The sequence below is a fragment of the Nocardioides sp. zg-1308 genome (assembly GCF_013155375.1).
GTDB lineage: Bacteria > Actinomycetota > Actinomycetes > Propionibacteriales > Nocardioidaceae > Nocardioides > Nocardioides renjunii.
Genome location: NZ_JABJQY010000005.1, coordinates 224,978 through 447,068, shown reverse-complemented (window position 1 = coordinate 447,068; position 222,091 = coordinate 224,978). Strand labels below are relative to the sequence as shown.

Sequence of the window (222,091 nt, the reverse complement as noted above, 5' to 3'; positions counted from 1 at the left end):
GGCCGGCATCGGGACGCAGATGACGCCGCTCGAGTGGCGGATGGTGAAGGCCATGAGCTCCGGGGTCGCCTTGGCGGCGGCGAAGATGATGTCGCCCTCGTTCTCGCGGTCCTCGTCGTCGACCACCACGACGGCCCGGCCGGCGGCGATGTCGGCGACGGCCCGCTCCACGGAGTCCAGCCGGACGGTGCTCGCCCCGCTCATGCGGGGATCACCGCGTCCTCGTCGACCGAGGAGGTGTCGACGACCGTCCGGGCGTCGCGCAGCCACACGACGAAGCCGATGACCACGAAGACGGCGTAGAACAGGTACATCCCGGCGGTGGGGTAGAACCCGGCCTGCACCAGCGTGGTCACGCCGACGACGTCGACGAGGATCCAGACCAGCCAGAACTCCACCCAGCCGCGGGCCATGCCGTAGGTCGCGAGCATCGAGCCCGCGAGGATCCAGGCCTCGGTCGTCGGTCCGTAGGAGCCGACCTGCAGCAGCAGGACGTACGCCGCGGCGTAGCCGACGACGCCGAGCACGAGGAGCTGCAGCCGCTCGCGGTCGGTGGCCCAGCGCGGTGCGACGGCGCCGCCGTCGGAGGCGCCACCGGCGCTGCTGACCTGCGACCAGCGCCACCAGCCGTAGACCGACACCACCGCGAAGAACACCTGCCGGCCGGCCTGGCCCCACAGCGGGTCCTCGATCTGCCCGGAGAGCTCACCGGTCGCGAAGACGGTGAAGAGCAGCACGTTGCCGACCAGGCCGACGGGCCAGGCCCACACGAAGCGCTTCATGCCGAGGATCGCGCTGGCGAGGCCGAACAGGTTGCCGATCACCTCACGGGCGCCGAGCTCGCCGCCGGGCACGGGGATGGTGCCGTCGATGAGCCATTCGAGCAGGGACATCATTCTTCCTCGTCGTTCGCAGTGGGCGTGGAGGTGGGGAGGTAGCCGCCGAGCAGCTTCTCGACGTGCTTGGCGATGACGTCGGCCTCGAGGTTGACCAGGTCGCCGACGCGGCGGCTGCCGAGCGTCGTACGGGCGAGCGTCTCGGGGATCAGGCTGACGGTGAAGCTCGCGTCGTGGACCTCGACGAGCGTCAGGCTGACGCCGTCGACGGTGATCGAGCCCTTGTCGACGAGGTAGCGCGAGAGGTGGATGGGAAGGGAGATCTCGACGACGTCCCAGTGCTCGCTGGGCGAGCGGGAGACGATCTCGCCGACGCCGTCGACGTGGCCCTGGACGATGTGGCCGCCCAGCCGCTTGTCGACGGTGACCGCGCGCTCCAGGTTGACCCGGTCCCCCGGTGCGGCGCCCCTCAGCGACGTCTTGTCGAGCGTCTCCTGCATGAGGTCGGCGGTCCACCGCCCCTCGTCGAGGGCGGAGACGGTGAGGCAGCAGCCGTTGACCGAGATCGAGTCGCCGAGGACGGTGCCCTCGAGCACCGTGCTCGCCTCGACGGTGAGCCGGATGGCGTCACCCTGGTCGGTGACCTCGGCGATGGTGCCGAGCTCCTCGACGATGCCGGTGAACATCAGGTCCTCCTGGGGGTGGGGCTGGGAGTGGGGCTGGAAGTCCGACCGGGAGTCGGGCCGGGGGTCATGGTGAGGCGGACGTTGGTGTCCTCACCGTCGTCCCCGGGCAGCACGGTCACGTCGCTCACGTCCAGGTGCACGGCGGCAGCGATGGTGCCGATGCCCAGGTCGGCGACGGCGCTGGCCCCCGCGCCGAGCAGCATCGGGGCGACGTAGGTGACGACCTCGTCGACGAGGCCGGCGGTGAGGAAGGCGCGCGCGAGGGTCGGCCCGCCCTCGAGGAAGACGTGCTGGCGGTCGCGGGCGAACAACGCTCCGAGCGCCTCGTGGGGGTCGCGGGTGCGGAGGTGCACGGTCTCGGCGCGGTCGTCGAGGACGCGCCGATCGGGCGCGAGGTCGCGCAGGCCCATCACTGCTCGCAGCGGCTGGACGTCGAGCGGCTCGTCGGCCTCGTCGCGGACGGTGAGCGCCGGGTCGTCGACCTCGACGGTGTTGGTCCCGACCAGCATCGTGTCGCACAGCGCCCGCAGCCGGTGGGTGTCGAGCCGCGCGGCGCGGCTGGAGACCCATCGGCTGGTGCCGTCGGCAGCGGCGCTGCGACCGTCGAGCGTGGTGGCGAACTTCCAGGTGACGAAGGGCCGCCCGGAGGTCACGGCGAAGGTCCACACCTCGTTGACGGCCCGCGCCTCGTCGGCCAGCACGCCGCCCACGACCTCGACCCCGGCCTGGCGCAGGCGGTGGCCGCCACCTCGCGCGACGGGGTTGGCGTCGGCCTGCGCGAAGACGACGCGGGACACGCCCGCTGTCAGCAGCGCCTCGCTGCACGGACCGGTCCGGCCGGTGTGGTTGCACGGCTCGAGGGTGACGACCGCGGTCGCGCCCCGCGCCGCCGCCCCGGCCCGTGCCAGCGCGTCCACCTCGGCGTGCGGCGAGCCGGCTCCGCGGTGGAACCCCTCGGCGACCATCGTGCCGTCGGGAGCGAGGAGCACGCAGCCGACGCGCGGGTTGGGTCCGAGGGGCACGCCGGGGGTGGCGGCGAGCGCCAGGGCGCGCCGCATGGCGCTGCGCTCTGCCTCGCTGGTCGTCATCTCCGCCTCCGGTCCGGTGGTGCGGACTCACGGGGGGCGGGCGACGGGGCGCGCCCCCGACTGGTCGGGACGGCGCGCGAGCCGTCAGCGTGCACTTCTCATCCGGACTGTGACCGTCGGTCCAGGATTTCCACCTGGTCAACCGGCCACTGGATGTGGCCGGGTCGCGGACTGTGACCGCCGGTGCGGAGTTCCACCGCCCCCAGAGCACGCAAGCTCTTGCGGTGGCAACTGTGCCACAGCGTGGCGCATTCCCTCACCCGTGTCCGGCTGTGGCGTGCGCGACACCACCGAGGGGGTGGGCGGTGGGGGCTGTCGTGATCCGCGCGGGTTGCCGGGGCCGGCTCGGTTTCCCCGCACAGGCGGGGAAACCGGAACTTCTGGGGGCGTGCACACCCCCAGATGTTCGAAAGTCCCTCGAGAGGTCAGGCCTGCTCGAGGAACCGGTCGAAGACCCGCGCCCCGAACTCGAGCGCGTCCACCGGGACCCGCTCGTCGACGCCGTGGAACAACGCGGTGAAGTCGAGCTCGGCGGGGAGCCGGAGGGGTGCGAAGCCGTAGGACCGCATCCCGAGCTTGCGGAAGTGCTTGGCGTCGGTGCCCCCGCTCATCAGGTAGGGCGCGACGAGGGCGTCGGGGTCCTCGGCGAGCAGGCTGCGGGTCATGGCGGTCACCAGGTCGCCGTCGTACGGCGTCTCCCAGGGGTCCTGCTTGGACTCGAAGTCGAACTCGATCCCGTCGCCGGCCAGCTCGTGCAGCGTCGCGAAGAACTCGTCCTCGTAGCCCGGCAGGAACCGGCCGTCGACCGTGGCCTGGGCCTCCGTGGGGATGACGTTGGTCTTGTAGCCGGCGCGGAGCATGGTGGGGTTGGCGGTGTTGCGGATGACCGCACCGAGCATCCGGGCGGCGTCGCCGAACTCCTCGACGAGGGCCTCGGCGTTCTCGGGCGTGGCCTCGGTGCCGGCGAGCTCGCCGACGGTGGCCAGCAGGACCTCCATCGTCGGGGTCAGCCGGACGGGCCACTGGTGGGCGCCGATGCGGGCCACGGCACCGGCCAGGCGGGTCACGGCGTTGTCGTCGTTGATCATCGAGCCGTGGCCGGCCCGTCCGCGGGCGGTGAGCCGCATCCAGGCCATGCCCTTCTCGGCGGCCTCGATGAGGTAGACCCGCCGGCCGCGGATCGTCGCGGAGAACCCGCCGACCTCCCCGACCGCCTCGGTGCAGTCGGCGAGCAGGTCGGCGTGCTGCTCGACGAGCAGCTTGGCGCCGTGGCCCCCGCCCGCCTCCTCGTCGGCGGTGAAGCACAGCACGACCTCACGTTGGGGCGCCGCGCCGGCGGCGGCGCGCGCCCGGACGACGCTCAGCAGCATCGCGTCGAAGTCCTTCATGTCGACGGCGCCGCGGCCCCACACCTGGCCGTCCTTGATCTCCCCGCTGAAGGGGTCCACCTGCCAGTCGGACGCCTCGGCGGGTACGACGTCGAGGTGGCCGTGGAGCAGCAGCGGGGCGCGGCCGTCGCCGCCGCCCCAGCGCGCCACGACGTTGGTGCGGCCGGGCTGTCCCTCGAGGAGCTGGGCCTCGATCCCGACCTCGTCGAGCAGCGCCGCGACGTGCTCCGCGGCCTTGCGCTCCCCCGGTCCGTCGTCGGTGCCGTAGTTGGAGGTGTCGATGCCGATGAGCTGCTGGCACAGCTCGACGACCTCCGCTGCGGGGTCGTACGACAGGTCCTGCGAACGGTCGGTGGGCGCCTGGTCCATGCCGTCCATCCTGCCCCACGAGTGCGCACCAACCCCGATGCGATGTCGAGCCATCCGCTTTGCTACTGTTCTCCAGCACTCGTCCGGGTGGCGGAATTGGCAGACGCGCTAGCTTGAGGTGCTAGTGCCCGTATTAGGGCGTGGGGGTTCAAGTCCCCCCTCGGACACACAGGAAGAACCCCAGGTCGTCGACCTGGGGTTCTTCGCATCCCGGATGCGTCACCCGTGGCAGGTCAGGCGCCGGGTCGCCCGACCGGGCACGGTGGGACGGACTGCGCCGCCACACCGGGGCGAGCGGGACGAGAGAGGGGCACCGTGAGCCTGATCCTGCCGGTCCTCCTCCTGGGCCTCATGGCGAGCCTGTCCCCGGCGACGATCGTCGTGTTCGTCCTGGTGCTCGGCACGGCGAGGGCTCGCGTCAACGCGGCGGCGTTCCTCACCGGGTGGGTCCTCTCGCTGACCGTCGTCTTCACCGCGAGCTACGCGGTGGCGGCCTCGGGCACCACGGAGCGCGGCGACGGACGCACGTCGGTGGCGGTGCTGGAGACGCTGCTGGGCGCGGGCCTGCTGTGGTTCGGAGCGCGGAGGTGGAGCCGGCGCGCGACCGACCCGCCGGGCTCCCCGGACCCGGCGGGGTCCTCGAGGGGGACTCAGCGGCTCGTCAGCCGGATGGCCAACCTCACGCCCCTCGGCGCTGCCACCGTCGGCGTGCTGAAGCAGCCGTGGGCGCTCACCAGCGCCGCCGCGCTGGTCGTGGTGCGTGACCAGGTGTCCCTGGTGGTGGTCGCCGTCGCCTTCGCGGTGTTCACCGTCGCCTCCACCGCCACGGTGGCGGGCATGTTCGGCTACTACGCCCGCCGTCCCGGGGACGCGCAGGTCCGGCTGGCGATGCTGCGCGACCGGGTCGTGCGCGCCGGTCCCGCGGTGTGGGCGGCGGTCGCCGTGCTGGTGGGGACGGTGCTCCTGGTCGACGGTCTGCTCGCCCTCACCTGAGCGAGGGCGAGCAGCTCGTACGGCTCAGTCGTCGAAGGCGTTGACGACGGCGTCGTCGATCGTGTTCTTGGGGCCGGTGAACCAGCGCTTGGCCGAGACGTTCCACCAGATCGCCAGCACGATGAGCGTGCCGATGGTGAGGACCGGCGCGTAGTTGACGCTGCTCCAGGCGAACTCGTCGCTGAACGGCACGCCGGCCGGGGTGAACGGCAGCACGAAGTAGACCGAGATGATCGCGATCTCGACCACCGCCACGAGGTTCATCCACTTGTACTTCGCGCCGTTGGTCCAGGTGCCCGCCTCGAAGGCGTCGCCGATGCGCCAGCGCAGGTAGATCGGGATCAGGAACGACAGGTAGAGCCCGATGACCGCGACGGAGACGACGGCGTAGAACGCGACCGGCACGCCACCGATGCTCTTCAGCGCGGGGAGGGTGATGATCGCGCCGATGACCGCTACGAACATGACCGCGTTGGCCGGGATCCTGGTCGTCTTGTTGACCGTGGAGAGCCACCTCGATCCCGGGATGGCGCCGTCGCGGCTGAACGCGAACGTCATCCGCGAGGCGCTGGTCAGGCACGCCGTGGTGCAGAACAGCTGGCCGGCCGTCGAGATGAGCAAGATGAGGAAGTGCCAGCCGTCGGGCAGCGCCTGGCCGAAGATGACGTCCACGGCACCGAAGCCGTCGCTCACCCCCTGCGGGTCCTGGACGGCGAAGAGGAACGCCAGCAGGAGGACGTAGCCGCCGATGGCGGAGTAGAAGATCGAGCGCCAGATGCCCTTGGCGGCGCCCTCGGCGGCGCCCTGGGTCTCCTCGGAGAGGTGGGCGGAGGCGTCGAAGCCGGTGATCGTGTACTGCGTGAGCAGGAAGCCGAGCGGCAGCACCAGGAACCAGTAGGCGCCGCTGCTGAAGCCGGAGTTGTTGATCCGCTCGGTGAAGACGAAGTCGAGGCTCTGGTGCGTGGGCGGCACGATGATCAGCACCAGGATGACGATCGCCGCGCCGGCGACGTGCCACCACACCGAGATGTTGTTGATGACGGCGAGCAGGTGGCCGCTGAAGATGTTGAGCACCGACGCCAGGGCGAGGATGGCGACGAAGATCAGGAAGACCCGGGTGAGTGAGTAGCCGTCGGCCCAGCTCGTGCTGATCGTGCTGATCGTCAGGTCGAGGAAGGTGGCCGCGCCGTAGGCGACGCTGGCCGTCACCGCGAGCAGCCCGATGAGGTTGAGCCACCCGGTGAAGAAGCCGGCGGCCGGACCACCGAGCTTGGCGGCCCACCAGTAGATGCCGCCGGACGTCGGATAGGCCGACACGAGCTCGCTGAGGGTGAAGCCGATGATGAGGATGAACGCCGAGATGATCGGCCAGCCCCACGAGATGGCGATGGGCCCGCCGTTGTTCCAGGCCTGCCCGAAGGTGGTGAAGCAGCCGGCCAGGATCGAGATGATCGAGAACGAGATGGCGAAGTTGGAGAAGCTCGACCAGCTGCGGCTCAGCTCCTGCGAGTACCCCAGCTTCGCGAGGTGCTTCTCGTCATCGGTCAGCTCGCGTTCGCGCGAGGACTCTCCAGCGGATCCAGCGGTCTCTGCAGCGGACATGGGCACACCTCTCGGGGCGTCAGTGGGTGTTCGGCACCGTAGACCCGCCCGCAGGGGCCGTAAAGGGTCCGAGCAGAAATTGGTCTGAACTCTGACCATTGACGTGTGGCCCTGCCGTGCACAGACTGGCCCGCATGACGGCCCAGCCCCACGAGCACCTCACGGACGCGGTGCTCCGGCCGGTGCGCGGCCACCACGCCTTCGAGGGATGCGTGGAGCAGCTGGCGACCGCGATCCGCCTCGGGGTCTACCCCGTCGGCAGTCTCCTCCCGCCCGAGCGCGAGCTCGCCGAGCGGCTCGCCGTGAGCCGGGCCACCCTGCGCGAGGCGATCGCCGCCCTGCGACAGGCGGGGCTGGTCGAGACCAGGCGCGGCCGCGGTGGCGGGTCCACCGTCACGTCGCAGGCCCGCGCCCGGTTCCGCGGCGGGTTGTCGCGGCTGTCCGCCGCCACCAAGTCGGAGTGGCTCGACGCGCTCGAGTTCCGGCGGGTCGTCGAGCCCGGAGCCGCCCACCTCGCCGCGAGCCACGCGCTCGCCGACACCGACCGCGACCGCCTCGCCGCCACGGAGGCCGCCGTCCACGACGCGTCCGGCAAGCGCGCGCACCGGCAGGCGGACTCGCGGCTGCACCTGACCATCGCCGCGCTCAGCGGCTCGGCGCGGCTGCAGGAGGCGGTCACCTCGGTGCAGTCCACCCTCGACTCCATGCTGGGGGCGATCCCCTCGCTCGAGCCCAACATCGGCCACTCGCACCGCCAGCACCGCCTGATCTGCACGGCCATCCTCGGTGGGCGCCCCGACCGGGCCCGCACGGTGATGGAGGACCACTGCGACGACACGGCGGCGCTGCTGCGCGGCCTGCTCGTCTGACGACGACCGAGCCCGACACGCCGGACGCACCCGGAGACCCAGGAGCCACCGTGAGCACCCGCAACGACCGCCACCTCACCATGGAGGGACTGTGCCAGCGCATCGACGCCGGCGAGGTCGACACCGTGGTCCTCGCCTTCACCGACATGCAGGGACGGCTGCAGGGCAAGCGCCTGCACGGGCAGTACTTCGTCGACCACGTCGTCGGCCACGGCACCGAGGGCTGCAACTACCTGCTGGCGGTCGACGTCGACATGAACACCGTCGACGGCTACGCCATGACGTCGTGGGAGCAGGGCTACGGCGACATGGAGTTCGTCATGGACGAGCGGACGATCCGCCTGCTGCCGTGGCTGCCGGCCACGGCGATGGTGCAGTGCGACCTCGAGTGGGCCGACCACCGCCCGGTCGCCGCCAGCCCCCGGGCGATCCTCCAGGCCCAGCTCGACCGCCTCGCCGAGCGCGGCCTCGTCGCGATGGCCGGCACGGAGCTGGAGCTCGTCGTCTACGAGGACACCTACGAGGAGGCCTGGCGCAAGGGCTACCGCGACCTCGTGCCCGCCAACCAGTACAACGTCGACTACTCCATCCTCGGCACCTCACGGGTGGAGCCGCTGCTGCGCGACATCCGCAACCACATGTACGCCGCGGGCATGGACGTCGAGGGCGCCAAGGGCGAGTGCAACCTCGGGCAGCACGAGATCGGGTTCCTCTTCAACGACGCCCTCACCACGGCCGACAACCACGTGGTCTACAAGAACGGCGCCAAGGAGATCGCCGCGCTGCACGGCAAGTCGGTGACCTTCATGGCCAAGCCCAACCAGCGCGAGGGCAGCTCGTGCCACATCCACCTGTCGCTGCGGGGCGAGGACGGCGACCTCGTCTTCTGGGACGAGGACACCGGCGCGCGCACGCCGCTCTACGACCGCTTCATCGCCGGGGTGCTGGCGACGGCGGCCGACTTCACGTTGTTCTTCGCGCCCAACATCAACTCCTACAAGCGGTTCGCCGACGGGTCCTTCGCCCCCACCACGATCGGCTGGGGCACGGACAACCGCACCTGCGCCGTACGGCTGGTCGGCCGCGGCGCCGGGGCCCGGATGGAGAACCGCATCCCCGGCGCCGACGCCAACCCCTACCTCGCGCTCGCCGCGATGATCGCCGGCGGGCTGCACGGCATCGACGAGGAGCTCGAGCTGGAGCCGGAGCTGACCGGCAACGCGTACGCCTCGGACAAGCCGCGCGTGCCCCACACGATGGCCGGGGCCCGCGAGCTGTTCCACTCCTCCGCGGTCGTGCGCGAGGCCCTGGGCGACGAGGTCGTGGACCACTACGCCAACATGGCCGACGTCGAGATGGCGGCCTACGACGCGGCGGTCACCGACTGGGAGCTCGCCCGTGGGTTCGAGCGGCTCTGACCGACGCTGTGAGTGACGTGGAGAGAGGCTGAGATGAGCACCCTGATCAACCCGACGACCGGCGCGGAGCTCGACTCCTCGCCGGCCTCGGCCTCCCTCGAGGAGGCCGACGCCGTCATCGAGCGGGCGCACGATGCCTTCCCCGGCTGGCGCGACGTCGCGCCGGGCGAGCGCGCACGGCTCCTGCGCGCCTTCGCCGCCGTGGTGGACGAGCACCTCGAGGAGCTCGCGCAGCTGGAGGTCCTCAACGCCGGGCACACCGTGGGCAACGCGCGGTGGGAGGCCGGCAACGTCCGGGACTGCCTGAACTACTACTCCGCGGCGCCCGAGCGGCTCTTCGGTCGGCAGATCCCCGTCGCCGGAGGCACGGACGTCACCTTCCACGAGCCCCTCGGCGTCGTCGGCATCATCGTGCCGTGGAACTTCCCGATGCCGATCGCGGCCTGGGGCTTCGCCCCCGCGCTGGCGGCCGGCAACACGGTGGTCCTCAAGCCCGCCGAGCTCACGCCTCTCACCGCGATCCGCATCGGTGAGCTGGCACTGGAGGCGGGCCTGCCCCCGGGCGTCCTCAACGTCGTCCCGGGCAGGGGCTCGGTCGTCGGCGAGCGCTTCGTCACCCACCCGCTGGTGCGCAAGGTCTGCTTCACCGGGTCCACCGCCGTGGGCAAGAAGATCATGGCCGGCTGCGCCGACCAGGTGAAGCGGGTGACCCTCGAGCTCGGCGGCAAGAGCGCCAACATCGTCTTCGCCGACACCGACGTCGCCGCCGCGGCGGCCAGCGCGCCCTACGCCGTGTTCGACAACGCGGGACAGGACTGCTGCGCGCGCTCGCGGATCCTCGTGCAGCGCTCGGCCTACGACGAGTTCGTCGGTCGCCTCGAGACCGCGGTCCGAGCACTGAGGGTGCTCGACCCCGCCGACGAGCAGAGCGAGATGGGTCCCCTGGTCTCCGCCGCCCAGCGCGACACCGTCCAGGCCTACGTCGACGGCGCCACCGTCGCGTTCACGGGGACCGCCCCGGACGGTCCGGGCTGGTGGCTGCCGCCGACGGTGGTCGAGTCGCGCGACACGAGCGAACCGGTGTGGCGCGAGGAGGTCTTCGGCCCCGTGGTCGCGGTGAGGGCGTTCGACGACGAGGACGAGGCCGTGGCGCTGGCCAACGACACCGACTACGGCCTCTCCGGCTCGATCTTCACCTCCGACGTCGGCCGCGCCCTGCGCGTGGCGCGCCGCGTCGAGGCCGGCAACCTCTCGGTCAACAGCCACTCCTCGGTGCGCTACTGGACGCCGTTCGGCGGCTACAAGCAGTCCGGCCTCGGCCGCGAGCTCGGACCGGACGCGCCGAACGCGTTCACCGAGGAGAAGAACGTCTTCATCGCCCACTGAGCAGCCGCACCGGCGGCTCCACGACCGGCTCCCCCGCCGGCCCACACTGAAAGGCACAGGACATGGCAGGACGCATCGAGGGCCGTACGGCGGTCGTCACCGGCGGTTGCAGCGGCATCGGGCTCGCGACCGTGCGCCGCTTCGTCGAGGAGGGCGCGCGGGTCGTCATCGGCGACATCGACGACGCCACCGGCGAGTCGCTGGTGGCGGAGCTCGGCGGCCCCGACGTGGCGACGTACGTCCATGTCGACGTGACGTCCAAGGACGAGGTGGACGCGCTCTTCCGCACTGCGCAGGACACCTACGGATCGGTCGACATCGCGTTCAACAACGCCGGCATCTCGCCGCCCGAGGACGACTCGATCCTCGACACCGACCTCGAGGCCTGGCGCCGCGTGCAGGAGGTCAACCTCACCAGCGTCTACCTGTGCTGCAAGGCAGCGCTGCCCTACATGCTCGAGCAGGGCCGCGGCTCGATCATCAACACGGCCTCGTTCGTGGCCGTGATGGGCGCGGCGACCTCGCAGATCTCCTACTCCGCGTCGAAGGGCGGCGTGCTGTCGATGTCGCGCGAGCTCGGGGTGCAGTTCGCCCGCCAGGGCGTGCGGGTCAACGCCCTGTGCCCCGGACCGGTGAACACCCCGCTGCTCAAGGAGCTGTTCGCCAGCGACGCCGAGCGCGCGGCCCGGCGGCTGGTCCACGTGCCGATGGGCCGGTTCGGCGAGCCCGAGGAGATGGCCAACGCCGTGCTCTTCCTCGCCTCCGACGAGTCGAGCTTCATGACCGCCAACACCTTCCTCGTCGACGGCGGCATCTCCGGCGCCTACGTCACGCCGCTGTGAGGACGGGTTCGTGGACGCACCGCTCATCGGCCTGACGACCTACCGCCAGCGGGCGGCCTGGGGCGTCTGGGACGCGCGCGCCGACCTCCTGCCCACGGAGTACGCCGCCTCGGTCGAGGCGGCGGGCGGCGTGCCGCTGCTCCTGCCGCCCGTCGCCGCGCCGGGCGCCGCGGCGCGGGTGGTGGCCCGCATCGACGCCCTCGTCGTGTCCGGCGGAGCCGACGTCGACCCCGCGGCATACGGGGCTGAGCCCCACCCGGAGACGGCGGCGTGGCAGCCGGACCGGGACGAGTGGGAGCTCTCCCTGCTGACGGCGGCCGCCGAGGTGGGCCTCCCGGTCCTCGGCATCTGCCGGGGCATGCAGCTGATGGCCGTGCACGCCGGCGGCACGCTCGACCAGCACACGCCCGACCTCGTCGGGCACGCGCAGCACTCCCCCGGCGGCGACGCCTACGGATCGATCGAGGTGCGCACGGCGGAGGGGTCGCGGCTCGCCGGCCTGGTCGGGGCGACGGCCGAGGTCAGCTGCCACCACCACCAGTCCGTGGCCACCCACCCGGGCTTCACGGCCGTCGCGCGCGCCGAGGACGGCACGCTCGAGGCGATGGAGGCCACCGGCGACCGCTACTGCCTCGCCGTGCAGTGGCACCCGGAGACGCGGCTCGAGATCGGCCTGATGGCCGGGCTGGTGGCCGCCGCGCGGGAGCACGCGGCGTCCTGAGCGACGCGCGGACGACGCGCGGACGCCCGCCGCGCCCGGCGGTACGGTCGGCAGGTGGAGCGGTCCGGACCGTCGCTCGGCATGACACCTCGGCTGGCCGCGCGGCCGGGGCTGCGCGTGCTGTCCTACCTCGCCCTGCTGCCGGCCGGCGCCGTCGAGCTCGACGCCGCCGTGGACCGGGCGGTGGCGGAGAACCCGCTCCTCGAACGCCGCTCCTGGCGGCCGTGCCCGACCTGCGGACTGGCGACCACCGGCGAGCGCTGCACGGTCTGCTCGACGGCTCGCTGGAGCGCCGAGCCGGAGGCGACGTCGGACTGGCGCGCGGACCTGCTGCGCGACGCGGTCACCGAGCTGCCGGACACGTGGCGTCCGGTGCTCGAGGAGGTGGTGGCCTCGCTCGACGACCACGGGCTCCTGCCCGACCCGCCGCCGGTGCCCGCGGAGACGCTCGCGGCCGTCGTCGCCGGCCTGCGCCGGGCGGGTCCGCCGGGCATCGCCGCCACGTCGCCGATCGACTGCGTCCGCGTCCAGGCGGCCGCGCTGGTCGAGTCGGGATCCGTGGATCCCCTGGTCGGCGAGATCGCCGAGCGGTGGCTGCCGGACGTCGCCGAGGAGCGCTTCGCGGACGTCGCCGAGGCGGCGGGAGCCACTGAACAGGCGGTGGCCGCGGCGGTCGCCGTGCTCCGTGGGCGCACCCGCCCGTTCGTGTCGCTCCCGGGCGGTGCGGCCCGCAGCGCGCCCACGGACGTGGTCTTCACGCAGCCGGACCGCCCCGGTCCGGTGGTCGCCCACGTCGCGGGTCCCGACTCGGCGGGGATCGAGGTGGTGACCGACGTCCTAGCCGACACCGACGAGGCCCGCGCCTGGCTCGCGCCCCACCGCGAGGCGGCGGCCAGGCTGGTCGCCCAGGTCGCCGCCCGGGGCCGGATGCTCCAACGCGTCGCCGACGAGGTGGCGCTGCGCCAGCAGGGGTTCATCGTGGCCGGACCGGAGGAGCACCGGCCCCTGCTGCGGCGGGACGTGGCAGCCGCTCTCTCGGTCCATCCCTCGACCGTCGGTCGCGTCGTCGGCGGCAAGCTGGCCCGGTGTCCGGACGGGCGCGTCGTCCCGCTCGCGGACTTCTTCGGCGCCAGCCCCTCCACGGCGGTGCGGGTCGCCGCGGCACGGGCCGAGCACCCCGGAGCCACCGACCAGCAGGTGGCCGACCTGCTGTCCCGCGACGGGGCGGCGATCTCCCGGCGCACCGTCGCGAAGTACCGCGCCCGGGCCGCGAACCCCGCTTCGCCCCGACCCTGACGCCGCTCGCCACGGAGCGAAGCGCGCTTCGCCCGCCACGGCGACGTACCGCCCGGTGGGCGTGGCACGGAACTTGCATGGAGGGGTCGAGAGCCATCGACCGAGAGGGGACACCCCATGCACGACATCGACCGCGCCATGTTCGAGCTGAGCGGCGAGACCGGCGAGACCGGTTACGAGACCTACGAGCTCCAGGAGGCGGCGCAGGAGTACGAGTCCTACGAGGCCGGCCACGAGGCCGAGGCCATGGAGATGGAGCTGGCCGGCCGGCTGCTCGAGGTGAGCAACGAGGCCGAGCTCGAGGACTTCCTCGGCAGCCTCGTCCGCTCGGCCACCTCGGCGGCCCGCGGCTTCGCGGGATCGGCCGCCGGCCAGGCGCTCGGCGGCGTCCTCAAGAACGCCGCCCGCCAGGTGCTGCCGCAGGTCGGCGGCATCGTCGGGTCCGCCCTCGGCGGCAGCTCCGGGGGCCAGCTCGGGACCGCTGCCGGTCGCTGGCTGGGCAGCCGCTTCGAGCTCGAGGCGATGTCCCAGGAGGACCGCGAGTTCGAGGTCGCCCGGGCCTTCGTCCGCACCGCGGGCGACGCGGCCCGCATCGCGGCCCGCACGCCCCAGCTCCCACCGAGCCAGGCAGCCACCCAGGCGGTCGCCGCCGCGGCACGCCGCCACCTCCCGGGACTGGTGCCCGTCGTGACCGGGACCGCCGGGCGCAGCCGGGCGGCCTCGGGGCGCTGGGTGCGCCAGGGCCGCCGCATCGTCATCTACGGCGCCTGAGCGCCGCCACCACGCACCGTCCCCGTCACCGAAGGAGTCAACCGATGAGTGTCCACGAATCATTCGAGTGGGAGCAGCCCGAGCTGCACGAGTCGTACGAGTGGGAGCAGCCCGAGCTCCACGAGTCGTACGAGTGGGAGCAGCCCGAGCTGCACGAGGCCTACGAGCTGTCCGGCGAGCTGCACGAGAGCCTCGAGCTCGAGCTCGCCCAGGAGCTGCTCGAGATCACCAACGAGGCCGAGCTCGAGGAGTTCCTCGGCAAGCTGGTCCGCGGCGTGGCCCGCGGGGCCAGCTCGTTCATGAAGTCGGGCGTCGGCAAGGCCGTCGGCGGCGTGCTCCGCAACGTCGCGAAGACCGCCCTGCCGATGGTCGGCTCGGCGCTCGGCTCCTTCGTCGCGCCGGGGTTGGGCACCGCCATCGGCGGCAAGCTCGGCAGCATGGCCGCCAAGCTCCTCGAGGCCGAGGAGCGCGAGACGATGGGCGAGGCCGAGGCCGAGCTCGAGGCCGCTCGGCGCTACGTGCGCTGGGCCAACGGGACGGTCCGCAGCGCCATGCGCGCGCCGTACGGCGTCGCCCCGCGCCTGGTCGCCCGCAGTGCCGCCGTGTCCTCGGCCCGTCGCTATGCCCCGACGCTGCTGCGCCAGGGCCAGGGCCAGGGCCAAGGCCGTGGCCGGCAGGCCTACGGCCGCCAGGGCCAGTGGCGCGCGCGTCGCGCACCGCGCTGGGACGCTCCCGCCTGGGACCCGTCGCCGTTTGCGCCGTCGCAGGGCTGTCGCTGCGGTCGAGGCACCGGGGGCGACGGAGGGTTCGAGCCGTTCGACGACGACGACGCGTCGGCCATGGAGAGCCTCGAGGCGTTCGAGACCTTCGAGACGCACGAGTCGCAGGAGTCGCAGGAGGTCGGTGGACCGGCCGGCCGCTGGTACCGGCGCGGCAACCGGATCGTGCTGGTCGGGGCCTGAGGTCGGCCATGGACACCCGCCTGCGCAGCGACGCGCTCCTCGAGATGGAGGCCCGCGGGCTGCTGGCACGCCTCAACCAGATCCGGCCGCTGGCCCTGCACGAGACCATGGTGCCCGCGGCCATGCTGCCGCTGCGGGCGGCGCTGGACATCGAGCGGTTCCTCCACACCGGGCGCACCGTCCTGCGACGACGCGTCGAGGACTACCTGACGTGGCTCAGGGGACCGGGTCGGCAGGCTCCGCCCGCCGAGCAGCAGCACCGCTTCGTGCTGCTCCGGATGAGGTTCAACTCGATCCTCAGCCAGCTCGACATGTTCACCGAGGTCGTCACCCAGCGCAGCGAGAGCCGCACCGGGACCTGGCTGTCGGGGCTCGACGTGCTGGCGGACGACGCCCTCCGGATCACCCCGCTGATCACCGACCCACCGCCGGCGGTGTGCTACCTGGCTCGCGGGCCGGGCGCGGCGATCCGACGGGCGCGGACCAAGATGCCGGGCGGCGACCTGAGCCCGGCCGCCATCATCCGGATCCCGCGCGAGCGGATGGTCGGGCACGGCATCGCGTCCTCCCTCGTGCACGAGGTCGGGCACCAGGGAGCGGCGCTCCTCGGCCTCGTGGAGAGCCTGCGCAAGGACCTGGCCGCCCGTCGACCGTCGGGCACCCGGGAGCAGGCCGTGTGGCGCAGCTGGGAGCGCTGGATCTCCGAGATCGTGGCCGACCTGTGGTCCGTCGCGACGCTCGGGATCTCCTCGACGCTCGGGCTGCTCGCCGTCGTCAGCCTGCCGCGCTTCTTCGTCTTCCGGCCGTCCGGGGACGACCCGCACCCGATCCCCTACATCCGGGTCCTGCTCAGCTGCGGGATGGGCGAGGCGCTCCACCCGCACCCCCAGTGGGCCGCCATGCGTGCCTCCTGGAAGGCGCTGAACCCGGTGGCCGGGCTGCCGCCGGTGCGCCAGCAGGAGCTGGCCGCCCTGGAGGCGGGCATCCCGGCCTTCGTCCGGGCCCTGCTCGCCCACCGCTCCCCCGCGCTGGGCGGACGAGCGCTGGGGCAGGTCTTCCCGACAGCCGAACGCACGCCGGCCCGGCTGCTCCAGCTCCACGCCACCTGGCGCGGCGACCTCGGCGCCATGGCGCGCCAGCGGCCGAGCCTCGTCTTCGCCGTCGCCGGGCAGGCCCGCGCCGCCGGGCGCATCACCCCCGAGGCGGAGAGCCAGCTCATCGGCGCCCTGCTGAGGGCCTGGGCGCTGCGCAGCACGCTCGCCTCCGCGGAACAGATCACCACCACCCGACGCGTGCTCGCACGCGCCTCATGAGAAGGAGTCAGCATGTCCAAGGACAGGCACAACGCGATCCGGCCCACGAGCCAGGTCTTCACCCCGGAGGAGGACGTCCTCTTCGAGGTCGCCCTCGAGTCCAGCGTCAGCGCCTTCACCTGGGCGGTCCTGCACGAGGGCGCCGACGAGGCCACGGCGGTCGCCGTCGGCTGGAAGCCGCGGTCCGGCGGCCGCAAGCCCGCGGCCGAGCACACCATCTCGCTGGGATCGGCGGTCGAGTGGGACGAGAGGTACGTGCACGAGCACGAGGACGACGACGTCCACCTCGACGAGGGTGAGTACCGCCTGGTGCTCTACGCCGGCAGGCCCGGCTCCGGCGAGACCGGTTCGGCCTTCATCGAGCACGCCGAGGAGCTCGACCAGGACGCCTTCGCGGTGTCCACGCACCCGGCCGCCGGCTCGGACACCGGCCACGACGGCGACATCGGCCAGCCGCTGCGCGTCGCCCTCGTCCGGGAGGGTCCGACCGGACAGGTCGAGCGGTCCTCCCCCGTCACGTACGCCGAGTTCCGCCGCTTCCTCGAGGCCGACTGGGGCCCCGGGGAGGCCTACGACGACGCGAACGCCTGGCCGGCCTTCGGCGGGCGTCCCTACCAGGCCCTGCGGCGCGCCGCCCGTGACTTCGTCTCCCGGTCGAAGGTCACGTCCTTCGGCGACCTCGTGCCGCCCGGGTACGAGGAGCACAAGCTCGAGGAGACCGCCGCGCAGTTCCCCGGCATCCTGCTGCCGCGCGACGCCGGGACGGCGTACCTCCCGGGCGTCGAGCTGATCTGGAACTACTGGCTCGAGGAGGGGATGCTCGTGCAGACCCTCAACGTGATCCTCGCGCGGTTCCAGAACCGGCGGATCCCCGGCCGCGACCCGCTGGCGCGGTTCGACGTCACGCCGCTGCTGCCGCTGCGCAACCGGCTGTGGGGCTATGCCGAGGACGAGCTGCACCGGCTCACCGTGCGCAGGCGCGCGGTGGAGTACGAGTACGAGTACGGCTTCTCGCTCATCGGGCGAGCGGTCCCCCGCCCGCACGTGGTGGTGGAGCGCCGCAACGGCTTCCTGGCCACGTTCCACCAGGTGCTTTTCCTCGCCCACCGCTACTTCAAGGAGCTCGACGACCTGACCGTGCAGGCCGACGCCTTCCCGCTCTACAGGGCCCTGCGCGACTGCCACATCGTGCTGTCGCAGGGCACGCAGAACCAGTACGGCGAGATGGCGGTGGCGGCGCGTGCCGAGTTCCTCGTGATGCAGAGCATCCTGGCCGAGCCGCAGATGCGCGAGTTCCTCGGCGGCCGTCCGATGACGCCCTACCCCGAGGCGTGGATGGACCGGGTGGACAGCATGAAGTCGATCCAGGGCTGGACCGACACCAGCATCATGCACTTCAACGACCTCGCGACGATCGGCGAGCAGCTGGTGCTCACCATCCGGCTCGGCAACTGGGCCGATCCCGGCGTCGGCGGGATCGAGGCGGCCACCTGGGCGCAGGCGTTCCGCTACGGCATCCAGAAGTACGCCGCCGCCTACCGGTCGGCGACCGGCGTCGACCTCGCCCAGGAGCCCAGCACGGAGATGCCGTCGACCCTGCTCGCCCGCCGGCTCTCCGGCGCCCGGATCCGTGCGTGACGACTTCACCTCCGCCCACTTCCTCGGTCTCCGGCCGTCCGGCACACCGGCCGGCCTGACGACCGGGCGGCCGGCGGCGGTCGAGGAGACGGAGGCGGGCCGGCCGCTCACGAGGCGGCTGGCCCGCTGGCACGGCGACGGCGACGGCGTGCTCGCCCGGACCAGCCTGCACGCGCTCATCGACGTGCTGTCGACCCGTGTGCCCGACGCGGTGATCCTGCTCGACGAGGCGGTCTACCCGATCGGCCGGTGGGCCGTGGGTGCCGTGGGTGCCGTGGGCGGGAGCGGTCCGGAGGTCGTGCGCTTCCGGCACCACGACGCGGACGACGCGCGGCGCCGAGCTCCTCGCCGACGACGGGCGGTCGTGGTCACCGACGGGCTCTGCGGCTCCTGCCTGCGTCCCGCGCCGCTGGGCGAGCTGGCGGACGTCGCGCGGCGCCACGACGGCGAGCTGGTCGTCGACGACACCCTCGCGGCCGGCGTGCTCGGACGTCGTACGCCCACGGCGCCGGTCCTCGGCAGCGGCGGAGGCGGCACCGCGGCCTGGCTCGGGGTCGAGCCGGGCCACGTGACCGTCGCGTCGCTGGCCAAGGGGCTCTCGGCGCCGCTCGCGGTCGTCACCGGGCCCGGCCCCCGGGTCGCCCGCGTCCGCGCCGACGGACCGACCCGGGTGCACGCCGGCCCGCCGACCACGGCCGACGTCGCCGCGCTGCGCCACGCGCTCGACGACCCGAGCCTCGACGACCGCCGGGCGCGGCTGGCGGGTCACGTCGTCCGCGTCCGCAGCGTCCTGGCCGACCTCCGGATGCGTCCGCTGGGCGTCGGGTTCCCCCTCGTCGCGACCGAGGGCGGCCGTCGCGACCCGCTCGAGGTGCACCGCGCGCTGGCGGCGTCGGGGATCCGGTCCCTCGCCACGACGGGACGGTGCACCGGCCGCCCGACGCTCTCGCTGTGCCTGCGCGCCGACCACGGCGAGGCCGAGATGCAGCGGCTGGAGCAGGCCCTCGCCGGCGCGGTCACCGGGAGGGCGGCATGAGGGGTCCGCTGGTCATCGACGCGCACGTGCACATCGGCACGGGCGACGGGCTGCGCGGGCCCTGGGACACCGAGGGCTCGCTGCCGGTCTACCTGCGCCGGGCCCGTCCCGCCGGCATCCGCGGCGCCGTGGTCATGGCACCCCTCACCTCGGACTACCCGCGCGCCAACGCCGACATCGCCCGCCTGATCACCCGCCCCGGGTTCCTCGGCTACCTCTTCGTCAACACCCGCACCGAGGCCGGCCACGTCGGCGAGCGGGTCACCGTCGCCGTGCGCCGGGGCTTCTGCGGCATCAAGGTGCACGCCCACGACGCACGCATCACCCGGGAGGTCGCCGAGGCGGCCCGGCGGTGGGCCCTGCCGGTCCTCTACGACCCGGCCGGCGACACCGCCACCGTCGAGATGGTCGCGCGGGCCTACCCGGACGTCGCCTGGGTGATACCGCACCTGTCCTCCTTCGCGGACGACTGGAAGGCGCAGTGCGCGTTCGTCGACCAGCTCGTCCGGATCCCCAACGTCTTCACCGACACGTCCGGCGTGCGCTACCACGACCTGCTCGAGGACGCCGTGCGTCGTGCCGGGCCACGGAAGGTGCTGTTCGGCAGCGACGGTCCGTTCCTGCACCCGGCCGTCGAGCTCGCGAAGGCACGGGCGCTGCCGGTCGACCGCGACGGGCTCGCCGACGTCCTCGCCGGCAACGTCCTGCGGCTGACCGCCCCTGCCCGACAGCGCTTCCGCGCCCGTCGTGGCCGGCGCGTCGCGCACCGGCGGGCGGTGACGACGTGAGCACGGCGGCAGCGGCGCGGGCAGACGTACGGTCCGCGGTCCACCGGCTCGCACCGGCACTCCTCGCGCTGTCCCACGACCTGCACGCCCGTCCCGAGACGGCCTGGGCGGAGCACCGCTCGAGCCGCCGGGTGGCCACGTTCCTCGCCTCCGCGGGACTCCGCGTCGAGCTGCCGGCGCACGGCCTGGCCACGGCCTTCCGCGCCCGTGCCGGTCGTGCGGGTCCGCTGGTGGTCCTGTGCTGCGAGTACGACGCCCTGCCGCGGCTCGGCCACGGCTGCGGCCACAACGTCGTCGCGACAGCGGCCGCCGGGGCGGCGGCCGTGCTGGCCCCCCTGGCCGCGGCCCACGGCGGCCGCGTCGTCGCCCTCGGCACCCCTGCCGAGGAGGGCGGCGGCGGGAAGATCGAGCTGCTCCGCCGCGGTGCGTTCCACGGCGCTGCCGCCACGCTCCTCGTCCACCCCGGCTCCCGGGACCAGGCGCGGGCGACGTTCCGGGCCGCAGCGACGTACGACGTGGTGTTCGGCGGTCGTGCCGCGCACGCCGCGATGGCACCGGCCCACGGCCGCAACGCGGTGGACGCCGCCGTGCTGGCCTACGGGGCCCTGGGCGTTGCGCGGTCGCGGCTCGCGCCCGGCGACCAGGTCACCGCGGTGGTGACGCGAGGTGGTGACGCGCCCAACGTCGTGCCCGAGGCCGCCGCGCTGCGGGTCATGACGCGGGCGGCGACGACGCCCGGCCTGCGTCGGCTCCTCGCGGTGGTCGAGCGGTCGGCCGCCGCCGGTGCCACGGCGACGGGGTGCTCGGTGCACGTCGAGCGACGCGGTCCGGTCTACCACGAGCTGCGCACCGACCCGTGGCTCGCGGCCTCGCTGGAGCGGCACCTCCGCTCGCTGGGCCGGGCTGCCGCGCCGGGCGACCCGCTCGACGTGCTCACCGCGGGGAGCACCGACCTCGGCAACGTCAGCCACGTCGTGCCCGTCGCCCACCCCAAGCTGGCGATCGGCCGCCTCGCTCCGCACTCGCGCGCGTTCGCCGCAGCCGCCGCGTCGCCCGCCGGGGACCGCGCCGTCCTCGACGGCGCCACCCTGCTCGCACTCACCGCCCTCGACGTGTGGGCGGCAGGACCACCAGGAGGAGAACCGTCATGACAACGACACGGCAGAGCCGCCACCGCTGGGACTCGACCACGAAGCCGACCGCATGGCCGCAGGACCTCGTGAGGTTCCCCCGCAAAGGCGTCGTCGGCGAGATCAAGCCGCACAACGCCGAGGGCATCGCCGACGGGATCCGGCAGCTCGTCACGCGCACGGCGGGACGCCGCTCGGTCACCCCACAGCTCCTCACCTACCGCCAGGTACCGGGCCAACCGTCACGCTACGAGGTCCTCGCTGCCGACTCGGGCGAGCTCAAGCGGATCATCGCCGGCTGGCGCCCTCGCCAGCGCGTCCCGAAGCCGACGACCTGGTACCAGCTCCGCCACCCGATCTCCGTGCCGGCTGCCGTGGAGCTGATTCCGCGCTGGCAGTGCCCCACCCAGCTGGGGAACCTGGTCGAGGCGCAGGTGCGAGCCAAGTACGCCATGCAGCTCGGCATCACCCTGCCGGCCAGGAGCGCGTCCCGCACCGGGGCCGACATCGAGCACGAGCTGCTCGAGATGGCGGAGTTCCTCCGCGAGCTGGCCGCCGAGCTGGAGGCCGAGGTCCACGGCTGAGCCTCCGGGCGAGCCGGGGGCGGGGCCCAAAGGGCTCACTGAGCCTTCTTGCCCGCTCGCGGCCGCGGCACCTGCCTGCGCAGCTGGACGGCCCGGTCGGTCACCCCGAGCAGCGCCGCCGCGCGGTGCACGTTGCCGTCGCACCGTGCGAGCGCGGCCTCGACCGCGACGTCCCCGACGAGCGTCTTGAGGTCGGGCAGGCTGAGCCCCTCGGACAGACCGGCCCGGACGGCCCGGTCGAGCAGCCGTCGCGACGGCACGGGCGGGTCGGCCGCGGGGCCGGCCGGTCGGTACTGCAGGGGCACGTCGCCCGGGCTGACCGCGCCGGGACCCGCGTGCCGCGCGGCGACGGCGTACGCCAGCTGGCGCAGCTCTCGGAGGTTGCCCGGGTAGTCGCGGTCGTGGAGCAGCGCCACCACGCTCGGCGCCACCTCGAGCGGTCGGCCCGCCGCCTCGGCGAGGAAGTGCCGGAACAGGTCCTCGAGGTCGTCGGTGCGCTCGCGCAGGGGCGGGAGCCGCACGATCCCGGAGGCGATGCGGTGGTAGAGGTCGCTGCGGAACCGGCCCTGGCGCTGCTCCTCCTCGAGGTCGCGGTTGGTGGCGCTGACGAGGCGGAAGCGGGTGCGCGACCAGGTGTCCCCGCCGACGCGCTTGTAGGTGCCCTCCTGGAGCACCCGGAGGAGCTCGACCTGGAGCGCGAGGGGCAGCTCGCCGATCTCGTCGAGGAACAGCGTGCCGCCGTCGGCCGCCGCGAAGGCACCCGCCCGGGCCCGGTCCGCGCCGGTGAAGGCGCCCTTCTCGTGGCCGAACAGCTCGCTGCCCGACAGCGACGCGACGATGGTGGTGCAGTCGACGACGACGAGCGAGGCCGACTCCTCGGCGACGGCGTGGACGAGACGTGCCGCCAGCTCCTTGCCCGTGCCGGTCTCCCCGACCAGCAGGATCGGCCCGGAGCCGTAGACCGCCAGCTCGACGAGGTCGACCAGCAGCCTGCGCGTGGCCGCCGACCCACCGTGCACCAGTGAGGCCACCACCCGCGAGGAGAGCACGCGGTCGACCTCGCGCCAGCGCTCCAGCCGCGCCACCACCACGGCGACCGTCTCCTCGCCCGTCCAGCTGATGACGTCCTCGACACCCTGGGCGAGCAGTCCCCACACCCCGGACGGGTGCCGCTCGCCGCAGGCCACGACCAGCACACGGCCGTCCCCGTCCTCGACCCAGTCGGGGGCCGGCGGCAGGGGCGCGTCGAGGAGGCGTACGCCGTAGGGGTCCGCGCCCTCCTCGAAGCCGCCGTCGTCCAGGGCGCGACGCAGCAACGCCATCTCGGCGCTGTCGGACCTTCCGATCACCGTCGCCATACCGGTCCCGAACTCGGTGGTGCTCCCTCGGTGGTGCTCCCGCAGCGACCCGGCCAGCCGCCGACCCTCGATCATGGCACCCACGGCGGTCCACGGGCGACCACCGGTCCAGTCCGGCGTCCGGTCCGCCGCTCCCGAGGGAGGCCTCAGACGTGCAGGCCCTGCTCCCGCTGATCGCGCTCCCGCTGCCGCCGGCGGCGCAGCGTGGCAGGCAGGGTCAGCACCAGCGCGAGGAGGATCCCCAGGAACATCCCGATCGAGTTGGCCGCCACGTCGCGGGGGTCCGAGACACGGCCCGGGATCTGGCGCTGCACGTTCTCGATCATGGAGGTCAGCACGATGCCCGCGGCGAGGGCCACCCACCACAGCCGCAAGCCGACCAGCAGCAGCAGGAACACGCCCAGCGGCACGAAGAGGCCGATGTTGGCGAGGAACTCGACCCGGTCGACGCTCAGCCGGCTCGTCAGCGGGTCGAGGTCGGGGTAGCGCTCGAGCCGGGCCAGGAGGCGCGCCGCCAGGCTCGAGTAGTCCGGCTGGTCCTCGGCGGGCGTCAGGGTGACGAGCCCGACGAATCCCAGGTAAAGGAGGGTCAGCAGGCTCAGGAACGGATGTCGGTGCAGCACGTGCCCATCATCCGGGTCGGGCCCAGACGCTCGACCGGCGTTCAGCCGAGACGCATCCCGGTCAGCTGCTCGGAGACGTCCCACAGACGCGCGGCGTCAGCCTCGCTGCGCAGTGGTGGCCACGGCTTCTGGAGCCCGGGCGGACCGCCGGCGTTGCCCGGCCACTGAGGTCCGTAGAAGCCGCCGTCGTCGCCCGTCGTCACCGCGAGCAGTGCGGGCAGCGTCGCGGTCTCGACCGTCCCGACCACCAGCCCGTGGGACGAGAGCCAGCGGATCACCCGGACGCTGGTGGTGTCCTCGGACCGCCCCAGCTCCGGCCGCGCGGCGAGCAGGCTCGTCGGCGCCACGCCCGGATGGGCGATGTTGCTGGTGAGGCCCCACCCGCCGGCCGCGCTGCGCCTGCTGAGCTCGAGGCCGAACAGCCCGCAGGCGATCTTGGACTGCTGGTAGGCCGCCATGCCGTCGTACGAGCGCTCCCAGGACAGATCGTCCCAGTTGATCCGGCCGCGGCGCGCCGCGACGCTCGCTTGCGACGTGACGCGCGCCCGACCGGCGCGGAGCAACGGCAGCAGGTGCGCGGTGAGCGCGAAGTGGCCGAGGTGGTTCGTGCCGAGCTGGAGCTCGAAGCCGTCGGTCGTGGTGCGGCGCTCGGGGGGCGTCATCACGCCGGCGTTGTTGACGAGGAGGTGGAGGGGCTCTCCCTCGCCGACGAGCCGCTCACCGAGGGCGCGGACCGACGCCAGCGATGCGAGGTCGAGGTCGTGCAGCACCAGCCGGGCACCCGGCACCCGTGAGCGGATCGCCGCGACCGCCGCCTCTCCCTTCTCCCTGTTGCGGACGGGGACGAGCACCTCGGCTCCGGCACCGGCGAGCGTGGCCGCGATGCCGAGCTCCATCCCGTCGCTGGCGCCGGTGACCATGGCGCGCTTGCCGGTCAGGTCGGGGAGGGTGATGTCGTAGTGCCTGGGTGCCACGGTGGCTCCTCGTGTGGGTCGGATGTGTGTGCCCTCGAGCCTGCAGGCCGCCGCCCGTCCCAACCACGGCCTGACGATCCGTGGCTGGGACGCCCCGCACCGGTCAGGATGGGCACATGATCGATCGCGCGGGACTCGCCGACTTCCTCCGTCGTCGCCGGGAGGCGCTCCAGCCCGAGGACGTCGGCCTGCCGAGGGGGGCGCGACGCCGGACGCCGGGACTGCGCCGCGAGGAGGTGGCGGCCCTGAGCCACATGTCGACGGACTTCTACTCGCGCATCGAGCGCGAGCGCGGACCGCAGCCGTCGGAGCAGATGGTCGCCTCGATCGCCCAGGGCCTGCACCTGTCGCTGGACGAGCGGGATCATCTCTTCCGCCTCGCCGGGCACCACCCGCCGACGCGCGAGGCCGCCGGCGACCATGTCGCGCCCGGGATGCTGCGGATCTTCGACCGGCTGGCCGACACCCCGGCCGAGGTCGTCACCGAGCTGGGCGAGACCCTGCGCCAGACGCCCCTCGGCGTCGCGCTCGTCGGCGACAACAGGCGCTTCGTGGGTCCGGCGCGGAGCATCGGCTACCGGTGGTTCACCGACCCCGCCGCCCGCAGGCTGCACCCGCCCGAGGACCACGAGCACTACTCCCGGATGTACGCCTCCGGGCTGCGCGGCGTGCTGGCCGTGCGGGGCCCGGACTCGCGGGCGGCGCACCTCGCCGAGCTCCTCCTCGAGCAGAGCGAGGAGTTCCGCACGCGGTGGGCCGCGCACGAGGTGGGGATCCGACCGCGGGAGGTCAAGCGCTACCTCCACCCCTCGGTCGGGCTGCTCGAGCTGAGCTGCCAGGTCGTGCAGGACCCCTTCCAGTCGCACTCCCTGCTCGTCTACACCGCCACGCCCGGCAGCGCGAGCCACGAGGGGCTGCAGCTGCTCGCGGCGACGGACGTCGCGGTGACCGCCTGACGCGGGGTGGGAGAGGGTGTCCCCATGACCCGGGTGCACCTCTCACGCCTTCCGGGCGACCGTGTCCGGGTCACCGGCGACGATCCGGTGACGCTCGACCGCGCCCACCTGGCGGCGTACGTCCGTGAGCGCGAGCCGGACCAGCCGCGGTGGGTCTGGGACGACACCGCGCGGTGGTATCCCGAGCTGCTCGCCGCCGCCGTCCGGGTGGCCCGGTGCCACGACCTGCGGCTGTGCCACCGGCTCCTCGTCCGCGCGCCAGCCGTCGACGCCGACCTGCTGCGCGGGGAGGAGTCTGAGCACTGGGACCGGCTGGGTCCGGCCGCACCGAGCGACCCGGTGCTGTTCAGCACCGACGACGCCGCCGAGCACCTCAGCGCCGACCTCGAGGACGCGCGGCAGCTGGCCGCCATCGACGCGTCCGCCGAGGCCGCCCGCCTGCGGCTGCTCGTCGCGGCCGAGTCCGCGGGCGCGCTGGCGGCCGCCGAGATGACGTACGCCGGCGTGCCGTGGCGCGTCGACGTGCACGAGGAGCTGCTGGCCGGGCTGCTCGGTCCCCGCCCGCCGCGCGGTGCGCGGCCACGGCTGCTCGAGGAGCTCGCGGACGAGGTGCGCCGGCTGCTGGGCTCGCCGGGCCTCAACCCCGACTCCCGGCCCGAGCTGCTGGCGGCGCTGCGCCGCTCGGGCGTCGAGGTGGCCGACACCCGGGCGTGGACCCTGCGGCGCATCGACCACCCGGTCACCGAGCCGCTGCTGCGCTACAAGAAGCTCGCCCACCTCTTCCAGACCAACGGGTGGGCGTGGATCGACGAGTGGGTCCGCGACGGGCGCTTTCGCCCGGTCTACCAGCCCGCCGGCTCGGCCACCGGCCGGTGGTCGTCCAACGGCGGTGGCGCGCTGTCCTTCCCCGTGCAGGTCCGCTCGGCGGCCGTCGCCGACGAGGGGTGGGCCCTCGTGGTCGCCGACGTGGCGCAGCTCGAGCCGCGGGTCCTCGCCGACATGAGCGGCGACGAGGCACTGGCGAGGGCGGCCCGCGGCACCGACCTCTACCAGGGAATGGTCGACGACGGCGCCGTCGCGACGCGGCAGGACGCCAAGCTCGGCCTGCTCGGCGCGATGTACGGCGCCACCAGCGGCGAGAGCGGCCGGATGGTCGCCGGGCTGACCCGCCGCTACCCCGCCGCCTTCGGCCTCGTCGAGGACGCGGCCCGCGCCGGTGAGCGCGGCCAGGTGGTCCGCACGCTGCTCGGTCGGGGCTGTCCGGCACTCGGCGGGTCGTGGGACGAGTCACCCGACGCACCGCCGGCCGACCTCGACGACCAGGACCGGCGACGCCGCGCCTACGGCCGGTTCACCCGCAACTTCGTGGTGCAGGGGACGGGCGCCGAGTGGGCGTCGTGCTGGGTCGCCGACCTGCGCAACCGGCTCTGGCGCCTCGGAGCCGACGGCCCGGTGGACGCGAGGCCGCACCTGGTGTTCTTCCTCCACGACGAGGTCGTCGTCCACGCACCCGCGCACCTCGCGGAGGCGGTGACAGCGGCGGTCACCGAGGCGGCAGCGACCGCCACCGCCCTGCTGTTCCGCGACCAGCGCGTCGACTTCCCGCTCAGCATCGCGGTGGTGCGGTCCTACGCCGAGGCGAGCAAGGCCACGGAGCCGGCGGCCGCGGTGTCGACGGGTGGCCCGGCGCCCGCGCCGGACCTATCGTGAACGGATGAGCGAGGACACCCAGCAGGACACCCAGCAGGACCGGTCGGCGGCCCTCGACATGTTCGACGACGAGGCGGCCCGTGAGACCGGACCGGCGCTGGTGTGCCGGGTCTGCGGAGCGCTGGTGTCGCCCGCGGGCGACTACGCGCAGGCGCACTGGGACTGGCACGAGGCGTCCAACGGCGCCTGACCCGTCGCCGGCCGTCGCGTCAGGCGCCCTGGCCGAGCGGCTCGATCTCGCCGCGCTCGACGAGGTCCTCCAGCGCGAGGCGGCAGCCGGAGCGCCACCCCCCGTGGCCGTCCTCGAACGAGACGACGGCCTCCCCGGCGCACTCGCCGGAGCCTCCGTCCTCCCCGTGGTGCGAGCACCGGCCCTCCGCGGCGGGGGTGCCGGGCTCGTGGATCTCCGGGTCGAACGTCTGCGAACGGTGCATCTCGCTCACCTCCGTCCCCAGCGTGCCACCGCACGACCGCCGGCCGCCCCACCCCTGAGGTCCTTCCCTGAACGCCTAGGGTCGGTCCCATGACCGACCCGCTGCGCATCGGCTTCGTCACCGGAGCGACCCCCGACAAGTGGGCGCGCCACTGGCGCGACCGGCGTCGGGAGCCGTTGGAGCTGGTGCCGGTGACGGAGGCCGACCAGATCGACGGCGTGCTCGACGGGAGCCTCGACATGGCGCTGGTCCGGCTGCCCGTCGACCGCGACGGGCTCCACTGCGTCCGGCTCTACGACGAGCTGCCGGTCGCCGTCGCGTCACGCGAGCACCTCCTCGCCGCGGCCGACGACGAGGTCACGACCGACGACCTCGCCGACGAGCAGCTCGTGCGCCCCCACGGCAGCGGCTGGCGACCGCGCGCCGACCAGCTCGAGTGGCCCCCGATGAGCGAGCAGGAGGCGATCGAGACGGTGGCCGCCGGCACGGGCGTCGTCATCCTCCCGATGTCGGTCGCGCGGCTGCACCAGCGCAAGGACGTCGTGCACCGCGTGGTCTCCGACCTCGAGCCCACCACGATCGCCCTGGTGTGGCGCACCGAGCGCGACGACGACACCACGCAGGCCTTCGTCGGCGTCACCAAGGGGCGCACCGCCAACACCTCCCGCTAGCCGAGGGGCGGACCGTCGCGTCCCGGTGGCGTGGGACCGTGAGCGATGGGTACGGGCCACCGGGAGCGGGACGGTGGTCGTCCTGCCCGACGAGGAGGCAGCATGCGGATCGTGATCACGGGTGCGACCGGCAACATCGGTTCGGCCCTGCTCCGGCGGCTCACCGCCGACGGCGAGCACGACCTCGTGGGCGTCGTACGTCGGCCTCCCGGGCCGGCCGAGCCCTACGACGCGGTGGCCTGGCACCCGGCCGACCTCACCGAGGTGCAGCCGGCGGAGCTGGCCGAGGCCTTCCGGGGCGCGGACGCGGTCGTGCACCTGGCGTGGGGTTTCCAGCCGTCGCACCGCGAGGACTACCTCGAGGAGCTCGGCGTCGGCGGCACCCGGCGGGTCATCGCGGCCGTGCAGGCCGCGGGCGTGCCGCACCTGGTGCACATGTCGTCGGTCGGCGCCTACTCGCCCAAGCGCGACGACGAGCCGGTCGACGAGTCGTGGCCTACGGGCGGCGTGCAGACCTCGATGTACAGCCGGCACAAGTCCACCGCGGAGCGGCTGCTCGACGGGCTCGAGCGTGACGCGCCCGAGCTGGTGGTCAGCAGGATGCGCCCGGGCATCGTCGGCCAGCGCGACGCCGGCAGCGCGCTGCTGCGCTACGGCCTGCCCGCGCTCGTCCCCGGGGGCCTGCTGCGGCACGTCCCGGTGGTGCCGCTCGACCGGGGCCTCGCCATCCCGATGGTGCACTCCGACGACGTCGCCGATGCCGTCACCCGGGTGCTGGGCGCCCGGGCCCCCGGTGCGTTCAACCTCGCCGCCCCGCCGGCCGCCGTCACCGCCCAGGACATCGCCGACGCGCTGGGCGCCCGGCTGGTCCACGTCCCGTCCGCGGTCCTGCGCGCCGCGGTGTCGGCGAGCTGGCACGCCCGCGTGCAGCCGCTCGACCCGGGCTGGATCGACATGGGGTTCGCGGTGCCGCTCCTCGACACGACCCGGGCGCAGTCCGAGCTGGGGTGGTCCGCCACGACGGACTCGCGCGCAGTGCTCCTCGAGACGATCGAGGGCATGCAGGACGCGGCCGCCGGCTCGTCGCCCGTGCTCCGGCCGCGCTCGGTCGTCGGCACGGTCGCCCGGGCGGTGCGCCGCGGTCCGGTCAGCAGCCGGCGTACGCCCTGACCTCTAACGCTGCCACCCCCTTGGGCGTGGGCGGCGCACCCGCCGCCGGGCAGGCTGGGGGCATGGCCGACACCCCCAGCGTCCCCGCCGACCAGCTGACCCCGGGCCAGGTGCGCCGCGCCGGCCCCTGGGCCGTCGGCAACCGCGACGGGGAGCTGTTCGCCGTCTCCCGCCGCTGCCGCCACCAGCTCGGCGACCTGTCCGAGGGCACCATCGACGCCGACGGCTGCCTGGTCTGCCCCTGGCACCAGGCCCGCTACGACGTCCGGACCGGCAAGATGGTCGAGGGGCCCAAGGGCTTCCTCGGCTACCACGGCCCGACCCCGGGCTACACCGGGCTCGTCCGCGGCTACAGCCAGGTGCTGCGGCTGCGGGTGGCCCGCGCCGTACGCCGTGGCGCCGAGATCGTGGTCGAGCGCACCAGCAGGTAGTCGCAGGCGCACGACGAGCCCGCGTCACCCCCTGACGGGCATTCGACGGCCGCTGACTAGGAGTCGTCGCGGTGCTTGCCGCGCCGCGAGTGCGGCGTCGCCATGACCTCGTGCACCCGGTCGGCGTCGAAGTCCTCGCCGAGCCACTCGAACAGCCCCCGCAGGGCCTCGGGGTCGGCGACGTAGTCGTCGTAGTGCACCCGGTGGACCACGTCGCCCAGTCCGACCGCGGCGCTCAGCATCCGGTCCTCGATCCGCTGCACGCGGCCCAGCGGGTCGTCCTTGTGCGTCCAGAAGTTGCTGGCCGCGACGTCCTCCAGACGGCGCGTGTTGAGCACGAAGCGCGCGCCCGGGAACACCTGGCGCAGGAAGTCGAGGTAGTCGGGGAGGTCCTCGTCGTACCAGCGGATCTCCTTGTAGCCGCTCACCCGGGTGTCCGGCTCCGGGCGCAGCAGGGTCGCCTCCGCGAGCGCCCGGATGTGGTGGAGCGAGTCCGCCTCGGGGAAGGACTCGATCCCGAACCACGGGTGCGTCGGCTGGCTCGCGCGCCGCGCGTCGACGCGCTCGCGCTCGGCCAGGCCGCTGCGGTGGAAGTCGTAGAGGTGGCGCATCGCGTGGCGGTTCTCCCCGCGCAGCAGCCAGCCCGGGATCGAGTTGAGGATGCCCATCAGCAGCGTCGAGCCCGACCTGCCGTAGGTCATCACGAAGACGTAGTCGCGCTCCGCCATCTGCGAGCCGCTCCCCTCACCAGGACTTCTCGAGGGGGCGACCCTCGTGGAAGCCGGCCGCCGACTGCACGCCCACCAGGGCACGCTCGTGCAGCTCGGCGAGGTTGCCGGCGCCGGCGTAGGTGCACGACGACCGCACGCCCGAGCAGATCTGGTCGATGAGGTCCTCGACGCCCGGGCGGTCGGGGTCGAGGTACATCCGCGAGGACGAGATGCCCTCCTCGTAGAGGCCCTTGCGGGCCCGGTCGTACGACGACTCGCCGGCCGTGCGGTTGGCCACCGCGCGGGCCGACGCCATGCCGAAGGACACCTTGAACGGGCGGCCGTCGGCGTCGTGCACCATGTCGCCGGGCGACTCGTGCGTGCCGGCGAACCACGAGCCGATCATCACCGACGAGGCGCCGGCGGCCAGCGCGAGGGCGACGTCGCGCGGGTGGCGCACTCCTCCGTCGGCCCACACGTGCCTACCCATCTCGCGAGCGGCGGTGGCGCACTCGAGCACCGCGGAGAACTGCGGCCGCCCGACGCCGGTCATCATCCGGGTGGTGCACATGGCGCCCGGGCCGACGCCGACCTTGACGATGTCGGCGCCCGCCTCGATGAGGGCGCGGGTGCCCTCGGCGGAGACCACGTTGCCCGCGGCGACCGGGACGGTGGGCGTGAGGGCGCGGACGGCGCGCAGCGCCTGGACCATGCGGTCCTGGTGGCCGTGCGCGGTGTCGACGACCAGGCAGTCGACGCCGGCGGCGAGCAGGTCGGCGGCGCGGTCGGCCACCTCACCGTTGACGCCGACGGCGGCGGCGATGCGCAGCCCGCCGTTGCCGTCGAGCGCCGGGCGGTAGAGCGTCGCGCGCAGCGCGCCGAGGCGGGTGAGGACGCCGACGAGGTGGCCGGTGTCCGACACGGCCACGGCCAGGGGCGCCTTGGCCTGCTCGATGGCGTCGTAGACCTCGCGCGGGGCCGTCGTGGCCGAGACGGTGACCAGGTCCGGGTTCATCACCGTCGACACCTGGGCGAAGCGGTCGACCTCGACGCAGTCGGCCTCCGACACCACGCCGACAGGCCGGCCGTCGTGGACGACGACGGCGGCCCTGTGGGCGCGCTTGGGGATCAGCGAGAGCGCCTCGGCAACGGTCTGGTCCGGCCGCAGCTCGATGGGGGTGTCGAAGACGTGGTGCCGCTGCTTGACCCAGGCCACCACGTCGGCGACGACGGGGATCGGGATGTCCTGCGGGATGACGGTGATCCCGCCGCGGCGGGCCACCGTCTCGGCCATCCGCTTGCCGGCGATGGCGGTCATGTTGGCGACGACCAGCGGGAGCGTCGCCCCGGTGCCGTCGGAGGTGGCCAGGTCGACGTCGTAGCGACTGGCGACCGCGGAGTGGCGCGGGACCATGAACACGTCGTCGTAGGTCAGGTCGTGGCCGGCGGTGTCGTGGAGGAACTGCACTGGCAGCAGTCTACGCAGCGGTGCCGGGCAGCCTCTTCGGCCGCAGCCCGACGTCGGCGAGCTCGAGGGCGGCGAGGCGTCGTACGACCTCCGGGTCCCGGGCGCGCCACGCGCCGGCCGGGTCGTCGCTGACCCGCGCCAGCACCCGCATCGGCTGGTGGGCCAGGGCTCGCAGGGCGAAGAGGTCGAGGTCCTCCTGCGCGTCGATGAACCGCGCGCCCGCGGTCGCCTCGCGGACGAAGCGCCACCGGATCGGCAGGTGGATCGCCGCCGCGATGAGGATCGGGATGAGGGCGACCGAGAGCCCCAGCAGGAGCGCGAGCCGCTCGACGGCGTCGACCGTGTCGCGGCCCGCCGCCGCCAGTCCGTCGGAGGCGTCGGCGGCCCTGTCGAAGGGGACCTCGAGCTCGTCGCCGACCAGCGGTGCGTCGCCGAGGCGGCCACCCGCGTCGCGGAGCTGCTCGGCCATCGACGTCGCGGCCGAGTCGGTCTGGCGGGCCGGCGCGGCGAGCTCCATCGTGCCGTCGTGCACGGCCGCGCCGATCCAGACCCAGAGCACCAGCCACACCACGAAGAGCAGGTCGGCGACGACCTGCAGCGTGCGACGTACGGGCGTGTCCGCGAAGAGCTTCATGTCCCCAGTCTCAGGCCTGCGCGGCTGCCGCCTCCTGGAGGGCGCGCCAGGTGCGCTCGACGTCGGCGCGCGTGGTGCGCCAGCTGCCGACCGCGAGCCGGATCGCCGCGCGGCCCTCGACGGTGGTGTGGCTGAGGTAGGCCTCCCCCGAGGCGTTGACGGCCTCCATCGCGGCCATCGTCGCCTCGTCGCCGGCGCGCAGCCGGAACACGACGAGCGACAGCGCGGGCTCGGTGACCAGCTCGAAGCGCTCGTCGGCCGCGACCAGCCCGGCGACGTGGTCGGCGAGGTCGACCCCGCTGCGGATGTGGGCCCGGAGACCGTTGAGGCCGTACGTCCGCAGCACCGCCCACAGCTTGATCGCGCGGAACCGCCGGCCGAGCTGCGGGTGCCAGTCGCGGTAGTCGACGACCTCGCCGCTCTCGGTCGCGGCGTTGCGGAGGTACTCCGGGAGGATCGACAGCGCGCCGGTGAGCGCGGCCCGGTCGCGCACCCAGAACGTGCTGCAGTCGAAGGTCGTCAGGAGCCACTTGTGCGGGTTGGTGACGAACGAGTCGGCCGCCTCGACGCCCGCGAGGTGCTCGCGGTGCTCGGGGCACACGGCGGCGACGCCTGCCCACGCCGCGTCGACGTGGACCCAGACGCCCCACGGGCGCACCGCCTCGGCCACGGCGGCGATGTCGTCCATCGCGCCGGTCGACGTGCTGCCGGCGGCGACGTGCACCAGGAGCGGGCGGAGACCCGCCCCGACGTCCTCGACGACCGCGTCGTGCAGGGTGTCGACGTCCATCGCCTGCGTCGCGGGGTCGACGGCGACCGTGCGCACGGCGTCCTCGCCCAGGCCCGCCATGATGGCGGCCTTGACCAGCGACGAGTGGGCCTGCGTCGAGCCGTAGACCCGCCAGCCCGCGCCGCCGACGCCGTGACGCCGGGCCTCCCCCCCGCTGGCCCGGTGGAGCGCGGACAGCAGCGCGGTGAACGTCGCGGTCGAGGCGGTGTCCTGGATGACCCCGCCACCGGGTCCGTCGCTGCGGAACGCCTCGGGCAGGCCGAGCGCCTCGGCGAGCCAGTCGAGGACGACCTGCTCGACCTCGGTGACGGCCGGGCTGGTCGCCCAGATCATCCCCTGCGCGCCGATGCCGCTGGAGAGCAGGTCGCCGAGGATCGCGGCCGGCGAGGAGTTCGCCGGGAAGTAGGCGAAGAACCGCGGGTGCTGCCAGTGGGTGAGCCCGGGCACGACGACGCGGTCGAGGTCGGCGAGCACGGCGTCGAACGGCTCGCCGTCCTCGGGCGCCGACGCCGGCAGCAGGTGGCGTACGTCCCCGGGCGCGACCTGCGCGCGGACCGGCAGGTCGTCGAGCGAGGCCCAGTAGTCGGCGATCCAGTCGATCGCCGCGTGCCCCTGGCGGCGGAACTCCTCGGGCGACATGTGCCCGGTGATCGCGTCGGACGGCTGGTCGGTCGACTCCTCTGGCATGGCCCGAAGGTACTCGGACGGGTTGGGTCGTCGTACTCAGTGGTGGTCGGGTAGTCCGACAGGTCCGCGAGCCCCGACGGACGGCGACGGTTGACCCATGACCACCACGACTCCCACCAAGAACACCAACGCCTTCTTCCTGCAGGCCGGCGTCTCCTTCGCCGTCGCCCTGCTCACGATGATCTTCGCGATCTTCTACCTGCCGGTCGACCCGTGGATCCGCGCCTTCCTGGGCCTCGGCACGATGTTCCTCACGACCTCGAGCTTCACCCTCGCCAAGTGCGTGCGCGACGCGCAGGACGACAACTACGTCGTCACCCGCCTCGACCAGGCCCGCGTCGACAAGATCCTCGCCGAGCACGACCCCTTCAAGTCCGTCGGCTGACCGACGGGACGGGCGAGTCCCGCACCCGTCGGCCTCCGCACCACCCCGTCACTTGAGCTGCGAGCTCGTCAGCCCCAGCACCCGGCGGGCCACGATGAGCTGCTGGATCTGCTGGGTGCCCTCGAAGATGTCGAGGATCTTGGAGTCGCGGGCCCACTTCTCCAGCAGCTCGGCCTCGCTGTAGCCGAGGGTGCCGCACAGCTGCACGCACGACAGCGTCACGTCGGACCCGACGCGGCCCGCCTTCGCCTTGGCCATCGACGCCTCGAGCGAGTTCGGCCGGCCGTTGTCGGCCATCCAGGCGGCCTGCATCATCAGCAGCCGGGCGCCCTCCCAGTCGGCCTCGAGCCGGAGGAGGGTCGCGGCCGCGGCGCTCTGGCTCTGCGCCGGCCGGTCGTGGTCGACCACCACGCCGGCCTGCTCGAGCAGGTCGCGGGTGAGGTCGAGGGACGCGCGGGCGCACCCCACCGCCATCGCGGCGACCAGCGGGCGGGTGTTGTCAAAGGTCGCCATCGCGCCGGCGAAGCCGGACCTCGTGTCGATCTCGGGCGAGCCGAGCAGGTCCTCGGCCGGCACCCGGCAGTCGGTGAAGGTGATGGCCGCCGTGTCGGAGGCGCGGATCCCGAGCTTGTGCTCGAGCCGCTCGACCCTGAGACCGGGGTTGTCCTTGCGGACGAGGAAGGACTTGATCGCCGCCCGGCCGAGGTCCTTGTCGAGGGTGGCCCACACCACGACGCTGTCGGCGCGGTCGCCGGAGGTGACGTAGATCTTCTCGCCGTTGATGACGTACTCGTCGCCGTCCTTGACCGCGGTGGTGGTGATGGCGGCCGAGTCCGACCCGACGCCGGGCTCGGTGATCGCCATCGCCGCCCAGGTGCCGCGGTAGCGCTCGAGCTGCTCCTCGTTGGCGACCGCCGCGATCGCGGAGTTGCCCAGTCCCTGGCGCGGCATGGACAGCAGGAGCGCCGTGTCGCCCCAGCACATCTCGGCGACGGACAGCACGGACGCCAGGTTCGCGCCGTTGCGCACCCGGCCGTCGTCGCCGGAGCCGGAGCCGGAGCCCGAGCCGGAGCCAGGGCCGGAGCCGCGTCGTACGCCGCTCGCGCCGGCGCCGCCGGTGGCACCCGTCTCCGAGACGCCGTCGATGAGCGCGGCGAGCATGTCGAGCTCCCGGGGGTAGGAGTGCTCGGCACGGTCGTACCTGCGGGAGATGGGACGCAGCATGTTCATCGCCAGCTGGTGGGCCTGGTCGATGAGCGTCGCGTGCTTGCGGGGGACCTCGAGGTCGATCATCAGACCAGCACCGCACCTTCCATCACGCCGACGGCCCGCAGGTCCCGGTACCACCGCTCCACCGGGTGCTCCTTGACGAACCCGTGGCCGCCGAGCAGCTGGACGCCGTCGAGGCCGATCCGCATGCCCTTCTCGGTGCAGAGCTGGCGGGCCAGGCCGACCGCGCTCGCGACGTCGTCGCCGCGGGTGGCACGCGAGGCGGCCTTCCAGGTCAGCAGGCGCATGGCCTGCACCTCGATGGCCATGTCGGCGACCATGAAGGCCACCGACTGCCGGTGGCTGATCGGCTCGCCGAAGGCGTGCCGCTCGTTGACGTAGTCCTTGACGTGGTCGAGCACCGCCTGGGCGGTGCCGACCGCCAACGCGCACCAGGCCAGTCGCGAGAGCCGGACGCACTCGGCGTACGCCGTGCCGTCGGTGTCGCCGAGCAGGGCGTCGGCGCCGACCCGCACGCCGGTGAGGTGCAGGCGCGACAGAGCGGCGGCCCGGACGCCCATCGACGGGTCGGCCTCGACGGCGAGGCCCTCGGCGCCCGACTCGACGAGGAAGAGGGCGGGCGTGCCGTCGAGGTCGGCCGCGACGACGAACAGCTCGGCCTCCGCGCCGCGGACCACCGCGGACTTCAGGCCGTCGAGGACGTAGCCGTCGCCGTCGCGCCGGGCGGTGGTCGCCAGCGTGAACGCGTCGAAGAGGACGGCCGGCTCGGCGATCGTGAGCGCGGCGGCCGGGACGTCGTCGCCGGTGAACGCGGGCAGGTAGGTCTGCTGCTGCGCCTCGGTCCCCCACAGCCCGATGGCCGTGGCGACGGCGCCCGGGGCGAGGGCGGCGACGGCCAGCCCCATGTCGCCGTGGGCGAGCGCCTCGGCGACCAGCGTGCCGGCCATCGCCGAGCGCTCCTCCATGATGCCGCCGAGCTCCTCGGGGACGCCGAGGCCGGGCAGGCCGACCTCATGGGCCGCGGCGAGCACCGCGGCCGGCGGCGCGCAGGCCTCGTCGGCCCCGGCAGCGGCGGGGCGGAGCAGGTCGGCGGCCAGCTCGGTGGCGACGTCGACGAGCGTGGCCTCGTCGTCGGTCGGGGTGAGGTCGAAGACGCCGCGGGGCGCCGCACTGGCCGGCCGGGCGCCCGCGGTGCGCCGGCCGGTCCTGGCGAACGTGCGACCGGCGGCGGTGGCGGCCCGGAAGCCGTTGCGGGTCGTGGAGTAGACGGCCTGCTCCGCCTGCCGGCGCAGCCCCACCCGGTCCAGGAGGTCGCTCTGCGCGAGGCGGTTGACGGCCGCGACCGCGAACCCGATGGGGTCGCGGGTCTCACGGGACGACAACCCGTGTCGGCCGCCGGGGCGCAGGCTGGGGAGGAGGGACATGGATTCAAGGTAACTGTGAGTTACACCGTTGGCCAGCGCCCCCCTCGCGGTGCGGACGCCGTCCGCCCGCTGGCTAGGATCCCCCGCATGCCCGACGAGCAGCCCGACGACGTCCACGCACCCCACGGCCCCCTGCCGGAGGGCGGGACGGTCCGGGCGATCACCCGCTGGGGGACGCCCGTCATGCACCGCCCGCAGGCCTCCGTGACGACGTACGACGACGAGCTGGCCGGGCTGGCCGCCGACATGGTCGCCACGATGTACGCCGCCGAGGGTGTCGGGCTGGCCGCCTGCCAGGTCGGCGTCGACCTCGCGATGTTCGTCTTCGACTGCCCCGACGACGAGGGCGTGCGCACGGTCGGCGTGGTCTGCAACCCGGTCCTCACGCTGCCCGAGGGCAAGGACCGGAACCTCGACGAGGACGACGAGGGCTGCCTGTCGTTCCCGGGGTCCTTCGAGCCCTGCGCCCGGCCGGGCTGGGCCCGCGTGGACGGCCAGGGGCTCGACGGCGAGCCGGTCACCTTCGAGGGCGACGGGCTCCTCGCCCGCTGCCTCCAGCACGAGACCGACCACACCCTCGGGACGGTCTTCGGCGACCGGCTGTCGGCCAAGTCGCGCAAGCGGCTGGGCAAGAAGCACGACGCGGCCGCGGAGGACTACCCGCCGTCCTGGCCGGCGGAGCCCGACCATGCATGAGCTGCGCATCACCCGGGAGAACGCACGCTTCCAGCAGTGGGAGGCGCTCCTGGGCAACCGGTCCAAGCGCCACCGCAACCGGGAGTTCCTCGTGCAGGGCGTCCGGCCGATCAGCCGGGCGGTCGAGGAGGGGTGGACCGTGCGGGCGCTGCTGCGCTCCGACGGCTCGTCCTCCGCGTGGGCCGACGAGCTCTGGTCGCGGGTCGACGCCGAGCACGTCACCCTCTCCCCCGACCTCCACGCCCGCTTGAGCGGCAAGGAGGAGGGCGCCGAGCTCGTCGCGGTGGTGGAGATGCCCGAGGACGGGGTGTCCCGGCTCGCGGGGACCGCCCGCCCGCACGGACCAGTGGTGGTCCTCGACCGGCCGACGAGCCCCGGCAACATCGGCACGCTCGCCCGCTCGGCCGACGCGTTCGGCGCCTCGGCCCTGGTCGTCACCGGCCACGCCGCCGACCCCTACGACCCGCGCGCGGTGCGCGCGAGCACGGGCTCGCTCTTCGCACTGACGGTGCTGCGCGTCCCGGGCCCCGGCCCGGTGGTCGAGCACGCCCATGCCCACGGCTACCGGATCGTCGGCACCGACGAGGAGGGCAGCCCGCTCGCGGACGTCACGCTCGACGGACGGCTGATGGTCGTCGTCGGCAACGAGACCACCGGGCTGGCGTCGGGCTGGCGGGCGGCCTGCGACGAGATCGCGAGCATCGCGATGGTCGGCACCGCCTCGTCGCTCAACGCGGCCGTCGCGGGGTCCATCGTGCTCCACGAGGCCCTGCGTCGGCGCGGCTGACCCGGTGGAGGCGATCCTCGACTGGGTGGTCCTGGTCATGCGCACCGTCGGCTCGCCCGGGGTCGGCCTGGCCACGGCGCTGGAGACGGTGTTCCCGCCCGTGCCGAGCGAGCTGGTGCTGCCGCTGGCCGGCTACACCGCCAGCCAGGGCCACTACGGCCTGGTCCCGGCCGTCGCCTGGGCCACCGGCGGGTCGCTGGCGGGGGCCCTCCTCCTCTACTGGCTGGGCGCCGCGTGGGGCCTCGAGCGCACCTGCGCGGTGGCCGACCGCATCCCGCTGATGCACGCCGACGACGTCCGCCGGGCCGTCGCCTGGTTCGGCCGCCACGGGCGTACGGCCGTGTTCGTCGGACGCCTGGTCCCCGGCGTGCGCAGCCTGATCTCGATCCCCGCCGGCATCGACCGGATGCCGCTGCTGCGCTTCTGCGTGTTCACCACCGCCGGCAGCCTGGTGTGGAACGCCGCCCTCATCCTCGCCGGCTACGAGCTCGGCGCCCAGTGGCACGTGGTGGAGCGGTACGTCGGCGGGGTGGGCAACGTCGTCTACGTCCTGCTCGCGGTGGTGCTGGTCGTCGTGGTGGCCCGCCGGCTGCGGCACGGCGTCAGCGGCGAGCCGCGGCGTAGCACGCCACCGCAGCAGCAGCCGCGACGTTGAGCGAGTCGATGCCGGCGCGCATCGGGATGATCGCGCGGCGGTCGGCCGAGGTCTCCCACCGCGTGGAGAGCCCGTGGCCCTCCGAGCCCAGCACGAGCGCGAGCCGGTCGACGCCCGCCACGGCGTCCTCGATGGGCACCGAGTCGGCCGACAGCGTCAGGGCGACGGTCGTGAAGCCGCGACCCGACAGGTCCGGCAGGGCGTCGTACCAGTCGGGCAGCCGGGTCCATGGCGTGGCGAACACCGCACCCATCCCCACCTTGACGGCCCGGCGGTAGAGCGGGTCCGCGCACCGCGGGGCCAGCAGCACGGCGTCGAAGCCGAGGGCCGCCCCGGAGCGGAACGCCGCACCCACGTTGGTGTGGTCGACCAGGTCCTCGAGCACCAGCACCGACCGCGCGCCGGCGAGCACCTCCTCGACCGTCGGCAGCGGACGGCGGTGCAGCGAGGCGAGCGCGCCGCGGTGCACGTGGAAGCCGGTCACCTGCTCGATGAGGGGCTCGGGCATCACGAAGCAGGTGCCCTCGCTCCCGGCGAGGACGTCGACCAGCCCGTCCAGCCAGCGCGGGGCCATCAGGAACGACCGCGCCTCGTGCCCCGCCTCGAGGGCGCGACGCACCACCTTCTCGCCCTCCGCCAGGAAGAGGCCGTGCTCGGCCTCGAGGCTCTTGCGGAGCTCGACGTCGCGCAGGTCGCGGTAGTCAGCCAGGCGAGGGTCGTCGGGGTCGGTGATGTCGACGAGGTCAGCCACGGCCGTAGTGTGCCGGACGCGCCACCGCGACCACCTCGCCGATCACGATGATGGCGGGCGGGACGACCCGGTGCGCCACCAGGTCCTCGGCCAGGGCGCCGAGGGTGCTGAGCACGGTCCGCTCGGTCGGCATGGTCCCGTCGACGATCACGGCCACCGGTGTCGCCGCGGACCGGCCGCCCTCCAGCAGCGCCGTCGCGATGGCCGGCGCGTTGTCGACCGCCATCAGCAGCACGAGGGTGCCCCGCAGCCCCGCCACGGACTCCCAGGCGACCAGCGAGTCGGGGTGCCCCGGCGGGATGTGGCCGGAGATGACGGTGAACTCGTGGGCCACGCCACGGTGCGTGACGGGGATGCCGACCCGGGCCGGGACGGCGATGGCCGACGTGAGACCTGGCACCACGGTGACCGGCACGTCCGCCGCGGCGCAGGCCAGCAGCTCCTCGTAGCCACGGCCGAAGACGAAGTTGTCGCCCCCCTTGAACCGCACCACGCGCTTGCCCGCGCGGGCCCGGTCGACGATCACCGCATTGATGTGGTCCTGCGACGCGGACCGTCCCCGGGGGAGCTTGGCGACGTCGATGAGCTCCACGTCGGGGCCGAGCTCGTCGAGCAGCTCGCGCGGAGCGAGCCGGTCGGCAACGACCACGTCGGCGGAGGCCAGCGCGTGGCGGGCGGCGACCGTGGCCAGCTCGGGCTCGCCCGGTCCGCCGCCGACCAGCACGACGCCCGGGCTGCGGTCCAGCGCCTCCGAGGCGGTGAGCTGACCGTCCCGCAGCGCGGTGACGATGTCGTCGCGCAGCGACGCCGACCTGCGCGGCTCGCGGTTGCCCAGCACGCCGATGGTGACGGAGCCGTGGTGACCGACGGCGGGGGTCCACGCGGTGCCGCCGAGGGCGTCGTCGCTGCGCACGCAGAAGGTGTGGCGGCTCTCGGCGGCCGCCGCCACGCGGGCGTTGACGGCCGCGTCGTCCGTCGCGGCGACGACGTACCAGGCGCCGTCGAGGTCGGTCTCGGTGAACTCGCGCAGCACGAGCGTCAGCTCGCCGCCCAGGCCCTCGATCGCCGGGGTCACCTCCGGGCTCACCACGGTGACGTCGGCGCCGGTCGCGAGGAGGGCCGGGACGCGCCGCTGGGCGACGTGGCCGCCCCCGACGACGACGACCTTGCGGGCCTCGAGCACCAGCCCGGCGAGGTAGGGAAGGGGCTCGGCATGAGCCTCGCCAGAGGCCTCGTCGGTCCGGGTGCGACTCATGGGTGCATTGTCTCTGGCCGGGATGCGGGGGCGGTGGCTAGGTTCGCCAGATGAGCATCGAGCGACCTGTCAGCCCTGATCCGTACGACTACCTGCCGCCGACCGCGTCCTTCACCGTCACCAGCGACGACGTCACCGACGGTGCGCCGCTCAAGGACGACCAGGTGGCGCACCTGGGCAACACCTCACCCCAGCTGAGCTGGTCGGGCGCCCCCGAGGGCACCCGGTCCTACGTCATCACCTGCTTCGACCCGGACGCCCCCACGCCGAGCGGCTACTGGCACTGGTGCCTGGTCGACGTCCCGGCCGACGTCACCTCCCTCGACGCCGGCGCCGCCGCGGGCCACCTGCCGGGCGACGCCTTCCACGTCCGCAACGACGGTGGCGAGGCGGGCTTCATGGGAGCCGCCCCACCCGAGGGCGACCAGCCCCACCGCTACTTCTTCGTGGTCCACGCCGTCGGGGACGACTCGCTCGGCGTCGACGCCGACGTGACGCCCGCCGTCGTCTCCTTCAACCTCGCGTTCAAGACGCTCGGGCGCGCCGTCCTGCACGGGACCTACCAGCACTGAGCCAGCACTGAGCCACCCCTGAACCACCCCTGAACCACCGCTGACCGAGCCGAGAGGCCCGGTGGCCCGGACCGTCGCGGTCCAGACCACCGGGCCTCTTTTGCGCGTTCGGACCATGCACGAACCGTCAAGCCGTTTTGATCTGTCCTGACGGTTCTTGCGGTCGTCATATCCGAATCTTGATGAAGTTCACCGGCGTGTCCGCGCATACATCGGCGGCGTCTCGACTCTTCCCACCCCAAAGGGCTAGGGTCCCTCTCGATTGTCCGAAGATTTTCTCAAGATCCACAGCACTCCTCCGGAGGTGGATCTGCTGCTGGAGGACCGAACCGTGCGACACCCCCGCCCCCGATCGCTGATGACGAGCCTCGCGCTCGCGGCCGCCGTCCTGTGCGGCCTCCCCGCCACGGCGCAGGCCAGGACGTGGTCCGTGCCGACGAGCGTGCCGGCCTCCGCCGGCGACGCCTCCGCCCGGTCCAACGAGGGCCTCGAGGACGCGCTCATGGTGCGGATCAACGAGGCTCGCGCCCAGCACGGCCTGCGCAAGATCTGGAACTTCGACGTCTGCACCGACCAGCTCGCCGAGCGGTGGGGCGCCCGCATCGCCCGGACCGGTCTGCTCGAGCACCGGGACCAGAGCGACGTCATCCGTCGTTGCGACAACTCCTGGGCCGGCGAGACGCTCGTCCGCGGCGCCAGCCTGACCCCCGACGTGATGGTCGAGCTCTGGCTCGACTCCCCCGGTCACCGCGAGATCCTCCTGAGCCCGCGCGCCCGGCGTGCCGGCGTCGCCATCACCGAGGACGCCCAGGGCCGGATGATCGGCGTCGTCAACCTGGTCCGTCACAACTGACCCACCCGTGACGCGGCACCACGCTGCCGCGCACCGCGCACGACGTACCACTCGCGAACGCGACCTGTGCCGCAGCTGCGCCCGGGTGGATGGGGCCCCGGAGGTCAGCCGCCGAGGCTGCGCAGCCGCTCGGAGTCACGCTCGGGCGACGTGAGCGGCTGCCGCTCGAGGACGAGCATGGCCCGGTCGTCGTCGCCGCGGGGCACCTGCTTGAGGACGCGCTGCGGCATGCCGGTGAAGCCGCGGGCGTCCACCGCCTGCAGGGCCACCTGGCGCAGCCAGTCGATCCCGTCGTCGAGGTCGCGGTCGGTCCTCTCGATGACCCCGTCGGTGTAGAACATCAGCGCCTCCCCGGGACGCAGCCGCCCCCTGCTCGGGGTGAACTCGGCCTCGTCGATGACGCCCAGCGCCATCCCGCGCGCGTTGTCGACCGCCCAGCCGCGCTGGCCCAGGTGCCAGTGCAGCGCGGGCGGGTGGCCCGCGCTGGTGATGGTGTAGTCACCGGTCACCAGGTCGATCTTGATGTGCACCGCCGTGGCCAGCGACTCGTCCGACTCCTGGCGGAGGAGGAAGTGGTTGGCCGCCGCCATGAGCTCGGCCGGCGGCAGGGCACCGATGAGGCCGCCGAGGGCCCCGGCGAACTGCAGCGCCTGGGGACCCACCGACGTGCCCTTCCCGCACACGTCGACCAGCGCCATCTCCAGCCAGCGGCCCTCCCGGAGGTCGGCCACGAGGAAGTCGCCGGCATAGCTGGGGCCGTTGGCGGTGATCGTCGCCGACTCCGAGCGCCACCCGTTGGGCAACGAGGGCACGACGCCCTGGCGCTGCAGCCGGTCGCGCAGCTGGGTGAGGACGGCCTCGCTGAGGGCCATCGGCAACCCGGAGCGCTGCCGGCTCGACTGGTGGATCGCCACGATGACGGCCAGCGCGAAGATCAGCAGCGCCGACGTCCGGCTCGCGGTCGCGAAGTCGCTCTCCACCGAGGTGTAGCCCGCGGCGGCGCTCAGCACCGCCACCAGCAGCAGCAGCGGCACGAACCGCAGCAGCATGGTGCCGACCATGAGGAAGAGGAACCACAGCGACACGGGCACGACGACCTCGGCCACCGCTCCGACGCCCACGGACGCCACGACGAGCGCCACGAGGAGCGTCAGCAGGAACGCCTGGCTCCCCCGTGAGCCGGTGCGCCAGCCCTCGACGCGCTGCCGGACGTACGTCGAGGTACCACGGACCACGGTTCCCCAGGCGTTCGACACCAGCGAAGGGTAGGTCGACCCCCTCGGACGGCGGGGACTAATGGGAGAACTGTTACCTGCTGGTGCTCGAGCAGCGTGTCGGGGCGGATCGGTAGGGTGCGGCCATGCCCCTGCCGCAGCAGGCCGACGTCCTCGGGCCTGACTTCCGGGTGGAGACCTTCTCCCTCCCACCGGACGACGAGGGCCCGGTCGTCGCCACCCTCGTGACGCTCGAGCCCGCGCGTCCCCACGGGCGCGCCGTCCTCCACGTCCACGGGTTCGCGGACTACTTCTTCCACGCCGAGTACGCCCGGTGGTGGGCCGACCGCGGCTACACCTTCTACGCCCTCGACCTCCGCAAGTACGGCCGGTCCCTGCGCGACCACCAGACGCCGCACTTCATCACCGACCTCGGCGAGTACTTCGGCGAGATCGACCTGGCCTGGTGGCGCATCACCCAGCGCGACGGCCACCGCGAGGTCGTCGCGTCGGCGCACTCCACCGGTGGCCTCACCATGTCGCTGTGGGCCCAGGAGCGTCGCCCGGCTGAGCTGGTGGCGATGGTGCTCAACTCCCCGTGGTTCGACATGCAGGGCCCGAAGTGGCTGCGCGGCCGCGCCGCGCGGGTCGCGCTCGAGCGCGTGGGCAGCCGCCGTCCGCTGCAGGAGATCCCGCGCCGCACCAGCGACGTCTACGGCCGGTCGCTGCACCGCGAGCACGGCGGCGAGTGGGACTACGACCTCGGGTGGAAGCCGCTGGAGTCGCGCCCGGTCCACGTCGGGTGGCTCCGGGCCGTGCGCCGCGGCCACGCCCGGCTGCATGCGGGGCTGGACCTGGACTGCCCCACCCTGGTGCTGTCCTCGGCCCGGTCGTTCTTCGGCGAGCAGACGCTGGAGACCGCGACGACCCACGACATCGTCCTCGACGTCGAGCAGATCAGGCGATGGGCGTCGTCGGTGGGCCGGCACGTCACCTCGGTCGCGCTCGAGGGCGCCATGCACGACATCGTCCTGTCGCGTCCGGAGGTGCGCGCGACGGCGTACGACGTCATCGACCGGTGGCTGGCCGCGTGGGTCGGGACGGGCTCGACGAGCCTCGCCTCAGACGAGCAGGACGAGCAGCGCGGCGAGGCCCACGACGGCGATCACGGCGCGTAGCAGGGCCGGCGGGAGGCGTCGGCCGACCGTCGCGCCGATCTGGCCGCCGACGACCGAGCCGAGGGCGATCAGCCCGGCGACGACCCAGTCGACGTCCGCGACGGCGATGAACACCAGCGCGGCCACGGCGTTGACGACCAAGGCGAGGACGTTCTTGGTCGCGGTGTGGCGCTGGATCGAGTCGGCCACGCCGATGCCGAGCACCGCCATGAGCAGGACGCCCTGGGCGGCGCCGAAGTAGCCGCCGTAGACACCGGTGACCGCGACGGCGGGCCACACCCACCACACGCCGTGGTCCGGGATGCCGCCGCGCGTCGCCGCCCGGGCGGCGACGCTGCGCTGGATCCACGGTCCGAGGACCACCAGCAGGACGCCGAGCGAGATGAGCGCCGGCACGATGGTGTCGAACGCCGCCGACGGCAGCCACAGCAGGAGCAGGGCGCCGACGATGCCGCCGAGCAGCGACGCCGAGCCCAGCCGGACGACGCGCGAGCGCTGGCCGGCGAGCTCGCGCCGGTAGCCGACGACCCCCGACAGGCTGCCCGGCACCAGGCCGACCGTGTTGCTCACGTTGGCCGTGACCGGGGGCACGCCGAACGCCAGCAGGGTCGGGAACGTGATCAACGTCCCCGACCCCACCACCGTGTTGATGGTGCCGGCCGCCACTCCCGCGAGGGCGACCAGCACGGCTTCGATCGGACTCACTGGCCGGCGGGTGCCCCCGGACCGGTCACGTCGGTGCTGCCGGCCGGCGGGTCGGCCGGGCCCGACAGCGGGTCCGGCTCGGTGGCCGTCGCCGCCGGGTCGATCGAGCGCGCCGTCCGGCCGGGGCGGGCTGCCCTCTCCGCTGCGGCGATCGCCTCCTGCACCGCCTCGTTGGTCGCCCGGGTCTCGGCGTCGTCCGACCCGCGGGGCAGCTGGGGCTCGGACGCGCCCATGTCCACGCGGGTGCGCGGGGTCGCGTCCCGCGGGATGCCGGCGATCTCGTGGATGGACGAGCCGAGGCCCTCCATCGCCTTGGTGATCTCGGAGGGGATGACCCACACCTTGTTGGCGCTGCCCTCGGCGATCTTCGGCATCATCTGGAGGTACTGGTAGGCGAGCAGCGACTGGTCGGGCTGGCCGTCGTGAATGGCCTGGAAGACCGTCTGGATGGCCTGTCCCTCACCCTGGGCGCGGAGGATGGCGGCCTCGCGGTCCGCCTGGGCGCGCAGGATCAGCGACTCCCGGTCACCCTCGGCGTTGAGGATGGCGGACTGCTTGTTGCCCTCTGCGGTCAGGATCGCCGACTGGCGCTGACCCTCGGCGGTGAGGATGAGCGCGCGCTTGTCGCGGTCGGCGCGCATCTGCTTCTCCATCGCGTCCTTGATCGACGGCGGCGGGTCGATCCCCTTGATCTCGACACGGTTGACGCGGATGCCCCACTTGCCGGTGGCCTCGTCGAGCACGCCCCGCAGGCCGGTGTTGATCTCGTCGCGGCTGGTGAGCGTCTGCTCCAGGTCCATGCCGCCCACGATGTTGCGCAGGGTCGTCATGGTGAGCTGCTCGACCGCCTGGATGTAGTTGGCGATCTCGTAGGTCGCGGTCACCGGATCGGTCACCTGGAAGTAGATGACGGTGTCGATGGACACCACCAGGTTGTCCTCGGTGATCACCGGCTGCGGTGGGAAGCTCACGACCTGCTCACGCAGGTCGATGAGGTAGCGCACCTTGTCGATGAACGGCACGACGATGTTGAGCCCGGCCGGCAGCGTCCCCTTGTACTTGCCGAAGCGCTCGACGATGCCGGCACGCGCCTGGGGCACGATGCGGACCGTCTTGGCGAGCATGACGACGACGAACAGGACGACGAGCAGGAACAGGACGAGCAAGGCTGTCGTCACTGGTCTCCCCCGATCTTGTTGTGGCGTGGTGGTGGTGTGGTGCGGCGTGGTGGTGTGCTCGCTCAGGGCTCGAGCGTGCCCACCGGGTGGACGTAGGCCGTCGCACCCTTGATCTCGAAGACCTCGACGGTCTCCCCCGGGGCGATCCGCAGGTGCTCGTCGTAGGGCAGCGCGCTCCAGATCTCGCCGCCGATCTTGATCCGGCCCGGCGTCAGGCCGGTGATCTCGGCGGTCACCATGCCGCGGGTGCCGACGAGCTTGCCGTGGCCCAGGGAGAGCTCGGGTCCGCTGTGCAGGCGCTTGACGAACGCCGGGCGGACGAACGCCACCATCGCGACGGACGCACCGAGGGCGACGAGGACCTGCACGACGACGGGCAGCCCGATGAGGGCGGCGACCATGCCGACGACGGCACCGGCAGCCAGCATCGCGAGGATCAGGTCCAGGCTGAACATCTCGGCGACGCCGAGCGCGATCGACAGCGCCAGCCAGGTCTCCCAGAGATGGTCGCGGATCCAGTCCATGGCTCGACCCTATCCAGTCAGGTGGAGGACGGGCGGTGGGCCGGCCGACGCCGCGCGGCGAACCTGTCGTCCGCGCGGCTGAGCAGCAGCGGCATGCCGAACGTCTCGGACAGCGTCTCGGCGGTGACGACGTCCTCCACCGGTCCCGAGTCGACCACCCGGCCGTCCCGCAGCAGGAGTGCGTGGGTGAATCCCGGCGGGATCTCCTCGACGTGGTGGGAGACGAGGACGGTGGCCGGCGAGTCGGGGTCGAGGGCGAGCTCGGACAGCGTCGCGACGAGGTCCTCCCGGCCGCCGAGGTCCAACCCGGCGGCGGGCTCGTCGAGGAGCAGCAGCTCGGGGTCGGTCATCAGCGCCCGGGCGATCTGCACCCGCTTGCGCTCGCCCTCGCTGAGGGTGCCGAACGTGCGGTCCGCGAGGTGGCTCGCGCCCATCTCGCCCAGCAGCTCGCGGGCCCGGTCGTGGTCGAGGTCGGCGTAGTCCTCGCGCCACCGGCCCACCACGCCGTAGGACGCCGAGACCACCACGTCGAGGACGTGCTCGCTGCGCGGGATGCGGTCGGCGAGCGCGGCGCTGGTGAGACCGATCCGCGGTCGGAGGTCGAAGACGTCCGTGGTGCCGAGCACCTCGTCGAGGATGCCCGCGACGCCGGAGGTCGGGTGCAGCTGGGCGGCGGCCACCTGCAGCAGGGTCGTCTTGCCGGCGCCGTTGGGGCCGAGGACCACCCAGCGCTCGTCCTCCTCGACCTCCCAGGACACGTCGTCGAGCAGCAGCGACTGCCCACGCCGCACCGTGACCCCTGCGAACTCGATGACGGCGACCACGGCCTCACCCTATCCAGCACCGGTCACGTCGCCGGCCCTGACACGGCGGGGCCGGCACGGCGAGTAGCCTCGCCCCCGATGTCGTCCTCATCGCCCGGTCCGGGCACCGGCCTGCCGCACGCGGCGACCCTGGCGTGGTGGCTCACGGCCTGGCTGCGCGGCCACGAGCAGACCGACCACGTCCTCGACGCGCTCGCCGACGACGTGCACCTCATGGCGGGCGGGTCGGCGCTGGACCTGCTCACCCACTCGCGCGGCACCGGGGCGTCGTACGCCGGCCTGGCCCTGCCGGTCGAGGGCGACCTGCTGGGATTGGGCGGCCCGCGCGACTTCAACGCCGCGGCGCTCGAGGCGGGGCAGGCCGTCGTGGTCGGCGACCTCGGCCTGGTGCCCCTCGAGCAGGGCGAGACCGTCCAGTGGCAGGCGCTCCCCGCCGCGCGCCGACAGCTCCCCGACGTCGGCGAGGCCGACCGGTCGCTGCGCGAGACGCTCCTCCGCGCCGCCGGGGACCTCGCGGACCTCGACGTGGCGCGCTGGCGACCGGAGGCGGCCGACGCGCTGATGAACCTGCACCGCCGTCCGGCCCTCGACGCACCGCTCGGCACGCCGCCGCGCTGCGTCGACCTCGCGGCCCGGGGGCTCCAGGCGTGGGCCATCGTGGACCTCGCCCTCGCGGACGACGGCGGTGCGCTGTCGTCGTACGAGGTCGAGCAGCGCCGCGGGCTCCTGCAGCCGCTGGGGCCGGCGGCCCGGCGCGCGGTCGTCGCCGCCTGCTCGCCCGAGGTGTGGCCCGACCGGTGACGGCTCACCGGTGACCGGCCGGGCCGGCAGGTCGGCCGTCAGGCCGAGGCCCACACCCCGAGCACGTTGCCGCTCGGGTCGGTGAACTCGAAGCGCCGACCGCCGGGGAACTCGGAGGGCCCCGCGGCCACGGTGCCGCCCGCCGCCTCGACGGCCGTCACCGCGGCGTCGAGGTCGTCGGAGAAGAGCAGCACGAGCGGTCCGCCCGGACCGGGCGTGCCGGTGGCGTTGAGGCCGCCGACCTCCCCGTCGCCCGAGGCCGCGCGGATGCCGGAATAGGTGGGCCCGTAGTCGTTGAAGGCCCAGCCGAAGGCCTGCTCGTAGAACGAGCGGGCGACGGACAGGTCGCTGACGTTGATCTCGACGTAGTCGATGGTGTGGTGGACGCTGGTCATGGCCCGACGCTAGGGCGGGGCACCGACAGTCACCACCGAGGTGCGGACGCCGGGGCCGCGGTCAGCCGCCGTACTGCCCGGAGCCGTAGGGGGCGGCCGGCGGGGGCGGCGGGTAGCCGCCGGTGGCTCCCGCGTGCTTGGGGTTCGGTCCCCACTGGTTGTCCGGCTTGGAGTCGGTGCAGAACCAGACGATGAGGATGATCCAGCCGATGAGCGGGATGAGGCCGAGCAGGATCCACCAGCCGCTCCGGCCGGTGTCGTGCAGGCGCCGCACGCCGACCGCCAGCGAGGGCAGGAGCAGGGCCAGCGCACCGAGGGTGTTGAACAAGCCGCCGGTGCTGTCGTCGTAGCCGGTGCCGAGGATCGCGTCGAGGATGCTCGTGACGATCCCGACGAGGAAGTTGAACAGCGCGAAGTACCAGTACTCCGAGCGGCGTGCCCGCCCCGAGAAGTCGACGTACTTGGACAAGCACGTGCGGACCGCTGTCATGAAGTCCATCTGTTCCCCCTGGTGGTGGGCGGCGCCTGGGACGCACCGCGACGTGAGCAACGTAGGGCAGCGACGGCTCCCCCGGCCAGCACCCGAGCCGGAGCGGCGTCGCCGAGCCCGGTGAGCGGACGGCGAGGACGCGAGCGGCGCGAGCGGGGATAGCCTTCGTCGCACCATGGAAGACGAGCCGAAGACCCTGCTGGTCACCCTCACGGGCAAGGACCGGCCCGGCGTCACCTCGGCGATCTTCGCCGCGCTCGCCGCAGCGCACGTCGAGGTCATCGACATCGAGCAGATCGTGCTCCGACGCCGGCTGGTGCTCGGCATCCTCGTCACCGCGCCGCGGGACTGGAAGAAGCTGCGCGACGTCATCGAGCGGACCGCGGCCGAGCTCGACATGACCGTCGACGTCGACCGGGGGGCCGGCGACAACCGGAGCCGGCGCGGCGAGCGGTCCCACATCACGATCATCGGCCACCCGCTGAAGGCGTCCGCGATGTCGGCGATCGCCGGCCGCATCGCCGACTCCGGCGCCAACATCGACAAGATCGAGCGGATGGCGCGCTACCCGGTCACCGCGATCGAGCTGCACGTCTCCGGTGCCCCGGCCGACACGCTGCGACCGCTGCTGGCGGTCGAGGCGGTCAGGCAGGGCATCGACCTCGCCGTGCAGCGCGACTCGCTGCACCGGCGCGGGATCCGGCTGATCGTCATGGACGTCGACTCCACGCTCGTGCAGGGCGAGGTCATCGAGATGCTCGCCGCGCACGCCGGCCAGGAGGCCGAGGTCGCCCGCGTCACCGAGGCGGCGATGCGGGGCGAGCTCGACTTCGAGCAGTCGCTGCGCGAGCGGGTCGCGCTGCTCGAGGGCGTGCCCGCGTCGGCGCTCGACGAGGTGTACGACTCCATCGTCCTGGCGCCCGGGGCGCGCACGATGGTGCGGACCCTGCGGCGGCTGGGCTACCGGTTCGCGATCGTCTCGGGCGGCTTCACGCAGGTCACCGACCGCCTCGCCGCCGACCTCGGCATCCACTTCGCGCGCGCCAACGAGCTCGAGATCGTGGACGGCCACCTCACCGGTCGCATCCTCGGCGAGGTGGTGGACCGGGCCGGCAAGGCGACGGCGCTGCGCGAGTTCGCCGCCGAGGTGGGCGTGCCGCTCGACGCGGTCATCGCCATCGGCGACGGCGCCAACGACCTCGACATGCTCAACGCGGCCGGCCTCGGCATCGCCTACAACGCCAAGCCGATGGTCCGCGACGCCGCGGACACCGCGGTCAACGTCCCCTACCTCGACGCGATCCTCTACCTGCTCGGCATCTCCCGCGAGCAGATCGAGGACGCCGACGCGGCCGCCGGCATCGTCACCCCGGCTCCCCCGCTGCCGGGCTGACCCCGACGGCGACGCGTCCGCTGACGTCCTCGTCGACGACCACGTCGACCAGCAGGCCGGCGCCCTGCATCGCCGCGGCGGTCAGCGGCGCCTGGTGCGCGCTGGTCTCCACGAGCAGCACCCCTCCCGGCGCCAGCCAGTCGCGGGCGCCGGCGGCGAGCCGTCGGTGGACCTCCACCCCGTCCCCTCCGCCGTCCAGCGCGGTGTGCGGCTCGTGGTCGCGGGCCTCGGGCGGCATGTCACCGATCCGGTCCGTGGGGACGTAGGGGGCGTTGGCGGCCAGCACGTCGACGCGCCCGCGCAGACCCGGGGGCAACGCCTCGAAGAGGTCGCCGAGGTGGACCCGGGCGCCCGGTGCGTTGAGACGCGCGCAGGCCAGCGCCTCCCGGCTGACGTCGGCGGCGTGCACCTCGACCGCACCCTCGACCGCACCCTCGACCGCACCCTCGAGGCAGGCGGCGACCGGGGCCACGCCGCAGCACATCTCCACCACGACGACCGGCGCTCCCCCGGAGTTCTCGCGGGCCGCGACGTGCGCGAGGGTCGTCCGCGCCAGCAGCTCGGTGCGACGCCGCGGGACGAAGACCCCGGGCGCCACGGCGAGGCGGCGCCCCAGGAAGGCGGCCCACCCCAGCACGAGCTCGAGCGGCTCGCCGCCGACGCGTCGCCCGACGAGGGCGTCGAGCTCCGCAGCCGACACCGCGGCCTCCCCGAGCAGGGCGGCCTCCTCCTCGGCCCACACGCATCCGGCCGCCCGCAACCGGGCGACGACAGCGGGACCGGTCACGCGTCCCCGGCGTGGAAGGCCTCGAGGCGACCCGTCCCCGGGCCCAGGTCGCTCCACGGTCCGCTGACGACGAACACCGCGGCGGCGCCCGGCGGGAAGCCGCGCGTGAGCATGCCGGTCGTCGCCTCGTCGTCGCCGTCACCGTCGTCGAGCAGCTCCGCGAGCGACGCCATCGTCGGGTTGTGGCCGACGGCCACGAGGGTCGTCGCGGCCGGGTCGGTCTCGCGGAGCAGGTCGAACGCGGAGTCGGCGCTGGCGGCGTAGAGGCCCGCCGAGAGCCCTGGTCGGCAGTCCCAGCCGGCGGCCGCCGCGACCTCCTCCCACGTCTGCCGGGTGCGCAGCGCGTCGGAGACGAGGGCGGCGTCCGGCTCCACACCCTGCTGGGCGAGCCAGCGACCGGCACCCTCAGCCTCGGCCCGGCCGCGGTCGGCGAGGGCGCGGTCGTGGTCCGACGCGGCCATCCCCTCCGCCTTCGCGTGGCGCATGACCACCAGCCTCCGCGGCCCGCCGCCCGATCGCTCCTGCGCTGGCTCCTGCATGGGTCCACCTTTCCAGCCGCTAGCCTGCCTGTCATGCCCAGGGGACCGCTCATGATCATCGGTGGCGCCGAGGACAAGGTGCGCAAGCCCACCATCCTCAAGCACTTCGTCGCCCTGGCCGGAGGCCCGGACGCGCGCATCGCCGTGATCCCCACGGCGTCCTCGCTCGGGCGCGAGGTCGTCGACGTCTACGACGCGCTGTTCACCAAGTTCGGCGCCGCGCGCGTGGACGCCGTACGCCCCGAGTCGCGCGACGAGGCGCAGGACGCGGCACTGGTGAAGGTCCTCGACGAGGCCACCGCGGTGTTCATGACGGGCGGCAACCAGCTCAAGCTGTCGGCCATCGTGTGCGGCACGCCCGTGGGCGACGCGATCCTGCGCGCCCACGAGCGCGGGGCCGTCGTCGCCGGCACCTCCGCGGGTGCCAGCATCCAGTCCTCGCACATGGTCGCCTTCGGCGTCGGGGGGGCCACGCCCAAGCAGCGGATGACGCAGGTCGCGGCGGGACTCGGCCTCGTCCAGGACACCGTCATCGACCAGCACTTCGACCAGCGCAACCGCTACGGCCGGCTGCTGATGATCGTCGCGCAGAGCCCGCAGCTGCTGGGCATCGGTGTCGACGAGGACACCTGCGGCCTCGTCGAGGACGTCGACGGCGACCTGGTCATGCGCGTGCTCGGCAAGGGCGCGGTCACGGTGTTCGACGGGTCGCGGATGGTCTCCAACGCCTACGAGGCCACCCGCTCCTCCCCCCTCCTGGCCAGCGGGGTGGTGTTCCACACCCTGCCGGAGGGCGTCGTGTTCAACCTGACCACCCGCTCCCTGGTGGCGCGTGAGGCGGCCGTCGCCCAGGAGGACGCCGAGGAGCTGGCCGAGGCCGGCCGCGACCTGCGCCAGCTCGCCCGCGACATCGCGGCCGCCGACGCCGCCCCGGCAGCGATCCGCCGCCGGCTCAAGCTGCGCCGCTCGTCCCCGCGGCCCGGAACCACCTCCACCCCCGACCCGCAGGAGGACCCGACCCATGAGTGAGCGCCCCACCCCCGACCTCGAGATCGCCGAGACGCGCGTCTACCGCGGCGCCAACGTCTGGTCCTACGACAAGTCGATCCACCTGGTGGTGGACCTGGGCTCGCTCGAGCAGTTCCCGACCAACACCCTCCCGGGCTTCTCCGACGACCTGGTCGCGATGCTGCCGGGCCTGCGCGAGCACTCCTGCTCCCGGGGGCGGCGCGGCGGCTTCGTCGAGCGGCTCAACGAGGGCACCTGGCTCGGCCACGTCGCCGAGCACGTCGCCCTCGCGCTGCAGCAGCTGGTCGGCCACGACATCCGCCGCGGGAAGACCCGGCAGGTCAAGGGGCAGCCCGGCCGCTACAACGTCATCTACGGCTACGTCGACGAGAACGTCGGCCTCACCGCCGGCCGCCTGGCCGTCCGGCTGGTCAACCACCTCGTCGAGGGCGACCCCGACTTCGACTGGGAGACCGAGCGCGACGACTTCATCCGCCGCGCCGAGCGGACGGCGTTCGGCCCCTCCACGCAGGCGATCGTCGACGAGGCGGTCTCGCGCGACATCCCCTGGATCCGGCTGAACCAGTACTCCCTCGTCCAGCTCGGCCAGGGCGTGCACGCCAAGCGGATCCGCGCCACCATGACCTCGGAGACGTCCTCCATCGCGGTCGACATCGCCTCCGACAAGGACCTCACCACCAAGCTCCTCGGCGCCGCCGGGCTGCCGGTGCCCAAGCAGGAGTCCGTGCGCACCGAGGACCAGGCGGTGGCCGCCGCACGGCGGATCGGCTACCCCGTCGTGCTCAAGCCGCTGGACGGCAACCACGGCCGCGGGGTCTGCCTCGACCTGCAGGACGAGGCCGACGTACGCGCCGCGTTCCCGATCGCCGAGGGGCAGTCGCGCCGCGGCAACGTCATCGTCGAGTCGTTCGTGACCGGCAAGGACTACCGCTGCCTCATCATCGACGGCCGCATGGTCGCCATCGCCGAGCGGGTGCCCGCCTCGGTGACCGGTGACGGAACCTCCACCGTCGAGCAGCTCGTCGACCTCACCAACGCCGACCCCCGGCGCGGCGTCGGCCACGAGAAGGTCCTTACGCGGATCAAGGTCGACGACGCCGCGCTCGAGGTGCTCGCCGACCAGGGCCACTCGCTGGACTCGGTGCCCGCCGAGGGCGAGACGGTCAAGCTCGCGCTGACCGGCAACATGTCGACCGGCGGCATCTCGATCGACCGCACCTTCGAGGCCCACCCCGAGAACGTCGAGATCGCCGAGGAGGCCGCCCGCATGGTGGGCCTCGACATCGCCGGCATCGACTTCATCTGCCCCGACATCACCGAGCCCGTGCGCGAGGCCGGCGGGGCCATCTGCGAGGTCAACGCGGCCCCGGGCTTCCGGATGCACACGCACCCGACGATCGGCGAGCCGCAGTTCATCGCCAAGCCCGTCGTCGACATGCTCTTCCCACCGGGCGCCCCGTCACGGATCCCGATCGTGGCCGTCACCGGCACCAACGGCAAGACCACCACGAGCCGGATGATCAGCCACATCTTCAAGGGCATGGGCCGCAAGGTCGGCATGACCTCCACCGACGGCGTCGTGATCGACGAGCGCCTCGTCATCCGCGCCGACGCGTCGGGGCCGCGCTCGGCCCGGATGGTGCTGCAGAACCCGCGCGTCGACTTCGCCGTCTTCGAGGTCGCCCGCGGCGGCATCCTCCGCGAGGGCCTCGGCTACGAGCGCAACGACGTCGCGGTCGTGCTCAACGTCCAGCCCGACCACCTCGGCCTGCGCGGGATCGACACCGTCGAGCAGCTCGCGGAGGTCAAGGCCGTCATCGTCGAGGCGGTGCCGCGCGACGGGCACGCGGTCCTCAACGCCGACGACCCGCTCGTGCGTGAGATGCGGCGGCGCTGCTCGGGCCAGGTCGTGTGGTTCTCCATGGAGGAGCCCGGCAGCGAGGTGCGCGACATGATCGACGCCCACTGCCGCCGCGGCGGCAAGGCCATCGTCCTCAACCCCACCGAGCGTGGCGAGATGATGGTCGTCCAGCACGGCCGCCGCGAGATGCAGCTGGCCTGGACCCACCTGCTGCCGGCGACCTTCAGCGGCCGGGCGCGGATGAACGTGCAGAACGCCCTCGCCGCGGCGGCGGCCGCCTTCGCCGCCGGTGCGCCGCTGCACGACATCCGCCAGGGCCTGCGCACGTTCTCGACCAACTACTACCTCTCCCCGGGCCGCCTCAACGAGGTCGAGGTCAACGGCGTCAACGTGATCGTCGACTACTGCCACAACGCGCCGGGCATGAAGATGCTGGGCGACTTCGTGGACCGCGTCGGGGATTCGCTGGAGTCCTCGCACGACCTGGCCCGTCCGTCGCGGATCGGCATCATCGCCACCGCCGGCGACCGGCGCGACCAGGACATGCGCGAGCTCGGCCACATCGCCGCGCAGCACTTCGACGTCTGCATCGTGCGCGAGGACGTCGCGCTGCGCGGGCGCGAGCGCGGCGACACCGCCAACCTGGTGCTCGACGGTCTACGCACCGCGATGGACGAGGGGGCACGCTGCAAGCAGGTCGAGCTGTGCCTCGACGAGATCGAGGCCGTGCGGCACGCGATGAGCCGCGCCAACCGCGGCGACCTGGTCGTCGTGTGCGTCGACAAGCACGCCGAGGTCATGTCGGAGCTGGAGAACTGGTCCGACGTCGCGCAGGCCGGCTCGGTGGGCAACCCCGACGCCCCCTCCGCCGACCCCGACTACTCGCCCCAGGCGACCGACGCGTGACGGCGGCCTGAGTGCGGCTCCTCGACCTCTCCGACCTGCCCCACCGCCCCATCGAGGCCCACGGCAGCCGCGGCTTCTCGGTGGGCGCCTTCGGGATCAGCGCCGACGCGCACCTGATCGCCGTCAGCCTGGCGGCGGGCGGCACCATCGGCCGCCACCCGGCCGCCGGCCGCCAGCTGCTGGTCGTGCTCTCCGGCGAGGCCGAGGTGAGCGGCGCCGAGCTGACCGTACGACGGATCGGCCCCGGCCAGGCCGCCGTCTGGGAGCCCGGCGAGGTGCACGAGACACGCTCGCCGTCGGGCATGTCGGGCCTCATCGTCGAGGGTGACCTCGACATCGGCGCGCCCGGCGAGCAGGTCGACCCCGGGGACGTCTGAGTCGTCAGGCTCCGCTCACGGGGGCCGGGACGGCGGCCGCGCGCACCTTGCGCGACAGGACCTCCGGGGTGTCCGGGGCGCCGCCGCGCGCGGCGAGCCAGTCGTACGCCTCCTGCCGCTCCGCGTGGCACATCAGTCCCACCACGTCGCCGGGCCGGGCCTGCGCGACGAGCGCGGCGAGGCACTCCACCTCCGTGCGGTGGGTCTCGATGTCGGTGACACCCACGCGGGCGGCACCGGCCCGGAGCAGGACGTCGATCTCGTCCATGGTGCGGCCGCGGAGGTACCACTCCTTGTGCCCGATGGCGACCACGTCGCTGCCCTTGGCACCGATCTCGCCGAGCGCGTCGATGAGCTCGTCGGTCCGGTCACCCACGGCACCGAGGCCGAGCAGCAGGCGTGCGCCGGGGCGGCGTACGCCCGCCATGATCTCGAGCAGCGCCTCGAGGCCGGCCTCGTTGTGGGCGAGGTCCATGACGACGGAGACCTCGCCGGGGAGCGAGAAGAAGTTCATCCGCCCCGGGTTGTGCTCGGCGTCCGGCCGGAACGACCGCAGGCCCTCGACCACGTGCTCCCGGGCCAGCCCGATGGCCAGGGCGGCCGACGCCGCGGCGAGGGCGTTCTCGATGTTGAAGCGGGACAGCCCGGCCAGGGTCATCGGCACGTCGACGAGCTCGACGAGCGGGTCCGGGTCGGCCCCGGGCACCAGGACGGTGACCCAGCCGTCGATGACCGTGGTCGCGCGGCCCCCGCTGCCGAGCACCTCGCGCACGGCGGGCGAGTCGGGGTCGCGGCTGAAGACCCAGGGCTGGGCGGCGATGACGGACCGCATCGCGAGGACGCGGGGGTCGTCGCCGTTGAGCACGGCCCAGCCGTCGCGGCGGGTGATCCGCGGGACCACCGACTTCACCTCGGCGAGCTGGTCGACGGTGTCGATGCCCTGCAGCCCGAGGTGGTCGGCGGTGACGTTGGTGACCACGGAGACGTCGTTGCGGGTGATCCCGATGCCCTTGAGCAGGATGCCGCCGCGGGCGGTCTCGGTGACCGCGAGCTGGACCCCGTCGAGGCCGAGGGCGCGGGCCGCGCCGGACGGGCCGGAGTAGTCCCCCGCCTCGACCAGCAGGCCGTCGCGGTAGATGCCGTCGGTGTTGGACCAGCCGACCACGAGCCCGCTGGTGCGGGCGACGTGGGCGATCATCCGGCTGGTGGTGGTCTTGCCGTTGGTGCCGGTCACCGCCACCACGGGGATGCGGGGCGTGATCGTGGCGGGACGAGTGCCCCTCTCCGCGGTGGCGACCTCCTGCGCGGCGGCGCTCACCGCCGCCTCCACGTCGCCGGTCGTCAGGGCGTCGAGTGCGTGCGCGACCGCCTCGCCGAGCGCGCGGGCCCGGCCGCGGTTGCGCCACGGGTAGGCGACGACGAGCACCTCGGGGTCGGAGGTCGGGCGGACCCGCACCGCGAGCCGCCGGGTGCCGGCCTCACCCGCGATGGCGCGGACCAGCCGCTCGACGGCGCGCAGGGCGAAGCGCTGGCGGAAGCCCGAGCCGGCCGCACCAGGGCGGGTGGTGCGCAGCCCGATGCGGCGGGCCAGGCGCAGCACGGTGTCGTCGCCGGCCTCGGTGATCGTCGAGACGTCGAGGGTCAGCTTCACCGCGGCGCGCGGGAAGTAGAGGTTGGGGCCTTCGAGGACGCGCAGCTCGACGAGTGAGGTCACCGGGGGAAACTACCGAACCGGCGAGCGGCTCCTACAGGCCCATCGCGTGGAAGCCGCCGTCGACGTGGACGATCTCGCCGGTGGTCGCCGGGAAGAAGTCGCTGAGCAGCGCGCACACCGCCTGCGCCGTCGGCCGGTGGTCGGTCTCGTCCCACCCCAGCGGGGCGCGGTCCTTCCACGACGACTCGAGGTCCTCGAACCCCGGGATGGCCTTGGCGGCCAGCGTCTTGAGCGGTCCGGCCGACACGAGGTTGCAGCGGATGCCGTCGGGGCCGAGGTCGCGGGCGAGGTAGCGGGAGGTGTTCTCCAGCGCCGCCTTCGCCACCCCCATCCAGTCGTACGCCGGCCACGCGGTGGTGGCGTCGAAGGTGAGCCCGACGATCGACCCGCCCTGCGACATCAGCGGCCTGGTGGCCACGGCCAGCGACTTGAGGGAGTAGGCGGAGACCTGGACGGCCTGCGCCACGTCCTCCCAGGGGCCCTCCATGAACTTGCCGCCGAGCAGCGTCTCGGGGTTGCCGTAGGCGATGGAGTGGACCACGCCGTCGAGGCCGTCGACGTGCTCGCGCACCTGGTCGGCCAGCCCGGCGAGGTGGTCCTCGTCGGTGACGTCGAGCTCCAGCACCGGCGGCTCCTGCGGCAGCCGCCTGGCGATGCGCCGGGTGATGCCGAGCGCCCGGCCGAAGTTGGAGATCAGCACCGTGGCGCCCTGCTCCTGCGCGACCTTCGCGGTCGCGAAGCCGATCGAGCTGTCCATCGTCACGCCGGCGACGAGGATGCGCTTGCCGTCGAGGATTCCCATGTGCGTGTGTCCCTTCGTGTGCGTGCTGGCGTGCGTGCGGGCTGCGTGGGGCGGGTGGTCAGTGGCCCATGCCGAGGCCGCCGTCGACGGGGATGACCGCACCCGTGACGTACGCCGCCCCGTCGGAGGCCAGCCACGTGACCGCCGATGCCACCTCGGTCGGCGACGCGTAGCGGCCGAGCGGCACCTGCGCCTTGATCGCGGCCCGCTGCTCGTCGGTGAGGACGTCGGTCATGTCGGTCTCGACGAAGCCGGGCGCCACGACGTTGGTGGTGATCGAGCGGCTGCCGAGCTCGCGGGCGAGCGAGCGGGCGACGCCGACGAGGCCCGCCTTCGAGGCGGCGTAGTTGGCCTGGCCGGCCGAACCGAGGAGCCCGACCACCGACGAGATGAGGATGATGCGACCGCGACGCTGGCGCAGCATCCCCTTCGCGGCGCGCTTGGCCAGCCGGAAGGTGCCGGTGAGGTTGGTGTCGATCACCGACGACCAGTCTTCCTCGCTCATCCGGAGCAGCAGCGTGTCCTTGGTGATCCCGGCGTTGGCGACGAGCACCTCGACCGGGCCGTAGGCCTCCTCGACCTGGGCGAAGGCCGCCTCGACAGCCGCGCTGTCGGTGATGTCGCAGCGCACGTCGAGCGCCCCGTCGGGCGCACCGCCGTTGCGGGTCGTCACGGCGACGCGGTCACCCTGGGCCAGGAACGCCTCGGCGATCGCGCGGCCGATGCCGCGGTTGCCGCCGGTGACCAGGACGGTGCGGGGAGTGGACTCGGAAATGTCGCTCACGCCTTCCGACGCTAGTGATTACCGGGGGGTAGGCGGAATCCCACGGTCGGGCTCACTCGTCCTCGAGGCGGAAGCCGACCTTCATCCCGACCTGGAAGTGCTCGACCACCCCGTCCTTGGCCTGGCCCCGGATCTGGGTCACCTCGAACCAGTCGATGTGGCGCAGGGTCTTGCCTGCGCGCTCGATGCCGTTGCGGACGGCCTGGTCGATGCCGTCGGGCGAGGTGCCGACGATCTCGGTGACGCGGTAGGTGCGGTTGGTCATGGTGTCCTCCTGCTGTCGGATGCGTGCCGGATGTGTGACGGTGCCGGCGGTCCCCCGCGACCGCCTGGACGGGTGGTCCGTTGAGGGTAGCGACGTAGACTCGGAGACATGGCCAAGCCCGAAGCCGTACGCATCACGACGGCTCGCAGCAGCGCCGCCGACGACATGCGATCTCGCCAGCGGCGCTACGCCGTGTCCATGACCATCCGACTGGTCTGCTTCATCGCCGCCGTCGCCGTGGGACCCGGCCCGCTGCGTTGGGTGCTCGTCGCCGCCGCCGTCTTCCTGCCGCTCTTCGCGGTCGTCGCCGCCAACGCCAACGACCAGCGCGACGACGGATTCCGACTGCCGGCCTCCCCCGGGACGCACGAACTGACGGCGCGGGACGACGAGGACTGAGGAAGAGAAATCGCCTGAATTGGCCCCTCCGGAGGTTTGGTTTTCACCCACCGCCGTGGCAGGATCGCTCACGCGAACGCAGCATCCCCCGTCTGCGCTCGCACTCGAGGTGCCGGACAGCTCCCCCCCGTGGCTGTCCGGCACCTCTACTTTTCTCCCCTCCCTGCCAGCCGCCCGTCGTCACCCCCGGAGGTCCTGCGTGGAGCTCGACCGCGACATCTGCTCCGCCAAGGGATGCCAGGCCGACGCCGCGTGGGACCTGCAGTGGAACAACCCGAAGATCCACACGCCCGAGCGGCGCAAGTCGTGGCTCGCGTGCGACGAGCACCGGTCGTCGCTGTCTGACTTCCTCGGGGCCCGCGGGTTCCTGAAGGACGTCGTGCCGCACCGGCCCGTCGCCGACGGCACGCCCGGGTAGATCCGCCCGCGCGGGGAACTGGGGGCCATGGTGGACAGCGACCTTCGCAGCACGACCGACGCCTGGGGCGTCCAGCACCGGTGGATCGACGCGGACGACGTGCCGCACCGGGTCTCCGAGGACACGGTCAGGCGCCTGCGCGACGTCATCGGCGTGCCGCCCGACGACCTCGAGCAACGGGCTCCGCTCGTCACCAGGCCCGGCCGCGACCTCGGCCTCGGTGCGGCGGTCGTCACGTGCGAGGACGGCACCCGGTGGGAGCTGGACGGGCCGCTGCCCGACGACATGCCGCTCGGCTACCACCGCGTGCGGGCCGGCGACGGACCCGAGCGGTTGCTCGTCGTGTCCCCCGGTCGCTGCTGGCTCCCCGACGAGCGGACGTGGGGCTGGGCGGTCCAGCTGTACGGCGCAAACTCCGCCGCGAGCTGGGGCATCGGCGACCTCGGCGACCTGCGGACGCTCCGCGAGTGGACCGAGCGGGAGGGCGGCGGCTTCCTGCTGGTCAACCCGCTCCACGCCGTGGCCCCCACCCTGCCGCTCGAGGCGAGTCCCTACCTGCCGGCCACCCGACGCTTCCGCAACCCGGTCTACCTCCGCGTCGCGGAGGTCCCCGGGCACTCGGCCGCGGACGTCGACGCCGACGCGGTGCGTCGTACGGCGCAGTCGGACCTCGTCGACCGCGACGCGACGTGGGAGCTCAAGCGGGCGGCGCTGCACCGCGCCCACCAGCGCAGCGGCGGAGCCGACGGCGACCCGGACTTCTCCACCTGGCGCGCGGAGCGGGGTCCGGCCCTCGAGGAGTTCGCGACGTGGTCCGCGCTGGCCGAGGAGCACGGACCCGACTGGCACACGTGGCCGGTCGGCCTGCGCCGCCCCGACGGCGAGGACGTCGCCGACTTCCGGCGTACGCACGAGGAGCAGGTCGGCTTCCACGCCTGGCTGCAGTGGCAGCTCGACGTGCAGCTGCGCGCGGCCACCGGCGACCTGACGGTCATCCAGGACCTGCCCATCGGCGTGTCCGGCGGCGGTGCCGACGCGTGGGCCTGGCAGGAGGGACTCGCGCAGGGCATCACCGTCGGCGCCCCGCCCGACGCGCTCAACACCCTCGGCCAGGACTGGGGATCGCCGCCGATGGTGCCGTGGCGGCTGCGCCTGGCCGACTACGCGCCGTTCATCCAGTCCGTGCGCAGCACCATCTCGGGCGCCGGCGGCCTGCGCATCGACCACGTGATGGGCCTGTTCCGGCTGTGGTGGATCCCCGAGGGCGCCGGCGCCACCGAGGGTGCCTACGTCCGCTACCCCAGTGACGACCTGCTCGACATCGTCGCCCTGGAGTCGCACCGGGCCCGGGCCGTGGTCGTCGGCGAGGACCTCGGCACCGTGGAGCCGCACGTCCCGGAGGCGTTGAGCAGCCGGGGTGTCCTGTCCTACAAGGTGCTGTGGTTCGAGGAGGACGACCCCGAGAAGTGGCCGGTCGAGGCGCTCGCCACGGTGACCACCCACGACCTCCCGACGGTCGCCGGCCTCTGGACGGGATCCGACGCCGAGGACCAGATGGCGGCGACCGGGATGCCCGAGGCGGACGTGCGCAGCGGTCGCGAGGACCTGCTCGAGCGGCTGTCGCGCTCGGGGTTGTCGTCGCAGGCCACGCCGGCGGAGGCCGTCGACGCCGCCTACCGCGAGCTGTCCCGCGCGCCGTCGCTGCTGCTGTCGCTCTCCCTCGAGGACGCGGTCCTGGAGGAGCGGCGTCCCAACGTGCCCGGCACGGTGGAGCGGGCGAACTGGAGGCTGCGGCTGCCCGTCGCGGTCGACGAGCTCGGCGACGTGCCGTCGGTGCAGCGGCTCGTCCGCGTGGTCACGGAGGCGCTGTCGGGCGGTCCTGCCTGAGGACGCCCTTCTGGGGCCCGTCGGGGGCCTGTCGGGAGCCGGGTCTCAGCCGCCGATGGCGGACATCGGGCGGTCGGGCTGGAGGAACGTCACGTCGTCGATGCCATGACCGGCACGCTTGCCGCGCATGGCGATGACCCACCGCTCGGCGATCTCCTGGTCGCTCGCGCCCGAGCGCAGCGCCGTACGGAGGTCGGACTCCTCCCGCGCGAACAGGCAGTTGCGGACCTGGCCGTCGGCGGTGAGGCGGACGCGGTCGCAGTCGCCGCAGAACGGCCGGGTGACCGAGGCGATGATCCCGACCGTGGCCGGTCCACCGTCGACGGTGAACAGCTCGGCCGGAGCGCTGCCGCGCGGCTCGCCGTGCGGCGTCAGCACGAACTCGCCGGAGAGCGCCTCGAAGATCTCGTCGGCCGTGACCATGGAGGCTCGGCTCCAGTCGTGCTGGGCGTCGAGGGGCATCTGCTCGATGAAGCGGAGCTCGTAGCCGTGCTCGAGGCTCCACCGCAGCAGCTCGGGGGCCTGGTCGTCGTTGGTGCCGCGCAGCAGCACGGCGTTGAGCTTGATGGGGCCCAGTCCGGCCGCGCGGGCCGCCTCGAGCCCGGCGACGACGTCGGGGAGCCGGTCGCGCCGCGTGATGGTGGCGAAGGTGTCGGGACGCACGGTGTCGATGCTGGCGTTGATCCGGTCGAGCCCGGCGTCGGCCAGCGCCTGGGCCGTACGGGTGAGGCCGAGCGCGTTGGTGGTGAGCGACGTCTCCACCCCGAGGGCATGGGTGCGGCCGACGATGTCGACCAGGCCGCGACGCAGCAGGGGCTCGCCGCCGGTGAACCGCACCTCGGCGATCCCGAGTCGCTCGACCCCGATCGTGATCAGCCGGACGACCTCGTCATCGGTCAGTGTCTGCTCGGTGGGCAGCCAGTCCAGACCCTCGGCGGGCATGCAGTAGCTGCACCGCAGGTTGCACCGGTCGGTGAGCGAGACACGGAGGTCCGTGGCCACGCGGCCGAAGCGGTCCGCCAGAGGTGTCGTCACGTCCACCAGTGTATGCGGGCACCCGTCGAACGGTCAGGAGCCGCCGGATAACCTCGGCGCGTGCACAAGCTGCGGTTCCTGGTCTCGCGCCGCTGGATCGCCTTCGCGCTCGTGGTCGTCTTCCTGGCGTGGGTGGCGTGGCGCCTCGGGGAGTGGCAGTTCCACCGGCTCGAGGACCGCCGCGAGCGCAACGAGATCATCGAGCGCAACGAAAAGGCCGGCGCCGCCCCGATCACCGAGGTGATGGCGCCCGGCGAGCCCGTCGACCAGGGCTCGGAGTGGCGCATCGTCGAGGCCACCGGGACCTATGCCGTCGAGGACACCGTCATCGTGCGCTACCGCACCCGCGACGGCGCCGCCGGCGTGGACGTCGTGGTGCCGCTCGAGCTGACCGACGGCACGAGCGTGCTGGTCGACCGCGGCTGGTACGCCACCGACAACCGCGGCGTCGCGACCACCGACGTCCCCGCCCCGCCGCCCGGCGAGGTCACCGTGACCGGCTGGGTGCGCCGTGACGCCGAGGGCGACAGCACCGCCGTCACCGACCAGTCCACGCGCGCGGTCAGCAGCGAGCGGATCGGCGAGGCCCTCGACCGCGAGGTCATCAGCGGCTGGCTGGACCTCCGCTCCGAGTCGCCCGAGCCGGAAACCGCGCTGGAGCCGGTGGAGCCGCCCGAGCTCGACGAGGGTCCCCACTTCTTCTACGGCCTGCAGTGGTGGTTCTTCGGCGCGCTGGCGATCTTCGGCTTCTTCTACCTCATCTACGACGAGTGGCGCGGCGGTCGCGGGCCGTGGGGTCGGGTGGACCGGCAGCGGCCGGGAGGTCCTCGCGCCGCCGACGAGTCAGAGGCTGCGGAGCAGGCCGCCGTCGACGGGAAGCATCACGCCCGTCAGGAATGACGCGGCCGGCGAGAGCAGGAACGCGGCCACGGCGCCGAACTCCTCCGGCTCGCCGTAGCGACCCAGCGGGATGCTCGCCTCGGCCGCCCGCCGCGCCGCGTCCGGGTCGCCGGTCGAGGCGTCGAGCTCGGCGACCCGCTCGGTCGCGATGCGCCCCGGCAGCAGCCCGTTGACGCGTACGCCGCGCGGGCCGAGCTCGTCGGCGAGGGTCTTGGCGACCATCGCCAGGCCGGGTCGCAGGCCGTTGGAGATCGCCATCTCGGGCAGCGGCGCCCGGACGCTGGAGGACAGCACCAGGCCCAGCGAGCCGCCCGCAGGCAGCGCGGCACCGATCTCGCGGGAGAGGCGTACGGCTCCGAGGAACACGGACCCGAAGGCCGTGCTCCACTGCTCGTCGGTGATCGCGGTGACCGCCCCCTTCGGCGGTCCCCCGACGCTGATCAGCGCACCGTCGAGCCGGCCCCAGGCGTCGTCGGCGGCGGCGAGCAGCCGGGCGGGCGTCCCCGGGTCGGCGTTGTCGGCCACCACGGCGACGGCGGCCTTGCGACCGGCAGTGTCGTCGAGCGCGGCGACCGCGGCGTCCAGGGACTCCTGCGAGCGGCCGGAGAGCACGACGCGCGCCCCCTCCGCGACCAGCGCGTCGGCGCTCGCACGGCCCAGCCCGCGCGCTCCCCCGGTGACGACGTACACCCGATCGGTCAGCTGCAGGTCCATGGCGCGAGCCTAGCGGGGGCGGGCGTCGGGCCCCGTGCTGTCCCGAGCGTCATCCGAGGGCGTACGTATCGGAGCGGGTCCGTATGACGCAGTCGACGTCAGCTGGCGGCGGGGGTCGCCGGCTGGGGGGCGCTGTCGCGGAACTGCGTCGCGTGCAGGGTGGAGTAGAGGCCACCGGCGGCGAGCAGCTCGGCGTGGGTGCCCTGCTGGACGACCCGCCCGTCGTCGAGCACGAGGATGAGGTCGGCGTTGCGGACGGTGGACAGGCGGTGCGCGATCACGAGGGAGGTGCGTCCCTCGAGCGCCGCGTCGAGGGCCTGCTGGACCGCCGCCTCGGACTCGCTGTCGAGGTGGGCCGTCGCCTCGTCGAGGACGACGATCGAGGGCGCCTTGAGGAGCAGGCGCGCGATGGCGAGGCGCTGGCGCTCACCGCCGCTGAGCCGGTAGCCCCGGTCGCCCACGACCGTGTCGAGGCCGTCGGGCAGCGCTCGAACGAGGTCGGCGATCTGCGCGGCCTCGAGCGCGGCCCAGATGCCGCGGTCGTCGGCGTCCGGCCGGGCGTAGAGCAGGTTGGCCCGGATGGTGTCGTGGAACATGTGGGCGTCCTGGGTGACGTAGCCGACGACGTCCTCCAGCGACTGCAGGGTCACGTCGCGCACGTCGTGCCCGCCGACCCGGACGGCCCCGGACTCGACGTCGTAGAGCCGGGCGACGAGGTGGGTGACCGTCGTCTTGCCTGCGCCGGACGGGCCCACGAGGGCGACCATCTGGCCCGGCCGGGCGGTGAACGTGACGTCGTGGAGCACCTGGCCGCTGTCGCGCGACTCGGTGCGGGCGACCGTCTCGAGGGAGGCGAGGGAGATCTCGTCGGCCCGGGGGTAGGTGAAGGCGACGTGGTCGAACTCGAGCCGGGAGGCGGTGGGCGGCAGCGCGACGGCGTCGGGCTTCTCCCGGATGAGCGACGGCAGGTCGAGCACCTCGAAGACGCGGTCGAAGCTGACGAGCGCGGTCATCACGTCGATCCGCACGTTGGACAGGCCCTGCAGCGGACCGAGGAGGCGGGTGAGCAGGACGCCGAGCGCGACGATCGTGCCCACCGACAGGTCGCCGCGGATGGCCAGCCAGCCGCCGATGCCGTAGACGAGCGCCAGGGCCAGCGACGGCACGAGCGTCATGGCCGCGAAGAAGATCCGGGTGAGGAGCGAGATCCGGATCCCCAGGTCGCGCACGACCGCGGCCTTGCGGGCGTAGGCGACGTCCTCGACCTCGCGGCGGCCGAAGAGCTTGAGGAGCATGGCGCCACCGACGTTGAACCGCTCCGTCATCGCGTTGCCGAGGTCGGCGTTGCCGTCCATCTGCTGTCGCGACAGGTCGGCCAGCCGAGCGCCCACCAGGCGCGACGCGAGCAGCAGGATCGGGAACAGCGCCAGGCACAGCACGGTCACCGGCCAGCTGAGGAAGAGCATCGTCACCCCGACGACGACCGCGGCGATGATGTTGGAGACGGTGCCCTGGAGCGTGGAGGTGAAGGCCCGCTGGGCGCCGATCACGTCGTTGTTGAGCCGGCTGACGAGCGCACCGGTCTGGGTGCGTGTGAAGAAGGCGAGCGACTGGCGCTGGACGTGGGCGAAGACCTGGGTGCGGAGGTCGTAGATCAGCCCCTCGCCGATGCGGCTGGACAGCCAGCCGGTGACCAGCCCGAACGCCGCGTCGACCACGGCCACGAGCGCGACGAGGGCCGCGAGCCAAACGACGAGGGTTGTGTCGCCGGTGCGGACGCCGTCGTCGATGATCGCCTTCAGCAGCAGCGGGGGCACGACCACCAGCGCGGCGTCGACGACCGTCACTCCGAGGAACGCCGCGATCAGCCGCCGGTGCGGGCCGGCGAACCCTAGGACCCGGCGCACGGTCCGGCGCTCGATCTTGTTGTCGACGACGCTCCGGTCGCTGCGCAGGAACCGCCACGGCGGGCCACCCGCCCCTGGCCCCATCGTCATGCGTGCTCCTTCGTCCCGGTCACCACCTGAACCCGCGGCGCACGATCATTGTTCCTCGGGCCACCGACAACGAGGCGCGGACGCCCCCCGGCTCAGGCGAGCGCGGCCGCGACGGCGCGGAACCGGCGTACCTGCGCCTCGCGCTCGAGGCGGCGCTGCTCGTCGAGGTCGCGGTCGCCCGCGCCCTGCAGCAGGGCCTTGGTCTCGGCGACGACCCCCGGCATCGGCGCGACGAGGGAGGCCGCGAGCCCGGCGACCGCGTCGTCGAGCTCCGCGGCCGGGACCGCGGCCGTGGCCAGCCCGATGCGGACGGCCTCCTCGGAGGTGACCACGCGTGCGGTCGCGCAGATCTCCAGCGCCCGGGCGTAACCGACGTGCTCGACCAGCGGCTGGGTGCCGGTCAGGTCGGGGACGAGGCCGAGCGCGGACTCCTTCATCGAGAACATCGCGTCCTCGGCCACGACCCGCAGGTCGCAGGACAGTGCGAGCTGGAAGCCGGCGCCGATGGCGTGGCCGCGCACCTTGGCGATCGAGACGAACCGCGGGTCACGCAGCCAGGTGAACCCGCGCTGGAACTCCTCGATGCGGGCCGAGGCCTCCTCGTCGCTCAGGGCCAGCAGGCCCACGACGCTCTCGTGGCCGTCCTCGAGGGACGTCGTCGGGTCGAGCATGGCCCGGTCGAGGCCGGCCGAGAAGCTGGCGCCCTCCCCCGCCACCACGACGACCCGCACCTCGTCGGGCAGGGTCCGTCCGATCTCACCGAGCGCCAGCCACATTGCGGGCGTCTGCGCGTTGCGCACCTCGGGCCGGTCGAGCGTCACGGTGGCGACGGGCCCCTCGACGTGCAGGCGGAGTCCGACGGTCGCGAGCTGCTCGGGAGTCATGCCCCGCACGTTACTACCGGCGAGTAGATGACCGGTCCGGCCCCGGCCTCAGGCCAGGGACACCAGGTCGGCGTACTCCTCGTTCCACAGGTCCTCGTCGCCGTCGGGCAGCAGCAGCACCCGGTCGGGGTCGAGCGCGCGGACCGCGCCCTCGTCGTGGGTGACGAGGATGATCGCGCCGGTGTAGCTGCGGATCGCGTGCAGCACCTCCTCGCGGGAGGCCGGGTCGAGGTTGTTGGTCGGCTCGTCGAGCAGCAGCACGTTGGCGCTGGAGACGACCAGGATCGCGAGCGCGAGCCGGGTCTTCTCGCCACCGGACAGCACCCCGGCCGGCTTGTGGGCGTCGTCGCCTGAGAAGAGGAAGGAGCCCAGCACCGAGCGAGCCTGGGTGTCGGTCAGCTCGGGCGCGGCGCTGTGCATGTTCTCCAGCACCGTGCGGTTGACGTCGAGCGTCTCGTGCTCCTGGGCGTAGTAGCCCATCTTGAGGCCGTAGCCCGGGACGACCTCGCCGGTGTCGGGCTTGTCGACCCCCGCCAGGATCCGGAGCATCGTGGTCTTGCCCGCGCCGTTGAGCCCGAGGATGACCACCCGGCTCCCCCGGTCGATGGCCAGGTCGACCGCGGTGAACACCTCGAGCGACCCGTAGGACTTGGACAGCTCCGTGCCCATGAGCGGCGTCTTGCCGCACGGCGCCGGCTCGGGGAACGCGATCCGCGCCACCTTGTCGGCCTGCCGCTCGCTCTCGATGCCGGACATCATCTTCTCGGCGCGCTTGAGCATCGACTGCGCGGCCTGGGCCTTGGTCGCCTTGGCCCGCATCTTGTTGGCCTGGTCGGTGAGCACCTTGGCCTTGTTCTCGGCGTTCTGCCGCTCGCGCTTGCGGCGCTTCTCGTCGTCCTCGCGCTGGGTCAGGTAGTTGTGCCAGCCCATGTTGTAGACGTCGATCACGGCGCGGTTGGCGTCGAGGTGGAAGACCTTGTTGACGGTGGCCTCGAGCAGGGCGTTGTCGTGGCTGATGACCACGAAGCCGCCGCGGTGCGCCTTGAGGAAGTCGCGCAGCCAGATGATGGAGTCGGCGTCGAGGTGGTTGGTCGGCTCGTCGAGCAGCATGATCTCCGCGCCGGAGAACAGGATGCGCGCGAGCTCGACGCGGCGCCGCTGGCCGCCGGACAGGGTGCCGATCGGCTGGGCGAGGATGCGCTCCTCGATGCCGAGCGCCGCCGCCATCTGGGCCGCCTCGGACTCCGCGGCGTAGCCGCCCCCGGCGTGCAGCTCCGCGTCGGCGTTGGCCCACCGCCGCATGCCGCGCTCGTGGACCTTCTGGTCCTCGCTGGCCATGTCGACCTCGGCCTCGCGCAGGCGGCGTACGACCGCGTCGAGGCCCCGGGCCGACAGGATGCGGTCGCGGGCGATGACCTCGGGGTCGCCGACGCGCGGGTCCTGCGGCAGGTAGCCGACGTCGCCACTGCGCAGCACTTGTCCGGACGCGGGCTGTCCCTCTCCGGCGAGGATGCGGGTGAGGGTCGTCTTGCCGGCTCCGTTGCGCCCCACGAGGCCCACCTTGTCGCCTGCGGCGATGCGGAAGGTGACGTCCTCCATGAGGAGCCGCGCGCCGGCTCTGACCTCGAGCTTCTGGGCGGTGATCATCTCGGGCCACATCCTACGAAGGGGTGGAGCGCGGAGCCCCATCGGCGACCCAGGGGCTACTGTGCGCAGAGGTCACATCCCGTGGCGGAACGGCGTCACCACGTGCGGAAAGGCAGCACCCATGCGCTTCAACCCCAAGGCCGACATCAGCCGAGGCCGCGTCCGCGACGCGGGCGGCGGCCGTGGCGGCATGGGCGGCGGCGGGATGCGGATGCCCCTGCCGGGCGGCACCCGCGCGGGCGGTGGCATCGGCGGCGTCCTCATCGTCATCCTCTTCCTCGTGCTCACCCAGTGCATGGGCGGCGGTGAGGGTGGCGGCGGCGCGCTGCCGGGCGGCAGCACCGGCGGCTCCCTCGGCCAGGCGCAGGGCATCAACGAGAACGACGAGCGCTACGCCAACTGCCAGACCGGGCAGGACGCCAACGAGGACCCCGACTGCGCCCGGGTGGCCGTCGCGGTGTCGCTCGAGCAGTACTGGGCGCAGGCGCTGCCCCAGCAGTCCGGCACCCAGTTCGACCCCGCCCAGATCAACACCTTCGCCGGCGCCGTGTCGACCGGGTGCGGCCAGGCCTCCTCGCAGGTGGGTCCGTTCTACTGCCCGCCCGACCAGCAGATCTACCTCGACACCACGTTCTTCGAGGACGTCCTCCAGGGCCAGCTCGGCGGCCAGGGCGGCGACTTCGTCGAGCCCTACGTCCTCGGCCACGAGTACGGCCACCACATCCAGAACCTGCTCGGCACCATGGGTCAGGTCCGCACCCAGCAGGGCCCCGACTCCGACGCCGTACGCCTCGAGCTGCAGGCCGACTGCTACGCCGGCATGTGGACCCGCGACGCCAGCGACGGCGACGGCATCCTCGCCGAGCTCGACGAGGGCGACATCGCCGAGGCTGTCGACTCGGCCAAGACCGTCGGCGACGACCGCATCCAGCAGAAGTCGGGCGGCCGCGTCGACCCGGAGGGCTGGACGCACGGCTCGTCGGAGCAGCGGATGCGCTGGTTCATGACCGGCTACGAGCAGGGCACGCTCGAGGCGTGCGACACCTTCTCCGCCAGCCAGCTCTGAGCCACCGGGCCGGCCGCCCGGGTCAGCCGAGCAGCGCCTCGATCTGACCGACCTGGCGCTGCATCGCGCGGATGTAGGGCGCCACGCTCGGGTGGCGGAACTTGCCTGCCAGTGCGCCGTCACCGTCGGCGACCCGCGCCAGCGCCCAGTCCAGCCGTGTGAGCGCGGTGTAGACGGCCATCACCCGGGCGCCGGTCAGCACCTGCTCGGCGGTGGCCAGGCCGGGCGGGAGGGCGGCGACGTACGCCTCCACGAGGGGCTCGACGTCCTCGCGGGTGGCCAGGGAGAGGTAGCCGAGGTCGGCGCCGACGGGTCCGCGACCCAGGTGGGCCCAGTCGATCGCCACGGCGTCCCCGTCCGCGCGTCCGGGGATGTTGGCCACCGAGGGGTCGCCGTGCTGGGCCACCCGGGGCAGGGCGTCGCAGCGGTCGAGCCACACGGTGCGGTGCGACCACAGGTGGTCGGCGATGTCGGCCATCGGCGTCCGCGCCAGCGTGCGCCAGCCGCCGCGGCGATCGACCAGCGCGAGCCGGCTACGCAGCTGGTCGCGGGCCAGCCAGGCGTGCGCGCCGAGCTCGGCGGCGGCGAAGCGGCCCAGCGACGCGGCCAGCCACAGCCCCGGCACGTCGTGGTGCTCGACGCGCTCGTGGACCAGCGTGATGCCCTCCGCGTCCTCCTCGACCCGGACCACCGGCGCCTCGCGCAGCCCGGGGGTGCCGGCGACGACGCCGCTGAGGGCCACGTCCGCCGCCCGCCGCCAGTAGTTCACGTCGTGCGGGACGAGGGTCCCCGAGGGGTCGTGCGGCTCGGGGGTGCGCAACCGCTTCACGACCACGTCACGGCCGCGGTGCGTGGCCGACCAGACCCCGACCGTGGCCGGGCCGGCGCCCGGCAGTCGCTGCCATCCCGGCTCGGGCTGCCACATGTGCAGGACGCTAGCCGATCCAACAGCTCCGGAGGCCCGACGCGCGCCGGCCGTCAGGCGTTGATGACCTCGACGACGAGGGCCTGCGCGTCCCCGACGACCGCGTCCAGGACGGCCCGCCGCGGGTCCGGGACGGCGTGCCACGGACCGACGACGGTGAGCCCGGACAGCCGCGGGTCGGTCAGCACCGCCTCGACCGCCGGGTGGTCGCCGCCGGTCACCAGCGGTCCGGAGGACGGCAGGATCCGGGCGGCGTGGTCGGCGGCGGCGTCGTAGGCCTGGCGCGCCTGGTTGTCCCGCCGCCGGGCGAACCGCTGCTGGCTCTGCCCGCCCGCCTTGGTGCGCCCCTGCACGTGGCGCTGGCCGATCTTGTGCTCCGCCATCTCGGTGCCGCGCAGCCGGGCGACGGCGAAGCCGCCCTTGCGCACGAGCAGCACCCCCCACTCCCCCGGCGCCACGGCCGCGGACGCGAAGGCAGCGGCCTCGGCCGGACCGTCGTACGTCGTCGCGAACGGAAGCCGGGCCGAGAAGTGCGAGCCGTCCTCGGCCTCGCCGCGCAGCCCGCCGTCATCGACCACGAGCCGGGCCTCGCCGTGCCGGGCGACGAAGTTGTCGACCCACCGCTCCCACCGCGCGGTGGGGACCAGGACGTGGGGCACGGCAGGGACGCTACCGGGCGCTCGACCGGTCAGGCGCTGCGGCCGGTCCCGTCGCTCACGCGCGGGAAGGGGCTCAGCGAGAACACGGCCTCCACGGGCACGTCGAAGAACGCGGCGATGCGCAGCGCGAGGTCGAGGCTGGGGCTGTTCTCGCCGCGCTCGAGGTAGCCCACCGTCTGGTAGTGCACCCCGAGCGCCATGGCGAGGTCGCGGCGCGTCACGCCCTGCTCGGCGCGCAGGAGGGCGATGCGGTTGTGGACCACGTCGCTCACTTGACCCACTGGGACGCCGCCTCGCGGGCGGCGGCGACCTGCGAGCCGGACTGGCGGCGCGCCATCCGCCGCAGCAGCGCCGGCGCGACGAGGGCACCCACCACCGCCCAGGCGCCCAGCACCGCGACGGTCTCCCAGGTGCGCCACGAGTCGCCGATCTCCGCGCTGGCGTAGGAGTCGGGCAGGAACGCCGAGCGCATCCCGAGGCCGAGCCAGTACATCGGGAAGACCTGCGCGACCACCTGGACCCAGCCCCAGAGCGCCTGCACGGGGTAGAAGATGCCGGAGATGCCGGCGAGCACCATGACCGGCAGCATCCCCCACATCCCGACCTTCTGGACGCCGGGCACGAGTGCGCCGATCATCATCCCGATCGGCAGCGTCGCGAGGAGCCCGAGGACGAGCACCCACACCATCGTGAACCACCCGCTCGGGTCGGCCATCAGGTCGTCGAAGAGCAGGAAGCTCGGGACGAGCACGGCGACGAGCTGCGGCACCATGCTGGCGGAGTGCAGCACGAGCTGCCCGGCGAAGTAGCCGACCAGGCCGTGGGGCACCGCCTTGGCCCGCAGCAGCGTCCCGTCCTCCTTCTCCATGGCCAGGCTGTAGGCCGGCCCGATGACGAGGCCGAAGGCGACCAGGCCGCCCAGGATGCTCGGCAGCGCGACCGACGGCAGCAGGAGTCCGGTGTCGTCGACCGGGGTGTCGCGGCGCAGGTAGAGGTAGCCGACGGCGAGGAAGGCGGTGAAGAGGTAGAACCACTGGTCCTGCGAGCTGCGCAGGCTCTGCACGAACTCGGTCCACCCGCGTCGCACTCCGAGGCGTACGGCGTGGGGCACGGTGCCGGCCGGCGTCGGGCTGCTCATCACACCACCTCCGTGAAGGCGCGGGCGGCGGCGTCGGCCTGCCCGGACTCGTGCCGCTGCACGAGGTCGAGGTAGGCGTCCTCGAGGCTCGCCCGCCGGACCTCGAGGTCGACCACCGGGTCACCTGGCTCGTCGAGGAGGCGGCGTACGAAGTCCGTGGCGTCGGCGGTCGAGTGCACGAAGCGCTCGCCCCCGCGCGACCACTTCACCTCGACCTCGAGCGCGGCCCGCAGGGCGAGCTGCTCGGCGGTGTCGTCGGCGACGATCCGCCCGCCCGCCAGGATCAGCACGCGGTCGGCGAGCTTCTCGGCCTCGTCCAGGTCGTGCGTGGTCAGCAGGATCGTGGTGTGCTCGAGGTCCGCGAGCCGGTGCACGACGTGGTGGAACTCGCGGCGCGCCTGCGGGTCGAAGCCGGCGGTGGGCTCGTCGAGGAAGAGCAGCTCGGGCCGGCCGATGATGCCCATCGCCACGTCGAGGCGGCGTCGCTGCCCGCCCGAGAAGGTCGCGATCTTCTGGTCCGCGAGGTCGTCGAGGCCGACCACCTCGATCAGCTCGTCGGTGGGCACCGGCCGCGGCCGGTCGGGCGTGGAGTAGGCGGTGTAGTAGCCCCCCACCTGGTCGAGGAGCGTCCGCGGCGTCCACCGCGCGTGGTCGCGCCACGACTGCAGGACCACGCCGGTGCGGGCCCGCCAGGCCTCGCTGGCGCGACGCGGGTCCTCACCCAGCACGACGACCTCGCCGGCGGACCGCTCGCGGAACCCCTCGAGGATCTCGATGGTGGTCGTCTTGCCGGCGCCGTTGGGCCCGAGCAGGCACACGACCTCGCCCGGCTCGATGGCGAAGTCGACGCCGGTCAGCACGTCCTTGTCGCCGTAGCGCATGCGCAGGTCGCGAACCTCGATGACGGGTGCGGTGCTCACCCGTTGAATGTAGTGCGTGTGCTGTCGATGTAGCAAGAGTGCTACAACGCCGACGGCAACCCGTCCTGCACGGCAGGAGGCGGGACGAGCTCCGCCAGGTCGCGGCGGGCGAAGGCGCCGGGCGCCATCCCGTGGGCTCGGCGGAACGCCCGGTTGAACGCGGCCTCGGACTGGTAGCCGACGCGCTCGGCGACCCGCGCCAGCGACAGGGTGCGCTCGCGGACCAGCCGGGCGGCCAGGTCCATCCGCCAGGCGGTGACGTAGCCCATCGGCGCCTCGTCGAGGGTCTCGCGGAACCGCGCCGCGAACGCGGAGCGCGACATCCCGGCCTCGGCGGCGAGCGAGGCGAGGCTCCACGGGGCGCCGGGCTCGGCGTGGAACGCGGCCAGCGCCCGTCCGACCTGCGGGTCGCGGAGGCCGGCGACCCAGCCGCGGTCGTGCGTCCCGGACTCCAGCCAGGAGCGTACGACCTGGACGACGAGGATGTCGGCCAGGCGGGCGGTGACCACGTCGCTGCCCGGGCGCGGGTGGCGCGACTCGGCTCCGATGACGTCGAAGGCGGCGCGCATCCACGCGGCGTCGCCGCCGTCGCCCGCGGGAAGGACCCGCGGCAGGCTGCGCAGCAGCCGGGCCACCCCGAGCCCGGTGAAGCTGACCGCGCCGCAGACGACCTCGCTGCGCGGACCCGGACCGTCGATGCGGAGGCGCTCGTAGCGCTCCCCGAGCTCGACGCGGGGCAGGTCGAACAGCGGCGTCGCAGGGCTGCCCGGTGCGTCGAGGATGGCGTGCCCCGTGCCGGTCGGCACCAGCACCATGTCACCCGCGGACATCGTCGTGTGCTCGCCGTCGACCTCCAGCACGAGCCCGCCCTCGGTCACCAGGTGGAACACCACGGTGCCGGGCAGGGGCGGGATCGCGATGCCCCACGGTGCCGAGAGCTCGGACACGGCGTAGAACACCCCGGTCATGCCGAAGTCCGTGAGGGTGTCGGTCAGCACGTCGCGGTCCACCCCTCGAGTGTGTCGCGCCCCGGACGATCGGGCAAGAGTCGCGGCGGATCCGGCATTGATCGTCCAGGCCACCGGCCGCAGGCTGGGAGCAACCCGGGAGCGGCCCGGGAGGATCCGAGGAGGAAGACATGAAGGTTCTCGTGGTGGGAGCAAGCAGGGGCACCGGCGCCGAGCTGGTCGCGGAGCTGGCGGGGCGCGGTCACCTGGTGACGGCGTACGCCCGCCGGCCGGGCGAGCACGGCGAGGAGGTCCGGACGGTCACCGGTGACGTCCTGGACGCCGACAGCCTGGCGAAGGCGATGATCGGCCAGGACGCCGTGGCGGTCACCCTCGGCATCCCCGACAACCCGTTCCGGGTCCGGCTGACCCGGCGCGCCAGCTCGCGGCTCGACGTCCGGTCCGCCGGCACCGCGGCGGTGGTGGCGGCGATGCGCGAGCAGGGCGTACGACGCTTGGTGGTGCAGTCGACCTACGGGATCGGCGACACCTACCGCCACCTCCCCCTGGCGCTCAAGGCGTTCTTCACCCTGGCGATCCGCCCGCAGGTGCGGGACCACGAGGTGCAGGAGCGGCTGGTCCGCGAGAGCGGCCTCGCGTGGACCATCGTGCGGCCGACCGTGCTCCACGACGACCCCGCCGACGAGCCGGCGTACGTGAGCACCGACGACCGGGCGCCCAGCATGCGGGTCTCGCGGCGCCAGGTCGCCCGGGTCGAGGCCGACGCGCTCGAGGACGACGGCCGGGTGTCGCAGGTGCTGAGCGTGACGGCGCCGGCCTGAGGCGGGTGTCTGTGGCGTCCGCCGCGTCTGGAGTCCCCGGCGTCTGGAGTCCCCGGATATCCGGGGACTCCAGCGTCAACGCGGAAGATCCGAGCCGCCACGTGACTCGGATCTTCCGCGATCAGCTCGCGCCGGTCAGAGGAAGTCGAGCGGGTCGAACTCGTCGATGGGGATGACCCGGACGCGTGGCAGCGCGGAGTTGAAGGCCGCGATGTCGTACTCCAGGTCGAAGATGCGCAGGCCCGGCAGGTTGCGGAACTGCGAGTTCACGAACTCCGTGAAGCCGATGACACCGACCTGCCGGCTCCCGTCGCACAGCGCGGAGACCTGGTCGACGAAGTCGCCGTCGTGGCTGACCAGCACCACGTCGGCCGGCCGGTCGACGAGGGCCTCGGCGGTGCGCTGGATGGCGATGTCGACGATCTTGCCCTCACCGCTCAGCGGGATCGGCTTGAAGCCGATCGCGAGCAGCGCCTGGACGAAGCTGGTCGGCAGCTCGGTGCTGGCCGCCAGGAAGAAGAGCCCGGTGACGTCCTGGTCGAAGGCCCGCTCGGCCCACTCCAGGAGCCGGTCCCAGCGGGGCCGCTCCTCCGGCCGCGGGCGCCGGCCCAGGATCGAGGTCCCCAGGGTCGCGTCGATGTTCTCCCCGTCGACGAGGAGGTAGGTCATCCGCTCGGCCATGCGAGGACTCTCCCACACGGCCGGCGCCGCGGATCGTCGCCGACGCGCCCGTCAGCGCTGGTAGACGACCGTGAACGACTCGACGACCTCGTCGCCGCTCACCGCCACGTCGGCGACCTCGACGAGCGCCCGCGGGACACCGGAGCCGTCGCACAGGATCGACAGCACGCCGACCTGCGGCAGCTCGCCGTCGTAGTCCGCGGTCGCGGCCGTCGTCCGGCCGCGCTCGTCGGCCAGCACCTGGGCCACGAAGGCGTCGGACTCCTCGGTCGAGTCGCCGTAGGCCCACGCCGGCGGCGGCACCGACTCGAGGGTCGTCGGCCCGAAGTAGGTCGGGGCGGCGTTGAGCTTGGCGTGGAAGCGGGCGAGGTTCCAGAAGCTGCGCAGCTCCTCGTGGTCGAAGTCCTCGGACAGGTCGACCTCGGGCTCGCTCATGCCGGCCAGCCTATCGGGCACCCGGGTCACGCCACGGCAGCGACGTACGCCGCGAACTCGCGCGCCGCGTCCATCGACCCGGGCCGTGGCGCGGCCTGGCGGTCGAGGCCGAGGTCGCGGTCGGCGAGCACCTGCTGGAGCAGCGGTCGCCAGCGCGGGTCGCCGTGGACCATCGCCCACCGCAGCGCGTCGCGCTTGCTGGCCACCTGGCCGGTGCGCACGGTGTAGAGGCTGCGACAGGCCTGCACGACGAGGTAGCGCTGGCACCACGCGACGTCGGGTGGGCACCAGCCCAGGACGTCGTCGGTCAGGGTCGCCAGCCCGGCGCGGGCCTGCTCGCGCAGCACGTCGTCGGGCACCGGGTCGACCAGCTCGACCCGGCACGGCCCGGCCAGGGTGATGCCGTGCTCGCGCAGGACCCACCGCGTCCACGCCTGGTTGCAGTGGTCGGACAGGACCAGCTCGTCGGAGCCGTGGTCGACGTACCACCACGCGCGACCGAGGCCGTCGACCGAGCGGAGCTCGTCCGCCACGGCGTACGAGCCCTCGAGGTGGGCGAACCAGTGGCCGTCGCGGTGCGGCAGGTCGCGGTGCAGCGTGCGCAGGGCGGCGACCTGCGCCGCCGTCGGGTGGTCGCGGACCACCACCAGGAAGTCGCAGTCGCTGTGCAGGTCCCCCGCACCGAGGGCGAACGACCCCTGGAGGTAGGCGCCCACGAACGACTCGCCGAGCGCGGACTGCGCTCCGGTGACGAGGTCGTGCAGCACGCCGTTGAGCTCGGCGTAGCGCGTGGGGTGGGGATTCAGCACGGCTGAAGTGTGCGCCTGCCCGGGTCGCGCCGCCACGGAATATCGGGCCCCGGGCTACCGTCGGAGACCCCACCTACTCGGAGGTCCCCCATGGGTCGTCTGCTCGTCTCCGGCGCCGCTGCTGTGCTCGGCCTGACCATGCTCACCGGCGCACCGACCGCCACGGCGAGGGCGGTGCCGCTCGACGGCACCTTCCCCTCCCGGATCGCGCTCCCGAACGGCTTCCAGCCCGAGGGGATTGCCATCGGACCGGGCCCGACGGCCTGGTTCGGCTCGCGCGCCGACGGCGACATCTACGAGGTGTCGCTGCGCACCGGCCGCGGCCGGGTGATCAGCGAGGGCCCCGGCACCCCCTCGGTCGGGCTGAAGTCCGACCGCCAGGGACGTCTGTACGTCGCCGGCGGCGCGTCGGGCACGGCCCGGGTCGTCGACACCGACACCGGCGAGCTGCTCGCCGACCTGACCCTCACGACCGGGACCAGCTTCGTCAACGACGTGGTGCTCACCCGCGACGCGGCGTGGTTCACCGACTCCTCGCAGCCGCAGCTCTACCGCCTCGCGCGCACCTCGCGCGGGCCGGCCGCCAGCGCGACCACCGTCCCGCTCACCGGCGACTGGGTGCAGGGCGCGGGCTTCGGCGCCAACGGCATCAGCACCACCCCCACCGGCCGCCACCTGCTCGTGGTCAACTCCACCAGCGGGCTGCTCTACCGCGTCGACCCGACCACGGGTGCGGCGACGGAGGTCGACCTGGGCGGGGCGTCGCTCACGATGGGCGACGGCATGCTCCGGCAGGGCCGCACGCTCTACGTCGTGCGCAACCGGTTGAACCAGGTCGCCGTCCTGCGGCTCTCGCGCGACGGGCTCAGCGGCCGGCTGGTGCGCACCATCACCGCCGCGGACCTCGACGAGGGCACGAGCTTCGACGTGCCGACGACGGTCGCGCGGTTCGGTGCCGACCTCTACCTGCCCAACGCGCGCTTCACGACGCCACCGACCCCCACCACGGAGTACTGGGTGACGAAGGTGCGCGCGCGGGCCGGCAGCTGAGGCTCAGACGTTGAAGCCGAGGGCCCGCAGCTGCTCGCGGCCGTCCTCGGTGATCTTGTCCGGGCCCCACGGCGGCATCCAGACCCAGTTGATGGCGACGTCGCCGACCAGGCCCTCCAGCGCGGACTCGGTCTGGTCGGTGATGACGTCGGTCAGCGGGCACGCGGCCGAGGTGAGCGTCATGTCGAGCACCGCGTTGCTGTGCTCGTCGAGGTGCACGCCGTAGACGAGGCCGAGGTCGACGACGTTGATCCCCAGCTCGGGGTCGACGACGTCCTTCATCGCCTCGGTGACGTCGTCGACGGTCACCGTCGACGTGCCGCCGCCCGCGACGGCCTCGGGGACCTCGGGAAGGTCGCTGTGGTCGAGCTGCTGGTGGGTGGACTCGGTCATCGGGTCTCTCCTTCGGTGGGCACCGACTGGGTCTCTGCGGACTGGCTCTGGGCCTGGGCGGTCGCGTCCTTCCACGCCATCCAGGACAGCAGGGCGCACTTCACGCGCGCGGGGAACTTGGCGACGCCGGCGAACGCGATCCCGTCCTCGAGGACGTCCTCGTCCGGCTCCACCTGCCCCTTGCCCTGCATGAGCTCGAGGAAGCTCTGGTGGATCGACATCGCCTCGTCGACGGGCTTGCCGATGACGAGGTCGGTCAGCACGGAGGCGGACGCCTGCGAGATCGAGCAGCCGACGGCGTCGTAGGACACGTCCTCGACGAGCCGGCCTCCCGCCGTGTCGGACAGGTGCACGCGCAGGGTGACCTCGTCACCGCAGGTCGGGTTGACGTGGTGCACCTCGGACTCGAACGGGTCGCGCAGGCCCTTGTGGTGCGGGTTCTTGTAGTGGTCCAGGATGATCTCCTGGTAGAGCGAGTCGAGGTCGTTGCTCATCAGGCCACCTTGAAGTAGCTGCGGGTCTGGTGGAGCGCCTCGACGAGCGCGTCGATCTCGGCCGGCGTCGTGTAGAGGTAGGACGACATCCGGGTCGAGCTCTGCACGCCGAAGCGGGCGTGCGCCGGCTTGGCGCAGTGGTGACCGGCACGCACCGCCACGCCGCGCGAGTCGAGCACCTGCGCGATGTCGTGGGGGTGGACGCCCTCGAGCTCGAACGACACGGCGCCGCCGCGCTGGGTCACGTCGAGCGGGCCGAGGACCGTCAGGCCCGGCACGGACTGCAGCCCCTCGAGGGCGTACGCCGTGATGGCCTGCTCGTGGGCGTGGATGGACTCCAGGCCGATGTGGCCGAGGTAGTCCAGCGCGCACCCGAGCCCGACCGCCTCGACGATCGGCGGCGTGCCGGCCTCGAAGCGGTGCGGCGCCCCGGCGTACGTCGAGCGCGCCATGGTGACCGTCTCGATCATCTCGCCGCCGCCGTGGAAGGGCGGAAGCGTGTTGAGCAGCTCCTCGCGACCCCACAGCACGCCGATCCCGGTCGGCCCGCAGACCTTGTGGCCGGTGAAGACCAGGAAGTCGCACCCGGCCGCCTGGACGTCGATCGGCAGCTGCGGGGCGGCCTGGGAGGCGTCGATCACCGAGATCGCGCCGGCCGCGCGGGCGCGGGAGACCAGGTCGACGACCGGGTTGATCGTGCCGAGCATGTTGGACACCCAGGTGAACGCCAGCACCTTGGTGTTCTCGTCCACCAGCTGGTCGGCGTTGCCCAGGTCGAGCTGGCCCTCGTCGGTCAGCCCGAACCAGCGCAGCTCGGCACCGGACCGCTCGCAGGCGAGCTGCCACGACACGATGTTGGAGTGGTGCTCCATCTCGGTGATGACGACGTTGTCGCCGGGGCCGAGCTCGATCGTGCGGGCGAGCAGGTTGAGCGCCTCGGTGGCGTTCTTGGTGAAGACGACCTCGTTGCGCGACGGCGCGTTGAGGAAGCTCGCCACCTTGTCGCGCGCGCCCTCGTAGGCCTCGGTCGACTCCGCGCCGAGCTGGTGCATGGCGCGGGCGATGTTGGCGTTGTGGCGCTCGAGGTGGTCGACCATCGTGTCGATGACGACCTGGGGCTTCTGCGAGGTGTTGGCGCTGTCGAGGTAGACCAGCGGCACCCCGCCCGCGAGCGTGCGCTCGAGGATCGGGAAGTCCTTGCGGATCACGTCGAGGTCCGGCAGCAGTCCGTGCATCGTGGTCCTCCTCTCCAGTGGGTCGGCTGAGCGGTCGCTCAGGCGGTGACGGTCTTGACGTACTTGTCGTAGCCGTTGGCCTCGAGCTCGTCGGCGAGCTCCTTGCCGCCGGACTCGGCCACCTTGCCGTCGACGAACACGTGCACGTGGTCGGGCTCGATGTAGCGCAGGATGCGGGTGTAGTGGGTGATGAGCAGGACGCCCTTGCCCTCCCGCGCGCGGAAGCGGTTGACGCCCTCGGAGACGACCTTGAGGGCGTCGATGTCGAGGCCGGAGTCGGTCTCGTCGAGCACGGCGACCTTGGGGTCGAGCAGCTCGAGCTGCGCGATCTCGTGGCGCTTCTTCTCACCGCCGGAGAAGTTCTCGTTGACGTTGCGGGTGCCGAACGACGAGTCGAGGTTGAGCTGTTGGAGCGCGGCGTTGACGTCCTTGACCCAGGTGCGGAGCTTGGGGGCCTCGCCGTCGATCGCGGTCTTGGCGGTGCGCAGGAAGTTCGACACCGAGACGCCGGGGACCTCGACGGGGTACTGCATGGCGAGGAACAGGCCGGCGCGGGCGCGCTCGTCGACCGACAGGGACAGGACGTCCTGGCCGTCGAGGGTCACCGAGCCGCCGGTGATCGTGTACTTGGGGTGGCCGGCAATGGAGTAGGCCAGCGTCGACTTCCCCGACCCGTTGGGGCCCATGATCGCGTGGGTCTCGCCGTCGTTGATGGTGAGGGTGACGCCCTTGAGGATCTCCTTGGGGCCGTCCTCGGTGTCGACGGTGACGTGGAGGTCGGTGATGACGAGCTTGCTCATGCGGGGGTGACTCCGTTCAGGGTGGTCTCGGTGTCGACGTAGACGTCGGTGCCGCGCACGTCGACCGGGAAGGTGGCGACCGGCTCGGTCGCGGGGAGGTTGGTGGGCTTGCCGGTGCGAAGGTCGAACATCGACCCGTGCAGCCAGCACTCGATCTGGCAGCCGCCGTCGTTGGTGGCGACCTCGCCCTCGCTGAGGGCGACCTCGGCGTGGCTGCAGAGGTTCTCGATGGCGAAGACCTCGTCGCCGTCACGGGCGATGGCGATCTCGTGGCGGCCGAGGGTCACGGCCAGCGCCTGGTCGGCGGGGACCTCGTCCAGCGCGCACGCGCGCTCGAAGCCCATCAGGCACCCGTCCCGAGGACGCCGCCCTTGAGGACGTTCTTGGCGAGCTCGGCCTCGACGGTGGTCAGCAGCCGGTCCTCGATCGAGGGGACGCCGACCTTGCGGATGAGGTCGTTGAAGAAGCCGTGCACCACCAGGCGCTGCGCCTCCTGCTCGGAGATGCCGCGCGACTGCAGGTAGAACAGGTGCTCGTCGTCGAAGCGCGCCGTCGCGGAGGCGTGGCCGGCGCCCTCGATCTCGCCGGTCTCGATCTCGAGGTTGGGGATCGAGTCGGCCTGGCAGCCGTCGGTGAGGACCAGGTTGCGGTTCTCCTCGTAGGTCTCGATGCCCTCGGCGACCTTGCGGATCAGGACGTTGCCGACCCAGACGGTGTGCGCCTTCTCGCCCTGCAGCGCGCCCTTGTAGATGGCGTTGGACTTCGTGCGCGGGGCGGTGTGGTCGGCGAAGATCCGGTGCTCGATGTGCTGGCCGGCGTCGGCGAAGTAAAGGCCGAGCAGCTCGGCCGAGCCGCCGGGACCGTCGTAGGTCACGTTGGCGTCCATCCGGACCAGGTCGCCGCCGAAGGAGATGGCCGCGTGCCGGTAGCTCGCGTCGCGACCGACCCGCGCCTGGTGGTGCGACAGGTGGACGGCGTCGTCGGCCCAGTCCTGGATCGAGACGACGGTGACGTCGGCCCCGTCCCCCACGGCGATCTCGACGACCGCGGCGACGGTCGAGGAGCCGGTGTGGTTGAGCACGACGATCGCCTTGCTGTGGGCGCCGAAGCGCAGCGCCACGTGCCCGGCCTCGGTCACCAAGACGTCCGTGCCGTCGAGGTCGACGACGATCGGCTCGGCGACCTCGGTCTCGGCGGGCACGTCGACCAGCAGGCTCGCAGGCACCTCGGCCAGGACGCGGGCGGCCCAGCGGGTGTTGGGGACCAGGCCGGAGATGCCGCGCAGGCCGCGGGCCTCGTCGCCGGAGACGACCTCGATGCGGACGCCGTCGGGGGTGTTCCACGTGGCCGAGGTCGCCGGCCGCATGAACTCGGCGTCGGCGTGCAGGCCCCTGAGCCGCTTGAGCGGCGTGAAGCGCCAGATCTCCTCGCGGCCCGTCGGGACCTCGTGGTCGGCGACGTCGTACGAGCCGACCGGGTGGAGGTGGCTCTCCACCCGGACCTGCTCGGGGGTCTGCTCCAGCGCGGAGCGGACGGATTCGGTGGTGACTGTCACTGCGTCTCTTTCTGGTTCCTCGGCCCGGACGCCCGCGTCGCGGCGTCCCCGACCGGCGGGGTGGTGGTCAGGCGGTGGCGGCGATCAGCCGACCGCGCCCTCCATCTGCAGCTCGATGAGGCGGTTGAGCTCGAGGGCGTACTCCATCGGCAGCTCCTTGGCGATCGGCTCGACGAAGCCGCGCACGATCATCGCCATCGCCTCGTCCTGCTCCATGCCGCGCGACATGAGGTAGAAGAGCTGGTCGTCGGAGACCTTCGAGACGCTCGCCTCGTGACCCATGGACACGTCGTCCTCGCGGATGTCGACGTAGGGGTAGGTGTCGCTGCGGCTGATCTGGTCGACGAGCAGCGCGTCGCACAGCACGTTGGACTTCGAGCCGTGCGCGCCCTCGTTGACCTGGATCAGCCCCCGGTACGACGTGCGCCCGCCGCCGCGCGCCACCGACTTGCTCAGGATGGACGACGAGGTGTGCGGCGCCGCGTGCACCATCTTGGCGCCGGCGTCCTGGTGCTGGCCCTCGCCCGCGAAGGCGATGGACAGCGTCTCGCCCTTGGCGTGCTCACCCATGAGGTAGATGGCGGGGTACTTCATCGTCACCTTGGAGCCGATGTTGCCGTCGACCCACTCCATCGTCGCGCCGGCCTCGCAGGTCGCGCGCTTGGTGACGAGGTTGTAGACGTTGTTGGACCAGTTCTGGATCGTCGTGTAGCGGACGCGGGCGCCCTTCTTCACGATGATCTCGACGACCGCGGAGTGCAGCGAGTCCGAGGAGTAGATCGGCGCGGTGCAGCCCTCGACGTAGTGCACGTAGGAGTCCTCGTCCGCGATGATCAGCGTCCGCTCGAACTGGCCCATGTTCTCGGTGTTGATCCGGAAGTAGGCCTGCAGCGGGATGTCGACGTGGACGCCCTTGGGCACGTAGATGAACGAGCCGCCGGACCACACCGAGGTGTTGAGCGCGGAGAACTTGTTGTCACCGACCGGGATGACGGTGCCGAAGTACTCCTTGAAGAGCTCCTCGTGCTCCTTCAGCGCGGTGTCGGTGTCGACGAAGATGACGCCCTTCTCCTCGAGGTCCTCGCGGATCGAGTGGTAGACGACCTCCGACTCGTACTGCGCGGCGACGCCCGCGACGAGGCGCTGCTTCTCCGCCTCGGGGATGCCGAGCTTGTCGTAGGTGTTCTTGATGTCCTCGGGCAGCTCCTCCCAGGACGTGGCCTGCTTCTCGCTGGAGCGCACGAAGTACTTGATGTTGTCGAAGTCGATCGTCGACAGGTCCGAGCCCCACGTGGGCATGGGCTTGCGGTGGAAGAGCTTGAGGCCCTTGAGGCGCAGGTCGAGCATCCACTGCGGCTCGGACTTCTTGCCGGAGATGTCGCGCACGACGTCCTCGTTGAGGCCGCGCTTCGCGCCGGCGCCGGCGTCGTCCTTGTCGGCCCAGCCGAACTCGTAGCGCCCGATGCCCTTGAGCTCGGGGTTGAGGTCTTCGATGCTCAGGTTCTGGGTCATGACTGCTCCTTCGTGGGGTCCTGCTCGAGGTCCGGCTTGAGGGTCTGGGGGATGCAGGTGGTGCAGACGCCGTCGCCGTGGGCGATGGTCGCCAGGCGTTGGACGTGGGTGCCGAGGACGCGGCCGATGGCCTCGGTCTCGGCCTCGCAGAGCTGGGGGAACTCGTGCGCGACGTGGGACACGGGGCAGTGCTGCTGGCACAGCTGCTCGCCCATGCTGACGCCGTTGACCGGCGCCAGGTCGCGCACCGAGGCGGCGTAGCCGTTCTGGGTGAACACCCGGGCCAGCGCCTCGGCGGGGCTCAGCTCGGGGTCGACGGCCGTGACGGCGGCGTAGTCGCCCTCGACGAAGGCCACCCGGCGGCGGGCGAACTCAAGGACGGCGCCCTCGCCCTGCGTCTCGGCCAGGAACCGGAGCGCCTGCACGGCGAGGTCGTCGTACTGCTGGTCGAAGCTGTCGCGACCGGCCTCGGTGAGGCCGAACACCTTGGCGGGCCGCCCGCGGCCCCGGGTGCCGTAGACCTTGCGCTCGCGCGACTCCACGACTTCCTCGGCCACGAGGTGGTCGAGGTGGCGGCGCACGGCCGCGGCGGTGAGGTCGAGGCGCAGGGCGAGGTCGGCGGCCGTGCTCGGGCCGTTCTCGAGGATCGACCGAGCCACCCGGTCACGGGTGGGAGCGTCCCCGTCGGGGGTCGCAGCGGTTGTCCTCACGAATTGCACAACACCAGTGTGACGTTATTGCTTCCGCGTCTTCAAGGAAGGTTGCCCTTAGTGGTCGGGCCCGTGAGCGCGGTCACCGCGTCGACCAGCGAGGCCACGAGGCGACGGCCCTGGTCGTCGATGAGCTCGCGCGGCAGCTCGCGGAGCGGACCGCGCGCCGTCAGCGTGGCATAGCCGTGCACCCCGGACCAGCAGGTGATGGTCGCGTCGCCGACGTGCTCCTCGGCCAGCCGGCCCTCGCGCACCAGGGCGGCCAGCGCCAGCTCGAGCTGCTGGTAGGGCGAGAGCCCCGAGCGCGCCGTGGCCTCCGGGGACGTCGAGCTGAGCATGTCGTCCATCGCGAAGAACGCCGCGTCGAACAGGCCCGGCTCGTCGAGCGCGAAGGCGATGTAGGCCTCCCCCACGGCCTGGAGCATCTGCCGGCCGTCGGGACCGTCGGCGTCGTCGCGGACCTCGAGCCGGTCGTCGACCGCGGCGGCCAGCTCGGCGAGCGCACGCTGGGCCACCGCGCGCACGAGCGCGTCGCGGTCGAGGAAGTGGCGGTAGGCCGCACGCGGGGTGACGCCCGCACGCCGGGTGACCTCCCGCATCACGATCGCCTCCGTGCCGCCGGTGCGGGCGGCCTCGAAGGCCGTCTGCACGAGGGCGACGCGCAGGTCGCCGTGGTGGTACGCGGTCTGGACCATGCGGCAAGTCTACGGTGTAGACATTTCGATGTCCACGGTGTAGACACAGAGGACGCGGACCGAGCACCACCGATTCGCGGACAGCAGCGGACAGGACCTGACCGCATTCGACCCCAAGGTGAGTGACATGACGAGCTCGGTGGCCATCGAGGCCCGCAACCTGGTGAAGACGTTCGGCGACAAGACGGCCGTGGACGACGTGAGCTTCACCGTGCCGACCGGATCGGTGCTGGGCCTGCTCGGGCCCAACGGCGCCGGCAAGACCACGACCGTGCGGATGATGACGACCCTGACCCGGCCCACGTCGGGCACCGGGTCGGTGGCCGGTCACGACATCCTCACAGCCCCGCGCGACGTACGACGCAGCATGGGGCTGACCGGCCAGGCCGCCACCGTGGACGAGCTCCTGACCGGCAAGGAGAACCTTCAGCTGATCGGGTCGCTCTACGGCCTGTCCCCCGCCTACATCCGGCGCGCCACGAGCGACCTGCTCGAGCGCTTCTCCCTCGCCGAGGCCGGCGACAAGATCGCCAAGACCTACTCCGGCGGCATGCGCCGGCGCCTCGACCTGGCCGTCAGCCTCATCGCGACGCCGCCGGTGCTGTTCCTCGACGAGCCGACCACCGGGCTCGACCCGCGCAGCCGGCTCGAGCTGTGGGAGGTCCTGCGCGACCTGGTCAGCGACGGCACCACGCTCCTGCTGACGACGCAGTACCTCGAGGAGGCCGACCAGCTCGCCGACAACATCGTGGTCATCGACCGCGGCACGGTGATCGCCGAGGGCACGCCGCTGCAGCTCAAGGACCAGTCGGGGGCCGCGTCCCTGGTCGTCACCGTCTCCCACGCCGAGGACCTGCCGATCGCCGAGCAGATGCTGCGCGCGCACGTGGAGGCGGTGCACGTCGAGCCGGGCGCCCGCCAGCTCACCGCACCGGCCGAGGGCCTCGAGCACATGACCCGCGTCGCCAGCCTCTTCGCGGAGAGCCGGATCGAGCTCGACGACCTCGGCCTCAAACGACCCAGCCTCGACGACGTGTTCCTGCACCTGACCGGCCACCGGGCCGAGGACGCGCCCGCCGGCGACCACGAGAGCAACGCCACCGAGGAGGTGCCCGCATGACCAACACCGACCAGGGCTCGCGCCTGACACCACGCCCCGCGCTCGAGCGCCCCGAGATCGTGCAGACCGGCCTGGCGCGCCAGTCGCTCGCCATCGTGAGGCGCAACCTGACGCACATCAAGCGCATGCCGGAGATGCTGCTCGACGTCACCATCCAGCCGGTGATGTTCGTCCTGCTCTTCGCCTTCGTCTTCGGCAGCTCGATCGAGGTCGACACCGAGGGCGGCTACAAGGCGTGGCTGCTCGCCGGCATCATGGCCCAGACGATCGCCTTCGCCTCCTTCATCGTGGCGGTCGGCCTGACGGCGGACCTCGAGAAGGGCATCGTCGACCGGATGCGCTCGCTGCCCATCAACCCCGCCGCGGTGCTGGTCGGCCGGTCGATCTCGAGCCTCATGCACTCCTCGATCGGCCTGGTCATCATGTCGGTCACCGGCCTGTTCATCGGCTGGCGCATCCACACCAACGTCGCCGAGGCTGCCCTGGGCTACGTCCTGCTGCTGGGCTGGGGCTTCGCGATGATCTGGATCGGCATCTGGGTGGGCTCCGCCATGCGGTCGGTGGAGGCCGTCAACGGCGTCATGTTCGCCACCATGTTCCCGATCACGTTCCTGGCCAACACCTTCGGGCCCACCGACAACATGCCCAGCTGGCTGCGGACGGTCGCGGAGTGGAACCCGATCTCCAGCCTCACCCAGGCCGTGCGGGAGCTGTGGGGCAACGACACCCCGCTGCCCGCCGACGCGGCCCTGCCGCTGCAGCACCCCGTCGCCTTCACCATCGGCTGGATCGTGCTGATCACCGTGGTCGTGGCGCCCCTGGCGATCCGGACGTTCAACCGGCGCACCGCCGACTGAGTCCCCGCACGCCCCGTGGACGGGCGGGCTGGCACCGCTTCCTAGACTGACCGGGTGCCGCCCGCCCCCTCCTCCGTCGACCCGGCCGTCGACATCTCGGGGCTCGTGATGGCCTACGGCGACAAGGTGGCCGTCGACGGCCTCTCCCTCGACGTCGCCCGCGGCTCCATCACCGCGGTCCTCGGACCCAACGGTGCCGGGAAGACCACGACGCTGGAGACCTGCGAGGGCTACCGCGTCCCGCAGCAGGGCACCGTGCGCGTGCTCGGGCTCGACCCGCAGCGCGACCGCGCGGCCCTGCTCCCCCGGATCGGCGTGATGCTCCAGTCCGGCGGCGCCTGGAGCGGCGTACGGGCCGGGGAGATGCTGGAGCACATGGCCTCGCTGCACGCGCACCCGCTCGACACCGCGATGCTGAGCGACCGGCTCGGCCTCGGCGACTGCGGCCGTACGCCCTACCGGCGGCTGTCCGGCGGGCAGAAGCAGCGGCTGGGCCTGGCCATCGCCCTCGTCGGCCGGCCCGAGCTCGTCTTCGTCGACGAGCCCACCGCAGGGATGGACCCGCAGGCGCGGCGCACCACGTGGGAGATGCTGCGGGAGATCCGCGCCGACGGCGTGACCGTCGTGCTCACCACTCACCACATGGACGAGGCCGAGCAGCTCGCCGACCGCATCCACATCATCGACCGGGGCACCGTGATCGCCAGCGGCACGCCCGCCGAGCTCACCCGCGGGGGACGCTCCGCCACGATCCGCCTCGTCGTCAACCGGCCGTTCCCCGACGGTGCCCCCGAGTCGCTGCGCGCCGAGCTCGGCCCCGAGACGGAGGTGCGCCAGCTCGACGAGGTCAGCATGCTCATCCACGGCCCTGCCGACTCGAGCACGCTCGGCCTCGTCTCGCGGTGGTGCGAGCGGCACGACGTGCTGCCCCAGACGCTGAACCTCGGCCAGCGCACCCTCGAGGACGTCTTCCTCGAGCTCACCGGACGCGAGCTCGCCCCGTGAGCACCTCCGGCACGAGCGCCACCGCGCGCACCTTCACCCCCGCGCCCGGCGCCGCCGCCCTCTCCCGGATGGTGCTGGCCCAGTCGCGCATGGAGGCGCGACTGATGCTGCGCAACGGGGAGCAGCTCCTGCTCGCCATCGTCATCCCGGTCATCGTCCTCGTCGGCGGCGTCGCCGCGGCCGGACGCATCGGGATCGACCTCGACGGCCACCGCGCCGTGGACGTCCTCACCCCGGGCGTCCTGGCCCTGGCCGTGATGTCCACCGCCTTCACGTCGGTGGCGATCGCGACGGGCTTCGAGCGCCGCTACGGCGTCATCAAGCTGCTCGGCTCGTCGCCGCTGCCCCGCCACGGACTCCTGCTCGGCAAGGTCCTGGCCCTGCTCAACGTGGTGGCGCTGCAGCTCGTGGTGCTCGTGGTCGTCGGCCTGGTGCTCGGGTGGGAGCCCACGCCGGCCGACCCGCCCCGCTCGGTCGTCGGCCTGGTGCTTGCGGTGGCCCTCGGCACGGCGGCCTTCGCCTCGCTCGGCCTCTTCGTCGCCGGCGTGCTGCGCGCCGAGGCCACGCTGGCGCTGGCCAACCTCGTCTACCTGCTGCTCATGGCCGGGGGCGGCGTCGTCCTCCCCGCCAGCACCTACGGCGCCGCCTCGTCGGTCATCCAGTGGCTGCCCTCAGGAGCCTTGGGCGAGGCGATGCGCGCCGCCCTCGTCGAGGCCGACGTCGACGTCCGGTCCCTGCTCGTGCTCGCCGCGTGGACGGCGATCGGCACGGTGCTCACTGCTCGAACCTTCAGGTGGGAATGATGCACGTCGTGCTCGACCGGCTCTCCCGGTTCCTCTGGCCCCTCGCGGTCGCCAACCTGGTCGCCAACATCGGCATCGTCGTCACCGGCGCCGCCGTGCGGCTGACCGGGTCCGGCCTGGGTTGCCCGACCTGGCCGCGGTGCACGGATGCGTCGTACGTCGCCCACGGCGAGCTGGGCCTCCACGGGGCCATCGAGTTCGGCAACCGGCTGCTCACCTTCGCGCTGGCCGCGATCGCCGTGCTCTGCTTCCTCGCCGCCCTCGGCGCTCGCCACCGGCGCGCCACCCGGCTCTCGGTCGTCATCGGCCTCGGCATCCCGCTGCAGGCGGTGCTCGGGGGCATCACGGTGCTGACCGACCTCAACCCGTGGATCGTGGCCGGACACTTCCTGCTGTCGATGGCGATGATCATGGTGTGCGTCGCGCTCGTCGACGAGCTGCGCAGTCCCGACCGGGACGTCGCTCCCCCGCTGCCCCGGGCGCTCGCCTGGGCCACCCTGGCCGTCGGCTGGGTGGTGCTCTACCTCGGCACCGTCGTCACCGGCGCCGGTCCGCACGCCGGCGACACGGAGTCGCCCCGCAACGGCCTCGACCCGTCGACCGTCTCGCAGGTGCACGCGTCGTCGGTCTACGTCCTGGTCGCGCTCACGGTCGCGCTGCTCGTCGTGGCGCGACGTGGTGGCCACCGGTGGCTGGCGACGGTGACCGCCCTGGTGCTGCTCGTCGAGGTGCTGCAGGGCGTGCTCGGCTGGGTGCAGTACTGGCTCGACCTGCCGGTCGGCCTGGTCGCCCTGCACATGCTGGGAGCGGCGCTGCTCGCCGCGGGTCTCGCGCGGATCGGCCTCGCGGTGCTGCCGCACCGGGCCGTGCACGAGGCGAGCGCAGGCGGCGAGCCGCAGCCCCACGCTGCGACCCGCCTGCCCTAGCCCTCCCCGGGTCCCTCCCAGGACCGGTCGTACGTCGAGCCGGTGCGACCCGGACGGGTCAGCGCTCGACCTTGCGCGCGAAGACGACGGTGCGCTTGGCGTAGTCGTCGGCCTTGCAGCCGACGAGCACGATGCGCGCCGGCCCCGACACGGAGTAGAGCGATCCCATCCGGCGCTTGGCCGGCCAGAACTCTCGCCGCGTCACCTCGAAGTCGCAGCCGCCGACGGTGACGACGTCACCGCGACGGAGCTGCCCCCACCTGTCCGCCACGCCGTTGCCGGCGCGCCAGGCGTGGCCGGCGTAGACGGTGCTGCCCGTCGGGTCGCAGGGCGGGTCGCCCTGCGCCCACGTGTAGACCGCGCCGCGGAGGCGCGAGCCGACGGCCAGCGTGTTGTTGCGCGCCGCCACCTGGATGACGGCCGCGTCGGTGCCCAGCGTCGGGATCCGCAGCCGGTCAGGGGCGGCGTGGGCCGCCGCTCCCTGACCGACGAGGACTGTGGCGCCGAGCGTCACGCCCACGAGGAGGCGTGCCAGCACGGTGCCGCGCATCAGGATCCGGTGTTCGGCGCGATCTCCGGGGCGGCCGCGCACGGCCGGGTGCTGAAGGTCATCTTCCACACCCGCTTGCCCTCGAGCCGGTAGGACGCGTCGGCGGCGAAGGCGCGGACGGTCACCGACCGGTGCGTCGCCTTGAGCCAGGCGCCCTGACGCAGCACCTTGCCGCGCGACTTGTAGACGACACCGGAGCGCTCGCCAACCTTGATCCGGTCACCGCTGCGACCGCACTTGTCGATCATGCGGGCCTGCGCCCGGACGACCCGGACCTGGGCGGGCAGCACCTCGGGCGGCGTGACCACCGGCGGCGTGACCGGCGGGGTGACGACCGGCGGGGTCGGGCAGGGCACGTTGCTGTCGGTCGGCACGGGGTAGGTCGTGGTGGTCTGACCGTTGGGGAACTGGTGCCCCGGGGTGGCGGTCAGCGTGAGACTGCCGTCGGAGTTGGTCGTCGCCGTCCAGGGGCCGGTGGGCACCTGGCCGTAGTGGGCGTTGCCCGGACCACAGTCGTCGACGACCGGCACGGTCGGCGGCTGGACGGTGGTGGGCGGGCACGGCACGTTGCTGTCGGTCGGCGCCGGGTAGGTCAGGGTCGTCTGCCCGTTGGGGAACTGGTGTCCCGGGGTGGTGGTGACCGTGAGGCTGCCGTTGGAGTGGGTCGTCACGGTCCAGGGGCCGGTGGGCACCTGGCCGTAGTGGGCGTTGCCCGGACCACAGTCGTCGACCACCGGCACGGTCGGCGGCTGCACGGTCTTCACGACGCAGTTGTCGGTGAACTTGTAGACCGGGATGGTGCCGTAGCTCGTGTTGGTGTTGCCGTTGTCCCACCTGGCGTCGAGCCGCAGGGTGACGTCACCCGTCGGCTTGCTGGTGACGGTCTCGGTGAACTTCGCGGTCTGCGTGGACGTCAGCTTGGTGCCCACCGGGACGACGGACCGGTTGGAGGCCGTGATCGTCTCGGTGACGGTCTCGCTGTTGGTGACCGTCCAGGTGACGGTCCAGCCCCCGCCCGTCTTGCAGGCGACGGAGCCGGTGATGGTGTTGTGGTGGGCGCTCGCGGCGCCGGCGATCCCGACGACGGCGAAGCCGACGGCCAGGACGAGCGTGACGACGCGTGACACCGTGCGGTTCAGGGAGGACGTACGTCCTGCGCCCTGCCCGCCGACCTGTTCGCTCAGGCTCTCGTGTGGTGCTGAAGACATGTGTGACAAACCCCCAAATAGCGTGGGGACGCCCGCTGCCTCCCCATCACTCGATTCAACGCGGCGCGGGAGCGGCAAACACGAGAGGTTGTCTCAAGATGCTCTCTGGATTCCCTCAGTCGTCTGACGAGTTCGTCAATATGCGCTAGGGCGCTCGGAGATCGTCAGCGGCCGAGCAGGGGATCCAGCGCAACTGCGACGAAAAGGAGGGACAGGTAGAGGTTCGAGGTGTGGAAGAGCCGCATCGGGTTGATCTCCCCCAGGGCGTCGGAGACCTTCGTGCGCGCCCACATGCGGTGGGCCTCGACGAGGAACACCGCTCCCAGCACGGCCGCCGCCACCGGGTAGACCAGGCTGGTGCCGGCCACCGGCCAGAGCAGCAGCGAGGTGGCCACCATGACCCAGCTGTAGAGCACGACCTGCCGACCGACCTCGGCCGCCGGCTTCACGACGGGCAGCATGGGCACGTCGACGTTGCGGTAGTCCTCGCGGTAGCGCAGCGCCAGCGCCCAGGTGTGCGGCGGCGTCCAGAAGAACACCACGAGGAACAGCACGACCGGCGTCCACGCCAGCTCGCCGGTGACGGCGGTCCAGCCGATCAGCGCCGGGAAGCAGCCCGCCAGCCCGCCCCACACGATGTTCTGCGTCGTGCGGCGCTTGAGCAGGATGGTGTAGACGAGCACGTAGAAGGCGTTGGCGAGCAGCGAGAGCGTCGCCGAGAGCCAGTTGACCCACAGCGCCAGCACCACCGTCGACAGCACGGCCAGGACGGTGGCGAAGACGAGGGCCGACAGCGGCGAGACGATGTGGCGCGGCAGGGCGCGGCGGCGCGTACGCCGCATCTGCTCGTCGATGTCGCGGTCGTAGACGCAGTTGAAGGCCGACGCCGAGCCGGCCGACAGCGCGCCGCCCACGACGGTCGCCGCGACCAGGCCGAGCGGCGGGATGCCGCGGTCGGCGAAGAACATCACCGGCACGGTGGTCAGCAGCAGCAGCTCGATGACCCGCGGCTTGGTCAGCCCGACGTAGGCGCCGACGACGTCGCGCCAGGTCTTGGCGCCGTCGTCGTCGGGGTCGCCACCGGTCGACGGCCGGGCGGACGCACCAGCGCGCGAGCCGGCGTGGGACACAGTGGCACCTCAGGGGACGGGGTGGAGACGGATGGGACCCGGAGTTGTGGGAACCGGAGGCCGTGAACGGCCGGAGGAGCGACGTCCCGGGCCACCCTCGGGTGGGGTCGAGTCTACTCGGCCCCGGCGATAGGCTCGCAGTCGAGGCCACCTCCGCAGGTCTGTGATCCTGCACTCCCCGGCCCCACGGCTGAACCCCGGCTGCACTCCATCGAGAGGAACCGCGTTGTCCGAGAACTCCGCCCTGCCCGCCACGCTCGAGTGGGACGAGATCGACGACAGAGCTGTCGACACCTCCCGTGTGCTCGCGATGGACGCGGTGCAGAAGGTCGGCAACGGCCACCCCGGCACCGCCATGAGCCTGGCGCCCGCGGCGTACCTGCTCTTCCAGAAGGTGATGCGGCACAACCCGGCCGACCCGCACTGGACCGGTCGCGACCGCTTCGTGCTCTCGGCCGGCCACAGCTCCATCACCCTCTACACCCAGCTCTTCCTCGGCGGCTGGGGCCTCGAGATCGAGGACCTGCGCTCGCTGCGCACCTGGGGCAGCAAGACCCCCGGGCACCCCGAGCACGGCCACACCGCCGGCGTCGAGACCACCACGGGCCCCCTCGGCCAGGGCGTCGCCAACGCGGTCGGCATGGCCATGGCCGCCCGCCGCGAGCGCGGCCTGCTCGACCCCGACACGGCGGAGGCCGACTCCCCGTTCACCCACCACGTCTACGCGATCTGCTCCGACGGCGACCTCGAGGAGGGCATCAGCGCCGAGGCGTCCTCGATCGCCGGCACCCAGCAGCTCGGCAACCTGACGATGATCTACGACGCCAACCGCATCTCCATCGAGGGCGACACCGACGTCGCCTTCACCGAGGACGTCGGCGCCCGCTACGAGGCCTACGGCTGGCACGTGCAGACCGTCGACTGGACCAACGACGGCACCGACTACGTCGAGGACGTCCCCGCTCTGTACGACGCGGTGCGCGCCGCCGCCGAGGTCACCGACCGCCCCAGCCTCGTCGTGCTGCGCACCCTGATCGCCTGGCCCGCGCCGACCGCGCAGGGCACCGGCAAGTCCCACGGCTCCGCCCTCGGCGCCGAGGAGGTGGCGGCGACCAAGGAGATCCTCGGCTTCGACCCCGAGAAGCACTTCGAGGTGCCCGAGGACGTCATCGCCCGCACCCGCTCCCTCGTGGAGCGCGGCAAGCTGGAGCAGTCGGCCTGGCAGGAGCGGTTCGACGCCTGGCAGGCGGCCGCGCCCGAGGAGCGGCTCGAGGTCTTCCGTCGCATGCAGACCCGGGCGCTGCCCGAGGGGCTGGCCGACGCCCTGCCGAGCTTCGACGCCGACCCCAAGGGCGTCGCCACCCGCAAGGCCTCCGGCGCGGTCATCAACGCCGTCGCGGCCGTCATGCCCGAGCTGTGGGGCGGCTCCGCCGACCTGGCGGAGTCCAACAACACCACCATCGAGGACGCGCCCTCCTTCATCCCGGCGGTCCGGTCCACCGACCAGTGGTCGGGCGACCCGCTCGCCGGACGCGTGCTGCACTTCGGCATCCGCGAGCACGGCATGGGCGGCATCCTCAACGGCATCGCCCTCCACGGCGGCACCCGCGTCTTCGGCGGCACCTTCCTCACCTTCAGCGACTACATGCGCGGCTCCGTCCGCCTGGCCGCGCTGATGGGCCTGCCGGTCACCTACGTGTGGACCCACGACTCGATCGGCCTCGGCGAGGACGGCCCGACGCACCAGCCGATCGAGCACCTGGCGGCGCTGCGCGCGATCCCCGGCCTCGACGTCGTACGCCCCGCGGACGCAAACGAGACCGCTGCCGCGTGGCACGCGGTGCTCCAGCGCACCGACCACCCGGCCGGCATCGCGCTCACCCGCCAGAACGTCCCCGTCTTCCCGCGCGGCGAGGACGGCTTCAGCGACACCTCGAACGTGCACCGCGGCGGCTACGTCCTCCTCGACGTCGAGGGCGGCGACCCCGACGTCATCCTGATGGGCACCGGCTCCGAGGTGCAGGTGGCAGTCGCCGCGCGCGACCTCCTCGCCGAGGACGGCATCCGTGCCCGCGTCGTCTCCCTGCCCTGCCTCGAGTGGTTCGAGGAGCAGGAGGAGGCCTACCGCGAGACCGTGCTCCCCCCGACGGTCAAGGCCCGCGTGTCGGTCGAGGCCGGCGTGAAGCAGGGCTGGCGCGAGTACGTCGGCGACCACGGCCGGATCGTGTCCATCGACCACTACGGCGCCTCGGCCGACTACGCGCGCATCTACGAGGAGTTCGACATCACCGGCGAGGCGGTGGCCAACGCCGCTCGCGACAGCCTGCGCACGCTCACCGACTGACGTCGGCCGAGCCCGCAGCCACCGACCACCGATCCTCAGGAGGCACCATGAACGACCGTCTCAAGGCCCTGGCTGACGCCGGGGTGTCCATCTGGCTCGACGACCTGTCCCGCGAGCGCCTCGAGACCGGCAACCTCGCCGACCTCGTCCAGAACCGGCACGTCGTCGGCGTGACGTCCAACCCGGCGATCTTCCAGTCGGCGCTGGCCAAGGGCGAGCGCTACGACGCCCAGGTCCGGGAGCTGGCGGCGCAGGGCGCCGACGTCGACAAGGCGACCCTCGTCATCACCACCGACGACGTGCGCGAGGCCTGCAAGGTCATGCGCCCGGTCTTCGACGCCACCGACGGCGTCGACGGCCGCGTCTCCATCGAGGTCTCCCCCGGTCTCGCCCACGACACCGGCGAGACCGTCACCGAGGCGGCGATCCTCCACAAGACCGTCGGCGAGCCCAACGTGATGATCAAGATCCCGGGGACGAAGGAGGGCTGGCCCGCGATCACGGAGACCCTCGCGGCCGGCATCTCGGTCAACGTGACCCTCATCTTCGGGCTCGAGCAGTACCGCAACGTGATGGAGGCATACGTCACCGGTCTGGAACGGGCGTCCGACAACGGCCACGACCTGAGCGGCATCCACTCGGTCGCGTCGTTCTTCGTCTCCCGCGTCGACTCGGAGATCGACAAGCGCCTCGAGGCGACGACCGGTGGCCCGGGCACCGACCCGGCGCTGCGGGGCAAGGCCGGCGTCGCCAACGCCCGCCTGGCCTTCCAGATGTACGAGGACTTCTTCCAGGGCGAGCGCTGGGCCGCGCTCGAGGCCAAGGGCGCGCGCAAGCAGCGGCCGCTGTGGGCCTCCACCGGCGTGAAGAACCCCGACTACGACGACACCATGTACGTCGTCGACCTGGTCGCCGCCGACACCGTCAACACGATGCCCGAGAAGACCCTCGACGCGGTCGCCGACCACGGCGAGGTGCGCGGTGACCGCATCCGGCCGTTCTACGACGACGCCGCCGCTCACATGCAGGCGCTGGCCGACGCCGGCATCGACTACGACGACGTCATCAAGGCCCTCATCAAGGAGGGCGTCGACAAGTTCGTCGTCGCCTGGGACGAGCTGCAGGAGACCCTCGCCGCGTCGCTCGAGGCCGCGCGGGCATGACCGAGGGGCCGGTCGACCCGACGACCACGGACGCCTGGTCACGGCTGACCGGGCTGGCGCAGGCCCCCCGGGCCGACCTGCGCGACGCCCTGACGACGTCGTGGGTCGAGCAGCAGTCGCTGGACGCGGCCGACCTCCACGTCGACCTGTCGAAGAACCTGTTCGACGACGACGTGGAGGCCGCCCTGCTGGCCCTCGCCGACGAGGTGGACCTCGTCGGGCGTCGGGACGCGATGTTCGCCGGCGAGCACATCAACGTCACGGAGGACCGTGCGGTGCTCCACACCGCGCTGCGGCTGCCGCCCGAGGCGACGCTGACGGTCGACGGCACCGACGTCGTGGCCGACGTGCACGAGGTGCTCGCCCGCGTCTACGCCTTCGCCGACCAGGTCCGCTCCGGCGACTGGACGGGCGTCACCGGCAAGCGGATCCAGACGGTCGTCAACATCGGCATCGGCGGGTCCGACCTCGGCCCGGTCATGGCCTACGAGGCGCTCGAGCCCTACCGCCAGGACGGGCTCTCCTGCCGCTTCATCAGCAACATCGACCCGACCGACGCGGGGCAGGCGCTCACCGGGCTCGACCCGGAGACCACGCTCTTCATCGTCTCCAGCAAGACGTTCGGGACGCTGGAGACGCTCACCAACGCGCGCCTGTGCCGGACGTGGCTGCTCGAGCACCTGCCGGCCGGCAGCGACCCGGCCGCCGCGGTCGCGCAGCACTTCGTGGCGGTCTCGACCGCCCTCGACAAGGTCGCCGACTTCGGCATCGACCCCGACAACGCGTTCGGCTTCTGGGACTGGGTCGGCGGGCGCTACTCGATGGACTCGGCCATCGGCCTCTCCCTGGTCGTGGCCATCGGCCCGGAGCACTTCGCCGACCTGCTCGCCGGCTTCCACGCGATGGACGAGCACTTCCACACGATGCCGGCCGAGGACAACGTGCCGCTCAAGATGGGGCTGCTCAACGTCTGGTACACCAACTTCCTCGGCGCCCACACCCACGCCGTCCTGCCCTACTCCCAGCTGCTGCACCGGTTCCCGGCCTACCTCCAGCAGCTGACCATGGAGTCCAACGGCAAGGGCGTGCGGTGGGACGGCGAGGCCGTCGGCTACGACACGGGCGAGGTCTTCTGGGGCGAGCCGGGCACCAACGGCCAGCACGCCTTCTACCAGCTGATCCACCAGGGCACCCGCCTCGTGCCGGCGGACTTCATCGCCTTCGCGCGGCCGGCGTACCCCCTCGTCGACGAGCCCGAGGAGGGCGAGCGCGTCGACGTCCACGAGCTGCTGCTCGCCAACTTCCTGGCGCAGACCAAGGCGCTCGCCTTTGGGCGCACCTCCGACGAGGTGCGCGCCGAGGGCGTCGCTGAGGAGCTCGTCGCCGCTCGCACCTTCCCGGGCAACCGGCCGACCACCTCGATCATGGCGCCGGCGCTCACCCCCGCCGTCCTCGGGCAGCTGGTCGCGCTCTACGAGCACGTCACGTTCGTGCAGGGCGCCGTCTGGGGCATCGACAGCTTCGACCAGTGGGGCGTCGAGCTCGGCAAGCAGCTGGCGCAGGAGCTGCGGCCGGCGGTGGCGGGCGACGCGTCGGTCGCGGCGGAGCAGGACCCCTCCACCCAGTCCCTGATCGCCTACTACCAGGAGCAGCGACGCTGATGGCCTCCACACCCCGCCCCAACCCGCTGCGCGACCCGCAGGACCGCCGGCTGCCGCGCATCGCCGGGCCGTCGAGCCTGGTGCTGTTCGGCGTGACCGGCGACCTGTCGCGCAAGAAGGTCATGCCGGCCATCTACGACCTGGCCAACCGCGGGCTGCTGCCGCCCGGCTTCTCGCTGGTCGGGTTCGCGCGGCGCGACTGGGAGGACCAGGACTTCGCGCAGATCGTCTACGACGCGGTCAAGGCCAACGCGCGTACGCCGTTCCGCGAGGAGGTGTGGCGCCAGCTCTCGGAGGGCTTCCGCTTCGTGTCGGGCAACTTCGACGACGACGAGGCGTTCGACACCCTGCGCCGCACCATGCACGAGCTCGAGGAGGTCCGCGGCACCGGCGGCAACACCGCCTTCTACCTCGCCATCCCGCCGTCGTTCTTCGGCGTCGTGGTCGACCAGCTCAAGGAGCACGGCCTCGCCGAGCAGGCCGCCGACGCCGACGGCGTGCAACCGTGGCGACGCGTCGTGGTCGAGAAGCCGTTCGGCCACGACCTCGAGTCGGCGCGCGAGCTCAACGCCGTGCTCGACGGCGTCTTCCCTCCCGAGTCGGTCTTCCGCATCGACCACTACCTCGGCAAGGAGACGGTGCAGAACATCCTGGCGATGCGCTTCGCCAACAACATGTTCGAGCCGATCTGGAACGCCAACTACGTCGACCACGTGCAGATCACGATGGCCGAGGACATCGGCATCGGCGGCCGGGCCGGCTACTACGACGGCATCGGCGCCGCCCGTGACGTCATCCAGAACCACCTGCTGCAGCTGATGGCACTGGTGGCGATGGAGGAGCCGACGTCGTTCGACGCCGAGAGCCTGCGGTTGGAGAAGCAGAAGGTCCTCTCCTCCGTCGTGCTGCCGTCGCGGCTGGACATCACCACGGCCCGCGGGCAGTACAGCCCCGGCTGGCAGGGCGGCGAGAAGGTGATCGGCTTCCTCGAGGAGGAGGGCATCCGTCGCACGTCCAGGACCGAGACCTTCGCCGCCATCACGCTGCACGTCGACACCCGGCGGTGGGCCGGCGTGCCGTTCTACCTCCGCACCGGCAAGCGCCTCGGCCGCCGGGTCACCGAGGTGGCCGTGGTCTTCAAGAGGGCGCCGCACCTGCCGTTCAACGCGACGTCGACCGAGGAGCTCACCCAGAACGCCCTGGTGATCCGCGTGCAGCCCGACGAGGGCCTGACGATGCGCTTCGGCTCCAAGGTCCCCGGCACGGCGATGGAGATCCGCGACGTCAACATGGACTTCGCCTACGGCGGATCCTTCACCGAGGCGAGCGCCGAGGCCTACGAGCGCCTGATCCTCGACGTGCTGCTCGGCGACCCGCCGCTGTTCCCGCGCCACGAGGAGGTCGAGCTGTCCTGGAAGATCCTCGACCCGATCCTCGAGCACTGGGCCCGCAAGGGGAAGCCGGAGGCCTACCCGTCCGGCACCTGGGGGCCGGAGTCGGCCGACAAGATGCTCGCCCGCGAAGGACGCACCTGGAGAAGGCCATGACGATGTTCGAGCTGCAGAACACCACCTCGTCCAAGATCGCCGCGGAGTTCGTACGCGCCCGCACCCGTGCCGGGTCCCCGGCGATGGGCATGGTGATGACGCTGATCATCGTCGTGCCCGACGAGGACGCCGAGGCCGCGATGCAGGCCGCGCAGCGGGCCTCGCGCGAGCACCCGGCCCGCGTGCTGGGCATCATCCTCGGCGACGCGCGCGGCAAGCCCCAGGTGGACGCGACCGTCGGCACCGGCGGTGGCTGGGGCGGCGAGACCGCGCTCATCCGGTTGCGCGGCGAGGTGGTGCGCTACGCCGAGTCCGTGGTGCTGCCGCTGCTGCTGCCGGACTCCCCCGTGGCGATCTGGTGGCCCACCGAGCCGCCCGACGACCCGGCCGACGACCCGCTGGGGGCGCTGGCGCGGCGACGCATCACCGACTCGGCGGCTGCCACCCGTGGCAAGTCCTCGGTCATGCACCGCCAGTGCCAGTCCTACGCGCCCGGCAACACCGACCTCAGCTGGACGCGCCTCACGCCGTGGCGGGCGCTGCTCGCCGCGGCCCTCGACCAGCACCCGGTCAAGGTGGCGCGCGCCTCGGTCTCGGCCGAGCGGATCAGCCCGAGCGCCGACCTGCTCGTGGCCTGGCTCAACGACCGCCTGCGCGTGCCGGTGGAGCGGCACACCTCCGAGGGGCCGGGGATCACCCAGGTCGTGATGGACACCAAGCAGGGACCGATCACGATCACCCGCGAGGACGGCCGGCTCGCGACGTTCTCCTCCCCCGGCCGCCCGGACCGCCCGGTGGCCCTCAAGCGTCGGGAGGTCCCCGCGCTGCTCAGCGAGGAGCTGCGCCGCCTCGACGAGGACGACGTCTACGCCGCCACCGCCCGCCGGCTCGTCGCGCTCGAGAAGGAGTCCTGACCGCATGACCGACGCCCCCCGGGTCAGCCGGCACCAGGACGCCGACATCCTCGTCGGCGACGTCGCCTCGGCCCTCCTCGACCGGATCGAGACCGCGCAGGCGAGCGGCGACGTCCCGCACGTCGCGCTCACGGGCGGCTCGATCGCCGAGTCGCTGCACCGCGAGCTCGCGCGGCGCGCCCCGGACTCGTCCGTGGACTGGTCCCGCGTGGAGTTCTGGTGGGGTGACGAGCGGTTCGTGTCCGCCGGCTCCCCCGACCGCAACGCGCTCCCGGCCCGCAGCGAGTTCCTCGACGTCGTCGGTGTCGACCCGGCGCACGTGCACGAGGTGCCGTCGAGCGATCAGGTCGCCACCGCCGAGGAGTCGGCCGCGGCCTATGCCGACACGCTGCGGGCCCGTGGCGTCGAGTCGTTCGAGGTGATGATCCTCGGGCTCGGGCCCGACGGGCACTGCGCGTCGCTCTTCCCCGGCCACCCGGGCCTCGCGGTGTCGGGCGTCGCCGTGACGGCCGTCCACGACTCCCCCAAACCGCCGCCCGACCGCGTGACCCTGACCTTCGAGGCGCTCAACCGCGCCCGATCGGTCTGGTTCATCGCCAGCGGCGAGGGCAAGGCCGAGGCCGTCGCCCGCGCCCTGGCCGACGAGGGATCGGTCGAGGAGACGCCGGCGCGCGGGGTCCGCGGTGACGAGACGGTCTGGTGGCTCGACGAACCCGCCGCCTCCGCCCTCCCCGCCCTCCCCGCCCTCCCCGCCTGAACTACACGTGACCGGGCACGTCCTGCCCGTCCTGCGCGCCGACCGGGCACTTCCTGCCCGTCCGGGTCTCCGACCGGGCACGTCCTGCCCGTCCGGTCAGCGCGAGAGGTCGATGTACGTCGGTCGGCGGGCAGCCGCGGCCGCGTGGCCCGCGCGGAGCCGGTCGCTGGCCGCGAGCTCGCGACCGTAGACGTCCTCCTTCGTGAACACGTCCATCTGCCACCCGCGCTCGTCGCGCAACCAGTCGAGCCGTGCTTCGTCGTGCTCGCTCACCTCGTCGCCGTGGTAGGCCTCGCCGTAGTACTCCGCGCCGTAGCGGACGCCGGCGTCGCCGACGTCGATGCGGAACCTCGGGACGCCGGCGTCGTCCTCGACCCAGACCTGCGTCTCGGGCGGCGGGAGGTCGGCGTCGTACCAGTGCAGTCGCAGGGCGCTCTCCGGAGGGGACTCCGCTCCGGCATCACCCAGCGGGGCGAGGGTGCGGAGCTGGCGGATGCCCCGGTGGCCTGCGAACCGAGGCACCTCACGGAGCAGCAGCCCATGGTCGAGCCCGATACGCAGGAAGCCGTCGATGGCGGCGAGGGCGTCGAAGCGCCAGAGCAGGCGGCCGAGGTCGCACGCGGTCCGGAGCGGCGTCGTGACGGTGAGGGCGCCGATCTGCTCGAGGTCGCGGGTGGTGAGCTCGCGGATGCCGCTCGCGACGCCCGGTCGGCGCATCCGGCTGCCCGACCGGCTGAACACGTCGAGCACCGGCATCTCGTGGATCGCCGAACGAGGCAGCGCGTCGACGCCGTGCAGCCATGCCGCGGTGCGGTCGACGACGACCGCGTGCTCGGGGACGACCAGCTCGAGCGCGGCGACGCGGAGTCGGAGGGAGTCCGGCACGGCGGCGGCCACGAAGACGCCACGCAGCACCGGTCGCAGCAGGCCGCGCTCGACCAGGCGTCGCCGCAGGCTCTCACCGACCCCGAGACGGGTCGCCCCAGCGGCCGAGAGGGGACGGTCCAACGGGATCGGCGCGTCGACGCCCAGCGCCTCGACGTCGCGGCACCAGGCGGGCATGACGTGCATCCGGCCAGCCTGCCGCCTGCCGGCGGAGGACGTCGTACGTCATCCACAGCGGCAGGCCCGGACCGGCACGAAGTGCCCGGTCAGCGTTCAGGACGGGCACGAAGTGCCCGGTCAGGGCTCAGGACGGGCACGAAGTGCCCGGTCACGTGAAGTTCAGAAGATGATCTCGCCGGCCTTGCGGCGGCTGCGCAGGAGCGCGACGGCCTCGTCGAGGATGTCGGCCGCCTCGGTCTCGCTGCGACGCTCCTTCACGTAGGCGAGGTGCGTCTTGTAGGGCTCGATCTTCGGCGCCGGCGGCGGGTTCTCGGAGTCGAGGCTCGCCGGCAGGCCGCACTTGGGGCAGTCCCACGAGTCGGGCGCGGCGGCCTCGATCGCGAAGGTGACCACCGAGCGGTGGTCGTGGCTGCAGAAGTAGGTCACCGTCTGCCGGGGCGCCGCCTCTCCACGCTCGGCCTCCCCCATCGGTCCGGCGCCGACCCGACTACCGCGGATCGCGTTTCCACCACCAGCCACGACAACTCCTTCGCCAGAACCTTGGGACAGACAGAGACAGGGACAGTGCGGGGCGGACGATCAGGCGCCGCTGTAGGCCTTGAGCAGGCCCAGGGCGACGATGCAGGCGAACCAGATGACGCCGACGCCGATCGTGAAGCGGTCGAGGTTGCGCTCCGCCACCGAGGATCCGCCCAGGCTGCTGGAGACGCCGCCGCCGAACATGTCGGACAGGCCACCACCGCGGCCCTTGTGGAGCAGCACCAGCAGGATCATGATCGCGCTGGTGATGACCAGCAGGACGGTGAAGAGCGGAATCACGAGCGGAATCCTACGTCACGCCGTCGGGATCCGGTGAGGGGCCTCACAGCACCGGCATGTCGTAGAAGCGGCAGATGCCGCCGAACTCGTCGACCTGCAGGCTCGCGCCGCCGACGAGGCACCCGTCGACGTCCGACTTGTCCATGATCCCGCCCACGTTGGCGGCCTTGACCGACCCGCCGTAGAGGATCCGCAGGCCGTCGGCCGCGGCGTCGCCGTGCACCTCGCGCACCCGCCCACGGATGGCCGCACACACCTCCTGCGCGTCGTCGGGCGTCGCCACCTCGCCGGTGCCGATGGCCCACACGGGCTCGTAGGCGACCACGAGGCCGGCCACCTGCTCGGCGGTGAACCCGTCGAGCGAGCCGTCGACCTGCGTGAGCGTGAACGGCACGTGCTCGCCGGCCTGACGCACGTCGAGGCCCTCGCCCACGCACACGATCGGCGTCATCCCGGCCGCCAGCGACTTGTGAGCCTTGGCGTTGACCAGCTCGTCGCTCTCGTGGTGGTACATCCGGCGCTCGGAGTGGCCGACCACGACGTAGGAGCAGCCGAGCTTGGCCAGCATCGCGGCGGAGATCTCCCCGGTGTAGGCGCCGTTGTCGTGGACCGACACGTCCTGCGCGCCGTAGCGGATCGACAGCCGGTCGCCGTCCACGAGCGTCTGCACCGAGCGCAGGTCGGTGTAGGGCGGCACGACGACGACCTCGACCTTGCCGAAGTCGTGGCGCTTGTCCGCCAGCGTCCAGGCGAGCTTCTGGACCAGCACCACCGCTTCCTGGTGGGTCAGGTTCATCTTCCAGTTGCCCGCCATCAGCGGGGTGCGGGTGTTCTTCGTGCCAGCCACTGCGTCACGCCCTCTCGAGTACTGCGATCCCGGGGAGCTCCTTGCCCTCCAGGAACTCCAGCGACGCGCCACCGCCGGTGGAGATGTGGCCGAACGCGGCCTCGTCGAAGCCCAGCTGGCGCACGGCCGCGGCCGAGTCGCCGCCGCCCACGACGGACAGGCCTCCCGACGAGGTGACCTCGGTGAGCGCCTGCGCCACCGCGCGGGTGCCCTCGGCGAAGGCGGCCACCTCGAACACGCCCATGGGGCCGTTCCAGAAGACCGTCTGCGCGTCGGACAGTGCCGCCGCGAAGGCGGCCGCGGACTCGGGCCCGATGTCGAGCCCGAGCGCGTCGGCGGGGATCTCCGAGGCTGGTACGACGCTGGGCTGGGGCTCGCGGTCGCCCGACGGGAACGCCGTGTCGACCACGACGTCGGTCGGCAGGACGATCTCCACCCCGCGGTCGGCCGCCTCGCTGAGGTAGCGGGTGCACGTGTCGAGCTGGTCCTCCTCGAGCAGGCTCTTGCCGACCTCGTGCCCCTGGGCCTTGAGGAAGGTGAACACCATGCCGCCGCCGATGAGCAGCTTGTCGGCCTTGTCGATCAGGTTGTCGATCACGCCGAGCTTGTCGGAGACCTTCGAGCCGCCGAGGACGACGACGTAGGGGCGCTCCGGGTGCTCGGTGAGCCGGCGCAGCACCTCGACCTCGGCCGCGACCAGGCCGCCCATCGCCGACGGCAGTCGCAGCGCGACCTCGTAGACGCTGGCCTGCCGGCGGTGGACGACGCCGAAGCCGTCCGAGACGAAGGCGTCGGCCAGCTGCGCGAGCTGGTCGGCGAACGCCCCGCGCACGGAGTCGTCCTTGCTCGTCTCGCCGTCGTTGAACCGGACGTTCTCGAGCACGGCGATCCCGCCGTCCTCCAGGCCGGCCACGGTCTCGCTCGCGCTGGCCCCGACCGTGTCGGTGGCGAACGCGACCGGCCGCTCGAGCAGCTCGGAGAGCCGCGCGGCGACCGGCTCGAGGGAGTACCTCGGGTCGGGCGAGCCGTCCGGGCGGCCCAGGTGGGCGGTCACGACCACCCGGGCGCCCGCGTCGGACAGCTGCGTGATGGTCGGCACGCTCGCGCGGATCCGGCCGTCGTCGGTGATGGTGGTGCCGTCGAGGGGCACGTTGAGGTCCGAGCGGACCAGCACGCGCTTGCCCCTCAGGTCACCCAGCGACTCGATGCCTGCGGTGTGGGACATCGAGGTCAGAGCGACGTGCCGACGTGCGTGATCAGGTCGGCGAGGCGGTTGGAGTAGCCCCACTCGTTGTCGTACCAGCCGAGCACCTTGACCTGGTTGCCGATGACCTTGGTCAGCGGGGCGTCGAAGATGCAGGACGCCGGGTCGGTGACGATGTCGGTGGAGACGATCGGGTCGGTGGAGTACTTGAGGAACCGGCCGTCGGCGGCCGCCTTGACGATGTCGTTGACCTCGTCGACCGACGTCTCGCGGCTGGCCTCGAACGTGAGGTCGGTGGCCGAGCCGGTGGGCACCGGGACGCGCATGGCGTAGCCGTCGAGCTTGCCCTTGAGCTCGGGGAGCACCAGGCCGATGGCCTTGGCGGCACCCGTCGAGGTCGGCACCATGTTGAGCGCGGCGGCGCGGGCGCGGCGCGGGTCCTTGTGGATGTTGTCCTGGAGGTTCTGGTCCGCGGTGTAGGCGTGGATGGTCGTCATCAGGCCCTTGTTGATGCCGAGGCCGTCGTGGAGCGCCTTCGCCATGGGCGCGAGGCAGTTGGTCGTGCACGACGCGTTGGAGATGACGGTGTGCTGGGCCGGGTCGTAGAGCTCGTGGTTGACGCCCATCACGATGGTGATGTCCTCGTTGGAGGCGGGCGCCGAGATGATGACCTTCTTGGCGCCGGCGTCGACGTGGGCCTTGGCCTTGGTGGCGTCGGTGAAGAAGCCGGTGGACTCGACGACGACGTCGACACCGAGGTCGCCCCACGAGAGGTTGGCCGGGTCGCGCTCGGCCGACACGGCGATCTTCTGGTCACCGACCATGATCGAGGTGTCGTCGCTCGACACGTCGGCGTCGAGGCGGCCGAGGATGGAGTCGTACTTGAGCAGGTGCGCCAGGGACGCGTTGTCGGTCAGGTCGTTGACGCCGACGATCTCGATGTCGGCGCCGGAGGCGCGGACGGCGCGGAAGAAGTTGCGGCCGATGCGGCCGAAGCCGTTGATGCCTACGCGGACGGTCATGGGTGCATGTCTCCTAGGTGGGGCCTTCGGTGACCCCGTCGACAACTCTGGCCTTCGGTGACCAGCATCACCGAGCCTATCGGCTGCCGACCGGCCCCCGGACCGGGGTCGCCCACGCTACGGACAGGTAACTTTGGATCGATCCAAGACCGTCACCCTCCGGTCACCCGTACGTCGCCCGGGTGACGATCCGGCGCCGCCGGGCAGCGCGCTCAGGCGTCCTCGGCGAGCATCTCCGGCGTCAGGGACGCCTCGGTGTCGGGGATGCCGAGCTCCTCGGCGCGCTTGTCGGCCATCGCGAGCAGGCGGCGGATCCGCCCGGCGATCGCGTCCTTGGTGAGCACCGGGTCGTGGAGCTGGCCGAGCTCCTCGAGGGAGGCCTGCTTGTGCTCGAGCCGCAGGTGCCCGGCCTGGCGGAGGTGGTCGGGGATCTCCTCGCCGAGGATCTCCAGCGCACGGTCGACGCGGGCGCCCGCCGCGACCGCGGCCCGGGCGGACCGGCGCAGGTTGGCGTCGTCGAAGTTGGCCAGCCGGTTGGCCGTCGCGCGGACCTCGCGGCGCATCCGCCGCTCCTCCCAGGCCATCAGCGACTCGTGGGCGCCGAGGCGGGTGAGCAGCGCGCCGATGGCGTCGCCGTCGCGGATCACGACGCGGTCGACCCCGCGCACCTCGCGCGCCTTGGCGGAGATGCCGAGGCGACGGGCGACGCCCACGATCGCGAGGGCGGCCTCGGGGCCGGGGCAGGTGATCTCGAGGGAGGACGAGCGCCCCGGCTCGGTGAGCGAGCCGTGGGCGAGGAAGGCACCCCGCCACGCGGCCACGGCGTCGCAGCCGCCGCCGCTGACGACGGCCGGCGGCAGGCCACGCACCGGGCGGCCGCGCTGGTCGAGCAGGCCGGTCTGCCGCGCGAGCGCCTCACCGTCCTTGGTGACCCGGACGATGTAGCGGCTGCCCTTGCGGATGCCGTTGCCCTGCACCATGACCACGTCGGAGGGGTGGCCGTAGACCTCGGAGATGTCGGTGCGCAGCCGGCGAGCGGCGGCGCCGGTGTCGAGCTCGGCCTCCACGACGATGCGGCCGCTCACGATGTGCAGTCCGCCGGCGAAGCGGAGCATCGAGGCGACCTCGGCCTTGCGGCAGCAGGTCTTGGTGATCTGGGTGGAGGCGAGCTCTGCCTTCACCTGTGCCGTCATTGCCATGGGCGGAATCCTGCCATGCGGGTCAACGACCCTCGCGCGCTCGGGTCAGCCCTCGTCGACGATCCGGCGGAAGGCGGCCGCGAGGCGGTCGGGATCGTGACGCGGCTCCCCCGGCACGGCGATGTCGTCCACCACCAGCCGGGCTCCCCGGTCGGTGACGACCGTCTCGAGCTGCTCGCGGTCGCCGACCAGTGAGGACGCGTCGACGACGACGGCGTGCACGGTCAGGTCGGGTGCGTGCTCGAACAGCGCGGCGAGGTGGTCGGCCGGGCCGAAGCCGGTGGTCTCCCCCGCCTGGGCCTCGAGGTTGAGCACCACCACGAGGCGTGCCTCGGTCTCCGCCAGGGCGCGGCGCAGGCCCGGCACCATGAGGTGCGGGATCACCGAGCTGAACCAGGACCCGGGGCCCAGCACGACCCACTCGGCGGCCAGGATCGCCTCCACCGCCTCGGCGCACGCCTGCGGGTCCTCGGGGACCAGGGCGACCGACTCGATCTGCCCGGCCGTGGTCGCGACCTCCACCTGGCCGCGTACGACGCTGACGGCCGCCGGCTGAGCGGGGTCCGCGCCGCGGACGCGGGCCGTGATGTCCATCGGCGTGGTGGCCATCGGCAGCACCCGCCCGTGGGCGCCGAGCAGCCGGCCCACCCAGTCGAGCGCGCGGACGTGGTCGCCCATCAGCTCCCACAGGCCGACGATGAGCAGGTTGCCGATGACGTGGCCGTTCATCTCGCCCTGACCGGCGAACCGGTGCTGGATGACGTCGGCCCAGGTGCGGCCCCACTCGTCGTCGCCGCACAGCGCGGCCAGCGCCATCCGCAGGTCGCCCGGGGGCAGGACGCCGAACTCGCCACGCAGCCGGCCCGACGAGCCGCCGTTGTCGGCGACGGTCACCACTGCGGTCAGGTCGTCGATGGTGAGGTCGTCCTTGAGGCGGCGCAGCGCCGACAGGGTGGCGAAGAGGCCGTGACCGCCGCCGAGGGCCACCGCGGCCTGCGCGGTGTCGCGGGCCACGTCACTCCCTGCCGAGGTCGCGGTGGGAGGTGCTGACGTCGTAGCCCGCCTCCCGCATCAGGCCGGCGATGGCCTCGGTCATCGCCACGCTGCGGTGCTTGCCGCCGGTGCACCCGACGGCGACCTGCATGAAGCGCTTGCCCTCGTGGAGGTAGCCCTCGGCGATGGTGCGCAGCACCGGGAGGTACTGCTCGAGGAAGGTCCCGGCGCCCGGCTGCGAGAGGACGTAGGCGGCGACGTCGGGGTCGCGGCCGTTCTGCGGCCGCAGCTCGGGGACCCAGTGGGGGTTGGGCAGGAACCGCATGTCGGCGACCCAGTCGGCGTCGACGGGGATGCCGTACTTGAAGCCGAAGCTGATGACGGTCACCTTGAGCCGCGTCGTGGTCGCGGTGCCGAAGAGCTCGGTGATCTTGTCCTGCAGCTGGTGCACGTTGTAGTTGGACGTGTCGAGCAGCACGTCGGCGTCGCCGCGGATCTCGGCCATCGCCCCGCGCTCGCGCTGGAGGCCGTGGAGCAGGCGGCCGCTGCCCTGCAGCGGGTGGGGGCGACGTGCCGCCTCCTGGCGGCGGACCAGGACGTCGTCGGTCGCCTCGAGGAACAGCAGCGTCGTGGGCCGGCCGGTGACCTGCTGGTGGCGGTTGGCCTGGAGCGAGTCGAAGAACGACCCGGACCGGACGTCGACGACCACCGCGATCGGCTGGTGGATGCCCTTGCTGTCGTCGACGAGGCGTACGACGTCGCGCACCAGCGTCGGCGGGAGGTTGTCGACCACGAAGTAGCCGAGGTCCTCCAGCTCCTTGGCCGCGGTGCTGCGTCCGGCGCCGGTCATGCCGGTGACGATGACCAGCTCGCCGGGGGTCGGCTCGGGCATTCAGTCGTCCTCCAGGATCTCGCCGGTGGCGGTGTTGACCGCCGGCTCTCGGGGTGCAGTCTTGCGGGTCGCGTCGGCCTTCGCGACCGCGTCCTTGATGGCGGTCGCCGTGCGGGGGCCGATGCCCGGCACGAGCGCGATCTGGTCGGCCTCGGCCTCGCGGAGCTTCTTGAGCGAGCCGAAGTGCTTGAGCAGCGTCTTGCGCCGCACCTCACCGAGGCCCGGCACGTCGTCGAGCATGCTCTCCACCATCGACTTGGACCGGCGGCCGCGGTGGTGGGTGATGGCGAACCGGTGGGCCTCGTCGCGGATGCGCTGGAGCAGGTAGAGGCCCTCGCTGGTGCGCGCCATGATGACCGGGTCCTCCTCCCCCGGCAGCCACACCTCCTCGAGCCGCTTGGCCAGGCCGCACACCGGGATGTCGTTGAGCCCGAGCTCGGCGAGGGCCTGCTGCGCGGCCGCCACCTGCGGCGGCCCACCGTCGACGACGACCAGCGACGGGGCGTACGCGAACTTGCGCGGGCGGCCGGTGTCCGGATCGATCAGCATGGGGCCGGAGTCGGTGGCCACCGTCTCGCTGCGTGCCTGCTCGTCGAGGAGGCGACGGAACCGCCGGGTGATCACCTCGTGCATCGACGCGACGTCGTTCTGGCCGTCGACGCCGCGGATGACGAACCGGCGGTACTCCGACTTGCGGGCCAGCCCGTCCTCGAAGACCACCATCGAGGCGACGACCTCGGTGCCCTGGAGGTTGGAGACGTCGTAGCACTCGATCCGCAGCGGCACCTCGTCGAGGCCGAGGGCCTGCTGGATCTCCTCGAGCGCCCGGTTGCGGGTGGTGAGGTCGCTGGCGCGCTTGGTCTTGTGGAGCGCCAGCGCCTGCAGGGCGTTGGTCGCGACGGTCTGCTGCAGGTCGCGCTTGTCGCCGCGCTGCGGGACCCGGATGGCGACCTTGCTGCCGCGCCGCTCGCCGAGGAGCTCCTCGAGGACGTCGTGGTCGGGCGGCAGGGCCGGCACCAGGACCTCGCGCGGGATGGAGTCGGACTCACCGCCGTAGAGCTGGAGCAGGAAGTCCTGCACGAGCTCGGGGGTGCCGCCCTCGTCGGTGCGGTCGGCCACCCACCCCCGCTGTCCGCGGATCCGCCCGCCGCGGACGTAGAAGATCTGCACGGCCACCTCGAGCGGGTCCTCCGCCAGGGCGATCACGTCGGCGTCGGTGCCGTCGCCGAGGACCACCGCCTGCTTCTCGAGGGCCCGGTTGAGGGCCCCGAGGTCGTCACGCAGCCGGGCGGCCTTCTCGAAGTCGAGCGCCTCCGAGGCGGCGTACATCTCGCGCTCGACGCGCCGGGTGAACGCCGCGGTGTTGCCGCCCATGAAGTCGCAGAAGTCGTCCACGATCTCGCGGTGCTCCTCCGCGGTGACGCTGCCGACGCAGGGGGCGGAGCACTTGTCGATGTAGCCGAGGAGGCACGGCCGGCCGATCTGCGCCGAGCGCTTGAAGACGCCGTTGCTGCACGAGCGCATCGGGAAGACGCGCAGCAGCAGGTCGACGGTCTCGCGGATGGCCCACGCGTGGCTGTAGGGGCCGAAGTAGCGGGTGCCCTTGCGCTTGGCGCCGCGGCCGACCATCACCCGGGGGAACTCCTCGCCCACCGTGACGGCGAGCCAGGGGTAGGACTTGTCGTCGCGGTACTTGACGTTGAACCGCGGGTCGAACTCCTTGATCCAGCTGTACTCCAGCTGGAGCGCCTCGACCTCCGTGTCGACGACCGTCCACTCCACGCTCGCGCCCGTGGTGACCATGCTGGCCGTGCGCGGGTGCAGGTTGCCGATGTCCTGGAAGTAGGACGAGAGGCGTGAGCGGAGGCTCTTGGCCTTGCCGACGTAGATGACGCGACCCTTGGCGTCGCGGAACCGGTAGACCCCCGGACTGGTCGGGATCGACCCCGGCGCAGGGCGGTAGGAGCTCGGGCTTGCCACCCGACAACCCTACGGGCGGCCCCCGACACCGGAGGCCGCCCGGTGGGTCACCGGAGGACGGGGATCGGCCGCTACTTCACCTTCTGCGGGCGCGACCGCAGCGAGACGGTCTGGTAGCCGGCCCGGCGTCCCGTGACCTTGACCACCAGCTTCCTGCCGCGCATGGCACGGGTCACCTCGAGCGAGCGCTTGTTCGCCTTCTTGACGGCCTTCTTGCCGAGGTACCACCGGTAGGTCAGCCGCGTCCCGGCGCTCCAGCCCGTCACCGTGGCGACTACACGCTTGCCGACCTTGGCCTTGCCGCCGATCTTCGGCCGGGAGGTGACGAGCACGCCCGGCGCCACCTGCGCCGTGGAGCCGGACCGGGCGAAGGTGGTCGTGGCGTAGCCGGCGGCCCGCGGGTACTCGCTGACCTGGATCGTCGCGCCGACGTCGGCGGGGCCAGGCTGGTAGGTCCGGGCGGTCGCGCCCGGGATCGGCGTGCCGTTGCGGATCCACTGGTAGGCGGCGGAGTAGTCCGCGGGCTTCTGGCTGTCGTAGTTGACCCAGTCCAGCCCGGTCGCGGTCAGCGTGCCGCCGAGCCGCGCGTCGCCGGTGATCAGCGGAAGGCGCTGCGCGCCCTGGGCGTACCAGGCCGCCGGGGCGACCGTCTGCGGCGCGGAGGTCCGCGACGTAGGGTCCAGCCCGGGTGCGTACGCCGTCACCACCGCGCTCAGCGCGCCGCCGGCCATGGCCGGGGTCGGGCGGAAGGCGCGGTCCTCGGCGCCCGGGACGGGCTGGCCGTCGATCAGCCACTGGTAGCGGTAGCCGGCGGGCGCGGGGCTGAAGCCGGACGGCGTGACCGTGACCTCGCGCAGGGCGGTCGCCGCGCCGACGCTGGCGGTGCCGCCCCCGACGGACGCGGCTGCGGGCGTACGCGTGATGGTCACGGTGGCGCCGCTGCCGCGCACGGTCAGCGTGCCGGAGTTGGTCCACGCCTCGTCACGCTGCAGGGCGCCGTCGTTGCTGGCGTCCGGCTTGCGGAGGAAGGCGCCGGCCTCCTCGTTCTCCCGCTCGACGACGATCCCGGGCGAGTAGGTCTGGCCGTAGCGGACCGTGGAGCTGCTGGTCGTGTAGTAGGTGCCGGCGTCGCCGCCGCCGCCGTTGCGCAGGTCGACGAAGTGCCGCAGGCCCGTGTCGGGGTCGATGAAGGTGACGCTGCGCAGCCCGCTCGTCGCCCCGCGGGAGGCGAGGGTCCAGGTGCCGCCGGCGGTGCCGTCGACGACCTCGCCGGGGGCGGTGATGCCCTGCTCCCACCGGTAGACGGTGCCGAGCACCGGGTTGGCGAAGCCGGACGGGCCCGCGCCCATCACCTCGTAGAGGTTGCCGTACTCGGCGGCGGCGGTGTTGGCGTGCTCGAGGCTCACGTTGTGGCCGTACTCGTGCTCCAGGACGATCCGGAAGTCGGCTCTGGCCTCGGCCTGGAGGATGACGGGTCCGCCGCTGGCGAACGACGAGCCCAGCCGGGCGCGGCCGCCGACCGTGCCGCCGCAGCCGTCGGGCACGACGACGACCAAGTGGTTGGGTGACGACCCGGAGAAGTCGACGCCCGGGAACGCCTGGCTGCCGACGCTGGCGGCGATGGCACCGAAGTCGGCGCCGCCCGCGCCGAGGCCGCAGCCGGACGCGGTGGAGCCCGCGGCCGACGCGACGGGCACGACCGGTGACGCCGTCGTCCAGGACGGGATCTGGCCGCCCGACTCACGCACCCAGTACTGCTGGGCGCCGGCGAGGCCGTCGAGGATCTGCGCGTCGGTCAGTCCGACCGCGCCGAAGTTGGTCACCCTGGCGACGTACGTCGCGTGGTTGGTCGGTCCGGCGGACGGACCGGGCGATGCCACGCGGGCGCTCACCACCTCCAGCGGCGTGCCGTCGGCGGCGGCCCGGCTGAGCGCGCCGGCCCGCGCCGGACCGGTCAGCGTCCTGCCCTCGCCCGTGCCCGGTGCGGCCAGCATGCCGGTGAAGTCCGACAGCGGGTCGGCGGTGAACCCGTCGGCCAGCTCGACCTCGGTCCCGGAGGGCAGCAGCAGCGAGTAGCGGTCCGGGTCGCCGCCCTCGCCGGCCACCACCAGGACCGTGCCGGTGACGTCGAGGGTGTCGCGCGACGTCCCGCCGGGGGCGGACGCGCCACCCTGGGCCGGGGTCAGCAGCGCCGCTGCGACGGCGACCGCGGTGGCGACCGTGAGACGTGCTCGGACAGCCGTCGAGACCATGTGGTGCTCCCCCTGCGCGTGCCCCCCGTCAGGGCAGTCGCGGGCATTCTGTCCCAGAGCACGGCCTCCTGCACCCGGACCCGCAGGTCGCCCGCAGGAGTTGCGTCAGGCGCGGGTGATGGAGTCCCCGTCGACCGTGATCTCGACCGCCTCGAGGGGCGCCGAGGCCGGGCCGGACAGCGGCGAGCCGTCCTCCAGCGAGAAGCGGCTGGCGTGGCAGGGACACGGGATCTCGCCCTCGCTGCTGGTCTCCACGAGGCAGCCCTGGTGGGTGCACACGGCGGAGAACGCCTTGAAGTCACCCTCCGTCGGCTGGGTCACGACGACCTTGGCGCCGGTCACCACGAGGCAGCCGCCGACCGGTACGTCGGCGGCGCTGGCCAGCGCCTCGCCACCCGCCGCCCCGCCGCTCTCCTCCTCGGTGGGCTCGCCGGTCGGCTCGTCGCCACCCGACGTGGCGGGGTCGGTCGCGCTGGTGTCGTCGTCGGAGCCGCACGCGGCCAGGACGGGGACACCGAGGGCGACCGCGGCGGAACCGGACAGGGCACGACGTCTGTTGATCGTGGTCATGCGAGCGACCCTAGCCAGCGCACCTGTGAGGAGACTGTGACTACGACGACTTCTTGGCGGCGGCTCGCTTGACCGGTGCCTTCCTCGCGGGAGCCTTGGTGGTCGCCTTGGTGGTCGCCTTGCGCGTCGCGGTCTTGCGGGCGGGCACGGACGCCGCGGCCGCGGCCCGTCGCGGGGCGCCGGGCTGCTTGGCCCCGCGGCCCTCGAGGATCGGCTTGAGGAACGCGCCGGTGTGGCTCTCCGCGACCGCCGCCACCGCCTCGGGCGTGCCCTCCGCGACGACGAGGCCGCCGCGCGACCCGCCCTCGGGCCCCATGTCGATGAGCCAGTCAGCCGTCTTGATGACGTCGAGGTTGTGCTCGATGACGAGGACCGTGTTGCCCTTGTCGACCAGGCCGGACAGCACGTGGAGCAGCTTGCGGATGTCCTCGAAGTGCAGGCCGGTGGTCGGCTCGTCGAGGACGTAGACGGTGCGGCCGGTGGACCGCTTCTGCAGCTCGCTCGCCAGCTTGACGCGCTGCGCCTCGCCGCCGGACAGCGTCGTGGCCGGCTGGCCGAGCCGGACGTAGCCGAGCCCGACCTCGCCGAGTGTCTGCATGTGGCGGGAGATCGCCGGGACGGCGGCGAAGAAGTCGGCCGCCTCCTCGATCGGCATGTCGAGGACCTCGGCGATCGTCTTGCCCTTGTAGTGGACCTCGAGCGTCTCGCGGTTGTAGCGGGCGCCGTGGCACACCTCGCACGGGACGTAGACGTCGGGCAGGAAGTTCATCTCGATCTTGATCGTGCCGTCGCCGGAGCACGCCTCGCAGCGGCCGCCCTTGACGTTGAACGAGAACCGGCCCTGGAGGTAGCCGCGCATCTTGGCCTCCGGGGTGGAGGCGAAGAGCCGGCGGATGTGGTCGAAGACGCCGGTGTAGGTGGCGGGGTTGGACCGCGGGGTGCGGCCGATCGGCGACTGGTCGACGTGGATGACCTTGTCGACGTGCTCGAGGCCCGAGATCTTGGTGTGCCGCCCGGGGACCGTGCGGGCGTTGTAGATCTGCTTGGCCAGCGAGGTGTAGAGGATGTCGTTGACCAGCGTCGACTTGCCGGAGCCGGAGACGCCCGTGACCGCGGTGAAGACGCCGAGCGGGAAGCTGACGTCGACGTTCTGCAGGTTGTGCTCGCGCGCGCCGTGGACCGTGAGCTCACGGCCCTTGGTGCGCGGGCGGCGTACGGCGGGGACGGGGATCTCGCGGCGACCGCTGAGGTATTGCCCGGTCATCGAGTCGGGGTGAGCCAACAGGTCCTCGACGGACCCGGAGTGGACGACCTGGCCGCCGTGCTCGCCGGCGCCCGGGCCGATGTCGACGACCCAGTCGGCGACGCGCACGGTGTCCTCGTCGTGCTCGACGACGATGAGGGTGTTGCCGAGGTCCTTGAGCCGGATCAGCGTCTCGATGAGCCGCTGGTTGTCGCGCTGGTGGAGGCCGATGGACGGCTCGTCGAGGACGTAGAGCACACCGACCAGGCCGGCACCGATCTGCGTCGCGAGCCGGATGCGCTGGGCCTCGCCGCCGGACAGCGACCCGCTGGGCCTGTCGAGGGAGAGGTAGTCGAGGCCGACGTCGAGCAGGAAGCGCAGGCGCTCCTGGATCTCCTTGAGCACCCGCTCACCGATCTGGCGCTCACGGGTGGAGAGCTCGACGGTGCGGAGGTACTCGGCCGTCTCGTCGATCGACATGGCGCAGACCTCGGCGATGTTCTTGCCGCCCTGGTCCTTGGCGCCGAGGGTCACCGACACCGAGACCGGCTTGAGCCGGGTGCCTTGGCACGCGGGGCACGGGACCTCGCGCATGAAGCCCTCGAAACGCTCGCGGCTCGTGTCGGACTCGGCCTCCTTGTGGCGCCGCTCGACGTAGGGGCGCACGCCCTCGAAGGCGGCGTAGTAGGCCCGCTCGCGGCCGTAGCGGTTGCGGGTGACGACGTGGACCTTGGTCTTGTGGCCCTCGAGCAGGGACGTGCGCGCCTTGGGCGTCAGCTGGTCCCACGGCGTGTTGAGGTCGAAGCCCAGCTCCTCGCCGAGCGCGTTGACGAGCCGGAGGAAGTAGTCGGCGACGTGCGCGCCGCTCCACGGCGCGATGGCACCCTCGCCGAGGGTGGCGCCGGGGTTCGGCACGACGAGCTCGGGGTCGACCTCCATCTTGGTGCCGAGGCCCGAGCAGACCTGGCACGCACCGAAGGGCGAGTTGAACGAGAACGAGCGCGGCTCGAGGTCGTCGGTGTCGATGGTGTGGTCGTTGGGGCACGCCATCTTCTCCGAGAACCGCATCTCGCGACCGGGGTCCTTGGCGTCGAGGTCGACGAAGTCGACGACGACGAGGCCACCGGCGAGCCCGAGCGCGGTCTCCACCGAGTCGGTCAGCCGGCGCTTGGACGACTCCTTGACCGCGAGCCGGTCGACCACGACCTCGATCGTGTGCTTGAGCTTCTTGTCGAGCACGGGGGGCTCGTCGAGGGTGTGCGTCTGGCCGTCGACGCGCGCGCGGCTGAAGCCCTGCTGCTGGAGCTGGCGGAAGAGCTCGACGTACTCGCCCTTGCGGCCGCGGATGACCGGGGCGAGCACCTGGAACCGGCGACCCTCCTCCAGCGACAGGATGCGGTCGACGATCTGCTGCGGCGTCTGGCGCTCGATCGGCGCACCGCAGGTCGGGCAGTGGGCGCGGCCGGCCCGGGCGTAGAGCAGGCGGAGGTAGTCGTAGACCTCGGTGATTGTGCCGACGGTGGAGCGCGGGTTCTTCGAGGTGGACTTCTGGTCGATGCTGACCGCGGGGCTGAGGCCCTCGATGAAGTCGACGTCGGGCTTGTCCATCTGACCGAGGAACTGGCGCGCGTAGGCGGACAGCGACTCGACGTAGCGACGCTGGCCCTCGGCGAAGATCGTGTCGAAGGCGAGGCTGGACTTGCCCGACCCGGACAGGCCCGTGAAGACGATGAGCGAGTCGCGCGGCAGGTCGAGCGAGACGTCCTTGAGGTTGTGCTCGCGGGCGCCCCGGATGATGAGCTGGTCGGCCACTGTGGTCCTCGTTCTGGCAGCGTGGTGGAGTCGAACACATGTTCGTCTCGATGGGCGCGGAGGGTCAACCCGGCGCGCCGTTCCACCTTCTCACGCAGCACCGACAGCGGGGCCATCGAGCACCCGCTCGGGTGGACGGTGCACGCTGGACGGTGGTGGCACGATGGGCCTGTGATCGACGTCCCGCGACCGTCCCCCGACCTGCTGGTCGACGCCGATCGAGCGCTCGTCCGCACGGTCGACCAACTCTCCGACTCCCAGTATGCCGAGCCCTCACAACTCCCCGGCTGGTCGCGCGCCCACGTCGTCGCCCACCTGGCGCTCAACGCGGAGGCGCTGGCGGGCGTGCTGCACGGGGCCCACCTCGGTCAGCCCCGGCCGATGTACGCCTCCCCCGAGGCGCGCGACACCGACATCGAGGCGCTCGCCGCCGCCGACCCCGGAGAGGTCCGCGAGCGGTTCCTCGCCTCGCAGGGGCAGTTCCGGCAGGCGCTCGAGGCGATGACCGAGGGCGACTGGGACGGACGGTTCGAGCGGACGCCGGGCGGCCCGTCGTTCGGGCTCGCCAACGTCGCGCCCATGCGGCTGCGGGAGGTCGAGGTCCACCACGCCGACCTGGGCGCCGGCTACGCCGCCGCCGACTGGCCGGAGGGGTTCCGCCGGCTGCTGCTCGACTCGATGGCCAAGCGGCCCTTCCCCGCACCCTTCGACGTACGCGCCACCGACCTCGACGGCACCTGGCACCTCGGCCGGGCCGGTGACCAGCGCGGTGACCAGCGCGACGGTGCTGTCGTGCCGGTGGTCACGGGCACGTCGTCCGACCTCGGCTGGTGGCTGACCGGCCGGGGTGCCGGCCAGGGACTCACGACCGACGCCGACCAGCTCCCGGAGGTGCACCCGTGGTGAACGAGTCCTACACCGGCCGGGTCTCCCCCGGCGGCCCGCCGGACGTGCGCCGGCTCGGCTGCCTGAGCCTGACCAAGGTCGCGGTCGACCCCGACATGTCCAACAACTGCTACCTGCTCCACTGCGCCGAGACCGACGAGGTGGTCCTCGTCGACGCCGCGGCCGAGCCCGACCGGTTGCTCGAGCTCATCGGCGACCGCTCCCTCACCTCGATCGTCACGACCCACCAGCACTGGGACCACCACCGCGCGCTCGCGGCCGTGAAGGCGGCGCACCCGGGGGCCACCGTTGTCGCCGGGGCGCCCGACGCCGACGCCATCGAGGAGCAGACCGGGGTGAGCGTCGACCGCCGCGTCGGCGAGGGCGACAAGATCGCCGTCGGCACCTGCGACATGACCGTCATCCCGGTCGCCGGCCACACGCCGGGCTCGATCTGCCTCGTCCTCGACGACGAGGTCGTCGCGCCGACACCTCACCTCTTCACCGGCGACTGCCTGTTCCCCGGCGGGGTGGGGGCGACCCGGGGCGACGCAGAGGCCTTCCGACAGCTCATCGGGGACGTCGAGACGAAGATCTTCGGCCGGCTCCCCGACGAGACGTGGTTCTACCCCGGCCACGGCGACGACGGCCGGCTCGGCGACGAGCGGCCCTCCCTCGGCGAGTGGCGGGCCCGCGGCTGGTGACGCTGGTCCTCGACCGCCGTGGCAGGCTGGAGGCATGAGCACGCGTGAGCTGACCCTGGCGGACTTCGAGGAGACGGTGAGCGGTGAGGGCATCGTCCTCGTCGACTTCTGGGCCGCCTGGTGCGGCCCCTGCCGCCAGTTCGCCCCCGTCTACGAGAAGGCGTCGGAGGAGCACCCGGACATCGTCTTCGGCAAGGTCGACACCGAGGCCGAGCAGCAGCTGAGCCAGATGGCCGCGATCACCTCGATCCCCACGCTGATGCTGTTCCGCGACGGGGTCCTGCTGTTCAACCAGGCCGGCGCCCTGCCGCCGCAGGCTCTCTCCGGCGTGATCGCCCAGGCCCGTGAGCTCGACATGGACGCCGTCCGCCAGGAGCTGCAGGCCGCCCAGGCAGCCGCCGGCGACGCCCCGCAGGACGAGGTGGGCCTCGACGACTTCGCCGCCGCGCACAGCCAGGGGGCCTACGTCGTCGACGTGCGCGAGGCCGACGAGGTGGCCGGCGGTCGCGTCCCCGGCGCGGTCCACATCCCGATGAACGAGGTGCCCGGCCGCGTCGCCGAGCTGCCGAAGGACCAGCCCGTCTTCGTCATCTGCCAGTCCGGCGGCCGCAGCCGCCAGGTCACCGACCACCTCCGCGCGCAGGGCGTCCCGGCCGTCAACGTGGCCGGCGGCACGGGCGGCTGGGCGCAGCGCGGCTGGCCGCTCGAGCGCTGAGCCGTCGCGGCTGGCCTCGCCGCGAGGTCAGAGCATCCGGCGCAGGATCGCCGGCCGCAGGTTGGTGAACAGGTGCGCCGCCAGGGCCACGAAGAAGGCGACGTGCGCGCCGACGTGCAGCGGCAGCCAGGCGTCGTCCCCGGTGCCGACCAGCAGCAGCCCGGAGACGGGTACGACGACGAGCAGCAGGAGCAGCGCGCGCTCGGTCCAGTGCACGAGCCGCCGGTCGGCGGCCGAGAGGTGCTCGGACCAGGGCGGCAGGCCGGCGACCCTGCGCCACAGCGGGCGAACGACGCCGAGCGCGAGCACCGTCAGCCCGAGCAGCAGGTGGAGCTCGGCGAGGTCGAACCCGCCGCCGAGCAGGTCGTAGTCGTCGGCGCGGGCCTCGCACCGGTCCTCGAGCCGGTCGAGCCGCTCCTCGAAGGCGTCGCTGGTGTCGCCGCCGCTGCGGTCCTCCCCCGGCGGGTCGCACTCACCGTCGAGGTCGAGGTTGTAGCCGACGGCGAACTGCGCGCCCACGGCGGCGACGGTCAGCCAGTGCAGGACCTTCTGCGAGGGGCGGTAGCCGCGGGTCTCCGCGACCGGCTCGGTGCTGGTGGACACGCGCAGATGCTAGGGCGTACGCCGAGGTGCCGCAGGCCCTCGAGGGGTGGGATAGCCTCGGCGCGTGCTGATCAGCGACTCCCGGAAGGTCCTCTTCGTCCACGTTCCCAAGACCGGCGGGGTGTCGGTCGAGGAGACCGTGAAGGAAGCGTGTCCGGACGCCCGGAAGGCGCGTACCCCGATCGGTCGGCACGCCACGCTCGGCAAGATCATCAAGCACGAGCCGCAGGTGCTCGACTACTGGACCTTCGGCTTCGTGCGCAACCCGTGGGCCCGGATGGTGTCGTGGTACTCGATGATCTCCGCGTGGGACCGCCGGCACGGCCCGCGGAGCGGCAAGCCGCAGGACGTCAAGCACCACTCGATGCGCGACGGCAACGACATGTGGCGCGCCGCGGCGGCCTACTCCGGCTTCGACGAGTTCGTGATGCGCGGCACCGAGGAGCTCCCGCGGGTGGGCGTCCCGCAGATCACCTACCTGCGGGCTCGCCGGCACGGCCGGGAGGTCGACTTCATCGGCCGCACCGAGAACTTCGTCGCGGACCTGCAGAAGGTGCAGGTGCAGCTCGGCCTCGAGCCGTCCACGCCGCCGCACAAGAACAAGTCCAAGCACGGGACCTACCACGACTACTACACCGACGAGACGCGCCAGCGGGTCGCCGAGGTCTACGCCGAGGACATCGACCTGTTCGGCTACACCTACTGAGACAGGCCGGGCAGGCGGGTGCCGCGGGCACCTGACCAGGTGCCCGTGTCGGCGAGCCGGCGCCAGACGTCGTACTCCGGCTCGAAGTGGGCGACCAGCGCCTCCCGCGTCGCCGGGGTGAGCTCGCCACGCTCGGCCGACGAGGCGTTGCGGCGCTCGAACTCCAGCGGCACGCCGACGCGCTCGCTGAACCACGCCGACCACACCTCGGGGTGCTCCACGCTGAGGACCCGGTCGACCGCGACCGCGCCCTGGGCGTGGATGAACCTCGCGGGCCGGCCCTGAGGCACCGGTGCGTCCGGGTCTCCGGCGAGGTAGTGCCGCGCGAAGTCCTCGAACGACATCTCGGCCGTCGAGCGGCGGCTGTCCTCGCGGGCCCGGTAGCGCCACCACGACTCCAGCCAGGCCACCGGCTCGCGGAACATCGTGACCAGCTCGTAGGAGTCGCGGGGGTGCCCGTGCACGGCGAGCTCGGGCGCCTTGGTGTGCACGAACCCGCGCGCCGGCAGGTGCTTGCGGCCGGGCGGGGAACTGACCGACTCGGTGGCGTACGGCGCCAGCGCGCGCTCCAGGGTCGTGCTCGCGGTCTTCGGCAGCGCGAGGAGCACGAAGTCCCTGCCGGGGCCGAGACCGAGGAACGTCATCACGCGCCGATCATCCCCCATCGGCTCCCCATCGGCTGCGCCTGTCACGCGTGCGTGGGCTAGCCTCGCGCCCGTGCTGATCTCCGACGCCAGGCGGGCACTGTTCGTGCACGTGCCCAAGACGGGCGGCGTCTCGGTCGGGGTCGCCTTCCAGCGCGCGTGTCCCGACGCCCGCAGCAAGACGCCGGGTGTCTCGCCGCCGCTCGGCCGGCACGCGCCGTACGAGCGGATCCTGCGCGCGGAGCCGCAGGTGGCCGACTACTGGTCCTTCGCGTTCGTCCGGAACCCGTGGGCGCGGATGGTGTCGTGGTGGTCGATGATCGACGACTGGAACCGGGCCTGGGGACCGGCCAGCGGGCGGCTGCAGGAGACGGCCACGCGGATGCGCGGCAACGAGATGTGGCGGGCGGCGGCGGCGTACGCGGACTTCGAGGAGTTCGTGCTCCGCGGGACCGACGAGCTGCCGCGGGTCGGCCGGCCGCAGGTCGACTACCTCCGGGCGGCGGACCGCGAGGTCGACTTCGTCGGGCGGACCGAGTCGTTCGCCGAGGACCTGCAGCGGGTGGAGCGACAGCTGGGCAGCGAGCCGACGCGGGTCCCGCACCGCAACAAGTCGCCGCACGGGAGCTATCGCGACTACTACACCGACGCCAGCCGGGCCAAGGTCGCCGAGGTCTACGCCCCCGACCTCGAGGCGTTCGGCTACACCTTCTGAGCGGGACCGCTCCGGCACAATGCGCGCATGACCTTCCCCGGCGGCTGGACCCGCGGCGCGCACACCTTCGACGGCGTCAGCCACCCGACCCACCGACGGGGCACCGGCCCGGGCGTCATCGTGGTGCACGAGATCCCCGGCATCACCCCGGCCGTCGCGGCGTTCGCCGAGGAGGTGGTCGACGCCGGGCACACCGTCGTGATGCCCAGCCTGTTCGGCACGGACGGGGCCGGGATGACGGTGGGCTCCACCGCTCGCGCGCTGCGGCAGGTGTGCGTGAGCCGGGAGTTCACCAAGCTCCGCACCGGCGAGACCGCTCCCGTCGCCGACTGGCTGCGCTCGCTGGCCCGCGAGCTCCACGCCGAGCTCGGCGGCCGCGGCGTGGGCGCCCTCGGCATGTGCTTCACCGGCGGCTTCGCGCTCGCGATGATGGTGGACGACTCCGTCGCCGCGCCCGTGCTGTGCCAGCCCAGCGCGCCCTTCGCCGTGACGCCGGCGAGGTCGCGCGACCTCAACCTCTCCCCCGCCGACCTCGACATCGTCAAGGGCCGCTGTGCCGCCGGCCAGCAGGTGCTCGGCCTCAAGTTCCGGTCCGACCCCGCCGTCGGCAAGCGCTTCGAGACCCTCACCACCGAGCTCGGCGACGCCTTCATCCGGGTCGAGCTCGACGGCAGGGGCCACTCCACCGTGACCGAGCAGCGGTCGCAGGAGGCGGTCGACGCCGTGCTCGGGTTCTTCCGGGAGCGGCTGCGGCCGGGGTGAGGAGGGTTGCTCCGGCGGTCGAGGACGGTCTCGCCTCCGTCGTCGAGCAGCCGAGCGAGGCACGAGCAAGGCGTATCCAGACCGTCCCGCGCTCGGTGGTCGAGTAGCCGAGCGACGGACGAGTGAGGCGTATCGAGGCCGTCGCGCGCTCGGTGGTCGAGTCGCCGAGGAACGAGGCGTATCGAGACCCCTCGCCCGTCGCCGATTTAGTAGCCCGCGCGAGACGCGAGTGAGGCGTATCCATACCCGCTCTCCCTCGATGGTCGAGTAGCCGAGCGAGGAACGAGCCAGGCGTATCGAGACCCTCTTCACAGCCTGCTTCCGACACTGTCCGTTGTCGGTGGTCCGCCGTAGAATCGAACACATGATCGAGGCGCTGGCAGATCCGAAGGCAGAGGTGGTTGACCTCTCTGCTTCCGAGTTGCTGCATGCGCTCCGCGAGCGCAAGGCGGTCGAGGACCGGGCCGCGGCCGATCAGCTCGACCTCGCCGCGCGGTGGGCGGACCTGCACCCGCCGGAGTCGATCCACACCGCCGCCGTCTTCGCCGACGGTGGCTGCTACGGCCTCGAGCACGAGGAGCCGATCGCCGGTGAGGGTTGTCCGGCGGTGGCGGAGTTCTGCATCGCCGAGCTCGGCACCGTCCTCGGCATCTCGTCGACGTCGGCGAAGCGGCTCATCGGTCACGCCCTCGAGCTGCGGCACCGCCTCCCGCGGCTGTGGGCTCAGGTCCAGGCCGGGCAGGTGCCGGCCTGGCGCGCCCGGACGGTGGCGGAGGCGACGATCCACTCGACCCCGTCCCTGACCATGGAGGCAGCGCGGTGGGTCGACACCCAGGTCGCCGCTGTCGCCGGGCGGGTCGGTCCCGCGCAGCTCGACCGGTTGGTCGCGGAGACGATCAAGCGCCACCGCCTCGACGCCCACGACCCCACGAAGGATCCTGAGGACGGCTGGCAGGACGTCGACCCGCGCCACGCGACCCTCCACGCCGAGGACGTGCACTACGCCGGCACGATGCGGTTCGAGGCCGAGCTCGACATCGCCGACGCCCTCGACCTCGACCGAGCCCTCACCCACGGCGCCGAGACGCTCGCGGCGTTGGGATCAGTCGCACCCTTGGATTCCCGCCGCTCGCAAGCGCTCGGCGACCTGGCCCGCACCCAGACCGCCCTCGACCTCCACGCCCAAGGCTCGAGTGCCACCAGGAGCGAGGACGGTCTACCGGTTGCCCGGGAGGTGGTGCTGCACGCCCACTTCGACGCGTCCCTCGACGGGCTGGACACGGTCTTCGGTCCCACCGGGCGGATGGAGGAGGGCCAGCGGCTCGTTCTCCTCGACCAGGTGCGGGACTGGTGCGGCGACTCCCGCACCAAGGTCACCATCAAGCCGGTCATCAACCTCTCCACCGAGCTCACGGCACCGGGCTACGACATCCCCGACCGGATCCGTGAACAGGTCATCCTGCGTGACCGCACGTGTGTGTTCCCGTGGTGCACGCGACCCGCACGCGGTTGCGACATCGACCACGTCGTTCCCTTCGACCACGACGCCGCCGCCAAGGTCCGCCCACAACCGGGTCCGACGGTCAGCTCGAACCTCGCCCCGGAGTGTCGCTGGCACCACCGCCTCAAGACCCACACCGCCTGGCGCTACGAGGTGACCGGACCCGGTGTCTACGAGTGGACCAGCCCCCACGGCCACCGATACCGACGCGACCACACCGGCACCACCCGGATCAGTGGCGCTGCCGATGAGGCCGACCCACCCGACCGACCATGACCCCGCCCCACACCCCGCCGGAATGACCACGGCGGGGCTACACGCACGCGCGGGCTCCGATCCCCCGCTGCATGAGCCGTCGTCGCGCCGCGTCACCGGCCCTGATGCCCCGCACGATGCCAGGACCGAGCAGCTGCCGCCGACCGCCATCCGTCGACGGCGACGGGCGCCACCCGTCCGCCACCCTTCCGACCAGGCGTTCGCTGCGGACCGGACGCGCGGGCCTGACCGCCCCCGATCCATCCGGTGCCACCGCCGCTCGCAGGCCCGTAGAACCGCGGCGCTGACCAACCCACACGGACCCACTCGACTGCCAAGATGCTGCCGACGCCGATCCGAGCGTCCCGCAACTGCCCCACGTGGGGAGCTGCGGCACCACGTGGAGCGAGGTCGGATGCTGGAGCTGTTCGTCGCGTTGACCCTCCTCGCGGGCAACGCGCGCTATGCGGGCACCGGCGGGGCCCCACGGTTCCGCGCGCTCTCCGACGACCGCGCCAGGGCCACGCACGAGTCGTTCACGACGCACGTCCAGGACTGGCTCCTCTTCTTCAACGTCGTCGCCTCCTCGGTGAGCGCGGCGCTGGCTGCCTACCAGCAGTGGTGGCTCGGGGTGCTGCTGTCGTCAACTGCGCTGGCGGTGTCCGCGGTGGCGCGGGTCCTTCGGCGATCGGCTCGCTCGAACATCCTCGCCGGCTTCGCCGAGCGCGACCTGGAGCCGTTGCACCTCCGGGAGACGAGCAGGCGCCGCGAACGGCGACAGCTGCAGCTCGCCGGCGTGGCGCTCGTCGGCTACGTCACCTTCCGCGTCATGAGCTTCGTCGCGGAGGAGAGCGGCGACACCTGGCCGGCGGTGGCCGGCTTCATCGGCGTGATCCTCACTGCTGGTGGAGCGCTGGGGCTGGTGGGGTCGATGGCGTGGAGGTTCGGCGACGAGCGCCCTGCGTCTGACCGCTCCAGCGACCTGCCCTGACGCGACGCGCAGAGGTCAGGACCCCGGCGCGGAGCCCGCGCCCCCGCGGCGTCGCGCGGCGACCTGCCGCCACGCGATCAGGGCCTGGACGGACGCGAACGCCACCAGCACCCCGAACAGCAGCCCGTACCCGACGCTCACGACCATCCATCCCACGACCACCGGGAAGCCGAGGATCGCGACCTGGAAGACAAGCCCGGCGACGGGCAGGACCCGGGCCGCCGTCGACTCCGGAGACACCGCGACGGCGTGCGCCTGGGTGGCCGGCAGCGCAAGCCCGTAGCCCAGCCCCATGGCTGCCGAGGCGGTCGCATAGGCGAGCGGGTCGGACCCGACGGCGAGGAAGGACGCCACCGCGGCCACCATCACCGTGATCGCGACCGCGATCACCCGGGTCTGGTCGAACCGCCTGACCCACGGCGCCACCACGAACCGGACCGCGATCACCGCGACGGTGTAGGCGACGTAGAACACCGAGTAGTCGAGACCCCGGTCGCCGGCGAAGGTCGTCTGGAACTGGGTCATCGTGGTGAACAGGCAGGCGAACAGCGCGATCACGACGAGCCACGGCCCGACGGGCGAGCGGGCGATCGTCCCGGCGGCCGACAGCAGGCCGACGGAGTGCCCGGCGGACTCGCCCGGCTCGGACCCCGACCCCGGGCCGCGGCGGTCCGGCGTGAGGAGCGCGGCCACCACGGTCGCGACGACTGCTGCGGCGCAGACGAGACCTGCCACGACGAAGGTGCCGCGGAAGCCGAGCGAGGTGGTCACGAGCCAGCCGGCCAGCACCGGCCCCGTACCGATCCCCAGCTGCTGGGTCCCGGTGAGGTAGCCGAAGTACGTCACCCGGCCGGAGTCGGTGACCATCTCGTTCACCACCATCGGCATGACGGTGTAGACGACCGCCCAGGCGGTGCCCAGGAGCACGCCGACGGCCACCAGTGGCTCCCAGCCCTCGCGCACCGTCGCGGTCGCGGCGGCGGTGACGCCGAAGACAGTGATGGCCGACGCCTGCACCCACTGGGGCCGCAGCGCCTCGGGATGCCGGCTGAGCAGCACCAGGGCGAGGGCGGCCGGGACGACGGCGGCCGACAGCACGACCCCGAAGCCGGCCTCGCTCCCGCCCAGCGCGAGGACGTACAGCGGGAGGAGCAGCAGCATGCCGTAGGCGGTGGAGATCCCGAGCGCCGCTGCCAGCACGGCGACGACGGCGGCGGGTCGCACACCGGGCAGCAGCGCACGGCCACCACCCTGCGCGTCGAGGGTCTCGCCCGTGTTCGCTCCCATGCGTCTAGGGTCGAGCAGAGGCACGCCGGACACCATGCACAAGTGGAGGCAGGGAGGGCGTCATGGTTGCCGATCCAGCAGCCGGTCGGGGTCCAGAGCTCCGACGTGGCAACAGCCTGCTCGACAGCGTCAACCGGGGCATCCTCGACGCCCTCGCCGCCGACCCCCGGATGAGCATCGCCGCCCTCGCCCGGCAGGTGGGCATGTCGACCCCGACGGTCCGCGAGCGCGTCCGGCGGCTCGAGGAGGCCGGCGTCATCCGCGGCTACCGCCTCGACGTCGATCCCGCCGCGATCGGACTGCCGGTGGCGGCGTGGGTCAGGATCCGGCCCGGCCCGGGTCAGCTGCCGCGGATCGCCGAGCTCGCCGAGGCCACCCCCCAGGTGAGCGAGTGCCACCGGATCTCCGGCGAGGACTGCTTCCTGCTCAAGGTGCACGTCGCCCGGATCGAGGACCTCGAAGGGGTGCTCGACCAGTTCCTCGTTCACGGGCAGACGACGAGCTCCTTTATCGTGTCCTCTCCCGTGCTGCCGCGGACCGTCCTGCCCGTGGGCGTCAGCCGGAGCGCTCGTACCGGCAAGTAAGTTTGGCCCCGTGAACTTCGTGAGCCGCCAGAGCATCGTCGCCGCCCTGACCCTCAACGCACTCCGACCGCCGCGCCACCAGCGCGCCGGGGTCCCCGCCTTCGTCGCGGGTTGGCTCTTCGGCGAGACCGCCCCGCAGATGCTCGCCCTGACCGCCCTCGACGCCGCCACGCACCTCACGCGGAGCCGACGGCAGGGAGCCGGCGCGAAGGCGGGACTCGCGCTGGCCGGCGCCAGCGCCCTCGGGCTGGCCCACATCATCCGGCAGAGCCGGCGCGTCAAGGACGGGTTCGAGGAGGCGCTCGTCGAGGGCCTCGGCGTCGACTACGTCGAGCAGCTCGACGAGGTGCCCGACCCCGCCGACCTCGCGACGCCGTGGCGGCGCCTGGCCCGGCCGTTCGACTTCGCCGACGACGCGGTGCGGGTGATCGAGAACCTGCCCTACTCCGAGGCCGGCAGGCGCGGGCACCTCGACATCTACCTGCCCGCGGGCGAGGACGCCATCGCGGACGCCCCCGTGCTGCTGCAGGTCCACGGCGGCGCCTGGACGCTCGGGACCAAGGAGCACCAGGGCCGACCGCTCATGAACCGGATGGCAGCCAAGGGCTGGGTGTGCGTGGCGATCAACTACCGCCTCGCTCCGCGCGACCCGTGGCCCGCGCACATCGTCGACGTGAAGCGCGCGATCGCCTGGGTCAAGGACAACATCGCCGACTACGGCGGCGACCCCGACTACGTCGCGATCACCGGCGGGTCGGCCGGCGGCCACCTCACCGCGCTGGCCGCCCTCACGCCGGGAGACCCGCTCTTCCAGCCCGGCTTCGAGGACGCCGACACCAGCGTGCGGGCGGCCGTGCCGTTCTACGGCGTCTACGACCTCGCCGGCTCCACCGGGCTCGCCAACGCCATCGGCATGCGCGACGGGTTCCTCGGCCCGCGTGTCATGCAGACCACGTGGCAGGACTCGCCCGAGGTCTACGAGGCGGCCTCGCCGATCCTCCGGATCACCCCGGACGCACCGGACTTCTTCGTCATCCACGGCGAGCTCGACTCCCTCGTCTCCGTCGACCAGGCGCGGCTGTTCGTCGCGGACCTGCGGCGCACCTCGGAGAAGTCGGTCGTCTACGCCGAGCTGCCCGGCGCCCAGCACGCCTTCGACACGTTCCACTCCATCCGCAGCGCGCACGCGGTGCGGGCGGTGGACCGCTACCTCAGCTGGCACTGGAACACGTGGCGGCACGGGCTCGAGGCCGACAGCGGCGTCGAGCCCGACGAGCTCGACGACTCGGCCTGAGCCCGCGCCGGTCCACCGACCAGGGCGGTCAGCCCTGGCTGATGAAGCCCACCTGGTTGCCGGCAGGGTCGGTCAGCAGCGCCAGCGACGTCCCGCCGCCGACCTCCGACACCGGGCGTACGACGGTGCCGCCGGCCGCCTCGACCTCGGCCACCTTCGCGGCGAGGTCGTCGGTGTCCCAGTAGACGACCGGGCCGATCATCTGGTCGGCCGCACCCTGGGGGTTGAGGCCGATCTCCTGCCCGCCGACGGAGAAGCCGACGTAGTAGGGCGTGTCGGTGTGCGGCTCGACCCCGAAGGCGGTGGTGTAGAACGCCGTGGCGGTGGCCAGGTCGTCGACGGGGATCACGATCGAGTGGTTGCTCATGGTCTGCTCCTTGGTCGGGATGTGCTTCCACCCACCTGACGAGCGGGAGCCGCCGGGTGTGACCGTTGTCGACGGACTAGTGTCGTCGCTCGTGCCGCATCCCGACGAGCGCTCCGTGATTCCGTCCGACCTCCCCGCCGACCTCCTCGAGCACGCGCGCGCCGCGAAGGGCTTCATGCCCGAGGACGAGGGTGCCCTGCTGCACCGGTGGGCCCGCGAACGGCTGCCGCACGGCCCCGCCCTCGAGGTCGGCACCTACTGCGGCAAGTCGGCGATCTGGATCGGCGGCGCCGCCCGCGAGGTGGGCGGGACCGTGTTCACCATCGACCACCACCGCGGCTCGGAGGAGAACCAGGCCGGCTGGGAGCACCACGACGACACCCTGGTCGACCCGGCCCTCGGGGTGATGGACACCCTGCCGACGTTCCGGCGCACCATCGCCGACGCCGGCCTCGAGGAGCAGGTGGTCGCGGTCGTCGGACGCTCCGAGACCGTCAGCCGGTGGTGGCGCACACCGTTGTCGCTGCTCTTCGTCGACGGCGGGCACGGCGTCGAGCCCGCCCGCGCGGACTTCCGCGGCTGGCCGCACTGGGTGATGTCCGGCGGCGTGCTGGTCGTCCACGACGTGTTCCCCGACCCCGCCGACGGCGGCAGACCGCCGTACGAGGACATCTACCTGCCGGCCCTCGCCAGCGGCGCCTTCACCGAGGTCGACGTCGTCGGCTCGATGCGGGTGCTACGCCGTACGTCGGGCGACGCCGGCGACCCGCTCGGCTGATCCGGCTGTCGAGCCGGGCGAGTCGGGCGACGCGCACCCGCAGGCCAGGCCGATCTCGGCGAAGTCGGGCGCGAGCGTGGTGCCCCGCATGATGTCGGCGCCCGGCGTGCCGTCGGAGAGCGCGTCGACCGCGAGGACGACCGCCGCCGCGGTGTAGGTGGTCTGCTCGACCGGCCAGTTGACGTCGTCGGGCCAGACGTAGCCGGTCCAGTAGGAGCCCTCGTCGGTGCGCAGGTGCTGCATGTCGGCGAGCAGCTGCAGGGCACGCTCGCGGTCGCCGAGCGCCTCGAGGGCGAGCACCAGCTCGCAGGTCTCGGCACCCGTCACCCACGGGTTGGTGGAGACGCAGCGGATGCCCAGGCCGGGCTCGACGAAGGTCTCCCACCGCTCGGCGAGCAGTCGGTGCCCCGCCTCACCCCGCACGGCGCCGCCGAGGACGGGGTAGTACCAGTCCATCGAGAACTCGGACTTGTCGAGGAAGAGGTCGCGGTGCTCACGCAGCGCGTGCCCCAGGCGCCCGCCGGCGAGCTCCCACCCGACCTGCGGGTCGCCGAGCAGCCCCGCCAGGGCGACCCCGGCACGCAGCGCGTGGTGGATGCTCGACGACCCGGCGAGCAGCGCCTCCTCGTTGACCGCGGCCGGCGCCCCGTCGCGCCACTCCTGCGACCACGCCATGCCGCCGAAGGGGAGCTGCATCGACACGACGAAGTCGAGCGCGCGCCGCACCGTCGGCCACATCCGGTGGACGAAGGACTCGTCGCGCGCGACCAGCCAGTGGTGCCACACCGCGACCGCGACGTACGCCGACATGTTGGACTCCCCGGAGTGGTCCTCGACCTCGCCCACCACGATCTTCATCGGCCACGAGCCGTCGGCACGCTGGGACGCGCGCGCCCACGCGAACGCGCGCTCGGCGGCCTCCCGCTCGCCGCCCACCATCAGCGCCATCGCCGCCTCGAGGTGGTTCCACACGTCGGTGTGCTCGCCCGCGGTCCACGGGATCGCGCCCGACGGCTCCTGCGCGGCCGCGATCGTGGCGGCCGTCTGCTCGACCTGCGCCCGCGTGAGGATGTCCCCGATGGCGAGGGCGGGACTCATGCCGGCTGGTCCCCCGGCTGGTCCGTGAGCGGCTTCGTGAAGTAGAGGACCATGCTCTTGCCGATCACCGGGTCCAGCACCTTGCCGGCCCAGCGCAGGGCCGTGGGATCCTCGATGATCTCCCACACCAGGAGCCGGTGGTAGGCCTTGGCGAGCGGGTGCTCGTCGTAGGTCACGCCCACCGCGCACTTGATCCACCAGTAGGGCGTGTGGAGGCCGTGGGCGTAGGACTTGCCGGTGAACACCATGGCGTCGCCGGGGGTGCCGTCGTTGGCGCGTCCGGCCTTGGTCACCTTGTCGACCAGCTCCTCGGCGGTGTAGATCCGCACGTGGCCGCCCTCGGCGTTGTGGTAGTCGTCCGACAGCTTCCAGTTCACGAGCTCCGGCAGCCAGCGCGGCACCGAGACGGCCAGGGTGCCGCCGGGCCGCAGCACCCGCACCAGCTCGCGGATCGCGTCGACGTCGGCATGGATGTGCTCGAGCACCTCGGCGGCCACGACCCGGTCGAACTCACCGTCGGCGAAGGGCAGCGCCAGCGCGTCGCCCTCCTTGACGTCGGCCTCGGCCCCCGGCGGGACCTCCCCGGCCTCACGCATCGCCGCGAACCACTCCCGCACGGTCGCGAGCTCGTCGGCGTCCTGGTCGAAGGCGACCACGTCGGCGCCGCGCTTGTACATCTCGAAGGCGTGCCGGCCGGCACCGCAGCCCATGTCGAGCACGCGCTCCCCCGCGCGCAGCCCGAGCCGGTCGAAGTCAACGGTCAGCACGGCGGCTCTCCTCCTGCTCACGCCGGAACCCGGCGATGGTCTCCTCGTAGGCGCCCGCCGTGGCCTCGGCCACCGCGCGCCAGCTGAACAGCTGCTCGACCCGGGCGCGTCCGGCCGCGCCCATCGTCGTACGACGCTCGGGGTCGTCGAGCAGGCGGGCGATCGCCGCCTCCAGCTCGCCGACGTCGCCCGGGGTCACCAGGTCGGCGCACTCGCCGTCCGGCCCGACCACCTCCGGGATGGCGCCGGCGCGCGAGACCACCAGGGGCGTGGCGCAGGCCATCAGCTCGGCGGTCGGCAGCGAGAACCCCTCGTAGAGCGACGGCACGCAGGCGACCTCGGCCGACCCCATCACCTCGACGAGCTCGGCGTCGCTGACCCCGCTGACGAACGTCACCCGATCGGCGATGCCGAGCTGGTCGATGAGCTGCTCGGTGCGGCCGCCCGGCTCCGGCCGGGTGACCAGCACCAGCGACAGGTCGCGCTCGACGCAGAGCTTGGCGAAGGCCTCGAGCAGGGTCGCGATGCCCTTCATCGGGGCGTCGGCGCTGGCCATGGCGAGGATCCGGCCGGGCACGCGGGGCGCGGTCGGCGGCGTGAAGACGTCGTCGACGCCGAGCAGGATGGTCTGCATCCGTGCCGGGTCGACGCCGAAGTCGCGGGCGATGTCGCGGCGCGAGGACTCCGACGGTGTCAGGACCTTGCGCAGCCGCTTGGCGACCCGGCTCTGCATCCGCAGGAAGCCGTACCAGCGGCGCAGCGTGAGGCGCTTGCGCCACGTCGGCGCGGTCTGGAGGTCGATCTGGCGGTCCATCGTGATCGGGTGGTGGATCGTGGCGACCACCGGGAGCCCGTAGGACTCGAGCTCGAGGATCCCGGTGCCGAGCACCTGGTTGTCGTGGGCGACGTCGAAGTCGCCGGCGCGGTCCTTCATCAGCCGGGCGATGCGCGAGCTGAACGTCTTGGGCTCGGGGAACCCGGCCGTGCACATGGTGAGGAACTCCTCGACGTCGATCAGGTCGCGGAACTCGCGGAGCCGGGGGACGCGGAAGGGGTCGGGCTCGCGGTAGAGGTCGAGGCTGGGCACCTTCGTCAGCCGCACGCCCTCGTCCAGGTCGGGGTAGGGCTGCCCGGAGAACACCTCGACCTCGTGCCCGAGGCGCACCAGCTCACGGCTGAGGTGGCGGATGTAGACGCCCTGACCGCCGCAGTGCGGCTTGCTCCGGTAGGACAGCATGGCGATGCGCACGGGGCCATTATGCCTACTCATCGGTAGGCGCCTCGCCGCTCACCCCTCGCTGGAGTGACCGGGGAAGACGTGCGCCGTCGGGTCCAGCGCGACGGCGGCGTTGTTGACCGCCGTCGCCGCCTCGCCGAAGCCCACGGCGATGAGGCGCACCTTGCCGGGGTAGTCGGTGATGTCACCGGCCGCGAACACCCGCGGCAGGTTGGTCCGCATCGCCGAGTCCACGACGACGTGCCGCTTGTGGGTCTCCAGCCCCCACCGCTGGATGGCCCCGAGGTCGGCGATGAAGCCGAGCGCCGCGACGAGCGCCTGCGCCTCGAGGACCCGCGGCTCCTCGCCGTCGACGCTGACCTCCACCTCCTCGAGGTGCGACTCCCCGCGCAGCGCGGTGACCTGGGCGTTGGTGATGATCTCGACGCTCGACGCCGTGACCTCCGCCACCGTGCGCTCGTGGGCGCGGAAGGCGTCGCGCCGGTGCACGAGGGTCACCGAGGCGGCGAGGGGCTCGAGGTGCTGCGCCCAGTCGAAGGCGCTGTCCCCTCCCCCGACGACCACGACGTCCTTGCCGGCGTACGGCGCGAAGCTCGGCACGAAGAACTCCATGCCGCGGCCCACCCAGCCGTCACCCGCCGGCAGCGGCCGCGGGCTGAACTTGCCGATGCCGGAGGTGATGAGGACCGCTCCGGCGGTGATGCGGGTGTCGTCGTCGAGCGTGACGACCACGTCGTCGTCGCCGTGCTCGAGGGTCGTCGCGGTGCGGTCGAGCAGGTACGTCGGGTGCGCCGTCGCGGCCTGCTCGACGAGGCCGGCGACCAGGTCGCGACCCTTGACGCTGGGGAAGCCGGCGACGTCGTGGATCGCCTTCTCGGGGTACATCGCGGTGATCTGGCCGCCCAGCTCCGGCAGGGAGTCGACCACCACGACGCTCATCCCGCGGAAGCCGGCGTAGTAGGCCGAGAACAGGCCGGTCGGGCCCGCGCCGATGATGAGCAGGTCGGTCGTCAGGTCGTCCACGCCGTGATCCTCGCCGCCCAGCGCGGCGCCCACAAGGGCCACGGCTCACAGCCCTCGTCTCACAGGGCGTCGAGCTCGTCGACCTTCCACGTCCCGTCGTCGCGCTCCAGCGTGACCAGCACGCGGTCGAGGTCCAGGGTCGGCTCCTCGAGGTCCTCGGCGGACGTGCTCTGGTTGACGAACACCAGCACCCGCGCGGCGTCGGTGGAGGCGGTGACGACGGCCGTGTCCACCACGTCGGCGGAGGCGACGGTGCGGTCCTCCTGGCTCGAGGTCGTCACCCCGGCCATCGTCCGGTCGTAGCGCACCTGCATCGAGTCGGTCATGAGCGCGCGGGCCGCGGCCTTGTCGTCGGCGAGGGTCTCCCAGGAGTAGCTGTAGGCCCGCGCGACGGCCTCGGACGCCGCCTCGCGGACCGCGTCCTTCACCGACACGGACGCGACCGACGCGTCCGACGCGTCGGCCACGGCGACGTCCGGCGGCGGGCTGGCGGGCGAGCGCGCCAGCCACACGACGACGGCAGCGGCGGCGACCACGAGGACCGCCAGGACGACGACCATGGTGCGCCTCTGCGTGGTCACCCGGTCACCTCACGAACTCGACGTCGCTGGTCAGCCACCGCTCGCCCTCGCGGACCAGGTCGAGGCGCAGCCGGTAGTAGCGGACCTGCGCCTCGCCACCGGTCGTGGTGTTCTGCACGGTGCTGTTGGCCGCGACCAGCACGGTGCCCGTGTCCTCGTCGAGGTCGCCCACCCCGAGCGCGACCACCTCGGCGGTGGAGGTGGCCTTCGTGCGCACGGCCTCCTGCTCGAGCGTCCTGCGCTGCGCGGCGTACTCCTCGGCGAAGTCGCCCGTCGCCCCGGCGAGCACGGCGTCGGCGACGCGGTCCATGTCCTCGTGGTCGACGGTGAGGAACGCCAACGCCTCGGCCCGGGCGGCCGCCGCCACCTCGCGCTGCGCCGCGCTCAGCTCGTCGTCGACCTGTCCGCGGTCGGAGACCAGGACACCGATGGCGACCAGCAGCGCGACGAGCACGACCACGAGGGCCCCGACCACCCACCTGCCGCTCCGCACTCCCACGCCGCGAACCTAGCCCAGCCGGTCGCCCGTGTGCCGCTGCCCCGCCTCCCTAGACTGCGTTCTCGTGAGCCGGCCCATCCACTACCTGACTGCGCACCCCTCGGCGATGCTGCTGGGCGCGCAGCTGCTGCAGGTGCTCGCGTGGCCGTTCCTCGAGGACTCGATCGTCGGGCGGGCGTTCCTCGGCGTCATCGGCATGCTGGCCGTCGGGTCCGCGGTGCTGGCGGTGCGGCGTACGCCCAACGTGAGCCGCGTCGTCATCGTGCTCGGCGCCCCGGCGATGGTGCTCACGCTGGTCGAGGCGGTGTTCCGCGACAACGACGCGATCGTGCTGGCGTCGGGACTCCTGCACGCACCGTTCTACTTCTACGTCTCCTACGCGATGCTGCGCTACCTCTTCCACGACGACGAGGTGACGACCGACGAGTACTACGCCACCGGGGCCGCCTTCACCGTGGTGGCGTGGGGCTTCGCGTACGTCTTCTCGGTCGTGCAGGTCGTCTGGCCCGACTCGTTCACCAACGCCGAGGGCTTCGGCCGCCCCTGGTTCGAGCTGCTCTACCTGTCGTTCTCGACCCTCACGAGCGTCGGGCTGTCCGACATCGTCGCCGTCGGCGCGCAGGCGCGCTCCGTCGTCATGGTCGAGATGATGGTCGGCGTGTTCTACGTCGCCATGGTCGTCGCCCGCATGGTCGGGCTGACGATGATGCGCCGGCGCTGAGTCGAGTCCCGGGCCGGGACCCCGGGCTCAGTCCTCGGAGCCCTCGTCGTCGTCGTCGAGGAGGCCCTCGCGCTCGGCGGCCGCGACGATGCGACGGATGTTGTCGATGTCGCCGCAGTCGGCGTCGAGCTGGGCGTTGCGCTCGGTGAGGAACGCCTCCCCGAGCCGCACCAGGACCTCCTCGGAGATCTCCTCGCGGGCCGGGTTGAGGATCGTGAGCTCCTCCTCGGTGAGGTGGTGGTTGAGGGCCGTGGCCAGCTCCTCCACCGCGTCGTCGAAGGCCTGCGTGTCGGTCCCCTTGAGCTCGAGCACCTTGAGCATCGCCTCGTGTCCCTCGGCGTGCTCCTCCTCGCCGTGCTCGGCCTCGTGCTCGGTGATGGCGTCCTTGCGCCGCAGCTGCGGGTAGACGTGCTTCTCCTCGGCCTCGGCGTGCGCCACGTGCAGCGCGGCGAGCGCCTTGCGGACGCCGTCGCGGTCCGAGGTGCTGTCGCGCAGGTCGCGCATCAGGGCCTCGAAGCGACGGTGGTCGTCGAGGATCAGGTCGATGACGTTGCCCGACACCGGGCGGCCGAGGTCGATGGGAGTGCTCATGCGAGCGACGCTAGTCCCCCGCGCGTCGCCACGACACTCCTCCCACCTCCAGAGGGGTGGGTCGGGCGTGCGTGCCTACGATGGGAGGCGTGCCGGGCATCGAGGTGTGGAGCCAGTTCGACCACGACCCGCGCCTTCCCGCCAACGCGCCGATGCGTGCCTCGGACCGCGACCGCGCCGTGATCGAGACGGTGCTCGCCGACGCCTTCGCCGAGGGACGCCTGACGCGCGCGGAGTACGACGAGCGCTCCGACGCCGCGATCGCGAGCCGGACACTCGGCGACCTGATGCCCCTCGTCGCGGACCTCCCGGTCACCCGGGCGCCCCGGTCCAGCCTCCCGGAGGCGGCCGAGCGGGCCTACGTGCAGGCGCGCCGTCAGGCGGTGTGGGGCTTCCTGTCCGCCTCGCTCATCTGCTGGGCGATCTGGGTCGCGACGAGCTTCGGCGGCGACGGCTTCACCGCGCAGTTCCCGTGGCCGCTCTTCGTGATGCTCGGCACCGGGCTCAACGCCGGCCGGGTGGTCTGGCAGAAGGACGAGATCGTCGAGGAGGAGACGCGCCGCCTCGAGAAGCGGGAGCGCAAGGAGCTCAGGCGCCGCGACGAGGGTCTCTGACGCCCCCGCGGTCCTACTTCGTGGCCTCCATCATCTGGCGGAGCTCCTTCTTGAGGTCCGAGATCTCGTCGCGCAGCCGGGCGGCCACCTCGAACTGCAGCTCGGCGGCCGCGGTCTTCATCTGGTCGGTGAGGCCCTGGATGAGCTCGGCGAGGTCGGTGCTCGGGATGCCGGCGGTGTCGGGGGCCTCGGCGTGGATGCGCGACAGCGCGGGCGTCGGCGACTTGCCGGCCCTCACTCCTCCGGCGCGGCCCTTCTGGCCGACGTCGGCCCAGGTGCGCAGCAGCTCCTCGGTGTTCTCGTCCTCGCGCGCCAGCATCTCGGTGATGTCGGCGATCTTCTTGCGCAGCGGCTGGGGGTCGATGCCCCGCTCGGTGTTGTAGGCGACCTGGATGGCGCGACGACGGTTGGTCTCGCCGATCGCCATCTCCATCGACGGGGTGATCTTGTCGGCGTACATGTGGACCTGGCCCGACACGTTGCGCGCGGCGCGGCCGATGGTCTGGATGAGCGACTTGTCGGAGCGCAGGAAGCCCTCCTTGTCGGCGTCGAGGATCGCGACCAGCGACACCTCGGGCAGGTCGAGCCCCTCGCGCAGCAGGTTGATGCCGACGAGGACGTCGTACTCGCCCATCCGCAGCTCGCGGAGCAGCTCGATGCGGCGGAGCGTGTCGACCTCGGAGTGGAGGTAGCGGGTGCGGATGCCGGCGTCGAGGAGGTAGTCGGTGAGGTCCTCGGACATCTTCTTGGTCAGCGTGGTCACCAGGACCCGCTCGGCCTTGTCGGAGCGGGTGCGGATCTCGTGGATGAGGTCGTCGATCTGGCCCTTGGTCGGCTTGACCACGACCTCCGGGTCGATCAGGCCGGTCGGGCGGATGATCTGCTGGACCGTGCCGTCGATGCCGCCGACCTTGTCGAGCTCGTAGTTGCCGGGAGTGGCGGAGAGGTAGATCGTCTGGCCGATCCGGTCGAGGAACTCCTCCCACCTGAGCGGGCGGTTGTCCATCGCGCTGGGCAGCCGGAAGCCGTGGTCGACGAGGTTGCGCTTGCGCGACATGTCGCCCTCGTACATGCCGCCGATCTGCGGCACGGCCACGTGGGACTCGTCGACGACGAGCACGAAGTCCTCGGCGAAGTAGTCGAGCAGGGTGTTGGGCGCGCTGCCCGGCGTGCGGCCGTCCATGTGCATCGAGTAGTTCTCGATGCCCGAGCACGACCCGACCTGGCGCATCATCTCCACGTCGTAGGTGGTGCGCATCCGCAGCCGCTGGGCCTCGAGCAGCTTGCCCTGCTTCTCGAAGGTGGCGAGCTGGTCGTCGAGCTCGAGCTCGATGCCCCGGATCGCGCGCTCCATCCGCTCGGGACCGGCGACGTAGTGGGTGGCCGGGAAGACGTGCAGCTCGGTGTCGTCGGAGACGACCTCGCCCGTGATCGGGTGGAGCGTCATCAGCCGCTCGATCTCGTCGCCGAAGAACTCGATGCGGACCGCGAGCTCCTCGTAGACGGGGAAGATCTCGAGGGTGTCGCCCCGGACCCGGAACGTGCCGCGGGTGAACGACATGTCGTTGCGGGTGTACTGGATCTCGACGAGGCGGCGCAGGACCGAGTCGCGGTCGTGCTCCTCGCCGACCTTGAGCCGCAGCATGCGGTCGACGTACTCCTGCGGGGTGCCGAGGCCGTAGATGCAGGACACCGTCGAGACCACGATCGTGTCGCGGCGGGTCAGCAGGCTGTTGGTCGCGCTGTGGCGCAGCCGCTCGACCTCCTCGTTGATCGAGGAGTCCTTCTCGATGTAGGTGTCGGTCTGGGGGACGTAGGCCTCGGGCTGGTAGTAGTCGTAGTAGGAGACGAAGTACTCCACCGCGTTGTTGGGGAAGAGCTGGCGCAGCTCGTTGGCGAACTGCGCGGCGAGGGTCTTGTTGGGCTGGAGCACGAGGACGGGACGCTGCAGCTGCTCGGTGACCCAGGCGACCGTGGCGGTCTTGCCGGTGCCGGTCGCGCCGAGGAGCACGACGTCCTTCTCCCCGCCCTGGATCCGGCCGGTGATCTCCTTGATCGCGGCCGGCTGGTCGCCGGACGGCTCGTAGTCGGACACCACCTTGAAGGGGGCCACCCGGCGCTGCAGATCGGTGACTGGACGCATGCGTCGAGCGTACGCGGAGCCACCGACAGCGGGCCGGCGCGCTGGCCCTACGCTCGCTGCCATGCCCCCGGACGGCCGCCCCGACGCAGACCGGCCGCCCGACCACGTGCTCGACCTGTTCGTCGCCGACGGCGTGCTCGAGCGCCTCCCGGGCGGGCGTGGGACGAGCTGGCGGGCCGGCGACCTCGTCGTGTCGCCCGGGCACGACGCCTCCGAGGAGTGGCTCGCCCCGCACCAGGCCCGACTGGCGGTCCGGCTCGACGAGGCCGTGCCCCGCTCGCTCCGGCTCGCCCTCCCCGTCCCGGCGCGCGACGGTCGGCTGGTGGTCGACGGGTGGGCGGCCACGCGCTTCGAGCCGGCGACGGCACCGTGCAGGGACCTGGCCGCCCTGCGCGCCACCGCCCACCTCCTGCACGCCCTCCTGGCCACGGCCGTCGCGGAGCGTCCGGCCGCCCTCGACGTCCGGACGGACCGCTGGGCCGCCGCCGAGCGGCAGGCGTACGACGCACCGGCCGCGCTCGCGGCGGCGCGCAGGCGTCCCGAGCCCGGCCTCGCCGCGCTCGTGCAGGACCTCGTCGCGGGGCTGGACGGGACCGACCTCGGGCGCGAGCAGCTGGTCCACGCCGACCTGGCCGGCAACGTGCTGCTCGACGCGGCCGGCACCCCGTTCGTCATCGACCTCTCCCCCGCCTGGCGCTCGCCGCTGTGGGCAGAGGCGGTGTGCGTGCTCGACGCCGTGCTGTGGCACGGCGCCCCGACCGGTGCCCTGGCCGAGTGGCGCAGCGTCGCCGAGGGGCAGGCGATGCTGAGAGCCGCGCTCTTCCGCGTCCTCTCCGACCAGCCGTGCGACGTCGGACGCTACGCCGCGCTGGGCCTCGTGTGACGCCGGGCGGCTGCACCGGGCACCTGCTGGCTAGATTGTGCGCGTGACCGTCGCCCGCACGCTGACCACCGTCCGGCGCACCCTGCTCGGTCTGCTCGGCCTCCAGATCGGGCTCGCGGTCGTGCTGTCACTGGTCGACTCCTACCGGCGCCGCGGCAAGAAGCCGAAGCCGTTCCCGGTGACCGGGCCACAGACCGTCCCGGTCGGCGCGGGCGAGATCACCACGTACACGTTCGGGCGCGACCTCTACGACGACATGCTGGCCGCGATCGACGGCGCGAAGAAGCAGATCCTCTTCGAGACCTACATCTGGAAGGGCGACGACATCGGGTGGAAGTTCAAGACCGCCCTGACCGCCGCCGCGGACCGCGGTGTCGACGTGCACTGCATCTACGACGGCTTCGCCAACGTGGTCGTCTCCCCCGCCTTCAAGCGCTTCTCGCCGTCGCTCAAGGTGCTGCGCTACCCGATCTGGACGGCCGGCCTCCGGTTCTGGAGCCTGCGGGGCTACGGCCGCAACCACCGCAAGATGCTGGTCGTCGACGAGGAGGTCGGCTTCCTCGGCGGCTACAACATCGGCTCGGCCTACGCGACCGAGTGGCGCGACACGCACGTGCGGATCAGCGGGCCGGGCGTGTGGGACATGAAGCGGGCGTTCGCCGACTTCTGGAACCTCAACCGGCGCCACCGCATCCGCCGCAGCGAGCGCCCCCTCCTGCTGGAGACCGCCTCGGACTGGGACCCGCAGATCCGGATCCACCGCAACATCCCGCGCCAGTGGTCCTTCCCGATCCGCAGCATGTACCTCGAGGCGATCAACCGGGCCAGCCGCAACGTCTGGCTGACCACCGCCTACTTCCTGCCCGACCAGGACTTCGTCGACTCGGTCGCCGACGCGGCCCGGCGTGGCGTCGACGTGCGGATCCTGCTGCCGCTCAAGTCCAACCACATCGTCGCCGACTGGATCTCGCGCGGCTACTACGGCCAGCTGCTCGCGGCCGGCGTGCGGATCCTGCGGTTCAAGGACGCGATGGTGCACGCCAAGACCGCCACCATCGACGGCAGCTGGTCGACCGTCGGCACCGCCAACATCGACCGGCTCAGCCTGCAGGGCAACTACGAGATCAACCTCGAGGTCATCGACCCGGCCTTCGCCGCGGTGATGGAGGACGTCTTCCGCACCGACGAGTCCAACTGCCTCGAGCTGACCCTCGCCGAGTGGGAGGCCCGCGACCTCAACCGGAAGTTCACCGAGAGCTTCCTCGCACCGCTGCGCCCCCTGCTCTGAGGAGCAGGATCCAGGCGGCGACGGCGCCGATCCAGGCCAGACCGGCCACGTAGGCCAGCGCCTGCCACGACGACCAGTCGAGCGCGTCGCCGTGGCGGGCCAGCGCGACCCCCTCCAGCACGACGAAGGCCGCCCCGGTCCAGCCGAGCGGACGCACCTGGTCCACGTCGTCGATCAGCCGCGCGTGCGCCGCGGCCCAGCCGAGCCCGACGAGCCAGGCGCCGACGGCGCGCGCGGTCAGCGGCGTCAGCGGCCACGCCCAGACCTCCGCGGCCTGCTCGGGCGCGAGCAGCAGCGCGACCCCGGTCCCGACCAGCACCACCGCGAGGCCCACGAGCAGCCACCGCAGCGCGACCGGCAGCGGGAGGCGTACGACGTCGGGCGCGGGCGTGGTGACCCGCCGCTGCAGCACGAGGGCGACCACCATCGCCACCGGGACGCCGGCGTAGATCGCGATCCAGCCCCAGGTGATGAGCCGGGCGCCGGTCGGCTGGTCGGCCCCGAGGTGGAACTTGTCGAGGTGCACGAGCGTGACCACGAGGGTCAGCGTGGTGAAGACGAGCACCGTCCACACCGTCAGGCGCGCGCGTCCCCAGCCGGCCGATCGGGCGCCCGCGACCTCCAGGACGGCGCTGGACCAGTAGGCCGCGCCCAGGAAGACCGCGGTCATCGGGACGTCGATCGTCCACGAGAACCACTCGTCGGTCCGGGAGGTGAACACGGTCAGCTGCAGGCCGGCGAGGAAGACGAGGAACGCCGCCAGGACCAGGATCGCGCGCATCGGCCGGGCGACCACGACGTCACGGCGCCGGGTCGCGTGGTCGCTCATGCCCTCGCCGTGGGCGCCGGGTGGGACGCGAGGTAGCCGTGCAGCAGGGCGATCACGGTGGCACCGTCGCCGACCGCGGTGGCCACCCTCTTGATGGACCCGGCACGCACGTCGCCGACCGCGAACACGCCCTCCATGCTGGTCTCGAGCGGCAGCCGGGACGCGTGCCCACCGGCCTGCGCCGCGTCGGGACCGGTCAGCACGAAGCCGGTGTCGTCCCGCTCCACCTCGGCGGGCAGCCAGGACGTGCGCGGCACCGACCCGATGAGGACGAAGAGTCCCGAGGCGGGCACGTCGTCGCCCTCGTCCGGCGCCCCGTGCGGGTCGGCGAGCCGGAGCCCGGCGAGGCACCCGTCCTCCTCGGTGCCGCCGACGACGGCCGTGCGGTAGCGGATGGTGACGTTGCGCGTGGCCTCCAGCTGGGAGATGAGGTAGTCCGACATGCTCGCTGCGAGCGAGGGCCCGCGGACCAGCAACGTGACCTGGCGGGCGTAGCGGGCCAGGTGGAGCGCCGCCTGGCCGGCGGAGTTGCCGCCGCCCACGACGTAGACCTCGCCACCCGCCATGGACGGGGCCTCGGACACCGCGGCGCCGTAGAAGACGCCGCGTCCCACCAGCGCCTCGAGGGCGGGGACCTCCAGCCGTCGGTAGTCGACGCCGGTGGCGACGACGACGCTGCGCGTGCGGGCGACCGTGCCGTCGGTCATCGTCACCGTGTGCAGGCCGTCCTCGGTGCCGAGCTCCACCACCTGGCGCAGGAAGGAGTACTCGGTGCCGAAGGACCACGCCTGCTGGAAGGAGCGGAAGGCCAGGTGGGCGCCGCTGACGCCACGGGAGAAGCCGGGGTAGTTGCGGATCAGCGACGACGTGCCGGCCTGCCCGCCCACGGCCTGCTGCTCCACCACCATCGTGGACAGGCCCTCGGACGAGGCGTAGACCGCGGCGGCGAGGCCGCTGGGTCCGGCGCCCACCACCACGACGTCGTAGACGTGGTCGGCCGGTGGCGGCCGCATCAGCCCGAAGGCATCGGCGATCTCCAGGTCGGTGGGCGCGACGAGGGTCGTCGGCGGGGTCGTGAAGGCCAGCTGGAGCACCGGCAGGTCGGGCTCGGTCAGTCCGAGCCCCGCGAGGAGCCGGGTGGCCGACTCGGTGCCCACCTGGTGGAAGCCCACCGGGATGTGGTTGCGCCCGAACGAGTCGCGCAGGAAGTGGGTGCGCTCGTCGCGCTGCTCGCCGATGATCCGCACCGCCTCGAACCCGATGCCCTGCGCGAGGTGCCAGTCGTCCAGGGCGTCGGTGATGGACCCGTGGAACTCCTCGTCCCGCGGGCGCTCCGGTCGCAGCAGCAGGAGCTCGGCGTGGCCGTGGCCGATGGCGGCGAACACGTCGCCGGTGCTGGCGAAGTCGCCCCAGACGGCGGTGATCGCGCGCTTCGCGGACGGGTGCACCGAGTAGGCCCGGCGGAGGAAGTCGATGCCGTCGCGGTCGTCGGGGCCGTAGCAGGCGATCACGAGCGCGACCTGCCGCCCCCACCGCCGCAGCCCCTCCAGCACCGCGCGGGCGTGGGCGTACTCGGCGCACACGACGACCTCGTAGTCGCCGCCGTACCTGCGGCGAAGCTCCGACCCGAGGACGCCGCGCGACGTCTCGTCGGTCGTGGCCAGCAGCAGGACAGGATCGGCGTCACCCATGTGGGCCTCCCTCAAAGCCTCGACACGGTCAGCGACGCTACTCCCGCCGCACCTGGTGCGGCGACTCCAATTCTGGGGTGTCTGGAGCGGTGCCTCAGCGGGTCGGCAGGTGCGTGGGCACGCTCATCCGCGGTCCGCGCCGCGGGCGGGTCCGCCCACCGGCCATCGCCATGGCGGCGGCCCGGCCGCGCTGGGGGCGGTAGGGCTCGAGCAGCTCGGCCATCTCGTCGTCGGTGATGTCGCGTCCGAGGAGCGCCCAGCCGACCCAGTTGGCGAGGTGGTAGTCGCCGAAGCTGACCGCGTCGGGGTCCCCCAGCGCGCGCTGGCGCACCTCCGCGCTCGTCCACACGCCGACGCCGCGGATCGATCGCAGCCGCCGGTCGGCCTCCTCGACGGGCAGCTCGGTGATGCGCTCGAGCGACGGCCCGAGCCGGCAGGCGGTGACGACCGTGCGCGACTGGGCGGGCTGCACGCCGAGGCGCAGCCACTCCCACGACGGGATCGCGGCGATCGTCTCGGGCGTCGGCTGCACCATCAGGCGCAGCGCCCCGACCGGGCCGGGCGCCGGCTCGCCGTGGCGGCGGACGAGCTCGCGGAACGAGCCGAACGCCTGCTTGCCGGTGACCTTCTGCTCGAGGATCGACGGCACCAGCGACTCCATCACCAACCCGGTGGCGCCGATGCGCCAGTGCTGGTGGGTGCGCCACCCCGCGGCCACCTCCGGGTGGTGGTGCGCCTCGAAGCTGCTCGGGTCGTCGTCCGCGCCCAGCAGGGCGGGCATCCGGTCCAGCGCCCACTCCGCACCGGGACCCCACGCCCGGCCCACGACCTCGCCCACCGCCGGCCGGGGGTGGACGCACAGCGTCGCCGGCCCGAGCGGCGTACGCATGGCACGCCAGATGCGGCCCGACTCCTCGTGCCGCTGGGTCGGGTCGCCGGCGCCGCGGCGCTGCGGCCGGAGCACCTGCGCCGGCGCGCACGGCCACGCGGGCCGCCAGGTGCGGGTGCGCTCGCCGTCGGTCAGGGCCATGGGTGCGACGCTAGACGAGACCACCGACTAGGTTGCCGTCCATGTCTGATGCACCGGGCGCCACTCCCCACCAGCGTGAGCTCGAGGAGGGCATCCAGCGCGACTTCTCGCGGTCGATGTCCTACGGCGACTACCTGCGCCTCGACGTGCTGCTCGCCGCCCAGCAGCCCCTGTCCGACCCGCCGCAGCACGACGAGCTGCTCTTCATCGTGCAGCACCAGACCACCGAGCTGTGGCTCAAGCTGATGGTCCACGAGCTCCGCTCGGCGCGTGACCTGCTGCGCACCGACGACCTCGCCCCCGCGCTCAAGCGGATGGCGCGGATCAAGCACATCCAGCACACCCTCACCGACCAGTGGTCCGTGCTCGCCACGCTCACGCCGAGCGAGTACGCCCAGATCCGGCCGTTCCTCGCGACCAGCTCGGGCTTCCAGTCCGCGCAGTACCGCGAGGTCGAGTTCCTGCTCGGCAACAAGAACGCCGACATGGTGAAGGTCTTCGCGCACGACGAGGGCGCCCGCTCCACGCTCCAGGAGCTGCTGCACGAGCCGTCGCTCTACGACGAGCTCCTCGCCCACCTCGCGCGCCAGGGGTACGCCGTCCCGCAACGGCTGCTGGACCGCGACTGGTCGCAGCCGCGCGCCACCGACCCGGACCTGGTCGAGCTCTTCGCGGGCGTGTACGCCGCCCCGGCCGAGCACTGGGGCGTCTACGAGACCTGCGAGGAGCTGGTCGACGTCGAGGACGCCTTCCAGCAGTGGCGGTTCCGGCACCTCCAGGTGGTGCAGCGGGTCATCGGCCACAAGGTCGGCACCGGCGGGTCGTCGGGCGTCGACTTCCTGCGCCGGGCGCTCGACCTGACGTTCTTCCCCGAGCTCTACGAGGTCCGCACCCGCATCGGGTGACCCGGTCCACGCGTCGGGCAGCGCTCAGCCGCGGAGCCTGGAGTTGATCGCCGCGGGCGCGAACTCCTGGTCGACGACCAGCCGGGTCAGGCCGACGACCGCGGCCTCCTCGTCGAGGGCGCCGAGCTGCAGGGCCATGTGCCGCGTGGCGCGCGGCAGCGCCAAGCGGTAGAGCGTCTCGCGCATGCCCGCCAGGAGCGGGGCCGAGGCCAGGGCGCCGCCGATCAGCACCACCTCGGGGTTGATGAGGCACACCACGGTCGCCATGACCTCGCCGATGCGCCGGCCCGCCTCCTGGGTGAGGGTGGCGGCCTCGGCGTCGCCCGACTGCAGGAGCGCGCGGACCTCGCGACCGGAGGCCGCGGGCACGCCGCGCGCGGTCAGCTCGGCGGCCACGGCGCGGCCGCTCGCCACGGCGGCCAGGCACCCGTGCATCCCGCACTGGCAGCGGATGTCGGACCCCGGGGAGACGCGCACGTGCCCGATGTCGCCGGCACCCCCATCGACGCCGGTGTAGGAGCGACCGTCGATGACGATGCCGGTGCCGATGCCCGTCGACACCTTGACGAGGAGCAGCGAGCGCGCACCGGCGTGCCCGGCGGCGTACTCCCCCATGGCGGCGGCGTCGGCGTCGTTGGCCGTCAGCACCGGGACGCCCGGCAGCGCTGACTGCAGGTGCTCGGAGATGGGGTAGGCGTCCCACCCGGGGAGGATCGGCGGCTGGCTGGGCCGGCCGGTCTCCGGGTCGACCGGGCCCGGCAGGCTCAGGCCGATGCCGCACAGCGCGCTCCGGGCCACGCCGAGCGCGGCCATGAGCTCGGTCATCCCCGTCGCGATGCGGTCGAGCACGTGGGAGGGGCCGTCCGCGACCGCGACGTCGAGCGACACCTCGTCGAGCACGGTCCCGCCGAGGTCGGCGACGGCGATCCGCGCGTGCGTCGTCTCGATGGAGGCGACCAGGACGTGCGACTGGGCGGTGTTGAACGCCAGGCTGCGACGGCGTCGGCCTCCCGTCGCCCCGGTCGTGCTGCCCTCGATGATCAGGCCGGCGCCGAAGAGCGCGTCGAGGCGCTGGGTGAGGGTCATCCGGGACATCCCGGTCGCCTCGAGCACGTCACCACGCGTCATCTCGCGGTGGCGGATGAGCTCGAGGATGTCGCCGGGCCCGTTGGTCATGCTCCTCCGTCCGTCCGGTCCGTCTCGGCTGCGATCGATGGAAACTCTCGCACAAGAAATGATTGACAGCCTTGAAACATAGGTCCAGTGTTTGGACAAAAGTTCGTTGTCCCCTGGGAGGTCCCGTGACCACGCACACCACCGCTTCGAAGACGTCCCGTCGGCGGCGTGCCGGCATGGCAGCCCTCGCCTGCACGATGCTGGCCGTCACGGCGGCCTGCGGGGGCGACGGCGACGAGCAGGAGAGCGACGCCGACAGCATCACTGTGTGGATCGTCGAGGACCTCCCCGACCGGGTGAAGGCGGCCCAGGCGATCGTCGACGACTTCACCCAGAGCAGTGGCATCGACGTCGAGCTCACCGCGGTCGCCGAGGACCAGTTCAACCAGATCCTCACCTCCAACGCCGCCGCGGGCGACCTCCCGGACGCCATCGGCGCCCTGCCGCTGAGCCAGGTCCGCACCCTGTCGGCCAACGAGCTCGTCGACACCGAGGCCGTCGCGGCGGTCATGGAGTCCCTCGACCCCGCGACCTTCAACGAGAGCGCCGTCGAGCTGACCGCCGACGGCGACGAGCAGCTCGCCGTGCCGAGCGAGTCCTGGGTGCAGCTGCTCGTCTACCGCAAGGACCTCTTCGAAGAGGCCGGGCTGGCCGAGCCGACGACGTACGACGACGTGCTGGCCGCCGCGGAGGAGCTCGACTCCCCCGACGTGGCGGGCTTCCTCGGCGCCAACGTGGCGGGCGACGCCTTCACCGCGCAGACCTTCGAGGAGATCGGGCTGGGCAACAACTGCCAGATGGTCGACGACGCCGGCGAGGTCACCCTCGACAGCGACGAGTGCGTCGAGGCGCTCGACTTCTACGGCCAGCTCCAGCAGGACTACTCCGTGACCGGCGCGCAGGACGTGGACACCACGCGCGCGGCCTACTTCGCCGGTCAGGGCGCCATGCTCATCTGGTCGAGCTTCGTCCTCGACGAGCTCGCCGGCCTCCGCAACGACGCGGTGCCCAGCTGCCCCGAGTGCAAGGACGACCCGAAGTTCCTGGCCGAGAACAGCGGCGTCGTCACCTCCATCCAGGGCCCGTCGGGCTCCGAGCCGGCGACCTACGGCGAGGTCACCTCGTGGACGATCCCGGCCGAGGCGGCGACCGAGCCGGCCCAGGAGTTCGTCGAGTACATGATGAACGACGGCTACGAGCCGTGGATCGAGATTGCCCCCGAGGGCAAGATCCCGGTCCGGCCCGGCAACAGCCCCGGCGCCACCAACTTCTCCGACGCGTGGTCGTCGATGGAGGTCGGCGTGGACACCAAGGCCCCCCTCTCCGACTTCTACGGCCCCGACGTGATCGACAAGCTCACCGGCGGCGTCGAGACCCTGCAGCGCTGGGCCATCCCGCAGGGGCAGGGCGACCTGCTGGGTGCGATCCAGGGCGAGCAGCCCGTGGCCAACGCCGTCAACCAGGTGGCCGGGGGCACCGACGCCGCCGACGCGATGCAGGAGGCGGCTGACGCGGTCCGGACGGTGCAGGACTCGCTCCCGTGACGACCGGAGGCCCGACCGGGCAGGCGGCGACCCTGGAGGCGCCCGAGCGCGTGCCTCCGGGGCGACGCCCCCGCCGAGCCGCCTCGACCCGGGTGAAGCAGGACCGGAGGACGGGCTACCTGCTGATCACGCCCACCTTCGTCATCGTGTTCGCGATGGTGGTGCTGCCGATCCTCTGGACCATCTCGCTCGCCTTCCAGCAGGTGCGGCTGCTCAACCTCCGCACCACCGGGGTGATCGGCGACTACAGCCTCGACAACTTCACCAACGTGCTGACCTCGCCCGGCTTCGTCGACGCGCTGGTCACCACGCTCATCTACTCGGTCGGCGGCACCGCCTGCGCCATCGGCCTGGGCCTGGTGGCGGCGCTCGCGCTGCGCCGGCCGTTCCGCGGTCGCGGGCTCGTACGCGCCTGCATGCTGGTGCCCTACGTCGCGCCGGTCGTGGCCGCCACGTTCGTGTGGACCACGATGCTCAACCCGCAGTTCGGGATCGTGAACCACTACGGCACCACGCTGCTGGGCTGGGACGACCCGATCGCCTTCCTCAGCTCGTCGAAGTCGATCGCGCCGTTCGGCGTCGACCTGCACATCAGCCAGTCGCTGGTGACCGTGGTGCTGTTCGAGGCCTGGCGGTCCTTCCCGTTCGCCTTCCTCTTCATCACCGCCCGCATGCAGGCCATCCCCGACTCTCTCGAGGAGGCCGCGACGGTCGACGGCGCGACACCCACGCAGCGGTTCCGGCACATCATCCTGCCGCAGCTGCTGCCCACGATCGCCGTGCTGACCGTGCTGCGCTTCATCTGGACCTTCAACAACTTCGACGACATCTACCTCCTCACCGGGGGTGGCGCCGGGACGCAGGTCGTCGCGGTGCGCGTCTTCGACTACCTGATCAACCGCGGCGACATCGGTGCCGCCGCGGCCCAGGCGCTCGTGCTCGCCGCCATCCTCGGCGTGCTCGTCACCATCTACCTCAGGCTCTTCGGCCGGCGGGAGGACGTCGCATGAGCACCGCCACCAGCACGACCCGCCCCGAGCGGCCGGTCGCCGAGGCCGGGCCCAGCGGCTGGCACCGCGACCGGGTCGAGCGACGGCTCTTCTCCGTGGTGCGGCCGCTCACGATCGCGTTCCTGCTCCTCATCTGCCTGTTCCCCTTCTACTACATGCTGCTGCTGTCCTTCCGTCCGCTCGACGCGGTGCTGCAGGACCCCGGCGCGCTGTGGCCGTCCGGCGGCGAGGTCGACCCGGGCACCTACGGCGACGTGCTCCGGTCCACCGACGACGGCGGCCAGGGCTTCCTGACCTTCCTGCGCAACAGCTTCGTCGTCGCCATCGGCACGGTCGTGCTGACGCTGCTGGTCTCGGTGCCCGGTGCGTACGCGGTGAGCCGGCTCGACTTCTTCGGGCGTCGCCAGATCGGCGCGCTGTTCCTCGGGGTCTACTTCTTCCCCGCGATCCTGCTCGCCATCCCGCTGTTCGTCTTCTTCACCCGCATCGAGCAGCGCGGGACGCTCACCGGCCTGCTCGTGGTCTACGTCGCCCAGGTGGCGGCGGTGTCGATCTACATGCTGCGCAACTACTTCGACACCATCCCGGCCAGCATCGAGGAGGCGGCCGAGATCGACGGCTGCACGCGCCTGCAGACCATGTGGCACGTCAGCCTCCCGCTGGCCATGCCGGCGATCGCCTCCAACGCCCTGTTCATCTTCATGATCGCGTGGAACGAGTTCCTGTTCGCGCTGCTCTTCCTCGTCGAGAAGCGGGACAACTGGACGGTCTCGCTGGGCCTGTCGCAGCTCGCCGGCAGCATCGAGGTCCCCACCACGGTCCTGATGGCCGGCTCGGTCATCCTCACCGTGCCGATCATCGTGCTGTTCTTCCTCAGCGAGCGGTGGCTGGCCGGTGGCCTGACCGCCGGGGCCGAGAAGGGCTGAGACCCGGTGCCCGACGTCGTCTCGTTCACCGCGCCCTTCGAGGTGTCGCTCGTCCCGGTGGACGAGCAGCCCCTGGTGCCGGGCTCGGTGCGCATCCGCACGTGGTACTCCGGCATCTCCGCCGGCACCGAGCTGACCGCCTACCGCGGCTCCAACCCCTACCTCACCCGCACCTGGGACCCGGAGCGCCGGTTGTTCGTCGACGGCGAGCCGTCCTTCGCCTACCCCGTCCAGGGGTGGGGCTACTCCGAGGTGGGCGAGGTGGTCGAGGTCGCCGACGACGTGGACGCACCGGTGGTGGGCGACGTCGTGCACGGGATCTGGGGGCACCGCAGCGAGGCCGTCGTGCCGGCCGCCGCCCTCCGCGACCGCACCTGGACCGGGGAGGACCCGCTCGGCGGCACCTTCGCGCGGGTCGGGGCGATCGCCCTCAACGCCGTGCTCGCCGCGGAGGCACGCCTCGGCGACCGCGTCGCGGTCTACGGGCAGGGCGTGATCGGCCTGCTCGCCACCCGCCTCGCGGTGCTGGGCGGTGCCGACGTGGTCGCCGTCGACGGCGTGGCGCAGCGGCGCGACGCCGCCAGCGCCATGGGCGCGGTCGAGGTGCTGGCGCCCGACGTCCCGGGCGGGGCCGGCGCCCACGTGCGCGCGTGGTCCGGCGGCGGCGGCGTCGACTCGGCGATCGAGCTGAGCGGCACCACCCGGGCCCTGCAGGAGGCGGTGCGCTCGGTGGTGCTCGATGGGACGGTGGTCGCGTCCGGGTTCTACCAGGGCGGGGCGGAGCACCTCCGCCTCGGCGAGGAGTTCCACCACAACCGCGTCCGCATCGTCGCCAGCCAGATCAGCGGCACGCCGCTGGCGCTCGGTCCCCGCTGGGACCAGGCCCGGCTCGTCCGCACGTTCATGGACCAGGTGCGACGGGGTCGCGTCGACGTACGGTCGCTGGTGACCGACGTCGTCGACGCGACCGACGTGGCCGCGATCTTCGAGCGGCTCGACCGGGGTGACGACGACGTCCTCCAGGCGGTGCTCCGGTTCCCGGCCGCCCCGGAGGACCGGTGAGTCCCGGCGGAGACGGCGTCGGGGTGCCGGACACCCGGCCCCGCTTCCCGGCTGACCGCGGCGGGGTGGCCGTCCTCGGCGCCGGCACCATCGCGCAGTCCGCGCACCTGCCCGCCTACGAGCAGCACGGCGTCGGCGTGACCGGCGTCTGGAGCCGCAGCTCGCGCACGACCGACGGGCTGCTCGAGCGCTTCCCCCGCGTGCGGCGGGTCTACGGCTCCGCCGAGGAGCTGCTGGCCGACCCGGCGGTGCGCTTCGTCGACCTCGCCACCGGACCGGAGGACCGGCTGGCGTGGATCTCCGCGGCCGTCGACGCCGGCAAGCACGTGCTGGCGCAGAAGCCCCTGACGCTCTCGGCCGACGACCTCGACCGGCTGCCCGAGGTGCTCGCGGCCGCCGACCGCGCCGGGGTGCGGGTGGCGGTCAACCACAACGGTCGCTGGGCGCCGCCGTGGCGGGCCGCGACGCTGCTCGTGCGCGATGGGGCGGTGGGCGACGTGGTGGGGGTGACGCACGTCCACGACAAGCCGCTGCCGCCGCTGGCCGGCACGCCGTTCGACGACGTCCCCCACATGCTGCTCACCGACTACCTCCTGCACTGGGTCGACATCACCCGGTCGTGGCTCCTCGACGGCGGGGCCGGACCCGTGGTGTCGGTGCAGGCCTCGGACTCGCGCGTCCCCGGCCAGCCGGCGCAGGCCCGCAACCCGTGGTCGGCCACGCTGTCCATGACCGCCGAGTCGGGCGCGACGGCGACGCTGCGCATCCCCGGCAGCGCCGTGTCGTCCCGCTCCGGCTGTCCGTTCTGGGTGCACGGCACCACCGGCACGCTGCGCGGCAGCGTGCTGCTCGACTCCGACCGGCTCGACCTCGACGACGGCACGTCGTCGACGAGCATCCCCCTGCAGGGGGCGTGGTTCGTCGACGGCTTCGCCGCCGCGATGGGCGAGCTGATGTGTGCGGTCGAGGAGGACCGGTCACCGGAGAACTCGGCGGCCGACGCCGCCCTCTCCGTGCGGCTCGTGCTCGCCGCCCGCGACTCCGCCGACCGCGGCGGCGTGCCGGTGGAGGTGGCGGCGTGAGCCAGGGAGCGGTCCGCACGGACGTGGTCGACGAGGTGCCGGTCGACCCCCGCGGCGGCCGGGTGTACGCCGAGGGCTGGCAGAGCTGGAGCCCCGCCACGTGGTACCCCGTGACCGCCACCGGGCGGGCACCCGCGGAGGGATGGCAGCACCTCATGCGGTTCCGCCCGGGCACGCCCGTGCCGGCGAGCGGCGTGCAGGGTGAGGGCCTGCTGGTGGTCGACCCCGGCACCGGCGCCCCCGCACGGTGCTACGCCACCGACGACCTGCTGGTCGTCCCGTCGATCCACGCGACGCTCGAGGGCGACCGCGTCGTCGTACGCTCCAGCGGTCCGGTCACGACCAGCGAGCACCCGGCGGGCGGCGAGGCCGCGCTGGTGGCCTACGGCGACGCGCTGGCCGCCACGAGTCCGCCGCTGTCCGACCCACCGACCGTGTGGTGCTCCTGGTACCGCTTCTTCGAGGCCGTCACCGCAGCGGACGTCGCGGAGGCGGTGCGCGACCTCGACCGGCACGAGCTGGGCGTCGACGTCGTGCTCGTGGACGACGGGTGGAGTGCCGGGTTCGGCGAGCTGCTGCGACCGTCCGACCGCTTCGGCTCGCTGCCCGGTGTCGTGGAGGACGTGCGCGCGAGCGGCCGGCGCGCGGGGGCCTGGCTGGCCCCGTTCCTCGTGGGCGCCGACACGACCATGGCCCGCGAGCACCCCGACTGGCTGGTGGGGCCGGCGGGCCACAACTGGGGCCAGGACCTGGTGGGGCTCGACCTGACGCACCCGGGCGTGCGCGAGGTGCTCGCCGACTCGCTGCGCGCGCTCGTCGACGCGGGGGTCGACTACCTCAAGCTCGACTTCCTCTACGGCGGCGCAGTGCCCGGTCGCCGCCACGAGGACGTCGACGAGGTCGCGGCCTACCGCAGCGGGCTCCAGCTGGTGCGCGACGTCGTCGGTCCCGACGTGCTCCTCGTCGGGTGCGGCGCGCCGCTGCTGCCCAGCGTCGGGCTGGTCGACGTCATGCGGGTCTCCCCCGACACCTTCCACGAGGGCGGCGAGGACGGTTCGGGCGGCCTGCGCGGGCTCATGCCGATTGCCGCGCGGGCCTGGCAGCAGGGCCGGCTGTGGGTCAACGACCCCGACTGCGTCGTCGTACGCCCCTCCTACGGCTCGCGGGAGCGGTGGGCCGAGGCCGCGCAGGCGTTCGGCGGCCTGCGCTCCTTCTCCGACCGGATCAGCGAGCTCGACGCGTGGGGGCTCGACACGGTGCGCGGGCTGCTGGCCGACGGCGGGACCGCGGCGCCATTGGCCACCGAGGTGCTGCGGCGCGGGGCGCGGGTCGCCCAGGACGAGGGAGCGGCGTCGTGACCGGGACGGCAGACGACCCGGGGGACGACCTGATGGACGACCTCGGGGACGACTCGGGGGACGACCTGGCCGCTCGCATCGCGCCGCACGTCGGGCTGCTCTACCCCGACGGGCACGCCGAGGTCACGCGTCGGCTCGTGCGGCTCGCCGACGCGCACGCCGCCGCACTGCGGGGCCGGACGGTGCCGTCACCCACGCACCGCACCTCGTGCCTGATCACCTACGCCGACGGCATCCGGCGCCGCGACGAGGCCCCCCTGCACACCCTGGCCGCCTTCCTGCGCGAGCAGGTCGGCGAGGTCCTCAGCGACGTCCACCTGCTCCCCATGTTCCCGTGGACCTCCGACGACGGGTTCGCGGTCGTCGACCACCGGGTGGTCAACCCGTCGCTGGGCAGCTGGGACGACGTCGCCGAGCTGGCGGCGGACCGCACCGTGATGTTCGACTTCGTCGCCAACCACACCTCGAGCCACAGCCCGTGGTTCCTCGGCTGGCTGGCCGGCGACCCCGCCTACGACGGCTTCTACCTCGAGGAGGATCCCGGCTTCGACGTCTCGCGCGTGGTGCGGCCGCGCACCACCCCCCTGTTCCATCCCTTCGAGCGCCCCGACGGCAGCACGGTGCGCGCGTGGACCACGTTCGGCGCCGACCAGGTCGACGTCGACGTCCGCCACCCCGGCGCGCTGGTCGAGCTCACCGACGTGCTCCTGGGCTACCTCGGGCGCGGCGCCTCCGCCGTACGCCTCGACGCCATCGGCTTCCTGTGGAAGGAGTCCGGCACCACCTGCCTGCACCTGCCGCAGACGCACGCCGTCATCAAGGTCTGGCGGGCCCTCGTCGAGCACGTCGCGCCCGGTGCCCGGCTGCTCACCGAGACCAACGTCCCGCACGCGGAGAACATCTCCTACTTCGGCGACGGCCACGACGAGGCGCACCTCGTCTACCAGTTCGCGCTGCCGCCGCTCGTGCTGCACTCGTTCGTGGCGCAGTCGACGGCGCGGCTCAGCGAGTGGGCCGGTGGCGTCGGGCCCGTGAGCGACACGGCGACGTGGTTCAACTTCCTGGCCAGCCACGACGGCATCGGGATGCGGGCGACCGAGGGAATCCTCGACGACGCCGAGCGCGACGCCCTGGTGCAGCGCACGCACTCGCACGGCGGGCGGGTGTCGTGGGCCGGGCGGCCCGACGGCTCCCGGGCGGTCTACGAGCTCAACCTCAGCTACCTCGACGCCCTCTGCACGGTCGACGAGGCGGGCGACCCCGCGGTGCTGGCGGCGAAGGCCCTGGCCGCGCACAGCATCCTGTTCGCGTTCCTCGGGGTGCCGGCGATCTACTACCACTCGCTGGTCGGCTCCCCGCCCGACCTCGAGGGCATGGTGACCAGTCGCATCAACCGGCGCATCAACCGCGCCGTCCTCGACGCCGACCGGCTGGCGGAGGAGCTGCGCGACGACCCGCGCCGACGCGCGGTCTTCGACGGCATGCGGCACCTGATGGACGTGCGACGCCGGCACGAGGCCTTCTCGCCCTTCGGCACCCAGCGCGTGCTGCGCCTCGACGACCGGGTGTTCGTCCTCGTGCGCGGCGAGGGGACGGCCGACGAGCTGGTCTGCGTCACCAACGTCACCGGCGAGGAGATCACCCTGCCGCTCAGCGGCACCGACGTGGTCACCGGCGAGCACGCCGATCCGCTGGTGGTCGGGGCGTGGGGCTACGCCTGGCTCCGTCCGGACTCCTGACGAGTCAGTCGGGGCAGGGCCTCAGGACATCTGGTTGAGCACGCCGTAGCCGACGGTGAGCACCCCGGTCGCCGCTGCAGCACTGGCCACCACGCCGGCAGCGGCCGCAGGACTGCGCAACCGCACCGCGGTGGTCCCGACGAGCGCGCAGCCGGCCACGAGGCACAGGCTCCAGTAGACCGGGCTGGTGGAGCCGCCGACGACGGTCAGGCCGTAGATCCCGTCCGCGACGAGCACGCCGGCGAGGACGCCCGCGCCCACCGCTGCGACGACGGCGCGGCTGTGCACGACCGCTGCGGCTGCCGCACCGACGAAGGGCCCGGCGACCACGCCGACGACACCCCAGAGCATCGGGTCGTAGCTCAGCCCTCGCAGCTCGGAGGCCGCGGTGTAGCCCAGCACGAGGCTCACGAAGGAGGCCACGCCCAGCGCCGCACCCGCTCCGAGCGAGGGCCGGGCGGTGGCCACGACCAGGACGGTCAACAGCGTCCAGCCCGACGGCGAGTTGGCGAACGGCGCCAGCGCGTCCGGCAGGACGCCCTGGGCCCAGGAGGTCAGCCCGCCCAGGAGCAGGCTCGTGCCGACGACGGCGGCTGTGATCCCGGACGTGCGGCGGAGGTCGATCATGGCTCCATCGTGGGTGCACCGGACGGGGTCGTCACCCGGTTCGGCCGCGGGCGGCACCTGGGTGCCGGAGATCGGCACCAGCGGAGGAGGGGACGCCCGCTCAGTCCTGCGGGGACTCCTCCAGCCGACGGAGCGCCCGGTCGGTCCGGCGCGCCAGGGCCTGGTCCACCGCCACGGCGGGCTTGGCCACCATGACCGCGGCGTAGCGACCGTCGACACAGCTCTGCGCCATCATCATCGGCTCGCCCATCGTGGAGAGCGCCTCCGCCACCAGCCGCGGTGCGCCGTCGGGGGCGCCGCCGAGCCGGAACAGCCTCCGCGTGAAGCGGCACCCGTCGGCGCCGGTCGCGATCGGCTGCGCCGCCGCCCGGCGCAGCTGCCGCACGCGTCGCGGGTCACCGGCCGGTGGCTGCGACGCCAGCGCGGTCGCGACGCTCGCCGCCCACTGCTCCGCCGGGGCCGCGACCACCTGCACGAACGACCCCTGGCTCGGGTCCGACGTCGACCACCGGCACGTGTAGGGGTCGAGGGAGCCCTCGACGTCCAGCATCCGCGTCGGCGTCTCGACGCCCATCAGGTCGAGCCGCTCGTCCTCGTCGAAGGTCGAGCACAGCTCGGAGCTCGCGCGGGCGCCGGAGACGAGTCCGGAGATGTCCGTCCACGAGCTCGCCACCATGCCGCCGACCGCCACCGCGATGACGACGAGGGCGCCCACCAGCACCGTCCTGAACTTCACCCCAGGACGCTACCCACGCCCGGGGGCGGGCGTCCCCGGAACGGACGGATCCGTGCCTAGCGGTCCTGGGCGGGCCGCTCGATCGTCGTGACCACGTCGGTCACCGACGGCCGCCTCGGCGTGGAGGAGAAGCCGAACCTGCAGGGCGGGTCGACGGGGGCCAGGTGTCCGAGGTCGGCTCCGCGCCAAGACCCGTCGACGGCGACGACGGCGTGCACCGAGGTCGCGCCGTACCACTCGCGCCGGTCGTTGCCGGCGGTCCCCCGGGTCCGGACGCCGCGCAGCACCACGCGGGCCACGGGGTCGGCCACGGCGCACCAGGCGGGCGCGGTCGCCACCCGCGCCGGGACCAGTCCGAGGGCCGCGCCCAGCGGCGTACGACGCCCGGTGACGAGGTGGAGGCGCAGCGACGGCGTCTCGACCAGCCAGCCGCCGGCGGTGTCCCGCACCTCGACCGGCTCGATGACGTGCTCGTCGAAGGTGTAGGTCGCCGCGACGAACTCGCGCACCCGCTCGTCGGGCGCGAGCAGCACGCGGTGGCCGGTTGCGTCCTCGACCATCACGTCGGCGAAGGAGCCCCACGGCGAGGCGTCCCACCGTCCGACGACCACCCGGACGCCGCTGGTGCTGCCGACGCCAGCGATCCGCCCGTGGAAGCGCTCACGCACGCGGCCGGCCATCACGGGGCCACCAGGCCGTCGGGGTCGGCGCCGTCGGCCGCGAGCCCGGCGGCGACGCCGGCGCGGTCGGCGTCCGAGCGGTTCTGGCTGAGCTTGGCCTTCGCCTCGACGGACTCCACCACGAGCTCGACGCCCACGATCGGGCGGAGGTTCTTGGTGACGTAGTCCTCGGGCGCGTCGGTGACCCGCCACCGGTCCGCACGGTGCTCCTCGTGGCGGTCGGTCAGGCGGGTGACGAGGGCGCGCACCCAGTCCGGGTCGTCGTGCACGGTGACCCGGCCACGGAGGTGGACCACCGAGTAGTTCCACGTCGGCACGACCTTGCCGTGCTCGGCCTTGGCGGCGTACCACGACGGCGACACGTAGGTGTCCGGCCCCGTGACGACCGCGAGGGCCGGCGACCCCGTGACGATCCGGCGCCAGTGCGGGTTGGCCCGGGCAAGGTGGCCCACGAGCCGGTCGCCCTCCCACAGGACCGGGAGGAAGGTCGCGTCGGGCTGCCCGTCCTCCCCCACCGTGACCAGCTGGGCGGCCGCCACGGCGTGGACGAACCCGCGCACGTCGTCGGGGTCCATCACGTTGAAGCGCGGGACGTAGAGCTGGGGGTCGGTCACTCCCCCATCCTGCCCGCACGGAGGGAGCGCCTGTCGGTGGGTGGCGGCAGGATGGGCGCATGCTGCTCGCCGAGCTGGTCGCGACCTCCGCCGCCGTCGCCGCCACCCGCTCCCGCAAGGCCAAGGTGGTCGCGCTCGCCGAGCTGCTCGGCCGGGTCGGTCCCGACGAGCTCGAGGTCGTCGTGTCCTACCTCGGCGGCGCCCTCCGTCAGCGGCGCACGGGACTGGGCTGGCGCGGCGTCAGCGACCTGCCACCGCCCGCCGACGAGCCGTCGCTGTCCGTGCTCGACGTGCACGAGGCGTTCGAGGCCATGTCGCGGATCTCGGGCACCGGCTCCCAGCAGGCCCGCCGATCAGCGGTGGAGGACCTCTTCGGCCGGGCCACCGCTGCGGAGCAGGCGTGGCTGCGCGCGGTGGTGACGGGCAACATCCGCCAGGGAGCCCTCGACGCCGTCACGCAGGAGGCGGTCGCGCAGGTGGCCGGCGTGCCGCTCGCCGCCGTGCGCCGTGCCGCCATGCTCGCCGGCAGCACCGTCGCTGCGGCCGGGGCGGCGTTCGCCGGCGAGGAGGCGCTCGCCGGCATCGGGCTCGAGGTGGGTCGCCCCGTCATGCCGATGCTCGCCTCGAGCGCTCCCGACGTGGCCACCGCGATGGCCGGGCTCTCCCCCGACGGCGCCACCGAGGTCGCGATCGACGCCAAGCTCGACGGCATCCGCATCCAGGTCCACCGCGACGGCGACGACGTGCTGGTGGTCACCCGCAGCCTCGACGACATCACCACGCGGCTGCCCGAGGTGGTGGAGGTGGCGCGCTCGCTGCCCGCCGAGCGCTTCGTCCTCGACGGCGAGGCCCTCGCGCTGTCCGACGACGGCCGCCCGCTCGCCTTCCAGGACACCGCCAGCCGCACCGCGCAGGACACCGGCGTCGCGGTCACCCCCCACTTCTTCGACCTGCTGCACGTCGACGGCCAGGACCTGCTCGACTCCCCCGGACACGAGCGGCTCGCCGCCCTCGACGCGCTGGTGCCCGAGCGGCACCGCGTCCGCCGGCTCGTGACCGCCGACGCCGCGGCCGCCGACTCCTTCGCCGCCGAGACGGTCGCCGCCGGCCACGAGGGAGTCGTGCTCAAGGACCTCTCCGCGCCCTACGCCGCCGGACGGCGCGGGTCGGCGTGGGTCAAGGTCAAGCCCGTCCACACGCTCGACCTGGTCGTGCTGGCGGTCGAGTGGGGCTCCGGCCGCCGCGAGGGATGGCTCTCCAACATCCACCTCGGTGCGCGCGACGACGCGTCGCCGACCGGGTTCGTGATGCTCGGCAAGACGTTCAAGGGCATGACCGACGAGACGCTCGCGTGGCAGACCGAGCGCTTCACCGAGCTGGCCGTCTCCCCCACCACGATCCGGGACAGCTACGTCGTCGAGGTGCGCCCCGAGCAGGTCGTCGAGATCGCCTTCGACGGTCTCCAGCGCTCCACGCGCTACCCCGGCGGCGTGGCCCTCCGCTTCGCGCGGGTGGTCCGCTACCGCGACGACAAGGGCGCCGCCGAGGCCGACACGATCGAGACGGTGCGCAGCCACGTGGCGGGGTGAGGCGCCCGTCCCACCGCACCGCCAGCGCCGTTCCACCGTTTCCCCAATTCGCCATCGGGCCCGTCCGTGCTCACCTAGGGTCGGCGAGGTTCGCCCGGTCAGTGGGGACGCGGGCGTCGGACGCAGAGGGTGACGATGCAGCTCAGCAAGCTCGGTCAGGGACTGGCGGTGAGCGCCGTCAGCGCGCTCGTGATCACGGGACTGGCGGTGAGCGCGGCACCAGCCTCCGCCGCGGAGACCACCCGCCCGCTCCTGCTCAGCCAGGCCGACGGACTCGCGTCCGTCCGGCTCGACCGCGACACCTTCGCCGGCGGCGCCAGGAGCGTGACGCTCACGGCCCAGCGGGTCGACCCCGGCGCCACGGTCTCGTTCGAGTACAACGCGGATCCCGCGGCCGGGGACTCCACCGCCGGCTGGACGCCTGTGCCGTCGTCGACGAGCACGGTCCAGGGCGCGTACGTGTCGTTCGACTGGCAGCCCGAGCCGGCCCTGGTCGGCACGTCCGTCGCGGTCCGCGCGGTGGAGACCACCGCGGCGACCGACGACGCCCCCGCCACGGTGACGTCCTCCGTCCCCCGGACGGTGGCCATCTCGGGTGACGGCTCGCCGGTCGACGCCGTTTCCGTCGGTGCTCCCGGGATCGGCTTCTCCACGCTGGGGCCGTTCTTCGCCCAGCCCTACGCCGACTCCGGTCGCACCGGACGCCTGCTCGCGGTGAGCGGCACCACCTCGGCCACCGACGGCGTCGTCGAGCTGTCGGCCTGGAACCCCGCCGTCGGCGCCTTCCGTGGACAGGTCGACGCCGCCGTGAGCCCCGCCCCGCTGAAGGTCTCCTTCGACCCCACCGGCGGTTTCGTCACCGTCGACGGCGGCCGCTTCACCGGCGTCCTCGACATCGCCGGGTTCGACGCCGCGGACGGCGACGCCCTGGCGGTGCGCGCCGAGCGGGGCAGCGACACCGTCCAGCCCGCCCTCCTGCAGGCGCAGACGATCACGTCCGTCACGGCGTCTGCGGACCCCGTCGCGGGTCCCGAGCGGACGACGGTCGGCATCACCGTCCTCGACCAGGGCCAACGCGCCGTTGTCGGCGCCGAGGTGCGCCGCACCTCCGACGGTGGTCTGGTCGGCTACACCGATGCTCTGGGCCTCGTCACCGCCGAGCAGCCCAACAGCTCGACCGAGACCTACTACGCCAACACCACGGACGCGGACGGCTTCGACGAGGGCGTCGACGTCGCGACCGAGGTCGTTGCGACCTCCGCCTACGTGCCCGTCCTCGAGGGTGTGGAGGCGGTGCTCGCCGACGGCGCCGTCTTCGACGACCGCGAGCACGCCCCGGGCGACATCGCCCTCCAGCTCGTCGACGGCGCCGGCAAGCCGTTCGGCAGCGAGGAGCAGATCACCTACGCGCTGCAGCCGAGCGGCCAGCAGAGCGCCACACCGGTCGAGGCGACGACCGACGCGGCCGGGCGCCTCGTGGTGCCCTTCGACGCTGCCGGACCCGACGGTGCCTACACGCTGGCCTTCTCGACCCCCGGCAGCCCGGCGGACGCGGCACCGGAGCTGGTGACGTTCGTCGCGGGCGACGCCGTCCTGGGCCTGACTCCTGTCGCGGGCACGGCTCCGTCCGGCGGGAGGATCACGTACACCGGCTCCCTCACCGTGGAGGGCCAGCCGCTTCCCGGTCGTGCCATCGACCTCGGCTACACCCGCGGCACCGAGCAGGCGCCCGGCACGCAGGCCGACGCCGGCCTCGTCGTCGGCGACGGGCGAGCCCTCGAGGGCTCGCTCGCGACCGCCGACGACGGCACGTTCTCCGTCGTCCTCGCCGACCCCGCCGAGGCCGGCAACCCGGCCGAGACGGGTGGCCGGCTGCGCGTCACCGCCCGCGGCCTGGGCGACTCGATCGACGCGACCGCCGACTTCACCGCCGCCGCCCCGGTCACGCCGGTCACGCCGCCGGTGGGCACGGACCCCGTGAAGGGCAGCGTCAGCCTCCGGCTGACCGGGTCAGGCTCCGACACCGGCGCCGATCGCCTGCGGGTCACCGGCCCGGCCACCGCGGCCGGGGAGAGGATCCGGGTCCACGCCCGGGTGGCCGACGGTCACTGGCTCGTGGTGAGGACGCTCAGGCTCGACCGCAAGGGCGACGCCTCGCTGACCGTCCGCGACCGCAACGGCAACCGCGTCACGCGCTACCGCGTGCGGCTCCTGCCCAACGCCCGCTTCACCGCCTTCACCTCGGACACGTTCCGGGCTCGATGAGCACCGCCCGCGTCGACCCGATGCCGGGGACCGAGCTGGACGCCTGGCAGGCGTCCGGCTCGGCCGCCGGTGCGCCCCTGCCCGAGGCGCCCGAGGGCGCCCACCGCGAGGCCGTGAGCCTGACGGTCGACGGGGTCCGGGTCGGTGGGGCACTGCTCGACCACACCGACGACGCGGGCCGGCGGCTCTGCGTCGTGCGGGTCCTCCAGACCTCGCTCCCGCGCGACGCGACCGGGCCGTGGGCGGCCGTCATCGCCGCCCTGGAGTCCCACGTCCGCGCTCGCGGCGCCACCACGCTGACCACGGCTGTCGCACCGGAGCTGGCCGGTGTCTTCGGCGACGCAGGCTTCCGGGCGACCATGACGACCGTCGCCAAGCGGCTCGACCCCGGCTCGGCGACCGAGCTGCAGGAGGACCGCCGGGTGTCGGTGCGGCCCATGGACGCGGACGAGCGCACCCGCTTCGTCGCCGACGTGGGCGAGCAGCTGCGCGCCGGGATGGCTCGAGCCGGGGTCGTCGACGTCGCCGGCTCACGGCTGGACGAGCTGGAGGCCCGGCTCGCACGACTGGGCGACGACCCGCCGCCCGAGGACGAGCTGCTGATCACCGGCACGGTCGACGGGGTCGCGGTCGGCCGCGCCTGGGCGACGTTGGTCGAGCGCGACGGCGCGCTGGACTTCTACGGCAACACCATCGACCTCTTCCCCGAGCACCGGGGACAGCGACTGACGCCGTCGTTCCTGGGCGCCCTCCGACGCCACGTGGACGCGCTCGGGGTCCGCGACGTGCACCTGCGGGTCTACGGCCACGACGCCGACGCGCGTCGTACGTTCCTCGAGCAGGGCGCCGGCGTCGCGGACGTGCACCTGCGCAAGGACCTGTCCTAGCCGCGCCCGGGTGCGCGCCCTCAGCGGGGCTGCGGCAGCCGGCACCCCGCGACCGAGAGGTCGAACATCCGGTCCGAGCCGATGCAAGTGAGCAGCCACGCGGTCTGCTGGCCGTAGTTCATCTGCCTGCGCAGGCGTACGACGCCGTGCCGGTCCTCCTCGCACGCCGAGTCGACGCAGGGGCGGCCGCCGACGTAGCCGGTGTTGGCGATGCCGACGACCAGGCCGGTGGCCCGGTCCACGACCGGCGAGCCGGAGTAGCCCCCGCGGATCGAGCAGCCGCCGCGGGCGGGCAGCCGGATGGAGCGCCACCAGTCCCACGAGCGCTCGTGCACGCGGTGGGCGGACCCGCGGGTGGTGCAGGCCCGCTGCTCGCCCCAGTAGCCGGACGGGATCCGGACCTCCGTGCCCCGCGACGGCCCGTGCGGGGACAGCGCCATCGGGGTCACCCCGCCGGCGGCGAGGTCGGCGTACGTCTCGCGCAGCTCCAGCAGCGCCACGTCGGTGCGGAACATCGTCGCGTACTGCAGGCGGACGCCCCGCACCTCCATGGCCACCTCGCCGCGGCCGTCGAGCAGCCCGATCCTCGTCCACCGCTCCTGGTCCACCAGCACCTCGCGGGCGCCGAGGAAGGGCAGGCGCACGCAGTGGCCGTTGGTCAGGACGACCGCGCGGTCGCTGTCGAGCGCGGCCGGCCAGCGGACCACGGCGCCGGAGCAGCCGGGGAGCCGCGCCGTCCCGGCGAACCTCTCCGACGGAGCCGCTGCGGCACCGGCCGACGGCTGGACGAGGAGGCCGCCCAGCGCGGCGAGGACGAGCGCGGCGACGAGGCGGCGGGATCCGTGGCGGGCCATGCCGGCATCGAACCACAGGCGGTGCCGGGCCTCGCGCTCCCTAGACTGGGCCCATGAGCAGCGAGTCGGCGCCAGCCGCGGTCCCCGCACGCACGGGCACCGCCGCCGCACGCCGGCGCCGCCGCGAGACCGAGATCATCTCCGCGACCCGCCGCCTCTTCGACGAGCGCGGCGTCCGGGACGCCCAAATCGAGGACATCGCCCGGTCCGTCGGCATCAACCGCGCGATCATCTACCGCCACTTCACCGGCAAGGAGGAGCTGTTCAGCCTCACGCTGGTGCAGTACCTCGACGAGCTCCGGGTGGCGCTCGAGCAGGCCGCCTCGACCACCGACGAGCCCCGCGCCCAGCTCGAGCGGCTGGTGGGGGCCTTCGTCGACTACGGGCTGGCGCACCCGGCCTTCGTCGACTGCGCCCAGGCCATCATGCGACGACCCGGCGGCGACCTCCTCGAGGAGGTCAGCGAGAGCGCGATGTACCGCCTCGGGCAGGCGATCACCGGGTGCCTGTCGGTGCTGACCCGCACCATCGAGGCCGGAGCGGCCACGGGCGACTTCCACGTCGAGGACCCGGGCCTCCTCGCCAACATGCTCTACGCCAGCGGCCTCGGCACGCTGCAGCTCGGCCGGGTGGCGCTCCTCGTCTCGGAGGAGGCGCCCGGCGTGCCGCGGATCAGCCGTGTCACCGGCGAGCAGGTGCGCGACCACATGGTCGCCTCGGCCCTCGCCGTGGCCGCAGGAGCGCCCCGCTAGCCGGTCAGCGGGACAGGTGCTTGGCGCGGGCGAAGCAGAAGACGCCGTAGGCGCCGATGCCCAGGCCGATCGCGATGAGCAGCACCTGGCCGAACGGCTGCTCCAGCACGGTCTGCAGGGCCTGGTCGAGGCCGCCGGACTTCTTGGGGTCGTGGGTGATCGCGGCGTAGGCGAAGAGCCCGCCGACGATGCCGATGGCGATGCCCTTGGCGATGTAGCCGATCTTGCCGAGCAGGACGTAGGCCGACCCGTCCTTGCCCGACTGGCCCTGCGCGTCGAGGTGCTCGGTGAACTTCTCGGTCCAGCCGCGCCACACCAGCGAGCCGCCGTACGCGATGACGGCGAGGCCGACCGCGCCGACGATGAGCTGCCCACCGGGCAGGTCCATCAGCTTGGCGGTGGTCGAGTCGGTCCCGCCGCTGGAGCCGTCGCCGAGCGCGGTCCTGACCGCGCTCCAGCCGAGCGCCCCGTAGATGACCGCCTTGCCGAGCGAGGTCGCCCGCTTGCGCCAGCGCTTGGTGTCGTCGGACTCCTCGCGGTAGCCGAAGGCGAACTCCAGCAGCCGCCACACGACGAGCAGGAGCATGCCGACCGCGACCCCCCAGACCATCGCCGCCCCGAGGGGCTGCTCGGCGAGGTAGTGCAGGGCGCCGGTGTTGGAGGCGCTGTCCTCCTTCTCGCCGAGGGCCAGCTGGACGGCGAGGAAGGCGATCAGGAGGTGCACCACGCCGTAGGCCACCAGCCCCACCCGGATCGCGTGGTCGAGCCAGTCGCTCTGCTGGACCTGCTCGGCGGTGTCGGAGGCGTTCATGTCGTCAACCTAGGGCCTGCGACGGCACCCCGACGAGCCCGCGGACCCCTGGGGGTGAGGCCGCGGCGGACGGGCCGTCAGACGAGGCTGGCGCGGTCGCGCATGATCGAGCCGAGGAGACCGTTGACGAAGGCCGGGGAGTCGTCGGTGGAGAGGTCCTGCACGAGGTGCAGCGCCTCGCTCACGGCGACGGTCTCCGGGACGTCTTCGTCGCCCCACAGCAGCTCGTAGACACCGATGCGGAGCACGTTGCGGTCGACCGCCGGCATCCGGCCGAGCGTCCAGCCCTTGCTGTAGGTGGTGAGCACCTCGTCGATGCGGGCGAGGTGATCGACCACGCCCCGCACCAGGGTGCTGGTGTAGTCGTTGGTCGGGCCCTCGCCCGCCTCGATGGCGCGGTCGAGCGCCATCACGGGGTCCTCGGAGCGGAGCTCGGAGGCGAAGAGGATGTCCAGCGCGCGCTTGCGGGCCTTGGAGCGGGCAGCCACCTGGTCAGGCCTTGACGCGGCCGAGGTAGGACGAGTCGCGGGTGTCGACCTTGACCTTCTCGCCGGTGGTGATGAAGAGGGGCACCGCGATGGTGTGGCCGGTCTCGAGCGTGGCGGGCTTGGTGCCGCCGGTGGAGCGGTCGCCCTGCAGGCCCGGCTCGGTCTCGGCGATGAGGAGCTCGACCGACGCGGGGAGCTCGATGAACAGGACCCGGCCCTCGTTGGTGGCGACGATGGCCTCCTGGTTCTCCAGCATGAAGTTCTTGGCGTCGCCGACCACCTCGGGGGTGACCTCGATCTGCTCGTAGGTGCTGGTGTCCATGAAGACGTAGGACGATCCGTCGTTGTAGAGGTACTGCATGGTCCGCTTGTCGACGTTGGCCGTCTCGACCTTGGTGCCGGCGTTGAACGTCTTGTCGACGTTCTTGCCCGACTCGACGTTGCGCAGCTTGGTGCGGACGAACGCGGGGCCCTTGCCCGGCTTGACGTGCTGGAACTCGACGACGGCCCAGAGCTGACCCTCGATCTTGAGGACCATGCCGTTCTTGAGGTCGTTGGTGCTTGCCATGTGGTCTTCGTCCGCCTTCGTCGAGTTGTCGATGGGCCGGCCGCGCGGGTGGGGGCTGCGCGCCGACCCGCAAGTCTAGTGCTGGCCCGCGAGAGCCATGAAATGCGCGGCCTGCGCCTCGGTGGTCCCCCGTGGGTTGCGCCGCCACCCGCCGTTGCCGGGGAGCAGCATGGCCAGCCAGAACGCGGCCCACAGCGGCCGGTAGGCCGCCATCCGCTGCCGGTCCTCCGTGCCGAGCCCCACCGCCGCCACCAGTGCACCGGGGTCGTAGACGCCGGGCAGACGGCTGCCGAGGTGCTCGACGTGGTCGGCCAGCTCGTACGCCGGGTCGCTGAGCCCGCCGTCCTCGAAGTCGACGAGCCGCACCACCCGCCCGTCCCACAGCACGTTGGGCGGGTTGAGGTCGGCGATCCCGAGCGCCGTGTCGCGCGGCTCCGGCAGCGGCGGGTCGGCGACGTACGCACGCGCCAGCTGGAGCGCCTTGGACACCAGCGGCGGGTCGAGGCACTCCCCCAGGTCGACGTCGTCCGTGAGCCACTCGACCAGCAGCCGCGCGTGCTGGCGGGCGCCGTACCTCCGCTCGCCGATCCCCGCGGCTCGCACCGCCTCGATGGGTACGTCGTAGAGCCGGCGAAGCGTGGCGCCGAGGGCGGCGGTCTGCGCGTGGTCCAGCGGCCGGGCTGCCAGCGGGCTCCCGGGGACCCGCTCCATGACGATGACCGGCGTCTCGCCGTCCTCGCGGCGCAGCGGGCGGGGAGCCAGGCCGGGTGCGTGCTCGGCGAGGAGGGTCAGGCACGCCCACTCGCGCTCGGCCTGCGCCTCGTGGTCGGCGACGAACTCCTTGCGGACCTCGCAGGCACCGATCGTCACGCCGTGGGTGGACGTCTGCACCGCGACACCGTAGCCGTGTGTACCGTCGCCACCATGCGAGTCACCATCTTCGGCGGACACGGCAAGATCGCGCTCCTCCTCGCTCCGATGCTGGTCGAGGCAGGGCACCAGGTCACCTCCGTCGTCCGCAACCCCGACCACGTGGGCGACGTCGAGGCGACCGGCGCGACCGCGCGCGTGACCTCGGTGGAGGACGCCGACGAGCACGCCCTCGCCGACCTCCTCGCCGGCCAGGACGCCGTGGTGTGGTCCGCGGGAGCCGGCGGCGGCAGCCCGGAGCGGACCTACGCCGTCGACCGCGACGCCGCGATCCGGTCGATGGACGCCGCGGCCAGGGCGGGCGTCGGCCGCTACGTCATGGTGTCCTTCTCCGGGTCCTCCCCCGACGTGCTGGTGCCGGAGGACAACCCGTTCCGCCACTACCAGGACGCCAAGATCGCAGCCGACGAGCACCTCCGCAGCACCGGCCTGGACTGGACGGTTCTCGGCCCCGGCACCCTGACCCTCGAGCCGGGATCCGGCTCGGTCAACCCCGGCGCGGGATTCAACGACGGCGACGTCACCTCGCGCGAGCTCGTCGCGCAGGTCGCCCTCGCGGTGCTCGACGACCGGCGTGCCTCCCGCCGGACGCTGGTCTTCGGGGACGGCGACGTCCCGGTCGACGACTGGCTCGCCTCGCTCTGACGCGACAGCGGTCAGCGCACGACGCCCTCGAGCCGCAACGACTGCTTGGGCTGCCCGTCGGCGGTCTGCTCCTCGCTCGCGAGGGTGACGTCGACCTCGATCTCCAGGACCGGGGTCGGCTCGCACGAGGCCCGCACGACCCGCACCGTGCCGGTGCTCGGCGCCGAGCTGACGACCTCGTTGCCGTCGGGGCCACCCTCCGTGTCGGCGATGAACAGGGTGAGCGGCAGCGACTCCGAGGAGCCGTCGGCGCCCTCGATCGGCAGCGAGAGCGTGCTCGGTTGCTGCAGCCGGTCGGCGTACGCGTCGACGATGATGAACGGCTGCGTCACCCGCTCGCCCTCGACGAGGACCGGGCTCGTGAGGCTGACCAGGTCGCGGTCACGGCCGGCGGAGCCGCCTCCCAGGCCGCGCGGGGCGCAGGTGGTCGTCAGGTCGTCGAACACGAACGTGGACCCGTCGGGGCGCGTCATCACCAGGCCGGACGGCGGCGGGTCGACGGCCACGAGCCCGTCGCGACCGTCGTCGGACCCACCCGTCGACGCCACGGCATAGCCCCCGACCGCGGCCAGGACGACCGCGGTGCCGGCGGCGGCGCCGATGCGGCGGTGCCGTCGACGCGCCCCCATCCGCCTCTCGACCCGGTCGACGGCGTCCGAGGGCGCGTGCAGGGCGGAGTCGAGCCGCTCGTAGCCGTCCTTGATCTGTTGCTCGGTCATCGCGTCATCCCTCTCGTGTGGTGAGCAGCCCGCGGTCGCGGGCGTGCTCGCGCAGGCGCTCGGTGCCGCGGGACAGCTGGCTCTTGACGGTGCCCTCCGAGCAGCCCATCCGCTCGGCGATCCCCCGGACGTCGAGGTCCTCGACGTAGCGCAGGGCCAGCGCCGTGCGCTGGCGGGGTGAGAGCGTGGCCAGGGCGTCCACGAGCCACGGGTCCATGCCGTCGAGGTGCTCGACGGGCACGGCGACGTCCGGCCCGGCGGTGGACCGGGGCAGCTCACGGCGCAGCCGCCGGATGCGGTCGATGTTGAGCCGGACCATCACCGTGCGGGCATAGGCCCCCGGGGCGTCGTACGCCGTGCGTCCCCACCGCTCCCCCATCCGCGCCAAGGTCTCCTGGGTGAGGTCCCAGGCATCGTGCGGGTCGGCCGTGAGGGCGTGCGCGAACCCCAGCAGCGGTCGTACCTGCACCGTCACGAAGTCCGCGAACTCGGCTCTCGTGGCGTCGTCCATCCCGTTCCCTCTCGTCCCTGGGGTGCCAACCTCCCACCCTCGCCCTCTTGACGGCGGGCGAGGCGGAAAGGTTGAGGGCAGGCTCGGGTGGTGCCGCCCCGTCAGCGGGCCGCGAGCCCGTCGAGGTGCAGGACCCCGTCGTCGCCGTACTTGGTGGCGGTGGCCTCGGGCCCCTTGGTGATGAGCTGGGCGAGGTTGGCGGCGTGGCCGTGGCCGAGGGAGAAGTCGTTCTTGAGCCAGGCGATGACCTCGCCCGCCTTGGCCTGGCGCAAGCCGCGCTCGGTGGCCATGTCGAGGAACTGCTGCGGGGTCACGCCGGTCTGGCGCTCGGCGTTGTCGAGGTAGGTCTGGAAGCCGCTCATCGGCTCTGCTCCTGTCGTGGGAGTGCGGGGTGCGGTGCCGGCGGGGAGCCGTCACGGCTGCTGGACGTGCCGACGACCCTAGGCATCCGCTCGCGTGCCTGCTTCTCCGGAACCGCTGTCTGCGCCCGGTCCGACTCTCTAGGCTGCGGCCCATGGGGGACACAGCAGAGCTGGTGGAGCACTACAGGAGCCTGGTGATCGGGGACGAGACCACGCTGGTCGTTCGCGGCGCTTCGGTCAGCGACGTGGTCGAGGCGCTGGGTGGGGTGGCCCTCGGAAGCGTGCCCGAGGACGAGCTCGACGGCGACGAGCCGATCTGGGCGACGTACGCGCTCGCCGAGGTCGATGGTGGGGTGATCGCTTGCGAGGACACGGGATACGCGGATCCGCCGAACGCCGTCCTCGTGGCGCTGTCCGAGGGCGGCCGTGCGGCCGCGGTGGTGCGGGACAACATCCAGGCACACGGCCGGTTCGGGTGCGCCCGCGACGGTGAGCTGCTCTTCGACGACGACGAGTACAGGTTCGTGGAGGACCGCTCGTCGGTGCCCGAGGAGATCCGCGCGCTGTTCGACCTGGCGTGGGTCGACTTGGGCCAGGAGGAGTCGGAGGCACAGGAGGACGACACGAACGCCGTCGGTCTTGCGATGGCCGAGGTGATCACCGGCATCCGCCTCACGCCTGCCGACGCCGCGAGGCTGGAGGGCGACGACGCGACGGTGGTCGCGGTGCGCCAGCTGCAGTACGAGGGGTGACGCCTCGGATTCACTCGCGCTTCCACCGCAGGACCGCGGTCGGCGGCAGCGCCCTCAGGGCCCGGACGAGCTCCGGTGCGGCAGCGAACGTCGCCATCGCGGTGTCGCGGCCGTAGCCGACGCGGGCGTGGATGCGACAGTCCGAGACCACCCAGTAGGAGACCCGGTCACCCCACTCGTTGACGCCCTCGATCGACTGGCCGTAGGTGACCGGCTTGCACGGGTCCCGGCCCTCGACAGGCTCCCCCACCAGCCCTTCGTTGAGGCGACGTACGAGTGACGCCGGCACGGACGCCGTCTGCATGCGGTAGGGGGCCACGCCCTGGCACCAGGTGGCGTCGGTCATCGTCGGAGGCAGCTGCGGCAGCATGCTGACGGGGGTCTCGGTGTTCGGCAGCCCGCACTTCGGCGTCTTCCGACGTTCCTGCGTCATGACCGGAGGTGCGGAGGCGGCGCGCTGTGAGCGGAGTGCGTCCGCGAACGCGTGGGCGAGCTTCTCGCCGTCCTCGCGCACGAGGCCTTCGCCCGCGGTGAGGGTGTGGCATCCGCGTTCTCCGTACGCGACCGCTCGAGCGTCGCCGTCCGGGTATCGGAACCAGTAGACGAGGAGCGGGCCCCCGTCCAGCTGGCAGGCCCCGGGCTCGTGCTCCGGCAGTCCGTTGACCAGGTCGACGAGCGACTCGACGCCCGTGGTGAGCTCGTCACTAACCGGTTGGACGAACGGCCCATGACGGGTGCCGTCGCGCCCGACGACGGGCGCGCCCGGACACAGGCGCACGCCTGCCGCACCAGGTGGGAGGTCGCCGATCGGGAGCCGCAGGGCAGTGTCGTCCGGTGGGCACCCGACCTCCAGTCCGGGTGGGACCTGCGCCGCGGAGTCACCGAGCGGGAGGGTGTCGGGCTCGGTGCTGCCGCTGCAGCCAGCAAGCACCGCGGCCGCCAGCGCCGCGGCGGCCGATGCCCTCACCGATCTCATCGCACGAGGGTCGCGAGGGACCAGGAAGAACGCAACGGACGTCACCGAATCGTTGCTCCACAGTCTCGTTGCGCGGACACATCCGACTGTCGGTGGGCTCTGGTTGAGTAGGTCCATGAAGGGCACCGCCACCTCCGTCGAGCCGCAGGTCACCGACCTGACGGACCTGACCGAGCGTGCGTTGCTGTCCGAGGCCGCCGAGATCGAGGCGGTGCTCCGCGAGGGCGAGGTCCACAAGCTCCGCATCGCCTACCAGTGGGCCGTCGCGCACCCCGCTCTCGACTCCTGCGAGACGCCCGAGGGCCCGGTGCTTCCGTCCGTCCTCACCGAGCCCGAGACGCTCGGTGGTGCCGGCACGCCGGCAGTCGCGGCCTTCACCTCCGAGCCCCTGGCCGTGGCCCTCGGCTGCTCGCCGACCTCGGCGTCCAGCGTGCTGGCCGACGCCCTCGACCTGCACCACCGCCTTCCCCTGCTCTGGGACCAGGCCCGCGCGCTGCTCGTCCCGGTCTGGAAGGCGCGTCGGGTGGCGAGCCGCACCCGGCACCTGTCGGTCGACGCCGCACGCTGGGTCGACCGGCAGGTCGCCGGCCGGGCCTCCTCACTGGGCGCCGCCGCCCTCGACCGCCTCGTCGCCGAGGCGGCCGCCCGCTGCGACGGGGAGGCGCAGCTCGACCGTGAGGCAGCTGCGCGCGCGACGTGGGACGTGGTCCTGGTGCACCCCGACCCCCATCGCTGCTCCGGCACCTCTGAGCTCCGCGCCATCGGAGACACCCTCGACCTGACCCGGTTCAACGACGTCGTCTGTGCCGAGGCCGAGGCGCTGGGCGCCCTCGGCGACACCGACGAGCTCGGCGTCCGGAAGGCCAAGGCGCTGGGCGTGATCGCCGACGCGCAGGCCCGGCTCGACCTCACGAGCCTGGTCGACCGGGGAGACCTCGGAGCACGCGAGCAGGCACGACGCGAGGCGCTGGCCCGGCGCGGCGCCACGGTACGGCTCTACCTGCACGCCTCCCTCAGCGACGTCGTGACCGACGAGCCGACCGCCACCGGCTCCGGCGAGTCGCTCGGCCCCGTGACCCTCGACAAGATCCGCGAGTGGGTCGGTCGGTCCCGCGTGACCGTGCAACCGGTCCTGCACGTCGCCGCGGACGACCGCTGGTCCGTCGACCGCCACGACCCGCCGCCCCGCATGGCCGAGCAGGTCCGGCTTCGCGACGAGACCTGCGTGTTCCCCTGGTGCGGTCGGTCCGCCCGGCAGTGCGACCTCGATCATCGCAAACCCTTCGAGGACCCGGGTGACGGCGGACCGCCGGGCCAGACCTCCCCCGCGTCTCTCGCTCCCCTGTGCCGGCGACACCACCGCGCGAAGACCGCCGGTCGTTGGAGCTACGAACGCACCGGACCGGGCTCCTACCTGTGGACGGGCCCCGCGGGACTCACCGTGCTCGTCACTCCCCGCGGCACCGTCCGGGCCTGAGCTCGCGACTACGACCTCGCTGACACCAACACCGGCAACACCTCGGCGGTGGCTCGCGCCTCGGGTCGAGTCAGGCTGCGCTTGTACGACCGCTCACAGCATCGCTGCGAGAGAACCGCCGCCAAGCCGAGGCGCCACGGCGACCCGATGTGCTTCGTCGAGCACCTCGGCTCCACGGCTGCGTCCTTGCAGGGGAACATCGACCGGCGGGGCGTCGACTGCGATGCTCCGCGCGTGGCGGGCCCGGCGGGTACAGCGGCGGCAGCGTGCTCAGCCATCACCCGCTCCCGAGGGCAGCCAGCAGCGGCTGAACACTGCGACGTTCTGAGAGGTCCGAGCAGGGCCAGCACGACTGTTCCACCACCGTGCTCGTCACTCCCCGCGGCACTCAGTCGTGCCGCTCGGACCTCTGCGCCAGCTCCGCCAGCAGCGGAGGCACCTCGCCGGCCAGCTCGCGGGCCAGGTAGCCGACGGGACCGACGCGCGCGGCGAGCCGGTCGCCGACGGTCGCGTGCAGGAAGGCTCCCCACACCGCCGCCTGCGCGGGCTCGGCGCCCCGGCCGACCAGACCGGTGACCAGGCCGGCCTGGACGTCACCCGACCCGGCCGTGCCGAGGCCCACGTTGCCCGCCTCGACCCGCCAGAGGTCGTCGCCGTGCGCCACGACCTTGGTCGGGCCACCGCAGAGGACGACGGCCGAGGTCCGCCGGGCCAGCTCGACCGTGTGCGTGACGAGGTCCGCCTGCACGTCGTCCTCGTCCGCCCCGAGGCAGCGGGCGAGCTCGCCGGGGTTGACGGTCAGCACCACCGTGGCGGCGAGGTCGGCGACGCGCTCGGGGTCCTGGGTGACGTACGCCGAGGCGAGGGCGTCGATCACGACGGTGCCCTCGAGCCGCGGGGCGATCCGCTCCACCAGGTCAGCGGCGCCGTCGGGGTCGCTGAAGCCTGGTCCGAGGAGGATCGCGTGACTGTCGCCCGCGCAGTCGACGACCTGATCGGCCTCGCCCGCGTCGATGTTGCCGTCCGCGTCCTCGGCCAGTCCCGTCACCATGAGCTCGGGCACTGCGACCGCGATCGTCGGCGCGCAGGCGGCAGCGGTCAGCAGCCGCACCTTGCCCGCCCCGACGCGCAGCGCGGCCTCAGCGGAGAGCAGGCCGGCACCGGGGGTGGTCCGGCTGCCCGCGACGACGAGGAGCCGCCCGCGCTCCTCCTTGTCCGACCCCGGCTCGGGCAGGCGCCAGTCGCGCAGCAGGTGGGCGTCGACGAGGACGCCCTCAGGCATCGCGCGCCTCGCCGCCGTGGTCGGGCTCCTCGGTCTTCTCCGCCGGCGACGTCGAGAGGTGGCTGTCGTCGGCGAAGTCCACAAGGTCCAGCCGGTCGTCCCGGCGGCGGTAGCGGGTCACCGACGTGTTGGGGATGCGCATCGTGCGGTCGATCTCGAGCAGCTCCGCCTCGTCGAGGCCCTCGAGCGCGTAGCGGAACGACATGATCACCGCCTGGTGGGTGAACAGCCACACCCGTGCGCCGTCGTACCCCTCGCGGAGGTCGGCGAGCAGGCTCCGCACGCGCAGCACCACGTCCGCCCAGCTCTCGCCGGACGGTGGCTGGTAGTAGAACTTGCCCACGTGCGAGCGGCGCTCGGCCTCCTCGGGGTAGCTCGCCCGGATGCCCTTGCCGGTGAGCCCGTCGAAGACCCCCAGGTCGCGCTCACGCAGCCGCTCGTCCAGCAGCATCTCCGCGTCGAGGTCGCCGAGGGCGGTCCGCGCCGTGTCTGCCGCACGCCGGTAGGGCGAGCTGACGACGAGGTCGGGACGCCCGTCGTCGGGCAACCCCGCGACCCATCGTCCGAGGGTGCGCGCCTGCTCCTCGCCGTTGGGCGAGAGCTCGACGTCGGCGTCGCGGGCGGAGAGGTCCAGGCGCTCGGCCTCGGCGTCCCGCGCCTCGGTGTCGGCGAGGTTGCCGACGCTCTCGCCATGGCGCACCAGCACCAGCTCGACCGGTCCGTGCCGCCCCTGCAGCACCCTCGTCAGGCCCACAGGTCCTCCACGTCGCTCGTCCGGATCGTCCACTCGTGCCACCCCTTACCCCGCAGCAGCCCTCCCGATGCGCACGCCGCCCGCATGCGCCCCCGGCCCGGGGGAACATGGGCGCATGGGCGACCCGCTGGAGACCTACCGCCGCAAGCGGGACTTCGGTCGTACACCGGAGCCCGCCGGCGAGCTCGCGCCCGCCGACGGCGCTCCCCGGTTCGTCGTCCAACGGCACCGTGCGAGCCGGCTCCACTACGACCTCCGGTTCGAGATCGACGGCGTCCTGGTCAGCTGGGCCGTGCCGAAGGGGCCGACGCTCGACCCCTCGGCCCGGCGGCTGGCCATGCACGTCGAGGACCACCCGATCGACTACCTCGACTTCGAGGGCGTGATCCCGGCCGGCGAGTACGGCGGCGGCGACGTCGTCGTGTGGGACATCGGCACGTGGGAGCCGGTGAAGACCGACGACCCCCGCGCGTCCGTCGAGGGCGGCGAGCTGCACGCGGAGGTGCACGGCCAGAAGCTCCGCGGCCGGCTCGTGCTGGTCCGGCGCGACGGCGACGGTGAGAGCGGCGAGCCCTGGATGCTGATGCACAAGCGCGACAAGCACGCCGTCGAGGGCTGGGACCCGGAGGACCACCCGCGCTCCGTGCTGAGCGGGCGCACGAACGACGAGGTGCTCGCCGACCCCCACCGCCTGTGGCGCGCCGGGGTCCCCGCCGCGGAGGCGGCCGTCTCCCTCCTCCATGACCCGCTGCCCGACAGCGCCATCGCCGAGCTCGAGTCCCTCGGCAAGCAGGGCACGTGGGACGTGTTCGACCGCCGGCTCAAGGTCACCAACCTTGACAAGGTGCTCTTGCCCGGGCGACCCGCCCGTCACCAAGCGGGAGCTGCTCGCCTACACGGCGCGCATCGCGCCCGTCGCGCTGCCCTACGTCGAGGGCCGCGCCCTCAACATGCACCGCTACCCCGACGGCGTCGAGGCCAAGGGCTTCTGGCACAAGGAGCGCCCCGCGCACGCCCCCGACTGGCTCGGCGCCTGGGACAACGCCGAGGCCGACGAGGGCGAGACCGAGACGTACGTCGTCGCCGACGAGCCCGCCGCGCTCATGTGGGCGGCGAACTTCGGTGCGCTGGAGTGGCACCCGTGGACCTCGCGGACCGACGCGCCGCACGAGCCGACGTACGCGCTGGTCGACCTCGACCCCGGCTCGTCGACGAGCTGGGAGGACCTGCTGGTCCTGGCCCGCCTGCACCGCACGGCGTTGGACCACCTCGGCGTCACCGCCCGCGCGAAGGTGACCGGCAGGCGTGGCATCCAGATCTGGGTGCCGGTCGTGGCGGGCTACTCGTTCGAGGACACCCGGGCGTGGGTCGAGAAGCTGTCGCGGACGGTCGGCACGGTGGTCCCCGAGCTGGTGAGCTGGAAGTGGGAGGTCAAGGCTCGCAAGGGGCTCGCCCGGCTCGACTACACCCAGAACGCGATCAACAAGACGCTCGTCGCGCCCTGGTCGCCGCGACCCGGACCCGGCGCGCCGGTGTCGGTGCCGATCACCTGGGACGAGCTCGACGACCCCGACCTGCGTCCGGACCGGTGGACGGTGCGCTCGGTGCTCGACCGGCTCGACGAGGAGGGCGACCCGTTCCGGGTGCTCCTCGGCGCGGCCCAGGAGCTGCCGGAGATCACCTGAGGCGGGCAGTACGCTCCCACCGTGCCCGTGACCGTCCGTCGAGCCGTCGCCACCGACGCCGAGGGCCTCAGCCGGCTGGCCGCCCTCACCTTCCCGCTGGCGTGCACGCCGCAGACGGCCGCGGAGTTCCTCGCCCACCACATCTCCACCCGGCTCGACCCGGCCAGCTTCCGGCGCCACCTCGCCGACCCGGCGTGCGTGGTCCTCGTCGCGATGGACACGGTGGACGGGGCGGACCCCGTCGGCTACACCATGCTCCTCGGCGGCGAGCCGTCCGACCCGGACGTGACGGCCTCGCTGCACCACCGCCCGACGGTCGCGCTCGAGCGCTTCTACGTCCACCCCGACCACCACGGCTCGGGGGTGGCGCGCCGGCTGATGAAGGAGACGATCGCCGCTGCGACGGCGACCGGCGCACGCGGCGTCTGGCTGGGGGTCAGCGAGGAGAACGCGCGGGCCAACGCGTTCTACGCGCGGCACGGCTTCGACCAGGTCGGCACCAAGCGGTTCCACATCGGCGACGCCTGGGAGGACGACCTCGTGCGGGAGCGTCCCCTCCCCTAGAGGTCGACCTCGCCGACGACCCGGGTGACCGCGTCGCCGGAGACCCATACGCGGTCACCGTCCGCCTCGAGCCGGACACGACCCTCGCGCCCGATCACGCTGCCCTGGCGGGAGGTGTAGGCCGTCGGCAGCGCGCCGCCGCCGATCAGCCACTGCGCCAGGCCGGCGTTCGCGCTGCCGGTCACGGGGTCCTCGGTGAGGTCGCGACCGTCCGCGAAGAAGGCGCGCACCTCCACGTCTGCGCCGTGCTGTGCGGTCGCCGCCGCGTCCCAGCGCCCGAGCACCGTGACCTTGAGGTCGGTGAACGTCGCGACGTCCGGCACGACGTCGAGCACCGCCTGCGCCGTCCCGAGGTCCACCCCGACCCAGCCGGGGCCGTTGTCGATCCAGGCGATGTCGCGGACGTCCGCCTCGCGCACCCCGAGCGCGGTCACCACCCGCGCGCGGAGGTCGGCCTCGACCGGGCCTGACCGGCGCAGCGGCGGCGCCGCGAACCCGAGCCGCGGCGAGCGGCGTACGTCGACCAGTCCGGCGGCGCACTCCTGCACGACCACGTCCACCCGCGGCACGCCGCCCGCCTCCAGCCACGCGTGCGCGCTGCCGATCGTCGGGTGGCCGGCGAAGGGGAGCTCGCCGGCGGGCGTCCAGATCCGCACGCGGTAGTCCGCGGCCGGGTCGGTCGGCGCGCACAGGAAGGTGGTCTCCGACAGGTTGGTCCACCGCGCGAAGCGGGCCATCTGCGCGTCCGTGACGCCGTCGGCGTCGTGGACCACCGCAAGCGGGTTGCCGAGCCACGGCTCGGCGCTGAAGACATCGACCTGGCGGAAGGGCAGCACCCCGCGATCCAAGCACAGGCCAGCACAGCCCGCCCGGGCGCGGGCCCATGACCTCCGAGGTCATGGATCCACCGCGCCGTCGCGCCCACGCTGGACGCATGACCACCACACGCAGCACCACCACCGCCACCCGCCCCGCCGATCGCGCTCCCTGGGTCGTGCACCCGCTGGCCGCCACCGTCCTGCTCGTCGACGCCGCCGTCACCGGCGTCAACGGCCTCGCCTACGTCGCCGCCGGCGGCTGGCTCGCCGACTGGTTCGGCATGCCCGTCGACCTCGTGCGCGTGCTGGGCGTCGTCCTGCTCGCCGTCTCCGCCGGGGTCGTCCTGCTCGCCACCCGCAGCCGCATCCCCCGACGCGGCGTGTGGGCACTCGTGGCGGTGAACACCGCCTGGGTCGTGGCCAGCGTCGACCACGCCGTGCTCGCCGACCTCACCGGCCTCGGCACCGCCTGGGTGCTGCTGCAGGCCGGCGTGGTCGCGGTCTTCGCCGCCGTCCAGGCGTGGCTCGCCCGCCGCGGCTGAGGCCGACCTGCCATCGTGTCGACCATGTCCGTCACCACCGGCTCTGTCACCTCCGGGTCCGTCACCTCCGGGTCTGTCACCTCCGGGTCCGCCACCGACGAGGCCCCCACCCGCGACGACGTCGGCGCCCTCGTCCGCCACTGGCGCGAGCGCCGGCGCCTGTCCCAGCAGGCGCTGTCGGACCGGTGCGGGGTCTCCACCCGCCACCTGTCGTGCATCGAGACCGGCAAGGCGCAGCCGAGCCCGGCGATGATCGGCCAGCTGAGCGAGGCGCTCGACGTCCCGCTGCGGGTCCAGCGGCGGCTCTACACCGCGGCGGGCTTCGTGCCCGACGCCTCCGAGCTCCCGCTGGGCTCGCCGTGCCTCGCACAGGTCAACGCCGCGATCGAGCTGATCCTCGCCGGGCACGAGCCCTACCCCGCCCTCGTCATCGACGGGGGCTGGGACCTCGTGGCGGCCAACGACGCGGCCTACCGCCTCCTCGCCGACCTGCCCGGCGAGCTGCTCGAGCCACCCGTCAACGTCGTCCGCCTCTCCCTCGACCCCCGCGGCCTGGCTCCCCGCATCGTCAACCTCGCGGAGTGGCAGGCGGGGATCATGGGCCGGATCCGGCACGAGCACGAGATCTCCGGCGACGCCCGGCTGGCGGCGCTGCTGGCCGAGTTCCCCGTCCCGGCCACCGCGGCCGCGCCCGACATCGTGCTGACCGTCCGGCTGCGCGCGGGCGACGACGTGCTGTCGTTCCTCACCACCACGACGGTGTTCGGCACGACCCGCGACGTGACGGTGGCCGAGCTGGCGATCGAGGCGCTCTACCCCGCCGACCCCGCCACCCGCGATCAGCTGGTGGCGCTGGCCAGCAGCTCGAGCGCCTGACGGTAGCCGTCGACGCCCTGCCCCGCGATCGTCGCCACCGCGTGGGGCTCGACGACGGACGTGTGCCGGAACTCCTCCGGCCGCTGCCGGGGGTCGCTGATGTGCACCTCGACGAGGGGCGCGGCCAGCTGCGCGCACGCGTCCCAGAGCGCGAGGGAGTAGTGGGTCCACGCGCCGGCGTTGAGCACCACGGGGACCGCGTCGTCGGCGGCCGCGTTGAGCCAGTCGAGCAGGTCGCCCTCGTGGTTGGTCTGGCGCACCTCGACGTCGAGCCCGAGCCCGCGCCCCCACTCGACGCACCGGTGCGCGAGCTCGGCGTGGGTGGTGGAGCCGTAGATCTCCGGCTGCCGGCGCCCGAGCCGGCCGAGGTTGGGTCCGTTGAGCACCAGCACCCTCACGCCGCTCCCCCGATCGCGGCGTAGGCCGCCCGCAGGTCGTCCTCGGCCGGGCCGGCGAGGATCCGCGGCGAGGCGAGGTCGTCGAGCACGACGAACCGGAGCTGCGAGCCCCGGGCCTTCTTGTCGACCTTCATCGCGGCGTGGAGGTCGTCGAAGGAGGCGCCGTCGTACGTCGTGGGCAGGCCGACGCGCGACAGCGCCGAGCGGTGCCGCTCGACCACCGCGGCGTCGAGCGACCCGGCACGGGCCGCCAGCTCGGCGACGTAGACGCAGCCGATGGCGACGGCCTCGCCGTGGCGGACGGCGTAGTCGCTGGTGCGCTCGATGGCGTGGGCGAGGGTGTGGCCGTAGTTGAGGACCTCGCGGCCCGGGTGGCCGTCGCCCCCGCCGCGCTCGCGGAGGTCGCCCACCACGACGTCGATCTTGACCCGGATGGCCCGTTCGACCAGCTCGCGCAGCTCCGCCGAGTCGGCGGTCAGCGCCGCCGGGTCCGTGCGCTCGACCAGGTCGAGGATCGCGGGGTCGGCGACGAATCCGCACTTGACCACCTCGCCGAGGCCGGCGACGAGCTCCGCGCGCGGCAGCGAGGCGAGCAGCGACAGGTCGCACAGCACGCCGGCCGGCTCGTGGAAGGAGCCGACGAGGTTCTTGCCGGCGCCGGTGTTGATGCCGGTCTTGCCGCCGACGGCGGCGTCCACCATGCCCAGCAGCGTGGTGGGCACGTGCACGACGCGTACGCCGCGCAGCCAGGTCGCGGCGACGAAGCCGCCGAGGTCGGTGGTCGCTCCCCCGCCGATGGTGACCACGGCGTCGGAGCGGGTGAAGCCGGCCTCGCCGAGCGCCTCCCAGCAGTCGGCGGCGACCGGCGCGGTCTTGGCCCGCTCGCCCTCCGGCAGGCCGAGGGCGAGCACGTCGTAGTGCTCGACCAGACGGTCGACGACCGGGTCGGCCACGGCACCGAGCGTCCCGGCGTAGAGCACGGCGACCCGCTCCACCGACTCACCGAGCAGGGCCGGCGGCCGGTCGGCGAGGTCGTGCCCGACGACGACGTCGTAGGGCGAGGCGCCTCCGACGTGGAGGACGGTGTCGGCCTGCGGCGTGCTCATCCCAGCAGCTCCCGGATCTCGGCGGTGACGTCGTCGGGCGTGCGGCCGTCGGTCTCGACGACGTGCGTGGCGACCGACTCGTAGACGGGGGTGCGCTCGTCGAGGAGCGCCTTGATCCGCGAGCGGACGTTGCCCAGCAGGAGCGGGCGTCCCACGCCGAGGCCGACCCGCTTCACGGCGTCGGAGAGACCGACCCGCAGGAAGACCACCGGCACGCCGGCCAGCAGGTCGCGCGTCTCCGGACGCAGCACCGCGCCGCCCCCGAGGGCCAGCACGCCGTCGTGCTCGGCGAGGGCCGCGGCCACCGCCGCCGCCTCCAGGTCGCGGAAGTGGTCCTCGCCGGACTCCACGAAGATGTCGGAGATCTCCCGACCGGTGGTGCTCTGCACGTCGGCGTCGGTGTCACGCACGGGCACGCCCCACGCCTCGCCGAGCAGCCCGGCCACGGTCGTCTTGCCGGCGCCCATCGGACCGACGAGCACCACGCGAGGCGCCATCAGCGGAACCGCAGGGTGTCGAGGTAGGCCTCGGCGTTGCGGCGGGTCTCCTGCACCGAGTCGCCGCCGAACTTCTCCACGACCGCGTCGGCCAGCACGAGCGCGACCATCGCCTCGGCGACGATGCCGGCGGCCGGCACCGCGCACACGTCGGAGCGCTGGTGGTGCGCGACGGTGGCCTCGCCCGTGGCGACGTCCACGGTGCGCAGGGCCTTGGGGACCGTCGCGATCGGCTTCATGGCGGCGCGGACGCGCAGCACCTCGCCGGTCGACATGCCGCCCTCGGTGCCGCCGGAGCGACCCGTGGTGCGCCGCAGCCCCTCGTCGGTGCTGACGATCTCGTCGTGCGCCTGTGACCCCGGGGTGTCGGCGAGCTCGAAGCCGTCGCCGACCTCGACACCCTTGATCGCCTGGATGCCCATCAGCGCGCCCGCGAGCCGGGCGTCGAGGCGCCGGTCCCAGTGCACGTGCGAGCCGAGGCCCGGCGGCAGTCCGTGGACGACCACCTCGACGACGCCGCCGAGGGTGTCGCCGTCCTTGTGCGCCTCGTCGATGCGCGCCACCATCGCGGCGCTGGCGTCGGGGTCGAGGCAGCGGACCTCGTCGGCGTCGAGGCGTGCGACGTCGTCCGGGCCGGGTACGACGCCCGCCGGCGCCTTGACGCCACCGAGCGCGACGACGTGCGACACGACGCGAGCGCCGACGGCCTGCTCGAGGAAGTTGGACGCCACCCGGCCCAGCGCCACGCGGGCGGCGGTCTCGCGCGCCGAGGCCCGCTCGAGGATCGGGCGCGCCTCGTCGAAGGCGTACTTCTGCATGCCGACCAGGTCGGCGTGGCCGGGACGCGGCCGGGTCAGGGGCGCGTTGCGGGCGAGGGCCTCGAGCTCCACGGGGTCGACCGGGTCGGCCGACATGACCTTCTCCCACTTGGGCCACTCGGTGTTGCCGACCTCGATGGCCACCGGGCCGCCCTGCGTCTCGCCATGGCGCACGCCGCCGAGCACGCGGACCTGGTCCTGCTCGAACTTCATCCGCGCGCCGCGGCCGTAGCCGAGCCGGCGGCGGGCCAGCGAGTCGGCCAGGTCGTCGGTCGTCACGCGGACGTGGGCGGGCAGCCCCTCCAGGATCGCCACCAGGGAGGGACCGTGGGACTCGCCTGCTGTGAGCCATCGGAGCATGGCTGCAGTCTCTCAGCTCCAGATGCGCCCAGCGAGCGCAGTCCCCCAGACGAGACCCACCAGGGCACCGAGGACCATGAACGGCCCGAACGGGAAGGACTTCTTGAGCATCGCCCGGTCGCGGCGCACGAGGGCCAGGGCGGCGGCCGGCAGGGCGAACGCGATGAAGCCGACCCAGAGCCCGATCGCCAGCGCGCCCCACCCGGCCCAGCCGAGCACCAGGCCGACCGGGGCGGCCAGGCGAACGTCGCCGAAGCCCATGCCGGCGGACCGGGCGAACCACAGGATCCAGAAGAACGAGCGGGCCACCACCATCGCGAGCAGCGCGCGGAGCAGCGCCTCGCGCTCCCCCGTGGCGAGCCCGACCGCGGCGACCGCCGCGATCGCGGCGAGCGTGGCGGGCAGCACGACGATCCGCGGGAGCAGCCGGGTGTGCCAGTCGACGACCGACAGCGCCACCGCGACGGGGACCAGCGGCACCAGCCACAGCAGCGGCCAGTCGAGCCCGGTCGCCGCCCCGAGGAGGGCTCCGCAGACGCCCGCCACCGCGGCGGAGCGCCACCGCGAGCCCGGTCGCGCGGCGATATCGGCGTAGAGCATCTTGGGCGGCTCGTCGGACGACGCGTCGTCCTTGGGCGCCGGCTCCGGCACCCGGGCGACCAGCGTCGGAACGAGGAGGCCGCCGACAGCGGCGAGGAGGCCGGCCAGCAAGGTGGCCAGCAGGGTGTCGTTCACTGCGACATTCAAGCGGGATTTCGCGCCGCGAGGGCGCGTTCGCCCGCATCGCGCATCACGGCCAGCGGCGCTGCCACGCCGGTGAAGAGCTCGAACTGGAGCGCCGCCTGGTGGACGAGGAGGTCGAGACCGCCCACGAGCACCCGACCGGAGGCCAGTGCAGCCGCGGACAGCGGCGTGGGCCACGGGTCGTAGAGCGCCTCGAACACGACCGGCACCGCCTCGCACTGCGCGACCAGCTCGGCGGTCTGTGCCGCGGCGGGAACGGTCGAGACCACCAGGTCGGCCGCGAGGTCGCCCGGGCCGTCGAGCGCCGCAGAGCGTACGTCGACGCCGGCCGGGTGCGAGCGCAGCACGGCCACCGTGTCCGCGGCCCGAACAGCGTCACGCACCAGCAGCTCGATCCGGGTCACGCCGAGGTCCACCAGCGCGAGACCGACCGAGGCGGCCGTCGCCCCACCGCCGATGATCGCCGCCGAGGACAGGGGCCGGGAGGTGCGCTCCCGGATCGCGGCAGCCGCCCCCGGCAGGTCGGTGTTGTCGCCCACCCGGGCACCGTCGTCGAGCACCACCGTGTTGACGCCACCGGCGAGGCGGGCGCGGTCCGTCAGCCGGTCGACCAGGGTGAGCGCCTCGCGCTTCAGCGGCATCGTGAGCGACAGCCCGCGCCACTCCTCACCGAGCCCGTCGAGGAAAGCCTCGAGCCCGCCCGCCGGCACCCGGTGGGCGTCGTAGGTCCAGTCCAGGCCCTGCCCGGCGTAGCCCGCCCGGTGCAGGACCGGCGACAGCGAGTGGGCGACGGGGTCGCCCAGCACGCCGCAGCGCCGGACCGGTCGCGACCCGTCGCTCACCGGATCAGCATCGGTGGGATCAGCATCGGTGGGATCAGCATCGGTCCGAGGTCTCGCAGTAGGCCTTGTACTCGTCGCGTCCCTCGAGGAAGCCGTCGTAGTCCTCGTAGAACTTGGTCTCGCCCGTGGAGAGGTCGACCGTGACGTAGTAGTACCAGCCACCGTCGGCCGGGTTGGCCGCCGCCTCGATGGCGTCGTCGCCCGGCGCCTCGATGGGCGTCGGCGGGAGGCCGGCGTTGATGCGCGTGTTGTAGGGCGTGTCCTCCGCCAGCTGCTCGGGGGTCAGCTCCGTCGACCCGGGCGAGAGCCCCAGGCCGTAGGCGATCGAGGCGTCGATGCCGAGCGTGCCGTTGGTGCCGCCCTTGTCGCCGGGGCCGTCGAGCCGGTTGTAGATGACCCGCGAGATCTTCGGCATGTCGTCGCCGCGGCCCTCGGCCTCGATGAGCGAGGCGATGATCATCAGCTCGCCCGGCGTGTGGCCGAGCTCGGCGGCACGGGCCTCGAGGTCGGCCTCCTCCGCCGCCTGGCGCCAGCGGTCGACCATCATCGCGAGGATGCGGGCGGGCTTCATGCCCGGCTTGACCTCGTAGGTCGCCGGGAAGAGGTAGCCCTCGGCGTTGCCGCCGGCGTAGTCGGGCAGGCCGAGCTTGTCGGGCTGCTGCAGCGCGCGGTTGTAGGCCTGCTCGGTGAAGTCGGTGTTCTCGGCCAGCGTCGAGACGATCTCGGTGAGCCGGAGGCCCTCGGGGATCGTGACGGTCGGGAAGCCGATGAGGTTGGCCGGGTCGATGAGGACCTCGAGCGCGTCGGACGCCTTCATCTGCTTCTGCAGCTCGTAGGCGCCGACCTGGATGCCGCTGGACTCCGGCTCGCCGGCGGCGGCGTCGATGAACGCCTGGACCGACTTGGTGACGCCCTGCTCCTTGAGGTTGCGGCCCATCTGGGCGACCGTGTCGCCCTCGTTGACCGTGAACTCGACCGACCCGCGGCCGGGGCCGGGGTAGTCGTCGGGGCCCTGGAACTGGTCGGAGACCCACGACACGCCCTGCGTCAGGGCGACGTAGAAGCCGCCGAGCAGGACGACCAGCGCCACCAGGACGGCGAGGCACCCCTTGAGGCCGCGGCCCTTGCGCCGCCTGCCGCCGGGGACGTACTCCTGGTCGTAGGCGCCGTCGCGGTCCTCCTCGAGGGTCGCCTCCGAGCGCTGGTCCTCGTGCTCACTCATCTGTCACCTCGACGATCTCTCCCGGTGCGTGCCCACTCGACCGCTCCGTGTCGAGCGCAGTCTGCAGGATCAGCACCGCCGCTGCCTGGTCCACGACGGCGCGGCGCCTGGCGCCGTGACGGCCCTGCTCGCGCAGGATCGACTCGGCCGACACGGTCGTCAGTCGTTCGTCACAGAGTCTCACAGGCACGGGCGCGACCCTGCGCGCCAGCCGTCCGGCAAGGTCGCGCGCCTTCTCCGCGGCCGGGCCCTCCGTGCCGTTGAGCGAGCGCGGCAGGCCGACCACGACCTCCATCGCCTCGAGCTCGGAGACGAGCTGCGCGAGGCGTCGTACGTCGCCCCTGCCGCGCCGCACCGTCTCGACCGGGGTGGCGAGGAAGCCGGTGGGGTCGCTGGTCGCGACGCCGATCCGGGCGTCGCCCGGATCGATGCCGACCCGCACCCCGGCGCGCATGCTCAGGACTGCACCCGCTGGGCGACCTCGTGGGAGACCATCTCCAGCGCCTCGCCGATGCGCGAGGCGTCGCTGCCGCCGCCCTGCGCCACGTCGTCCTTGCCGCCGCCCTTGCCGCCGAGGAGCGGACCGACGGCGCGCACGAGCTCGCCGGCCGACAGCCCGCGGGCGCGCGCCTCGTCGTTGGTGGCCGCGACGACCGACACCTTGGTGCTGCCGCCGTCGGTCTGGGTGCCGATGAGGACCACCACGCCCGGCTCGCCCTGCGGCAGGCGGCCGCGGACGTCGAGGGCCAGGTTGCGCACGTCGGCGCCCCCGGCACCCTCCGCGTGATGGGCGACGAGCCGGACGGGGCCGACCTGCGCGGCGGCCGTGGCGAGGCTGGCGCTGGCGCCGAGGAGCTGGGCGAGGCGGGCCTTCTCCAGCTCCTTCTCGACCGCGCGCAGCCGCTCCGTCAGGCCCTGCACGCGGCTGACCAGGTCGTCGGGCTGGGTCTTGAGCAGTCCGGTGAGCTGAGCGACGACGTCGCGCTCGCGCGCGAGGTAGCCGAAGCCCTCGACACCGGTGAGCGCCTCGATCCGGCGGTTGCCGGAGCCGACGCTCGCCTCACCGGTCACCACGACGGTGCCGATCTGGGAGGAGTGGTCGACGTGCGTGCCGCCGCAGAGCTCGCGCGACCAGGGGCCGCCGATCTCGACGACCCGGACCTTGGTGTTGTCGTAGGTCTCGCCGAAGAGGGCGATGGCGCCCCACTCCTTGGCCTGCTCGAGCGTCATGAAGTCCCACGAGACGGGCAGGTCGGCGCGCAGCGCCTGCTGCGAGACCAGCTCGATGTCGCGGACCTGCTCCGGGCTGAGCGCCTGCGTCCAGCCGAAGTCGAGGCGGAGGTAGCCCGGCCGGTTGTAGGAGCCGGACTGCAGCGCCGTCGGGCCGAGCACCTCACGGAGCGCGGCGTGCACGACGTGCGTGCCCGAGTGGGCCTGGCGCGCGCCGGTGCGCCACTCCGGGTCGACGCGGGCGTGCACCTCGCGGGCCGGGTCGAGCTCGCCCTCGAGGACGCGCACCTGGTGCACGACCAGGCCCTTGATCGGTCGCTGCACGTCGAGGACCTCGAGCCGCCCGCCGTCGAAGACGATGGTGCCGGCGTCAGCGACCTGCCCGCCCGACTCGGCGTAGAAGGGCGTGCGGTCCAGGACGAGCTCGCCGATCTCGCCCTCGCCGAGACGGGGCACGGACGAGCCGCCGCTGAGCAGGGCGAGGGGCCGCGACTCCGTCTCGAGCGTCTCGTAGGCCAGCCACTCGGTGGGGCCGTGCTGGTCGAAGATGCCGCGGTAGACGGCCGTGTCGCCGTGGGCGCCCTTCTTGGCACGGGCGTCGGCCTTGGCGCGCTCGCGCTGCTCGGCCATCAGCCCGCGGAAGCCCTGCTCGTCGACCTGGAGGCCCTGCTCGGCGGCCATCTCCAGGGTCAGGTCGATCGGGAAGCCGTAGGTGTCGTGCAGCGCGAAGGCGCGCTCGCCCGACAGCGTCGAGCCACCGGTGCCCTTCACCTCCGAGGCGGCGAGGTCGAAGATCTGCGTGCCGGCCTGGAGCGTCTTGCGGAACGCCTCCTCCTCGGCGTAGGCCACCTGCGAGATGCGGGCCCAGTCGGTGAGGAGGTTGTCGTAGGTCTGGCCCATCCGGTCGCGCGAGACCGGCATCAGCTCGGGCAGCACGGGGTCCTCGCAGCCGAGCAGCCGCATCGAGCGCACCGCGCGGCGCAGCAGCCGGCGCAGGACGTAGCCGCGGCCGTCGTTGCCCGGCGTGACGCCGTCACCGATGAGCATCATCGACGAGCGCACGTGGTCCGCGACGACGCGGAACCGCACGTCGTCCTCGGCCGACGTGGGCCCGCCGGCGCCGTAGCGGCGGCCGGTGAGCTGCTCCGCCCGCTCGATGACGGGGAAGACGACGTCGATCTCGTACATGTTCTGCTTGCCCTGCAGCAGCAGGGCCACGCGATCCAGGCCCATGCCGGTGTCGATGTTCTTCTTGGGCAGCGACCCGGAGATGTCGAAGTCGGACTTGGAGCGCACGGCGCTCAGGTCGTCCTGCATGAAGACCAGGTTCCAGATCTCCAGCAGCCGGTCCTCGAGCTCGAAGGGCATGTCCGGCCCGAGCGTCGCGGCGTCGAAGTCGGGGCCGAACTCGGGACCGCGGTCGTAAAGGATCTCCGAGCACGGGCCTCCGGGGCCCGGGACGCCCATCGACCAGTAGTTCTCCTTGGGGCCGAGCTCGATGATGCGCTCGCGCGGCAGCCCGGTCACGGTCATCCAGTGGTCGATGGCCTCCTCGTCGCCGACCAGCACGGACGGGTACAGGCGCGACTCGTCGAGGCCGAAGCCGCCGTCGGCGACCGGCTTGGTGATGAGGTCCCAGGCCAGCTCGACGGCGCCCTGCTTGAAGTAGTCGCCGAAGGAGAAGTTGCCGCACATCTCGAAGAAGGTGCCGTGCCGGGTGGTCTTGCCGACGTCCTCGATGTCGGGCGTGCGGATGCACTTCTGCACGCTCGTCGCGCGGTCGTAGGGCGGGGTCTCCTGGCCGAGGAAGTAGGGCTTGAAGGGCACCATCCCGGCGTTGACGAACAGCAGGTTGGGGTCGTCGGCCAGGAGCGAGGCGGAGGGCACCACGGCGTGTCCGGCGGCCTCGAAGTGCGCGAGGAAGCGGCGGCGGATCTCGGCGGTGTCCATCAGGTCGGGTCCTTCGTATCGGGGGCGGGCTCGGGGGTGGTGAGCTCGGGGGTGGTGCTGCCAGCAGTGGGCCTGAGCCCGAGCTGCTCACGCAACTCGGTTTCGCGCTCGGTGCGAGCGTGGTGGACCTCCTCGGCGAAGAGCCGGGCGCCGACCTGCCAGCCACGCAGGCGGTCGCGGAGGCCGTCGGCGGTGAGGGACTCGGCGGCACGGCGGGCGCGGGCGGCGGCGTACACCCCGACCCCCGCCCCGGCGACGAACCAGAGTGGGCGACCCATCAGGCGACGTCCTCCCGGACCGCACGCTCACGGGCGCGGTACTCGCGCAGCGCCTGCTTCATCTCGGCCCGCCGCTCGCGTCCGCTCCGCCTGGTCTCCTGGCGGACCTGGAACCTGATCCGGTTGCGGCTCTCGGCCGACAGCGCGCGCCGCAGCCCGTGGGTCCACGACGCCGCCTTGACGACGGTCTCGCGGGCCACGACGTCGGCGAACAGGCGCCCGTCGATGGGCTGCGCGAGCGGACGCGCCTCCACGACCGCGGGCTCGGCGCCCGCGTCGAGGGCGGTGATGACGTACGAGCCCGGCTCGGCGACCGGTTCCGGCGCGGCCGGGGACTCCAGCTCCGCGACCCGGTGGGCGAGCCGGGTGAGGGCTGCCTCGGCGCGGAGCGCGCGACGCCGGGCCAGCACGGCGAGCAGGAGCGCCACGAGGGCCACTCCCACCACCAGGGCGCCACCGGCGCCCAGCCACTGCTGCTCCGTCGTCACCGGGACACCCTATAAGGCTCAGCCGCGGCCGCGGACGATGCGCCGTACGCGCTCCCACCGCTCCCTGATGCCGGCCTCCGCGCCCAGCGCGGTGGGCTTGTAGTAGGCGGCGTCCTGCAGCTCGTCGGGCGCGTACTGCTGCTCGGCGATGCCGTAGGGCGCGTCGTGGCTGTAGACGTAGGGCTTCGGGGCGCCGCTGTTGTGCCCGAGCTTCGCCGCGCCGGCGTAGTGGCCGTCGCGCAGGTGCGGCGGGACGGCGCCGATCCGGCCGGCACGCACGTCGGCCTGCGCGGCGTCGATGGCGGTGATGACCGCGTTGGACTTGGGGGCGACCGCCAGCGCGATGGTCGCCTGGGCGAGGTTGAGGCGCGCCTCGGGGAGGCCGATGAGCTGGACCGCCTGGGCCGCGGCCACCGCCGTGGTCAGCGCGGTCGGATCGGCCAGGCCGATGTCCTCGCTGGCGCTGACGACCAGCCGGCGGGCGATGAAGCGCGGGTCCTCCCCTGCCTCGATCATCCGGGCGAGATAGTGCAGCGCGGCGTCGGCGTCGGAGCCGCGGATCGACTTGATGAAGGCCGAGATGACGTCGTAGTGCTGGTCACCCTGCCGGTCGTAGCGCACGGCCGCCTGGTCGACCGCGGTCTCGGCGGTGGCGAGGTCGATGGTGTCGAGGCCGTTGCTGGCCGCGGCGCCCGCCGCCGCCTCCAGGTAAGTCAGTGCGCGGCGTGCGTCGCCTCCGGCGAGGCGTACGAGGTGCGCGCGGGCCTCCTCGTCGAGGGCCGTCTCCCCCGCCAGCCCGCGCTCGTCGGTGAGCGCCTGGTCGATCACCTCGGCCACGTCGTCGTCGGTGAGCGACTGGAGCCGCAGCAGCAGGCTGCGCGAGAGCAACGGGCTGATCACCGAGAAGAACGGGTTCTCCGTGGTGGCCGCGATGAGGGTCACCCAGCGGTTCTCGACCCCCGGCAGCAGCGCGTCCTGCTGCGCCTTGGTGAAGCGGTGCACCTCGTCGACGAACAGCACCGTCTCCTGCCCGCCGCGGGCGAGCTCGGCGCGGGCGCCGTCGATCGCGGCCCGGACCTCCTTGACGCCCGCCGCGACGGCGGACACCTCGACGAACCGGCGCCGGGTCTGCTGGCTGACGATCGCGGCGATGGTCGTCTTGCCCGTGCCCGGGGGTCCCCACAGCAGCAGCGACATCGACTGGTCGCCCTCGATGAGCCGGCGCAGCGGCGACCCGGCGGCCCGCAGCTGCTGCTGGCCGACGAGCTCGTCGATCGTGCGCGGCCGCATCCGCACCGCCAGCGGCGCCGAGGCGTGCGTGTTGGTGCCCAGCGACCCGGCGCTGGGCGTGCCGTGGCCGGATCCGGGCGCGGGGTGTCCCGCGCCCGGTATCTCGAACAAGCCGTCCACGTCGGTGAGTATCCCCCGCGGCGCCGGCCGCGGCCGACCCGCCTCGGTCGGGTCAGACGCCGGTCGTCTGCTTGGTGCGCAGGTCGAACCAGGTCTTCTCGTAGCCCGGGATGGTCAGCTGCGTGTTGGTGGGCGTGGCGCCGGGCACCGGAGTGCCCTGGTCGTCGACCCCGAGCAGCTCGGTCGTCACCGGCGTGGCCGGGTGGGCGCCGAGCTCGCCGGCGAAGTGGCAGGCGACCTTGTGCCGCTTGCCGATCTGCAGCAGCGGCGGCTCGACCTTCGCGCAGATCTCCTGCGCGAACTGGCAGCGGGTGCGGAACCGGCAGCCCGACGGCGGGTTGATCGGGCTCGGGACGTCGCCCTCGAGGCGGATGCGCTCGCGCCGCCCGCCGACCGCCGCCTGCTTCACGTCGGGCACCGCGGAGAGCAGGGCCTGCGTGTAGGGGTGGTGCGGCTTGCCGTAGATCGTCTCGCGGTCACCGATCTCCACGATCTTGCCGAGGTACATCACGGCGATCTCGGGACAGAAGTGGCGCACGATCGCGAGGTCGTGGGCGATGAAGAGGAACGCCACGTCGAACTCGGTCTGGATGTCCTGGAGCAGGTTGACGACCTGCGCCTGGATCGACACGTCGAGCGCCGAGACCGGCTCGTCGGCGACGAGCACCTTCGGGTTGAGCGTGAGCGCGCGGGCGATGCCGATGCGCTGGCGCTGGCCACCCGAGAACTCGTTGGGGTAGCGGTTGTAGTGCTCGGGGTTGAGGCCGACGATCTCCAGCAGCTCCTGCACGCGCGGGAGCACCTTGTTCTTCGGCACCACGTTGTGCACCTCGAGCGGGGCGCCGACGATCGTGCCGACGGTGTGGCGCGGGTTCAGGGAGGTGTAGGGGTCCTGGAAGATCATCTGCACGTCGCGGCGCAGCGGCTTCATCTCCTTGTTGGAGACCTTGGCCAGGTCGTGCCCGCCGAACATCATCGAGCCGCCGGTGGGCTTGTAGAGCCGCGTGATCAGCCGGCCGGTCGTCGACTTGCCGCAGCCGGACTCGCCGACCAGGCCGAGCGAGCCGCCCTTGGGCACCTCGAACGAGATCCCGTCGACGGCCTGCACGTGACCGATGGTGCGGCGCACCAGGCCCGAGGACCTCACCGGGAAGTACATCTTCAGGTTGTCGACCGTCAGCACGGCCGGGGCGTCGGGGTCGAGCTCGGCCGCGGTGTGCCCGTGCTCGGCCACCGTGGCGAAGTCGAGGTTCTCGATCCCCACCTCGTGCGTGCCGTAGGCGTCGCTCGCCTCGGGGGCCAGCTGGCGGTCGCCGGTCTCGGCGGCGTTGGCGCCGACCTCGGTCGGAGCGATCCGAGCCTCGGCGTTGGGGTCCTGGGTCATCGGGTCTCCTCGACGAGGTCGGGGGCGATCTCGGGCAGCACCTCGGAACGGTAGACCGCGGTCGGGTCGGCGAGGTGGCAGCGCTTGAGATGGGCCGTGCCCGAGCTGGCCGGCAACAGCTCGGGGAGCTGGGTGCGGCACAGGTCGCCGGGGACCTTGTCGGAGTGCACGCACCGCGGGTGGAAGGAGCAACCGGTCGGCGGCCGCAGCAGGCTCGGCGGGTTGCCCGGGATGGGGATCAGGCGCGCGTCGGTGGAGGCGAGCACGTCCGGGACGCTGGAGAGCAGGCCCCACGTGTAGGGCATCTCCGGCGTCGTCAGGATCTGCTTGGTCGTGCCGAACTCGACGCAGCGACCGGCGTACATCACCAGGACGTCATCGGCCATCTCGGCGATGACGCCGAGGTCGTGGGTGATGATGATGACGGCCGAGTTGAACTCGCGCTGCAGGTCCTGCAGCAGGTCGAGGATCTGGGCCTGGACGGTCACGTCGAGCGCGGTCGTGGGCTCGTCGGCGATGAGCAGCGACGGGTCGTTGATGAGGCCCATGGCGATCATCGCCCGCTGGCGCATGCCGCCGGAGAACTGGTGGGGGTAGTCGTCCACGCGCCGGTCGGGCTGCGGGATGCCGACGCGGTCGAGCATCTCGATGGCCTTGCGGCGGGCGTCGCGCTTCGACGCGCTCGAGTGGTGCACCAGGTAGGCCTCCTCGAGCTGCTTGCCGATCTTGTAGAACGGGTGCAGCGCCGCGAGGGCGTCCTGGAAGATCATGGCCATCGAGTTGCCGCGCAGGGCGCGCATCTTGGACTCGCCGAGGCCGACGACCTCGGTGCCCCCGACGCGGATGGACCCGGAGATCTGCGCTGACTTGGCGTCGTGCAGGCCCATCACGGCCATGCTCGAGACGGACTTGCCCGAGCCGGACTCGCCGACGATGCCGAGGGTCTTGCCCTTCTCCACCGAGTAGGTCAGGCCGCTGACGGCGGTCACCGGCCCGTCCTCGGTCGGGAAGGTCACCTTGAGGTCCTCGACCTCGAGGTAGGGCCCCTCGCCGGTCGACCTCTCGGCCGCGGACGACTGGGTCATGGGAACGCTGGTCACGAAAGCCTCACCCTCGGGTCGAGCACGCTGTAGATGATGTCCACGAGCAGGTTGGCGATGATGAGGACCACCGCGCTGAACAGCGCGGTCGCCATCACCACCGGGAGGTCCCTGCCCTGCACGGCCTCGAGGCTCCACCAGCCGATGCCCTGGATCTCGAAGATCCGTTCGGTGAAGATCGTGCCGGCGAGCAGGGTGCCGAAGTCGATGCCGAAGATCGTCACGACCGGCACCAGGGCGGCGCGCAGGCCGTGCTTGTAGACGATCGTGCGCGCCGGCAGGCCCTTGGACTTCGCCGTGCGGATGTAGTCCTCGGACAGCGCCTCGACCATCGCGCCGCGGGTGAACCGGGTGTACTGGGTGCACCCGAAGATGCCGAGCGCGATCCAGGCCAGGAAGAGCCCGCTGAACCAGGCCCACGGCCCGTCGGTGATCGGTGAGAAGTAGCCCGTGTCGCTGAACAGCGGGATCTCGAACCTGATCGTGAGGTAGAGCCAGGTCAGCAGGGCGAAGAGGTAGTAGGGGATCGAGCTGATGAACAGGAAGCTCGAGACGAGGGCCTTGTCGGCCACGGTGCCGCGGCGCCGGGCCGCTGCCACGCCGATGGGGACACCGAAGAGCAGGTAGAGGAACGCACCGCCGATGGCCACGGAGAAGGTCGCGGGCATGCGCGCGACCAGCTCCTCCTTGACCGGCTGCTTGGTGCGGAAGCTGACGCCCAGGCAGGGCGCGGCGCACTCGTACTCGTTGGAGGCGATCGTCAGGGTCCGGCCCACGAAGACGCCGGCGGCGAACTTGCCGTACTCCTCGTAGACCGGGTTGTTGTAGCCCAGGGTCTCCTCGTAGACGTCGAGCCGCTCGCTGGTGCAGCGGTTGCTGGTCTCGCGGTCACAGATCGGCTGCGCAGGACTCGACGGTCCGTACCAGAACAGCAGGAAGATCGCCATCGAGACCAGCGTCACGACGAGGACTCCCGAGATCAGCCGCTTCACGACATACGCGAACATCGCAGGTCACTCTCCGGGGGTGGTGGATGAGTCGGGCCCCCGAGGCAGACAGCCTACCGGGCCCGGGCTGGCGAGTGGGGGCCCCCGGTTCGGAGGCCCCCACCCGTCAGTGGTTGCTACATCATGCTGGGTTGGTGCTGGTGGTGCTGGGTGGTGCCCCCGTGGAGCGGGGCACCGAGGATCACTGCATCACGAACAGGTCCTTGTAGTTCGGCGCGCCGATCGAGCCATCGCCCGTCGGGTTGCCGATCTTGGTGCCGAAGACGAACAGGTCGTTGCGGAACGCGGTCGGGATGATCGGGAAGTACTCCGTCATGATCTTCTCGTCCAGGTCGCCCCAGGCAGCGGGCTGGTCCTCCTGCGGCAGCGTGCTGACCGCTTCCATCTCCTCGTCGATCGCCGGCTCGGAGAAGTAGGCGGTGTTGTAGACCGCGCCGGTCTTGAGCAGCGACGGGACCATGGTGGCGCCCGACGGCCAGTCCGAGCACCAGTTCACGCCACGGAGGTTGAGCTGCTTGTTGACCTTGTTGTCGGGGTCGAGCCAGATGTTGTAGGGCGACTCCTGGACCGGGATGGCCTTGACGGAGAAGCCACCGGCCTCGAAGCCCTTGGTGATCTGGTCCTGGGCGTCCTTGGCCAGCGGGTCGACCTCGTAGTAGACCATGGTGATCTCGTAGGGCTTGTCGCCGTAGCCGGCCTCGGCCAGCAGCTCCTTGGACTTCTCGGGGTCGTACTTGATCTGCTCCCCGTCGACCTGGAACTCCTTCTTGCCCGCCATGCCGGGAGGCATGACCGAGTTGGCGTAGGTGCGGGTCACGCCCGGAACCTCACCGCCGGCGATCCACACGTCCTCGTAGGGGTAGGCGTAGGCAAGGGCCTTGCGGACCTCGATCTCGGGGATCTTCTCGTAGTCGGGCGTCAGCGTCGAGACGCACTGCGACGTCTGCTGCACGAGGCGGTCACCGAGCTGGCCGTTGGCGTCGTTGTAGTTGCCCGAGCCGAGCGAGGTGGCGACGGCGGTCTGGCTGTCGGAGTTGTCCGAGAGCATGATCTCGTCGACCTTGGCCTGGTCCTGGTTGAACTTGAACACGAACTCGTCGGCGTACTGGTGACGGGCCGGGTCGGAGTCAGCGGACCACTGGTCGTTCTTGACCAGGACCAGCTCCTCGTTGGGCTTGTAGCTGTCGACCTTGTAGGGGCCGTTGGACAGCGGCTTCTGGCCGTAGTTCGGCGGCTTGGAGGCGTTGCCGAGCGGGGCCGGGCCCATGGCCATGAAGGCGCCCCAGTAGTCCATGTCGGGGAACGGGGTGGACATCTTGATGATGATGTCCTGGCCGCTGACCTCGATGCCGTCCCACTGCTCGCAGTTGGGGTCCTTCGCGGTGTAGGGGCCCTCGTACTCGTCGGCGCCGGCGAAGTAGGTCTTGGAGTACTCGGTGCCGGGACCGGACGGGAACGCCGTGGCGTCGAGCGAGCGGCAGATGCCGAACGCGACCTCTTCGGGCGTGACGGGCTTGCCGTCCTCCCACGTGGCGTCCTCACGGATGGTGAAGGTCCACTCCGTGAAGTCCTCGTTGGGCGTGCCGAGGTCGGTGGCGAGGTCGGGGACCAGGACGGGCTGGCCCTGCTCGTCACGGGCGTACTGGGTCAGCGAGCGGCTCGTGAGCGCCTGCTGGATCGAGTTGCCCGCCACCGACCAACCACCGGTGGGGTCGAGGGTGTCGGGTCCCGGCTCACCGGGGAGGTAGACGGTGATGGTGCCACCGGCAGCCGCACCCTCGACCTCGGGAGCGGGGCCCTGACGCTCAGCGTCCTTGGTGCCACCCTCCTGTCCACCGAACTCCCGGTCCGTGCCTCCGTCGCCACTGCCACCGTCGTCCGACGAACCGCCGCCACAGGCAGCGAGGGTCAGAAGAGCGGCTCCAGCGACGAGCGCGAGCGGCTTGTTCCGCTTCATGCTGTCCAGCCTTTCCTTTTTGTTCTCACCGAGGACGGCGTCTCCGGCGACGTGCATGACCTGGGCCGAGGTGTGCCTCAGCGCCGGGTCTTGGGGTCGAGGGCGTCGCGGATCGCGTCACCCAGGAGGTTGAGGGAGAGCACCAGGGCGACGACGCCGATCATCGGCTGCCACAGGTACTGCGGGTAGTCACGGAAGTAGACCGGGGACGCGGCGTCGAGGATCATCTGGCCCCACGACACGCCGTCGGTGACGCCGATGCCGAGGAACGCCAGGCCTGCCTCGAGGGCCACGAAGGCCGGCAGCATCAGCGAGATGCTGATGATGATCGGCGCCGCCAGGTTGGGCAGCAGCTCCTTGAACAGGATGCGCGAGGTGGGCATCCCCATCACCCGGGCCGCCTGGACGAACTCGCGCTCACGCAGCGAGAGGACCTCGCCGCGGATCAGCCGGGCCGTGCCCATCCACCCGAAGATGGACAGCACGATCACCAGGCTGACCTTCTGGACGGTCGCGTAGTTGTCGGAGGTGTTGAACCGGTCGTTGAGGATCGGCGCCAGGGTCAGCGCGGCCAGCAGGAACGGGATGGTGAGGAACATGTCGATGAAGAACGACAGGACCTTGTCGGTCGCCCCGCCGAGGAACCCGCTCAGCAGGCCGATCACGATGCCGACGAACGAGGCCACCACGGCCGCGATCGTCGCGATCATCAGCGAGACCCGGCACCCGTAGAGCCAGTAGGCGAGGTTGTCCTGGCCGGTGAGCGGGGCCACGCCCATGGGGTGGTCCCACGTGAAGGGGCCGTTGGGCGGGCCCATCTCCGGCTTGGGGAGGCCGTTGTTGAGGCCGTCGACCCGCTCGCTGGCCAGCGGCGTCTCGAGGCTCACGCCGAACAGGCTGCAGATCGGACCGGCGAACACCGCGCAGATGATGAAGAACAGCACGACGATCGCGCACACCACCGCGATCTTGTCGCGGGCCAGGCGGCCCAGGGCGATCCGCATCGGCGACTTGCCGGCGATCTCCTTGGCTTCGTGGCTGTTGGGATCCTGCGGCTGCGGCTCGCTGCTCAGCGAGCCCAGCGTCTCCGGCCCTGCGGTTCCTGCCGACATGCTCTCCCCATCTGCTTCGGGACTGTCCCGGCGCCGCGTCCGGGGGTCACCCGAGGCCCGCGCCGAGACGGGACTCTATGTGACCCGTGCCGCATGGACGATCACTGGCGCGTAACGATCCCGTTACGACGCGTTGACCTTCCAGTCGCCCTGCAGCCCGGCAAACCTGCGGGTGATCAGCCCTCGAGCGGGACGTCCTCCGCGGGCGCGGCGTCCACGCCGGCTTCCTTGCGCTGCTCCGCCGTGATGGGTGCAGGCGCCGCCGTGAGGGGGTCGTAGCCGCCACCGGACTTGGGGAACGCGATCACGTCGCGGATCGAGTCGGTGCCCGCGAGGAGGGCCACGATGCGGTCCATCCCGACCGCGATGCCGCCATGCGGAGGTGCACCGAACTTGAAGGCGTCGAGGAGGAAGCCGAACTTCTCCTGCGCCTCCTCCTCCCCCAGTCCCATCACCGCGAAGACGCGCTTCTGGACGTCGCCACGGTGGATACGGATGGACCCGCCGCCGAGCTCGTTGCCGTTGCAGACGATGTCGTAGGCGTAGGCCAGCGCGCTGCCCGGGTCGGTGTCGAAGGTGTCGAGGAACTCGGCCTTGGGGCTGGTGAAGGCGTGGTGCACGGCCGTCCAGGCGCCGGCGCCGACGGCCACGTCGCCACTGGCCACCGCCTCGGAGCTCGGCTCGAACAGCGGCGCGTCGACCACCCAGGTGAAGGCGAACGTCGAGTCGTCGAGCATCCCGCCGCGGCGGCCGATCTCGAGACGGGCGGCCCCCAGCAGCGCGCGGCTGCTCCTGACCGCTCCCGCGGCGAAGAAGACGCAGTCGCCCGGCTGGGCGCCGACGTGGGCCACGAGGCCCTCGCGCTCGGCCTCGGACAGGTTCTTGGCGACCGGGCCGCCGAGCTCGCCGTCCTCGGCCACGGTGACGTACGCCAGGCCCTTGGCGCCGCGCTGCTTGGCCCAGTCCTGCCACGCGTCGAACTGGCGGCGCGGCTGGCTGCCGCCGCCGGGCATGACCACGGCACCGACGTAGGCGGCGTTCTCCGGGGAGAAGACGCGGAACGGCGTGTCCGCGAAGTACTCGGTGCAGTCGACGAGCTCGAGGCCCATCCGGAGGTCCGGCTTGTCGGAGCCGTAGCGCGCCATCGCCTCCGCGTACGTCATCCGCGGCAGCGGCCGCTCGATCGTGTGGCCGGCCTGGGCCCACATCGCCTCCAGGACGTCCTCCATCAGCGTGATGACGTCCTCCTGGTCCACAAAGCTCATCTCGATGTCGAGCTGGGTGAACTCGGGCTGGCGGTCTGCGCGGAAGTCCTCGTCGCGGTAGCAGCGCGCGATCTGGTAGTAGCGCTCCATGCCGCCGACCATGAGCAGCTGCTTGAACAGCTGCGGGCTCTGCGGCAGGGCGTACCAGCTGCCGGGCGCGAGCCGCGCCGGCACCAGGAAGTCGCGCGCACCCTCGGGCGTGGAGCGGGTCAGCGTCGGCGTCTCGACCTCGACGAAGTCGCGCGCGTCCAGGACGTCGCGAGCCGCCTTGTTGATCTTGCTGCGCAGCCGCAGGGCGGCGTTGGGCCCGGAGCGGCGCAGGTCGAGGTAGCGGTGCCGCAGGCGCGCCTCCTCGCCGACCTCTCCGCCCTTGTGGCCCGACGCGTCGTCGATGGGGAAGGGCAGCGGGTCGGAGGTGGACAGCACCTCGACCTCGGCCGCGACGACCTCGTAGTGCCCGGTCGGGAGCTGCGGGTTCACGTTGCCCTCGCTGCGCTCGACCACCTCCCCCGTCACCTTCAGGCAGAACTCGCTGCGGAGCGGGTGCGCGACCTCGGGGTCCCTGATCACGACCTGGACGACGCCGGATGCGTCGCGCAGGTCGATGAACGCCACCCCGCCGTGGTCGCGTCGCCGCGCCACCCACCCGGCGAGCGTGACGGTCTGGCCGACGTGCGCGGGCTGCGTCAGGGCGCCGGCCTCATGGGTGCGGATCACTGGTTCTCCTCGGTGTCACTGGTGCTGGTGGTGGTGCTGGCGGTGGTGCCGGTCGTCATGACCGTGCTGGTGATGCTGGGTCGCAGGTCGGCCGCCGGCGGGGTCCAGGTCCACGGATCGGCCTCGACCTGCTCGCCGCTGCGGATGTCCTTGACCTGGTGGCGGCCGTCGGCCTGGACGAACCAGACGTAGGGGATGCCGCGCCGCTCGGCGAAGCGGATCTGCTTGCCGAACTTGGCTGGTGAGGGGGCCACCTCGCAAGCGATTTCGCGCGCCCGCAGCCCGGCGGCCACCCGGGTGCTCGCGGCGCGGTCGTCCTCGGTGTTGAGCGCGACGAGCACCGCGCTGGGCACCGGCCGGCTCCCGGACAGCACGCCGTCGGCGATGAGCGGGACCAGCGTCCGGGAGACGCCGAAGGAGACCCCGACGCCGGGGTACGTCGTACGCCCGTCGCTGGCCAGGGCGTCGTAGCGCCCTCCCCCGCCGACGGACTTCAGGCGCTCGTAGCCCTCCATGAAGATCTCCACGACCGTGCCGGTGTAGTAGTCGAGGCCGCGCGCGATGCGCAGGTTGGCCTCGACCGCGACGCGGTCGCCGGCGACGGCACTGCAGCCCTCGACGACCGCCGCGAGCTCGGCCAGGCCCTCCTCGAGCAGCTCGTCGGTGACCCCGAGCGCCCGGACGCGGTCGACGAAGGACGTGTCGGCGACCCGGATGGTGGCCAGCTCGAGGCACTGCCGCGCCTGCTCCGGCGTGGCACCGACCCGCTCGACGAGCATCCGCGCGACCTCGTCGGCGGGGAGCTTGTCGAGCTTGTCGATCACCCGGATCGCGTCGGTGACGTCGTCGATGCCGAGGCCGCGGTAGAAGCCCTGGATCAGCTTGCGGTTGTTGAACTGGAACGACACGCGCGGGATCGGCAGCCGGCCGAGGGCGTCGACCATCACCGACATCACCTCGACGTCGTGGTGGAACGGCAGCTCGTCGCGGCCGACGATGTCGACGTCGGCCTGGGTGAACTGCCGGTAGCGCCCCTCCTGCGGGCGCTCGCCGCGCCAGACCGGCTGCACCTGGTAGCGCCGGAACGGCAGCTCGAGGTGGCCGGCGTGCTCGAGGACGTAGCGCGCGAACGGCACGGTGAGGTCGAAGTGGAGGCCCAGCTCGGCCCTGGTGTCGGGCTCGGCGGAGATGCGCTGGAGGACGTAGATCTCCTTGTCGATCTCGCCGCCCTTCGCCAGCCGCTCGACCGGCTCGACGGCCCGGGTCTCGATGTTGGCGAAGCCGTGCAGCTCGAAGGTGCGCGACAGCGACGCCACGACCTCCCGCTCGACGGTGCGCTGCGCGGGCAGCAGCTCGGGGAACCCGCTCAGCGGGCTGATCTTGCTCATCGGGGGTCCTGGCTGAGGTCGTGGAGGAAGGGGTTGGTGGCGCGTTCGCGGCCGATCGAGGTCTGCTCGCCGTGACCGGGCAGCACGACGACGTCGTCGGCCAGGGGCAGCACCTTCTCGGCGAGGCTGCGCAGCATGGCGGCGTGGTCGCCGCCGGGCAGGTCGGTGCGCCCGATGGAGCCGGCGAACAGCAGGTCGCCGGAGAACATCACCTCGGAGACGTCCTGCTGCGCGTAGGGCGAGCGGAAGGTCACCGAGCCCTCGGTGTGGCCCGGCGTGTGGTCCACGACGAACCTCATCCCGGCGAGCTCGAGCTCGGCGAGGTCCGCCAGCTCGCGTACGTCGTCGGGCTCGGCCCACGAGTAGTCGCCGCCGAGCAGCATCGCGGTGGTCTCCGGGCTCATCCCGGCCATCGGGTCCGAGAGCAGGTGCCGGTCCGCGGGGTGGATCCACGCCGTCGCGTCGTAGGTGCCGGCGACGGGAGCGACGCACCACATGTGGTCGACGTGGCCGTGGGTGACGAGCACGCTGACCGGCTTGAGCCGGTGCTCGCGGACCACCTGCGCGACCCCCTCGGCGGAGTCCTTGCCCGGGTCGACCACGACGCACTCGGCGCCGGGTCCCGTCGCCACGACGTAGCAGTTGGTCCCCCAGGGTCCGGCGGGGAAGCCAGCGATGAACACAGGCGTCAGTCCTTGCTTGTCGTGCGGCTCGTCGGGCAGCGCGAGGTGTCGTGCTCCGGCGGGAAGCCTACCGAGGCCGCTCCCCGCCATGACTACGATGGGCGACCATGAGCGCCGACAAGCAGTCCCGAGACGACTCGGCCCCGGGTGAGACCACCTGGGGACGGGTGGCCGAGGACGGCACCGTCTACGTCCGCACCGCCGACGGGGAGCGATCCGTCGGGTCCTACGAGGCCGGCACACCGGCCGAGGCACTGGACTTCTTCACCAAGCGCTTCGAGGAGCTGGAGGGCAAGGTCCACCTGCTGGAGCAGCGCGTGGCGTCCGGCCGGCTCGCCCCCGAGGAGGCCACCTCCTCCATCAAGGCGCTGCGCGAGCAGGTCGTGGACGCGCACGCCGTGGGCGACCTGGTCTCCCTGGCCGCGCGGCTCGACGCCCTCGCCCCCGTCATCGCCGCCCAGCGCGCCGCCCGCAAGGAGGAGCGCGCCCAGAAGAGCGCCGAGTCCAAGGCCCAGAAGGAGACGCTGGTCGCCGAGGCCGAGCGCCTCGCCGAGGGCACCGACTGGCGCAACGGCGCCAACCGCCTGCGCGAGCTGCTCGCCACGTGGAAGGAGCTGCCCCGGCTCGACCGTGCCACCGACGACGCCCTGTGGCGGCGCTTCTCCACCGCGCGCACGACGTACACCCGCCACCGCAAGGCGCACTTCGCCGAGGAGCACGAGCGTCGCGACTCCGCCCGCGTGGTCAAGGAGCGGCTCGCCAAGGAGGCCGAGGCGCTCGCCACCTCGACGGACTGGGGACCGACCGCCGGTCGCTACCGCGACCTGATGCGCGAGTGGAAGGCCGCCGGCCCGGCGCCCCGCGAGATCGACGACCAGCTCTGGCAGCGCTTCCGGGGAGCGCAGGACACCTTCTTCGGTGCCCGCGACGCGGCCAACGCCGCCCTCGACCAGGAGTTCGCCGCCAACGCCGAGGTCAAGGACCAGATCATCGTCGAGGCCGAGGCGCTGGTGCCCCAGGCCCAGCGGGGCGGCGCGGACTTCGAGGCCGCCAAGAAGGCCTTCCGTGACCTCGCCGACCGCTGGGACGCCGCCGGCAAGGTGCCCCGCGACCGGATGAAGGAGCTCGAGGGCCGGATGCGGAAGGTCGAGCAGGCCATCCGTGCGGTCGAGGACGAGCAGTGGAGCCGCACCGACCCGGAGAAGTCCGCCCGCGCCGACGACATGATCAGCAAGCTCGAGGCCGGCATCGCCGAGACCCAGGCCAAGCTCGACAAGGCCACCGCCGCCGGCGACGACCGGCGCGTCAAGGACCTCGAGTCCGAGCTGGGCAACAAGCAGGCGTTCCTCGAGATGGCGAAGAAGGCGGCGGCCGACTTCGGCTAGATGGCGCTCGCTCCGCTCGCGCGTGCTGTGCTTGATGGCTCGCTCCGCTCGCCGTGCTCGCCGCCCCTGAGGACTCGGCGAGCCCGTGGTTTGAGGTGGGCGGATCGAGGAGCGCAGCGAGCGTGGCGAGCCCCGAGGTCAGATGATCTGGAGGCTCGGCGCCCGGCGCTGTCTGCACTGACGAGCGACGCGAGCGCAGCGAGCAAGCCGAGGAGGGAAGACAGCGCCCTCAAGGGCGCCGAGCACGCGAGCGCAGCGAGCCAGACAGCACCGTCCTCCACCCGGAACCGCCGAGCGGAGCGAGCGCCATTCAGCTGGTGACGCGGTAGGCGTCGAAGACCCCCGGCACGGCCCGGACGGCGCGGAGCACGCCGTCGAGGTGGGCGGCGTCGGCCATCTCGAAGGAGAACCGGCTCTTGGCCACGCGGTCACGGGTGGTGGAGAGCGTGGCGCTGAGGATGTTCACGTGGGCGTCGGAGAGCGCCATCGTGATGTCGGAGAGCAGGCGCGCGCGGTCGAGGGCCTCGACCTGGATGTTGACCAGGAAGGTCGACTGCGACGTCGGCGCCCACTCGACCTCGAGCACCCGCTCGGGCTGGCCGAGCAGGCTGGAGGCGTTGGTGCAGTCCTTGCGGTGCACCGACACTCCCCCGCCCTTGGTGACGAAGCCGAGGATCGGGTCGGGCGGCACCGGTGTGCAGCACTTGGCGAGCTTGACCCAGAGGTCGTCGACGCCGGGGACGATGACGCCGGAGTCGGTCGGGGCGCGCTTGGCCCGCGACCGGCCGGTGATCGTGACGCCCTCGGAGAGGTCCTCGGCGGCCCCCTCGTCGCCGCCGTGCAGGTCGATGACGCGGCGTACGACGGCCTGCGCGCTGAGGTTGCCCTCGCCGACCGCGGCGTAGAGCGCGGAGACGTCGGCGTGGTGGAAGTGCTCGGCGACCAGGCCGAGCACGTCGTGGCTCATCAGCCGGGTGAGGGGCATGCCCTCCTTGCGCATCAGCTTGGCGATCTGGTCCTTGCCGCGCTCGATGGCCTCCTCGCGGCGCTCCTTGGTGAACCACTGGCGGATCTTGGAGCGGGCGCGCGGGGACTGCACGAAGTTGAGCCAGTCGCGTGAGGGACCCGACGTCGGCGACTTGGAGGTGAAGACCTCCACCACGTCGCCGTTGTCGAGCTTGGACTCCAGCGGCACGAGCCGGCCGTTGACCCGGGAGCCGATCGTGTGGTGGCCGACCTCGGTGTGGACGGCGTAGGCGAAGTCGACGGGCGTCGCGCCCGACGGCAGCGGGATCACGTCGCCACGCGGGGTGAAGACGTAGACCTGCGCCTGGTTCATCTCGAAGCGCAGCGACTCCAGGAACTCGCCCGGGTCCTCGACCTCGCTCTGCCAGTCGAGCAGCTGGCGCAGCCAGGTGAGGTCGTCCTTGTCGCCGAGGCGGTCGGTGTCGACGCCGGCCTTCGAGTTCTCCTTGTACTTCCAGTGCGCCGCGACGCCGTACTCGGCCCGGCGGTGCTGGGCGAACGTGCGGATCTGCACCTCGACCGGCTTGCCCTGCGGGCCGATGACCGTCGTGTGGAGCGACTGGTACATGTTGAACTTCGGCATCGCGACGTAGTCCTTGAACCGCCCCAGCACCGGGTTCCAGCGCGAGTGGATCACGCCGAGCGCGCTGTAGCAGTCGCGGTCCTCGTCGACGAGGATGCGGATGCCGACGAGGTCGTAGATGTCGGAGAAGTCGCGACCGCCGACGATCATCTTCTGGTAGATCGAGTAGTAGTGCTTGGGCCGGCCGGTGACCTTGGCGTTGATGCGCCCGGCCTTGAGGTCCTGCTCGATCTCGGCGACCACCTCGGCCAGGAACTGGTCGCGCGAGGGCGCTCGCTCGGCGACCATCCGGACGATCTCGTCGTAGATCTTGGGGTGCAGGGTGGCGAAGGCGAGGTCCTCGAGCTCCCACTTGAGCGTGTTCATGCCGAGGCGGTGGGCCAGCGGAGCGTAGATGTCGAGCGTCTCGCGCGAGGAGCGCTCCTGCGACGCGGCCGGGACGTAGCGCAGGGTGCGCATGTTGTGGAGGCGGTCGGCGAGCTTGATGACCAGCACCCGGATGTCGCGGGCCATCGCGACGATCATCTTGCGGATGGTCTCGGCCTGCGCCGAGTCGCCGTACTGCACCTTGTCGAGCTTGGTGACCCCGTCGACCAGGACCGCGACCTCGTCGCCGAAGTCGGAGCGGAGCTCGTCGAGGGTGTAGGGCGTGTCCTCGACCGTGTCGTGCAGCAGCGCGGCGACCAGCGTCGGCTCGGTCATGCCGATGTCGGCCAGGATCGTCGTCACCGCGAGCGGGTGGGTGATGTAGGGGTCGCCGCTCTTGCGCATCTGGCCGGTGTGCCACTTGTCGGCGACGGCGTAGGCCCGCTCCAGCAGCGCCAGGTCGGCCTTGGGGTGGTTGGCGCGGACGGCCCGGAACAGGGGCTCGAGCACCGGGTTGGAGGCGGGGGGCCGGGTGCCGACGCGGGCGAGGCGCGCACGCATGCCGCGCGCGGTCAGGGGCGCCTTCGGCTCCTGCGTGGGCACCGTCTCCTCTGCCATTGGCCCAGTCTAGTGACGCTCTGGGCGGTCCCGTGCCCCGACGTCCTCAGATCGTCAGCAGGGTGGCGACCGGCAGGTCGCCGGTGACCGAGCGCGGGTCGAGGAACGACAGCTCCATCAGCACCGAGACGCCCGTCGCGGTGCCGCCGCAGGCCTCGACCAGCTGTCGGGTCGCGTCGACGGTGCCGCCGGTGGCGAGCACGTCGTCGACCAGCAGGACCCGCTCACCCGGCGCGATGCCGTCCTCGTGGAGCTCGAGGGTCGCCTCGCCGTACTCGAGGGAGTAGGTCACCGCGTGCGCCGCACGCGGCAGCTTGCCCGCCTTGCGGACCGGGACGAACCCGACGCCGAGGGCGAGGGCGACGGGGGCGGCGAGGATGAAGCCGCGCGCCTCCATGCCGACGACCTTGTCCACGACGACGGTGCCGTGGTCGTCGCGGCCGGCGGCGGCCAGCGCCGTGATGATCGCCGAGAAGGCGTGGTGGTCGGCCAGGACGGGGGTGATGTCCTTGAAGACGACGCCCGGCGTGGGCCAGTCGGACACGTCGACGGTGAGGCGCGCGAGCGCCTCCTGGGCCGTACGCCGGTCAGGCATCGCCGGGCTCCGCAGCGCCCGGCTCCCCGACGACCGGCGAGTCGACGCGCGCGATGGCGGCGCGGGCGATCTCGATGGTCGTGCCGGGCGCGATCTCGAGGCGGGCGCGGTCGTCCACGAGCGAGACGACGGTGCCGTAGACGCCCGACGACATCATCACGCGCTGGCCGACCTCGATGCTGTTCTGGAGCGCGGTGACCTCTCGCTGGCGGCGCTGCTGGGGGCGGACCACCATGAACCAGAACAGGGCCAGGATGGCGACCAGGGGCAGCAGGGCGGCGAGATCGTTCACGGTCGGGGCTCTCCTCGGAGGGATCGGGTGGCGGAGCGCGTGGAGTCTACGCGGACGCCCGCCGGCCTCACACCTCGTCGAAGAGCGTGGAGTCGACCGTCGGCACCGCGGGCGGGGTGAGCCCCAGGTGGTGCCAGGCAGCGGGGGTCGCGACCCGGCCGCGAGGGGTGCGGGCGAGCATGCCCATGCGCACCAGGAACGGCTCGGCGACCTCCTCCACGGTCTCCCGCTCCTCGCCGACAGCGACGGCCAGGGTGGAGACCCCGACCGGTCCCCCGCCGAAGCGGCGGCACAGCACGTCGAGCACGGCGCGGTCGAGGCGGTCGAGCCCCGACTCGTCGACCTCGAACAGGTCGAGGGCCGCCTGCGCCACCGGCAGCGTGAGCACGCCGTCGGCGCGCACCTGGGCGTAGTCGCGGACCCGGCGCAGCAGCCGGTTGGCGATGCGCGGGGTGCCGCGCGAGCGCGACGCGATCTCGCTCGAGCCCTCGGCGGTCAGGTGCACGCCGAGCAGCCCCGCGGAGCGGTGCACGATCTGGTCGAGCTCGTCGGGCTCGTAGAACTCGAGGTGGGCGGTGAAGCCGAACCGGTCGCGCAGCGGGCCGGGCAGGAGGCCGGCGCGGGTGGTGGCCCCGACCAGCGTGAACGGCGGGATGTCGAGCGGGATGGCGGTCGCGCCGGGTCCCTTGCCGATCACGACGTCGACCCGGAAGTCCTCCATGGCCATGTAGAGCATCTCCTCCGCCGGCCGCGACATCCGGTGGATCTCGTCGACGAAGAGGACGTCGCCCTCGTTGAGCCCCGAGAGGATCGCGGCGAGGTCGCCGGCGTGGGTGATCGCCGGACCGCTCGTGAGGCGCAGCGGCGTGCTCATCTCGCTGGCGATGATCATCGCCAGCGTGGTCTTGCCGAGCCCCGGCGGGCCGGAGAGGAGGACGTGGTCGGGGGCGCGGCCGCGACGGCGGGCGGCCTCGAGGACCAGCCCGAGCTGGTCGCGCACGCGCACCTGTCCGACCACCTCGTCGAGGCTCTTGGGCCGCAGCGCCGCCTCCACCACGCGCTCGTCACCGTCGGCGTCGGCGTCGGTGAGGCGCTGGAGGTGCGACAGCTCCGCGGCCGTCAGGTCGAGGTCGGAGTCGAGGTCGGAGTCGAGGTCGGTGTCGTCCCAGTCCATGTGCTCGTGTCCTCGCTCAGGCCTTGCTCAGCGTGCGGAGCGCGGCGCGCAGCAGGGCGCCGACGTCGGGCGCGTCGCCGGCCTCGAGCGCGACGGCATCGACGGCCTTCTCCGACTCCTTGGCAGACCAGCCCAGGCCGATGAGCCCCTGCTGGACCTGGTCGCGCCACGCGGGGACCGCGGCAGCCACGGCCGCGGGGTGATGCACGCCGACGGGCGGGCCGATGCGGTCCTTGAGCTCGAGGATGATGCGCTGGGCGCCCTTCTGGCCGATGCCCGGCACGCGGGTGAGGGCCTTGACGTCCTCGGTGGAGATCGCGCGGCGGACGTCGTCGGGGCTCATCACCGCCACGATCGCCTGGGCGACCTTGGGGCCGACGCCCGAGGCGGTCTGCACGATCTCGAAGATCTGCTTCTCGTCGTCGTCGAGGAAGCCGAAGATCGTCAGGCTGTCCTCGCGCACGACCATGCTCGTGGGCAGCGTCGCGGAGCGACCCACCCGCAGCGTGGCGAGCGTGCCCGGGGTGCACATCAGCTCGAGGCCGACGCCGCCGACCTCGAGGACGGCGCTGTTGAGCGTGACGGCGGCGACCTCGCCGCGGACGAAGGCGATCATCGGGTCCTCACGGTGGTCCTCCTCTGGGTCGCGCGCGCCTGGGCGGCGGCAGCCTCGAGCCGGTTGCTCGCCGCGCCGCGCCACACGTGGGTGATGGCCAGGGCCAGGGCGTCGGCGGCGTCGGCCGGCTTGGGCAGCTCGGTGAGCCGCAGGATGCGCACCACCATGGCGCCCACCTGCGCCTTGTCGGCCCGGCCGTTGCCGGAGACGGCGGCCTTGACCTCGCTCGGGGTGTGCATGGCGATCGGCAGCCCCCGGCGCGCGGCCACCACGAGGGCGATGCCGCTGGCCTGGGCGGTGCCCATGATGGTGCTGGAGTCGGACCGGGCGAAGACCCGCTCGACGGCGACGGCGTCGGGCCGGTGCTCCTCGATCCAGGCGTCGAGGCCGCGCTCGATGGTCACGAGGCGCTCCGCGATCGGCAGCGTGGAGCTGGTGCGGATCACTCCGACGTCGACCATCGACAGGGGTCGGCCGACACTGCCGTCGACCACGCCGACACCGCACCGGGTCAGGCCGGGGTCGATGCCGAGCACGCGCACGCCTCACACCTCTCGCCGACCGGATCCGTCCGAACACCTGTTCGTGCGGCCACGCTATCCCGCGGCGTCGGCGCCACGGCGCACGACACGCGCGGCGGCAGCGCCTGCGGGTCAGGCGTCCGCGGCCTCGAGCTCGGCGAGGACGTCGGCGGGGACGTCGACGTTGGTGAAGACGTCCTGGACGTCGTCGAGGTCCTCGAGCGCGTCGACCAGGTGCATCACCTTGCCGGCACCAGCGGCGTCGACAGGGATCTCCATGCTGGGCACGAACTCGACGTCGGCGGAGTCGTAGTCGATGCCGGCGTCCTGGAGGGCGGTGCGGACGGCGACGACGTCGGTGGCCTCGCTCTGCACCTGGAAGACGTCGTCGAGGTCGCTGACCTCCTCGGCGCCCGCGTCGAGGGTGGCCTCGAGGACGTCGTCCTCCGAGACCTCACGCACCGAGCCGTCGTGGTCCTGCGACTTCGGCACGACCACGATGCCCTTGCGGGTGAACAGGCGCGAGACGGACCCGGGGTCGGCCATCGTGCCGCCGTTGCGGGTCACCGCGGTGCGGACCTCCATGGCGGCACGATTGGTGTTGTCGGTGAGGCACTCGACCAGGATCGCGACGCCCTGCGGGCCGTAGACCTCGTAGGAGATGGTCTTGTAGTCGACACCACCCGACTCGGCACCCGAGCCGCGCTTGAGCGCGGAGTCGATGTTCTTGTTGGGGACCGAGTTCTTCTTCGCCTTCTGGATCGCGTCGTAGAGCGTCGGGTTGCCGGCGGGGTCGCCCCCGCCCTGCTTCGCCGCGACCTCAATGTTCTTGATCAGCTTGGCGAACAGCTTGCCGCGCTTGGCGTCGATCGCGGCCTTCTTGTGCTTGGTCGTTGCCCACTTGGAGTGGCCTGACATCGGAACCTCTGTCTTCTCGTCGTTCGGGTGTACGTCGTCAGGCCGAGCGCACCAGGTCCACGAACATGCCGTGGACGCGGTCGTCGCTGCCGACCTCCGGGTGGAACGAGGTCGCCATCAGGGGGCCTTGACGGACCGCGACGATCCTACCCGCGGCGGGACCGTCCTCGACCCGAGCCAGCACCTCGACGTCGTCGTCGACGGCATCGACCCACGGGGCGCGGATGAAGACCGCCCGCACCGGGTCGGCCAGCCCGTCCACGTGCAGGTCCTCCTCGAACGAGTCGACCTGGCGACCGAAGGCGTTGCGGCGCACGGTGATGTGGAGGCCGCCGATGGTCTCCTGGCCGGCCGCGCCGTCCTCGATCCGGTCGGCGAGCATGATCATCCCGGCGCAGGTGCCGAAGGCGGGCAGGCCTCCGCGTACGGCCTCGCGCAGCGGCTCGAGGAGGTCGAAGAGGGTCGCCAGCTTGATCATCGTGGTGGACTCCCCGCCCGGGATGACGAGTCCGTCGCACGCGGCGAGCTCGGCGGGACGGCGTACGGACACGGGCTCGGCACCCAGCGAGCGCAGCGCCGTGAGGTGCTCGCGGACGTCGCCCTGCAGGGCCAGCACGCCGATGGTGGGACTCACGGACGCCGATCCTAGGACCGCGCCCCGCCCGTAGGCTCGGCGGCATGAGGCTCCCCCGACCCCCGGCCGTCCTGCTGGCGCTCCTGCTGACGGCGGGCAGCGCGTCCACGGCAGCGTCGGCCGTCCCGGCGCCGGCGGCCGCACGTGACCGGGCCGCCTCCGTCGAGGGCTGGCCGGTGGGCACGCCCGCGGCTCTCGGCCTGCGGGGTGGCGCCCTCGAGCGGGGAGCCGCACGGGCGCGGCGACTCGGCTCGACCTGCTTCGCGGTGCTGCGGGACGGCAGGCTGGCGCGCGACTGGAACTGGCAGCTCGACCGCGAGGTGCCGCGCGAGGTCTTCTCGATCACCAAGTCCGTCACCAGCACCCTCGTCGGCATCGCGGTCCGCGACGGCGACCTGCGCTTCGACGACCCCGTGTCCACCTACGTCCCGCAGTGGCGCGGCACGCCGTCCGCGACGGTCACGGTGCGCCACCTGCTCTCCAACGACAGCGGCCGCTTCTGGTCGCTCGAGTCCGACTACGTCGACCTCGTGGGCGCGCGCGACCGGACGCGCTACGCCGTCGGCCTCCCGCAGCAGCACGCCCCGGGCACCGCGTGGGCCTACAACAACGCGGCCATCCAGGTCCTCGAGCAGGTCCTCCGGCGCGCGACCGGCACGCCGGTGGCGACGTACGCCCGCGCGCGCCTGTTCGAGCCGCTCGGCATGACCCGGTCCCGCTTCACCACCGACCCGGCCGGCAACGCCGCGGTGTTCTACGGCGTCCAGACCACGTGCCTCGACGTCGCCCGACTCGGGCGGCTCTTCCTCGGGAAGGGCGAGGTGGACGGCCGGCGGCTCGTCGACAGGTCCTTCGTCGCGCAGGCCGTCGGGCGTCCGTCCACGGTCCACAACGCCGCCTACGGCTACCTGTGGTGGCTGAACCGACCGGGTCGGCTGCGCGGTGCGACCGACGCCGTCGACGCGCAGGGCCAGCCGGTGCGGCCGGTCACCGGGCAGCTCGCGCCCTCCGCCCCGCAGCGCGTGTACGCCGCCCTCGGGCTCGGCGGACAGGTGCTGCTCGTCGACCCGACGTCCCGCACGATCGTCGTGCGGCTCGGAGCTCCCGCCCAGCCCGGCGAGGTGGCCTACGGCTTCGTCGACGCCGCGCGCGTGCTCGTGCAGGCAGTGCGCAGGTAGCGCACGCGCCCCACGGTCACCAGCCGCGCTCGGCCAGGCGGTGCGGCTGCGGGATCTCGTCGACGTTGATGCCGACCATCGCCTCGCCCAGGCCGCGCGAGACCTTGGCGACCACGTCGGGGTCGTCGTGGAAGGTCGTGGCCTTGACGATCGCCTCGGCGCGCTCGGCCGGGTTGCCGGACTTGAAGATGCCCGAGCCGACGAAGACGCCCTCGGCGCCGAGCTGCATCATCATCGCGGCGTCGGCGGGGGTGGCGATGCCGCCGGCGGTGAAGAGCACGACCGGGAGCTTGCCCGCGGCCGCGACCTCCTTGACCAGCTCGTAGGGGGCCTGCAGCTCCTTGGCGGCGACGTAGAGCTCGTCCTCGGCCATGCCGTGCAGGCGGCGCAGCTCGCCGCCGATCGTGCGCATGTGCATGACGGCGTTGGAGACGTCGCCGGTGCCGGCCTCGCCCTTGGAGCGGATCATCGCCGCGCCCTCGGTGATGCGGCGGAGTGCCTCGCCGAGGTTGGTCGCACCGCACACGAAGGGCACGGTGAACTGCCACTTGTCGATGTGGTTGGCGTAGTCGGCCGGGGTCAGCACCTCGGACTCGTCGACGTAGTCGACGCCGAGGGACTGCAGCACCTGGGCCTCGGCGAAGTGGCCGATGCGGGCCTTGGCCATGACCGGGATCGAGACCGCCTCGATGATCGAGTCGATCATGTCGGGGTCGCTCATCCGCGACACGCCGCCCTGGGCGCGGATGTCGGCCGGCACGCGCTCGAGCGCCATCACCGCGACGGCGCCGGCGTCCTCGGCGATCCTCGCCTGCTCGGCGGTGACGACGTCCATGATCACGCCGCCCTTGAGCATCTCGGCCATGCCGCGCTTGACGCGGCTGGTGCCGTGCTCGATGGGGGTCTCGGGCGACGTCTGGGGGGTCTGCTCAGCCATGGCTGGATCGTAGTCCGGGCTCATCCGAAAGGACGTATCGGGACCGGGGCGGCCGGGGGCTGTCCGAGGGGGCCGTCCGGGGCGCCGTCAGGCGCTGGACGCGGCGCGCCGGAGCGCCTGCCGGCGGACCACCCAGATCCGCTGCCCGACCGTCACCGTGGCGGCGACCGCGAGGGCCCACAGGGCGACGTGGAGCAGCATCCACAGGTCGAGGACGTCGGCGAAGAACGCCGGCACGAGCATCCCGACGAGGCGGTCGGGACGCTCGGCGATCCCGACCTTGGCGTCGTAGCCGAGGTGGTCGGCCTTCGCGCGGGCGTACGACGTCACGGCGCCCATGACCAGGATGACGAGGCACAGCGAGAGGTAGAGGCGGCTCTCGGCCTGCCAGGCGAAGTAGAGCGCCAGGCCGCCGAAGAGGGCGCCGTCGGCCACCCGGTCGAGCGTGGAGTCGAGGAACGCGCCGAAGTCGTCCTTGCGGCCGGTCTTGCGGGCCATCGCCCCGTCGACGAGGTCGCTGAAGACGAAGGCGGTGATGAAGAGGACGCCCTCCCAGACCATGCCGCGGGGGAAGAAGAAGAGGGCCCCGAAGCTCACCCCGAGCGTGCCGACGAGCGTCACCGCGTCGGGGCTGATGCCCAGACGGATGAAGAGGTTGATGAAGGGGGCGAGGACGACGCCCTGCCAGAACTGCTTGAACCTGTCGAGCACGGCCGCAGGCTACCGTCCGCGGTCACGCAGGGCGCGCGCGGAAGGCGAAGGCCATGTAGGAGAGGTCGCCGATGACCCGGGCGACCACGCGGGAGGTGCGCGGGTAGCGGGCGTTGCCCATGGCGACGACCGGGAAGAACTCGTCCACGACGTAGCCGGTCGACCCGAGCAGGTCCTGGGCGCTGGACCGCGTGAAGAAGCGCAGGTGGGTGCGGTCGAGCAGGCCCGAGTCGACGTAGTCGAAGCGACCGCGGACCGCGAGGTCGACGAGGAAGGGCAGGTGTCGCACGTTGGGCAGCTCGCCCACGATCACGCCGCCGGGGGCCAGGCGCTCCCGCGTCACCCGCAGCGCCTGCCACGGGTCGACCATGTGCTCGAGGACGTGGTTGAAGCTGACGCAGTCGAAGGAGCCCGGCACCTGCGCCAGCGCGTCGGGGTAGAAGCCGTGCGCCACGCCGGTCAGCCGTCCCGCGGCCGTGCGGGCGTCGAGGTCGTGCGGCTCGATCCCCCAGACCTCGCGGCCGGCACGGCGGGCCATCAGGCCCGCGCCGAAGGTGCCGTCGTTGCACCCCACGTCCAGCACCCGCGCGGCCGTCGGCGGGACGAGGTCCGCGACGTGCGAGCGGGTCTCGGACCAGTAAGGCGAGTCGACGCCCTCGAAGGCGCGGGTCACGTCGCGCGGCGCCTCCGGACGGCTCGGTCGGTCAGTCATGCGCCGACCCTAGTGCTCAGGCGGGCCCGAGGAGGGCGGCTCGGACGTCGGCGACCGCGGCCGGCGCGCCGCTGATCGTCCAGTCCACCCCCGCGGCGCGTACGACGACCGAGTCCCCGCCCGCGCCCCGGATGATCGCCGCGCCGGGCAGCCGGTCCCAGTCGGCGACGGTGTGCTGGAACAGGACGTCCCACTGGCCCGAGGCGATCGCGATGGCGTCCATCGTCCCCGACCCCAGCATCCGCAGCGTGCCGACCTCGCCGAGCGCGCGGGCGAAGGCCTCGCCCACCTCGCTGCCGAAGAAGGGCGGGTGCAGGTAGGTCGTCGCGCAGCGGGCCTCGCGCGGCGTGACGGGGAGCGGCGCCAGCGGGGACCCGTCGCAGGTGCTCGGCAGGTCGGGGCCGCCGACCCACGTGCGCAGCGACCCCGGGTGGTGGACGGCGCCGAGCAGGACGTCGTCCTCGCCGTGCAGGGCGATCGCGCTGCACCACCAGTCGCTCCCACGCGAGAAGTTGAAGGTGCCGTCGACCGGGTCGATGATCCAGGTGCGGCCCGACGTGCCGGGGCGCGAGGCACCCTCCTCCCCCACGATCGCGTCGTCGGGGCGCTCGGCGGCGAGCCGTTCGACGATCAGCCGCTCGGCGGCCGTGTCGGCCTGCGTGACGATGTCGGAGCCGCTGGTCTTGCGGGACACGTCGAGGCCGGCGACGCGGGTGCGGGCGGCCAGGCTGCCCGCCTGCCGGACCAGGTCCACGGCGAGGGCGGCGTCGTCGGCGAGGCTCAGGTCTGTCACGGCCGCCACGTTAGTGCGCAGGCGTACTGTGGCTGCACGGAGCCACCCAGGCTCTCGACAAGGGAGCCCCGATGAGCGACAAGTCGCCACGGCAAGGCATGTCCAAGAAGTCCGGCAAGTCCATCAAGGAGAAGCGCGCCGACAAGCACGCGAAGGCGGCCGGCAAGCAGGACGGGGCTGCCGACGGGTTCCTCCCCAAGAAGAAGTGAGCCTCCTCAGCCTCGGGGTCATCGGCACGTCGGCGAAGGAGAACGAGCACCGGCTGCCGCTGCACCCCGAGCACCTGTCGCGCCTCGGTCCCGAGGTGGCGCGGCGGACGACCCTCGAGCACGGCTACGCCGCCCGCTTCGGGATCAGCGACGAGGACCTGGCGCCGCACGTGGCCGGGTTCGCCTCCCGCGAGGAGATCCTGGACGGCTGCGACGTCGTGGTGCTGCCCAAGCCGCAGCACGCCGACCTGGCCGCCATGCACGCCGGCCAGGTCCTCTGGGGGTGGCCGCACTGCGTGCAGGACCGGGCCATGACGCAGCTGGCGATCGACCGGGAGCTGACCCTCGTCGCCTTCGAGGCGATGAACCACTGGACCTCCGACGGCCACGTCGGCCTCCACGTCTTCCACAAGAACAACGAGCTCGCCGGCTACTGCTCGGTCCTCCACGCGATGGAGCTCGTCGGCATCACCGGCGACTACGGGCGCCGGCTGAGCGCGGTCGTGATCGGCTTCGGCGCCACCGCCCGGGGCGCGGTGACGGCGCTCAAGGCGCACGGCGTCGGGGACGTCGCCGTCCTCACCACGCGCGGGGTGGCCGCGGTCGGCTCACCGATCCACTCGGTGCGGATCCGGCAGTTCGAGCACGACCCGGAGGACCCGGGTGCGAGCCTGGTGATCACCGACGCCGGCCGCGTGCCGCTGGCGTCGTACCTCGCCGAGAACGACATCGTCGTCAACTGCACGCTGCAGGACACCGCCGCGCCGTTGACCTACCTGCGCCTCGAGGACCTGGCCCACTTCCGCCGGGGCAGCCTGGTCGTCGACGTGTCGTGCGACGAGGGCATGGGCTTCTCGTGGGCGGTGCCGACGACGTTCGACGACCCGATGTTCACCGTCGGCGACCGGGTCCACTACTACGCGGTCGACCACAGCCCCTCCTACCTGTGGAGCTCCGCCACGTGGGAGAACAGCGAGGCGTTGCTGCCGTTCGTGCCGACGGTGCTCGGCGGACCCGACGCGTGGGACGCCAACGAGACCGTCAGCCGCGCCATCGAGATCCGTGACGGGCGCATCTGCAACCCGGCGATCCTCGAGTTCCAGGGCCGCGCGCCGGAGCATCCCTACCGGGTGGCCTGAGCCTCGTCCCACGCGTCCGCGACGAGCCGCCGCGTGTCCTCGAGGAGCTGGGGAAGCATCTTGGTGCCGCCCACGACGGTGATGAAGTTGGCGTCGCCCGTCCAGCGCGGCACGACGTGCTGGTGCAGGTGCTCCGACAGCGAGCCGCCCGCCGAGCGGCCGAGGTTGAGCCCGACGTTGAACGAGTGCGGCCGGCTGACGGCCCGGATGGCCCGCAGCGCCTGCTGGGTCATGGTCATCAGCTCGCCGGCCTCCTCCTCGGTGAGGTCGGTGAGGTCCGCGACGTGGCGGTAGGGCAGCACCATGAGGTGGCCCGGGTTGTAGGGGTGCAGGTTGAGCACGACGTACGTCGACCGCCCGCGCGCCACCACGAGGGACGTCTCGTCGGGGTGGTCGGGGATCGCGCAGAACGGGCAGCCGTCGTCGTCGACCGCGGTGCGGACGTAGGCCATCCGGTGCGGCGTCCAGATCCGCTCCAGCCCGTCGGCGCTCGCCTCGCCCGTGCCACCAGTCATGCGGCGATCCTAGGGTGGAGCCATGACCACGATCCGACCGGCCGTGGCCGCCGACATGGCCGCGGTCGCCGACCTGTGGCACGAGGGCTGGCACGACGGCCACGCCGGCCGGGTGCCCGACGGCCTGACGGCGGCGCGCACCCTCGCCGCCTTCCACGAGCGCACGCCCCCGCGCGTGGCCGACACGACCGTCGCGCTCGACGAGGCCAGTGGCCTGCTCGGCTTCGTGATGGTCGTCGATGACGAGGTGGAGCAGGTCTTCGTCGGCCGGGCGGCGCGCGGCAGCGGCCTGGCCGAGCAGCTGCTGGCCGAGGCCGAGCGGCAGGTGGCGCGGGCCGGCCACGGCGAGGCCTGGCTCGCCGTCGTCGTCGGCAACGCCAGGGCGCGACGGTTCTACGAGCGGTGCGGCTGGCACGACGCCGGCGACCTGCCGTACGAGGTGACGGCGGCCGGGCAGACGTTCGTCTCGCCGTGCCGGCGCTACGTGAAGAAGGTCTGAGGCGGAGCGCCGCGACGCCGACCGAACGGGGGGTGTGATCGAGCGCGGCGAGCGGTAGTGCCGGACAGGTCGCTCACCGGTCGGCGCCCGAACCGATGAGCAGCGCGGTGATCGTGGCCTCCAGCCAGCGCTCGATCCGGGGGCGGTCGTAGCCCAGCTCCTCGACGAGCAGGGCGACCGGGTGCCACCCGATCAGCGCCCAGACGGTGTCCGTGGCGGTGTCGGTGTCCAGTCCTGGACGCAGTTGCGACGTCTGCTCGAAGGCCTCGACCACGCGTCGGACGTCCGAGCGTCGTCGGGCCTGGTAGTCGCGCCACAGTGCTGCGACCTCGCCGTCGACCGCGGCAGCCTGCTCGAACGCGCGGTAGAGCGGGTAGAGGCGCAGCAGCAGAGCAGCGCCGAACCGGCCCACCAGGCGGGCTCGCTCGGTCGTGGAGTCTGCCTGCACGACGTCGGCGAACTCCTCGCCCTCGACCAGGGGCGCCGCGCGGTCGTCACCGGCGATGACATGGTCCAGGGCCAGGGACAACAGGTCGGCCTTGCCTCCGAGCGCGTAGACGGACCGAGCCGAGACCGAGGCTCGGGTGGCGATGGCACCGACCGTCGTGGCCCCGTAGCCCTGCGCGGCGAACAGCTCGGCCGCCGCTTCGACGATGGCTGCACGAGTGATCGTGGCCTGCTCGGCGCGGCGAGGGGCGTCGTACTTGCGCGTCATCCCTTGACCCTCCCAGTTGATTGCAGTTATGGTGCATTCAATTCATTGCTAGTGTAACGAATGAGGTTCCCGCCATGAGCCTGCTGGTCATCATCCCGGCCGTCGTGCTGGCCGCCGCCATGCTCGCATCGGCGTGCCGCAAGGCCGCGCGAGCCCCGACCTCGCAGCACATGCGAGACGTGCTGCGGATCCCGCCGCCGATCTGGGCGTTGGTGGGGGTCGCGGAGGCCGCGGCCGCGTGCGGCCTCGCGCTCGGGATCGCCGTACCGCCGCTCGGCACGGCGGCGGCCACCGGCGTGGCGTGCCTCATGACCGGAGCGGTGGGCGCACATCTCCGGGTCGGCCTCGCCGGGCGCCACCTCGTCCCCCCGGCGGTCCTGGCTGTCACCGCCCTCGCCACCGCCGCCGGCTTCGCCGGCTCCTGACCCACGACGCACAGAAATGGAAGAGACATGACCTATCCCGTCATCCAGAACCCCGTCACCAAGGAACGGGGGATCGTACGGCGGACCCCGAGCGACGAGCACCCGGGACTGATCGCCGACCTGTACGCAGCGCCCGGCGCCGCGGTCGTGGGCGAGCACACCCACCCGCACAGCACCGAGTCGTTCACCGTGGTCCGCGGCGAGCTGCGCATGACACTGGACGGAGCGGAGCGGGCGGTCGAGCCCGGTCGCCGCGTGGTCATCCCGCCCGGCACGGCCCACGACTGGTGGAACGCCGGCACCGAGACCGCCTACGTCATCCTGGAGGTCGACCCGGGGGCCCGGTTCGAGGCCATGATCCGCAACCTCTTCGGCCTTGCTTCCGACGGCAGGACGGACGACACCGGGCGGCCCTCCCTGCTGCAGTCGGCCCTGTTGGCACGCGAGTTCGACGACGTCATCCGGTTCACCTCACCGCCGCGGGCGATCCAGAGGCCGCTCTTCGCCGCACTCGCGCCTCTCGCGCGACGCACCGGCCTGCGCGGCTGCTATCCGCACTACCTGGGCGACACCGGCGAGACAGTCGACGAGATCGAGGCGCTGCCACCCGAGGTCGCCGCTCTCGTGCCCGGACTCTGACATGAACGGACCACAGCGCACGGTCGAGCCACGGCAGACCCGGACCACAGACGGCACGAGCACCTCCATGCCCACGACTCCAGCGACCGGCACGCGCTCTGCGGGGGCCCTCCGCCTCGTGGGCGCACTCGGCACGGGCGCCGGCCTCGTCGGGGCAGTCCATGCCGCGCTGCTGGCCACGTGGCCGCCGGCAGTCGACGAGGGCAGCTACAGCCACCCCTTCGACGCCGGCGGGTTCGCCGTGTCCCAGGCCGTCCTGACTGCACGCGACCTCGTGCTGGCCGCCCTCCTCGCGGCGCTGCTCCGGACCGCGGTCGGCCGCACCCGGGTCGCCCGGGTGGGCCTGGTCAGCAGTGCCGTCTCGATGCTGGTCCTCGCCTGCCTCGAGGTGGCGTCGGTCGCCATGGGCGGCTCCGCCGACCTGGGAGCGTGGTACGGCCTGGCCTCCTTCGGTGTCGGACTGGGCCTGGTGGTGGCCGGGACGTCCGCAGCGCGGACACCGCTGGACTCTCCGTGGCTCCGCTTCCTGCCTCTGGCCATCGGTGTCTACGTCTTCGCGGTCCTGACGCCCGGCATCCTCGCCGGCTTCGCGGCCGGCCAGGTCGTGATCAGCGGGTGGATGGTGCTCTTCGCCCGCTTGGGCTGGGAGCTCGCTCGTGGTCGGGTCGGGCCTCGCCGGTCGAGCCGCGGTCGCGAGGCGACACGATGAGGACGGTCGCCACCGGAGGTCTGCTGGGCCTGGCCTGGGCCGCGAGTCTCCGTGGCTGGATGGTCGACCTCGCCGGCGACGACTCCAGCGTCACCTGGACCGGCACCTTCCTGTGCCTCCTCTTGCCTGCAGCCGTTGTCGGCTGCTTGCTGGGGCGGGCCCTCGACCTGCAGCGGTCGGGCAGGCAACCACGGTGGCTCACGGCGGCGCCGCTCCTCCTGCCGCTCGGTCCGCTGGCGATCCCTGGGGCGGTCGGGCACCTGTTCAGGACCGGCGAGGGCAGCGCCTCCATGATCATGGTGCTGCTGGCGATGCTCGGCGGACACTCACTCTCTGGACGCGGTCGGGCATGGGTGAGGATCCTGACGGGCATCGCCGGGTTCGCGTTGGTGCCCGTGCTGCTGAGCACGGCTCGCACTCCGCAGGAGGCGTGGGCGGCCACCCTGTTCGCCAGCCTGTACGTGCTGCTTGCCCTCGCCTGTGCCGTGCCGATGCGCGTGGCTCGGCAGTCCCCGGACGTACGGCACCAACCTCCAGC

At 72.7% G+C, this 222,091-nt stretch carries 230 protein-coding genes, 1 tRNA gene, 1 pseudogene and 1 riboswitch (2 of these 233 cut by a window edge); of the genes and pseudogenes, 96 read left to right on the top strand and 136 right to left on the bottom strand.

Annotated features, from left to right (window positions below; all coding sequences use genetic code 11):
* The 5 genes from HN031_RS20805 to HN031_RS20785 form a co-directional block, all read right to left on the bottom strand.
* Positions 1-204 carry the beginning of a bifunctional 3,4-dihydroxy-2-butanone-4-phosphate synthase/GTP cyclohydrolase II gene (locus HN031_RS20805; RefSeq protein WP_172274986.1) on the bottom strand. 1,122 nt of this gene lie to the left of the window's left edge, so only the first 204 of its 1,326 coding nucleotides appear in the window; the start codon lies at positions 202-204; the stop codon falls past the left edge of the window.
* Complete coding sequence (gene pnuC / locus HN031_RS20800; protein ID WP_216652654.1) at positions 201-896, bottom strand: nicotinamide riboside transporter PnuC; 696 nt, start codon at positions 894-896, stop codon at positions 201-203. The genes HN031_RS20805 and pnuC overlap by 4 nt, the downstream gene beginning before the upstream one ends.
* Entirely contained in the window at positions 893-1,522 is a 630-nt protein-coding gene (locus HN031_RS20795; protein WP_172274978.1) for a riboflavin synthase, read from the bottom strand. The genes pnuC and HN031_RS20795 overlap by 4 nt, the downstream gene beginning before the upstream one ends.
* Entirely contained in the window at positions 1,522-2,610 is a 1,089-nt protein-coding gene (gene ribD / locus HN031_RS20790) for a bifunctional diaminohydroxyphosphoribosylaminopyrimidine deaminase/5-amino-6-(5-phosphoribosylamino)uracil reductase RibD (protein ID WP_253943615.1), read from the bottom strand. Before ribD ends, HN031_RS20795 begins: the two co-directional genes overlap by 1 nt.
* Before the next feature lie 85 nt (positions 2,611-2,695).
* Positions 2,696-2,825: riboswitch (FMN riboswitch) on the bottom strand.
* 210 nt (positions 2,826-3,035) lie between these two features.
* Positions 3,036-4,367 carry a M20/M25/M40 family metallo-hydrolase gene (locus HN031_RS20785; RefSeq protein ID WP_216652653.1) on the bottom strand — a complete coding sequence of 444 codons (1,332 nt, stop codon included), beginning with the start codon at positions 4,365-4,367 and terminating at the stop codon, positions 3,036-3,038.
* Between the two features lie 81 nt (positions 4,368-4,448).
* Here HN031_RS20785 and HN031_RS20780 point away from each other — a divergent pair.
* A tRNA-Leu gene (locus HN031_RS20780) sits at positions 4,449-4,534 on the top strand.
* Positions 4,535-4,682: 148 nt separating this feature from the next.
* A complete protein-coding gene (locus HN031_RS20775) occupies positions 4,683-5,360 on the top strand; it encodes a GAP family protein (RefSeq protein ID WP_172274976.1) in 678 nt (225 codons plus the stop codon).
* Between the two features lie 24 nt (positions 5,361-5,384).
* On the opposite strand, the gene HN031_RS20770 is transcribed toward HN031_RS20775, so the two are convergent.
* Entirely contained in the window at positions 5,385-6,962 is a 1,578-nt protein-coding gene (locus tag HN031_RS20770; RefSeq protein WP_172274974.1) for an amino acid permease, read from the bottom strand.
* 134 nt (positions 6,963-7,096) lie between these two features.
* Here HN031_RS20770 and HN031_RS20765 point away from each other — a divergent pair, with 134 nt between their 5' ends.
* From HN031_RS20765 to HN031_RS20700, 14 genes are all read left to right on the top strand, one after another.
* Positions 7,097-7,831: a FadR/GntR family transcriptional regulator gene (locus HN031_RS20765; RefSeq protein ID WP_172274972.1), complete on the top strand. Its 735-nt coding sequence runs from the start codon at positions 7,097-7,099 to the stop codon at positions 7,829-7,831.
* Positions 7,832-7,881: 50 nt separating this feature from the next.
* On the top strand, positions 7,882-9,249 hold the full coding sequence (locus HN031_RS20760) for a glutamine synthetase family protein (RefSeq protein WP_322425249.1): 1,368 nt from the start codon (positions 7,882-7,884) through the stop codon (positions 9,247-9,249).
* 33 nt (positions 9,250-9,282) lie between these two features.
* The gene (locus HN031_RS20755; protein WP_172274970.1) at positions 9,283-10,635 is read left to right on the top strand and encodes an aldehyde dehydrogenase; all 1,353 of its coding nucleotides are present in this window, start codon (positions 9,283-9,285) and stop codon (positions 10,633-10,635) included.
* A gap of 62 nt (positions 10,636-10,697) precedes the next feature.
* Positions 10,698-11,477, top strand: a complete 780-nt coding sequence (locus HN031_RS20750; protein WP_172274968.1) for a 3-oxoacyl-ACP reductase — start codon at positions 10,698-10,700, stop codon at positions 11,475-11,477.
* Positions 11,478-11,487: 10 nt separating this feature from the next.
* Positions 11,488-12,198 (top strand): gamma-glutamyl-gamma-aminobutyrate hydrolase family protein, encoded by a 711-nt coding sequence (locus HN031_RS20745; protein ID WP_172274966.1) that lies wholly within the window; start codon positions 11,488-11,490, stop codon positions 12,196-12,198.
* 54 nt (positions 12,199-12,252) lie between these two features.
* Complete coding sequence (locus HN031_RS20740; RefSeq protein WP_172274964.1) at positions 12,253-13,494, top strand: hypothetical protein; 1,242 nt, start codon at positions 12,253-12,255, stop codon at positions 13,492-13,494.
* Positions 13,495-13,611: 117 nt separating this feature from the next.
* On the top strand, positions 13,612-14,265 hold the full coding sequence (locus HN031_RS20735; RefSeq protein ID WP_172274961.1) for a hypothetical protein: 654 nt from the start codon (positions 13,612-13,614) through the stop codon (positions 14,263-14,265).
* A 44-nt stretch (positions 14,266-14,309) separates the two neighbouring features.
* Positions 14,310-15,227, top strand: a complete 918-nt coding sequence (locus HN031_RS20730) for a hypothetical protein (protein WP_172274959.1) — start codon at positions 14,310-14,312, stop codon at positions 15,225-15,227.
* Between the two features lie 8 nt (positions 15,228-15,235).
* A complete protein-coding gene (locus HN031_RS20725) occupies positions 15,236-16,540 on the top strand; it encodes a hypothetical protein (protein WP_172274956.1) in 1,305 nt (434 codons plus the stop codon).
* Between the two features lie 12 nt (positions 16,541-16,552).
* Positions 16,553-18,178, top strand: a complete 1,626-nt coding sequence (locus HN031_RS20720; RefSeq protein WP_172274954.1) for a hypothetical protein — start codon at positions 16,553-16,555, stop codon at positions 18,176-18,178.
* A complete protein-coding gene (locus HN031_RS20715) occupies positions 18,171-19,214 on the top strand; it encodes an aminotransferase class I/II-fold pyridoxal phosphate-dependent enzyme (protein ID WP_172274951.1) in 1,044 nt (347 codons plus the stop codon). The genes HN031_RS20720 and HN031_RS20715 overlap by 8 nt, the downstream gene beginning before the upstream one ends.
* Positions 19,211-20,002: an amidohydrolase family protein gene (locus tag HN031_RS20710; RefSeq protein ID WP_172274948.1), complete on the top strand. Its 792-nt coding sequence runs from the start codon at positions 19,211-19,213 to the stop codon at positions 20,000-20,002. Before HN031_RS20715 ends, HN031_RS20710 begins: the two co-directional genes overlap by 4 nt.
* The gene (locus HN031_RS20705; protein WP_172274945.1) at positions 19,999-21,153 is read left to right on the top strand and encodes an amidohydrolase; all 1,155 of its coding nucleotides are present in this window, start codon (positions 19,999-20,001) and stop codon (positions 21,151-21,153) included. Before HN031_RS20710 ends, HN031_RS20705 begins: the two co-directional genes overlap by 4 nt.
* A complete protein-coding gene (locus tag HN031_RS20700; RefSeq protein ID WP_172274943.1) occupies positions 21,150-21,716 on the top strand; it encodes a hypothetical protein in 567 nt (188 codons plus the stop codon). Before HN031_RS20705 ends, HN031_RS20700 begins: the two co-directional genes overlap by 4 nt.
* A gap of 35 nt (positions 21,717-21,751) precedes the next feature.
* On the opposite strand, the gene HN031_RS20695 is transcribed toward HN031_RS20700, so the two are convergent.
* The 3 genes from HN031_RS20695 to HN031_RS20685 form a co-directional block, all read right to left on the bottom strand.
* Positions 21,752-23,149, bottom strand: a complete 1,398-nt coding sequence (locus HN031_RS20695) for a sigma 54-interacting transcriptional regulator (protein ID WP_172274940.1) — start codon at positions 23,147-23,149, stop codon at positions 21,752-21,754.
* 71 nt (positions 23,150-23,220) lie between these two features.
* Positions 23,221-23,697, bottom strand: coding sequence for a VanZ family protein (locus HN031_RS20690; protein WP_172274938.1), 477 nt, complete (start codon positions 23,695-23,697; stop codon positions 23,221-23,223).
* Positions 23,698-23,738: 41 nt separating this feature from the next.
* Positions 23,739-24,671 carry an SDR family oxidoreductase gene (locus tag HN031_RS20685; protein WP_172274935.1) on the bottom strand — a complete coding sequence of 311 codons (933 nt, stop codon included), beginning with the start codon at positions 24,669-24,671 and terminating at the stop codon, positions 23,739-23,741.
* Between the two features lie 116 nt (positions 24,672-24,787).
* Between HN031_RS20685 and HN031_RS20680 the strand changes: the two genes are divergently transcribed.
* The 3 genes from HN031_RS20680 to HN031_RS20670 are packed head-to-tail and all read left to right on the top strand — an operon-like array spanning position 24,788 to position 27,527.
* The gene (locus HN031_RS20680; RefSeq protein ID WP_172274932.1) at positions 24,788-25,627 is read left to right on the top strand and encodes a helix-turn-helix transcriptional regulator; all 840 of its coding nucleotides are present in this window, start codon (positions 24,788-24,790) and stop codon (positions 25,625-25,627) included.
* 24 nt (positions 25,628-25,651) lie between these two features.
* Entirely contained in the window at positions 25,652-27,337 is a 1,686-nt protein-coding gene (locus HN031_RS20675) for a bifunctional 3'-5' exonuclease/DNA polymerase (RefSeq protein WP_172274930.1), read from the top strand.
* A 4-nt stretch (positions 27,338-27,341) separates the two neighbouring features.
* Positions 27,342-27,527 carry a hypothetical protein gene (locus tag HN031_RS20670; protein ID WP_172274927.1) on the top strand — a complete coding sequence of 62 codons (186 nt, stop codon included), beginning with the start codon at positions 27,342-27,344 and terminating at the stop codon, positions 27,525-27,527.
* A gap of 19 nt (positions 27,528-27,546) precedes the next feature.
* On the opposite strand, the gene HN031_RS20665 is transcribed toward HN031_RS20670, so the two are convergent.
* The gene (locus HN031_RS20665; protein WP_172274924.1) at positions 27,547-27,771 is read right to left on the bottom strand and encodes a hypothetical protein; all 225 of its coding nucleotides are present in this window, start codon (positions 27,769-27,771) and stop codon (positions 27,547-27,549) included.
* An 89-nt stretch (positions 27,772-27,860) separates the two neighbouring features.
* Between HN031_RS20665 and HN031_RS20660 the strand changes: the two genes are divergently transcribed.
* From HN031_RS20660 to HN031_RS20650, 3 genes are all read left to right on the top strand, one after another.
* Entirely contained in the window at positions 27,861-28,442 is a 582-nt protein-coding gene (locus HN031_RS20660) for a LysR family substrate-binding domain-containing protein (RefSeq protein WP_172274922.1), read from the top strand.
* A gap of 102 nt (positions 28,443-28,544) precedes the next feature.
* Positions 28,545-29,612: an NAD-dependent epimerase/dehydratase family protein gene (locus HN031_RS20655; protein ID WP_172274919.1), complete on the top strand. Its 1,068-nt coding sequence runs from the start codon at positions 28,545-28,547 to the stop codon at positions 29,610-29,612.
* A gap of 62 nt (positions 29,613-29,674) precedes the next feature.
* Positions 29,675-30,043 (top strand): Rieske (2Fe-2S) protein, encoded by a 369-nt coding sequence (locus HN031_RS20650; protein ID WP_172274916.1) that lies wholly within the window; start codon positions 29,675-29,677, stop codon positions 30,041-30,043.
* Between the two features lie 56 nt (positions 30,044-30,099).
* On the opposite strand, the gene HN031_RS20645 is transcribed toward HN031_RS20650, so the two are convergent.
* Genes HN031_RS20645 through HN031_RS20630 form a run of 4 tightly spaced genes read right to left on the bottom strand, consistent with a single transcriptional unit; the run spans position 30,100 to position 34,332 of the window.
* On the bottom strand, positions 30,100-30,771 hold the full coding sequence (locus HN031_RS20645; protein WP_172274913.1) for a sulfotransferase: 672 nt from the start codon (positions 30,769-30,771) through the stop codon (positions 30,100-30,102).
* A gap of 16 nt (positions 30,772-30,787) precedes the next feature.
* Entirely contained in the window at positions 30,788-32,221 is a 1,434-nt protein-coding gene (locus HN031_RS20640) for a GuaB1 family IMP dehydrogenase-related protein (protein ID WP_172274911.1), read from the bottom strand.
* Positions 32,222-32,231: 10 nt separating this feature from the next.
* Positions 32,232-32,855: a hypothetical protein gene (locus HN031_RS20635; protein WP_172274908.1), complete on the bottom strand. Its 624-nt coding sequence runs from the start codon at positions 32,853-32,855 to the stop codon at positions 32,232-32,234.
* A gap of 10 nt (positions 32,856-32,865) precedes the next feature.
* Positions 32,866-34,332 (bottom strand): pyridoxal-dependent decarboxylase, encoded by a 1,467-nt coding sequence (locus tag HN031_RS20630; RefSeq protein WP_216652652.1) that lies wholly within the window; start codon positions 34,330-34,332, stop codon positions 32,866-32,868.
* A 97-nt stretch (positions 34,333-34,429) separates the two neighbouring features.
* Between HN031_RS20630 and HN031_RS20625 the strand changes: the two genes are divergently transcribed.
* The gene (locus HN031_RS20625; protein WP_172274905.1) at positions 34,430-34,717 is read left to right on the top strand and encodes a YiaA/YiaB family inner membrane protein; all 288 of its coding nucleotides are present in this window, start codon (positions 34,430-34,432) and stop codon (positions 34,715-34,717) included.
* Positions 34,718-34,765: 48 nt separating this feature from the next.
* Here the strand turns inward: HN031_RS20625 and HN031_RS20620 are convergent, their stop codons facing one another.
* Together HN031_RS20620 and HN031_RS20615 are read right to left on the bottom strand one after the other, a co-directional pair.
* Positions 34,766-36,010, bottom strand: a complete 1,245-nt coding sequence (locus tag HN031_RS20620) for an acyl-CoA dehydrogenase family protein (RefSeq protein WP_172274903.1) — start codon at positions 36,008-36,010, stop codon at positions 34,766-34,768.
* A complete protein-coding gene (locus HN031_RS20615) occupies positions 36,010-37,371 on the bottom strand; it encodes an acyl-CoA dehydrogenase family protein (protein ID WP_172274900.1) in 1,362 nt (453 codons plus the stop codon). The genes HN031_RS20620 and HN031_RS20615 overlap by 1 nt, the downstream gene beginning before the upstream one ends.
* A gap of 87 nt (positions 37,372-37,458) precedes the next feature.
* Between HN031_RS20615 and def the strand changes: the two genes are divergently transcribed.
* Genes def through HN031_RS20600 form a run of 3 tightly spaced genes read left to right on the top strand, consistent with a single transcriptional unit; the run spans position 37,459 to position 39,509 of the window.
* Positions 37,459-38,067, top strand: a complete 609-nt coding sequence (def, locus tag HN031_RS20610; protein WP_172274897.1) for a peptide deformylase — start codon at positions 37,459-37,461, stop codon at positions 38,065-38,067.
* On the top strand, positions 38,060-38,854 hold the full coding sequence (locus tag HN031_RS20605; RefSeq protein WP_172274895.1) for an RNA methyltransferase: 795 nt from the start codon (positions 38,060-38,062) through the stop codon (positions 38,852-38,854). Before def ends, HN031_RS20605 begins: the two co-directional genes overlap by 8 nt.
* Positions 38,855-38,858: 4 nt before the next feature.
* On the top strand, positions 38,859-39,509 hold the full coding sequence (locus HN031_RS20600; RefSeq protein ID WP_216652651.1) for a DedA family protein: 651 nt from the start codon (positions 38,859-38,861) through the stop codon (positions 39,507-39,509).
* Here HN031_RS20600 and HN031_RS20595 read toward each other — a convergent pair.
* Both HN031_RS20595 and cobA read right to left on the bottom strand, forming a co-directional pair.
* Entirely contained in the window at positions 39,457-40,260 is an 804-nt protein-coding gene (locus HN031_RS20595; protein ID WP_172274892.1) for an RNA methyltransferase, read from the bottom strand. The genes HN031_RS20600 and HN031_RS20595 overlap by 53 nt on opposite strands.
* On the bottom strand, positions 40,253-41,515 hold the full coding sequence (gene cobA / locus HN031_RS20590; RefSeq protein ID WP_172274889.1) for a uroporphyrinogen-III C-methyltransferase: 1,263 nt from the start codon (positions 41,513-41,515) through the stop codon (positions 40,253-40,255). Before cobA ends, HN031_RS20595 begins: the two co-directional genes overlap by 8 nt.
* A 50-nt stretch (positions 41,516-41,565) precedes the next feature.
* Here cobA and HN031_RS20585 point away from each other — a divergent pair, with 50 nt between their 5' ends.
* Positions 41,566-42,087, top strand: coding sequence for a YbhB/YbcL family Raf kinase inhibitor-like protein (locus tag HN031_RS20585; protein ID WP_172274887.1), 522 nt, complete (start codon positions 41,566-41,568; stop codon positions 42,085-42,087).
* 331 nt (positions 42,088-42,418) lie between these two features.
* Positions 42,419-42,940: a CAP domain-containing protein gene (locus HN031_RS20580; protein ID WP_172274884.1), complete on the top strand. Its 522-nt coding sequence runs from the start codon at positions 42,419-42,421 to the stop codon at positions 42,938-42,940.
* Positions 42,941-43,044: 104 nt separating this feature from the next.
* Here the strand turns inward: HN031_RS20580 and HN031_RS22440 are convergent, their stop codons facing one another.
* A complete protein-coding gene (locus tag HN031_RS22440) occupies positions 43,045-44,196 on the bottom strand; it encodes a PP2C family protein-serine/threonine phosphatase (RefSeq protein WP_172274882.1) in 1,152 nt (383 codons plus the stop codon).
* Positions 44,197-44,300: 104 nt separating this feature from the next.
* On the opposite strand from HN031_RS22440, the gene HN031_RS20570 reads away from it, so the two are divergent.
* Positions 44,301-45,332: an alpha/beta hydrolase gene (locus HN031_RS20570; RefSeq protein WP_172274879.1), complete on the top strand. Its 1,032-nt coding sequence runs from the start codon at positions 44,301-44,303 to the stop codon at positions 45,330-45,332.
* On the opposite strand, the gene HN031_RS20565 is transcribed toward HN031_RS20570, so the two are convergent.
* From HN031_RS20565 to HN031_RS20550, 4 genes are all read right to left on the bottom strand, one after another.
* Complete coding sequence (locus HN031_RS20565; RefSeq protein ID WP_172274876.1) at positions 45,276-46,037, bottom strand: sulfite exporter TauE/SafE family protein; 762 nt, start codon at positions 46,035-46,037, stop codon at positions 45,276-45,278. The genes HN031_RS20570 and HN031_RS20565 overlap by 57 nt on opposite strands.
* Positions 46,034-47,161: an SPFH domain-containing protein gene (locus HN031_RS20560; RefSeq protein ID WP_172275141.1), complete on the bottom strand. Its 1,128-nt coding sequence runs from the start codon at positions 47,159-47,161 to the stop codon at positions 46,034-46,036. Before HN031_RS20560 ends, HN031_RS20565 begins: the two co-directional genes overlap by 4 nt.
* Positions 47,162-47,277: 116 nt before the next feature.
* Positions 47,278-47,739, bottom strand: coding sequence for an NfeD family protein (locus tag HN031_RS20555; protein ID WP_172274874.1), 462 nt, complete (start codon positions 47,737-47,739; stop codon positions 47,278-47,280).
* A gap of 17 nt (positions 47,740-47,756) precedes the next feature.
* On the bottom strand, positions 47,757-48,563 hold the full coding sequence (locus HN031_RS20550; RefSeq protein WP_172274871.1) for an ABC transporter ATP-binding protein: 807 nt from the start codon (positions 48,561-48,563) through the stop codon (positions 47,757-47,759).
* Between the two features lie 78 nt (positions 48,564-48,641).
* Here HN031_RS20550 and HN031_RS20545 point away from each other — a divergent pair, with 78 nt between their 5' ends.
* Positions 48,642-49,364 (top strand): hypothetical protein, encoded by a 723-nt coding sequence (locus HN031_RS20545; protein WP_172274868.1) that lies wholly within the window; start codon positions 48,642-48,644, stop codon positions 49,362-49,364.
* Between the two features lie 38 nt (positions 49,365-49,402).
* On the opposite strand, the gene HN031_RS20540 is transcribed toward HN031_RS20545, so the two are convergent.
* Positions 49,403-49,759: a VOC family protein gene (locus HN031_RS20540; protein ID WP_172274865.1), complete on the bottom strand. Its 357-nt coding sequence runs from the start codon at positions 49,757-49,759 to the stop codon at positions 49,403-49,405.
* Positions 49,760-49,820: 61 nt separating this feature from the next.
* Positions 49,821-50,258: a DUF805 domain-containing protein gene (locus HN031_RS20535; RefSeq protein WP_172274862.1), complete on the bottom strand. Its 438-nt coding sequence runs from the start codon at positions 50,256-50,258 to the stop codon at positions 49,821-49,823.
* A gap of 166 nt (positions 50,259-50,424) precedes the next feature.
* On the opposite strand from HN031_RS20535, the gene serB reads away from it, so the two are divergent.
* Positions 50,425-51,642, top strand: a complete 1,218-nt coding sequence (gene serB, locus HN031_RS20530) for a phosphoserine phosphatase SerB (protein WP_172274859.1) — start codon at positions 50,425-50,427, stop codon at positions 51,640-51,642.
* Here the strand turns inward: serB and HN031_RS20525 are convergent.
* Both HN031_RS20525 and HN031_RS20520 read right to left on the bottom strand, forming a co-directional pair.
* Positions 51,614-52,429, bottom strand: coding sequence for a putative protein N(5)-glutamine methyltransferase (locus HN031_RS20525; protein ID WP_172274858.1), 816 nt, complete (start codon positions 52,427-52,429; stop codon positions 51,614-51,616). The genes serB and HN031_RS20525 overlap by 29 nt on opposite strands.
* Positions 52,426-52,914 carry a histidine phosphatase family protein gene (locus HN031_RS20520; RefSeq protein WP_253943614.1) on the bottom strand — a complete coding sequence of 163 codons (489 nt, stop codon included), beginning with the start codon at positions 52,912-52,914 and terminating at the stop codon, positions 52,426-52,428. Before HN031_RS20520 ends, HN031_RS20525 begins: the two co-directional genes overlap by 4 nt.
* 87 nt (positions 52,915-53,001) lie before the next feature.
* On the opposite strand from HN031_RS20520, the gene HN031_RS20515 reads away from it, so the two are divergent.
* From HN031_RS20515 to HN031_RS21765, 3 genes are read left to right on the top strand one after another with little or no spacing between them, the layout of a single operon-like run.
* Positions 53,002-53,997 (top strand): cyanophycinase, encoded by a 996-nt coding sequence (locus HN031_RS20515; protein ID WP_172274852.1) that lies wholly within the window; start codon positions 53,002-53,004, stop codon positions 53,995-53,997.
* Positions 53,990-56,764 (top strand): cyanophycin synthetase, encoded by a 2,775-nt coding sequence (gene cphA / locus HN031_RS20510; protein WP_172274849.1) that lies wholly within the window; start codon positions 53,990-53,992, stop codon positions 56,762-56,764. The genes HN031_RS20515 and cphA overlap by 8 nt, the downstream gene beginning before the upstream one ends.
* Before the next feature lie 11 nt (positions 56,765-56,775).
* Positions 56,776-57,141, top strand: coding sequence for a cupin domain-containing protein (locus HN031_RS21765; protein WP_172274846.1), 366 nt, complete (start codon positions 56,776-56,778; stop codon positions 57,139-57,141).
* Positions 57,142-57,145: 4 nt separating this feature from the next.
* On the opposite strand, the gene HN031_RS20500 is transcribed toward HN031_RS21765, so the two are convergent.
* From HN031_RS20500 to HN031_RS20485, 4 genes are all read right to left on the bottom strand, one after another.
* Positions 57,146-58,855: a Mur ligase family protein gene (locus tag HN031_RS20500; RefSeq protein WP_172274842.1), complete on the bottom strand. Its 1,710-nt coding sequence runs from the start codon at positions 58,853-58,855 to the stop codon at positions 57,146-57,148.
* A gap of 31 nt (positions 58,856-58,886) precedes the next feature.
* Positions 58,887-59,657 carry an enoyl-ACP reductase FabI gene (gene fabI, locus HN031_RS20495; RefSeq protein ID WP_172274837.1) on the bottom strand — a complete coding sequence of 257 codons (771 nt, stop codon included), beginning with the start codon at positions 59,655-59,657 and terminating at the stop codon, positions 58,887-58,889.
* A gap of 58 nt (positions 59,658-59,715) precedes the next feature.
* Entirely contained in the window at positions 59,716-60,432 is a 717-nt protein-coding gene (gene fabG / locus HN031_RS20490) for a 3-oxoacyl-[acyl-carrier-protein] reductase (RefSeq protein ID WP_367650837.1), read from the bottom strand.
* 61 nt (positions 60,433-60,493) lie between these two features.
* Positions 60,494-60,706: a dodecin gene (locus HN031_RS20485; protein ID WP_056606449.1), complete on the bottom strand. Its 213-nt coding sequence runs from the start codon at positions 60,704-60,706 to the stop codon at positions 60,494-60,496.
* Between the two features lie 108 nt (positions 60,707-60,814).
* On the opposite strand from HN031_RS20485, the gene HN031_RS20480 reads away from it, so the two are divergent.
* From HN031_RS20480 to malQ, 3 genes are all read left to right on the top strand, one after another.
* Positions 60,815-61,105, top strand: coding sequence for a DUF3099 domain-containing protein (locus tag HN031_RS20480; RefSeq protein ID WP_172274828.1), 291 nt, complete (start codon positions 60,815-60,817; stop codon positions 61,103-61,105).
* Between the two features lie 199 nt (positions 61,106-61,304).
* Entirely contained in the window at positions 61,305-61,523 is a 219-nt protein-coding gene (locus tag HN031_RS20475; protein WP_172274825.1) for an acetone carboxylase, read from the top strand.
* A 30-nt stretch (positions 61,524-61,553) separates the two neighbouring features.
* Complete coding sequence (gene malQ / locus HN031_RS20470) at positions 61,554-63,410, top strand: 4-alpha-glucanotransferase (RefSeq protein WP_216652650.1); 1,857 nt, start codon at positions 61,554-61,556, stop codon at positions 63,408-63,410.
* Positions 63,411-63,455: 45 nt separating this feature from the next.
* On the opposite strand, the gene moaA is transcribed toward malQ, so the two are convergent.
* Complete coding sequence (gene moaA / locus HN031_RS20465; RefSeq protein WP_172274819.1) at positions 63,456-64,445, bottom strand: GTP 3',8-cyclase MoaA; 990 nt, start codon at positions 64,443-64,445, stop codon at positions 63,456-63,458.
* A 60-nt stretch (positions 64,446-64,505) separates the two neighbouring features.
* On the opposite strand from moaA, the gene HN031_RS20460 reads away from it, so the two are divergent.
* Positions 64,506-65,345 carry an SURF1 family protein gene (locus HN031_RS20460; RefSeq protein WP_172274816.1) on the top strand — a complete coding sequence of 280 codons (840 nt, stop codon included), beginning with the start codon at positions 64,506-64,508 and terminating at the stop codon, positions 65,343-65,345.
* Here HN031_RS20460 and HN031_RS20455 read toward each other — a convergent pair.
* The 4 genes from HN031_RS20455 to HN031_RS20440 all read right to left on the bottom strand — a co-directional run bounded on the left by HN031_RS20455 (position 65,289) and on the right by HN031_RS20440 (position 70,587).
* On the bottom strand, positions 65,289-66,059 hold the full coding sequence (locus tag HN031_RS20455) for an SDR family oxidoreductase (RefSeq protein ID WP_172274813.1): 771 nt from the start codon (positions 66,057-66,059) through the stop codon (positions 65,289-65,291). The genes HN031_RS20460 and HN031_RS20455 overlap by 57 nt on opposite strands.
* 98 nt (positions 66,060-66,157) lie before the next feature.
* Complete coding sequence (locus HN031_RS20450) at positions 66,158-68,056, bottom strand: ABC transporter ATP-binding protein (protein WP_216652649.1); 1,899 nt, start codon at positions 68,054-68,056, stop codon at positions 66,158-66,160.
* Positions 68,057-68,148: 92 nt separating this feature from the next.
* On the bottom strand, positions 68,149-68,940 hold the full coding sequence (locus tag HN031_RS20445) for an enoyl-CoA hydratase/isomerase family protein (RefSeq protein WP_172274810.1): 792 nt from the start codon (positions 68,938-68,940) through the stop codon (positions 68,149-68,151).
* Positions 68,941-68,988: 48 nt separating this feature from the next.
* The gene (locus HN031_RS20440) at positions 68,989-70,587 is read right to left on the bottom strand and encodes an ABC-F family ATP-binding cassette domain-containing protein (protein WP_172274807.1); all 1,599 of its coding nucleotides are present in this window, start codon (positions 70,585-70,587) and stop codon (positions 68,989-68,991) included.
* A 121-nt stretch (positions 70,588-70,708) separates the two neighbouring features.
* Here HN031_RS20440 and HN031_RS20435 point away from each other — a divergent pair, with 121 nt between their 5' ends.
* Positions 70,709-71,653 carry a neutral zinc metallopeptidase gene (locus HN031_RS20435; RefSeq protein ID WP_172274804.1) on the top strand — a complete coding sequence of 315 codons (945 nt, stop codon included), beginning with the start codon at positions 70,709-70,711 and terminating at the stop codon, positions 71,651-71,653.
* Positions 71,654-71,675: 22 nt separating this feature from the next.
* Here the strand turns inward: HN031_RS20435 and HN031_RS20430 are convergent, their stop codons facing one another.
* Genes HN031_RS20430 through HN031_RS20405 form a run of 6 tightly spaced genes read right to left on the bottom strand, consistent with a single transcriptional unit; the run spans position 71,676 to position 76,305 of the window.
* Complete coding sequence (locus HN031_RS20430; protein ID WP_172274801.1) at positions 71,676-72,578, bottom strand: phosphotransferase; 903 nt, start codon at positions 72,576-72,578, stop codon at positions 71,676-71,678.
* Positions 72,579-72,631: 53 nt separating this feature from the next.
* Positions 72,632-73,237 (bottom strand): acVLRF1 family peptidyl-tRNA hydrolase, encoded by a 606-nt coding sequence (locus tag HN031_RS20425; RefSeq protein ID WP_172274798.1) that lies wholly within the window; start codon positions 73,235-73,237, stop codon positions 72,632-72,634.
* Positions 73,238-73,266: 29 nt separating this feature from the next.
* A complete protein-coding gene (locus HN031_RS21760) occupies positions 73,267-73,509 on the bottom strand; it encodes a helix-turn-helix transcriptional regulator (RefSeq protein ID WP_172274796.1) in 243 nt (80 codons plus the stop codon).
* The gene (locus HN031_RS20415; protein WP_172274793.1) at positions 73,506-74,375 is read right to left on the bottom strand and encodes an ABC transporter permease; all 870 of its coding nucleotides are present in this window, start codon (positions 74,373-74,375) and stop codon (positions 73,506-73,508) included. The genes HN031_RS21760 and HN031_RS20415 overlap by 4 nt, the downstream gene beginning before the upstream one ends.
* Positions 74,375-75,295, bottom strand: coding sequence for an ABC transporter ATP-binding protein (locus tag HN031_RS20410; protein ID WP_322425298.1), 921 nt, complete (start codon positions 75,293-75,295; stop codon positions 74,375-74,377). Before HN031_RS20410 ends, HN031_RS20415 begins: the two co-directional genes overlap by 1 nt.
* Before the next feature lie 41 nt (positions 75,296-75,336).
* Entirely contained in the window at positions 75,337-76,305 is a 969-nt protein-coding gene (locus tag HN031_RS20405) for an AraC family transcriptional regulator (RefSeq protein ID WP_172274790.1), read from the bottom strand.
* 128 nt (positions 76,306-76,433) lie between these two features.
* Between HN031_RS20405 and HN031_RS20400 the strand changes: the two genes are divergently transcribed.
* The gene (locus HN031_RS20400) at positions 76,434-77,084 is read left to right on the top strand and encodes an NAD(P)-dependent oxidoreductase (protein ID WP_172274788.1); all 651 of its coding nucleotides are present in this window, start codon (positions 76,434-76,436) and stop codon (positions 77,082-77,084) included.
* 135 nt (positions 77,085-77,219) lie between these two features.
* On the opposite strand, the gene HN031_RS20395 is transcribed toward HN031_RS20400, so the two are convergent.
* The 3 genes from HN031_RS20395 to HN031_RS20385 are packed head-to-tail and all read right to left on the bottom strand — an operon-like array spanning position 77,220 to position 79,009.
* Positions 77,220-77,765, bottom strand: a complete 546-nt coding sequence (locus HN031_RS20395) for an NYN domain-containing protein (protein WP_172274785.1) — start codon at positions 77,763-77,765, stop codon at positions 77,220-77,222.
* A 51-nt stretch (positions 77,766-77,816) separates the two neighbouring features.
* A complete protein-coding gene (locus HN031_RS20390; RefSeq protein WP_172274783.1) occupies positions 77,817-78,200 on the bottom strand; it encodes a hypothetical protein in 384 nt (127 codons plus the stop codon).
* Between the two features lie 26 nt (positions 78,201-78,226).
* Positions 78,227-79,009 (bottom strand): aminoglycoside adenylyltransferase domain-containing protein, encoded by a 783-nt coding sequence (locus tag HN031_RS20385; protein ID WP_216652648.1) that lies wholly within the window; start codon positions 79,007-79,009, stop codon positions 78,227-78,229.
* A 90-nt stretch (positions 79,010-79,099) separates the two neighbouring features.
* Between HN031_RS20385 and HN031_RS20380 the strand changes: the two genes are divergently transcribed.
* Positions 79,100-80,059, top strand: coding sequence for an SMP-30/gluconolactonase/LRE family protein (locus tag HN031_RS20380; protein ID WP_172274780.1), 960 nt, complete (start codon positions 79,100-79,102; stop codon positions 80,057-80,059).
* Positions 80,060-80,062: 3 nt separating this feature from the next.
* On the opposite strand, the gene HN031_RS20375 is transcribed toward HN031_RS20380, so the two are convergent.
* The 9 genes from HN031_RS20375 to HN031_RS20335 form a co-directional block, all read right to left on the bottom strand.
* On the bottom strand, positions 80,063-80,452 hold the full coding sequence (locus HN031_RS20375; RefSeq protein WP_172274777.1) for a metal-sulfur cluster assembly factor: 390 nt from the start codon (positions 80,450-80,452) through the stop codon (positions 80,063-80,065).
* Entirely contained in the window at positions 80,449-80,946 is a 498-nt protein-coding gene (sufU, locus tag HN031_RS20370; protein ID WP_172274775.1) for a Fe-S cluster assembly sulfur transfer protein SufU, read from the bottom strand. Before sufU ends, HN031_RS20375 begins: the two co-directional genes overlap by 4 nt.
* Complete coding sequence (locus tag HN031_RS20365) at positions 80,946-82,172, bottom strand: cysteine desulfurase (RefSeq protein ID WP_216652726.1); 1,227 nt, start codon at positions 82,170-82,172, stop codon at positions 80,946-80,948. The genes sufU and HN031_RS20365 overlap by 1 nt, the downstream gene beginning before the upstream one ends.
* A 47-nt stretch (positions 82,173-82,219) precedes the next feature.
* Entirely contained in the window at positions 82,220-82,981 is a 762-nt protein-coding gene (gene sufC / locus HN031_RS20360) for a Fe-S cluster assembly ATPase SufC (RefSeq protein WP_172274769.1), read from the bottom strand.
* On the bottom strand, positions 82,978-83,325 hold the full coding sequence (locus HN031_RS20355; RefSeq protein ID WP_172274766.1) for a non-heme iron oxygenase ferredoxin subunit: 348 nt from the start codon (positions 83,323-83,325) through the stop codon (positions 82,978-82,980). The genes sufC and HN031_RS20355 overlap by 4 nt, the downstream gene beginning before the upstream one ends.
* Positions 83,325-84,536: a Fe-S cluster assembly protein SufD gene (gene sufD, locus HN031_RS20350; RefSeq protein ID WP_172274763.1), complete on the bottom strand. Its 1,212-nt coding sequence runs from the start codon at positions 84,534-84,536 to the stop codon at positions 83,325-83,327. The genes HN031_RS20355 and sufD overlap by 1 nt, the downstream gene beginning before the upstream one ends.
* Positions 84,537-84,620: 84 nt before the next feature.
* Positions 84,621-86,048 carry a Fe-S cluster assembly protein SufB gene (sufB, locus tag HN031_RS20345; protein ID WP_172274761.1) on the bottom strand — a complete coding sequence of 476 codons (1,428 nt, stop codon included), beginning with the start codon at positions 86,046-86,048 and terminating at the stop codon, positions 84,621-84,623.
* Positions 86,045-86,707: a winged helix-turn-helix transcriptional regulator gene (locus tag HN031_RS20340; protein ID WP_322425302.1), complete on the bottom strand. Its 663-nt coding sequence runs from the start codon at positions 86,705-86,707 to the stop codon at positions 86,045-86,047. Before HN031_RS20340 ends, sufB begins: the two co-directional genes overlap by 4 nt.
* A 92-nt stretch (positions 86,708-86,799) precedes the next feature.
* Positions 86,800-87,453 carry a TetR/AcrR family transcriptional regulator gene (locus tag HN031_RS20335; protein WP_172274755.1) on the bottom strand — a complete coding sequence of 218 codons (654 nt, stop codon included), beginning with the start codon at positions 87,451-87,453 and terminating at the stop codon, positions 86,800-86,802.
* A gap of 127 nt (positions 87,454-87,580) precedes the next feature.
* Here HN031_RS20335 and HN031_RS20330 point away from each other — a divergent pair, with 127 nt between their 5' ends.
* The 5 genes from HN031_RS20330 to HN031_RS20310 are packed head-to-tail and all read left to right on the top strand — an operon-like array spanning position 87,581 to position 92,164.
* Positions 87,581-88,573, top strand: coding sequence for an ATP-binding cassette domain-containing protein (locus HN031_RS20330; protein ID WP_172274752.1), 993 nt, complete (start codon positions 87,581-87,583; stop codon positions 88,571-88,573).
* Entirely contained in the window at positions 88,570-89,430 is an 861-nt protein-coding gene (locus tag HN031_RS20325; protein ID WP_172274749.1) for an ABC transporter permease, read from the top strand. The genes HN031_RS20330 and HN031_RS20325 overlap by 4 nt, the downstream gene beginning before the upstream one ends.
* Positions 89,431-89,484: 54 nt before the next feature.
* The gene (locus HN031_RS20320; protein ID WP_322425303.1) at positions 89,485-90,435 is read left to right on the top strand and encodes an ABC transporter ATP-binding protein; all 951 of its coding nucleotides are present in this window, start codon (positions 89,485-89,487) and stop codon (positions 90,433-90,435) included.
* Entirely contained in the window at positions 90,432-91,238 is an 807-nt protein-coding gene (locus HN031_RS20315) for an ABC transporter permease (protein WP_322425304.1), read from the top strand. Before HN031_RS20320 ends, HN031_RS20315 begins: the two co-directional genes overlap by 4 nt.
* A complete protein-coding gene (locus tag HN031_RS20310) occupies positions 91,238-92,164 on the top strand; it encodes a heme A synthase (protein WP_253943613.1) in 927 nt (308 codons plus the stop codon). Before HN031_RS20315 ends, HN031_RS20310 begins: the two co-directional genes overlap by 1 nt.
* Positions 92,165-92,222: 58 nt before the next feature.
* On the opposite strand, the gene HN031_RS20305 is transcribed toward HN031_RS20310, so the two are convergent.
* The 3 genes from HN031_RS20305 to HN031_RS20295 form a co-directional block, all read right to left on the bottom strand.
* Positions 92,223-92,714 (bottom strand): class F sortase, encoded by a 492-nt coding sequence (locus HN031_RS20305; protein ID WP_172274746.1) that lies wholly within the window; start codon positions 92,712-92,714, stop codon positions 92,223-92,225.
* On the bottom strand, positions 92,714-93,922 hold the full coding sequence (locus tag HN031_RS20300) for a hypothetical protein (protein ID WP_172274743.1): 1,209 nt from the start codon (positions 93,920-93,922) through the stop codon (positions 92,714-92,716). The genes HN031_RS20305 and HN031_RS20300 overlap by 1 nt, the downstream gene beginning before the upstream one ends.
* Before the next feature lie 164 nt (positions 93,923-94,086).
* A complete protein-coding gene (locus tag HN031_RS20295) occupies positions 94,087-95,052 on the bottom strand; it encodes a heme o synthase (protein ID WP_172274740.1) in 966 nt (321 codons plus the stop codon).
* Positions 95,053-95,362: 310 nt separating this feature from the next.
* Here HN031_RS20295 and tkt point away from each other — a divergent pair, with 310 nt between their 5' ends.
* From tkt to pgl, 6 genes are read left to right on the top strand one after another with little or no spacing between them, the layout of a single operon-like run.
* Positions 95,363-97,396, top strand: coding sequence for a transketolase (tkt, locus tag HN031_RS20290; protein WP_253943673.1), 2,034 nt, complete (start codon positions 95,363-95,365; stop codon positions 97,394-97,396).
* Between the two features lie 47 nt (positions 97,397-97,443).
* On the top strand, positions 97,444-98,559 hold the full coding sequence (tal, locus tag HN031_RS20285; protein ID WP_172274734.1) for a transaldolase: 1,116 nt from the start codon (positions 97,444-97,446) through the stop codon (positions 98,557-98,559).
* Complete coding sequence (gene pgi, locus HN031_RS20280) at positions 98,556-100,220, top strand: glucose-6-phosphate isomerase (protein WP_172274732.1); 1,665 nt, start codon at positions 98,556-98,558, stop codon at positions 100,218-100,220. The genes tal and pgi overlap by 4 nt, the downstream gene beginning before the upstream one ends.
* Positions 100,220-101,767, top strand: a complete 1,548-nt coding sequence (gene zwf / locus HN031_RS20275; RefSeq protein ID WP_172274729.1) for a glucose-6-phosphate dehydrogenase — start codon at positions 100,220-100,222, stop codon at positions 101,765-101,767. Before pgi ends, zwf begins: the two co-directional genes overlap by 1 nt.
* Complete coding sequence (locus HN031_RS20270; RefSeq protein ID WP_253943612.1) at positions 101,764-102,681, top strand: glucose-6-phosphate dehydrogenase assembly protein OpcA; 918 nt, start codon at positions 101,764-101,766, stop codon at positions 102,679-102,681. Before zwf ends, HN031_RS20270 begins: the two co-directional genes overlap by 4 nt.
* Before the next feature lie 4 nt (positions 102,682-102,685).
* The gene (gene pgl, locus HN031_RS20265; protein ID WP_172274726.1) at positions 102,686-103,438 is read left to right on the top strand and encodes a 6-phosphogluconolactonase; all 753 of its coding nucleotides are present in this window, start codon (positions 102,686-102,688) and stop codon (positions 103,436-103,438) included.
* A 96-nt stretch (positions 103,439-103,534) separates the two neighbouring features.
* Here the strand turns inward: pgl and HN031_RS20260 are convergent, their stop codons facing one another.
* The 13 genes from HN031_RS20260 to uvrA form a co-directional block, all read right to left on the bottom strand.
* On the bottom strand, positions 103,535-104,509 hold the full coding sequence (locus HN031_RS20260) for a hypothetical protein (protein ID WP_172274723.1): 975 nt from the start codon (positions 104,507-104,509) through the stop codon (positions 103,535-103,537).
* Positions 104,510-104,662: 153 nt separating this feature from the next.
* Complete coding sequence (locus HN031_RS20255) at positions 104,663-105,022, bottom strand: RNA polymerase-binding protein RbpA (protein WP_172274720.1); 360 nt, start codon at positions 105,020-105,022, stop codon at positions 104,663-104,665.
* 60 nt (positions 105,023-105,082) lie between these two features.
* A complete protein-coding gene (gene secG, locus HN031_RS20250; protein ID WP_172274718.1) occupies positions 105,083-105,322 on the bottom strand; it encodes a preprotein translocase subunit SecG in 240 nt (79 codons plus the stop codon).
* 43 nt (positions 105,323-105,365) lie between these two features.
* Positions 105,366-106,136, bottom strand: coding sequence for a triose-phosphate isomerase (gene tpiA / locus HN031_RS20245; protein ID WP_216652720.1), 771 nt, complete (start codon positions 106,134-106,136; stop codon positions 105,366-105,368).
* Between the two features lie 37 nt (positions 106,137-106,173).
* Complete coding sequence (gene pgk / locus HN031_RS20240) at positions 106,174-107,394, bottom strand: phosphoglycerate kinase (protein WP_172274712.1); 1,221 nt, start codon at positions 107,392-107,394, stop codon at positions 106,174-106,176.
* Between the two features lie 5 nt (positions 107,395-107,399).
* On the bottom strand, positions 107,400-108,395 hold the full coding sequence (gene gap / locus HN031_RS20235; protein WP_172274709.1) for a type I glyceraldehyde-3-phosphate dehydrogenase: 996 nt from the start codon (positions 108,393-108,395) through the stop codon (positions 107,400-107,402).
* A gap of 212 nt (positions 108,396-108,607) precedes the next feature.
* The gene (gene whiA, locus HN031_RS20230) at positions 108,608-109,594 is read right to left on the bottom strand and encodes a DNA-binding protein WhiA (RefSeq protein ID WP_172274706.1); all 987 of its coding nucleotides are present in this window, start codon (positions 109,592-109,594) and stop codon (positions 108,608-108,610) included.
* 45 nt (positions 109,595-109,639) lie between these two features.
* Complete coding sequence (yvcK, locus tag HN031_RS20225) at positions 109,640-110,608, bottom strand: uridine diphosphate-N-acetylglucosamine-binding protein YvcK (protein WP_172274703.1); 969 nt, start codon at positions 110,606-110,608, stop codon at positions 109,640-109,642.
* A 1-nt stretch (position 110,609) separates the two neighbouring features.
* Positions 110,610-111,479: an RNase adapter RapZ gene (gene rapZ / locus HN031_RS20220; protein ID WP_172274701.1), complete on the bottom strand. Its 870-nt coding sequence runs from the start codon at positions 111,477-111,479 to the stop codon at positions 110,610-110,612.
* Complete coding sequence (gene uvrC, locus HN031_RS20215) at positions 111,480-113,459, bottom strand: excinuclease ABC subunit UvrC (RefSeq protein ID WP_172274698.1); 1,980 nt, start codon at positions 113,457-113,459, stop codon at positions 111,480-111,482.
* Positions 113,460-113,530: 71 nt separating this feature from the next.
* Positions 113,531-115,711, bottom strand: a complete 2,181-nt coding sequence (locus HN031_RS20210; protein WP_172274695.1) for a hypothetical protein — start codon at positions 115,709-115,711, stop codon at positions 113,531-113,533.
* Positions 115,712-115,816: 105 nt separating this feature from the next.
* The gene (locus HN031_RS20205; protein WP_172274692.1) at positions 115,817-116,281 is read right to left on the bottom strand and encodes a Rieske (2Fe-2S) protein; all 465 of its coding nucleotides are present in this window, start codon (positions 116,279-116,281) and stop codon (positions 115,817-115,819) included.
* 40 nt (positions 116,282-116,321) lie between these two features.
* On the bottom strand, positions 116,322-119,336 hold the full coding sequence (uvrA, locus tag HN031_RS20200) for an excinuclease ABC subunit UvrA (protein WP_172274690.1): 3,015 nt from the start codon (positions 119,334-119,336) through the stop codon (positions 116,322-116,324).
* 171 nt (positions 119,337-119,507) lie between these two features.
* Here uvrA and HN031_RS20195 point away from each other — a divergent pair, with 171 nt between their 5' ends.
* From HN031_RS20195 to trxA, 3 genes are read left to right on the top strand one after another with little or no spacing between them, the layout of a single operon-like run.
* Positions 119,508-120,242 (top strand): maleylpyruvate isomerase family mycothiol-dependent enzyme, encoded by a 735-nt coding sequence (locus tag HN031_RS20195; RefSeq protein WP_172274687.1) that lies wholly within the window; start codon positions 119,508-119,510, stop codon positions 120,240-120,242.
* Positions 120,236-120,925 (top strand): MBL fold metallo-hydrolase, encoded by a 690-nt coding sequence (locus HN031_RS20190; RefSeq protein WP_367650829.1) that lies wholly within the window; start codon positions 120,236-120,238, stop codon positions 120,923-120,925. The genes HN031_RS20195 and HN031_RS20190 overlap by 7 nt, the downstream gene beginning before the upstream one ends.
* A gap of 34 nt (positions 120,926-120,959) precedes the next feature.
* Positions 120,960-121,640 carry a thioredoxin gene (gene trxA, locus HN031_RS22435; RefSeq protein WP_216652647.1) on the top strand — a complete coding sequence of 227 codons (681 nt, stop codon included), beginning with the start codon at positions 120,960-120,962 and terminating at the stop codon, positions 121,638-121,640.
* Between the two features lie 27 nt (positions 121,641-121,667).
* Here trxA and HN031_RS20180 read toward each other — a convergent pair whose 3' ends face one another.
* A complete protein-coding gene (locus HN031_RS20180) occupies positions 121,668-122,243 on the bottom strand; it encodes a cytochrome b/b6 domain-containing protein (RefSeq protein WP_172274684.1) in 576 nt (191 codons plus the stop codon).
* 64 nt (positions 122,244-122,307) lie between these two features.
* On the opposite strand from HN031_RS20180, the gene HN031_RS20175 reads away from it, so the two are divergent.
* On the top strand, positions 122,308-122,949 hold the full coding sequence (locus HN031_RS20175) for a sulfotransferase family 2 domain-containing protein (protein ID WP_172274681.1): 642 nt from the start codon (positions 122,308-122,310) through the stop codon (positions 122,947-122,949).
* Here HN031_RS20175 and HN031_RS20170 read toward each other — a convergent pair.
* Positions 122,943-123,596: a hypothetical protein gene (locus HN031_RS20170; RefSeq protein WP_172274679.1), complete on the bottom strand. Its 654-nt coding sequence runs from the start codon at positions 123,594-123,596 to the stop codon at positions 122,943-122,945. The genes HN031_RS20175 and HN031_RS20170 overlap by 7 nt on opposite strands.
* Positions 123,597-123,666: 70 nt before the next feature.
* Between HN031_RS20170 and HN031_RS20165 the strand changes: the two genes are divergently transcribed.
* From HN031_RS20165 to HN031_RS20150, 4 genes are all read left to right on the top strand, one after another.
* Positions 123,667-124,308 carry a sulfotransferase family 2 domain-containing protein gene (locus tag HN031_RS20165; protein ID WP_172274676.1) on the top strand — a complete coding sequence of 214 codons (642 nt, stop codon included), beginning with the start codon at positions 123,667-123,669 and terminating at the stop codon, positions 124,306-124,308.
* A gap of 27 nt (positions 124,309-124,335) precedes the next feature.
* Positions 124,336-125,070, top strand: coding sequence for a dienelactone hydrolase family protein (locus tag HN031_RS20160; RefSeq protein ID WP_172274673.1), 735 nt, complete (start codon positions 124,336-124,338; stop codon positions 125,068-125,070).
* Between the two features lie 421 nt (positions 125,071-125,491).
* Entirely contained in the window at positions 125,492-126,847 is a 1,356-nt protein-coding gene (locus HN031_RS20155; protein ID WP_172274670.1) for an HNH endonuclease signature motif containing protein, read from the top strand.
* Positions 126,848-127,241: 394 nt separating this feature from the next.
* Positions 127,242-127,817, top strand: a complete 576-nt coding sequence (locus HN031_RS20150; RefSeq protein ID WP_172274667.1) for a hypothetical protein — start codon at positions 127,242-127,244, stop codon at positions 127,815-127,817.
* Between the two features lie 15 nt (positions 127,818-127,832).
* On the opposite strand, the gene HN031_RS20145 is transcribed toward HN031_RS20150, so the two are convergent.
* Positions 127,833-129,104 carry an MFS transporter gene (locus tag HN031_RS20145; protein ID WP_172274664.1) on the bottom strand — a complete coding sequence of 424 codons (1,272 nt, stop codon included), beginning with the start codon at positions 129,102-129,104 and terminating at the stop codon, positions 127,833-127,835.
* 62 nt (positions 129,105-129,166) lie between these two features.
* Here HN031_RS20145 and HN031_RS20140 point away from each other — a divergent pair, with 62 nt between their 5' ends.
* Positions 129,167-129,688, top strand: a complete 522-nt coding sequence (locus HN031_RS20140) for an Lrp/AsnC family transcriptional regulator (protein ID WP_172274661.1) — start codon at positions 129,167-129,169, stop codon at positions 129,686-129,688.
* Positions 129,689-129,698: 10 nt separating this feature from the next.
* Positions 129,699-130,982 carry an alpha/beta hydrolase gene (locus tag HN031_RS20135; protein WP_172274658.1) on the top strand — a complete coding sequence of 428 codons (1,284 nt, stop codon included), beginning with the start codon at positions 129,699-129,701 and terminating at the stop codon, positions 130,980-130,982.
* A 28-nt stretch (positions 130,983-131,010) separates the two neighbouring features.
* Here the strand turns inward: HN031_RS20135 and HN031_RS20130 are convergent, their stop codons facing one another.
* Entirely contained in the window at positions 131,011-131,349 is a 339-nt protein-coding gene (locus HN031_RS20130) for a VOC family protein (RefSeq protein ID WP_172274654.1), read from the bottom strand.
* A gap of 115 nt (positions 131,350-131,464) precedes the next feature.
* Here HN031_RS20130 and HN031_RS20125 point away from each other — a divergent pair, with 115 nt between their 5' ends.
* Positions 131,465-132,127, top strand: coding sequence for a class I SAM-dependent methyltransferase (locus HN031_RS20125; protein ID WP_367650828.1), 663 nt, complete (start codon positions 131,465-131,467; stop codon positions 132,125-132,127).
* Here the strand turns inward: HN031_RS20125 and HN031_RS20120 are convergent.
* Genes HN031_RS20120 through HN031_RS20095 form a run of 6 tightly spaced genes read right to left on the bottom strand, consistent with a single transcriptional unit; the run spans position 132,086 to position 137,332 of the window.
* Positions 132,086-133,225, bottom strand: coding sequence for a prenyltransferase (locus tag HN031_RS20120; RefSeq protein WP_172274649.1), 1,140 nt, complete (start codon positions 133,223-133,225; stop codon positions 132,086-132,088). The genes HN031_RS20125 and HN031_RS20120 overlap by 42 nt on opposite strands.
* Positions 133,222-133,992, bottom strand: coding sequence for a class I SAM-dependent methyltransferase (locus HN031_RS20115; RefSeq protein ID WP_172274646.1), 771 nt, complete (start codon positions 133,990-133,992; stop codon positions 133,222-133,224). The genes HN031_RS20120 and HN031_RS20115 overlap by 4 nt, the downstream gene beginning before the upstream one ends.
* Positions 133,979-135,241, bottom strand: coding sequence for a glycosyltransferase family 4 protein (locus tag HN031_RS20110; protein ID WP_172274643.1), 1,263 nt, complete (start codon positions 135,239-135,241; stop codon positions 133,979-133,981). Before HN031_RS20110 ends, HN031_RS20115 begins: the two co-directional genes overlap by 14 nt.
* A gap of 39 nt (positions 135,242-135,280) precedes the next feature.
* Entirely contained in the window at positions 135,281-136,252 is a 972-nt protein-coding gene (locus HN031_RS20105; RefSeq protein ID WP_172274639.1) for an NAD(P)/FAD-dependent oxidoreductase, read from the bottom strand.
* A gap of 59 nt (positions 136,253-136,311) precedes the next feature.
* Positions 136,312-136,833, bottom strand: coding sequence for a hypothetical protein (locus HN031_RS20100; RefSeq protein ID WP_172274634.1), 522 nt, complete (start codon positions 136,831-136,833; stop codon positions 136,312-136,314).
* 4 nt (positions 136,834-136,837) lie between these two features.
* Entirely contained in the window at positions 136,838-137,332 is a 495-nt protein-coding gene (locus tag HN031_RS20095; RefSeq protein ID WP_172274630.1) for a hypothetical protein, read from the bottom strand.
* A gap of 64 nt (positions 137,333-137,396) precedes the next feature.
* Between HN031_RS20095 and HN031_RS20090 the strand changes: the two genes are divergently transcribed.
* The gene (locus tag HN031_RS20090) at positions 137,397-138,053 is read left to right on the top strand and encodes an ion channel (RefSeq protein ID WP_322425336.1); all 657 of its coding nucleotides are present in this window, start codon (positions 137,397-137,399) and stop codon (positions 138,051-138,053) included.
* Between the two features lie 27 nt (positions 138,054-138,080).
* On the opposite strand, the gene HN031_RS20085 is transcribed toward HN031_RS20090, so the two are convergent.
* Entirely contained in the window at positions 138,081-138,644 is a 564-nt protein-coding gene (locus HN031_RS20085; protein ID WP_172274627.1) for a hemerythrin domain-containing protein, read from the bottom strand.
* Between the two features lie 89 nt (positions 138,645-138,733).
* Between HN031_RS20085 and HN031_RS20080 the strand changes: the two genes are divergently transcribed.
* Positions 138,734-139,258 carry a DUF1707 domain-containing protein gene (locus tag HN031_RS20080; protein WP_172274622.1) on the top strand — a complete coding sequence of 175 codons (525 nt, stop codon included), beginning with the start codon at positions 138,734-138,736 and terminating at the stop codon, positions 139,256-139,258.
* Between the two features lie 13 nt (positions 139,259-139,271).
* Here HN031_RS20080 and uvrB read toward each other — a convergent pair whose 3' ends face one another.
* On the bottom strand, positions 139,272-141,401 hold the full coding sequence (uvrB, locus tag HN031_RS20075) for an excinuclease ABC subunit UvrB (protein WP_172274618.1): 2,130 nt from the start codon (positions 141,399-141,401) through the stop codon (positions 139,272-139,274).
* Positions 141,402-141,462: 61 nt separating this feature from the next.
* Between uvrB and HN031_RS20070 the strand changes: the two genes are divergently transcribed.
* Positions 141,463-142,284 (top strand): aminoglycoside phosphotransferase, encoded by an 822-nt coding sequence (locus HN031_RS20070; protein WP_172274613.1) that lies wholly within the window; start codon positions 141,463-141,465, stop codon positions 142,282-142,284.
* A gap of 43 nt (positions 142,285-142,327) precedes the next feature.
* On the top strand, positions 142,328-143,572 hold the full coding sequence (locus tag HN031_RS20065) for a phospholipase D-like domain-containing protein (RefSeq protein WP_322425340.1): 1,245 nt from the start codon (positions 142,328-142,330) through the stop codon (positions 143,570-143,572).
* Here the strand turns inward: HN031_RS20065 and HN031_RS20060 are convergent.
* The 3 genes from HN031_RS20060 to HN031_RS20050 all read right to left on the bottom strand — a co-directional run bounded on the left by HN031_RS20060 (position 143,532) and on the right by HN031_RS20050 (position 147,122).
* The gene (locus HN031_RS20060; protein ID WP_172274609.1) at positions 143,532-144,401 is read right to left on the bottom strand and encodes a hypothetical protein; all 870 of its coding nucleotides are present in this window, start codon (positions 144,399-144,401) and stop codon (positions 143,532-143,534) included. The two genes, HN031_RS20065 and HN031_RS20060, sit on opposite strands and share 41 nt — an antisense overlap.
* Positions 144,398-146,092 carry an FAD-dependent oxidoreductase gene (locus tag HN031_RS20055; protein WP_172274606.1) on the bottom strand — a complete coding sequence of 565 codons (1,695 nt, stop codon included), beginning with the start codon at positions 146,090-146,092 and terminating at the stop codon, positions 144,398-144,400. Before HN031_RS20055 ends, HN031_RS20060 begins: the two co-directional genes overlap by 4 nt.
* Before the next feature lie 94 nt (positions 146,093-146,186).
* A complete protein-coding gene (locus tag HN031_RS20050) occupies positions 146,187-147,122 on the bottom strand; it encodes a DNA-3-methyladenine glycosylase (RefSeq protein WP_172274602.1) in 936 nt (311 codons plus the stop codon).
* 41 nt (positions 147,123-147,163) lie between these two features.
* Here HN031_RS20050 and HN031_RS20045 point away from each other — a divergent pair, with 41 nt between their 5' ends.
* A complete protein-coding gene (locus HN031_RS20045; protein ID WP_172274599.1) occupies positions 147,164-148,027 on the top strand; it encodes a tryptophan 2,3-dioxygenase in 864 nt (287 codons plus the stop codon).
* 24 nt (positions 148,028-148,051) lie between these two features.
* Here HN031_RS20045 and HN031_RS20040 read toward each other — a convergent pair whose 3' ends face one another.
* Positions 148,052-149,203, bottom strand: a complete 1,152-nt coding sequence (locus tag HN031_RS20040) for an ROK family transcriptional regulator (RefSeq protein ID WP_172274597.1) — start codon at positions 149,201-149,203, stop codon at positions 148,052-148,054.
* A 125-nt stretch (positions 149,204-149,328) separates the two neighbouring features.
* Here HN031_RS20040 and HN031_RS20035 point away from each other — a divergent pair, with 125 nt between their 5' ends.
* From HN031_RS20035 to HN031_RS20005, 7 genes are read left to right on the top strand one after another with little or no spacing between them, the layout of a single operon-like run.
* Entirely contained in the window at positions 149,329-150,747 is a 1,419-nt protein-coding gene (locus HN031_RS20035) for an extracellular solute-binding protein (RefSeq protein ID WP_216652645.1), read from the top strand.
* Positions 150,744-151,757: a sugar ABC transporter permease gene (locus HN031_RS20030; RefSeq protein WP_322425346.1), complete on the top strand. Its 1,014-nt coding sequence runs from the start codon at positions 150,744-150,746 to the stop codon at positions 151,755-151,757. Before HN031_RS20035 ends, HN031_RS20030 begins: the two co-directional genes overlap by 4 nt.
* Positions 151,754-152,683, top strand: a complete 930-nt coding sequence (locus HN031_RS20025; RefSeq protein WP_172274594.1) for a carbohydrate ABC transporter permease — start codon at positions 151,754-151,756, stop codon at positions 152,681-152,683. The genes HN031_RS20030 and HN031_RS20025 overlap by 4 nt, the downstream gene beginning before the upstream one ends.
* 6 nt (positions 152,684-152,689) lie before the next feature.
* The gene (locus tag HN031_RS20020; RefSeq protein ID WP_172274591.1) at positions 152,690-153,745 is read left to right on the top strand and encodes a zinc-binding alcohol dehydrogenase; all 1,056 of its coding nucleotides are present in this window, start codon (positions 152,690-152,692) and stop codon (positions 153,743-153,745) included.
* Positions 153,742-154,827, top strand: coding sequence for a Gfo/Idh/MocA family protein (locus HN031_RS20015; RefSeq protein WP_172274588.1), 1,086 nt, complete (start codon positions 153,742-153,744; stop codon positions 154,825-154,827). The genes HN031_RS20020 and HN031_RS20015 overlap by 4 nt, the downstream gene beginning before the upstream one ends.
* Positions 154,824-156,185, top strand: coding sequence for a glycoside hydrolase family 36 protein (locus HN031_RS20010; protein WP_172274585.1), 1,362 nt, complete (start codon positions 154,824-154,826; stop codon positions 156,183-156,185). Before HN031_RS20015 ends, HN031_RS20010 begins: the two co-directional genes overlap by 4 nt.
* A complete protein-coding gene (locus HN031_RS20005) occupies positions 156,182-157,924 on the top strand; it encodes a sugar phosphorylase (protein ID WP_216652644.1) in 1,743 nt (580 codons plus the stop codon). Before HN031_RS20010 ends, HN031_RS20005 begins: the two co-directional genes overlap by 4 nt.
* Positions 157,925-157,945: 21 nt before the next feature.
* Here the strand turns inward: HN031_RS20005 and HN031_RS20000 are convergent, their stop codons facing one another.
* The 4 genes from HN031_RS20000 to HN031_RS19985 all read right to left on the bottom strand — a co-directional run bounded on the left by HN031_RS20000 (position 157,946) and on the right by HN031_RS19985 (position 160,581).
* On the bottom strand, positions 157,946-158,551 hold the full coding sequence (locus tag HN031_RS20000) for a DUF6518 family protein (protein ID WP_172274582.1): 606 nt from the start codon (positions 158,549-158,551) through the stop codon (positions 157,946-157,948).
* A gap of 100 nt (positions 158,552-158,651) precedes the next feature.
* The gene (locus tag HN031_RS19995) at positions 158,652-159,287 is read right to left on the bottom strand and encodes a hypothetical protein (RefSeq protein WP_172274579.1); all 636 of its coding nucleotides are present in this window, start codon (positions 159,285-159,287) and stop codon (positions 158,652-158,654) included.
* Between the two features lie 56 nt (positions 159,288-159,343).
* Positions 159,344-159,955: a hypothetical protein gene (locus HN031_RS19990; RefSeq protein ID WP_216652643.1), complete on the bottom strand. Its 612-nt coding sequence runs from the start codon at positions 159,953-159,955 to the stop codon at positions 159,344-159,346.
* Between the two features lie 11 nt (positions 159,956-159,966).
* Positions 159,967-160,581 carry an FMN-binding negative transcriptional regulator gene (locus HN031_RS19985; RefSeq protein WP_367650827.1) on the bottom strand — a complete coding sequence of 205 codons (615 nt, stop codon included), beginning with the start codon at positions 160,579-160,581 and terminating at the stop codon, positions 159,967-159,969.
* Positions 160,582-160,640: 59 nt separating this feature from the next.
* On the opposite strand from HN031_RS19985, the gene HN031_RS19980 reads away from it, so the two are divergent.
* The 3 genes from HN031_RS19980 (at position 160,641) to HN031_RS19970 (ending at position 165,322) form a co-directional block, all read left to right on the top strand.
* A complete protein-coding gene (locus HN031_RS19980) occupies positions 160,641-162,170 on the top strand; it encodes an ATP-dependent DNA ligase (RefSeq protein ID WP_172274576.1) in 1,530 nt (509 codons plus the stop codon).
* A gap of 135 nt (positions 162,171-162,305) precedes the next feature.
* Positions 162,306-164,435 (top strand): hypothetical protein, encoded by a 2,130-nt coding sequence (locus tag HN031_RS19975; RefSeq protein ID WP_172274573.1) that lies wholly within the window; start codon positions 162,306-162,308, stop codon positions 164,433-164,435.
* Positions 164,432-165,322 carry a hypothetical protein gene (locus HN031_RS19970; protein WP_172274570.1) on the top strand — a complete coding sequence of 297 codons (891 nt, stop codon included), beginning with the start codon at positions 164,432-164,434 and terminating at the stop codon, positions 165,320-165,322. Before HN031_RS19975 ends, HN031_RS19970 begins: the two co-directional genes overlap by 4 nt.
* A gap of 20 nt (positions 165,323-165,342) precedes the next feature.
* Here HN031_RS19970 and HN031_RS19965 read toward each other — a convergent pair whose 3' ends face one another.
* Entirely contained in the window at positions 165,343-166,176 is an 834-nt protein-coding gene (locus HN031_RS19965) for a serine protease (protein WP_172274568.1), read from the bottom strand.
* Positions 166,177-166,229: 53 nt separating this feature from the next.
* On the opposite strand from HN031_RS19965, the gene HN031_RS19960 reads away from it, so the two are divergent.
* Complete coding sequence (locus HN031_RS19960) at positions 166,230-166,928, top strand: TetR/AcrR family transcriptional regulator (RefSeq protein WP_172274565.1); 699 nt, start codon at positions 166,230-166,232, stop codon at positions 166,926-166,928.
* A 4-nt stretch (positions 166,929-166,932) separates the two neighbouring features.
* Here HN031_RS19960 and HN031_RS19955 read toward each other — a convergent pair whose 3' ends face one another.
* The 4 genes from HN031_RS19955 to HN031_RS19940 form a co-directional block, all read right to left on the bottom strand.
* Entirely contained in the window at positions 166,933-167,739 is an 807-nt protein-coding gene (locus HN031_RS19955) for a DUF1206 domain-containing protein (protein ID WP_172274563.1), read from the bottom strand.
* A 77-nt stretch (positions 167,740-167,816) separates the two neighbouring features.
* Complete coding sequence (nusB, locus tag HN031_RS19950; RefSeq protein WP_172274560.1) at positions 167,817-168,227, bottom strand: transcription antitermination factor NusB; 411 nt, start codon at positions 168,225-168,227, stop codon at positions 167,817-167,819.
* Positions 168,228-168,231: 4 nt separating this feature from the next.
* Positions 168,232-168,795, bottom strand: a complete 564-nt coding sequence (gene efp, locus HN031_RS19945) for an elongation factor P (RefSeq protein WP_172274558.1) — start codon at positions 168,793-168,795, stop codon at positions 168,232-168,234.
* A 75-nt stretch (positions 168,796-168,870) separates the two neighbouring features.
* On the bottom strand, positions 168,871-169,686 hold the full coding sequence (locus tag HN031_RS19940; protein ID WP_172274555.1) for an aminoglycoside phosphotransferase family protein: 816 nt from the start codon (positions 169,684-169,686) through the stop codon (positions 168,871-168,873).
* Positions 169,687-169,719: 33 nt separating this feature from the next.
* Between HN031_RS19940 and HN031_RS19935 the strand changes: the two genes are divergently transcribed.
* Positions 169,720-170,370 carry an SDR family oxidoreductase gene (locus HN031_RS19935; RefSeq protein ID WP_172274552.1) on the top strand — a complete coding sequence of 217 codons (651 nt, stop codon included), beginning with the start codon at positions 169,720-169,722 and terminating at the stop codon, positions 170,368-170,370.
* Between the two features lie 11 nt (positions 170,371-170,381).
* On the opposite strand, the gene HN031_RS19930 is transcribed toward HN031_RS19935, so the two are convergent.
* The 3 genes from HN031_RS19930 to HN031_RS19920 form a co-directional block, all read right to left on the bottom strand.
* Complete coding sequence (locus HN031_RS19930; RefSeq protein WP_172274550.1) at positions 170,382-171,089, bottom strand: hypothetical protein; 708 nt, start codon at positions 171,087-171,089, stop codon at positions 170,382-170,384.
* A gap of 4 nt (positions 171,090-171,093) precedes the next feature.
* Positions 171,094-171,600, bottom strand: coding sequence for a SigE family RNA polymerase sigma factor (locus HN031_RS19925; protein WP_172274547.1), 507 nt, complete (start codon positions 171,598-171,600; stop codon positions 171,094-171,096).
* A 101-nt stretch (positions 171,601-171,701) separates the two neighbouring features.
* On the bottom strand, positions 171,702-171,962 hold the full coding sequence (locus HN031_RS19920) for a DUF4287 domain-containing protein (RefSeq protein WP_172274545.1): 261 nt from the start codon (positions 171,960-171,962) through the stop codon (positions 171,702-171,704).
* Positions 171,963-172,114: 152 nt separating this feature from the next.
* Here HN031_RS19920 and HN031_RS19915 point away from each other — a divergent pair, with 152 nt between their 5' ends.
* Positions 172,115-172,714, top strand: a complete 600-nt coding sequence (locus HN031_RS19915) for a DUF6461 domain-containing protein (protein ID WP_172274542.1) — start codon at positions 172,115-172,117, stop codon at positions 172,712-172,714.
* A gap of 10 nt (positions 172,715-172,724) precedes the next feature.
* On the opposite strand, the gene HN031_RS19910 is transcribed toward HN031_RS19915, so the two are convergent.
* Entirely contained in the window at positions 172,725-173,690 is a 966-nt protein-coding gene (locus HN031_RS19910; RefSeq protein ID WP_172274539.1) for a hypothetical protein, read from the bottom strand.
* Between the two features lie 115 nt (positions 173,691-173,805).
* Here HN031_RS19910 and HN031_RS19905 point away from each other — a divergent pair, with 115 nt between their 5' ends.
* Positions 173,806-175,167 (top strand): HNH endonuclease signature motif containing protein, encoded by a 1,362-nt coding sequence (locus HN031_RS19905; protein ID WP_172274537.1) that lies wholly within the window; start codon positions 173,806-173,808, stop codon positions 175,165-175,167.
* 388 nt (positions 175,168-175,555) lie between these two features.
* Here HN031_RS19905 and HN031_RS19900 read toward each other — a convergent pair whose 3' ends face one another.
* Both HN031_RS19900 and HN031_RS19895 read right to left on the bottom strand, forming a co-directional pair.
* Positions 175,556-176,449, bottom strand: coding sequence for an NAD(P)H-hydrate dehydratase (locus tag HN031_RS19900; protein ID WP_172274534.1), 894 nt, complete (start codon positions 176,447-176,449; stop codon positions 175,556-175,558).
* Positions 176,442-177,203 carry a histidine phosphatase family protein gene (locus HN031_RS19895; RefSeq protein WP_216652642.1) on the bottom strand — a complete coding sequence of 254 codons (762 nt, stop codon included), beginning with the start codon at positions 177,201-177,203 and terminating at the stop codon, positions 176,442-176,444. Before HN031_RS19895 ends, HN031_RS19900 begins: the two co-directional genes overlap by 8 nt.
* 67 nt (positions 177,204-177,270) lie before the next feature.
* Between HN031_RS19895 and HN031_RS21170 the strand changes: the two are divergent.
* The 3 genes and pseudogenes from HN031_RS21170 to HN031_RS19885 form a co-directional block, all read left to right on the top strand.
* Positions 177,271-177,741 (top strand): annotated as a pseudogene (locus tag HN031_RS21170) (DNA polymerase ligase N-terminal domain-containing protein); the annotation flags it as partial.
* A gap of 298 nt (positions 177,742-178,039) precedes the next feature.
* Positions 178,040-178,888: a DNA polymerase domain-containing protein gene (locus HN031_RS21165; RefSeq protein WP_216652641.1), complete on the top strand. Its 849-nt coding sequence runs from the start codon at positions 178,040-178,042 to the stop codon at positions 178,886-178,888.
* A gap of 21 nt (positions 178,889-178,909) precedes the next feature.
* Positions 178,910-179,452 carry a GNAT family N-acetyltransferase gene (locus HN031_RS19885; RefSeq protein WP_172274531.1) on the top strand — a complete coding sequence of 181 codons (543 nt, stop codon included), beginning with the start codon at positions 178,910-178,912 and terminating at the stop codon, positions 179,450-179,452.
* On the opposite strand, the gene HN031_RS19880 is transcribed toward HN031_RS19885, so the two are convergent.
* Positions 179,449-180,288: a PhzF family phenazine biosynthesis protein gene (locus HN031_RS19880; RefSeq protein ID WP_172274528.1), complete on the bottom strand. Its 840-nt coding sequence runs from the start codon at positions 180,286-180,288 to the stop codon at positions 179,449-179,451. The genes HN031_RS19885 and HN031_RS19880 overlap by 4 nt on opposite strands.
* A gap of 98 nt (positions 180,289-180,386) precedes the next feature.
* On the opposite strand from HN031_RS19880, the gene HN031_RS19875 reads away from it, so the two are divergent.
* Complete coding sequence (locus HN031_RS19875) at positions 180,387-180,812, top strand: hypothetical protein (RefSeq protein ID WP_172274525.1); 426 nt, start codon at positions 180,387-180,389, stop codon at positions 180,810-180,812.
* A gap of 24 nt (positions 180,813-180,836) precedes the next feature.
* Positions 180,837-181,688: a helix-turn-helix domain-containing protein gene (locus HN031_RS19870; protein WP_172274522.1), complete on the top strand. Its 852-nt coding sequence runs from the start codon at positions 180,837-180,839 to the stop codon at positions 181,686-181,688.
* Here HN031_RS19870 and HN031_RS19865 read toward each other — a convergent pair.
* The 20 genes from HN031_RS19865 to HN031_RS19770 form a co-directional block, all read right to left on the bottom strand.
* Positions 181,652-182,086, bottom strand: coding sequence for a type II 3-dehydroquinate dehydratase (locus tag HN031_RS19865; RefSeq protein WP_172274519.1), 435 nt, complete (start codon positions 182,084-182,086; stop codon positions 181,652-181,654). The two genes, HN031_RS19870 and HN031_RS19865, sit on opposite strands and share 37 nt — an antisense overlap.
* Positions 182,083-183,192, bottom strand: a complete 1,110-nt coding sequence (gene aroB, locus HN031_RS19860; RefSeq protein WP_172274515.1) for a 3-dehydroquinate synthase — start codon at positions 183,190-183,192, stop codon at positions 182,083-182,085. The genes HN031_RS19865 and aroB overlap by 4 nt, the downstream gene beginning before the upstream one ends.
* Entirely contained in the window at positions 183,189-183,689 is a 501-nt protein-coding gene (locus HN031_RS19855) for a shikimate kinase (RefSeq protein ID WP_172274512.1), read from the bottom strand. Before HN031_RS19855 ends, aroB begins: the two co-directional genes overlap by 4 nt.
* Positions 183,689-184,867, bottom strand: coding sequence for a chorismate synthase (aroC, locus tag HN031_RS19850; RefSeq protein ID WP_172274509.1), 1,179 nt, complete (start codon positions 184,865-184,867; stop codon positions 183,689-183,691). Before aroC ends, HN031_RS19855 begins: the two co-directional genes overlap by 1 nt.
* Before the next feature lie 12 nt (positions 184,868-184,879).
* Positions 184,880-185,602 (bottom strand): A24 family peptidase, encoded by a 723-nt coding sequence (locus HN031_RS19845; RefSeq protein WP_172274506.1) that lies wholly within the window; start codon positions 185,600-185,602, stop codon positions 184,880-184,882.
* Between the two features lie 8 nt (positions 185,603-185,610).
* Positions 185,611-186,453 (bottom strand): shikimate dehydrogenase, encoded by an 843-nt coding sequence (locus tag HN031_RS19840; RefSeq protein WP_172274503.1) that lies wholly within the window; start codon positions 186,451-186,453, stop codon positions 185,611-185,613.
* A 34-nt stretch (positions 186,454-186,487) separates the two neighbouring features.
* The gene (gene mltG, locus HN031_RS19835; protein WP_172274500.1) at positions 186,488-187,675 is read right to left on the bottom strand and encodes an endolytic transglycosylase MltG; all 1,188 of its coding nucleotides are present in this window, start codon (positions 187,673-187,675) and stop codon (positions 186,488-186,490) included.
* Complete coding sequence (gene ruvX / locus HN031_RS19830; protein ID WP_172274497.1) at positions 187,668-188,129, bottom strand: Holliday junction resolvase RuvX; 462 nt, start codon at positions 188,127-188,129, stop codon at positions 187,668-187,670. Before ruvX ends, mltG begins: the two co-directional genes overlap by 8 nt.
* Before the next feature lie 2 nt (positions 188,130-188,131).
* Positions 188,132-190,855: an alanine--tRNA ligase gene (gene alaS / locus HN031_RS19825; RefSeq protein WP_172274495.1), complete on the bottom strand. Its 2,724-nt coding sequence runs from the start codon at positions 190,853-190,855 to the stop codon at positions 188,132-188,134.
* Positions 190,855-191,133: a DUF6167 family protein gene (locus tag HN031_RS19820; protein WP_172274493.1), complete on the bottom strand. Its 279-nt coding sequence runs from the start codon at positions 191,131-191,133 to the stop codon at positions 190,855-190,857. The genes alaS and HN031_RS19820 overlap by 1 nt, the downstream gene beginning before the upstream one ends.
* On the bottom strand, positions 191,133-191,621 hold the full coding sequence (locus HN031_RS19815) for a hypothetical protein (RefSeq protein WP_172274491.1): 489 nt from the start codon (positions 191,619-191,621) through the stop codon (positions 191,133-191,135). The genes HN031_RS19820 and HN031_RS19815 overlap by 1 nt, the downstream gene beginning before the upstream one ends.
* 18 nt (positions 191,622-191,639) lie before the next feature.
* The gene (locus HN031_RS19810) at positions 191,640-193,013 is read right to left on the bottom strand and encodes a replication-associated recombination protein A (RefSeq protein WP_367650836.1); all 1,374 of its coding nucleotides are present in this window, start codon (positions 193,011-193,013) and stop codon (positions 191,640-191,642) included.
* A gap of 70 nt (positions 193,014-193,083) precedes the next feature.
* On the bottom strand, positions 193,084-194,415 hold the full coding sequence (locus HN031_RS19805; RefSeq protein ID WP_172274489.1) for an ABC transporter ATP-binding protein: 1,332 nt from the start codon (positions 194,413-194,415) through the stop codon (positions 193,084-193,086).
* Positions 194,412-195,500 (bottom strand): ABC transporter ATP-binding protein, encoded by a 1,089-nt coding sequence (locus HN031_RS19800; protein WP_172275109.1) that lies wholly within the window; start codon positions 195,498-195,500, stop codon positions 194,412-194,414. The genes HN031_RS19805 and HN031_RS19800 overlap by 4 nt, the downstream gene beginning before the upstream one ends.
* An 11-nt stretch (positions 195,501-195,511) precedes the next feature.
* Positions 195,512-196,522: an ABC transporter permease gene (locus tag HN031_RS19795; protein WP_172274487.1), complete on the bottom strand. Its 1,011-nt coding sequence runs from the start codon at positions 196,520-196,522 to the stop codon at positions 195,512-195,514.
* A 181-nt stretch (positions 196,523-196,703) separates the two neighbouring features.
* A complete protein-coding gene (locus tag HN031_RS19790; protein WP_172274485.1) occupies positions 196,704-198,479 on the bottom strand; it encodes an ABC transporter substrate-binding protein in 1,776 nt (591 codons plus the stop codon).
* Between the two features lie 77 nt (positions 198,480-198,556).
* Positions 198,557-199,591 (bottom strand): ABC transporter permease, encoded by a 1,035-nt coding sequence (locus tag HN031_RS19785; RefSeq protein ID WP_172274483.1) that lies wholly within the window; start codon positions 199,589-199,591, stop codon positions 198,557-198,559.
* A gap of 176 nt (positions 199,592-199,767) precedes the next feature.
* Complete coding sequence (aspS, locus tag HN031_RS19780) at positions 199,768-201,573, bottom strand: aspartate--tRNA ligase (protein WP_172274481.1); 1,806 nt, start codon at positions 201,571-201,573, stop codon at positions 199,768-199,770.
* Positions 201,570-202,961, bottom strand: a complete 1,392-nt coding sequence (gene hisS / locus HN031_RS19775; RefSeq protein ID WP_172274478.1) for a histidine--tRNA ligase — start codon at positions 202,959-202,961, stop codon at positions 201,570-201,572. Before hisS ends, aspS begins: the two co-directional genes overlap by 4 nt.
* On the bottom strand, positions 202,958-203,644 hold the full coding sequence (locus HN031_RS19770; protein WP_172274475.1) for an MBL fold metallo-hydrolase: 687 nt from the start codon (positions 203,642-203,644) through the stop codon (positions 202,958-202,960). Before HN031_RS19770 ends, hisS begins: the two co-directional genes overlap by 4 nt.
* A gap of 107 nt (positions 203,645-203,751) precedes the next feature.
* On the opposite strand from HN031_RS19770, the gene HN031_RS19765 reads away from it, so the two are divergent.
* Complete coding sequence (locus HN031_RS19765; protein ID WP_172274472.1) at positions 203,752-205,029, top strand: DUF349 domain-containing protein; 1,278 nt, start codon at positions 203,752-203,754, stop codon at positions 205,027-205,029.
* Between the two features lie 310 nt (positions 205,030-205,339).
* Here HN031_RS19765 and HN031_RS19760 read toward each other — a convergent pair whose 3' ends face one another.
* The 8 genes from HN031_RS19760 to pdxT form a co-directional block, all read right to left on the bottom strand.
* A complete protein-coding gene (locus HN031_RS19760; RefSeq protein WP_172275107.1) occupies positions 205,340-207,565 on the bottom strand; it encodes a bifunctional (p)ppGpp synthetase/guanosine-3',5'-bis(diphosphate) 3'-pyrophosphohydrolase in 2,226 nt (741 codons plus the stop codon).
* A 103-nt stretch (positions 207,566-207,668) separates the two neighbouring features.
* A complete protein-coding gene (locus HN031_RS19755; RefSeq protein WP_172274469.1) occupies positions 207,669-208,217 on the bottom strand; it encodes an adenine phosphoribosyltransferase in 549 nt (182 codons plus the stop codon).
* Positions 208,210-208,509 carry a preprotein translocase subunit YajC gene (gene yajC / locus HN031_RS19750; protein ID WP_172274466.1) on the bottom strand — a complete coding sequence of 100 codons (300 nt, stop codon included), beginning with the start codon at positions 208,507-208,509 and terminating at the stop codon, positions 208,210-208,212. Before yajC ends, HN031_RS19755 begins: the two co-directional genes overlap by 8 nt.
* Positions 208,510-208,576: 67 nt before the next feature.
* Entirely contained in the window at positions 208,577-209,683 is a 1,107-nt protein-coding gene (gene ruvB, locus HN031_RS19745) for a Holliday junction branch migration DNA helicase RuvB (RefSeq protein WP_172274463.1), read from the bottom strand.
* 16 nt (positions 209,684-209,699) lie between these two features.
* Complete coding sequence (gene ruvA, locus HN031_RS19740; protein ID WP_172274460.1) at positions 209,700-210,299, bottom strand: Holliday junction branch migration protein RuvA; 600 nt, start codon at positions 210,297-210,299, stop codon at positions 209,700-209,702.
* The gene (gene ruvC, locus HN031_RS19735; protein ID WP_172274457.1) at positions 210,296-210,841 is read right to left on the bottom strand and encodes a crossover junction endodeoxyribonuclease RuvC; all 546 of its coding nucleotides are present in this window, start codon (positions 210,839-210,841) and stop codon (positions 210,296-210,298) included. The genes ruvA and ruvC overlap by 4 nt, the downstream gene beginning before the upstream one ends.
* Before the next feature lie 111 nt (positions 210,842-210,952).
* Entirely contained in the window at positions 210,953-211,738 is a 786-nt protein-coding gene (locus HN031_RS19730) for a YebC/PmpR family DNA-binding transcriptional regulator (RefSeq protein WP_172274454.1), read from the bottom strand.
* Between the two features lie 37 nt (positions 211,739-211,775).
* Complete coding sequence (gene pdxT, locus HN031_RS19725; protein ID WP_322919426.1) at positions 211,776-212,372, bottom strand: pyridoxal 5'-phosphate synthase glutaminase subunit PdxT; 597 nt, start codon at positions 212,370-212,372, stop codon at positions 211,776-211,778.
* Between the two features lie 44 nt (positions 212,373-212,416).
* On the opposite strand from pdxT, the gene HN031_RS19720 reads away from it, so the two are divergent.
* Positions 212,417-213,550, top strand: coding sequence for a serine hydrolase (locus HN031_RS19720; RefSeq protein WP_172274451.1), 1,134 nt, complete (start codon positions 212,417-212,419; stop codon positions 213,548-213,550).
* A 16-nt stretch (positions 213,551-213,566) separates the two neighbouring features.
* Here HN031_RS19720 and pdxS read toward each other — a convergent pair whose 3' ends face one another.
* The 4 genes from pdxS to HN031_RS19700 form a co-directional block, all read right to left on the bottom strand.
* A complete protein-coding gene (gene pdxS / locus HN031_RS19715; protein WP_172274448.1) occupies positions 213,567-214,487 on the bottom strand; it encodes a pyridoxal 5'-phosphate synthase lyase subunit PdxS in 921 nt (306 codons plus the stop codon).
* 87 nt (positions 214,488-214,574) lie between these two features.
* Positions 214,575-215,198 carry a phosphatidylinositol phosphate synthase gene (gene pgsA, locus HN031_RS19710; protein ID WP_172274445.1) on the bottom strand — a complete coding sequence of 208 codons (624 nt, stop codon included), beginning with the start codon at positions 215,196-215,198 and terminating at the stop codon, positions 214,575-214,577.
* Between the two features lie 22 nt (positions 215,199-215,220).
* A complete protein-coding gene (locus tag HN031_RS19705; RefSeq protein ID WP_172274442.1) occupies positions 215,221-215,910 on the bottom strand; it encodes a bifunctional 2-polyprenyl-6-hydroxyphenol methylase/3-demethylubiquinol 3-O-methyltransferase UbiG in 690 nt (229 codons plus the stop codon).
* Positions 215,911-215,926: 16 nt separating this feature from the next.
* Positions 215,927-216,703: an inositol monophosphatase gene (locus HN031_RS19700; RefSeq protein WP_367650826.1), complete on the bottom strand. Its 777-nt coding sequence runs from the start codon at positions 216,701-216,703 to the stop codon at positions 215,927-215,929.
* A gap of 71 nt (positions 216,704-216,774) precedes the next feature.
* Between HN031_RS19700 and HN031_RS21745 the strand changes: the two genes are divergently transcribed.
* Both HN031_RS21745 and HN031_RS22430 read left to right on the top strand, forming a co-directional pair.
* Positions 216,775-216,912, top strand: coding sequence for a hypothetical protein (locus tag HN031_RS21745; protein ID WP_172274439.1), 138 nt, complete (start codon positions 216,775-216,777; stop codon positions 216,910-216,912).
* Entirely contained in the window at positions 216,909-218,051 is a 1,143-nt protein-coding gene (locus HN031_RS22430) for an alanine dehydrogenase (protein WP_172274436.1), read from the top strand. The genes HN031_RS21745 and HN031_RS22430 overlap by 4 nt, the downstream gene beginning before the upstream one ends.
* On the opposite strand, the gene HN031_RS19685 is transcribed toward HN031_RS22430, so the two are convergent.
* Positions 218,036-218,566, bottom strand: coding sequence for an HIT domain-containing protein (locus tag HN031_RS19685; RefSeq protein WP_172274433.1), 531 nt, complete (start codon positions 218,564-218,566; stop codon positions 218,036-218,038). The genes HN031_RS22430 and HN031_RS19685 overlap by 16 nt on opposite strands.
* A gap of 22 nt (positions 218,567-218,588) precedes the next feature.
* Between HN031_RS19685 and HN031_RS19680 the strand changes: the two genes are divergently transcribed.
* Positions 218,589-219,065 carry an N-acetyltransferase gene (locus HN031_RS19680; protein ID WP_172274430.1) on the top strand — a complete coding sequence of 159 codons (477 nt, stop codon included), beginning with the start codon at positions 218,589-218,591 and terminating at the stop codon, positions 219,063-219,065.
* Positions 219,066-219,138: 73 nt separating this feature from the next.
* Here HN031_RS19680 and HN031_RS19675 read toward each other — a convergent pair whose 3' ends face one another.
* Positions 219,139-219,780: a TetR/AcrR family transcriptional regulator gene (locus tag HN031_RS19675; RefSeq protein ID WP_172274427.1), complete on the bottom strand. Its 642-nt coding sequence runs from the start codon at positions 219,778-219,780 to the stop codon at positions 219,139-219,141.
* Between the two features lie 74 nt (positions 219,781-219,854).
* Here HN031_RS19675 and HN031_RS19670 point away from each other — a divergent pair, with 74 nt between their 5' ends.
* The 4 genes from HN031_RS19670 to HN031_RS19655 all read left to right on the top strand — a co-directional run.
* On the top strand, positions 219,855-220,205 hold the full coding sequence (locus tag HN031_RS19670) for a DoxX family protein (RefSeq protein WP_172274424.1): 351 nt from the start codon (positions 219,855-219,857) through the stop codon (positions 220,203-220,205).
* Between the two features lie 27 nt (positions 220,206-220,232).
* Positions 220,233-220,844 carry a cupin domain-containing protein gene (locus tag HN031_RS19665; RefSeq protein ID WP_172274421.1) on the top strand — a complete coding sequence of 204 codons (612 nt, stop codon included), beginning with the start codon at positions 220,233-220,235 and terminating at the stop codon, positions 220,842-220,844.
* A 67-nt stretch (positions 220,845-220,911) separates the two neighbouring features.
* Complete coding sequence (locus tag HN031_RS19660; RefSeq protein ID WP_172274418.1) at positions 220,912-221,553, top strand: hypothetical protein; 642 nt, start codon at positions 220,912-220,914, stop codon at positions 221,551-221,553.
* 59 nt (positions 221,554-221,612) lie between these two features.
* On the top strand, positions 221,613-222,091 hold the 5' portion of the coding sequence (locus HN031_RS19655) for a hypothetical protein (protein ID WP_172274415.1). 58 nt of this gene lie beyond the right edge of the window; the window shows 479 of its 537 coding nt (coding positions 1-479); the start codon lies at positions 221,613-221,615; its stop codon lies beyond the right edge, outside the window.

What these genes read in the sequence shown, in the direction of transcription:
- pnuC (WP_216652654.1), bottom strand. Translation starts at nt 896, where the DNA reads ATGATGTCCCTGCTCGAATGGCTCATCGACGGCACCATCCCCGTGCCC.
- HN031_RS20795 (WP_172274978.1), bottom strand. Translation starts at nt 1,522, where the DNA reads ATGTTCACCGGCATCGTCGAGGAGCTCGGCACCATCGCCGAGGTCACC.
- ribD (WP_253943615.1), bottom strand. Translation starts at nt 2,610, where the DNA reads ATGACGACCAGCGAGGCAGAGCGCAGCGCCATGCGGCGCGCCCTGGCG.
- HN031_RS20785 (WP_216652653.1), bottom strand. Translation starts at nt 4,367, where the DNA reads ATGGACCAGGCGCCCACCGACCGTTCGCAGGACCTGTCGTACGACCCC.
- HN031_RS20770 (WP_172274974.1), bottom strand. Translation starts at nt 6,962, where the DNA reads ATGTCCGCTGCAGAGACCGCTGGATCCGCTGGAGAGTCCTCGCGCGAA.
- HN031_RS20765 (WP_172274972.1), top strand. Translation starts at nt 7,097, where the DNA reads ATGACGGCCCAGCCCCACGAGCACCTCACGGACGCGGTGCTCCGGCCG.
- HN031_RS20755 (WP_172274970.1), top strand. Translation starts at nt 9,283, where the DNA reads ATGAGCACCCTGATCAACCCGACGACCGGCGCGGAGCTCGACTCCTCG.
- HN031_RS20750 (WP_172274968.1), top strand. Translation starts at nt 10,698, where the DNA reads ATGGCAGGACGCATCGAGGGCCGTACGGCGGTCGTCACCGGCGGTTGC.
- HN031_RS20735 (WP_172274961.1), top strand. Translation starts at nt 13,612, where the DNA reads ATGCACGACATCGACCGCGCCATGTTCGAGCTGAGCGGCGAGACCGGC.
- HN031_RS20730 (WP_172274959.1), top strand. Translation starts at nt 14,310, where the DNA reads ATGAGTGTCCACGAATCATTCGAGTGGGAGCAGCCCGAGCTGCACGAG.
- HN031_RS20725 (WP_172274956.1), top strand. Translation starts at nt 15,236, where the DNA reads ATGGACACCCGCCTGCGCAGCGACGCGCTCCTCGAGATGGAGGCCCGC.
- HN031_RS20720 (WP_172274954.1), top strand. Translation starts at nt 16,553, where the DNA reads ATGTCCAAGGACAGGCACAACGCGATCCGGCCCACGAGCCAGGTCTTC.
- HN031_RS20710 (WP_172274948.1), top strand. Translation starts at nt 19,211, where the DNA reads ATGAGGGGTCCGCTGGTCATCGACGCGCACGTGCACATCGGCACGGGC.
- HN031_RS20700 (WP_172274943.1), top strand. Translation starts at nt 21,150, where the DNA reads ATGACAACGACACGGCAGAGCCGCCACCGCTGGGACTCGACCACGAAG.
- HN031_RS20695 (WP_172274940.1), bottom strand. Translation starts at nt 23,149, where the DNA reads ATGATCGAGGGTCGGCGGCTGGCCGGGTCGCTGCGGGAGCACCACCGA.
- HN031_RS20680 (WP_172274932.1), top strand. Translation starts at nt 24,788, where the DNA reads ATGATCGATCGCGCGGGACTCGCCGACTTCCTCCGTCGTCGCCGGGAG.
- HN031_RS20675 (WP_172274930.1), top strand. Translation starts at nt 25,652, where the DNA reads ATGACCCGGGTGCACCTCTCACGCCTTCCGGGCGACCGTGTCCGGGTC.
- HN031_RS20670 (WP_172274927.1), top strand. Translation starts at nt 27,342, where the DNA reads ATGAGCGAGGACACCCAGCAGGACACCCAGCAGGACCGGTCGGCGGCC.
- HN031_RS20665 (WP_172274924.1), bottom strand. Translation starts at nt 27,771, where the DNA reads ATGCACCGTTCGCAGACGTTCGACCCGGAGATCCACGAGCCCGGCACC.
- HN031_RS20660 (WP_172274922.1), top strand. Translation starts at nt 27,861, where the DNA reads ATGACCGACCCGCTGCGCATCGGCTTCGTCACCGGAGCGACCCCCGAC.
- HN031_RS20655 (WP_172274919.1), top strand. Translation starts at nt 28,545, where the DNA reads ATGCGGATCGTGATCACGGGTGCGACCGGCAACATCGGTTCGGCCCTG.
- HN031_RS20650 (WP_172274916.1), top strand. Translation starts at nt 29,675, where the DNA reads ATGGCCGACACCCCCAGCGTCCCCGCCGACCAGCTGACCCCGGGCCAG.
- HN031_RS20645 (WP_172274913.1), bottom strand. Translation starts at nt 30,771, where the DNA reads ATGGCGGAGCGCGACTACGTCTTCGTGATGACCTACGGCAGGTCGGGC.
- HN031_RS20635 (WP_172274908.1), bottom strand. Translation starts at nt 32,855, where the DNA reads ATGAAGCTCTTCGCGGACACGCCCGTACGTCGCACGCTGCAGGTCGTC.
- HN031_RS20630 (WP_216652652.1), bottom strand. Translation starts at nt 34,332, where the DNA reads ATGCCAGAGGAGTCGACCGACCAGCCGTCCGACGCGATCACCGGGCAC.
- HN031_RS20625 (WP_172274905.1), top strand. Translation starts at nt 34,430, where the DNA reads ATGACCACCACGACTCCCACCAAGAACACCAACGCCTTCTTCCTGCAG.
- HN031_RS20620 (WP_172274903.1), bottom strand. Translation starts at nt 36,010, where the DNA reads ATGATCGACCTCGAGGTCCCCCGCAAGCACGCGACGCTCATCGACCAG.
- HN031_RS20615 (WP_172274900.1), bottom strand. Translation starts at nt 37,371, where the DNA reads ATGTCCCTCCTCCCCAGCCTGCGCCCCGGCGGCCGACACGGGTTGTCG.
- def (WP_172274897.1), top strand. Translation starts at nt 37,459, where the DNA reads ATGCCCGACGAGCAGCCCGACGACGTCCACGCACCCCACGGCCCCCTG.
- HN031_RS20605 (WP_172274895.1), top strand. Translation starts at nt 38,060, where the DNA reads ATGCATGAGCTGCGCATCACCCGGGAGAACGCACGCTTCCAGCAGTGG.
- cobA (WP_172274889.1), bottom strand. Translation starts at nt 41,515, where the DNA reads ATGAGTCGCACCCGGACCGACGAGGCCTCTGGCGAGGCTCATGCCGAG.
- HN031_RS20585 (WP_172274887.1), top strand. Translation starts at nt 41,566, where the DNA reads ATGAGCATCGAGCGACCTGTCAGCCCTGATCCGTACGACTACCTGCCG.
- HN031_RS20570 (WP_172274879.1), top strand. Translation starts at nt 44,301, where the DNA reads ATGCCCCTGCCGCAGCAGGCCGACGTCCTCGGGCCTGACTTCCGGGTG.
- HN031_RS20560 (WP_172275141.1), bottom strand. Translation starts at nt 47,161, where the DNA reads ATGCTCGCCAAGACGGTCCGCATCGTGCCCCAGGCGCGTGCCGGCATC.
- HN031_RS20555 (WP_172274874.1), bottom strand. Translation starts at nt 47,739, where the DNA reads ATGGACTGGATCCGCGACCATCTCTGGGAGACCTGGCTGGCGCTGTCG.
- HN031_RS20545 (WP_172274868.1), top strand. Translation starts at nt 48,642, where the DNA reads ATGTCGTCCTCATCGCCCGGTCCGGGCACCGGCCTGCCGCACGCGGCG.
- HN031_RS20540 (WP_172274865.1), bottom strand. Translation starts at nt 49,759, where the DNA reads ATGACCAGCGTCCACCACACCATCGACTACGTCGAGATCAACGTCAGC.
- HN031_RS20535 (WP_172274862.1), bottom strand. Translation starts at nt 50,258, where the DNA reads ATGGACTTCATGACAGCGGTCCGCACGTGCTTGTCCAAGTACGTCGAC.
- serB (WP_172274859.1), top strand. Translation starts at nt 50,425, where the DNA reads ATGGAAGACGAGCCGAAGACCCTGCTGGTCACCCTCACGGGCAAGGAC.
- HN031_RS20520 (WP_253943614.1), bottom strand. Translation starts at nt 52,914, where the DNA reads ATGCGCCACGCGAAGGCGGAGGGGATGGCCGCGTCGGACCACGACCGC.
- HN031_RS20515 (WP_172274852.1), top strand. Translation starts at nt 53,002, where the DNA reads ATGCCCAGGGGACCGCTCATGATCATCGGTGGCGCCGAGGACAAGGTG.
- cphA (WP_172274849.1), top strand. Translation starts at nt 53,990, where the DNA reads ATGAGTGAGCGCCCCACCCCCGACCTCGAGATCGCCGAGACGCGCGTC.
- fabI (WP_172274837.1), bottom strand. Translation starts at nt 59,657, where the DNA reads ATGGGAATCCTCGACGGCAAGCGCATCCTCGTCGCCGGCGTGACGATG.
- HN031_RS20485 (WP_056606449.1), bottom strand. Translation starts at nt 60,706, where the DNA reads ATGACCAACCGCACCTACCGCGTCACCGAGATCGTCGGCACCTCGCCC.
- HN031_RS20480 (WP_172274828.1), top strand. Translation starts at nt 60,815, where the DNA reads ATGGCCAAGCCCGAAGCCGTACGCATCACGACGGCTCGCAGCAGCGCC.
- HN031_RS20455 (WP_172274813.1), bottom strand. Translation starts at nt 66,059, where the DNA reads ATGGACCTGCAGCTGACCGATCGGGTGTACGTCGTCACCGGGGGAGCG.
- HN031_RS20450 (WP_216652649.1), bottom strand. Translation starts at nt 68,056, where the DNA reads ATGACGATGGGGCCAGGGGCGGGTGGCCCGCCGTGGCGGTTCCTGCGC.
- HN031_RS20445 (WP_172274810.1), bottom strand. Translation starts at nt 68,940, where the DNA reads ATGACTCCCGAGCAGCTCGCGACCGTCGGACTCCGCCTGCACGTCGAG.
- HN031_RS20440 (WP_172274807.1), bottom strand. Translation starts at nt 70,587, where the DNA reads ATGATCACCGCCCAGAAGCTCGAGGTCAGAGCCGGCGCGCGGCTCCTC.
- HN031_RS20435 (WP_172274804.1), top strand. Translation starts at nt 70,709, where the DNA reads ATGCGCTTCAACCCCAAGGCCGACATCAGCCGAGGCCGCGTCCGCGAC.
- HN031_RS20430 (WP_172274801.1), bottom strand. Translation starts at nt 72,578, where the DNA reads ATGTGGCAGCCCGAGCCGGGATGGCAGCGACTGCCGGGCGCCGGCCCG.
- HN031_RS20415 (WP_172274793.1), bottom strand. Translation starts at nt 74,375, where the DNA reads ATGAGCAGCCCGACGCCGGCCGGCACCGTGCCCCACGCCGTACGCCTC.
- HN031_RS20400 (WP_172274788.1), top strand. Translation starts at nt 76,434, where the DNA reads ATGAAGGTTCTCGTGGTGGGAGCAAGCAGGGGCACCGGCGCCGAGCTG.
- HN031_RS20395 (WP_172274785.1), bottom strand. Translation starts at nt 77,765, where the DNA reads ATGGCCGAGCGGATGACCTACCTCCTCGTCGACGGGGAGAACATCGAC.
- HN031_RS20390 (WP_172274783.1), bottom strand. Translation starts at nt 78,200, where the DNA reads ATGAGCGAGCCCGAGGTCGACCTGTCCGAGGACTTCGACCACGAGGAG.
- HN031_RS20380 (WP_172274780.1), top strand. Translation starts at nt 79,100, where the DNA reads ATGGGTCGTCTGCTCGTCTCCGGCGCCGCTGCTGTGCTCGGCCTGACC.
- HN031_RS20375 (WP_172274777.1), bottom strand. Translation starts at nt 80,452, where the DNA reads ATGACCGAGTCCACCCACCAGCAGCTCGACCACAGCGACCTTCCCGAG.
- sufU (WP_172274775.1), bottom strand. Translation starts at nt 80,946, where the DNA reads ATGAGCAACGACCTCGACTCGCTCTACCAGGAGATCATCCTGGACCAC.
- sufC (WP_172274769.1), bottom strand. Translation starts at nt 82,981, where the DNA reads ATGAGCAAGCTCGTCATCACCGACCTCCACGTCACCGTCGACACCGAG.
- HN031_RS20355 (WP_172274766.1), bottom strand. Translation starts at nt 83,325, where the DNA reads ATGGGCTTCGAGCGCGCGTGCGCGCTGGACGAGGTCCCCGCCGACCAG.
- sufB (WP_172274761.1), bottom strand. Translation starts at nt 86,048, where the DNA reads ATGACCCAGAACCTGAGCATCGAAGACCTCAACCCCGAGCTCAAGGGC.
- HN031_RS20335 (WP_172274755.1), bottom strand. Translation starts at nt 87,453, where the DNA reads ATGGTCCAGACCGCGTACCACCACGGCGACCTGCGCGTCGCCCTCGTG.
- HN031_RS20330 (WP_172274752.1), top strand. Translation starts at nt 87,581, where the DNA reads ATGACGAGCTCGGTGGCCATCGAGGCCCGCAACCTGGTGAAGACGTTC.
- HN031_RS20325 (WP_172274749.1), top strand. Translation starts at nt 88,570, where the DNA reads ATGACCAACACCGACCAGGGCTCGCGCCTGACACCACGCCCCGCGCTC.
- HN031_RS20310 (WP_253943613.1), top strand. Translation starts at nt 91,238, where the DNA reads ATGCACGTCGTGCTCGACCGGCTCTCCCGGTTCCTCTGGCCCCTCGCG.
- HN031_RS20305 (WP_172274746.1), bottom strand. Translation starts at nt 92,714, where the DNA reads ATGCGCGGCACCGTGCTGGCACGCCTCCTCGTGGGCGTGACGCTCGGC.
- HN031_RS20300 (WP_172274743.1), bottom strand. Translation starts at nt 93,922, where the DNA reads ATGTCTTCAGCACCACACGAGAGCCTGAGCGAACAGGTCGGCGGGCAG.
- tkt (WP_253943673.1), top strand. Translation starts at nt 95,363, where the DNA reads ATGGACGCGGTGCAGAAGGTCGGCAACGGCCACCCCGGCACCGCCATG.
- tal (WP_172274734.1), top strand. Translation starts at nt 97,444, where the DNA reads ATGAACGACCGTCTCAAGGCCCTGGCTGACGCCGGGGTGTCCATCTGG.
- pgi (WP_172274732.1), top strand. Translation starts at nt 98,556, where the DNA reads ATGACCGAGGGGCCGGTCGACCCGACGACCACGGACGCCTGGTCACGG.
- zwf (WP_172274729.1), top strand. Translation starts at nt 100,220, where the DNA reads ATGGCCTCCACACCCCGCCCCAACCCGCTGCGCGACCCGCAGGACCGC.
- HN031_RS20270 (WP_253943612.1), top strand. Translation starts at nt 101,764, where the DNA reads ATGACGATGTTCGAGCTGCAGAACACCACCTCGTCCAAGATCGCCGCG.
- pgl (WP_172274726.1), top strand. Translation starts at nt 102,686, where the DNA reads ATGACCGACGCCCCCCGGGTCAGCCGGCACCAGGACGCCGACATCCTC.
- HN031_RS20260 (WP_172274723.1), bottom strand. Translation starts at nt 104,509, where the DNA reads ATGCACGTCATGCCCGCCTGGTGCCGCGACGTCGAGGCGCTGGGCGTC.
- tpiA (WP_216652720.1), bottom strand. Translation starts at nt 106,136, where the DNA reads ATGGCGGGCAACTGGAAGATGAACCTGACCCACCAGGAAGCGGTGGTG.
- pgk (WP_172274712.1), bottom strand. Translation starts at nt 107,394, where the DNA reads ATGTCCCACACCGCAGGCATCGAGTCGCTGGGTGACCTGAGGGGCAAG.
- gap (WP_172274709.1), bottom strand. Translation starts at nt 108,395, where the DNA reads ATGACCGTCCGCGTAGGCATCAACGGCTTCGGCCGCATCGGCCGCAAC.
- whiA (WP_172274706.1), bottom strand. Translation starts at nt 109,594, where the DNA reads ATGGCAATGACGGCACAGGTGAAGGCAGAGCTCGCCTCCACCCAGATC.
- rapZ (WP_172274701.1), bottom strand. Translation starts at nt 111,479, where the DNA reads ATGCCCGAGCCGACCCCCGGCGAGCTGGTCATCGTCACCGGCATGACC.
- HN031_RS20210 (WP_172274695.1), bottom strand. Translation starts at nt 115,711, where the DNA reads ATGGTCTCGACGGCTGTCCGAGCACGTCTCACGGTCGCCACCGCGGTC.
- HN031_RS20205 (WP_172274692.1), bottom strand. Translation starts at nt 116,281, where the DNA reads ATGACCACGATCAACAGACGTCGTGCCCTGTCCGGTTCCGCCGCGGTC.
- trxA (WP_216652647.1), top strand. Translation starts at nt 120,960, where the DNA reads ATGAGCACGCGTGAGCTGACCCTGGCGGACTTCGAGGAGACGGTGAGC.
- HN031_RS20160 (WP_172274673.1), top strand. Translation starts at nt 124,336, where the DNA reads ATGACCTTCCCCGGCGGCTGGACCCGCGGCGCGCACACCTTCGACGGC.
- HN031_RS20150 (WP_172274667.1), top strand. Translation starts at nt 127,242, where the DNA reads ATGCTGGAGCTGTTCGTCGCGTTGACCCTCCTCGCGGGCAACGCGCGC.
- HN031_RS20145 (WP_172274664.1), bottom strand. Translation starts at nt 129,104, where the DNA reads ATGGGAGCGAACACGGGCGAGACCCTCGACGCGCAGGGTGGTGGCCGT.
- HN031_RS20140 (WP_172274661.1), top strand. Translation starts at nt 129,167, where the DNA reads ATGGTTGCCGATCCAGCAGCCGGTCGGGGTCCAGAGCTCCGACGTGGC.
- HN031_RS20130 (WP_172274654.1), bottom strand. Translation starts at nt 131,349, where the DNA reads ATGAGCAACCACTCGATCGTGATCCCCGTCGACGACCTGGCCACCGCC.
- HN031_RS20120 (WP_172274649.1), bottom strand. Translation starts at nt 133,225, where the DNA reads ATGAGTCCCGCCCTCGCCATCGGGGACATCCTCACGCGGGCGCAGGTC.
- HN031_RS20085 (WP_172274627.1), bottom strand. Translation starts at nt 138,644, where the DNA reads ATGAGCACTCCCATCGACCTCGGCCGCCCGGTGTCGGGCAACGTCATC.
- uvrB (WP_172274618.1), bottom strand. Translation starts at nt 141,401, where the DNA reads ATGCGTCCAGTCACCGATCTGCAGCGCCGGGTGGCCCCCTTCAAGGTG.
- HN031_RS20070 (WP_172274613.1), top strand. Translation starts at nt 141,463, where the DNA reads ATGCCCCCGGACGGCCGCCCCGACGCAGACCGGCCGCCCGACCACGTG.
- HN031_RS20060 (WP_172274609.1), bottom strand. Translation starts at nt 144,401, where the DNA reads ATGAGCGACCACGCGACCCGGCGCCGTGACGTCGTGGTCGCCCGGCCG.
- HN031_RS20055 (WP_172274606.1), bottom strand. Translation starts at nt 146,092, where the DNA reads ATGGGTGACGCCGATCCTGTCCTGCTGCTGGCCACGACCGACGAGACG.
- HN031_RS20050 (WP_172274602.1), bottom strand. Translation starts at nt 147,122, where the DNA reads ATGGCCCTGACCGACGGCGAGCGCACCCGCACCTGGCGGCCCGCGTGG.
- HN031_RS20045 (WP_172274599.1), top strand. Translation starts at nt 147,164, where the DNA reads ATGTCTGATGCACCGGGCGCCACTCCCCACCAGCGTGAGCTCGAGGAG.
- HN031_RS20040 (WP_172274597.1), bottom strand. Translation starts at nt 149,203, where the DNA reads ATGACCAACGGGCCCGGCGACATCCTCGAGCTCATCCGCCACCGCGAG.
- HN031_RS20025 (WP_172274594.1), top strand. Translation starts at nt 151,754, where the DNA reads ATGAGCACCGCCACCAGCACGACCCGCCCCGAGCGGCCGGTCGCCGAG.
- HN031_RS20000 (WP_172274582.1), bottom strand. Translation starts at nt 158,551, where the DNA reads ATGATCGACCTCCGCCGCACGTCCGGGATCACAGCCGCCGTCGTCGGC.
- HN031_RS19980 (WP_172274576.1), top strand. Translation starts at nt 160,641, where the DNA reads ATGCTGCTCGCCGAGCTGGTCGCGACCTCCGCCGCCGTCGCCGCCACC.
- HN031_RS19975 (WP_172274573.1), top strand. Translation starts at nt 162,306, where the DNA reads ATGCAGCTCAGCAAGCTCGGTCAGGGACTGGCGGTGAGCGCCGTCAGC.
- HN031_RS19970 (WP_172274570.1), top strand. Translation starts at nt 164,432, where the DNA reads ATGAGCACCGCCCGCGTCGACCCGATGCCGGGGACCGAGCTGGACGCC.
- HN031_RS19965 (WP_172274568.1), bottom strand. Translation starts at nt 166,176, where the DNA reads ATGGCCCGCCACGGATCCCGCCGCCTCGTCGCCGCGCTCGTCCTCGCC.
- HN031_RS19960 (WP_172274565.1), top strand. Translation starts at nt 166,230, where the DNA reads ATGAGCAGCGAGTCGGCGCCAGCCGCGGTCCCCGCACGCACGGGCACC.
- HN031_RS19955 (WP_172274563.1), bottom strand. Translation starts at nt 167,739, where the DNA reads ATGAACGCCTCCGACACCGCCGAGCAGGTCCAGCAGAGCGACTGGCTC.
- efp (WP_172274558.1), bottom strand. Translation starts at nt 168,795, where the DNA reads ATGGCAAGCACCAACGACCTCAAGAACGGCATGGTCCTCAAGATCGAG.
- HN031_RS19935 (WP_172274552.1), top strand. Translation starts at nt 169,720, where the DNA reads ATGCGAGTCACCATCTTCGGCGGACACGGCAAGATCGCGCTCCTCCTC.
- HN031_RS19930 (WP_172274550.1), bottom strand. Translation starts at nt 171,089, where the DNA reads ATGACCGAGCAACAGATCAAGGACGGCTACGAGCGGCTCGACTCCGCC.
- HN031_RS19925 (WP_172274547.1), bottom strand. Translation starts at nt 171,600, where the DNA reads ATGGACGACGCCACGAGAGCCGAGTTCGCGGACTTCGTGACGGTGCAG.
- HN031_RS19920 (WP_172274545.1), bottom strand. Translation starts at nt 171,962, where the DNA reads ATGAGCGGCTTCCAGACCTACCTCGACAACGCCGAGCGCCAGACCGGC.
- HN031_RS19915 (WP_172274542.1), top strand. Translation starts at nt 172,115, where the DNA reads ATGGGGGACACAGCAGAGCTGGTGGAGCACTACAGGAGCCTGGTGATC.
- HN031_RS19910 (WP_172274539.1), bottom strand. Translation starts at nt 173,690, where the DNA reads ATGAGATCGGTGAGGGCATCGGCCGCCGCGGCGCTGGCGGCCGCGGTG.
- HN031_RS19905 (WP_172274537.1), top strand. Translation starts at nt 173,806, where the DNA reads ATGAAGGGCACCGCCACCTCCGTCGAGCCGCAGGTCACCGACCTGACG.
- HN031_RS19900 (WP_172274534.1), bottom strand. Translation starts at nt 176,449, where the DNA reads ATGCCTGAGGGCGTCCTCGTCGACGCCCACCTGCTGCGCGACTGGCGC.
- HN031_RS19875 (WP_172274525.1), top strand. Translation starts at nt 180,387, where the DNA reads ATGACCACCACACGCAGCACCACCACCGCCACCCGCCCCGCCGATCGC.
- HN031_RS19870 (WP_172274522.1), top strand. Translation starts at nt 180,837, where the DNA reads ATGTCCGTCACCACCGGCTCTGTCACCTCCGGGTCCGTCACCTCCGGG.
- aroB (WP_172274515.1), bottom strand. Translation starts at nt 183,192, where the DNA reads ATGAGCACGCCGCAGGCCGACACCGTCCTCCACGTCGGAGGCGCCTCG.
- HN031_RS19855 (WP_172274512.1), bottom strand. Translation starts at nt 183,689, where the DNA reads ATGGCGCCTCGCGTGGTGCTCGTCGGTCCGATGGGCGCCGGCAAGACG.
- aroC (WP_172274509.1), bottom strand. Translation starts at nt 184,867, where the DNA reads ATGCTCCGATGGCTCACAGCAGGCGAGTCCCACGGTCCCTCCCTGGTG.
- mltG (WP_172274500.1), bottom strand. Translation starts at nt 187,675, where the DNA reads ATGAGTGAGCACGAGGACCAGCGCTCGGAGGCGACCCTCGAGGAGGAC.
- ruvX (WP_172274497.1), bottom strand. Translation starts at nt 188,129, where the DNA reads ATGCGCGCCGGGGTGCGGGTCGGCATCGATCCGGGCGACGCCCGGATC.
- alaS (WP_172274495.1), bottom strand. Translation starts at nt 190,855, where the DNA reads ATGGACACCGCCGAGATCCGCCGCCGCTTCCTCGCGCACTTCGAGGCC.
- HN031_RS19820 (WP_172274493.1), bottom strand. Translation starts at nt 191,133, where the DNA reads ATGGGTCGCCCACTCTGGTTCGTCGCCGGGGCGGGGGTCGGGGTGTAC.
- HN031_RS19805 (WP_172274489.1), bottom strand. Translation starts at nt 194,415, where the DNA reads ATGACCCAGGACCCCAACGCCGAGGCTCGGATCGCTCCGACCGAGGTC.
- HN031_RS19800 (WP_172275109.1), bottom strand. Translation starts at nt 195,500, where the DNA reads ATGACCCAGTCGTCCGCGGCCGAGAGGTCGACCGGCGAGGGGCCCTAC.
- HN031_RS19795 (WP_172274487.1), bottom strand. Translation starts at nt 196,522, where the DNA reads ATGTTCGCGTATGTCGTGAAGCGGCTGATCTCGGGAGTCCTCGTCGTG.
- HN031_RS19790 (WP_172274485.1), bottom strand. Translation starts at nt 198,479, where the DNA reads ATGAAGCGGAACAAGCCGCTCGCGCTCGTCGCTGGAGCCGCTCTTCTG.
- HN031_RS19785 (WP_172274483.1), bottom strand. Translation starts at nt 199,591, where the DNA reads ATGTCGGCAGGAACCGCAGGGCCGGAGACGCTGGGCTCGCTGAGCAGC.
- hisS (WP_172274478.1), bottom strand. Translation starts at nt 202,961, where the DNA reads ATGAGCAAGATCAGCCCGCTGAGCGGGTTCCCCGAGCTGCTGCCCGCG.
- HN031_RS19765 (WP_172274472.1), top strand. Translation starts at nt 203,752, where the DNA reads ATGAGCGCCGACAAGCAGTCCCGAGACGACTCGGCCCCGGGTGAGACC.
- HN031_RS19760 (WP_172275107.1), bottom strand. Translation starts at nt 207,565, where the DNA reads ATGCGTGCGCGCCTCGCCCGCGTCGGCACCCGGCCCCCCGCCTCCAAC.
- HN031_RS19755 (WP_172274469.1), bottom strand. Translation starts at nt 208,217, where the DNA reads ATGCCTGACCGGCGTACGGCCCAGGAGGCGCTCGCGCGCCTCACCGTC.
- ruvB (WP_172274463.1), bottom strand. Translation starts at nt 209,683, where the DNA reads ATGGACTGGGACGACACCGACCTCGACTCCGACCTCGACTCCGACCTC.
- ruvA (WP_172274460.1), bottom strand. Translation starts at nt 210,299, where the DNA reads ATGATCGCCTTCGTCCGCGGCGAGGTCGCCGCCGTCACGCTCAACAGC.
- HN031_RS19730 (WP_172274454.1), bottom strand. Translation starts at nt 211,738, where the DNA reads ATGTCAGGCCACTCCAAGTGGGCAACGACCAAGCACAAGAAGGCCGCG.
- HN031_RS19720 (WP_172274451.1), top strand. Translation starts at nt 212,417, where the DNA reads ATGAGGCTCCCCCGACCCCCGGCCGTCCTGCTGGCGCTCCTGCTGACG.
- pdxS (WP_172274448.1), bottom strand. Translation starts at nt 214,487, where the DNA reads ATGGCTGAGCAGACCCCCCAGACGTCGCCCGAGACCCCCATCGAGCAC.
- HN031_RS19705 (WP_172274442.1), bottom strand. Translation starts at nt 215,910, where the DNA reads ATGACTGACCGACCGAGCCGTCCGGAGGCGCCGCGCGACGTGACCCGC.
- HN031_RS21745 (WP_172274439.1), top strand. Translation starts at nt 216,775, where the DNA reads ATGAGCGACAAGTCGCCACGGCAAGGCATGTCCAAGAAGTCCGGCAAG.
- HN031_RS19685 (WP_172274433.1), bottom strand. Translation starts at nt 218,566, where the DNA reads ATGACTGGTGGCACGGGCGAGGCGAGCGCCGACGGGCTGGAGCGGATC.
- HN031_RS19680 (WP_172274430.1), top strand. Translation starts at nt 218,589, where the DNA reads ATGACCACGATCCGACCGGCCGTGGCCGCCGACATGGCCGCGGTCGCC.
- HN031_RS19675 (WP_172274427.1), bottom strand. Translation starts at nt 219,780, where the DNA reads ATGACGCGCAAGTACGACGCCCCTCGCCGCGCCGAGCAGGCCACGATC.
- HN031_RS19670 (WP_172274424.1), top strand. Translation starts at nt 219,855, where the DNA reads ATGAGCCTGCTGGTCATCATCCCGGCCGTCGTGCTGGCCGCCGCCATG.
- HN031_RS19665 (WP_172274421.1), top strand. Translation starts at nt 220,233, where the DNA reads ATGACCTATCCCGTCATCCAGAACCCCGTCACCAAGGAACGGGGGATC.
- HN031_RS19660 (WP_172274418.1), top strand. Translation starts at nt 220,912, where the DNA reads ATGCCCACGACTCCAGCGACCGGCACGCGCTCTGCGGGGGCCCTCCGC.